General features: G+C 47.9%; 202 protein-coding genes, 2 tRNA genes, 1 other RNA gene and 1 pseudogene (2 of these 206 cut by a window edge). 140 read left to right on the forward strand and 66 right to left on the reverse strand.

Annotated elements, in window-relative coordinates:
* From rlmE to L9P36_RS02745, 16 genes are all read left to right on the forward strand, one after another.
* A protein-coding gene (gene rlmE / locus L9P36_RS02670; RefSeq protein WP_237464690.1) for a 23S rRNA (uridine(2552)-2'-O)-methyltransferase RlmE crosses the window boundary here: on the forward strand, positions 1 to 318 show its 3' portion. 312 nt of this gene lie to the left of the window's left edge; the window shows 318 of its 630 coding nt (coding positions 313–630); its start codon lies beyond the left edge, outside the window; it ends in the stop codon at positions 316 to 318.
* Between the two features lie 48 nt (positions 319 to 366).
* Positions 367 to 2,304 (forward strand): ATP-dependent zinc metalloprotease FtsH, encoded by a 1,938-nt coding sequence (gene ftsH / locus L9P36_RS02675; RefSeq protein ID WP_237464691.1) that lies wholly within the window; start codon positions 367 to 369, stop codon positions 2,302 to 2,304.
* Positions 2,305 to 2,382: 78 nt separating this feature from the next.
* A complete protein-coding gene (gene folP, locus L9P36_RS02680; protein WP_237464692.1) occupies positions 2,383 to 3,219 on the forward strand; it encodes a dihydropteroate synthase in 837 nt (278 codons plus the stop codon).
* Between the two features lie 9 nt (positions 3,220 to 3,228).
* Complete coding sequence (gene glmM, locus L9P36_RS02685; protein ID WP_237464693.1) at positions 3,229 to 4,566, forward strand: phosphoglucosamine mutase; 1,338 nt, start codon at positions 3,229 to 3,231, stop codon at positions 4,564 to 4,566.
* Between the two features lie 211 nt (positions 4,567 to 4,777).
* Positions 4,778 to 5,113 carry a preprotein translocase subunit SecG gene (secG, locus tag L9P36_RS02690; protein ID WP_237464694.1) on the forward strand — a complete coding sequence of 112 codons (336 nt, stop codon included), beginning with the start codon at positions 4,778 to 4,780 and terminating at the stop codon, positions 5,111 to 5,113.
* Between the two features lie 9 nt (positions 5,114 to 5,122).
* A tRNA-Leu gene (locus L9P36_RS02695) sits at positions 5,123 to 5,210 on the forward strand.
* A gap of 81 nt (positions 5,211 to 5,291) precedes the next feature.
* Positions 5,292 to 5,368, forward strand: a tRNA-Met gene (locus L9P36_RS02700).
* Positions 5,369 to 5,536: 168 nt separating this feature from the next.
* Positions 5,537 to 5,992, forward strand: a complete 456-nt coding sequence (gene rimP / locus L9P36_RS02705) for a ribosome maturation factor RimP (RefSeq protein ID WP_237464695.1) — start codon at positions 5,537 to 5,539, stop codon at positions 5,990 to 5,992.
* A 21-nt stretch (positions 5,993 to 6,013) separates the two neighbouring features.
* Complete coding sequence (gene nusA / locus L9P36_RS02710) at positions 6,014 to 7,501, forward strand: transcription termination factor NusA (RefSeq protein ID WP_237464696.1); 1,488 nt, start codon at positions 6,014 to 6,016, stop codon at positions 7,499 to 7,501.
* A gap of 22 nt (positions 7,502 to 7,523) precedes the next feature.
* Positions 7,524 to 10,202: a translation initiation factor IF-2 gene (infB, locus tag L9P36_RS02715; RefSeq protein WP_237464697.1), complete on the forward strand. Its 2,679-nt coding sequence runs from the start codon at positions 7,524 to 7,526 to the stop codon at positions 10,200 to 10,202.
* 68 nt (positions 10,203 to 10,270) lie between these two features.
* Complete coding sequence (rbfA, locus tag L9P36_RS02720; RefSeq protein ID WP_237464699.1) at positions 10,271 to 10,684, forward strand: 30S ribosome-binding factor RbfA; 414 nt, start codon at positions 10,271 to 10,273, stop codon at positions 10,682 to 10,684.
* Positions 10,684 to 11,628 carry a tRNA pseudouridine(55) synthase TruB gene (gene truB / locus L9P36_RS02725; RefSeq protein WP_237464700.1) on the forward strand — a complete coding sequence of 315 codons (945 nt, stop codon included), beginning with the start codon at positions 10,684 to 10,686 and terminating at the stop codon, positions 11,626 to 11,628. Before rbfA ends, truB begins: the two co-directional genes overlap by 1 nt.
* A gap of 152 nt (positions 11,629 to 11,780) precedes the next feature.
* Positions 11,781 to 12,050 (forward strand): 30S ribosomal protein S15, encoded by a 270-nt coding sequence (gene rpsO, locus L9P36_RS02730; RefSeq protein ID WP_237464702.1) that lies wholly within the window; start codon positions 11,781 to 11,783, stop codon positions 12,048 to 12,050.
* A gap of 247 nt (positions 12,051 to 12,297) precedes the next feature.
* On the forward strand, positions 12,298 to 14,418 hold the full coding sequence (gene pnp / locus L9P36_RS02735) for a polyribonucleotide nucleotidyltransferase (protein ID WP_237464704.1): 2,121 nt from the start codon (positions 12,298 to 12,300) through the stop codon (positions 14,416 to 14,418).
* A 99-nt stretch (positions 14,419 to 14,517) separates the two neighbouring features.
* Positions 14,518 to 15,390: a lipoprotein NlpI gene (gene nlpI / locus L9P36_RS02740; RefSeq protein WP_435532756.1), complete on the forward strand. Its 873-nt coding sequence runs from the start codon at positions 14,518 to 14,520 to the stop codon at positions 15,388 to 15,390.
* Between the two features lie 30 nt (positions 15,391 to 15,420).
* On the forward strand, positions 15,421 to 16,227 hold the full coding sequence (locus L9P36_RS02745) for a M48 family metallopeptidase (RefSeq protein WP_237464708.1): 807 nt from the start codon (positions 15,421 to 15,423) through the stop codon (positions 16,225 to 16,227).
* 21 nt (positions 16,228 to 16,248) lie between these two features.
* Here the strand turns inward: L9P36_RS02745 and L9P36_RS02750 are convergent, their stop codons facing one another.
* Positions 16,249 to 16,674 (reverse strand): type IV pilin protein, encoded by a 426-nt coding sequence (locus tag L9P36_RS02750; RefSeq protein ID WP_290368662.1) that lies wholly within the window; start codon positions 16,672 to 16,674, stop codon positions 16,249 to 16,251.
* Between the two features lie 127 nt (positions 16,675 to 16,801).
* Here L9P36_RS02750 and L9P36_RS02760 point away from each other — a divergent pair, with 127 nt between their 5' ends.
* From L9P36_RS02760 to L9P36_RS02780, 5 genes are all read left to right on the forward strand, one after another.
* Positions 16,802 to 17,323 carry a GspH/FimT family pseudopilin gene (locus tag L9P36_RS02760; RefSeq protein ID WP_237464710.1) on the forward strand — a complete coding sequence of 174 codons (522 nt, stop codon included), beginning with the start codon at positions 16,802 to 16,804 and terminating at the stop codon, positions 17,321 to 17,323.
* A complete protein-coding gene (locus tag L9P36_RS02765) occupies positions 17,304 to 17,966 on the forward strand; it encodes a PilW family protein (RefSeq protein WP_237464713.1) in 663 nt (220 codons plus the stop codon). The genes L9P36_RS02760 and L9P36_RS02765 overlap by 20 nt, the downstream gene beginning before the upstream one ends.
* A 4-nt stretch (positions 17,967 to 17,970) precedes the next feature.
* Positions 17,971 to 19,248: a hypothetical protein gene (locus L9P36_RS02770; RefSeq protein WP_237464715.1), complete on the forward strand. Its 1,278-nt coding sequence runs from the start codon at positions 17,971 to 17,973 to the stop codon at positions 19,246 to 19,248.
* Complete coding sequence (locus tag L9P36_RS02775; RefSeq protein ID WP_237464717.1) at positions 19,241 to 19,669, forward strand: type IV pilus modification PilV family protein; 429 nt, start codon at positions 19,241 to 19,243, stop codon at positions 19,667 to 19,669. Before L9P36_RS02770 ends, L9P36_RS02775 begins: the two co-directional genes overlap by 8 nt.
* A gap of 92 nt (positions 19,670 to 19,761) precedes the next feature.
* Positions 19,762 to 20,960, forward strand: a protein-coding gene (locus tag L9P36_RS02780) for an IS3 family transposase (protein ID WP_237464719.1) whose coding sequence is annotated in 2 segments (ribosomal slippage) — positions 19,762 to 20,092 and positions 20,092 to 20,960 — 1,200 coding nt in all. Because the reading frame shifts where the segments join, the coding sequence is not laid out codon by codon here.
* A gap of 66 nt (positions 20,961 to 21,026) precedes the next feature.
* On the opposite strand, the gene L9P36_RS02785 is transcribed toward L9P36_RS02780, so the two are convergent.
* Positions 21,027 to 21,797: a YtjB family periplasmic protein gene (locus L9P36_RS02785; protein WP_237464721.1), complete on the reverse strand. Its 771-nt coding sequence runs from the start codon at positions 21,795 to 21,797 to the stop codon at positions 21,027 to 21,029.
* Positions 21,798 to 21,919: 122 nt separating this feature from the next.
* Between L9P36_RS02785 and serB the strand changes: the two genes are divergently transcribed.
* Complete coding sequence (gene serB, locus L9P36_RS02790) at positions 21,920 to 22,906, forward strand: phosphoserine phosphatase (RefSeq protein WP_237464723.1); 987 nt, start codon at positions 21,920 to 21,922, stop codon at positions 22,904 to 22,906.
* Positions 22,907 to 22,976: 70 nt separating this feature from the next.
* Here serB and L9P36_RS02795 read toward each other — a convergent pair whose 3' ends face one another.
* Positions 22,977 to 25,325 (reverse strand): PilZ domain-containing protein, encoded by a 2,349-nt coding sequence (locus L9P36_RS02795; protein WP_237464724.1) that lies wholly within the window; start codon positions 25,323 to 25,325, stop codon positions 22,977 to 22,979.
* A gap of 130 nt (positions 25,326 to 25,455) precedes the next feature.
* Between L9P36_RS02795 and radA the strand changes: the two genes are divergently transcribed.
* Positions 25,456 to 26,835, forward strand: coding sequence for a DNA repair protein RadA (gene radA, locus L9P36_RS02800; RefSeq protein ID WP_237464726.1), 1,380 nt, complete (start codon positions 25,456 to 25,458; stop codon positions 26,833 to 26,835).
* A gap of 94 nt (positions 26,836 to 26,929) precedes the next feature.
* Here radA and L9P36_RS02805 read toward each other — a convergent pair whose 3' ends face one another.
* Positions 26,930 to 27,913, reverse strand: coding sequence for a M23 family metallopeptidase (locus L9P36_RS02805; protein WP_237464728.1), 984 nt, complete (start codon positions 27,911 to 27,913; stop codon positions 26,930 to 26,932).
* A gap of 426 nt (positions 27,914 to 28,339) precedes the next feature.
* Entirely contained in the window at positions 28,340 to 30,007 is a 1,668-nt protein-coding gene (ettA, locus tag L9P36_RS02810; protein ID WP_237464730.1) for an energy-dependent translational throttle protein EttA, read from the reverse strand.
* Between the two features lie 141 nt (positions 30,008 to 30,148).
* On the opposite strand from ettA, the gene sltY reads away from it, so the two are divergent.
* Both sltY and trpR read left to right on the forward strand, forming a co-directional pair.
* The gene (sltY, locus tag L9P36_RS02815; protein WP_237464732.1) at positions 30,149 to 32,092 is read left to right on the forward strand and encodes a murein transglycosylase; all 1,944 of its coding nucleotides are present in this window, start codon (positions 30,149 to 30,151) and stop codon (positions 32,090 to 32,092) included.
* A 17-nt stretch (positions 32,093 to 32,109) separates the two neighbouring features.
* Complete coding sequence (trpR, locus tag L9P36_RS02820) at positions 32,110 to 32,427, forward strand: trp operon repressor (RefSeq protein WP_237464734.1); 318 nt, start codon at positions 32,110 to 32,112, stop codon at positions 32,425 to 32,427.
* Between the two features lie 145 nt (positions 32,428 to 32,572).
* On the opposite strand, the gene yjjX is transcribed toward trpR, so the two are convergent.
* Positions 32,573 to 33,100, reverse strand: a complete 528-nt coding sequence (gene yjjX, locus L9P36_RS02825) for an inosine/xanthosine triphosphatase (RefSeq protein ID WP_237464737.1) — start codon at positions 33,098 to 33,100, stop codon at positions 32,573 to 32,575.
* Positions 33,101 to 33,326: 226 nt separating this feature from the next.
* Here yjjX and L9P36_RS02830 point away from each other — a divergent pair, with 226 nt between their 5' ends.
* Complete coding sequence (locus L9P36_RS02830) at positions 33,327 to 33,485, forward strand: hypothetical protein (protein ID WP_237464739.1); 159 nt, start codon at positions 33,327 to 33,329, stop codon at positions 33,483 to 33,485.
* Between the two features lie 84 nt (positions 33,486 to 33,569).
* Here the strand turns inward: L9P36_RS02830 and hisS (L9P36_RS02835) are convergent, their stop codons facing one another.
* The 4 genes from hisS (L9P36_RS02835) to hdcC form a co-directional block, all read right to left on the reverse strand.
* Positions 33,570 to 34,832, reverse strand: coding sequence for a histidine--tRNA ligase (gene hisS / locus L9P36_RS02835; RefSeq protein ID WP_237464741.1), 1,263 nt, complete (start codon positions 34,830 to 34,832; stop codon positions 33,570 to 33,572).
* A 68-nt stretch (positions 34,833 to 34,900) separates the two neighbouring features.
* Positions 34,901 to 36,259, reverse strand: coding sequence for an amino acid permease (locus L9P36_RS02840; RefSeq protein ID WP_290368704.1), 1,359 nt, complete (start codon positions 36,257 to 36,259; stop codon positions 34,901 to 34,903).
* Positions 36,260 to 36,429: 170 nt separating this feature from the next.
* On the reverse strand, positions 36,430 to 37,566 hold the full coding sequence (locus L9P36_RS02845) for a histidine decarboxylase (RefSeq protein ID WP_237464743.1): 1,137 nt from the start codon (positions 37,564 to 37,566) through the stop codon (positions 36,430 to 36,432).
* Between the two features lie 35 nt (positions 37,567 to 37,601).
* On the reverse strand, positions 37,602 to 38,966 hold the full coding sequence (hdcC, locus tag L9P36_RS02850; protein ID WP_237464744.1) for a histidine-histamine antiporter: 1,365 nt from the start codon (positions 38,964 to 38,966) through the stop codon (positions 37,602 to 37,604).
* Positions 38,967 to 39,318: 352 nt separating this feature from the next.
* Here hdcC and L9P36_RS02855 point away from each other — a divergent pair, with 352 nt between their 5' ends.
* The 3 genes from L9P36_RS02855 (at position 39,319) to dbpA (ending at position 43,797) form a co-directional block, all read left to right on the forward strand.
* Complete coding sequence (locus tag L9P36_RS02855; protein WP_237464745.1) at positions 39,319 to 41,214, forward strand: ATP phosphoribosyltransferase regulatory subunit; 1,896 nt, start codon at positions 39,319 to 39,321, stop codon at positions 41,212 to 41,214.
* 505 nt (positions 41,215 to 41,719) lie between these two features.
* Complete coding sequence (locus tag L9P36_RS02860; protein WP_237467839.1) at positions 41,720 to 42,190, forward strand: Dps family protein; 471 nt, start codon at positions 41,720 to 41,722, stop codon at positions 42,188 to 42,190.
* Between the two features lie 191 nt (positions 42,191 to 42,381).
* Positions 42,382 to 43,797 (forward strand): ATP-dependent RNA helicase DbpA, encoded by a 1,416-nt coding sequence (gene dbpA, locus L9P36_RS02865; RefSeq protein WP_435532724.1) that lies wholly within the window; start codon positions 42,382 to 42,384, stop codon positions 43,795 to 43,797.
* A 105-nt stretch (positions 43,798 to 43,902) separates the two neighbouring features.
* Here dbpA and L9P36_RS02870 read toward each other — a convergent pair whose 3' ends face one another.
* Positions 43,903 to 45,534 (reverse strand): methyl-accepting chemotaxis protein, encoded by a 1,632-nt coding sequence (locus L9P36_RS02870; RefSeq protein WP_237464747.1) that lies wholly within the window; start codon positions 45,532 to 45,534, stop codon positions 43,903 to 43,905.
* Positions 45,535 to 46,130: 596 nt separating this feature from the next.
* On the opposite strand from L9P36_RS02870, the gene L9P36_RS02875 reads away from it, so the two are divergent.
* From L9P36_RS02875 to glpK, 7 genes are all read left to right on the forward strand, one after another.
* Complete coding sequence (locus tag L9P36_RS02875; RefSeq protein WP_237464748.1) at positions 46,131 to 47,852, forward strand: chitinase; 1,722 nt, start codon at positions 46,131 to 46,133, stop codon at positions 47,850 to 47,852.
* A gap of 576 nt (positions 47,853 to 48,428) precedes the next feature.
* A complete protein-coding gene (locus tag L9P36_RS02880; RefSeq protein WP_237467840.1) occupies positions 48,429 to 50,387 on the forward strand; it encodes a PTS mannitol transporter subunit IICBA in 1,959 nt (652 codons plus the stop codon).
* 111 nt (positions 50,388 to 50,498) lie between these two features.
* Positions 50,499 to 51,647, forward strand: a complete 1,149-nt coding sequence (locus tag L9P36_RS02885) for a mannitol-1-phosphate 5-dehydrogenase (RefSeq protein WP_237464749.1) — start codon at positions 50,499 to 50,501, stop codon at positions 51,645 to 51,647.
* Positions 51,648 to 51,710: 63 nt separating this feature from the next.
* Positions 51,711 to 52,241, forward strand: coding sequence for an MltR family transcriptional regulator (locus tag L9P36_RS02890; protein ID WP_237464751.1), 531 nt, complete (start codon positions 51,711 to 51,713; stop codon positions 52,239 to 52,241).
* A 371-nt stretch (positions 52,242 to 52,612) separates the two neighbouring features.
* The gene (locus L9P36_RS02895) at positions 52,613 to 53,773 is read left to right on the forward strand and encodes an efflux RND transporter periplasmic adaptor subunit (protein ID WP_237464753.1); all 1,161 of its coding nucleotides are present in this window, start codon (positions 52,613 to 52,615) and stop codon (positions 53,771 to 53,773) included.
* Positions 53,766 to 56,930: an efflux RND transporter permease subunit gene (locus tag L9P36_RS02900; protein WP_237464754.1), complete on the forward strand. Its 3,165-nt coding sequence runs from the start codon at positions 53,766 to 53,768 to the stop codon at positions 56,928 to 56,930. Before L9P36_RS02895 ends, L9P36_RS02900 begins: the two co-directional genes overlap by 8 nt.
* Positions 56,931 to 57,128: 198 nt before the next feature.
* Positions 57,129 to 58,679 (forward strand): glycerol kinase GlpK, encoded by a 1,551-nt coding sequence (glpK, locus tag L9P36_RS02905; RefSeq protein WP_237467841.1) that lies wholly within the window; start codon positions 57,129 to 57,131, stop codon positions 58,677 to 58,679.
* Between the two features lie 103 nt (positions 58,680 to 58,782).
* Here glpK and L9P36_RS02910 read toward each other — a convergent pair whose 3' ends face one another.
* From L9P36_RS02910 to ptsP, 3 genes are read right to left on the reverse strand one after another with little or no spacing between them, the layout of a single operon-like run.
* Positions 58,783 to 59,250: a heme-degrading domain-containing protein gene (locus L9P36_RS02910; protein WP_237464755.1), complete on the reverse strand. Its 468-nt coding sequence runs from the start codon at positions 59,248 to 59,250 to the stop codon at positions 58,783 to 58,785.
* Between the two features lie 24 nt (positions 59,251 to 59,274).
* Positions 59,275 to 60,360 carry an oxidoreductase gene (locus tag L9P36_RS02915; protein WP_237464756.1) on the reverse strand — a complete coding sequence of 362 codons (1,086 nt, stop codon included), beginning with the start codon at positions 60,358 to 60,360 and terminating at the stop codon, positions 59,275 to 59,277.
* Positions 60,361 to 60,405: 45 nt separating this feature from the next.
* Positions 60,406 to 62,907 carry a phosphoenolpyruvate--protein phosphotransferase gene (gene ptsP, locus L9P36_RS02920; protein WP_237464757.1) on the reverse strand — a complete coding sequence of 834 codons (2,502 nt, stop codon included), beginning with the start codon at positions 62,905 to 62,907 and terminating at the stop codon, positions 60,406 to 60,408.
* Between the two features lie 465 nt (positions 62,908 to 63,372).
* Here ptsP and L9P36_RS02925 point away from each other — a divergent pair, with 465 nt between their 5' ends.
* The 7 genes from L9P36_RS02925 (at position 63,373) to L9P36_RS02955 (ending at position 70,263) form a co-directional block, all read left to right on the forward strand.
* A complete protein-coding gene (locus L9P36_RS02925) occupies positions 63,373 to 64,443 on the forward strand; it encodes a PTS fructose transporter subunit EIIC (protein WP_237464758.1) in 1,071 nt (356 codons plus the stop codon).
* A gap of 62 nt (positions 64,444 to 64,505) precedes the next feature.
* Positions 64,506 to 64,826, forward strand: coding sequence for a PTS fructose-like transporter subunit IIB (locus tag L9P36_RS02930; protein ID WP_237464759.1), 321 nt, complete (start codon positions 64,506 to 64,508; stop codon positions 64,824 to 64,826).
* Between the two features lie 221 nt (positions 64,827 to 65,047).
* A complete protein-coding gene (locus L9P36_RS02935) occupies positions 65,048 to 67,348 on the forward strand; it encodes a formate C-acetyltransferase (protein WP_237464761.1) in 2,301 nt (766 codons plus the stop codon).
* A gap of 11 nt (positions 67,349 to 67,359) precedes the next feature.
* Positions 67,360 to 68,214: a [formate-C-acetyltransferase]-activating enzyme gene (locus tag L9P36_RS02940; protein ID WP_237464763.1), complete on the forward strand. Its 855-nt coding sequence runs from the start codon at positions 67,360 to 67,362 to the stop codon at positions 68,212 to 68,214.
* 1 nt (position 68,215) lies between these two features.
* Positions 68,216 to 69,076 carry an SDR family oxidoreductase gene (locus tag L9P36_RS02945; RefSeq protein ID WP_237464764.1) on the forward strand — a complete coding sequence of 287 codons (861 nt, stop codon included), beginning with the start codon at positions 68,216 to 68,218 and terminating at the stop codon, positions 69,074 to 69,076.
* Positions 69,077 to 69,133: 57 nt separating this feature from the next.
* A complete protein-coding gene (locus tag L9P36_RS02950) occupies positions 69,134 to 69,811 on the forward strand; it encodes a fructose-6-phosphate aldolase (RefSeq protein WP_237464766.1) in 678 nt (225 codons plus the stop codon).
* A gap of 116 nt (positions 69,812 to 69,927) precedes the next feature.
* The gene (locus tag L9P36_RS02955; protein ID WP_237464768.1) at positions 69,928 to 70,263 is read left to right on the forward strand and encodes a PTS fructose transporter subunit IIB; all 336 of its coding nucleotides are present in this window, start codon (positions 69,928 to 69,930) and stop codon (positions 70,261 to 70,263) included.
* 135 nt (positions 70,264 to 70,398) lie between these two features.
* Here L9P36_RS02955 and L9P36_RS02960 read toward each other — a convergent pair whose 3' ends face one another.
* Positions 70,399 to 71,271: an AraC family transcriptional regulator gene (locus tag L9P36_RS02960; protein ID WP_237464770.1), complete on the reverse strand. Its 873-nt coding sequence runs from the start codon at positions 71,269 to 71,271 to the stop codon at positions 70,399 to 70,401.
* Between the two features lie 339 nt (positions 71,272 to 71,610).
* On the opposite strand from L9P36_RS02960, the gene manA reads away from it, so the two are divergent.
* From manA to L9P36_RS03005, 9 genes are all read left to right on the forward strand, one after another.
* A complete protein-coding gene (gene manA, locus L9P36_RS02965; RefSeq protein WP_237464772.1) occupies positions 71,611 to 72,891 on the forward strand; it encodes a mannose-6-phosphate isomerase, class I in 1,281 nt (426 codons plus the stop codon).
* A gap of 596 nt (positions 72,892 to 73,487) precedes the next feature.
* The gene (locus L9P36_RS02970) at positions 73,488 to 74,240 is read left to right on the forward strand and encodes a DeoR/GlpR family DNA-binding transcription regulator (protein ID WP_237464774.1); all 753 of its coding nucleotides are present in this window, start codon (positions 73,488 to 73,490) and stop codon (positions 74,238 to 74,240) included.
* 11 nt (positions 74,241 to 74,251) lie between these two features.
* Entirely contained in the window at positions 74,252 to 75,415 is a 1,164-nt protein-coding gene (locus L9P36_RS02975; RefSeq protein ID WP_237464776.1) for an iron-containing alcohol dehydrogenase, read from the forward strand.
* 144 nt (positions 75,416 to 75,559) lie between these two features.
* Complete coding sequence (locus L9P36_RS02980; RefSeq protein ID WP_237464778.1) at positions 75,560 to 76,213, forward strand: L-fuculose-phosphate aldolase; 654 nt, start codon at positions 75,560 to 75,562, stop codon at positions 76,211 to 76,213.
* A gap of 10 nt (positions 76,214 to 76,223) precedes the next feature.
* Entirely contained in the window at positions 76,224 to 77,510 is a 1,287-nt protein-coding gene (locus tag L9P36_RS02985) for a Na+/H+ antiporter NhaC family protein (RefSeq protein ID WP_237464780.1), read from the forward strand.
* Positions 77,511 to 77,520: 10 nt separating this feature from the next.
* Positions 77,521 to 78,573: an S-methyl-5-thioribose-1-phosphate isomerase gene (locus tag L9P36_RS02990; protein ID WP_237464782.1), complete on the forward strand. Its 1,053-nt coding sequence runs from the start codon at positions 77,521 to 77,523 to the stop codon at positions 78,571 to 78,573.
* 3 nt (positions 78,574 to 78,576) lie between these two features.
* A complete protein-coding gene (mtnK, locus tag L9P36_RS02995) occupies positions 78,577 to 79,779 on the forward strand; it encodes an S-methyl-5-thioribose kinase (RefSeq protein ID WP_237464785.1) in 1,203 nt (400 codons plus the stop codon).
* A 489-nt stretch (positions 79,780 to 80,268) separates the two neighbouring features.
* Positions 80,269 to 82,425, forward strand: coding sequence for an Ig-like domain-containing protein (locus L9P36_RS03000; protein WP_237464786.1), 2,157 nt, complete (start codon positions 80,269 to 80,271; stop codon positions 82,423 to 82,425).
* Positions 82,426 to 82,630: 205 nt separating this feature from the next.
* Positions 82,631 to 83,119 carry an outer membrane lipoprotein gene (locus L9P36_RS03005; RefSeq protein WP_237464788.1) on the forward strand — a complete coding sequence of 163 codons (489 nt, stop codon included), beginning with the start codon at positions 82,631 to 82,633 and terminating at the stop codon, positions 83,117 to 83,119.
* A 141-nt stretch (positions 83,120 to 83,260) separates the two neighbouring features.
* Here L9P36_RS03005 and L9P36_RS03010 read toward each other — a convergent pair whose 3' ends face one another.
* The 16 genes from L9P36_RS03010 to smpB all read right to left on the reverse strand — a co-directional run bounded on the left by L9P36_RS03010 (position 83,261) and on the right by smpB (position 97,341).
* The gene (locus tag L9P36_RS03010; protein WP_237464790.1) at positions 83,261 to 85,165 is read right to left on the reverse strand and encodes a BglG family transcription antiterminator; all 1,905 of its coding nucleotides are present in this window, start codon (positions 85,163 to 85,165) and stop codon (positions 83,261 to 83,263) included.
* A gap of 110 nt (positions 85,166 to 85,275) precedes the next feature.
* Positions 85,276 to 86,019 (reverse strand): 2-dehydro-3-deoxy-phosphogluconate aldolase, encoded by a 744-nt coding sequence (dagF, locus tag L9P36_RS03015; RefSeq protein WP_237464792.1) that lies wholly within the window; start codon positions 86,017 to 86,019, stop codon positions 85,276 to 85,278.
* A 4-nt stretch (positions 86,020 to 86,023) separates the two neighbouring features.
* Positions 86,024 to 87,133, reverse strand: a complete 1,110-nt coding sequence (locus L9P36_RS03020; protein WP_237464794.1) for a DgaE family pyridoxal phosphate-dependent ammonia lyase — start codon at positions 87,131 to 87,133, stop codon at positions 86,024 to 86,026.
* Positions 87,117 to 88,250: an amidohydrolase/deacetylase family metallohydrolase gene (locus L9P36_RS03025; protein ID WP_237464796.1), complete on the reverse strand. Its 1,134-nt coding sequence runs from the start codon at positions 88,248 to 88,250 to the stop codon at positions 87,117 to 87,119. Before L9P36_RS03025 ends, L9P36_RS03020 begins: the two co-directional genes overlap by 17 nt.
* Before the next feature lie 48 nt (positions 88,251 to 88,298).
* The gene (locus L9P36_RS03030; RefSeq protein WP_237464798.1) at positions 88,299 to 88,946 is read right to left on the reverse strand and encodes a DUF4310 family protein; all 648 of its coding nucleotides are present in this window, start codon (positions 88,944 to 88,946) and stop codon (positions 88,299 to 88,301) included.
* Positions 88,947 to 88,957: 11 nt separating this feature from the next.
* Positions 88,958 to 89,734, reverse strand: coding sequence for a DUF4311 domain-containing protein (locus tag L9P36_RS03035; protein WP_237464800.1), 777 nt, complete (start codon positions 89,732 to 89,734; stop codon positions 88,958 to 88,960).
* A 23-nt stretch (positions 89,735 to 89,757) separates the two neighbouring features.
* Complete coding sequence (locus L9P36_RS03040) at positions 89,758 to 90,051, reverse strand: DUF4312 family protein (RefSeq protein ID WP_237464801.1); 294 nt, start codon at positions 90,049 to 90,051, stop codon at positions 89,758 to 89,760.
* The gene (locus tag L9P36_RS03045; protein WP_237464803.1) at positions 90,048 to 90,416 is read right to left on the reverse strand and encodes a glycine-rich SFCGS family protein; all 369 of its coding nucleotides are present in this window, start codon (positions 90,414 to 90,416) and stop codon (positions 90,048 to 90,050) included. Before L9P36_RS03045 ends, L9P36_RS03040 begins: the two co-directional genes overlap by 4 nt.
* Complete coding sequence (locus L9P36_RS03050; RefSeq protein ID WP_237464805.1) at positions 90,407 to 90,766, reverse strand: transcriptional regulator; 360 nt, start codon at positions 90,764 to 90,766, stop codon at positions 90,407 to 90,409. The genes L9P36_RS03045 and L9P36_RS03050 overlap by 10 nt, the downstream gene beginning before the upstream one ends.
* A 563-nt stretch (positions 90,767 to 91,329) precedes the next feature.
* The gene (locus L9P36_RS03055) at positions 91,330 to 91,755 is read right to left on the reverse strand and encodes a hypothetical protein (protein ID WP_237464807.1); all 426 of its coding nucleotides are present in this window, start codon (positions 91,753 to 91,755) and stop codon (positions 91,330 to 91,332) included.
* A gap of 319 nt (positions 91,756 to 92,074) precedes the next feature.
* On the reverse strand, positions 92,075 to 92,629 hold the full coding sequence (locus L9P36_RS03060) for a ribonuclease H family protein (RefSeq protein WP_237464809.1): 555 nt from the start codon (positions 92,627 to 92,629) through the stop codon (positions 92,075 to 92,077).
* Positions 92,630 to 93,057: 428 nt separating this feature from the next.
* Complete coding sequence (locus L9P36_RS03065) at positions 93,058 to 93,618, reverse strand: recombinase family protein (protein ID WP_237464810.1); 561 nt, start codon at positions 93,616 to 93,618, stop codon at positions 93,058 to 93,060.
* A gap of 271 nt (positions 93,619 to 93,889) precedes the next feature.
* On the reverse strand, positions 93,890 to 94,228 hold the full coding sequence (locus tag L9P36_RS03070) for a hypothetical protein (RefSeq protein ID WP_237464812.1): 339 nt from the start codon (positions 94,226 to 94,228) through the stop codon (positions 93,890 to 93,892).
* Between the two features lie 362 nt (positions 94,229 to 94,590).
* Positions 94,591 to 96,213 carry a DUF6538 domain-containing protein gene (locus tag L9P36_RS03075; RefSeq protein WP_237464814.1) on the reverse strand — a complete coding sequence of 541 codons (1,623 nt, stop codon included), beginning with the start codon at positions 96,211 to 96,213 and terminating at the stop codon, positions 94,591 to 94,593.
* A gap of 147 nt (positions 96,214 to 96,360) precedes the next feature.
* Positions 96,361 to 96,728, reverse strand: a transfer-messenger RNA (tmRNA) gene (gene ssrA / locus L9P36_RS03080).
* A 133-nt stretch (positions 96,729 to 96,861) separates the two neighbouring features.
* Positions 96,862 to 97,341, reverse strand: coding sequence for an SsrA-binding protein SmpB (gene smpB, locus L9P36_RS03085; RefSeq protein WP_237464816.1), 480 nt, complete (start codon positions 97,339 to 97,341; stop codon positions 96,862 to 96,864).
* 195 nt (positions 97,342 to 97,536) lie between these two features.
* Between smpB and L9P36_RS03090 the strand changes: the two genes are divergently transcribed.
* Entirely contained in the window at positions 97,537 to 97,989 is a 453-nt protein-coding gene (locus tag L9P36_RS03090; RefSeq protein ID WP_237464818.1) for a type II toxin-antitoxin system RatA family toxin, read from the forward strand.
* A complete protein-coding gene (locus L9P36_RS03095) occupies positions 97,955 to 98,284 on the forward strand; it encodes an RnfH family protein (protein WP_237464820.1) in 330 nt (109 codons plus the stop codon). Before L9P36_RS03090 ends, L9P36_RS03095 begins: the two co-directional genes overlap by 35 nt.
* A gap of 101 nt (positions 98,285 to 98,385) precedes the next feature.
* Here the strand turns inward: L9P36_RS03095 and L9P36_RS03100 are convergent, their stop codons facing one another.
* The gene (locus L9P36_RS03100) at positions 98,386 to 99,711 is read right to left on the reverse strand and encodes an HlyC/CorC family transporter (protein WP_237464822.1); all 1,326 of its coding nucleotides are present in this window, start codon (positions 99,709 to 99,711) and stop codon (positions 98,386 to 98,388) included.
* A gap of 98 nt (positions 99,712 to 99,809) precedes the next feature.
* The gene (locus tag L9P36_RS03105) at positions 99,810 to 100,604 is read right to left on the reverse strand and encodes a cytochrome C assembly family protein (protein WP_237464824.1); all 795 of its coding nucleotides are present in this window, start codon (positions 100,602 to 100,604) and stop codon (positions 99,810 to 99,812) included.
* 152 nt (positions 100,605 to 100,756) lie between these two features.
* On the opposite strand from L9P36_RS03105, the gene ffh reads away from it, so the two are divergent.
* The 5 genes from ffh to rplS all read left to right on the forward strand — a co-directional run bounded on the left by ffh (position 100,757) and on the right by rplS (position 104,276).
* Positions 100,757 to 102,121 (forward strand): signal recognition particle protein, encoded by a 1,365-nt coding sequence (gene ffh, locus L9P36_RS03110; RefSeq protein WP_237464827.1) that lies wholly within the window; start codon positions 100,757 to 100,759, stop codon positions 102,119 to 102,121.
* 204 nt (positions 102,122 to 102,325) lie between these two features.
* On the forward strand, positions 102,326 to 102,574 hold the full coding sequence (gene rpsP, locus L9P36_RS03115) for a 30S ribosomal protein S16 (protein WP_237464829.1): 249 nt from the start codon (positions 102,326 to 102,328) through the stop codon (positions 102,572 to 102,574).
* Between the two features lie 12 nt (positions 102,575 to 102,586).
* On the forward strand, positions 102,587 to 103,117 hold the full coding sequence (gene rimM, locus L9P36_RS03120) for a ribosome maturation factor RimM (RefSeq protein ID WP_237464831.1): 531 nt from the start codon (positions 102,587 to 102,589) through the stop codon (positions 103,115 to 103,117).
* 23 nt (positions 103,118 to 103,140) lie between these two features.
* Positions 103,141 to 103,884 carry a tRNA (guanosine(37)-N1)-methyltransferase TrmD gene (gene trmD / locus L9P36_RS03125; protein WP_237464833.1) on the forward strand — a complete coding sequence of 248 codons (744 nt, stop codon included), beginning with the start codon at positions 103,141 to 103,143 and terminating at the stop codon, positions 103,882 to 103,884.
* Between the two features lie 35 nt (positions 103,885 to 103,919).
* Positions 103,920 to 104,276, forward strand: coding sequence for a 50S ribosomal protein L19 (rplS, locus tag L9P36_RS03130; protein ID WP_237464834.1), 357 nt, complete (start codon positions 103,920 to 103,922; stop codon positions 104,274 to 104,276).
* Between the two features lie 112 nt (positions 104,277 to 104,388).
* Here the strand turns inward: rplS and L9P36_RS03135 are convergent, their stop codons facing one another.
* Positions 104,389 to 104,568 (reverse strand): zinc-ribbon domain-containing protein, encoded by a 180-nt coding sequence (locus L9P36_RS03135; RefSeq protein WP_237464836.1) that lies wholly within the window; start codon positions 104,566 to 104,568, stop codon positions 104,389 to 104,391.
* A gap of 206 nt (positions 104,569 to 104,774) precedes the next feature.
* Here L9P36_RS03135 and L9P36_RS03140 point away from each other — a divergent pair, with 206 nt between their 5' ends.
* A complete protein-coding gene (locus L9P36_RS03140) occupies positions 104,775 to 105,212 on the forward strand; it encodes a DNA polymerase III subunit psi (protein ID WP_237464838.1) in 438 nt (145 codons plus the stop codon).
* A gap of 9 nt (positions 105,213 to 105,221) precedes the next feature.
* Positions 105,222 to 105,716 carry a ribosomal protein S18-alanine N-acetyltransferase gene (gene rimI, locus L9P36_RS03145; RefSeq protein ID WP_237464840.1) on the forward strand — a complete coding sequence of 165 codons (495 nt, stop codon included), beginning with the start codon at positions 105,222 to 105,224 and terminating at the stop codon, positions 105,714 to 105,716.
* A gap of 66 nt (positions 105,717 to 105,782) precedes the next feature.
* Here the strand turns inward: rimI and L9P36_RS03150 are convergent, their stop codons facing one another.
* Entirely contained in the window at positions 105,783 to 106,631 is an 849-nt protein-coding gene (locus tag L9P36_RS03150; RefSeq protein ID WP_237464841.1) for a helix-turn-helix domain-containing protein, read from the reverse strand.
* Between the two features lie 278 nt (positions 106,632 to 106,909).
* Between L9P36_RS03150 and L9P36_RS03155 the strand changes: the two genes are divergently transcribed.
* The 4 genes from L9P36_RS03155 to L9P36_RS03170 are packed head-to-tail and all read left to right on the forward strand — an operon-like array spanning position 106,910 to position 110,591.
* A complete protein-coding gene (locus tag L9P36_RS03155) occupies positions 106,910 to 107,182 on the forward strand; it encodes a hypothetical protein (RefSeq protein ID WP_237464843.1) in 273 nt (90 codons plus the stop codon).
* Positions 107,161 to 108,768 (forward strand): ABC transporter ATP-binding protein, encoded by a 1,608-nt coding sequence (locus L9P36_RS03160; protein ID WP_237464845.1) that lies wholly within the window; start codon positions 107,161 to 107,163, stop codon positions 108,766 to 108,768. The genes L9P36_RS03155 and L9P36_RS03160 overlap by 22 nt, the downstream gene beginning before the upstream one ends.
* The gene (locus L9P36_RS03165; protein WP_237464847.1) at positions 108,749 to 110,281 is read left to right on the forward strand and encodes an ABC transporter ATP-binding protein; all 1,533 of its coding nucleotides are present in this window, start codon (positions 108,749 to 108,751) and stop codon (positions 110,279 to 110,281) included. The genes L9P36_RS03160 and L9P36_RS03165 overlap by 20 nt, the downstream gene beginning before the upstream one ends.
* Before the next feature lie 31 nt (positions 110,282 to 110,312).
* On the forward strand, positions 110,313 to 110,591 hold the full coding sequence (locus L9P36_RS03170; RefSeq protein ID WP_237464848.1) for a hypothetical protein: 279 nt from the start codon (positions 110,313 to 110,315) through the stop codon (positions 110,589 to 110,591).
* Positions 110,592 to 110,819: 228 nt separating this feature from the next.
* On the opposite strand, the gene L9P36_RS03175 is transcribed toward L9P36_RS03170, so the two are convergent.
* From L9P36_RS03175 to L9P36_RS03185, 3 genes are read right to left on the reverse strand one after another with little or no spacing between them, the layout of a single operon-like run.
* Positions 110,820 to 112,094 carry a sigma-54-dependent transcriptional regulator gene (locus tag L9P36_RS03175; protein ID WP_237464850.1) on the reverse strand — a complete coding sequence of 425 codons (1,275 nt, stop codon included), beginning with the start codon at positions 112,092 to 112,094 and terminating at the stop codon, positions 110,820 to 110,822.
* Complete coding sequence (locus L9P36_RS03180) at positions 112,069 to 114,423, reverse strand: sensor histidine kinase (RefSeq protein WP_237464852.1); 2,355 nt, start codon at positions 114,421 to 114,423, stop codon at positions 112,069 to 112,071. Before L9P36_RS03180 ends, L9P36_RS03175 begins: the two co-directional genes overlap by 26 nt.
* Positions 114,416 to 115,690 (reverse strand): ABC transporter substrate-binding protein, encoded by a 1,275-nt coding sequence (locus L9P36_RS03185; protein ID WP_237464853.1) that lies wholly within the window; start codon positions 115,688 to 115,690, stop codon positions 114,416 to 114,418. Before L9P36_RS03185 ends, L9P36_RS03180 begins: the two co-directional genes overlap by 8 nt.
* 372 nt (positions 115,691 to 116,062) lie before the next feature.
* On the opposite strand from L9P36_RS03185, the gene L9P36_RS03190 reads away from it, so the two are divergent.
* From L9P36_RS03190 to prfC, 3 genes are all read left to right on the forward strand, one after another.
* A complete protein-coding gene (locus L9P36_RS03190; protein WP_237467842.1) occupies positions 116,063 to 117,412 on the forward strand; it encodes an MFS transporter in 1,350 nt (449 codons plus the stop codon).
* 90 nt (positions 117,413 to 117,502) lie between these two features.
* A complete protein-coding gene (gene pyk / locus L9P36_RS03195) occupies positions 117,503 to 118,939 on the forward strand; it encodes a pyruvate kinase (RefSeq protein WP_237464855.1) in 1,437 nt (478 codons plus the stop codon).
* A gap of 273 nt (positions 118,940 to 119,212) precedes the next feature.
* The gene (gene prfC / locus L9P36_RS03200; protein WP_237464857.1) at positions 119,213 to 120,802 is read left to right on the forward strand and encodes a peptide chain release factor 3; all 1,590 of its coding nucleotides are present in this window, start codon (positions 119,213 to 119,215) and stop codon (positions 120,800 to 120,802) included.
* 324 nt (positions 120,803 to 121,126) lie between these two features.
* Here prfC and secF (L9P36_RS03205) read toward each other — a convergent pair whose 3' ends face one another.
* The 3 genes from secF (L9P36_RS03205) to L9P36_RS03215 all read right to left on the reverse strand — a co-directional run bounded on the left by secF (L9P36_RS03205) (position 121,127) and on the right by L9P36_RS03215 (position 124,545).
* A complete protein-coding gene (gene secF, locus L9P36_RS03205; RefSeq protein ID WP_237464859.1) occupies positions 121,127 to 122,053 on the reverse strand; it encodes a protein translocase subunit SecF in 927 nt (308 codons plus the stop codon).
* Positions 122,054 to 122,066: 13 nt separating this feature from the next.
* Positions 122,067 to 123,926, reverse strand: a complete 1,860-nt coding sequence (secD, locus tag L9P36_RS03210) for a protein translocase subunit SecD (RefSeq protein ID WP_237464860.1) — start codon at positions 123,924 to 123,926, stop codon at positions 122,067 to 122,069.
* Between the two features lie 202 nt (positions 123,927 to 124,128).
* Positions 124,129 to 124,545 (reverse strand): hypothetical protein, encoded by a 417-nt coding sequence (locus tag L9P36_RS03215; RefSeq protein WP_237464862.1) that lies wholly within the window; start codon positions 124,543 to 124,545, stop codon positions 124,129 to 124,131.
* A 200-nt stretch (positions 124,546 to 124,745) separates the two neighbouring features.
* On the opposite strand from L9P36_RS03215, the gene L9P36_RS03220 reads away from it, so the two are divergent.
* The 8 genes from L9P36_RS03220 (at position 124,746) to mepA (ending at position 133,553) form a co-directional block, all read left to right on the forward strand.
* Positions 124,746 to 125,567, forward strand: coding sequence for a TatD family hydrolase (locus tag L9P36_RS03220; RefSeq protein ID WP_237464865.1), 822 nt, complete (start codon positions 124,746 to 124,748; stop codon positions 125,565 to 125,567).
* Between the two features lie 439 nt (positions 125,568 to 126,006).
* Positions 126,007 to 127,497 (forward strand): NupC/NupG family nucleoside CNT transporter, encoded by a 1,491-nt coding sequence (locus L9P36_RS03225; RefSeq protein ID WP_237464866.1) that lies wholly within the window; start codon positions 126,007 to 126,009, stop codon positions 127,495 to 127,497.
* A gap of 124 nt (positions 127,498 to 127,621) precedes the next feature.
* Positions 127,622 to 127,792: a XapX domain-containing protein gene (locus tag L9P36_RS03230; RefSeq protein WP_237464868.1), complete on the forward strand. Its 171-nt coding sequence runs from the start codon at positions 127,622 to 127,624 to the stop codon at positions 127,790 to 127,792.
* Between the two features lie 376 nt (positions 127,793 to 128,168).
* On the forward strand, positions 128,169 to 128,942 hold the full coding sequence (deoC, locus tag L9P36_RS03235; protein ID WP_237464870.1) for a deoxyribose-phosphate aldolase: 774 nt from the start codon (positions 128,169 to 128,171) through the stop codon (positions 128,940 to 128,942).
* Positions 128,943 to 129,051: 109 nt separating this feature from the next.
* Complete coding sequence (gene deoA / locus L9P36_RS03240) at positions 129,052 to 130,383, forward strand: thymidine phosphorylase (protein ID WP_237464872.1); 1,332 nt, start codon at positions 129,052 to 129,054, stop codon at positions 130,381 to 130,383.
* Positions 130,384 to 130,555: 172 nt separating this feature from the next.
* Positions 130,556 to 131,788, forward strand: a complete 1,233-nt coding sequence (locus L9P36_RS03245; RefSeq protein ID WP_237464874.1) for a phosphopentomutase — start codon at positions 130,556 to 130,558, stop codon at positions 131,786 to 131,788.
* Positions 131,789 to 131,851: 63 nt separating this feature from the next.
* Entirely contained in the window at positions 131,852 to 132,568 is a 717-nt protein-coding gene (gene deoD / locus L9P36_RS03250; protein ID WP_237464876.1) for a purine-nucleoside phosphorylase, read from the forward strand.
* A gap of 127 nt (positions 132,569 to 132,695) precedes the next feature.
* On the forward strand, positions 132,696 to 133,553 hold the full coding sequence (mepA, locus tag L9P36_RS03255) for a penicillin-insensitive murein endopeptidase (protein ID WP_237464877.1): 858 nt from the start codon (positions 132,696 to 132,698) through the stop codon (positions 133,551 to 133,553).
* Positions 133,554 to 133,700: 147 nt separating this feature from the next.
* On the opposite strand, the gene L9P36_RS03260 is transcribed toward mepA, so the two are convergent.
* Both L9P36_RS03260 and L9P36_RS03265 read right to left on the reverse strand, forming a co-directional pair.
* Positions 133,701 to 134,258, reverse strand: a complete 558-nt coding sequence (locus L9P36_RS03260; RefSeq protein WP_237464879.1) for a hypothetical protein — start codon at positions 134,256 to 134,258, stop codon at positions 133,701 to 133,703.
* 512 nt (positions 134,259 to 134,770) lie between these two features.
* Positions 134,771 to 135,025: a YfhL family 4Fe-4S dicluster ferredoxin gene (locus L9P36_RS03265; protein ID WP_237464881.1), complete on the reverse strand. Its 255-nt coding sequence runs from the start codon at positions 135,023 to 135,025 to the stop codon at positions 134,771 to 134,773.
* A 273-nt stretch (positions 135,026 to 135,298) separates the two neighbouring features.
* Here L9P36_RS03265 and L9P36_RS03270 point away from each other — a divergent pair, with 273 nt between their 5' ends.
* The 4 genes from L9P36_RS03270 to L9P36_RS03285 all read left to right on the forward strand — a co-directional run bounded on the left by L9P36_RS03270 (position 135,299) and on the right by L9P36_RS03285 (position 139,783).
* Complete coding sequence (locus L9P36_RS03270) at positions 135,299 to 135,691, forward strand: hypothetical protein (RefSeq protein ID WP_237464883.1); 393 nt, start codon at positions 135,299 to 135,301, stop codon at positions 135,689 to 135,691.
* 364 nt (positions 135,692 to 136,055) lie between these two features.
* Positions 136,056 to 137,405, forward strand: coding sequence for a TackOD1 domain-containing metal-binding protein (locus tag L9P36_RS03275; protein ID WP_237464887.1), 1,350 nt, complete (start codon positions 136,056 to 136,058; stop codon positions 137,403 to 137,405).
* Entirely contained in the window at positions 137,392 to 138,720 is a 1,329-nt protein-coding gene (locus L9P36_RS03280) for a glycosyltransferase family 2 protein (protein ID WP_237464888.1), read from the forward strand. The genes L9P36_RS03275 and L9P36_RS03280 overlap by 14 nt, the downstream gene beginning before the upstream one ends.
* Before the next feature lie 16 nt (positions 138,721 to 138,736).
* Positions 138,737 to 139,783: an HlyD family secretion protein gene (locus L9P36_RS03285; protein ID WP_237464889.1), complete on the forward strand. Its 1,047-nt coding sequence runs from the start codon at positions 138,737 to 138,739 to the stop codon at positions 139,781 to 139,783.
* A gap of 144 nt (positions 139,784 to 139,927) precedes the next feature.
* On the opposite strand, the gene trhP is transcribed toward L9P36_RS03285, so the two are convergent.
* Both trhP and rdgC read right to left on the reverse strand, forming a co-directional pair.
* On the reverse strand, positions 139,928 to 141,334 hold the full coding sequence (trhP, locus tag L9P36_RS03290) for a prephenate-dependent tRNA uridine(34) hydroxylase TrhP (RefSeq protein ID WP_237464890.1): 1,407 nt from the start codon (positions 141,332 to 141,334) through the stop codon (positions 139,928 to 139,930).
* 192 nt (positions 141,335 to 141,526) lie between these two features.
* A complete protein-coding gene (rdgC, locus tag L9P36_RS03295) occupies positions 141,527 to 142,438 on the reverse strand; it encodes a recombination-associated protein RdgC (protein ID WP_237464892.1) in 912 nt (303 codons plus the stop codon).
* A 267-nt stretch (positions 142,439 to 142,705) separates the two neighbouring features.
* Between rdgC and phoB the strand changes: the two genes are divergently transcribed.
* The 7 genes and pseudogenes from phoB to phoU all read left to right on the forward strand — a co-directional run bounded on the left by phoB (position 142,706) and on the right by phoU (position 151,518).
* Entirely contained in the window at positions 142,706 to 143,395 is a 690-nt protein-coding gene (phoB, locus tag L9P36_RS03300; RefSeq protein WP_237464894.1) for a phosphate regulon transcriptional regulator PhoB, read from the forward strand.
* A gap of 17 nt (positions 143,396 to 143,412) precedes the next feature.
* A pseudogene (gene phoR / locus L9P36_RS03305) lies at positions 143,413 to 144,699 on the forward strand (phosphate regulon sensor histidine kinase PhoR); the annotation flags it as partial.
* 164 nt (positions 144,700 to 144,863) lie between these two features.
* Complete coding sequence (locus tag L9P36_RS03310) at positions 144,864 to 145,850, forward strand: PstS family phosphate ABC transporter substrate-binding protein (RefSeq protein WP_435532757.1); 987 nt, start codon at positions 144,864 to 144,866, stop codon at positions 145,848 to 145,850.
* A 146-nt stretch (positions 145,851 to 145,996) separates the two neighbouring features.
* Positions 145,997 to 148,234, forward strand: a complete 2,238-nt coding sequence (locus L9P36_RS03315) for an ABC transporter permease subunit (RefSeq protein WP_237464898.1) — start codon at positions 145,997 to 145,999, stop codon at positions 148,232 to 148,234.
* Between the two features lie 8 nt (positions 148,235 to 148,242).
* Positions 148,243 to 149,874 carry a phosphate ABC transporter permease PstA gene (gene pstA / locus L9P36_RS03320; RefSeq protein WP_237464900.1) on the forward strand — a complete coding sequence of 544 codons (1,632 nt, stop codon included), beginning with the start codon at positions 148,243 to 148,245 and terminating at the stop codon, positions 149,872 to 149,874.
* 57 nt (positions 149,875 to 149,931) lie between these two features.
* On the forward strand, positions 149,932 to 150,750 hold the full coding sequence (gene pstB / locus L9P36_RS03325; RefSeq protein WP_237464902.1) for a phosphate ABC transporter ATP-binding protein PstB: 819 nt from the start codon (positions 149,932 to 149,934) through the stop codon (positions 150,748 to 150,750).
* A gap of 60 nt (positions 150,751 to 150,810) precedes the next feature.
* Complete coding sequence (gene phoU / locus L9P36_RS03330; RefSeq protein WP_237464904.1) at positions 150,811 to 151,518, forward strand: phosphate signaling complex protein PhoU; 708 nt, start codon at positions 150,811 to 150,813, stop codon at positions 151,516 to 151,518.
* Between the two features lie 123 nt (positions 151,519 to 151,641).
* Here phoU and L9P36_RS03335 read toward each other — a convergent pair whose 3' ends face one another.
* Positions 151,642 to 152,376 (reverse strand): copper homeostasis protein CutC, encoded by a 735-nt coding sequence (locus L9P36_RS03335; RefSeq protein ID WP_237464907.1) that lies wholly within the window; start codon positions 152,374 to 152,376, stop codon positions 151,642 to 151,644.
* 216 nt (positions 152,377 to 152,592) lie between these two features.
* On the reverse strand, positions 152,593 to 153,195 hold the full coding sequence (locus tag L9P36_RS03340; protein WP_237464908.1) for a peroxiredoxin C: 603 nt from the start codon (positions 153,193 to 153,195) through the stop codon (positions 152,593 to 152,595).
* 170 nt (positions 153,196 to 153,365) lie between these two features.
* On the opposite strand from L9P36_RS03340, the gene L9P36_RS03345 reads away from it, so the two are divergent.
* On the forward strand, positions 153,366 to 154,262 hold the full coding sequence (locus L9P36_RS03345) for a hydrogen peroxide-inducible genes activator (protein WP_237464910.1): 897 nt from the start codon (positions 153,366 to 153,368) through the stop codon (positions 154,260 to 154,262).
* A gap of 75 nt (positions 154,263 to 154,337) precedes the next feature.
* Here the strand turns inward: L9P36_RS03345 and L9P36_RS03350 are convergent, their stop codons facing one another.
* Together L9P36_RS03350 and L9P36_RS03355 are read right to left on the reverse strand one after the other, a co-directional pair.
* The gene (locus tag L9P36_RS03350; protein ID WP_237464912.1) at positions 154,338 to 154,784 is read right to left on the reverse strand and encodes a CBS domain-containing protein; all 447 of its coding nucleotides are present in this window, start codon (positions 154,782 to 154,784) and stop codon (positions 154,338 to 154,340) included.
* Positions 154,785 to 155,094: 310 nt separating this feature from the next.
* Positions 155,095 to 155,844: a hypothetical protein gene (locus L9P36_RS03355; protein WP_237464913.1), complete on the reverse strand. Its 750-nt coding sequence runs from the start codon at positions 155,842 to 155,844 to the stop codon at positions 155,095 to 155,097.
* A gap of 299 nt (positions 155,845 to 156,143) precedes the next feature.
* Here L9P36_RS03355 and L9P36_RS03360 point away from each other — a divergent pair, with 299 nt between their 5' ends.
* The 7 genes from L9P36_RS03360 to tnpA all read left to right on the forward strand — a co-directional run bounded on the left by L9P36_RS03360 (position 156,144) and on the right by tnpA (position 163,642).
* Complete coding sequence (locus tag L9P36_RS03360; RefSeq protein WP_237464915.1) at positions 156,144 to 157,277, forward strand: S1 family peptidase; 1,134 nt, start codon at positions 156,144 to 156,146, stop codon at positions 157,275 to 157,277.
* A 152-nt stretch (positions 157,278 to 157,429) separates the two neighbouring features.
* A complete protein-coding gene (gene queA, locus L9P36_RS03365) occupies positions 157,430 to 158,488 on the forward strand; it encodes a tRNA preQ1(34) S-adenosylmethionine ribosyltransferase-isomerase QueA (protein WP_237464918.1) in 1,059 nt (352 codons plus the stop codon).
* A gap of 202 nt (positions 158,489 to 158,690) precedes the next feature.
* The gene (gene tgt / locus L9P36_RS03370) at positions 158,691 to 159,821 is read left to right on the forward strand and encodes a tRNA guanosine(34) transglycosylase Tgt (RefSeq protein WP_237464920.1); all 1,131 of its coding nucleotides are present in this window, start codon (positions 158,691 to 158,693) and stop codon (positions 159,819 to 159,821) included.
* A 21-nt stretch (positions 159,822 to 159,842) separates the two neighbouring features.
* Positions 159,843 to 160,178: a preprotein translocase subunit YajC gene (gene yajC / locus L9P36_RS03375; protein ID WP_237464922.1), complete on the forward strand. Its 336-nt coding sequence runs from the start codon at positions 159,843 to 159,845 to the stop codon at positions 160,176 to 160,178.
* A gap of 36 nt (positions 160,179 to 160,214) precedes the next feature.
* Positions 160,215 to 162,068 carry a protein translocase subunit SecD gene (secD, locus tag L9P36_RS03380; RefSeq protein WP_237464924.1) on the forward strand — a complete coding sequence of 618 codons (1,854 nt, stop codon included), beginning with the start codon at positions 160,215 to 160,217 and terminating at the stop codon, positions 162,066 to 162,068.
* Positions 162,069 to 162,079: 11 nt separating this feature from the next.
* On the forward strand, positions 162,080 to 163,024 hold the full coding sequence (gene secF / locus L9P36_RS03385) for a protein translocase subunit SecF (protein ID WP_237464926.1): 945 nt from the start codon (positions 162,080 to 162,082) through the stop codon (positions 163,022 to 163,024).
* Positions 163,025 to 163,204: 180 nt separating this feature from the next.
* The gene (gene tnpA / locus L9P36_RS03390) at positions 163,205 to 163,642 is read left to right on the forward strand and encodes an IS200/IS605 family transposase (protein ID WP_237464928.1); all 438 of its coding nucleotides are present in this window, start codon (positions 163,205 to 163,207) and stop codon (positions 163,640 to 163,642) included.
* A 158-nt stretch (positions 163,643 to 163,800) separates the two neighbouring features.
* Here the strand turns inward: tnpA and suhB are convergent, their stop codons facing one another.
* A complete protein-coding gene (gene suhB, locus L9P36_RS03395) occupies positions 163,801 to 164,604 on the reverse strand; it encodes an inositol-1-monophosphatase (protein WP_237464929.1) in 804 nt (267 codons plus the stop codon).
* Positions 164,605 to 164,793: 189 nt separating this feature from the next.
* Here suhB and trmJ point away from each other — a divergent pair, with 189 nt between their 5' ends.
* From trmJ to L9P36_RS03500, 21 genes are all read left to right on the forward strand, one after another.
* Positions 164,794 to 165,555: a tRNA (cytosine(32)/uridine(32)-2'-O)-methyltransferase TrmJ gene (gene trmJ / locus L9P36_RS03400; RefSeq protein WP_237464931.1), complete on the forward strand. Its 762-nt coding sequence runs from the start codon at positions 164,794 to 164,796 to the stop codon at positions 165,553 to 165,555.
* An 86-nt stretch (positions 165,556 to 165,641) separates the two neighbouring features.
* The gene (gene iscR / locus L9P36_RS03405; RefSeq protein ID WP_237464933.1) at positions 165,642 to 166,148 is read left to right on the forward strand and encodes a Fe-S cluster assembly transcriptional regulator IscR; all 507 of its coding nucleotides are present in this window, start codon (positions 165,642 to 165,644) and stop codon (positions 166,146 to 166,148) included.
* A gap of 35 nt (positions 166,149 to 166,183) precedes the next feature.
* Positions 166,184 to 167,398 carry an IscS subfamily cysteine desulfurase gene (locus L9P36_RS03410; protein ID WP_237464935.1) on the forward strand — a complete coding sequence of 405 codons (1,215 nt, stop codon included), beginning with the start codon at positions 166,184 to 166,186 and terminating at the stop codon, positions 167,396 to 167,398.
* A gap of 29 nt (positions 167,399 to 167,427) precedes the next feature.
* Positions 167,428 to 167,811, forward strand: coding sequence for a Fe-S cluster assembly scaffold IscU (gene iscU / locus L9P36_RS03415; protein ID WP_237464936.1), 384 nt, complete (start codon positions 167,428 to 167,430; stop codon positions 167,809 to 167,811).
* Positions 167,812 to 167,834: 23 nt separating this feature from the next.
* Positions 167,835 to 168,158, forward strand: coding sequence for an iron-sulfur cluster assembly protein IscA (iscA, locus tag L9P36_RS03420; protein ID WP_237464938.1), 324 nt, complete (start codon positions 167,835 to 167,837; stop codon positions 168,156 to 168,158).
* A gap of 18 nt (positions 168,159 to 168,176) precedes the next feature.
* On the forward strand, positions 168,177 to 168,689 hold the full coding sequence (gene hscB / locus L9P36_RS03425) for a co-chaperone HscB (protein ID WP_237464940.1): 513 nt from the start codon (positions 168,177 to 168,179) through the stop codon (positions 168,687 to 168,689).
* 51 nt (positions 168,690 to 168,740) lie between these two features.
* Entirely contained in the window at positions 168,741 to 170,591 is a 1,851-nt protein-coding gene (gene hscA, locus L9P36_RS03430) for a Fe-S protein assembly chaperone HscA (protein WP_237464941.1), read from the forward strand.
* Positions 170,592 to 170,593: 2 nt separating this feature from the next.
* Positions 170,594 to 170,932 carry an ISC system 2Fe-2S type ferredoxin gene (gene fdx, locus L9P36_RS03435; RefSeq protein WP_237464943.1) on the forward strand — a complete coding sequence of 113 codons (339 nt, stop codon included), beginning with the start codon at positions 170,594 to 170,596 and terminating at the stop codon, positions 170,930 to 170,932.
* 22 nt (positions 170,933 to 170,954) lie between these two features.
* Positions 170,955 to 171,155, forward strand: coding sequence for a Fe-S cluster assembly protein IscX (gene iscX, locus L9P36_RS03440; RefSeq protein ID WP_237464945.1), 201 nt, complete (start codon positions 170,955 to 170,957; stop codon positions 171,153 to 171,155).
* A gap of 118 nt (positions 171,156 to 171,273) precedes the next feature.
* Entirely contained in the window at positions 171,274 to 172,563 is a 1,290-nt protein-coding gene (pepB, locus tag L9P36_RS03445; RefSeq protein WP_237464947.1) for an aminopeptidase PepB, read from the forward strand.
* 75 nt (positions 172,564 to 172,638) lie between these two features.
* Positions 172,639 to 173,067, forward strand: coding sequence for a nucleoside-diphosphate kinase (gene ndk, locus L9P36_RS03450; RefSeq protein ID WP_237464949.1), 429 nt, complete (start codon positions 172,639 to 172,641; stop codon positions 173,065 to 173,067).
* Between the two features lie 212 nt (positions 173,068 to 173,279).
* Positions 173,280 to 174,401 (forward strand): dual-specificity RNA methyltransferase RlmN, encoded by a 1,122-nt coding sequence (gene rlmN, locus L9P36_RS03455; RefSeq protein ID WP_237464951.1) that lies wholly within the window; start codon positions 173,280 to 173,282, stop codon positions 174,399 to 174,401.
* A 30-nt stretch (positions 174,402 to 174,431) separates the two neighbouring features.
* The gene (gene pilW, locus L9P36_RS03460) at positions 174,432 to 175,196 is read left to right on the forward strand and encodes a type IV pilus biogenesis/stability protein PilW (protein WP_237464953.1); all 765 of its coding nucleotides are present in this window, start codon (positions 174,432 to 174,434) and stop codon (positions 175,194 to 175,196) included.
* Positions 175,183 to 176,130: a RodZ domain-containing protein gene (locus L9P36_RS03465; RefSeq protein WP_237464954.1), complete on the forward strand. Its 948-nt coding sequence runs from the start codon at positions 175,183 to 175,185 to the stop codon at positions 176,128 to 176,130. The genes pilW and L9P36_RS03465 overlap by 14 nt, the downstream gene beginning before the upstream one ends.
* Before the next feature lie 11 nt (positions 176,131 to 176,141).
* Positions 176,142 to 177,260 carry a flavodoxin-dependent (E)-4-hydroxy-3-methylbut-2-enyl-diphosphate synthase gene (ispG, locus tag L9P36_RS03470; protein ID WP_237464957.1) on the forward strand — a complete coding sequence of 373 codons (1,119 nt, stop codon included), beginning with the start codon at positions 176,142 to 176,144 and terminating at the stop codon, positions 177,258 to 177,260.
* A gap of 47 nt (positions 177,261 to 177,307) precedes the next feature.
* Positions 177,308 to 178,576, forward strand: coding sequence for a histidine--tRNA ligase (gene hisS, locus L9P36_RS03475; protein WP_237464958.1), 1,269 nt, complete (start codon positions 177,308 to 177,310; stop codon positions 178,574 to 178,576).
* Positions 178,577 to 178,589: 13 nt separating this feature from the next.
* Entirely contained in the window at positions 178,590 to 179,186 is a 597-nt protein-coding gene (locus L9P36_RS03480) for a YfgM family protein (protein WP_237464960.1), read from the forward strand.
* Between the two features lie 8 nt (positions 179,187 to 179,194).
* Entirely contained in the window at positions 179,195 to 180,352 is a 1,158-nt protein-coding gene (bamB, locus tag L9P36_RS03485; RefSeq protein WP_237464962.1) for an outer membrane protein assembly factor BamB, read from the forward strand.
* Between the two features lie 98 nt (positions 180,353 to 180,450).
* Positions 180,451 to 181,941, forward strand: coding sequence for a ribosome biogenesis GTPase Der (der, locus tag L9P36_RS03490; RefSeq protein ID WP_237464965.1), 1,491 nt, complete (start codon positions 180,451 to 180,453; stop codon positions 181,939 to 181,941).
* A gap of 45 nt (positions 181,942 to 181,986) precedes the next feature.
* Positions 181,987 to 182,883 carry an alanyl-tRNA editing protein gene (locus L9P36_RS03495; protein ID WP_237464966.1) on the forward strand — a complete coding sequence of 299 codons (897 nt, stop codon included), beginning with the start codon at positions 181,987 to 181,989 and terminating at the stop codon, positions 182,881 to 182,883.
* 273 nt (positions 182,884 to 183,156) lie between these two features.
* Positions 183,157 to 183,387, forward strand: coding sequence for a YfgJ family double zinc ribbon protein (locus tag L9P36_RS03500; protein ID WP_237464968.1), 231 nt, complete (start codon positions 183,157 to 183,159; stop codon positions 183,385 to 183,387).
* A 44-nt stretch (positions 183,388 to 183,431) separates the two neighbouring features.
* On the opposite strand, the gene xseA is transcribed toward L9P36_RS03500, so the two are convergent.
* Positions 183,432 to 184,802 (reverse strand): exodeoxyribonuclease VII large subunit, encoded by a 1,371-nt coding sequence (xseA, locus tag L9P36_RS03505; RefSeq protein WP_237464970.1) that lies wholly within the window; start codon positions 184,800 to 184,802, stop codon positions 183,432 to 183,434.
* Positions 184,803 to 184,961: 159 nt separating this feature from the next.
* On the opposite strand from xseA, the gene guaB reads away from it, so the two are divergent.
* The 6 genes from guaB (at position 184,962) to L9P36_RS03535 (ending at position 193,267) form a co-directional block, all read left to right on the forward strand.
* Positions 184,962 to 186,425 (forward strand): IMP dehydrogenase, encoded by a 1,464-nt coding sequence (gene guaB, locus L9P36_RS03510; RefSeq protein WP_237464972.1) that lies wholly within the window; start codon positions 184,962 to 184,964, stop codon positions 186,423 to 186,425.
* Between the two features lie 66 nt (positions 186,426 to 186,491).
* Positions 186,492 to 188,045, forward strand: a complete 1,554-nt coding sequence (gene guaA, locus L9P36_RS03515; RefSeq protein ID WP_237464974.1) for a glutamine-hydrolyzing GMP synthase — start codon at positions 186,492 to 186,494, stop codon at positions 188,043 to 188,045.
* A 176-nt stretch (positions 188,046 to 188,221) separates the two neighbouring features.
* Complete coding sequence (locus L9P36_RS03520) at positions 188,222 to 188,779, forward strand: imm11 family protein (RefSeq protein ID WP_237464977.1); 558 nt, start codon at positions 188,222 to 188,224, stop codon at positions 188,777 to 188,779.
* Complete coding sequence (locus tag L9P36_RS03525) at positions 188,776 to 189,132, forward strand: hypothetical protein (protein WP_237464979.1); 357 nt, start codon at positions 188,776 to 188,778, stop codon at positions 189,130 to 189,132. The genes L9P36_RS03520 and L9P36_RS03525 overlap by 4 nt, the downstream gene beginning before the upstream one ends.
* A gap of 620 nt (positions 189,133 to 189,752) precedes the next feature.
* Positions 189,753 to 191,387, forward strand: a complete 1,635-nt coding sequence (locus L9P36_RS03530) for an AbgT family transporter (RefSeq protein ID WP_354004727.1) — start codon at positions 189,753 to 189,755, stop codon at positions 191,385 to 191,387.
* Between the two features lie 326 nt (positions 191,388 to 191,713).
* Entirely contained in the window at positions 191,714 to 193,267 is a 1,554-nt protein-coding gene (locus tag L9P36_RS03535; RefSeq protein ID WP_237464983.1) for an AbgT family transporter, read from the forward strand.
* Between the two features lie 91 nt (positions 193,268 to 193,358).
* On the opposite strand, the gene fghA is transcribed toward L9P36_RS03535, so the two are convergent.
* Both fghA and L9P36_RS03545 read right to left on the reverse strand, forming a co-directional pair.
* Complete coding sequence (gene fghA, locus L9P36_RS03540) at positions 193,359 to 194,201, reverse strand: S-formylglutathione hydrolase (RefSeq protein ID WP_237464985.1); 843 nt, start codon at positions 194,199 to 194,201, stop codon at positions 193,359 to 193,361.
* A gap of 78 nt (positions 194,202 to 194,279) precedes the next feature.
* Positions 194,280 to 195,413: an S-(hydroxymethyl)glutathione dehydrogenase/class III alcohol dehydrogenase gene (locus tag L9P36_RS03545; protein ID WP_237464987.1), complete on the reverse strand. Its 1,134-nt coding sequence runs from the start codon at positions 195,411 to 195,413 to the stop codon at positions 194,280 to 194,282.
* 115 nt (positions 195,414 to 195,528) lie between these two features.
* On the opposite strand from L9P36_RS03545, the gene L9P36_RS03550 reads away from it, so the two are divergent.
* Together L9P36_RS03550 and tadA are read left to right on the forward strand one after the other, a co-directional pair.
* Positions 195,529 to 196,413: a LysR family transcriptional regulator gene (locus L9P36_RS03550; RefSeq protein ID WP_237464989.1), complete on the forward strand. Its 885-nt coding sequence runs from the start codon at positions 195,529 to 195,531 to the stop codon at positions 196,411 to 196,413.
* Positions 196,414 to 196,470: 57 nt separating this feature from the next.
* On the forward strand, positions 196,471 to 197,043 hold the full coding sequence (gene tadA, locus L9P36_RS03555) for a tRNA adenosine(34) deaminase TadA (RefSeq protein ID WP_237464991.1): 573 nt from the start codon (positions 196,471 to 196,473) through the stop codon (positions 197,041 to 197,043).
* 47 nt (positions 197,044 to 197,090) lie between these two features.
* Here the strand turns inward: tadA and L9P36_RS03560 are convergent, their stop codons facing one another.
* Together L9P36_RS03560 and mltF are read right to left on the reverse strand one after the other, a co-directional pair.
* Positions 197,091 to 197,243, reverse strand: coding sequence for a hypothetical protein (locus tag L9P36_RS03560; RefSeq protein WP_237464992.1), 153 nt, complete (start codon positions 197,241 to 197,243; stop codon positions 197,091 to 197,093).
* 236 nt (positions 197,244 to 197,479) lie between these two features.
* Entirely contained in the window at positions 197,480 to 198,955 is a 1,476-nt protein-coding gene (gene mltF / locus L9P36_RS03565) for a membrane-bound lytic murein transglycosylase MltF (RefSeq protein ID WP_290368665.1), read from the reverse strand.
* Positions 198,956 to 199,280: 325 nt separating this feature from the next.
* On the opposite strand from mltF, the gene purL reads away from it, so the two are divergent.
* Positions 199,281 to 203,174, forward strand: a complete 3,894-nt coding sequence (purL, locus tag L9P36_RS03570) for a phosphoribosylformylglycinamidine synthase (RefSeq protein ID WP_237464995.1) — start codon at positions 199,281 to 199,283, stop codon at positions 203,172 to 203,174.
* Positions 203,175 to 203,384: 210 nt separating this feature from the next.
* Here the strand turns inward: purL and L9P36_RS03575 are convergent, their stop codons facing one another.
* From L9P36_RS03575 to napF, 6 genes are read right to left on the reverse strand one after another with little or no spacing between them, the layout of a single operon-like run.
* Positions 203,385 to 203,543: a TIGR02808 family protein gene (locus tag L9P36_RS03575; protein WP_237464996.1), complete on the reverse strand. Its 159-nt coding sequence runs from the start codon at positions 203,541 to 203,543 to the stop codon at positions 203,385 to 203,387.
* An 11-nt stretch (positions 203,544 to 203,554) separates the two neighbouring features.
* Complete coding sequence (locus L9P36_RS03580) at positions 203,555 to 204,130, reverse strand: NapC/NirT family cytochrome c (RefSeq protein ID WP_237464998.1); 576 nt, start codon at positions 204,128 to 204,130, stop codon at positions 203,555 to 203,557.
* A gap of 23 nt (positions 204,131 to 204,153) precedes the next feature.
* Positions 204,154 to 204,636, reverse strand: coding sequence for a nitrate reductase cytochrome c-type subunit (locus L9P36_RS03585; protein ID WP_435532725.1), 483 nt, complete (start codon positions 204,634 to 204,636; stop codon positions 204,154 to 204,156).
* A 34-nt stretch (positions 204,637 to 204,670) separates the two neighbouring features.
* Positions 204,671 to 207,217: a periplasmic nitrate reductase subunit alpha gene (gene napA / locus L9P36_RS03590; protein ID WP_237465000.1), complete on the reverse strand. Its 2,547-nt coding sequence runs from the start codon at positions 207,215 to 207,217 to the stop codon at positions 204,671 to 204,673.
* Positions 207,214 to 207,504 carry a chaperone NapD gene (locus L9P36_RS03595; RefSeq protein WP_237465002.1) on the reverse strand — a complete coding sequence of 97 codons (291 nt, stop codon included), beginning with the start codon at positions 207,502 to 207,504 and terminating at the stop codon, positions 207,214 to 207,216. Before L9P36_RS03595 ends, napA begins: the two co-directional genes overlap by 4 nt.
* Positions 207,501 to 208,076 (reverse strand): ferredoxin-type protein NapF, encoded by a 576-nt coding sequence (gene napF, locus L9P36_RS03600; RefSeq protein WP_354004728.1) that lies wholly within the window; start codon positions 208,074 to 208,076, stop codon positions 207,501 to 207,503. The genes L9P36_RS03595 and napF overlap by 4 nt, the downstream gene beginning before the upstream one ends.
* A 366-nt stretch (positions 208,077 to 208,442) precedes the next feature.
* Here napF and L9P36_RS03605 point away from each other — a divergent pair, with 366 nt between their 5' ends.
* On the forward strand, positions 208,443 to 209,060 hold the full coding sequence (locus tag L9P36_RS03605; RefSeq protein WP_237465004.1) for a hypothetical protein: 618 nt from the start codon (positions 208,443 to 208,445) through the stop codon (positions 209,058 to 209,060).
* A 103-nt stretch (positions 209,061 to 209,163) separates the two neighbouring features.
* Here the strand turns inward: L9P36_RS03605 and L9P36_RS03610 are convergent, their stop codons facing one another.
* Entirely contained in the window at positions 209,164 to 211,119 is a 1,956-nt protein-coding gene (locus L9P36_RS03610; protein WP_237467844.1) for a RecQ family ATP-dependent DNA helicase, read from the reverse strand.
* A 146-nt stretch (positions 211,120 to 211,265) separates the two neighbouring features.
* Between L9P36_RS03610 and L9P36_RS03615 the strand changes: the two genes are divergently transcribed.
* Positions 211,266 to 211,757, forward strand: coding sequence for a GreA/GreB family elongation factor (locus tag L9P36_RS03615; protein ID WP_237467845.1), 492 nt, complete (start codon positions 211,266 to 211,268; stop codon positions 211,755 to 211,757).
* 125 nt (positions 211,758 to 211,882) lie between these two features.
* On the opposite strand, the gene L9P36_RS03620 is transcribed toward L9P36_RS03615, so the two are convergent.
* Entirely contained in the window at positions 211,883 to 214,417 is a 2,535-nt protein-coding gene (locus L9P36_RS03620) for an Ig-like domain-containing protein (RefSeq protein WP_237465006.1), read from the reverse strand.
* A gap of 307 nt (positions 214,418 to 214,724) precedes the next feature.
* Between L9P36_RS03620 and glnB the strand changes: the two genes are divergently transcribed.
* From glnB to ribBA, 7 genes are all read left to right on the forward strand, one after another.
* Complete coding sequence (gene glnB / locus L9P36_RS03625; protein ID WP_237465008.1) at positions 214,725 to 215,063, forward strand: nitrogen regulatory protein P-II; 339 nt, start codon at positions 214,725 to 214,727, stop codon at positions 215,061 to 215,063.
* Between the two features lie 364 nt (positions 215,064 to 215,427).
* The gene (locus tag L9P36_RS03630; RefSeq protein WP_237465010.1) at positions 215,428 to 217,338 is read left to right on the forward strand and encodes a pyridoxal phosphate-dependent decarboxylase family protein; all 1,911 of its coding nucleotides are present in this window, start codon (positions 215,428 to 215,430) and stop codon (positions 217,336 to 217,338) included.
* A 324-nt stretch (positions 217,339 to 217,662) separates the two neighbouring features.
* Entirely contained in the window at positions 217,663 to 218,913 is a 1,251-nt protein-coding gene (gene glyA, locus L9P36_RS03635) for a serine hydroxymethyltransferase (RefSeq protein WP_237465012.1), read from the forward strand.
* A gap of 173 nt (positions 218,914 to 219,086) precedes the next feature.
* Complete coding sequence (gene nrdR, locus L9P36_RS03640) at positions 219,087 to 219,536, forward strand: transcriptional regulator NrdR (protein WP_237465014.1); 450 nt, start codon at positions 219,087 to 219,089, stop codon at positions 219,534 to 219,536.
* Between the two features lie 31 nt (positions 219,537 to 219,567).
* A complete protein-coding gene (gene ribD, locus L9P36_RS03645) occupies positions 219,568 to 220,743 on the forward strand; it encodes a bifunctional diaminohydroxyphosphoribosylaminopyrimidine deaminase/5-amino-6-(5-phosphoribosylamino)uracil reductase RibD (protein WP_237465016.1) in 1,176 nt (391 codons plus the stop codon).
* 15 nt (positions 220,744 to 220,758) lie between these two features.
* The gene (locus L9P36_RS03650) at positions 220,759 to 221,415 is read left to right on the forward strand and encodes a riboflavin synthase (protein ID WP_237465018.1); all 657 of its coding nucleotides are present in this window, start codon (positions 220,759 to 220,761) and stop codon (positions 221,413 to 221,415) included.
* Between the two features lie 8 nt (positions 221,416 to 221,423).
* Positions 221,424 to 222,533: a bifunctional 3,4-dihydroxy-2-butanone-4-phosphate synthase/GTP cyclohydrolase II gene (gene ribBA, locus L9P36_RS03655; protein WP_237465020.1), complete on the forward strand. Its 1,110-nt coding sequence runs from the start codon at positions 221,424 to 221,426 to the stop codon at positions 222,531 to 222,533.
* 73 nt (positions 222,534 to 222,606) lie between these two features.
* Here the strand turns inward: ribBA and L9P36_RS03660 are convergent, their stop codons facing one another.
* Positions 222,607 to 223,137, reverse strand: a complete 531-nt coding sequence (locus tag L9P36_RS03660) for an outer membrane beta-barrel protein (protein WP_237465022.1) — start codon at positions 223,135 to 223,137, stop codon at positions 222,607 to 222,609.
* A 264-nt stretch (positions 223,138 to 223,401) separates the two neighbouring features.
* Entirely contained in the window at positions 223,402 to 223,968 is a 567-nt protein-coding gene (locus L9P36_RS03665; RefSeq protein ID WP_237465024.1) for a type II secretion system protein, read from the reverse strand.
* A gap of 365 nt (positions 223,969 to 224,333) precedes the next feature.
* On the opposite strand from L9P36_RS03665, the gene L9P36_RS03670 reads away from it, so the two are divergent.
* From L9P36_RS03670 to pgpA, 6 genes are all read left to right on the forward strand, one after another.
* Positions 224,334 to 225,230, forward strand: a complete 897-nt coding sequence (locus tag L9P36_RS03670; protein ID WP_237465026.1) for a hypothetical protein — start codon at positions 224,334 to 224,336, stop codon at positions 225,228 to 225,230.
* Between the two features lie 117 nt (positions 225,231 to 225,347).
* Positions 225,348 to 226,364 (forward strand): threonine ammonia-lyase, encoded by a 1,017-nt coding sequence (locus L9P36_RS03675; RefSeq protein ID WP_237465028.1) that lies wholly within the window; start codon positions 225,348 to 225,350, stop codon positions 226,362 to 226,364.
* Positions 226,365 to 226,537: 173 nt separating this feature from the next.
* Positions 226,538 to 227,008 (forward strand): 6,7-dimethyl-8-ribityllumazine synthase, encoded by a 471-nt coding sequence (gene ribH, locus L9P36_RS03680; protein ID WP_237465030.1) that lies wholly within the window; start codon positions 226,538 to 226,540, stop codon positions 227,006 to 227,008.
* A gap of 12 nt (positions 227,009 to 227,020) precedes the next feature.
* Positions 227,021 to 227,476 carry a transcription antitermination factor NusB gene (gene nusB / locus L9P36_RS03685; RefSeq protein ID WP_237465032.1) on the forward strand — a complete coding sequence of 152 codons (456 nt, stop codon included), beginning with the start codon at positions 227,021 to 227,023 and terminating at the stop codon, positions 227,474 to 227,476.
* A 126-nt stretch (positions 227,477 to 227,602) separates the two neighbouring features.
* The gene (gene thiL, locus L9P36_RS03690) at positions 227,603 to 228,604 is read left to right on the forward strand and encodes a thiamine-phosphate kinase (protein ID WP_237465034.1); all 1,002 of its coding nucleotides are present in this window, start codon (positions 227,603 to 227,605) and stop codon (positions 228,602 to 228,604) included.
* Between the two features lie 25 nt (positions 228,605 to 228,629).
* Positions 228,630 to 229,154 carry a phosphatidylglycerophosphatase A gene (pgpA, locus tag L9P36_RS03695; protein ID WP_237465036.1) on the forward strand — a complete coding sequence of 175 codons (525 nt, stop codon included), beginning with the start codon at positions 228,630 to 228,632 and terminating at the stop codon, positions 229,152 to 229,154.
* A 100-nt stretch (positions 229,155 to 229,254) separates the two neighbouring features.
* On the opposite strand, the gene dxs is transcribed toward pgpA, so the two are convergent.
* Positions 229,255 to 230,686, reverse strand: the 3' portion of a protein-coding gene (gene dxs, locus L9P36_RS03700) for a 1-deoxy-D-xylulose-5-phosphate synthase (RefSeq protein WP_237465038.1). 455 nt of this gene lie beyond the right edge of the window; only the last 1,432 of its 1,887 coding nucleotides appear in the window; its start codon lies beyond the right edge, outside the window; the stop codon is at positions 229,255 to 229,257.

A 230,686-nucleotide genomic window follows, 5' to 3' on the forward strand; every position in this document is an offset into this window, starting at 1 on the left:
GTGCTCAATGCGTTGCTTGAGCGAATTCAACCGAATAAAGTTGATTTAGTGTTGTCAGATATGGCGCCCAACATGAGTGGCAATTTGGCTGCAGATCAACCTAGAGCCATGTATCTAGTTGAACTAGCATTAGATATGTGTCGAGAAGTCTTGGCACCTAACGGCAGTTTTGCGGTGAAGGTATTTCAAGGCGAAGGATTTGACCAATATCTGGCCGAAATTCGCCAATTATTTAAAGCGGTGAAAATTCGTAAACCAGACTCGTCGCGTGCACGCTCACGCGAGGTCTACATTGTGGCTACTGGATTTAAACTGTAGTAGTCTAGGGATTCATTTCGATATTGCGGGGCTAACACCTTGAGTGACATGGCGAAAAATCTAATTATATGGCTAGTCATTGCGGTCGTTCTGATGTCGCTATTCCAGCGTTTTGGCGGCGACAGCATGGGCGACGGCGTGAGTTACACCCAGTTCGTACAGGAAATTCGAACAGGCCAAGTGAAAAAGGTGCATTTTGATGGTCGTGAGATCACGTTCTTTACCGACCAAGGAACCAAACCAAACGTCACTTACATGCCTGTTTATGAAGATCCGACGCTTCTTCCATCTCTACTTGACCGTCAGGTGCAAGTAACGGGTACCAAACCACAAAAACCAAGCTTGCTCAGCAGCATTTTTGTTTCTTGGTTCCCAATGCTTTTGCTTATTGGTGTGTGGATTTTCTTTATGCGCCAGATGCAAGGCGGTGGCGGTAAAGGCGCCATGTCCTTTGGTAAGAGCAAAGCCCGCATGATGAGTGAAGATCAGATCAAAACCACTTTTGCTGATGTTGCTGGTTGTGACGAAGCAAAAGAGGATGTGAAAGAGCTGGTAGACTATCTGCGCGACCCAAGCCGCTTCCAAAAATTGGGCGGTAAGATTCCAACGGGCGTATTGATGGTTGGTCCTCCAGGTACAGGTAAAACTTTGCTAGCTAAAGCGATTGCTGGTGAAGCGAAGGTGCCGTTCTTTACTATTTCAGGTTCAGATTTCGTCGAAATGTTCGTTGGTGTCGGTGCATCACGTGTACGCGATATGTTTGAACAAGCGAAAAAGGCATCACCTTGTATCATCTTTATTGATGAGATTGATGCGGTCGGTCGTCAGCGTGGCGCAGGTCTTGGCGGTGGTCATGATGAGCGTGAACAAACATTGAACCAAATGCTGGTTGAAATGGACGGCTTTGAAGGCAACGAAGGCATCATCGTCATTGCGGCAACCAACCGTCCTGACGTATTGGATCCAGCCTTGCTTCGTCCGGGTCGTTTTGACCGTCAAGTGGTCGTTGGTCTACCTGATGTACGTGGCCGTGAGCAGATTCTAAAAGTGCATATGCGCAAAGTACCGCTGGGTAGCGATGTAGAAGCATCGATTATCGCTCGTGGTACGCCTGGTTTCTCGGGTGCGGATCTGGCAAACCTTGTGAATGAAGCGGCGCTATTTGCTGCTCGTGGTAACAAGCGTGTTGTATCTATGGTTGAGTTTGAGCTTGCAAAAGACAAAATCATGATGGGTGCAGAACGCCGCTCAATGGTCATGACCGAAGAGCAAAAAGAAGCAACGGCATACCACGAAGCGGGTCACGCCATTATTGGTCGTCTAGTGCCAGAACATGATCCGATCCATAAAGTCACCATTATTCCACGTGGTCGCGCTTTGGGTGTCACTATGTTCTTGCCAGAAGGTGATGAGATCAGTATCAACCGTCAAAAACTAGAGAGTAAAATTTCTGTGGCGTACGGTGGTCGTTTGGCTGAAGAGCTGATCTATGGCTATGACAAAGTGTCGACTGGTGCCTCTGGCGACATTCAATATGCGACTGATATCGCACGTAAGATGGTTACCCAGTGGGGCTTCTCTGACAAACTCGGTCCATTGCTGTACGCTGAGGACGAGGGCGAGGTATTCCTCGGGCGTTCAGTGACCAAAACTAAGCATGTGGCGGATGAAACAGCGAAGCTGATTGATGATGAAATCCATAGCATTATTGATCGCAACTATAAGCGCGCTGATCAGCTCCTACGTGACAATATGGACATTCTTCATGCAATGAAAGATGCATTGATGAAGTATGAAACCATTGACTCAGGTCAGATTGATGACTTGATGGCACGTAAAACTGATATTCGACCACCGGCAGGTTGGGATGGCGCGGCGCCAGCTGCAAAAGCAGAGCAACAAGAGCCTGCACAGCAAGCTGAGCCAACCGAGCAACCAACTGAAGCTGAGCCAAAGGCTGACGATCAAGACGATCGCCAAGTCTAAGGTCAGATAGTTTTCGTTGATAATAAGGCCCCGAGCTCGCTCGGGGTTTTTCGTATCAAATTTAGGATGTAGTCGTTTATGCATTTGATTAGCCACCAAAAGACATTGGATCTTTCTTACCCACGAGTGATGGGGATTCTCAATGTCACCCCTGACTCGTTTTCTGACGGTGGGAAATACACTGAGCTGGATGCTGCTTTGAAACATGTTGAATCCATGGTTAAAGCGGGTGCAGCCATTATTGATATTGGTGGTGAATCAACACGTCCTGGCGCTGATACGGTGACAGAAGAACAAGAGCTTGAGCGTGTTGTGCCTGTGGTTGAAGCGCTGCGTGAGCGTTTTGATTGCTGGCTGTCTGTTGATACCAGCCGGGCTAGCGTGATCACTGAAAGCACGAAAGCAGGTGCTGATATGATTAACGATATTCGCGCGTTGCAAGAGCCCGGAGCAGCTGTCGCAGTTGCCCTTGCGGATGTGCCTGTTTGTATTATGCACATGCAAGGCGAGCCAAGTAGCATGCAGCTCGACCCGTTTTACGACAATTTAATTGATGATATTGATGCGTTTTTCCTCTATCGCATCGGTATGTGCGAGCAAGCGGGGATTGCTCGACACCAGATCGTGTTAGACCCAGGCTTTGGCTTTGGTAAAACACAAGCGCATAATTACAGATTGCTTGCTAACCTACGCCATTTTCAGCAGTTCGGATTACCGATTCTTGCCGGAATGTCGCGTAAAACAATGATCCACAAATTGCTCAATGTGACGCCGCAAGAAAGCCTTCATGGCAGTTTAGCCTGCGTAGCCATTGCTGCGATGCAAGGCGCCAACATTCTGCGCGTGCATGATGCGGCTGAAACCGCACAGGTTTTAGAGATTTGCCGTGCCACGCTGGAGCAAAAACAAAGATAAAGGACAACAATGACGAAACGTCAGTATTTCGGCACCGATGGTGTTCGCGGGAAAGTGGGTGAGTTTCCTATCACCCCTGATTTTGTTCTCAAATTAGGTTGGGCTGCTGGCCGCGTTCTAGCAAAACAGGGCACCAAGAAGGTTCTGATTGGCAAAGATACGCGCATCTCTGGCTATATGCTGGAGTCTGCGCTTGAAGCAGGTCTTTCCGCGGCAGGACTAGAAGCCTCCTTTACAGGGCCAATGCCAACACCTGCGATTGCTTATTTAACGCAAACATTTCGCGCAGAAGCTGGCATTGTGATCTCTGCGTCGCACAACCCTTATTATGACAATGGCATCAAGTTCTTCTCTTCTGAAGGTACGAAATTACCTGATGATGTTGAAGCTGCGATTGAAGCAGAAATGGCAAAGCCAATTACCTGTGTTGAGTCCGCATTGCTGGGTAAAGCCTCTCGGATTCCTGATGCGGCTGGTCGTTACATTGAATTTTGCAAAAGCACCTTTGATTCCAACCTGAGCCTTTCTGGTTACAAGATGGTGGTGGATTGTGCGCATGGTGCTACCTATCACATCGCACCAAAAGTGTTTACTGAGCTTGGTGCAGAAGTGATTTGTATGGGGTGCGAGCCAAATGGCACCAACATCAACGCCGAAGTGGGCGCTACCGATGTCCGCGCGTTGCAGGCGAAAGTTGTTGAAACCGATGCACACTTTGGTATTGCCTTTGATGGTGATGGCGATCGCGTGATCATGGTGGACTCGCTAGGCAATAAGGTAGATGGTGACCAAGTTGCTTATATCATTGCCCGTGAAGCGCAGCGTAATGGTAGCCTGAAAGGTGGCGTCGTGGGCACACTGATGACCAATTTGGGTATGGAAAATGCGCTAAAAGAGCTGGGTATTCCATTTGAGCGTGCCAATGTGGGTGACCGTTATGTGATGGAGCGTCTGCTTGAAAAAGAGTGGCGTATCGGTGCGGAAAACTCAGGCCATGTGATTTTACTTGATAAAGTAACCACAGGTGATGCGATTGTTGCTGGTCTTCAGGTGATGGCGGCGATGGTGGCGACAGGGCAAAGTTTGAAAACCTTGAGCGAGGGGATGACACTTTATCCTCAGGTTTTGCTGAATGTGCGTTTCCAAGGTGCTTGCGATCCACTGGCCACTGAGGCGGTGAAGCAAGCGGTGAATGACGCAGAAACTCAACTGGGTGAGCGAGGCCGTGTATTGCTGCGTAAATCTGGCACTGAGCCATTGATTCGCGTGATGGTGGAAGGTCAAGATGCACAAGAGGTGCAACAATTGGCTGAACATATTGCCGATGCTGTGCGCCAAGCAATCTAATCTCGATTGCTTTTGATATCAGACAACCGCGTTTGAAAATAGCGCGGTTTGTCTAAATGTTGCGCAAGTAAGTGCAAAAGCGTGTTTTTTTTTGAATTTGTGCTTGTCAGGGTGCATCCCATTCGATAATATCCTCCCGCTCTCAAGGAGAGTAGACTGCTGGCTCGACGCCTTGTCTGCTGGCTCAACAATTTGGAACATAGGTGGAAACATGTACGAGATTCTACTTGTGGTTTACCTGTTGGCCGCGCTGGCTTTAATTGGCCTGGTAATGATTCAACAGGGTAAAGGCGCAGATATGGGCGCATCATTCGGCGCTGGCGCTTCAAACACAGTTTTTGGTGCGAGCGGTTCAGGTAACTTCCTGACTCGAATGACAGCGATTATGGCTATCATCTTTTTCGTGGTATGCCTCGTGATTGGTAACTTGAGTGCCGGTCATGGTGATGATCGCAGCAGTATTGAACAACAACTGGAAAATAACCAGCCTGTTGCGGAGCAAACAGCTCCAGCGGCTCCTGTGAATACTGATCAGGTTCCGCAATAAAGAATTTTTGCCGAGGTGGTGGAATTGGTAGACACGCTATCTTGAGGGGGTAGTGCCTATTATAGGCGTGCGGGTTCAAGTCCCGCTCTCGGTACCAAATTAAGGACAAGTGTCCTGGTAACATCGCTTTTCTTGAAAGCTTGTTACTTGAGCGTTATAATTCGCTCACGAACACGGACGCGGGATGGAGCAGCTTGGTAGCTCGTCGGGCTCATAACCCGAAGGTCGTCGGTTCAAATCCGGCTCCCGCAACCAGTTAAAATCGTTATGGCTTGTATCAGCGGTAACGTACCATCGCTTCGATGGTGATCAGGGTACAGCAACATTAAACCCCGAATTTCGGGGTTTTTTGTTATCTGCTGTGACCTATCGGGTGCTAACTGGGCCGTATTGGGCCCTTTTTTCGTTTTTGGAGGTTAGGTTTTGACCGGCTTAGAAAAACAGCTAATGGAACTGCTCGAAGCACCAGTGCAAGCACTGGGTTATGAGCTTATTGGCTTAGAGTTCGTTCGTGCGGGTGAGCACTCGACACTGCGTCTTTTTATTGATCACGAAAATGGCATCACTGTAGAAGATTGCGCTGAAGTCAGTCGTCAAGTCAGTGCGGTGATGGACGTTGAAGATCCAATTACTGTGGCCTACAACCTTGAAGTTTCTTCTCCAGGTGTAGACCGCCCACTATTCACTGCCGCGCATTATGAGCGTTTTATCGGTGAAGAAGTGAAATTTGTGCTTAATATGGCGATGAATAATCGCCGTAAATGGAAAGGGATCATTAGCGCTGTTGATGGCGAAATGATCACAGTTACAGTTGAGGGTAACCAAGAGACCTTTGCTCTATCAAATATCAGCAAAGCAAACTTGGTCGCTAAGTTTTAAGGTTTATCGAGGCGTAATGTTATGAACAAAGAGATCTTGGCTGTCGTCGAAGCGGTGTCCAATGAGAAGGCTGTTCCTCGCGAGAAAATTTTTGAAGCGCTAGAAACAGCATTGGCCACGGCCACTAAGAAAAAGTACGAAGCAGAGATTGATGTCCGTGTAGCCATCGATCGTAAAACAGGTGATTTCGAAACTTTCCGTCGTTGGTTAGTGGTTGATGAAGTGACCATGCCAACGCGTGAAATCACACTAGAAGCGGCTAAGTTTGATGATGAAAGCATGGAACTTGGTAGCTTTGTTGAAGATGATATCGAGTCTGTGACCTTTGACCGCATCACTACCCAAACCGCAAAGCAAGTGATCGTACAAAAAGTACGTGAAGCTGAGCGTGCGATGGTGGTTGAGCAGTTCATGGATAACGAAGGTGATTTGATCACTGGTGTTGTGAAAAAAGTAAACCGTGACATCGTTGTGGTTGATTTAGGTAACAACGCAGAAGCTGTGATTCAACGTGATGATCAGCTACCACGTGAAAACTTCCGTCCTGGTGACCGTGTTCGTGGTTTGTTGTATTCAGTGCGCCCTGAAGCGCGCGGTTTCCAACTATTTATGACCCGTTCTAAGCCAGAAATGCTGATTGAGCTTTTCCGCGTGGAAGTGCCAGAAATTGGCGAAGAGATGATCGAACTACGTGGTGCTGCACGTGATCCTGGTTCTCGCGCGAAGATCGCTGTGAAAACCAATGACAAGCGCATTGACCCTGTGGGTGCTTGCGTGGGTATGCGCGGTGCACGTGTTCAAGCGGTTTCTGGTGAGCTTGGTGGTGAGCGTATCGATATCGTGCTTTGGGATGAGAACCCAGCACAATACGTGATTAACGCGATGGCACCAGCGGAAGTTGCTTCAATTATCGTTGATGAAGACAGTCACACCATGGACATCGCTGTTGAAGCGGGTAACCTTGCACAAGCAATTGGCCGTAATGGTCAAAACGTTCGCCTAGCATCGATGCTTACTGGCTGGGAATTGAACGTGATGACTGTGGAAGATCTTGAGAAGAAACATCAAGAAGAAGCACAAGGTTCAATTGAGCAATTCACCAAGCACCTTGATATCGACGAAGAGTTCGCGTTGATCTTGGTACAAGAAGGCTTTACTTCTCTAGAGGAAGTGGCTTATGTACCAATGGCTGAGCTACTTGAAGTTGATGGCTTGGATGAAGAAACTGCGGATATTCTGCGTACTCGCGCGAAAGAAGCATTGACCACACTTGCGCTTGCGCAAGAAGAGTCATTTGACGGCGTTGAGCCATCAGAAGAACTATTGTCTCTAGAAGGCATGGAACGCACTGTCGCATTTAAGTTGGCTGCGAAGGGCGTGAATTCGTTGGAAGACCTTGCTGAGCAAGCGACTGACGATCTATTGGATATCGAAGAGCTAAATGAGCAAAGTGCCGGTGATCTGATCATGGCTGCACGTAACATTTGCTGGTTTGGTGACGAAGCATAAGTCAACAAGGAAGGAGTCGTGTATGTCGGACGTTACAGTAAAAACTCTTGCCGAGGAGATCGGTACTCCTGTTGAGCGTTTAGTCCAGCAATTTGAAGATGCTGGCATGAAAAAGAGCCAAGGTGCTGCGGTTTCTCCAGAGGAGAAAGCCGCACTTTTGACTCATTTGAAAAAAGAGCATGGCGAAGCTGGTGCACAACCAGACCAGGCGCCTACGCGCCTGACGCTACAACGTAAAACTCGCAGTACTTTAAGCATTGCTGGCACTGGCGGCAAAAGCAAAGACGTGCAAGTAGAAGTTCGTAAAAAGCGCACTTACGTAAAACGTAGTGTGTTAGAAGAAGAAAAACGTGCAGAGGAAGATGCAAAAGCGCAAGCTGAAGCGGAAGAGCAAGCACGTTTAGCGGCTGAACAAGAGAAAAAAGACGCTGAAGCAAAAGCAAAACGTGAAGCCGAAGAGGCTGCGAAGCGCGAAGCTGAAGCGAAAAAAGAAGCAGAAGCCAAAGCCAAGGCGAAAAAAGACGCTGAAGTGAAGGTGAAAAAAGAGAAATCTGCTGAACAAATAGCTCAAGAAGAGCAGGCGAAGCAAGAAGCAGAAGCGCTGAAGCATCGCCAGGAAGAGGAAGCCAAGCGTAAAGCCGAAGAAGAAAGTAAGCGTCAAATTGAAGAGGCACGCAAAATGGCTGAAGAAAATGAAGCGCGCTGGTCTGAACAAGAGCAGCAGCAAAAAACTGAAGAACAAGATCATCACACCGTGACATCACGTTACGCGCGTGAAGCTGAAGATGAGCAAGACCGTCAACAAGAAGGCCCTCGTCGTCGTAAGAAGAAGAAGCAACAGCAAGAGCGCGAAGAGGAAGCGAGCAATCGTCGTCCACGTCGCCAGAAGAAAGGTGTTAAACCATCTTCAATGCAGCACGGTTTCCAAAAGCCAGCACAAAAAGTAAACCGTGACGTTGAGATCGGGGAAACTGTGACTGTTGCTGAACTTGCGAACAAGATGGCTGTGAAAGCAACTGAAGTAATCAAAGCGATGATGAAGATGGGCGCAATGGCAACCATCAACCAAGTGATTGACCAAGAAACTGCACAGCTTGTTGCAGAAGAAATGGGTCACAAGGTGATTCTTCGTAAAGAGAACGAGCTTGAAGAAGCTGTATTGTCTGACCGTGATGCAGATGCGAAAAAAGAGCCACGTGCGCCAGTTGTGACCATTATGGGTCACGTTGACCATGGTAAAACATCGCTACTTGACTACATCCGTAAAGCACACGTTGCGACTGGCGAAGCCGGTGGTATTACCCAGCACATCGGTGCATACCATGTGAAAACCAACAACGGTATGATCACCTTCTTGGATACCCCTGGACACGCCGCGTTTACCGCAATGCGTGCTCGTGGTGCACAAGCGACAGATATCGTTGTTCTGGTTGTTGCAGCAGATGATGGCGTAATGCCACAAACTATTGAAGCAATTCAGCACGCAAAAGCGGCAGAAGTACCTTTGATTGTTGCTGTGAACAAGATGGATAAGCCTGAAGCTGATCCTGATCGCGTGAAAAATGAGCTAGCTCAATACGGCGTGATCCCAGAGGATTGGGGCGGCGAGAACATGTTCGTTCACGTCTCTGCAAAAGCAGGTACCGCAATTGACGAATTGCTTGATGCGATCCTACTTCAATCTGAAGTACTAGAGCTTGAAGCTGTTGTTGATGGCATGGCGAGCGGTGTTGTTGTTGAATCACGTCTTGATAAAGGCCGTGGTCCAGTGGCGACTGTTCTCGTTCAAGAAGGTACGCTACGTAAGGGCGATATCGTTCTTTGTGGCCTTGAGCATGGCCGCGTTCGTGCAATGACTGATGAGTCTGGTAACGAAGTTCTTGAAGCGGGTCCATCCATTCCTGTAGAGATTCTAGGTCTTTCAGGTGTACCACAATCAGGTGACGAAGCGACGGTTGTTCGTGACGAGCGTAAAGCACGCGAAGTTGCGCTATATCGTCAAGGCAAGTTCCGTGATGTGAAACTAGCACGTCAACAGAAATCTAAACTTGAAAACATGTTCTCAAACATGGCTGAAGGTGAAGTTTCTGAGTTGAACGTGGTACTGAAAGCAGACGTACAAGGTTCTGTTGAAGCCATCGTTGACTCACTATTGAAACTTTCTACTGATGAAGTGAAAGTGAAGATTGTTGGCTCTGGTGTTGGTGGTATTACCGAAACTGACGCAGTGCTTGCAGCAGCATCTAACGCAATCATCCTTGGCTTTAACGTTCGTGCTGATGCAACTGCACGCCGTACGATTGAAGCGGAAAGCATTGACCTTCGTTACTACTCAGTAATCTATGCACTGATTGACGAAGTGAAACAAGCCATGGGCGGTATGTTGGCACCTGAGTTTAAGCAAGAGATCATTGGTCTTGCGCAAGTGCGTGACGTATTTAAGTCGCCTAAACTTGGTGCAATTGCTGGCTGTATGGTGACCGAAGGTACTGTGAAGCGTAACAACCCTATCCGCGTATTGCGTGATAACGTTGTAATTTACGAAGGTGAGCTAGAATCACTTCGCCGCTTCAAAGATGACGTTAACGAAGTTAAGAACGGCTACGAATGTGGTATCGGCGTCAAGAACTACAATGATGTTCGCGTTGGTGACCAGATCGAAGTCTTTGAAATTATCGAAGTTAAACGTACTCTCGATTAATCAATCGGTCGTTACAAACACCATGGGGGGCATTAGCCCCCCATTCTTGCTGTAAAGAGAAGATAAATATGGGTAAAGAATTTAGTCGCACGCAGCGCGTTGCGCAGCAGATGCAAAAAGAGATCGCTGTGATTCTACAGCGTGAAGTGAAAGATCCACGCATTGGTATGGTGACAGTTTCTGACGTGACTGTTTCACGCGATCTATCCTATGCGAAAGTTTTTGTGACCTTCTTGACCACAGATCCTGAAAAAGCCAAAGAAGGCATGAAGGGTCTACAAGAAGCCTCTGGTTATATTCGCAGCTTGCTTGGTAAAGCGATTCGTTTGCGTATTACACCTGAGCTGAACTTTGTCTTAGATGACTCTTTGATTGAAGGTATGCGCATTTCAAACTTGGTTTCACAGGCCGTAGCTTCTGATAAAGCACGCCGTGGTGAGTCCGATGAAGATGAATCGGATAGCCAAGAGGATCAAGCCTAATGGGTCGTCAACGCCGTCGTGGGCGTCCTGTCGATGGGGTGTTGCTGCTGGATAAACCAACGGGCATCACTTCAAATGACGCACTGCAAAAAGTAAAGCGTATCTATTTTGCGGAAAAAGCGGGCCATACTGGTGCGCTTGATCCATTGGCGACCGGTATGCTGCCTATCTGTTTAGGCGAAGCCACCAAGTTTTCGCAGTTTTTGCTCGATTCTGATAAGCGTTATCGCGTAATTGCCAAACTAGGTGAGCGCACCAATACCTCTGATGCTGATGGTGAAGTGATTCAAACTCGCGAAGTGAAAGTCGATCGCGGTTTACTGGAGCGCTGCATTGCCAAATTCCGTGGTGAAACCGATCAGATTCCTTCAATGTTTTCTGCATTGAAATATCAAGGTAAGCCATTGTACGAATATGCGCGCGAAGGCATTGAAGTACCACGAGAATCACGCAAAATCACGGTTTATAGCATTGAGCTATTGCGCTTTAGCGCTGATGAAATCGAAATGGAAGTGCACTGCTCAAAAGGCACTTACATTCGTACCATCATTGATGATTTGGGCGAAATGCTCGGTTGCGGCGCCCATGTGACTATGCTTCGTCGTATTGGCGTATCAAAATACCCAATGGCGCGTGTGGTCACGCTTGAGCAGCTTGAAGCTTTGCTTGAGCAAGCGCGTGAGCAAGAGATTCAACCGCGCGAATTGCTTGATCCACTGCTATTGCCAATGGATACCGCAGTACAAGATTTGCCTGAGGTCTTCTTGATTCCTCAGGTTGCAAGCTATGTGATGCAAGGCCAAGCGGTGAAAGTGCCTAACGCACCTGACTCTGGTTTGGTTCGTATGGTCACTGGTGAAACGCGTGAATTTATTGGTGTTGCTGAAATGAATGCTGAAGGCATGGTAGCACCAAAACGTTTAGTGAATCGCCAACAGGGCTAATTCATTCGCTGAAAGACTGAACAGTAGCGGGCTTTGAAAGGGTGCTTGCTTTTTCAAAGTGCTCTGTTAGAATCCTTCGGCTATTTCGCGTGTCGGCTGAATCAGAGATTGGCTGGCACATACTATAAACACACTCTATTAGGAGAGTTATTATGTCTCTGAGCGTAGAAAAGAAAGCTCAAATCGTTGCTGATTTCGCACGTGGCGAAGGCGACACCGGTTCACCAGAAGTACAGGTTGCACTGCTAACTGCACAAATCAACCACCTACAAGGTCACTTCTCTGAGCACAAAGGCGATCACCACAGCCGTCGCGGTCTACTTCGCATGGTTTCACGTCGTCGTAAACTTCTTGACTACTTGAAGCGTAAAGATCTAGATCGTTACCAAGACCTAATCAAGCGTCTTGGCCTACGTCGCTAATCACGCTTATGAGAAAGGGGCCGTTTGGCCCCTTTCTTTTTTTCTAAGACCCTGTAAAAATAGCTAAGGGGCAGATTCATTTCTCCACTTTCCGTCTGTTGTCGACCAATGAGGTCGCGACTATTACAAGGGCATGTATCAGCACGCTTCGTGTTTGTCTCGTGTATTTGTATTAGTCGCGATAGGACTGTGTGAGTGAACTGCAATATTTGATAGATGCATGACATCTACGAAGAAGGAATAATTCGTGAAACCTATCGTAAAACAATTTCAATATGGTAATCACACCGTCACTCTAGAAACGGGTGTAATGGCTCGCCAAGCAACTGCAGCTGTGATGGTGAGCATGGACGACACAGCTGTGTTCGTTTCTGTTGTAGGTAAAAAAGAAGCAGTTGAAGGCCAAGATTTCTTCCCATTGACCGTCAACTACCAAGAGCGTACTTACGCTGCTGGTAAAATCCCTGGTGGTTTCTTCAAGCGTGAAGGCCGTCCATCTGAAGGCGAAACTTTGACCGCGCGTCTAATCGACCGTCCAATTCGCCCGCTATTCCCTGATGGCTTCACTAACGAAGTTCAAGTGGTTGCAACTGTGGTTTCTGTAAACCCTGCTGTGAGCCCTGATCTTGTTGCAATGATCGGTACCTCTGCTGCGCTATCTATTTCTGGTATTCCATTCCACGGCCCAATTGCTGCGGCACGTGTTGGTTATATCAACGATGAATTGGTATTGAACCCAAGCATCGCTGAACTTGCAGATAGCAAGCTAGACCTTGTGGTTGCAGGTACTGAAAACGCAGTATTGATGGTTGAATCAGAAGCCGATCAACTTTCTGAAGCGCAAATGCTTGCAGCGGTTGTATTTGGTCATGAGCAACAACAAGTTGTGATCAATGCGATTAAAGAGTTTGCAGCTGAAGTGGCTACCCCTGCATGGGATTGGACTGCACCTGCGAAAAACGTTGAGCTTGCTGGTAAAGTGGCAGAGCTTGCTGAAGCGCGTTTCGTTGAAGCATATCAAATCACTGAAAAAATGGCGCGTTACGATGCCGTTGGTGAAATCAAGAAAGCTGTTGTTGAGCAGCTGATTGAAGAAGATGACACCCTAGATGCCGGTGAGATCAAAGATCTGCTTGGTAGCCTAGAGAAGAACGTAGTTCGTAGCCGCATCATCGCTGGTGAAAAACGTATCGATGGCCGTGAAAAAGACATGGTTCGTGCACTAGACGTACGTACTGGCGTATTGCCACGTACTCACGGCTCTGCACTATTTACGCGCGGCGAAACTCAGGCGTTGGTGACCACAACCCTTGGTACTCAACGTGATGCGCAAATCATCGATGAAATCACTGGTGAGCGTACTGACAACTTCTTGTTGCACTACAACTTCCCTCCATACTGTGTGGGTGAAACTGGCTTTATCGGCTCACCTAAGCGTCGTGAAATCGGCCATGGTCGTCTAGCAAAACGTGGTATCGCTGCTGTGATGCCAAGCCAAGATGAATTCCCATACACAGTACGTGTGGTTTCAGAAATCACTGAATCAAATGGTTCATCTTCAATGGCATCTGTATGTGGTACTTCACTATCACTGATGGACGCAGGTGTGCCAATCAAAGCATCTGTTGCGGGTATCGCGATGGGTCTTGTGAAAGAAGGCGATGATTTCGTTGTTCTTTCTGATATTTTGGGTGATGAAGACCACCTTGGTGATATGGACTTTAAAGTTGCGGGTTCAAACCAAGGTATCACAGCACTACAAATGGATATCAAGATTGAAGGTATCACCAAAGAGATCATGCAAATTGCATTGAACCAAGCTAAAGGTGCACGTCTGCACATTTTGAGCGTAATGGATCAAGCAATTGCGGGTCACCGTGAAGATATTTCTCAATTTGCACCACGCATTCACACCATCAAGATCAACCCAGAGAAGATCAAAGATGTGATTGGTAAAGGTGGCGCAGTGATTCGTGCCTTGACTGAAGAGACTGGCACAACGATCGAAATCGAAGATGACGGTACTGTGAAGATCGCAGCGACTGATGGCGATGCAGCGAAAGCAGCCATTGCTCGTATCGAGACTTTGACTGCTGAAGTTGAAGTGGGTCGTATCTACACCGGTAAAGTAACCCGTATCGTTGATTTCGGTGCATTTGTTTCTGTATTGGGTCCAAAAGAAGGCTTGGTACACATTTCTCAAATCGCTGAAGAGCGCGTAGAGAAAGTGTCTGACTACCTAACTATGGGTCAAGAAGTTCAGATCAAAGTGATCGAAGTTGACCGTCAAGGTCGCATTCGTCTAAGTATGAAAGAAGCAGCTGCAGATCTTGCGGCGCAGTCTGAAGGTGAGAGCTCTGACGCTTAACCATTCGGTTGAAAACATGCTATAAAGGGGCCAAAGGGCCCCTTTTTCTTTTTGGAGAATCACTTGTCTCGTCTAATTTCGTTGTCTCTCGCTGTGCTGATGTATCTCAGTTTGACGGGATGTAGTGCCTTAACAAACAGTAGTGATACTTACTGGCAAGCGCCGCCTATGGCGATTCCACTTCAGCCCACACTTGAGCTAGAAGCGCAGCTCGTGCGTATTGATCAAATCTTAGCGAAACCAGATCTAAACGATGATATTCGCGCTCAGCTCTATTTTCGCCGTGGCTTGGTTTATGACAACCTTGGCCTACGTGATATCGCCCGGGTTGACTACGAAGCCTCTTTAAATTTGATGCCAGCACAGCCAGAAGTGTACAACCAGCTTGGGGTTTATTTTACCCAAAGTGGCGAGTATGACATGGCCTATCAGGCCTTTAGTTCTGCTTTAGAGTTGGATCAAAGCCATGATTTTGCGCTACGTAATCGCGGTATCGCATTTTATTACGGCAAGCGTTATCAGCTCGCTGAAAAAGATTTACTGAGCCATTATGAGAATAACCCAAACGATCCTTATCGAATTTTGTGGCTCTATCTGAATGAAATGGAAAGCCAACCAGAGCAGGCAAAAGCCAACTTAGAGTCGCGTTATCAGGCCGCGAAAAAAGAGGGCTGGGGTTGGTATATGGTGGAAATTTACCGACAAAAACAGAGTGATGATGCGATTATCAAAGGTTTAATTAGCACCGCACCAGATAACCGCGCGCTTGCTGAACGACTCTGTGAAGCCTATTTTTACTTAGGTAAACGCTATCTCCATGAAGGCAAAACGCAGGCGGCATTTGATCTATTTAAGCTTGCCATGGCCGCTAATGTGCAAGATTTTGTCGAGCATCGCTATGCGCTCTTAGAGCTGGAAGGGATTTTGCAAACGCAAATGAACCAAGCAAACGCCCATGAGACTGCGAAGTAAAAGGTAGCAGCAAAAAATATAGGAGAGGTCATGCGAGCAAATACGGTCAAAGGGGCATTGATTGCTGCAGGTTGTAGTGCTTTGCTGGCTTGTAGTGCCTCTCCAACCGGCCGTAATCAGCTATTGATGTTTTCTTCACAAGAGATGTCCGCACTGGGTGTGCAATCTTTTGAGCAGATCAAGCAGCAAGAAAATATAGAGCGCGATCCAAAAGTGAACGCTTACGTTCAGTGTGTGGCCAATGCAATCACACCTTATGTGCCAAGGGACGGCTCATTTCAGCAGTGGGAGGTGGTTGTATTTGATAGCCCACAAGTCAATGCCTTTGCACTGCCTGGCGGAAAAATCGGTGTTTATACTGGTCTTTTGAATGTCGCTAGGACTCAAGATCAACTTGCTGCCGTTATTGGTCATGAGATTGCGCATGTGGTCGCGCAGCATAGTAATGAACGTCTTTCTCGCTCGCAATTGGCCAATGCAGGATTACAAATCACCAGTATTGCTGTGGCGGGCAGCGACTATAGCCAATACCATGATTTGACTATGCAAGCACTTGGCTTAGGTGTGCAGGTCGGTGTCTTACTGCCCTATGGACGAGAGCAAGAGAGCGAAGCCGACGTGGTTGGCCTCGACTATATGGCGCAAGCTGGATTTGACCCAAGCCAAAGTATCGCGCTGTGGCAGAATATGGCTAAAGCCTCGCAAGGTCAGCAGCCCCCCGAGCTACTTTCAACACATCCCTCATACAGTCATCGCATTCGCGATCTGAAAGCCACACAGGCTCGACTTCCGCAATACAATAAAAAAGCGCCCGATTGCGAGCGCTTTTTGAAGTGATCTTATCTTAGATAGTTTGCATTACCAGCAGTGGTCACCACCCGTTGCAGTGCCTAAGCCTCCTGCGTTGTAGGTGAGTGTGCCGCATTCGTCATCCGCTTGAATACTAGTTGGGGTGGCGACAATATAGAAAATTTCACCTCCAGTCGCTTTACTTGGGCGGTGTATGGCAAAACTATAGCGTTCAAAACTAATATTGCAGTCAGCACAAGTTGTTGATGAAACATCTGTTACTGTTCCTGCTGCTACTGGATAGCTGCGATTCTTAGTGAATTCATAATCCATATAAAGTTGTAGTTTAACTAAAGAGCCTTGTGCTTCATTCCTATAACTTTTCAAAACACTTTTTTGATAATTCGGATATGCGATCGCACCTAATATTCCAATAATAGCGACGACAACTACAAGCTCTAGTAGGGTAAATCCTTTTATGCAATTTCGTTTCATTTGTTTCACCACTCTTTGAGTCTACTCGTGAATCCATCTTTCAACTAAGACTGTCATTGTCAAGCAGTGATATTCTATTAGCAATACTCGTTTTTTGTCTCAATAGAATTACATCGGAAACTGCGCTATGGCTCGAATGGCTCGAATATCCAAAGGTTTTACTTTGATTGAATTGATTATTGCAATCGCTGTACTTGCAGTACTGGTTGCCGCGGCTGCTCCGAGTTTTAAAGGACAGATAGAAGCAAGGCGACTACTCAAGGTCGCTGATGAGTTACAGTGGACTATGACACAAGCAAAATCTTTTGCGGTGATGCAGAATAAGCTTGCGTATGTTCACATTTTAGGTGGTGGTGGTGATTGGTGTGTTGTTGTTGGCGCATGGGATGATCCACCTAAAAGTTGTGATAATTCAGCTATCAGTAGTTGGCCTTTTTTCACATCATCAAAGAAAAATAAACGAATTCAATTTTCTTACACTGGAAATGATTTGATATCTGTTGATCCGGTGCGTGGCTCTTTTAATCAAGGGGGAAGCTTAAAAGTTTTCACCGGTGATACATCAACTGTATCAGTTAGTTATTTGCAAAATGGTCGCGTAAGAAAATGTGCCGTAGGAGGAAAAGCATATGGTTTGCCAAGCTGTTAGTAAATTTTCATTTCAAAAAGGCTCACTGGGTTTTTCATTGGTTGAATTATTGATAGCGATGACTCTAGGGTTAATTGTTATTGGTATTGTTGGAACGGTTTATACATCAGGAATGAAGAACTCTACGGTCGCAATGAAACGTATGGCACTTTATCAAAGCCTAAATGATGCTATCTCTATTATGGCTTTGGAAATAGGTCGCGCAGGCCATAGTGAATCTACTGGAGAGACCTCAAAGTTAAATGGTGCGACAACATCAGTTACAGTCCATCCTGCTGCCAGTGTACCTGTAAGTAGTGATTGTATTGATTATATCTATCGTCGAAAAATCCCAGGTGGTGCATTAAGTGATCAAAATGGTGCTTTTTTTATTGATGAAAGTCATGGCGTCCAAAGTTTATTTTGGGTGAAAAATTCAAACCCAGGCGTTGCGACAATGGCACTTTGTAATTCCAAATATACACCGCCATTAACAGATCCTGATGTGGTTGAAATTACTCATTTTAAATTAGAGCAGAAAAAAGTAACACAGGGTGAGCAAGTGTCAAATTATATAATTGTTCATTTGGAAGGTCGTTTACGACATGATCATGCGATGAAAACAACCATTCAGCGTGAAATTAAAGTTAGAAACTGGGATTAATATTATGAATAGACAATCAGGAATGGCAACTTTATTGGTTTCTTCGATGTTGCTTGTTGTTGCCCTTTTACTAACTATGGCCTTTTCTACTTCATCTATGCATCAGATGAAGCGTGCTCAAAATGAAATAACTCGCGCGCAACAAAAATGGTTTGCTGAGGGGGGGTTAGAGTGCGCATTGAGTGTTTCATATCAAGATGAAACAACTTTTAATTATGACAATATTGCATATGATGATTGCACTAAAAATAGCGTTATCGATAATTCAATTTTGTCAGTAAGCGCGAAACGTATAACGAGTACGAAACATGAGCTACGCTCATCAATTGTTGATGGTGTTAAACTGCATCGGCAATATCAAAAGAGTAGTATTGCTGGGTTATCTGCAATTGAAGCTGCGTCTGATTTACATATATATGGGACAATTGAAATATCTCCTGCAACTCTTGAGGATACGCGAACAGTAGACGATACATACTCATGCTCTAGTATTAAATTTAAAACAAAATTATACTCATCAAACATCAATACAATCATGCCAACAAATCCTTTTGAGGGTTTTTCGGCAACATGGCCTTCAACCTGTAAACCTGATTATAAAACAGTTACAGGCCCAACTTATTTAGTGGCACCTCCTGTAGGAGGTATTTTTACACCACCAACTAGTGTGAAGAAAGATATATCATTTGAGCCGGGTTTAAACCCATTTTATCGTCGATTTGAAAGAGACCGCAGTGATTGGAAGGCGGTTAGTCAGGATAAGCGCGAATTTGATATTATATTGAATAATCCTGGTGCTAATTGCGATGCGCAAATTGCAAATGCGTTACCAAGTAAACCTCGCATATGGATCAATGGTGATTGTGATTTAGGCTCTGCGACACATTCACAGACAAAGCTGCAAGACACTAGTACTCCGAAGTTAATTGTGATTGCTAATGGAATTTTTCATACAAGTGCAGCTTTTTCGATGTATGGTACGTTGTATCACTTCTTCGAAAATCCAGTACCAGCAGATCCAGCTCGCACAGCTCAATGGTATAGTATTCCGGGGACTCAATTAACTTGGAGTGTATTTCCTGAATTGACAGGAGCAGATCATCATCGAGTCGTTTATTATACATCTGGCTCTTTTTTCCCTACGGGTGGGTATGTCATGGATGCTCCAGAAGGTGTTGCATTAATTAAAGCATCCACAAAATTAATGTTTGACTTTGCAGCATTGGCACCACCATCTTATAGAACAAGCTGGGTAAAAGGAAGTTGGAGGGATTATGATTAATTTTAAAGTGCGTGGTTTTGGTTTAATTGAAGTTCTCATTGCTTTAGCTTTAGTTATGGTTGGGGTGGTTGGATTGGTTAAAATACAAGCATACCTGGGTCAAAAAAATGAATATGCCTATGGTGCAATGATTGCATTGCAACAAGCTGAAAATAAATTTGAATTTTTTAAGTCTCATAATCCTAGTGTGGGAAGTTATTTTACATATGATGACATCGTAACTGGATCGGAAGTTAGTACTGTTAATGATATTGACTATCATATGTCTTGGGTTGTTACGGACTCAATCCCTGAGCTCGGAGCCTTAACTCCGACATTTTCTTTAAAAGAAATTCTACTTACAGTGACATGGCAAGACCAATATAACATAGAGCAGAGTTTACAATTGCAGACTGCTATTTCTAGGTACAGCAAATATTGATTTTAAAAGCCACGGATAGCGTGGCTTTATTTTCTATCATGACCCGTCCTAAATAAGGTTGACACTTTCTGACCATCAAATTGAAGAGTGTTATGAAATCAACCCACAAGCGAACACAAAGAGATTACTCCCTCGCCTTTAAACTGGCTGTTGTCGACCAAGTAGAAAAAGGCGAGCTAAGCTACACACAAGCGCAAGAGCGCTATGGCATCCAAGGTCGAAGTACGGTTTTAGTTTGGCTTCGCAAGCATGGCCGTCTAGATTGGAATCAAGGAACACCTCATATTCCAACAGGAGAGACTATGCCAACCACACTGACTCCCGAGCAAAAAATCAAAGCACTTGAGCGTGAGCTTGAAGAGATGCAGCTTAAGGCTGATTTCTTTGAGGCGGTGATTAAGGTGATGGATCGTGACTTTGGAGTTCGTCTGTCAAAAAAGCGCAAGGCCGAGTTATTAAGGAAAAAACGCTCGCAAAGCTTACAGTAACCAAAGCCTGCCGGTTTATTGGGATTACCAGACAAGCCTTCTATAAGCGTTGTAATCAAGCGCGTCTTCGCCATCAGCATGAATGGTGTATCCTTGAATTTGTTCAATTTAAGCGAATCAACCAGCCCAGAATAGGGACTCGAAAGCTTCAGTTTCTACTTTCCAAATGCCACTTACTAATTGGTAGAGACCGTTTGTTTTCACTACTGAAACAACATCGATTACTGGTGCCCAACCGACGCGCCTATCATCGAACGACGTACAGTCGACATCACTTCTATTGCCATCAAAACTATCTCAAAGCAGGATTTAAACCCAATCAACCTGAGCAGTTGTGGGTGGCAGATATTACCTATCTTCCCACGCATAATGGTGAAGCCTACCTAAGCCTTATTACTGATGCTTACTCTCGAAAGATTGTGGGTTATCACGTGGACGATAACTTAAAGACCCAATCAGTAAAGCAAGCCTTCATCAAGGCACTGAAGAGTAAACGAAGAAGCACAGCGCTGATTCATCATTCAGACCGAGGCATTCAATACTGCTCTCGAGAGTATCAAGCACTGCATCAAAAACATGGCATTACATGTTCAATGACAGATGGCTATGACTGCTATCAAAACGCATTGGCAGAAAGAGTGAATGGGATTTTAAAGCAGGAGTATTTGCTAATAACACCAAGGGATTTGCAGGAAGCCAGAAGAATGGTGGCTGAATCTGTGACTTTGTATAACGAACAGCGGCCTCATACGGCACTGAAATACAAAACACCCGATGAAGTACATCGGGCGTTTTATACTTAAAATCTGTCAACCTATATCAGGACGAGACATCATTCATTTCATCACTGAATAAAAAAGATGCTGGTTCTATTCATTATCTTTCTTAGTTGCTTGTAACTGATTGCCATCATTTGAACTAGCAGCCTCGGCTTGTATCGTCGCAGATGTATCAGATTGTGGCGCTGATTCATTGTCTGAAGTGCTGTTCTGCGTTTCATCAATCGGGGTTAACTTGCGTTTCTTACGATGCTTCAGTGGTGCTGGGCGCATATGGAAAGGGGAGCGAAGCCAGCGTTTTTGCGAATAGAAGGTCACCGCTAAAACAATACCGATGATAATGGCAAAGACCAGCATCACTCGAAGGCTATCGATATGGGTTTGCAGCTTATTTTGTGCAGGTGCGACTAATTTACCTTGTTCAAGGGTAATGCGTACAAAACCAACACGCTCATTTTGATGTTTAATTTCTGAAACCCATTGCTTGCGCCCCATAGACGCCACACCAAGGGGCGTGGCAAGGCCGGTCAGCTCGGTTACGGATTTTGCTTCGCTTGATTGTGCCAGCGGTACGCCACTTAAATCATATACAGCCGCATCATAGATATAGGGGCTTTTGCTGAGCTGATTGAGCAGCACTTGTAGCTGCTCAGGATCATCATTGACCACAGATTGCGCAACACTATCAGCGGCTTGCTGAACCAGTACTTGGGATAAAAGCTCAGTCTGACGATCAATCTGAGTCATATTTTGCTGGTTTAGACGATGGGTGCTGGCCATCATCATCGAGATGCCGGCAAGGCTTAAGGCTAAAACGATATATTGCATCGCTTGCTGCCATTTGATTTGAACACTGCGCATGCTGGTTTCCGCTGTTTTGCTCCCCTATGGAGCTGTGATATAACTATGGCCCCATAGTGCGGGTTGTCGGTAAAAAAAGCAACAACACGCAACTCTCTCTAAAAATCAAAGGAATAGATGCAATGGATGCAACCAATTTATTGTCTATCGGCAAGGATATTAGCCTCACCAAGCGACTTACGTCTCACTTTGTTCAAACGCAAGGTCGTTCAATGGCGCAGGCGTGGTTGCTCTTTGGAAACTACCTTGATGGCGATATTTTAGAAAATCTTGCGCAGGTGGCGCAGCAGCCGCTGGGTGTGATTGCCTGCTGGAAGGTCGGTCACTATGAAGTCGCACTGATCGCTGATGGTTATTCTGCTGCGGTAGTGGAAGCCGCTGATCTTTTGGGTTTAGATTGCGCCGATAGTCTTGCTTTAAATGATCTGCCGACATTGAAATCGCCTGGTCTTATCGTGATGGATATGGACTCGACGGCGATTCAAATCGAGTGCATCGATGAAATTGCAGCAGCCTTTGGGGTGGGTGAAAAAGTGGCCGCAGTGACTGAGCGTGCCATGCAGGGCGAACTGGATTTCAAAGCCAGTTTGCATGAGCGTGTCGGCACTTTAAATGGTTGCGATGCCAGTGTGCTCGCGACCATTCGTGACAATATTCCCATGATGCCTGAGCTGCGTGAGATGGTGAACACGCTTAAAGCCTATGACTGGAAAGTGGCCATTGCTTCTGGCGGTTTTACCTTCTTTTCTGATTATCTGAAAGAAACGCTTGGTTTGGATGCAGCTTATTCCAATAGCTTGGAAATTGTGGACGGTAAGCTAACTGGAAAAGTGCTCGGTGATGTCGTTGATGCGCAGGCTAAAGCGGATATTCTTTGTCAATTATCGCAGCAGTTTGAGATTGATATGAGTAACACCATGGCGATTGGTGATGGCGCTAATGATCTGACGATGATTGCTGCATCAGGACTTGGAGTGGCCTTTCATGCAAAACCGAAAGTCGTGGCACAAGCGCCCGTTGCACTGCGTCATGCGCAACTTGGCGGGGTGATCTGTCTGCTTTCTGCATCTTTGCTGATGCAGCAGATTAGCTGGCAGTCGCAGCCTTAAATATCGCGTTCATTGAAGATAAAAAAGCCGCATAAAGCGGCTTTTTTGTTGGTTTGGTCACAAGCGCTGATTAGCCAATTTCTAAGCGCACTAACACCTCATCCGTAATATCAATGAGCTCACCACAGCCGACAAGATTGGTAAATTCATCTTCAATGGCGCGCGCGCGGTGTAATTTAGCCTTGGCCAATTTCTCAAGGGCTTGCCTGAGCTCAATAGGGCGAGCGCTAATTGGGCTGTGATGAAAGCGCAGTGCGAAAAATTGACCGACTTTTTGTGCTTGGTGAATAAATTGAATCCTCGATTGTACCGATTCAAAATCTGACTCTAATTTAGCGACTAATTTGGGCAACTGGTGCGATTCTAAGATCGCAGCAAGGTAGATTTCTGTCATCAGGCCCTGTGGTTTATCACGCTGGCGTACCGGTGTAACCAACAGCTGCTGCTGGCGCGATGCGAGCAGCGGTGCCAAAGAAAAATGGCGGCTATGGCTACATTGCTGGAGCAGTTTAGGCAGCGGCGCCAGTGGGAAATTAACGCCCAGAACTTTGACGGTCACTTTATGATCCTGTTTGCTGCTAAAGAAAGGCAGGCTGTTTAGCCGAGGCAGCAATAACTGATGCATATGATTCAATAGATCTTGGGCAGCAATTTGCTCTTGCTCAATGGTCAATTTTTCAAGGTTAAAGTTAATCAATCGGCGTAAAAAGCGCTCCCCTTGATGGCGATCCACTGAATCTTCCACCGTCATGCGAATATTGTGGCCACATGGACTTAACTGCACCACTTTATAAAGCAGTTGTGACAGTGGCGCATTGGGATCTTTTTGTTGTAGCTCTGGAAAGCTGACACAAATTTGACTGCCGCTGGTCAGGTGCACAGGACTTTGCAGCTGAATATTTAAGCCACGCGCAGAGAAGTCGATGGTTTCACCATCGGCCAATGTATTGCCTTGGGTATCATCAATACGTACTGCGATTTTAAAGTGGTAGCGCGGCTCTTTGCGTTTGGGTTTGCGATCTAAATACACAGTTTCAATCTGATGCTTATGGTGGCGACCATGGCAAAAATGATTGAGTGAACTTGATGGCGTGGTGGGTTTGGAAACGCGTAAGTAATCCTCACCGCGACTGCTTGGCGTGATGTCTTGCAATAGGCCAATATGCGTCAGTGCTTTAATGGAAGGCGCAATGGGCATGCCATCTTGGCTTAGCGCATCAATTTCATTGGGCAGCAATTGATGCATGGTGAGGCGCAATACGCGCCAGCTAGGCCGGGTTGCACCCAAATGCCAAAACAGCTGTCGTTGCTCAGGGCTGAGCTCTGTGCTGGTGGCGCTATAAAAATAGCGTTTGCCCTGATGAATATGATCAAAACAATAGATTAACGCGCGGCTGTGGCTTAATCCGGCGCAAGCAAGGCTGGCCATGCGATCGGCATGGAACAGGTGATGCATCACAGGCTGTTTGCGCTCGTCGTGCCAGTAGTTCCAAAGCGATTGGTTATTGCTAGAAAGCTGAACATATTTGAGTTCATTACCCGCAAAAAACAGCGGCAAGGTATTGCTGTGATTGAGATAGTACTGCTCATAACCGCTGATTCGTGTTTGCAGCAATACATCTTCAATATCGTGGCGTGTTCCTTTGTGCTGTTTGATTTTCGCTTCCAGCACTGGCGCGAGGAGTGGCTCTTCATCCACTAAGCAAAGGCGAAGCCATTTGATGGCGCTGTCTTGGTGATCATCAATGCCTAAGATGCGATAACGAATACCGGTTTCAAGTGGACTATTGGGGCAGTCTGCCGCCAGCTCTGGAAAGCTAATGCGTAGTACTTGGCCCAGGCTGTAGCGAAAAGAACTTGGCACTTTAATTTTCGCGCCTGAGCTGGAGATATCGCTGGTGGTGCCATGTAACTGCTGGCCTTCAGGCAAGCTGATAAAAGCAATGGTGGCGATTTGTAAACGAGACTCGCGGCGCGCAAGGTAGTGGCCAAAACGGATCCCTTCTACTTCGTTGTGGGGAATCGCCTCTTGTTGCGTGGCTCTAGGCTCAATCTGCTGTTTGCGGCGCTGCTCAATCATGCGATAGCTGTTATGCGTCTGGGTGAGCATCTCCCAGCAGCCCTGCGTATAACGGTTACCAAAACGGGTTAAAACGCGGGGATAAAGATTGACCGCTACATCATCAAGCCAATGCTCAACTTGGTTGAGGCGATATTTTCGACATTCGCCTTGAACGCGACCGCGCAGGTCAATGGGCTTGGTGCAAGGGGTATACAAACGCTTAAGCTCCATTTTAATGATGAGCTCAGCCGATGGGGGCAATCCCTTAGTAAAGCGCGCCAGAGTAGTTGCAAAGGCGGGATCGTCATAAAGCGGGATTAATTGTTCAATCAGTCCGTTATAATCGTTTTGCGGCATGTTCGCGAGTATTCGATTCCATTTATTATGCTATCGGCATTATCGCCGATTTCTTGAATTTGTTATCGAACAAATGGCATAAAAGTGAGCTTGAACAGAGCAAGTGACTCAAAAACAAACAGGAGAGGTCATGGCCAAGGTAAAACGAGCCTATGTATGTAATGATTGTGGTGCAGATTTTCCGCGCTGGCAGGGGCAGTGTAATGCTTGCGGCGCGTGGAATACCATCACAGAGGTACGTTTGTCTGCCTCTCCCCAAGTGGCGCGAAATGAGCGCTTTATGGGGTATGCGGGCGGTGAAGCCAGCCAAGTACAAACCCTAGATAGCATCGATTTAGCTGAACTACCGCGCTTTAGTAGCGGCTTTAAGGAGCTTGATCGTGTTCTTGGCGGCGGCATTGTGCCAGGGGCGGCGATTTTGATTGGTGGTAACCCGGGCGCAGGTAAAAGCACCTTGCTGCTGCAAACCATGTGTTATCTCGCCAGTGTGATGCCCACCTTATATGTCACCGGTGAAGAGTCCTTACAGCAAGTGGCGCTGCGTGCCTCGCGTTTAGGGCTGCCAAAAGATCAATTAAAAATGCTGTCAGAAACCAGTGTTGAGACCATTTGCCAGGTAGCGAAAAAAGAGCAGCCGAAAATTATGGTGATCGACTCGATTCAGGTGATGCATGTCGCCGATGTGCAATCTGCACCCGGCAGTGTGGCGCAGGTGCGTGAGTCTGCCTCAGCGCTGACGCGTTATGCTAAGCAAAATAATGTGGCTATTTTTATGGTTGGTCATGTCACCAAAGATGGCACCTTGGCCGGACCGAAAGTGCTGGAGCATTGCATCGACTGTTCGGTGATGCTTGATGGCAGCAGTGATACGCGTTTTCGCACCCTACGTAGTCATAAAAACCGTTTTGGCGCCGTCAATGAGCTAGGTGTGTTTGCGATGACTGAAAAGGGGATGCGTGAAGTGAGTAATCCTTCAGCTATTTTCCTGACGCGCGGTGAAGAGCAAACCTCTGGTAGTTCGGTGATGGTGGTTTGGGAGGGCACGCGCCCGCTCTTGGTTGAGATTCAAGCCTTGGTAGATTACTCCCAGTTGTCGAATCCGCGTCGTGTCGCTGTGGGTTTAGAGCAAAACCGTTTGGCGCTGTTATTGGCGGTGCTACATAAGCATGGCGGCCTACAAATGGCTGACCAGGATGTCTTTGTCAATGTGGTGGGCGGTGTCAAAGTCACCGAAACCAGTGCCGATTTGGCTTTGCTGGTGGCGCTGATTTCTAGTTTTCGTGAGCGCCCACTACCGCAGGATCTTGTGGTCTTTGGTGAAGTGGGTTTGGCGGGGGAGATTCGTCCGGTACCGAGCGGTCAAGAGCGTTTGATGGAAGCGGCAAAGCATGGTTTTCGCCGTGCGATTGTACCGAAAGCCAATGCCCCGAAACAAAAGATGGAAGGCATCGAAGTCTTTGCTGTGAGCAAGTTAGCGGATGCTTTAGATATCTTGTCGAGCCTCGATTAATCAGGTATCGATAGAGCAATAAAAAACGCTGCCTTGGCAGCGTTTTTTGTTTGTATGTCTCAGCTTTTTCCTTGCTGTTGCTCAGCTGTAACGATTAGCCTTTGACATCTTGAGGCGGCTTTTTATTGGCCACAGTTAAGGTGCTTGAACCATCATCATGGGTGGTCAGCTGAACAGGTACGGCTACAATGCCACCGACAAGCTCAACTAAAGACGCCCAATGAACACTTTTCTCTTTTTCAAAGAGCTGATCAAAGTTAGTGGAAGACCAGTCCATAAAGTGTTTTGGATTGATTGGGCGGGCAAGGAAGCGCACTTCATAATGCAAGTGTGGACCGGTGGAATTACCTGAGTTACCACAGGTGCCGAGTACCGTGCCTTTTTTCACAAATTGGCCAGATTTCACTTTGAACTCATGCATATGCGCGAACATGGTCATAAAGCCAAAGGAGTGGCGCATTTTAATGAGGTTGCCGTAGCCTTGTTTGCTCTTACGGGCCAACTCAATCACACCATCTGCTGGCGCGATGATGTCGGTGCCACGTTTACAAGTCAGATCAATACCAAGATGGCGTTGACGCTTATGAGTGACGGGGTGAACGCGGGTGCCAAAGCTTGATGAGAGGCGGTTGTATTTGATAGGTGAGCCACTTGGAATCAGCTGCAGCATGGTATTACGCACGGCTGAGTTGATGGCGGCTACATCCATACGCTGCTCAAGCGGCATATCGGCATCGGTTTCTTCTAAGCCGAGGACGTTCTCCACATCGCCCATACGCTGTGTGAGCGACTTAAATTCTTGAGACTTACGATCCAGCTCCTCTTCAAGATGCATCACATTTTGATATTCATCTTCAAGTTGCTTTTGTAATGAGCTAATGGTGCCTTCTTGGCTATTAATGACATTCTTCTCTTCGGTCAGTTGGCCATATAGAAAATATGAGCCAGCAACCGAAAGAACCAAGGTTACCGTAAAGGCCAGCAATGATAGGACTAAGGAGCGTTTGAACTGCTTTCCAAGCCGAAAATGCTGTGTCCCTTTTTTCGTGGAGATTGAAATATGAGTATGGTTTTGCATCGTTTTTGGCTTATGAGTCTTTTAATTCGTGATGGTCATGCTCTTATGAATAAGAGTGCAGGTTGAACCTGCAATGACCATAGCAATTAGGTGCATTTGCTGCGTTAAAACAGCGTGTTTTTTTCGTCAGCTATTGCACGTTTTGTCAGCAAGGCGGCGAATCATAACCAAAAAACGATGAAATCAACACCACTTCAGGCGCTCAAAAGATGAAGATTATGACGCTACGCTGACATAACAAACAATTCTATGGACTAAGGGGTTGGTGAACCAGCATAAAAGTATAAAAGTATGAGTTTTCGCTCAATTCGCTTTTATTGATGCGATCTACCATGAAAATCGGGGTCGCTAAATGCGACCCCGATGCGATTTTGTCAAATTGTTATGCAATTGCCATTCACGGGTTAAGTGAATGGCATCACAGGGTTATTTGGCAATACGTTTATATTTGATGCGATGCGGTTGGTTGGCTTGATCACCCAAGGTGGTTTTCAACCATGCACTGTATTCGGTGAAGTTACCTTCAAAGAAGTTCACCTGACCTTCATCACGATAATCCAAAATATGCGTCGCAATACGGTCCAAGAACCAGCGGTCATGCGAGATAACCATGGCACAACCTGGGAACTCAAGCAGCGCTTCTTCAAGAGCACGCAAGGTTTCAACGTCTAGGTCGTTGGTTGGTTCATCAAGGAGCAGTACGTTACCGCCTGCTTTGAGTAGCTTGGCCAAATGCACGCGGTTACGTTCACCACCAGAAAGCTCGCCAATGCGTTTTTGCTGATCGCCGCCTTTGAAGTTAAAGCGCGAGCAGTAAGCACGGGCTGGAATTTCAAAGTTGTTGATGCGAATGATTTCTGCACCTTCAGACACCTCTTGGTAAACCGTGTTGGTGTCGGTCATGCTATCGCGGAACTGTTCAACCGATGCCAATTGCACGGTTTCACCCATTTCAATAGAGCCTGAGTCTGGCTGCTCGGTACCGCTTAGCATCTTAAATAGGGTTGATTTACCGGCACCATTGGCACCGATGATGCCAACAATGGCACCTTTCGGGACGCTAAATGACAGGTTGTCGATCAGTACGCGATCGCCAAATGATTTGGTGAGGTTATTCACTTCAATGACTTTGTCACCTAGGCGTGGACCTGGTGGAATGAACAGCTCGTTGGTTTCATTACGACGTTGGTAATCTGTGGTGTTGAGCTCTTCAAAGCGAGCCATACGCGCTTTTGATTTAGCCTGACGACCTTTTGGATTTTGACGAACCCACTCAAGCTCTTTCTCAATGGTCTTTTGACGCGCTTTTTCTTGTGATGCTTCTTGTTGTAGACGTGCATCTTTTTGCTCTAGCCATGAGGTATAGTTCCCTTCCCATGGAATACCTTCACCACGGTCCAGTTCCAAAATCCAGCCTGCAGCATTATCAAGGAAGTAACGGTCATGGGTAATCGCAACCACGGTGCCGCTGTAATCGACCAAGAAGCGCTCTAGCCAGCCCACAGATTCTGCATCCAAGTGGTTGGTTGGTTCGTCGAGTAGCAGCATGTCTGGTTTTTCTAGAAGCAAACGGCAGATCGCCACACGGCGGCGCTCACCCCCTGAAAGTAGACCAATTTTGGCATCCCATTCTGGCAAACGAAGGGCGTCGGCTGCACGCTCCAGCATGTTGTCGAGGTTATGGCCATCTTTGGCTTGAATCAGTGCTTCAAGCTCGCCTTGCTCTTTTGCCAGCGCATCAAAGTCAGCATCTGGCTCAGCATAGAGCGCATACACTTCATCTAAACGAGTGAGTGCATTTTTGACATCTGAAACGGCTTCTTCAACCACTTCACGAACGGTCTTTTCTTCATCTAATTTAGGCTCTTGAGGAAGATAACCGATATTCAAACCAGGCTGAGGACGTGCTTCACCTTCAATGTCGGTATCAATTCCCGCCATAATGCGCAAAAGTGTAGATTTACCGGCACCATTCAGACCTAAAACACCGATTTTGGCGCCAGGAAAGAAACTTAGAGAAATGTCTTTTAAAATCTGTCGCTTAGGTGGCACAATCTTACCCACGCGCGACATTGTATATACGTATTCAGCCATAGTCTGGTTCGTCACTCGTCATTGAAAAATAGATGGGTGTATTTTACCCAGGAATCGCGCAAGTGTAACAGCATTCAGACCAAAAGACGCTAGGCTAAGAAGATGCACCGTCTTTTGATGCATTAAAAAGGGAAACCAGATATGAAAGTCAGCTTGCCTCGCGCCACAATCGCCGCAGCGATGATGTGGGGCGTTGCCGTCAGTAGCCCCGCTCAGGCGTCGACGACAACGGAAACACCCCTCGCTAAGCAGCGTATTTACTATATCCAAGCCAAATTAGCCTTGGACAATGCACAGTGGAATACCTACCAGCATTTGCGCCAGCAAATTACGGAATATCCATTGACGCCTTACTTGGACTACAACGCCTTTATTGAGCAATTGCCAAATAAATCGTTACAAGAAGTAACGGCGTTTGTGACCCAATATCCCGACTTTCCACTGACCAATACGGTGCGTGCGCGTTATATGCAGCAATTGGCTAAAGCAGGGAAATGGGCTGATTTTCTCACTTTTCAGCCAGAGGTGCCGAAAAGTCAGTATTTGCAATGTCATTACTACACCGCCAAATATCATACCGGCGACTACAGTGCCGCCTGGCAAGGGGCAAAGAAACTGTGGTATAGCGGCCGTTCGGTCAGCGGTGCCTGTGACAACCTGTTTGAACGCTGGCAAGCCAATGGCGGTCGCAGCAACAGCCAAATTTTAGACCGTATGTCCTTGGCCTATGCCTATGGCAACCCCAAACTGATTACTTATTTGCAAAAGCAATTGTCATCTAGCGTCAAAGCGCAGGGTGATGAAATTGCTGATTTGTATCAAAATCCAGACAAGGCAGCTGATTTTTCGAAAAAAAGTAAAGTCACGAAACGTAATCAACGTTTAGTCATGGCCGCGATGAAGCGCTTAACTCGTAAAGACATTCGCGAAGCGGTGAGCCAATATCAGCGCGCCATGGATGGTCAGCACTACAACAAAGCGCAGCGCCAAGAGATGGCGGAATTTATTGCTATGCGTTTGGTTCGTAGCTCAGATCCCGCTTTAATTGCTTGGCGTGAAAAAGTTTTTGCCAAAAGTACGCATACCCCAGTGATTGAGCAGCGTATTCGTCTGTCCATGGAAAAAGCAGATTGGAAAGGGGTTGAGCGCTGGATTAAAAAGTTACCGAAATCTGCGCAAAACACGCCGAAGTGGACCTACTGGCGAGCGCGTCTAGCCAAGCAAAAAGGCGATCATGCAACGGCGAAAAAATTGCTGTCAGGCATTGTGGGTCAGCGTGATTTTTATAGCGCCATTGCCGCCGAAGAGTTAGGCAAAACCATTACTTATCCAACTCAGCAAGCGCCAGCAAAGTTGACCTTTACCCCAGAAACGCAAAAGGTCATTGATCGCGTCGAAGAGCTGCTCTTGGTCGGTAAACTCAATGATGCGAAACGTGAGTGGGAGTACTTACTCGCGCGCAGCGATCGTCAAACGCAGCTCAATCTAGCGGCTTTGGCTGGTGAGAAGGAGTGGCATCACTTTGCTATTCGCGCCACCATTATGGGCCGTCACTGGGATCAGATGTCGTTACGTTTTCCAATGGCGCATCGCTGGTGGTTCACCCATTACAGCCAGCAGCAAAATGTACCTTGGCAAACCCTGATTGCGCTTGCGCGCCAAGAGAGTGCTTTGCAGTTTAATGCGCGCTCACATGTTGGTGCTCGTGGTTTGATGCAGCTGATGCCTGCGACGGCTAAGGCGACGGCGAGAAGCATTGATTATGATTTCCAAGGTGTGGATACCCTCTATAACCCAGAAGTGAATATTCGTTTGGGTAGTGCCTATCTCAAACAGATGCTTGAGAAGCATGAGAACAACCGTATTTTGGCCTTTGCTAGCTACAATGCTGGCCCGCATCGCGTGAAACAATGGCTGGGCCGCACCCAAGGTGAGATTGATGCGGTGACCTTCATTGAAACCATTCCATTCAATGAAACGCGCGGTTATGTGCAAAATGTGCTGATGTTTGAGGTGTATTATCGTACCCTACTCAATCAACCATCACAGTTGTTACAGCCACATGAAATGGCGCGCCGTTATTAACCGAGCGTGAGGGAAAAATGACAGCACAACCGAAATTTACTCAATGGCACAATGTGATTGCGTATCTCAATCAAAGTCAAACCAGTGCAGAGCTTGATGAAGTGCTCTCCGTACTCTTGACACAAGATGAGCGCGATGCGCTATTAGCACGCATGAACATTGTCCATGAATTGCTGGAAGGGAATCTTAGTCAGAGACAAATTAGCCAGATGTTGGGGGTTGGGATTGCCACCATTACTCGCGGCTCAAATGAACTGAAAAAACAACCTGAAGCATTGAAGTCTCGGTTGAAGTCTCAGCTGCAGCAGCAGGCACAGCTGCTGGAAACTGAATAGGTCATATCGATCGCAAAAGGCGCCATGGGGCGCCTTTTTTATATCTGCTTGTCTGCGCGACTTGGCTGGCTGAACTGTGCTTTGTGTTCGTTGTATCCGGCTTTTTCTATACAACTTCGTTGCACACAGCATCGCCACGCTTGGTTTAGCCGTTCTGAGCGAGGTAGTGCTCCGGGTGGCGGTGTGGGGCGAGCGCCAAAATAATCGCCTGAACATAGACACTGCTGCGGGTCAGTAGATGATCCGTTAAAAGACCAATCGCACCGCCTTTTTGCTTAATGTTCTCAGTAGCAAAGAGTGCATCCATCACATCACCAAGCTCTTCGCCTTGCGCAATTCGATGCAGTACCTTTGGCGGCAGGGGAAGGCCTGCTGAGCGGGTGGCACTTTGCTGCTCGCCTTGGCGAATGGCAATCCATGCGTAGGTGAGACCGCTGTCGATTCCTGCTTCCATGGTGACATAAAAATCGGCATTGGGATGTAGCTGCGCAGCGCTTTGTAAGCGGTTTAGTGCGCCTAGCTTGGTTTCATTATCACTTAAAGGCTGATCGGCCACGCCGCTTTGCGCTGCGACACCAATATATTCAATAGACTGCGTAAAGCATTGAGAAAAAGCCTGCTTGACTGCATTGATTTTGGCTGGATTGTTTGAGCCCACGACCACAGTTAACACGATATTGATTCCTTAAGAAAATCCCAGCCATAGTCTATGGTCTTTTGCGGTTTATGTCAGCTGAGTGGGTGATACAAATGAATCCCTATAGCGCCAAATAGCTTGAATTAAATAGCTATATATCAGCGCTTGATGTGGCTGACAGCAGATGGCTCCACCTTGGTCATGACTCAGCGTCCAATGATCCTGATGAGTATGTAAGTAGAAGAAGTTCGCGGCTTGCCCTTTGAGTGAGGCGATCACTGGCATTGGCCTGCGTATGGTTGCGGGTGGCAGCGTACAAGCAATGGCTTGGCGTCCTGAGCTGATGGTTTTGCTGAGCCTGTCATTGTCGAGCAGCATATTGGTGGTTAAAAAGCGCGGTATGCAATTTGTGCTGGGTTGATTATGTTGGCTATATAAAAAAACCGCAGCCGAAGCTGCGGTTTGGGCAGAAGCGCTCTCGCGCTTCACACAGGAGTGGGGGAGTTTATGCTTTGAGTAGCTTGCTGAGGCTGTCATGAAGCAGGTGACGCTCCACAGTAACCGATTGTTCAGCTTGCGGTGCCCATAGGCCAATGCCACCATCGCCATTGAGGGTGACAATGACGCGGCAGTTTGATTTCAACGCACGTTGGTGCTGACGTTTGAGTTTGCCGCCAGCAAAATCGCTGTAAACGCGAAGCTGCTCGTGTTGTTGGCGAATCTCGTGAGCCAAACCTAGCGCATCGATATGATGTTCGCTGTCTTCATAGGTCACCACGACATCCGGTACCTGCGCAACATGCTTATCTGCGCCAACCGTTTGAATCAGGAGCAATAGACGTTCGATGCCGATGGCAAAGCCAGAAGCCGGTAAGCCCTTGCTGCTAAACATTTCCACCAAGCCGTCATAACGACCACCGCCACACACTGTTCCTTGAGAGCCCAGTTCTTCAGTGATCCACTCAAATACGGTGCGGGTGTAGTAATCAAGACCGCGCACAAGGCGAGGGTTGATGGTGTAGCTAATACCAGCACTGTCGAGGAGCTTACAAAGCTGCTCAAAGTGCGCGCGCGACTCATCTTGCAAGTGATCTAATAGTTTTGGCGCGCCTTCAATCATCGCCTGCATCTCTGGGTTTTTACTGTCCAAAATACGCAGTGGGTTAGTTTCTAGGCGGCGTAGGCTATCTTCATCAAGCTCATCTTTATGCGCTTCAAAGTAGGCAACGAGCTCAGCACGGTGCGCGGTACGCTCTTCTGGGGTGCCCAGTGAGTTAATCTCAAGGCGAACATGATCGGCAACACCAAGTGCCTTAAACATGTCATAGACCATGTAGATCAATTCAGCATCGATATCAGCCCCTGGCATGCCAAAGGTTTCCACACCCAGTTGGGTAAACTGACGCAAGCGACCTTTTTGTGGGCGCTCATAGCGGAACATTGGGCCTTGATACCAAAGACGCTGAGTCGATTGATAACACATGTTGTGCTCAATCACTGCACGTACACAACCACTGGTGCCTTCTGGGCGCAAGGTAATATGTTCGCCGCTTTTATCTAAAAAGTTATACATCTCTTTAGATACGATATCAGTGGACTCACCCACTGCGCGTTCAAACAGGGCCACAGGCTCAAGCAGTGGCAGACGGATCTCTTGGTAGCCATATCTGTGGGTCATGCGACGAACCACAGTTTCAAGCCACTGCCACAGTGGTGTTTCTTCCGGCAAGACATCCTTCATGCCGCGAATCGATTGGATCTTACTCATAGTTACTCCATTTAGCGCTGCGGAAAATCAGCTTTGCCGCCAGCGCTCAGCGGCAAAGGGGGCGAGGATTACACTTCAGCGGGTGCCTCGGCGTTATCCAGCGCAGCTGCGGTGTTCGACGCTTGTCGAATCACCACCATGAGATAGAGCGGAATGGTCAGGATCTGAATGATGATGGCCAAAAGGAGCGGTTTGGCACCAGAGCCCACAAGTGCAAAGAGCACAAAGCTCAAGCCGATGCAGCTGAGTAGGCAAAAGAGAATAAACATCCAACCGCGTCCAGTACCGAAACGTACCATTAGCACAGGTAGGGCAATGGCCGCAAAGGCATAGGGGATTAAACCGGCTGAAATGGCAAGCAAAATAATATTGCTAAATTGCTTCTCAAGGTTTGGCGAGACGGTGAGGAGCAACACCACACTCATTAAACACGCGGTAAAAATCAAACCAAGGTAAGGCACATTGCGCTTGTTGGTCTTGGCAAAAAATTGCGGGAATAGACCTTCTTTTGCCGCTGAGCGCGGTACTTCGGTTTGCAAAATTTGCCAACCGGGCATGGCACCTAAACAGGCAATAATGACCATGGCTGAGATGATTTGGCCAGCCGTTTCACCCCACATATGGCGCGCGGTATCAGCAAATGGTGAGCCAGAAACGATCAATTGATCATGTGGAAGAACACCCATGATGACGTTACTGGAGCTGACATAACAAAGCGCGGCGATGGAGAGGCCAATGAGGGTGGCGAGGGGAATATTACGTTTGGGATTTTCAGCTTGGCCGGTGGAGACAGAGGCGGATTCGATGCCTAGAAAGCCCCAAAGAGAAACCGATGCGGCGGTCATAATGGCATGGGCATTGCTGTCGCCTGAGACATTGAAACTGGCCATATAGCGATCGGGGGAGAAATCAAACCAACCGAAAATACCAACACTGAGTACCACGGTCACCATGCAAAGGCCGGTGAAGATTTGCGCGTAGCCGACGACTTTTGCGCCTTGAAGGCCGAGAAGAACAAAGATCCAGAGAATTGCGATGGCGGCAAATGCTGCGTGCAGCGGGTCGCTAAGCGACGGGAAGAAGAAGGAGAGGTAGCCAACGCCGGTCACAAGTAGGGCACAGTTGCCAATCCACGTTGAGAGCCAGTAAAAGAGGGAACTTTGTAATCCCACATAGGGACCAAAAGCGGTGCCAACATTGGCAACGATACCGCCGTGTTTGGGCGAGATGATGCTTAGTTTGGCAAAGACGAGAGCCAGGGCAAGGACGCCAAAGAAGGTCACAACCCAACCCCAAAGGGAGATTGAACCAATATTAGCCAGCGAGCTTGGCAGCATAAAAACACCGCTTCCCATCATATTGGAAGCTGTCATGATTGTGAGGGCAACTAAGCCCATTCTGTGGGTGGTTTTTGTTGTTGAGTCCATATCATTTTTTGTCACGCATAAACTTTTGTGTCCAACTGTGTCACGAGAGCAAACACGAGATTGCAAAGGACACAAAAGCGGATTAAGTTAGAGGAGCAAGGTTGCCAGCCAAGATTGGCGTCATCGCTGGCAACCTGAGAGTGAAGGCTGTGCATCGCACAGCCTTTTTTTTATGCTGCGCGGTTTTGTGCGTCAGCAATCACGTCGTCAATCAGCGCGTCAATCTTGTCGCTGTCTAGATGGTGAGCTGTGGTGATCAAGTGTGCTTGACCGCCAGAAGTTGCTAGGCAATGCTCTTTCCAAACTGCTTCAGATGGCTCTGGGAATACAACAGTGATTGAGTTTTTGTTGCGCCATGCATCGATACCAGCTTTTTTCAAGCGATCAACTGCGTATTGAGCAAGCTCTAGGCTGTGTTCGATACGACGTTTCCACTCAGCAAAGCTGTGTGAACGAATCGCAGACCACATCATTAGTGGTGTGTGACCGTTACGTGAACCGGTGATGGTTTTATCGTGTGCAGAGATGTAGTCGATTTCTACAGTGATACGATCAACGTTTTCTTTCTTCGCAAGCACGATGCCGCATGGGATTGGAGAACCAATCATTTTGTGGCCAGATACACCGATTGAGTCGATACCATCAGCGAAAGTGAATGGTTGTGCATCATCAACGAATGGCAGAATCATACCGCTTAGGGCTGCGTCAGCGTGTAGATAGTAATCTTCACGGTTGATGCCTAGCTCTTTAATGCGCTCTTGAATCAATGCGATGTTATCAACTGCGCCACGTACGGTAGTACCGATGTTTGCGAAGATGATTGGGTGTTTTTCGTTGTCTGCTTTGATTTTACGAATCAAATCATCGTAGTCCATCTCACCGTTTGGTAGAGATTCAACAACTTGAGATTTGATGCGAAGCAATTTCACGATTTTCGCAACTGAGTAGTGAGTGTCTTTTGAGTAGTACAAAGTCCCATCTGGGAAAAGCTCACGACCAAGGTAGCAACCGAACATGTTACCTTCGGTACCGCCGTTAGTTACATAACCCCAGCTTTGCTCAAATGGGATCTTGAATAGGTCTGCAAAGTACTCCATCACTTCTTTTTCGAAGTCGAAAGAGTTCAATAGGTAGTTGCAGTACTCTGCCCAGTCACCACAGTTGTTGATTGAGAAGCGCATGAAGCGTTCTAGATTGGTGTAGTCAAAGTCAGCGGATTCTGGGTAGCCAATGTTGAAATATTGGTTTTTAACACAGTAAGCCCAGAAGGCGTCGAGTCTGTTTTGATCTTCAATAGATAAAGCCATTTTTCATACTCTCTTTGGTTATTTGACTGAATTAATTAATCGTTTTGCTCAGGTTGTACGTCTTCAAGGTAAAGCACTTTGTCGCCGTGTTTTACTTTGCCAGCCGCTACGAAGCAGTACATTGGGATGGTCATCATCATCATCACGATGCCCCAGAAGATAGAATCTGAACCAGAACCCAATAGAGCGAAGATGCTGTAAATCATGCCTAGTACAACGAGTACGCTGTAGAACATGAAGGTACGGCCTTTGTTAAGCTTCTTAGAAGCCATGATGATTGGTAGAGAAATCAAGGCGTACATGTATGGAAGTAGCGATGCAAACACTGACATCAAGATTACGATTTGGAACTGCTCAGCAAGGTCTGGAGAAGCAGTCATCGCAAGTACGATGCTCATCAACACACCAGTGAAGATAAGGCTCTTCATTGGAACGTCGTTTTTGTTTACTTCAGCAAAGAATTTAGGGAATAGACCTTGGTTTGCACCAGCACGTGGACCTTCAGATTGAAGAATCAACCAGCCAGAGATTGAACCAAAGCAAGCAATGATACTTAGTGCAGAAGCGATGTTACCAGCAGTGTCACCGAACATGTAACGTGCAGCAGCAGCGAATGGTGCAGCAGATTTCACAAGTTCTTCGTGAGGTACGATACCCATGATTACTGTACAGCTACCAACGTAACAGATAGAAGCAATCAATAGACCGTAAACAGTTGCCTTAGGTACAGTGCGCTCTGGATCTTTAACTTGACCAGAAGAAACCACTGCAGATTCAACACCCAAGAAGCCCCATAGTGCGATAGATGCTGCGCTCATAATTGCAGATGCGTCGCTCTTACCAGTGCCGTTATACACTTGAGTGAATAGGTCTGGGTTGAACCAGAACCAGCCAACTAGACCCACACCAAGAACAACCACCAACATACAAGATGCAGTGAAAGATTGTGCGCGGCCAGCAACTCTCGCACCAAAACTTGCTAGGCAAACAAAGCCCCAAAGGATTGCGATTGCTGCAACACAGCCGTAAGAAGGATTGGTCAGCTCAGGGAAGAAGTAGCTTAGGTAACCGACACCAGCAACAAGTAGTGCAACGTTACCCACCCAAGCACTGATCCAGTAACACATGGTGGTTTGGAAACCGATGAATGGACCGAAAGCATCAGATGCATAAGCAACGATACCACCGTCACGTGGTGTAATCAGACTGGTCTTAGCGAAAACCAAGGCTAGTGAAATAACACCGATAATGGTGAAGAACCAACCCCATAGAGAGATTGAACCAACACCCGCGAGGTTTGTCGGCAACATAAACACACCGGAACCCATCATGTTTGATGCGGTTACGAGCGTTAGCGCGACAACGCCCATTTTATGGGCAGAGCTTGCACTCATAGTCATAGAACACGTCCTTAAGTAAAGAACCAACAAAAAATTCGGGCTCGCCATGCCATGTGGAAATGCATGTCATGGCACGGCGAGGCTGCTACCTGGACGATTCTAAGAAGATGTGACCTCAAAAATGAGATGCAGATCGCCATTTTCTCGGTTTTATTAATAAAAATCAGCGAAAACTGCGCAATAAATAAACTAAATCAGCTTAATCGACTGCGTCCCCATTTCCATTTGGTGTGATCTACTTTTGAAAAATAAGTAAAAAGGCGTATATTTGTCGGACAAAAATTGGAGAGAACGCGCAAGGATGGCCAATGAATCCAATCTCAGATAACTATCTGAGGTCACAGGAGAAACCATGGCAAGAAAAGAGCGTTTGTTTATCGCAGGCCTGCCACAACTGATTGCGCTGAAGGGGCACAATCAACAGGCAGTGTTTGAAACCCCTGCTGATTATCACTACTTCTTACAATGTCTTGATAATGCATTGCAGCGATACGGTGGTGCGCTGCATGGTTATAGCTTGCAGCCCAGCCAAGTCTTATTGCTATTAACACCTAAAAATAAAGAGGGCTTAGGCCGCTTTATGCAGCATATTGGCCGCTGTTATGTACCCTATTTTAATCAGGCGCATCAGCGCAGTGGTGCCTTATGGGAAGGGCGTTATCATAGTTGCCATATTGAGCCGGGTAGCTACTTTTTACTCTGCCTGCAATATGTTGATATTCAGGCGCAGCAACTGAGTGCCAGTAGTGGTTCTTTTCGTGATCACAGTTGGTGTAGTTATCAGCACCATTTGGGCCATGATTTTCAACCACGTATTGATGAACACACACAGTATCGCCAATTGGGTGAAACGCCAGCCATGCGCGCCAGTGCATACTCTCACTTTATTACCACGCCGCTGAGCAATAGCGTGATTGAGCGTATTGAAAGCTGCCTGCAACAAAATTGTGTGTTGGGTACGCCGCAATTTTGTCAAAGTGTGGAGCATCAAATTCATCGCCATGTGCGCCCTCGCCATAGTGGCCGGCCGCGTAAGCATTTTCACAATCCATTGCAAAATTGGGTCTGGCTGGAAGAACAAGCGCGTTTGCTGTTTGATCGCTATGGCTATCAAGAGATTCGACTACCGTTGCTTGAAGCCCATGATCCCCTTGAGATGGTGACCGATTTTACCCAGGGCAGTGTGCAAGCGGCGATTGCAAGTCACAACGCAGTGCTGCGCCATGAAGGGACGCTGAGTTGTTTGCGTGCGGTATCCCAGCATCAAGAATTGTTGCAGCAAGGTAAGCTTTGGTATCAAGGCCCAGTGTTTCATGACCATGGGCAGGAGCCGAGCCAAGTCACGCAATTACATCAAATCGGTGCCGAAGCCTTTGGCTGTGAAGGGGTGGAGATTGTGCTGGAGCAGCTTTTATTACAGCACCATTTTTTTGCGCAGCTCAATCTATCTGAACAGGTCAACCTGCGTATTAACCACCTGGGTAGTGCTGATGAATTTGCCCAATTTCGTCAAGCATTGCGCGATTACTTTGAACCCTTTCGCTTGGTGCTCGATGCGCAAAGCTTAAGTTGGCTTGAGCAAACGCCTGAGCGTATTTTGCATCAGCATCCGAGTCTTTTAAATGCGCTGGTGGCTGAAGCGCCGCGGCTTCATTATTTTTTAAGTCGCGCGTCAAAGCAGCGATTTGCCAAGCTGACGCAAGTGCTGCGCGAGATGGATGTGATCTTTGAAATTCAGCTGGAGCTTTTTCCTGAACGTGATTACAGCCACACGATTTTTGAGTGGCACTGTGATCGCCTTGGCGAAGACAGCTTGCTTTGTCGCGGTGGGCGTTATGATCTCTATGCCAGTGAGCATTTAGAGCAAAATACCTTTGCCTGTGGATTTGCTTTTCAGCTGGAGTCCTTAATGAAGCTGATTGAGCAGCAAGGTGAATCAGATTGGGCGAAAGAGAGCCAAAATATGGTGGTGATCCCGCGCACCCAATTTGATCAAGCCTATGCCATGCAAGTGACAAGGCAGTTGCGACAAACCTTTCCTAATAGCTGCGTGATCCATGATTGCTCGCATCATTTAGCGGAAAAAAGTAAGCAGCAAGCCTTGAAGCGTGGCATGCCCTTTGTGTTGGTGGTGGATGAGCATGCCAGCATGCCTATTTCACTTTATCAGCATCATCAAAATGAAGGCACCGAGCTTAATCTACACGACACCATTCAAACCCTGATGCGTCAGTTACCGCTGCAATAAGCTTTGCAGATATAGATGATTCACCTATGCCATGGATGGCGGGTCAGTTTAGGTCGCGCAATGTTGATCATGAAGTGCTCGACAGTGAAGTAATAAAGAGTGAAGTGATGAATAGTGAAGTTATCAATGGTTAAGCCCTCAGTACTCAGCCCTCAATATTACCCGAGTAATTGACTCGGTTATTCGTCAGAGCCTATTAACTGATGACAGCTTGTTCAATCTGCTGATGGTATTTGCAACAGTGGATGATCTTTACATTTTGCTATGGCGTCTCACTGCTCTTCGTGTAATTCGCTTTAATCTATTGAAAAAACATCGCGTTTATCGGCACTTGTTCCGAAAGTCCCTGATGTTGTTGCACGTATTTCCCTACTCTTGAATCAAAAAGATCCAATAGGTTAAAGCTATCAATGGTATTCGTTTTTCCAAATTTACTCCCTAGGCTACCTTTTCTATGATGATTTTAACAAAACAGTGCGCCGCACTGCTCACGGAGACGAATATGATGAAAACGAATTTGATTGGCCTTGATGCCCAAAAAACTGAAAAACTTGCCAATGCTTTGAACGCTTTGCTTGCCAACTACCAAGTCTTTTACATGAATAGCCGTGGTTACCACTGGAATATTCAAGGCCAAGCATTCTTTGAATTGCATGCAAAATTTGAAGAGATCTATACCGACCTACAACTGAAAGTGGATGAGCTCGCAGAGCGTATTTTGACTTTGGGCTACACCCCAGTGCACAGCTTTAGCCAATACCTTGCCATTAGCGATATTCAAGAGCACAAAGATGTGTTCAATGGTGAAGATGCCGTTCGCGGTTTGGTTGATAGCTTTAGTAAGTTGATTCACCAACAACGTAACCTAATGAATCTAGCTGGCGATGCCGAAGACGAAGGGACTTCCGCATTGATGAGCGACTATATTCGTGAGCAAGAAAAGCTGCTTTGGATGTTTAATGCTTGGTTGAAATAACCACGTATTGTCATTTATTTGCAGTGACCCTAAAGTCCCCGGCAATTTGCCGGGGCTTTTTTGTATGTGCGGTTTAAACTGAGGATAAGGCCAGAGATATTCACTGCTTTACGGTGATCTTTGCTGGTAAATACGGTGGAATCCGCCCATAATGCCGCCTCTTTTTTCACCAGTGATGGTCTTTTGTTTTGATGATCACTGCTGCCACTGATAGGACATTTCGCTTGAGCTCACTTGCCTTTAATTCTTTGCCGCTTCAGCCTCAACTACTCGATACGCTAGACTCATTGGGCTATACCCAAATGACGCCGATTCAAGCCGATAGCTTGCCTGCGATTCTGGCTGGCCAAGATGTCATTGGTCAGGGTAAAACCGGCTCAGGTAAAACTGCGGCATTTGCGCTTGGCGTCTTGTCAAACCTGCAAGTGAAGCGCTTTCGTGTGCAATCTTTGGTGCTTTGTCCAACGCGTGAACTGGCCGATCAAGTCGCCAAAGAGATTCGCACCTTGGCCCGTGGTATTCACAATATCAAAGTGCTGACCCTGTGTGGCGGTATGCCGATGGGTCCACAGATTGGCTCGCTTGAGCATGGCGCTCATATTTTGGTTGGTACCCCAGGCCGCGTGCTGGATCACTTGCAAAAAGGTCGCATCAATCTTGAAGAGCTCAACACCTTAGTGCTGGATGAAGCGGATCGCATGTTAGAGATGGGTTTTCAAGAAGCGTTGGATAGCATCATTGGTCAAGCGCCAAAAGAGCGTCAAACCTTGCTCTTTAGTGCCACCTATCCAAAACAAATTGAGTCCATTGCCAGTAGCATTACGCGCAAGGCATTGATGGTGAAAGTAGAAGCCGTGCATGATCACAGCGCCATTCGCCAATATTTTTATCAAGTGGATAGCCGTGAGGATCGTGATGCTGCATTGGCGCAATTGCTTTGCCAGTATCACCCAGAGTCAGCGGTGGTGTTTTGTAACACCAAAGTTGAGGTTCAAACCGTGACCGATGAGCTGCGTTATCGCGGGTTCTCTGTGGTGGAACTACATGGTGATATGGAGCAGCGCGAGCGCGATCAGGCGCTGGTGCAATTTGCCAACAAGAGTAAATCGATTTTGGTGGCCACTGATGTTGCCGCGCGCGGTTTGGATGTGGACAACCTTGATGCGGTGTTTAACTTTGAACTTTCGCGCGATCCTGAAGTGCACGTACACCGTATCGGCCGTACCGGTCGCGCGGGTAAGCAAGGCTTGGCCTTTAGCTTCTTTAGCCAAAAAGAGCAGTATAAAGTCGCGTTGATTGATGAATATATGGATTTACCGATTGAGCCTGCGATGTTGCCTGCATCCTCTGGCGAGGTGAGCGCCTATGACGCGCCTATGACCACCTTGCAAATTGATGGTGGTAAAAAGCAGAAGTTGCGCCCAGGTGATATTTTGGGCGCGCTCACCAGCGAAGGCGGCTTGCAAGGGACGCAAGTAGGTAAAATCAATGTGATGGCGATGCGCGCCTATGTGGCGGTGCAAACCAATGCGGCGAAAAAAGCGCTGCGTAAAATTGAAAGCGGCAAGATGAAAGGTCGCTCATTCCGCGCCCGTATCTTGCGTTAATCGCCAATACACTGCGCTCATCAGTCAATTGCTGATGTGAATGTGCCAAAAAGCCCACCAATTGGTGGGCTTTTTTGTCTCTAGTATGTGCTGTGATGTCGCGAATTAACTCACCTTAAACTGGTCAATCATCTGCTGCAGATTGGCTGCCAATTGGTTGAGCTCAACACAAGCTTGCGCGGTTTGGGTCGAGCCAGCTGCCACTTCAGTAGAGGCTTGGTAGATGGCTTCCACACTGCGTTGCAGCTCTTCACTGACCGAACTTTGCTCGCTACAGGCGCTGGCAATTTGTAGGTTCATATCCGCGATATTAGAGACGGAGTCGCCAATGCCTTGAATCACGCCGCCAGTGGATTCGGCCTGCTGATTACAGGTGGTGATCATCTGACAGCTTTGCTCTGTGGCCGTGACCGCCAGTTTTGCGCGCTCTTGCAGCTGCTCGATGATCTTGACGATCTCTTGAGTTGAGTGCTGCGTGCGCCCAGCAAGGGTGCGCACTTCATCGGCCACCACCGCAAAGCCGCGGCCTTGCTCGCCAGCACGTGCCGCTTCAATGGCCGCATTGAGCGCCAATAAGTTGGTTTGCTCGGCGATATTTTGAATCACATCCACCACCAAGTTGATGGCATTGGCATCTTTTTCCAAGCTTGTGACCATATCACCCGCTTCTTCAATCACTTTTTGTGCAATCGCGATTTGGCCAATCGCTTGGGCGACGTTTCGCGCGCCTTGGTGGGCGTTGTCACTTGCCGAGTTGGCTGCGAGTGAGGCTTCTTCCGTGTTGCCGGCAACTTCATTGACGGTGGCTTGCAATTGATTCATCGCGGTCGCAATCAGAGTTAGCTGATTTTGCTGCATCTGCATCCCTTGCGCGGTTTGCTCTGATACAGCGCTCACCTCATCAATGGAGCTCGCTAACTGAGTTGATGCACTGGCAATTTGGCTCATCACACTTTGCAGTTTGCTCTGCATACTTTGGCAAGCTTGCGCCAGTTGTCCTAGCTCATCTTGACCAAGTTGGCTGTGATCGAGCTGATAGGTGAGGTTACCTTGAGCAATCGCACGGGCCATGCCCATCACCTGACTCAAAGGACGGCTGATTTGACGGGTAAATAAACTGCCGGTGATCAGCATAAAGATCATCACGGCAATCAGACCTGCAATGCTGATTTCAATGCTTTGGCTTACGCGATCGCTGGCGGTTTTCTTATCTTTTGCAATATAAAAGTCATTGACCTTCTCAAGGCCTTGAAAGGCTTGATTGATCTCTAAATAAATGGGGTAGCTTTGTAAGATAAGGGCATTGGCTTGCGAACGTTGGTTGCTATCAACGGCTTTTCGAAAGTAATGAAGGTTCTCTACATAACGGCGCCAAGCCTGCTCAAGTTGATGAAAGGCTTTGCTGTCGGCTTCATCAAATAAGCCGGTGCGATATTGTTCAATCAATGCATTGATGCTTTGTTCTGCATTGCGGGTTGCGCGCATCCAATCAAGTGCTCGTGAATGATGCGGGTTTGCTGCGAGGGCGTATTGATCTTTTCGCAGCTCAGACAGATTAATTTGCATCTCTTTGACTTGCAAAATGCTGGGTACTGTGGCGTCTGTAAATACGAAAAGTGCGCTTTGAATTTGCCCAATCTGTTTGGTCATGTAGGTCATCAAAAGACTGAACACAATGGCGAGGCAGCAAAATATAAACGCAATTTTTTTGCGAATAGAAAGGTCTTTTAGGTTCATGATGCTCCAAATTACATCAATAAAAGAAGAGAAAAAAATGCGCACCATTTATTTATAAATTGTGCGCGGAAACATCATAGATCAGATTGAAAAAGGGCAAGTATGGCGTTACATGCAATTAGCGTTTTGGGTCACGGTTTTTTATTATTTTCAGTTCAAAAAGGTGAGTGTAATCGTTCTCTTATGTTGTGAAATGTCGTGAATTTGCGTACTAGTTTGCTGAATTTTCGTGATCTTGTGGTGAATATGTATATTTTTACATTGTGGTTTTTACTTAGATTGCCACATCAAATAGGTTTCATTTTAGGCGCTCACATCGATTGCAAGAATTTTGCGAGAATGATGGGTTTGTTGGGGCAAGATCACGCTTAAATTATGCGGGATTGATAAGCAATTTTTGCAACAAGCTCACATTTCGCGCTGGATTTGCGAGATTGATAATATTTGATGCTGAGTTCAGTCGCAGAACTGACCTAATTTGCATTAATTGACTGAAGTCTCTTGAAAAGGGCAATTAGTCTTTGGAGAGCCCAGAGTATCTGGGTTTCTTATCCACCATAAATGACTTGTCCACCAAATAATGAGAGACGATATTCATGTTTAAATTGAAATCTCTAACTTTGGCATTGGGTTGTACCATGGCTTTGTCGACACAAGCGATGAACATTCAATCTGATCCTGAGAACCCTGGCGGTTATGTGGTTTTGCGCTCAGAGCTTCAAGCGATTGAGCAAAGCAAAACTGCTGATCCTATGTACCAAGTTTGGGCTGATGCCCTGACTACTGCGCCCAATAGCGTGGTTGAAGCGATTTTACCGGGTCTTGCCACCAATCCAGATAACGTCAAACGTGCAGAGCGCGTGTTCCCACAAGCGGATTGGGACTTTTTGACGCAAATGGCTGCGCCAGAATATACCTACACGCGCTTCCTTCGTGCCATTGGTAAATTCCCCGCATTTTGTGGCGAATACACAGACGGTCGTGATTCTGATGCGATCTGTAAAAAATCAATCATCACAGCCTTTGCCCACTTTGCCCAAGAAACTGGCGGTCATATCTCCAAAGATAACCACTGGGATAACCCAAATGGTTTAGAAGAGTGGCAGCAAGCTTTGGTTCACGTGCGTGAAATGGGTTGGTCTGAAGGCCAACCAGGCTACACCACAGGCTGTGGCCAAAATGATTGGCAAAACCAAAAATGGCCATGTGCGCCAGGCCAAGGTTACTTTGGTCGCGGTGCCAAGCAGTTGTCTTATCACTTCAATTACGGCCCATTCTCTGAAGCCATGTACGATGGCGATGCAACGGTTCTTTTGAACAATCCAGGTTTGGTTGCAGACTCATGGTTGAATTTAGCTTCAGCGATTTGGTTCTTCTTAACACCGCAAGCACCAAAACCAGCAATGCTGCATGTGATTGACCGTACTTGGGTACCATCACAGCGTGAAAAAGACGCGGGTATTGGTTACGGTTTTGGTACCACGATTAATATCATCAATGGTGGTATTGAGTGTGGTGAGCAAAACAAAGATAAAGGCCAGCCAGTAAACCGTATTAAGTACTGGGAAGGTCTTGCCGCGCACTATCAGATTCCAATTGAAGCAGATGAAGTGAACACCTGTTGGCAGCAAACGCCTTATGGCAGCTTGAACCTGAATGGTGCCACCGATGTGCTTTACACCAACTGGGATGGTAGCTGGAAGTATCACGCCGATCGCCCTGGTGGGATCTCATTTGAGTGTGATCTGGTGGGTTTCCAAACCGCTTATTCGGCACTGGTACCGGGTGATTATGAGAAGTGTGTGAGCAACTACTACGGCTCTCACGCAAGCTGGCCGGATGTACGTGTTGTTGATGTATTGCCTGAGAAACCCGTGGACCCAACGGATCCACCAGTGGGTGGTGTGCCTGCATGGGAAGCCGGTAAGGTTTACACTGGCGGCGAGCAAGTGAGCTATCAAGGCGCTATTTATGAAGCCAAGTGGTGGTCGCAAAACAACGAGCCAAGCAAAGGTGATCCATGGAAATTTGTTTCGGGTACGCCAACAGGTCCCACTGAGCCACCAAAACCGGTTGATCCGCCAAAACCTGTTGAACCACCAAAGCCTGTGGAGCCACCAAAGCCAGTTGAACCACCAAAACCGGTAGAGCCAACACCACCAGCTGGTGTCACTGAGTTTGTACCAGGTCAAACCAAGGTGGCCAATGGTGATACAGTTACTTTTAGCGGTAAATGCTTTGTTGCCAAAAACAATCCAGGGGTTTGGGAAACGCCAAGCCAATCTAACTGGTTTTGGGATGAAGTGACTTGCCCATAACGGCCACAGTCGTTATCGATTTTTGCAAAAGTTGCATATTAAAACCGCCAATTGGCGGTTTTTTTTGTTTTGAAAATGATGATTGCGTGACATCAATGAAGGTCATTTTCGCTGTTTTATTTACATTTGGTTTTCACAATGAAGCATCTTGCTTTGGTTATTAACTTTCACTTGAATAAAAGTGTGATGTAAATCAAATCAGAAATCCTTTCATAGCGCGCAATTTATGTGATGGTGATCAAATTTGGATTTTCATTGTGGGGTGGTGATGATTATTTTGTTAGCTTTGTCACAATAAATTTATCGATTAGTTTTCAATAAATGTGATTGTTAGCACCTTTATTTTTATTGACAATTTTACAAAATGTAAAATGTAATAAATTTACAGAGTGGAGTTGTGATCTTTGTTGCAATGAAAGTGCTTTGTGGCAGGGTTTTTGTGATCGGGGTTATAAAAAACCCGTCATCAGTTACAAATGAAAGTTGTGTGGTAAATTGATTGTGTTCAAGCAATCCAACGGTTTTGGCGAACCGTTCCCAACACAAAGTTCAGCAGAACATCAAACGGGTGACTGTATGATATCACAAGAAGTAAAAATCAAGATACAAAACATGGGGCGTTTCCTCTCCAATATGGTGATGCCAAATATTGGTGCCTTTATTGCCTGGGGTATTATTACCGCGCTATTTATTCCAACGGGCTGGCTGCCAAACGAATCATTGGCTTCCATGGTTGGCCCAATGATCACTTATATGCTGCCACTTCTGATCGGTTATACCGGTGGTAAATTGGCTGGCGGCGACCGCGGCGCTGTGGTGGGTGCTATCACCACCATGGGTGTGATTGTCGGTACTGACATTCCAATGTTCATGGGTGCCATGATGGTTGGTCCATTGGGTGGTTACGCAATCAAAACCTTTGACCGTTTTATGGAAGGTCGCGTACGTAGCGGCTTTGAGATGTTGGTAAACAACTTCTCAGCGGGCATCATCGGTATGATCTGTGCGCTATTGGCCTTCTTCTTTATCGGTCCTTTTGTCAAAGTGCTTTCTGGCGTATTGGCAAGCGGCGTGAACTTCCTTGTGGCACAAAACCTACTGCCGTTGACCTCTATTTTTGTAGAGCCAGCGAAGATTTTGTTCCTCAACAACGCAATTAACCACGGTATCTTCTCACCTCTGGGTATTCAGCAAGTGACTGAAACCGGTCAATCAATCTTCTTCTTGATTGAAGCAAACCCAGGTCCTGGTTTGGGTATTTTGTTGGCTTACATGGTGTTTGGTAAGGGCTCTGCACGTCAAACTGCGGGCGGTGCATCGATTATCCACTTCTTTGGTGGTATCCATGAAATCTACTTCCCATATGTATTGATGAACCCACGTCTGATTCTTGCAGCGATTGCTGGTGGTATGACAGGTGTATTCGTGCTGACGCTGTTCAATGCAGGCCTTGTGTCTCCAGCATCACCTGGTTCAATCTTTGCAATCTTGTTGATGACACCAAAAGCAAGCATGGTGGGTGTACTGGCTTCAATTGCCTCAGCAACTGCAGTGTCTTTTGTGGTGGCATCGATTCTGATGAAAACACAAAGTGTCGAAGAAACTGACGACGAAGGTGAAGATTCACTATCTCAAGCAACGTCAAAAATGAAAGCGATGAAATCTTCTGCCAAAGGTGCACCAGCTGCTGTAACAGCGGAAGGCCAAGCAGAACTGAACTGCGCCGCAGTGAAAACCATCATCGTTGCCTGTGATGCGGGTATGGGCTCAAGTGCCATGGGCGCGAGCATGCTTCGCAAGAAAGTACAGGACGCAGGATTGAATATTAGTGTGACCAACCTTGCGATCAATAGTTTGCCAGAGGGTGTCGATATCGTGATTACTCATAAAGATTTGACCGCACGTGCGCGTCAACATGCACCAAGTGCACACCACATTTCATTGACCAACTTCCTTGATAGTGAAATGTACAACCAGCTTGTGACTAAACTACTTGCAGCGCAAAACCAAGGCGCAGCCAATGATGACGAAGTCGGCGCCGTGTCTGTACTAGCGGCAAACGATGATTGTTTCGAGCCACAACAAACACCAGTATTCCAAATTCAGGCCAACAATATTCACTTGGCGATGCAGGCGAGCAGTAAAGAAGAAGCGATTCGCTTTGCCGGTAACCAGCTTGTTGAGCTTGGCTATGTTGACCCTGAGTATGTGGATGCCATGTTTGAGCGTGAAGCCATGGTTTCAACTTACCTTGGCGAGTCCATTGCTGTGCCACACGGTACCGTAGAAGCCAAAGATCGCGTACACAAAACCGGTATTGTCATTTGCCAATACCCAGCCGGTGTTCAATTTACTGATGACCAAGAAGATGTTGCCAAACTGGTGATTGGTATTGCTGCCAAGAATGATGAGCACATTCAAGTGATCAGCACCATTACCAATGCTCTTGATGATCCAAATGCGATTGAGCGTTTGACCTCGACCAAAGATGTGAATGAGTTCCTAGCCATTCTCTCGGGTCAGCAGGCCGCTTAATTCAAATTTATTCAAAATCATCATGAGTTTTTGAATGCCCAGGCCAGCAAGACTCTCGCTGAGGGGCTGGCCTGATTCTCTGAGCATTCATTGAAGTAGAGGTAAAAAATTATGAAAAACGCAGTTCATTTTGGTGCAGGCAATATCGGTCGTGGCTTTATTGGTAAATTACTCGCAGATGCCGACGTTGCTGTGACATTTGCCGATGTTGATATGCCGCTGGTGGATCAGCTAAGCCACAAACAAGAATACAAAGTGAAAGTGGTGGGGACTGAGTGCCAAATCGACACAGTAACCAATGTCACCGCAGTGAACTCGGCCAGTGCTGATGTCATTGAGCGCATCATTCACACTGATTTGGTGACCACAGCTGTGGGTCCAAACGTGCTTGATATCATCGCCAAAACCATTGCCACTGGGATTGCCAAACGCTTTGAAGCGGGCAACGACAAGCCATTGAATATCATCGCCTGTGAAAACATGGTGCGTGGTACCAGCCATCTGAAAAATGAAGTGTATGGTCACTTAGATAGTCAATGGCATGATAAAGCGGATGCACTGGTTGGCTTTGTCGATTCAGCCGTAGACCGTATTGTACCGCCAGCGCAAGCGGCCAACAATGATCCATTGGAAGTGACTGTGGAAAGCTTTAGCGAGTGGATTGTTGACCAAGGTCAGTTTAAAGGTGAGATTCCAGCCATCGAAGGCATGGAAAAAACCGATAACTTAATGGCTTTTGTTGAGCGTAAGCTTTTTACCCTTAATACCGGCCACTGTATTACCGCTTACTTGGGTTGTTTGCATGGCTACAACACCATTCGTGAAGCCATTGAAGATGATGCGATTCGCGCAGAAGTGAAGCAAGCGATGCAAGAAAGTGGTGAAGTGCTGATTCGTCGTTACGGTTTTGATCGTGAGATGCACAACGCCTATATCGAAAAAATCCTAGGTCGTTTTGCTAACCCATATCTAGTGGATGAAGTGGACCGTGTCGGTCGTCAGCCAATCCGTAAATTGGGAGCAAGCGATCGCCTGATCAAGCCTCTTTTAGGTACAATGGAGTATAGCACTGAAAATAAAACACTTTTGAAAGGTATTGCAGCAGCACTGAAATACAAAAACGACACTGACCCACAGGCAGTGGAGTTGCAGCAATCCTTAGCCGACAAAGGTGTACGCGAGACCCTCGCACATTACACAGGCCTTGCAGCAGAGAGTGAGCAAGTGGCACAAATCGAAGCCATTTATCAGCAACTGTAATCTGTATCGATGACACATGAAGAGGGGAAACCCTCTTCATATTAGCCAACGGATAGTTTGTATATGACTGACATGCCACAAGAATCAGAGATTCTCGAACGACTAAATGGCGCGCCAACGGTGCGTGGCTTTTTTATCGTTGCGGTGGATATTTTCCATTTGGCAGTGGATGGTTTGATGCAGCGAATTTTCCAAAAAGACAATTTTGCAGTGCAGTCTGTGGTGGGTCCTTTGCTTCAGGCATCGGGTCCATTGGGTGATTTGTCGGTGCGTCTAAAACTGCTGTTTGGCTTAGGTGTTATTGCTAACGATGTTTACCATGACATAGAGACCATGGTGAAACTCAAACATCAGCTCAATAACGATGGTCATGATTATGACTTTACGACCGCGCAGTTAATTGAGCCGATTTTAAAAATGCATTTAGTGAAACGTATGGGCATGATGCCTGACACTTTTGCACCTTTTGATGAATCTGACCTCGCGTTATGTCAATTGCAGCAGCAACGACAACAGCGTGTGGTTCAGTCCAGTCTCTCCCTTGTGATTGTTGAAATTTGTAATGCTTTAAATCAAGACAGCCCATTTCGTTGAATCCCCCTCAACGCAAATTTGTATGATTTGTTTAGCCGCCTCTGAGGCGGCTTTTTTTATGCCTATCTTTTGTCAAATATCGCCAAACCCTCAATCAATCATCAAGGTGGTTGAACCGCGAGCAAGGCCCAAGGCGCTGATTGATCAATTCAGAGATTCCGCATGAATTTTGCCATTTATCACAAACTTTGGATGGAATAAAAACAAATACACAGGGGCTCAGATTTATTGAGGTGATTATGTTTTAATCAATATAAGGGGGGCTGCTTTGATTTGCTGATGGCCAATAGGTGGGACGATTTGGCTGTGAGCGTCATGGTAATGAGTCAAAGCGGCGCAAGGACGGCGTGACGCACACGATTAGGATGATTATGTTACTTCGCAAATGGATATTGCCCATCGCACTTTTGCTTTTGGCGGTACTTGGCTATCAATGGATTAGTGCTAAACAGGAGCAAGCGCCAGCAAAGCCTGTCGGCGAGCAGTTGATGAAGGTGCAAACCCAAGTGCTGCAAGCGCAATCCTTAACTGTCATGCTGGAAGGATTTGCCGAAGTGACGCCAGTAGAGCGCACTCAAATCGCCAGCCAAGTCGCTGGCGAGGTACTGGCTTGGCATCCCAATTTTGTAGCCGGTGGTCGTGTTGAGCGTGGCACTGTGCTGTTTTCCATTGACCCCTCCAACTATCAAGCGGCTGTACTCATGATGGAAGCAGAGCTCGCCCAAGCACAGGCTGCTTACATTGAAGAAAAAGCACGCGGCAAAGTCGCCGCGCGCCAAGCACAAAGTATTCCCGACAAGCAAGTCACCGCCCTTTATCTAAGAAAGCCGCAACTATTGAGTGCCAGCGCCCGGGTGAAATCGGCGCGCGCTGCGCTGCAACGGGCCAAACGCGATCTCGAAAACTGCCAAGTGAAAGCGCCCTATGATGCGCTGGTGATCTCGCGGCAAATTGGTGTGGGGCAATATCTCAATGTGGGCAGTCCCATCGCTGAGCTCTATAACATTGAGTCAGCCGAGCTGATTGTGCCTATTGCTGGTTTTGATGTGCCATTTTTGGCGCGCCCCTTGGCGGATAGTCCTGTGGCTATTCACATTCCCGGTCAGCCTGATACTCAGTGGCAAGGGCGGTTAAACCGCGATCTCGGCGTGGTGGATAGTGCTACGCGCATGCTGCAGCTGGTGGTACATATTGATGATCCCTACGGCATTCATTCGCAGCAGCCCCCCTTGCCTTTTGGCAGTTATGTAGCGGTGCAATTTGCCGGAAAAACCTTAAATAATCTTTTCCAAGTGCCGCAAGAGCTGGTACGTGATAGCACGCTGTGGCTGATTGACGATCAAAATCAATTGCAGCCGCGTACCGTCAATGTACGCAGGCAAGTGGATCGCTTCTTCTATCTTGACCATGGGGTGGCCATTGGCGATGAAATGGTGCTGACGCTCCCCGAATTTCCTTATCAGGGCATGCCCGTTGAACGTCTTGCGGATGTAAGGCCGTCAGCACCAAATAAGGGGGCTGAGCGTGACTGATCACTCTTATGAGCCGCAGGAAAATGACAGTGAGCACACACCGACCGAGCAGCGCGGTTTAATTGCCTATTTTGCGCGTAATCCCGTGGCCGCTAATTTGCTGATGATCTTTATTTTGATCATGGGCACGGTGAGCTATCTGCTGATTCAGCGCCAGATGTTCCCCAATTTTGAAATTAATTTTATTCGCGTTTCGGCCGCCTATCCCGGTGTATCAGCGCAAGAAATCGAAGAAAACATTCTGATTAAAGTGGAAGAATCCTTGCAGGATGTGACGGAAATTAAAAAAGCGGTCACCGATGCCTATCGTGGCGGCGGCACTGTGATGCTCGAAATTGATAGCAAAGCCAGTCTGTCTGATGTGCTGGATAAGGTGCAGCAGCGGGTGGATGGCATTGCCAGTTTTCCTCGTGATATGGAGCCCATTCAGATCACCCAAGTTGAATTTCAGCAAGATGTGATTGGCATGGTGCTCACCGGTGATGCGCCCTTGATTGAGCTGAAAGCGCTGGCCAATGACATTGAAAAAGAGCTACTGCAGCTTGCCGATGTGGCCTTGGTTGAGGTTAGTGCGCCGCAGGATGAGATCGCCATTGAGGTGCCGCCAGAGCAGTTGCGTCGTTACGGTTTGACCCTCAATGATGTAGTGCAAGCGGTGCAGCAATACTCTGCAAATTTCTCAGCCGGCCAAGTGCGCACGCAAAGTGGCTTGGTCTCCATTCGTATTGAAAACCAATATTATCGCGGCGATGAGTTTCGCCAGATCCCCGTCAAAATCGGTGCCAATGGTAGCCAAATACGACTGGGTGATATCGCGGCGATTTATGACCAATTTACCGAAGGTCAGTACCATTTTCAGTTCTCGGGAAATAATGGCATTTACATCGCGGTGAAGGCGACCAAAACCCAAAATATGGTGCCTGTAGCGGAAGCGGTTAACGCCTATATTGAGCAGCGCAATCAAACCTTACCCCATGGATTGCATATCAGCACTCTGATGGATATGACCTATTACCTCAATGGTCGCCTCGATATGATGCTGAAAAACTTGCTGCAAGGGGCGATTTTGGTGGCTTTGCTACTGACGCTCTTTTTGCGTTTTCGCTTGGCAATGTGGGTGATGGTGGGGCTGCCGGTGTGCTTTTTGGGCGCCATGATGATGATGCCGCTGTTTGATGTCAGCATCAATATCATGACCTTGTTCGCCTTTATCATGGTGCTGGGGATCGTGGTGGATGATGCCATCGTGATTGGTGAAAGCGTCTATACCGAAGTGGAAAAAAATGGTGGCGGAGTGCGCAATGTGGTGCGCGGCGCCAAGCGCGTGGCTACGCCAGCCACCTTTGGTGTGCTCACCACCATTGCGGTGTTTGTGCCCTTTTTGTTTTCCACGGGGCCAGAAAAAGCCTTCTTCTTTGGCCTGTCCATTGTGGTGATTTTTTGCCTGATCTTTAGCTTGATTGAGTCCAAGTTGATTTTGCCAGCGCATTTGGCGCATACCCAATTTAAACCTATGGTGTCGGGCTCTTGGCGCGCGCGTTTTCACCAAAGCTTTTTCGCTTTGATTGATGGGCCTTACAAACGCACTTTGGCTTGGTGCGTGGCATGGCGCTGGTCGGTGATGGCTGGTTTTATTTTACTACTGACACTCTCGATCGCCCTGATTTCGGGCGGATATGTGCGCGTAGTGCCTTCCCCTAAGGTACCTTCTGATTTTCCTTTGCTCAAAATCAGCATGAATAGCAATGTGTCGGATCAGCAGATGATGCAAGCGATCAGGCAAGTGGAAGCCATGGTACTAGCGGTGGATGCTGACGTCGCGCGTGAATATGGCCAGCCCGTGGTGCGCGATGTGATGAGCTTTAATACCAGCCGAACCGATGCCATGGTGATGACCGCCTTGGTCGATGAGCATCTGCGTCCCATCAATGCCTTTGAATTATCACAACGCTGGCGAGAGCAAATACCCGATGTCGTGGGGGTGAAATCGCTGATTATTGTGGATGATGTGGTCGGCAGTGAAGATGGCGATGAGTTTGGTTATCTGCTCTATGGGCCGGATATGCAGACCTTGAATAGCGCAGGGGCCTATTTAATGAGCCAACTGCGTCAGCAACCGGGGCTATTTGATATCAGCTCGACCATAGATACGGGCAGCGAAGAGGTGCAACTGTCGCTCAAACCCGTGGCCTATGACTTGGGGCTGGATTTAGCGATGATTGCCGCGCAAGTGGGCGGTAGTTTTTATGGCGGTGAGGCGCAGCGAATTTTACGCAATGGCGAAGAGGTGCGGGTGATGGTGCGCTACCCTCAGCTTACGCGCGAAGCTTTTGCCTCATTGCGCTATGCGCTGATCACCACGCCCATGGGCGAGCAGGTGATGCTCGGCGATTTGGTGGACATTGATCGCCAACCCAGCATGAATCAGATTCGCCGAGAAAATGGTTATCGCACGGTTTATGTTTATGGCGCCATTGATGAAAGCATGGTGGAGCCCGACAAGGCTGTAGCCGCCATTGAAGAAACCTTGTTGCCTGAGCTCACTAAGCTCTTTCCCACGATTCAAACTGAGCTTGGCGGCGCGATTGAAGAGCAGCAAAAACAGCGCGCGGAGCAGGGCGTCTTTTTTCTTGCTGGGATGATTACCATTTATATTTTGCTGGCCGTGCCGCTGAAAAGCTATGCGCAACCGTTGATCATTATGTCGGTGATCCCCTTTAGTGCCACCGGCGCGATTTTGGGGCATTGGCTCTATGGTACGGATCTCAGCATGATGTCGACCTTTGGTTTGATTGCCGCAGCTGGCGTGGTGATCAATGACTCCTTGGTGATGACGGACTACATCAACCAGATTAAGACGCGCTGTTCGTGCGTTACCCAAGCGGTGATTGAAGCGGGCTGCGCGCGTTTTCGCGCCATCACCTTAACCTCCATTACCACCTTTTTTGGCGTATTGCCTATTTTGTTTGAGACCAGCTTGCAGGCTGCATTTGTCAAACCCATGGCCATTGCGCTGGGCTTTGCTGTGCTTTATGCCACGGTGATCACCTTGGTTTTGGTGCCTTGTCTGTATGTGATGCTCGAAGATATGGGCGGTATTTTTCGAAAAATCGGCGGCGGATTGAAACGCCGAGTTGTGGGACCTAGCGAGGCTTAGCAAGGTATAGTGGAGCATAGTAGGGCGTAGTGGGGGGATGGTGAGGTGCAGAGCGCTGCTAATATCGTTGCATTATCACATCACAAAAGGCTGCTATCCAAATACAGCTGAGGCACATATCCAAATACAGGTGAGACACAGCGCTGAGAGCTAGACTAACAAAATGACAAACCAGCAAGGGATGTGAGTTTTATGTCTGTGACTTCAGCGCAATACATTATGGCGCTTGATCAAGGAACCACCAGTTCGCGAACGGTGATCCTTGATCACAACGCCAACATTGTCAGCAGCGCGCAGCGCGAGTTTCGCCAAATCTATCCCAAAGCTGGCTGGGTCGAGCACGACCCCATGGAGATTTGGGCGACCCAAAGTGCCACCTTGGTTGAAGCGCTGGCCAAAGCGGGCATTCGCAGCGATGAGCTCGCCGCCATTGGCATCACCAATCAGCGGGAAACCACCATTGTTTGGCACAAAGACACGGGTAAACCCATTTATAACGCCATTGTTTGGCAGTGCCGCCGCACCGCAGAGATGTGCGATACCTTGCGCAGCCAAGGCTTGGCTGAGATGGTGCGTGATAAAACTGGCTTAGTGTTGGATCCCTATTTTTCTGCCACCAAAATCAAATGGTTGCTAGATCATGTCCCCGGTGCGCGTGAAGCGGCTGATGCTGGCCTATTATGTTTTGGTACCGTGGATACTTGGCTGGTTTGGAAGATGACCCAAGGCCGAGTCCATGTCACGGACTATACCAATGCCTCGCGAACCATGTTGTTCAATATTCACCAGCGCTGCTGGGATTCATCGCTTCTTGACGCATTTGATATTCCTGCCAGCATGATGCCTGAAGTGAAATCCTCATCGACGCGCTATGGCAAAGCTAATTTGGGCGGCAAAGGCGGTGTTCGCGTGCCCATTGCGGGTATTGCGGGCGATCAGCAAGCGGCGCTCTTTGGCCAAATGTGTGTATCGCCGGGACAGGCGAAAAATACCTATGGTACGGGCTGCTTTTTGTTGATGAATACCGGTCAAGTGCCGGTACGCTCTCAGCATAACTTACTGACCACTCTTGCTTGCGATGCTAAGGGGGAGCCTGCTTATGCCCTGGAAGGTGCGGTATTTATGGCCGGCGCAGCTATTCAATGGTTGCGCGATGAAATGAAAATATTGGTGGATGCCAAAGATTCCGCCGACTGCGCCAAGCAAGTGGCCTCTGCCAATGGTGTGTATGTGGTGCCTGCCTTTACGGGCCTTGGCGCACCCTATTGGGACCCTTATGCGCGAGGCACCATTGTGGGCCTGACGCGCGGCGTCAATCGAAACCATATTATTCGCGCAACGCTGGAGAGTATTGCCTATCAAACGCGCGATGTGCTCGATGCCATGCAGGCCGATGCGGGGATTGAATTGGCGCATTTGCGCGTCGATGGCGGCGCGGTGGCCAATGATTTTTTGATGCAATTTCAAGCCGATCTATTAAATAGCACGGTGCAGCGGCCACAAGAAAGCGAAGTCACCGCACTTGGCGCGGCTTATTTGGCTGGGTTAGCCGTTGGCTTTTGGCAAGACTTGGATGAACTGGCCAATCAAGCCGTGTTAGAGCGCACTTTTACCCCTTCAGCCAATGCTGCCAAGCGCCAGCGGCGCTATCAAGGATGGCTGCGCGCCATTGCCTGCGTGCAAGCATGGTCCGCGCTTCATGATGAGGCTGATGAGGATGCGATGGAGAGTATGACAGATAATATGTGAACACCTGATCGTAAAATGAGCGGTGGTGGGCCCCCGCTCATTTTCGCGAATGGAAGTGAAGGGTTACGAGAATCAGCTTGTGTGCTGTTCTTGTCTTTAAAATTTAAGGCATGGTGGCTAAAAAGCGAGTAAGGACATCCACAATCAATTGATGATCCGCTTGCTGTGGTAAACCTGAAACCGTAATACTTCCTACCACGCCAACATGACGAATGGTTAGGGGATAACTGCCACCATAGGGGGCGTAATCTCTCGCATCGACCAATGCAGCTTCTGCCATAGTTTTACCCTTGGCTTCATAGTAGCGACCCATATACCAGCTGCTGTGTTGCCAGCGCTGTACGACATTGCGTTTGCGCCGAATCCATTCGGCATTGTCTTGGGTGGTCGTTGGCATCGCATAATAAAACAGTGTTTGGCCGTTGAAGGTGATATCGATAGCGACATTGACACCGCGGTTCTCCGCTTCCTGCTTAATCGCTTCACCTAATTGCCAAGCGTAGGCATGGTCAAAGCGTTCAAAACTTAAGGCTTGCTCTTGTTCTTGAAGCGCTATAAGTAGTGGCGTCATGGTTGATTCCTCTGCGTTGTCACATTAAGCGGGTAAAAAGGGTATCGTGCGTTTTTCTGCGGCGCTTTGATAGGCGGCTTCAATCACCCGCACCACATTGAGTGCTTCATCGGGCAGTACAGGAAGGGGGTGATTGTGATGAATCGCGGTGGCTAGCTGAGTGAAAAATTGTTCATACCCCCCTTGTTCAGTGGGGATGGTTCGGCGCTCTCCTTCGGCAGTGGTGAGTACGCCAAAATTAGCCGGATCATCCAACCCCCAACCTGGGTGCTCTGGCCCTTGCTTCTCACGGAGTTGCGCTTCTTGGCTGTCCATACCGTATTTGATAAAGCTGGCTTGGTCGCCAAAAACTTGAAAACGTGGCCCTTCGGTAGTGCTTAAACAATTGCCATGCAAAATTACATCGCAATCGGGGTAGTGCAGCTGCACATGGAAATGATCCACTGCTTGTGCACCGGGACGCTGGTTGCGTAACGTCGCGTTGATCAAGATCGGTAGGCCAAAGAGGGCTAAGGCTTGGTCAATTAAATGGGCACCCAAATCATATAAAATACCGGCACCTGGTATATTTTGTTCACGCCAGCGCACCTTTACCTCTGGGCGATAGCGGTTGTAGCTGGAATAGAAGGTATGTACTTGGCCAAAGGTTTGTTCATTCATGAGGCGCTTGATGGTGAGAAAGTCGCCATCGAAACGACGGCTATGATAGACCGTTAATTTTCGATGGTGTGCTTTTGCAAGCGCAATTAATGCTTTGCCATCTTCACTGTGATTGACGAATGGCTTTTCGATGACAACATGTTTGCCAGCATCCAGGGCTTGCTTGGCCATGGGGTAGTGCAAATTGTTGGGGGTGGCAATAATGACTAGTTCAATACTGTCATCGGTGAGTAAGTCGTTGAGGTTCGGGTATACCGTGACCTGTGGTAATTGTTGGTGTACTTTTTCCGCATCACTGGAGACCACTGCGACTAAATCTAGGGCTGTGACATAGTCAATGATCGGCGCTTGAAAACATTGCCCAGAAATACCAAAGCCAACTAATGCGGTACGAATGGGGCGCGTTGATTGCTCTGAGGCTGCAGTTGACGGTGCGATTGCAGTGGACATAAAGAGGCTCCATAAAATAGAGGCCACCAGTGTGGCCTCATTGTGTTAGATGATCTCAAGCTCTGCCTTTAGTATGGCTTCAATTTGGTGTGCTGATTCAGCATTCATCAAATGATCGCGAAATTCTGCGTGCATGATCTTACGTGCAAGGCGAGAAAATATCTTCATATGCTGGTCACCTGCGGCATGTTTGTTGAGGGTGAGCATGATCACAAATCTAGCTTCTTCATCGCCCCATTGAATCGGTTTAGCAAGACGGCAGACACTAATGGCTGATTGCTCAATATGTTCACTTTTGGTGTGTGGAATGGCAAAACCAAAGCCAAGACCGGTGGAGAACACGTCCTCACGAGCCCATAAATCATCGGCCAGTTTATTGGGATAGCGACAACGACCCGTTAAGTACAAGTTATCAGCTAGGGTTTTAATGACTTCCTCTTTGCTGCGCAAATCGCGATCTAAGCTAATGCAGTCAGCTGCAACCAGTGGCGCATCGGATTGGGTCATTCGGAACTGGGCCAGCAAATGTTCTACTTCAAGTGCGGTACGGCATTGCATCGCTTTGTTGAGCAGTTGGCGACATTCACGACTATCCAAACGGGCAATACGCTCTTTGGTTGCTGGAATGCTTGGCGCGCTCATACTGATCTCATCCAAACCTAGACCAAGCAGTAGCGGTAATACTGAACCCTTGGCACCCAATTCACCACATAAACCAATCCATTTGCCATGGCGATGCACTTCATTGACGACATGGTCCAAGGTGCGCAGAAAAGCAGGGTTCAAGCTGTTGTAGTTTTTGAGGACTTTGGCATTGTCACGATCCACCGCCATCAAGTATTGGGTGAGGTCATTGGAGCCAATAGAGAAAAAGTCCACTTCTTCACAACATTGATCAATGATAAAGGCCACGGATGGTACTTCTAGCATGATCCCAAGCGGAATTTTTTCATCAAATGGAATATGTTCGCTGCGTAGCTCTTGACGAATTTCAGCCAATACATCCTTGACCCATAAAATCTCTTCCATAGAGGAGATCATCGGAATCATGATCTTTAAGCGACCGTGGGCAGACGCACGAAGAATGGCTCGCAGTTGTGTTTTCACCATGGGTAAAAACTCTTGGTAGATGCGAATGGCGCGATAACCTAGGAATGGATTATTTTCTGCTGGAATATTGAGGTAATCCACTGGTTTGTCGCCACCAATATCGATGGTACGAATAATAATGGATTTGCCGTTTGCCGCTTCGATTGCTTGGCAGAAAATATTGTAGAGCTCATCCTCTTCTGGTGCATTGCTGCGATCCATATAGAGCATTTCGGTGCGAAATAGGCCAATGGCCTCGGCGCCGTTGGTAAAAGCTGAGTCCGCTTCAACTGAGTGTGCAATGTTAGCTGCCACTTCTAGTTTTTTCCCATCTTGACTACAACCAGGCTCAAATCGATAAGCTTCTTGGCGTTTAGCAACTTGTTCGGCGACAAAACTTTCTTGTTGATAGTAACGCGAAAGCGGTTCGCTTATTTCGGTGGCGACAAAGCCAAGGGAACCGTCAATCAGAACCTCTTGATTAAGATAGGCTTGTAAGCTGTTGCCATCAATGCCCACCAACGTTGGAATAGCAAAGGAGCGCGCTAAGATGACGGTGTGTGAGGTGCTACCGCCATGAGTCAGCAGCAATCCCTTGAGTTTGGATTTATCTAATTCAAGAAATTGGCTCGGGGTGAGGTCATCCGCCATACAGATGGAGGGGCCTGTCAGCTCGAGTTGGCTGGCAAAGCGCTGTTCGCCATAAATGGCTTGCAGGAGTTGGAAGCAGACATCGCGAATATCTAATTCACGTTCACGTAGGTAAGTACTGGATGAATTTTTCATCATCTCGCCATAGTGTTTGGCGGTGGCGATAACCGCATCAGCGCAGCTTTTCCCGATGCTCAATTTACTGGCTAAGGTGCTGTTAAATTCACGGTCGGTAGCAATCGAAAGGTGGGCATTGAGCACCTCAAATTCGGTGTGCGTAGCTGCTTTGAGCTGAATATTAATGCTGGTCTTTAACGTCTCAAGTCCCTGCTTGAGTCGATCCTGTTCTTCATCCTGTGTGGTCGCAGCAATGCTTTCAATATTGTCAAAATTAATGGCACCAATGTGCAACAGTTGGCCTTGACCAAACCCAGCAGAGACGGCACGGCCACGAATGAGTTTTGGATTTAAGTTAGCGAGATTACGTGGTAGGGCAAGATGTTCATCCTCTTGTTCCGTGGTTTCAAGGGGGGCGTCACATGCAGGTAGATCTTTTTCAATAAATTCGCGAAGTGCAGCAAAGGCGGTTTCTTCATCATGACCGTCAATGGTTAATTGACACGGGTCATCAAGTAGGGTGTCGGTACCAATTAAAGAGAGCACGCTTTTAGCATTGGCGCTGAGTTTGGTTCGGCCATTGGTCCAGATGATTTCAGAATCAAAACGGTTACACACGGCTTCAATATGGCTGGCTGGGCGAGCGTGGATGCCATTGGGTAGTTCACAACGAAAGGATAAAGTTTTCATCTCAGCATGTCCTTGAATTTAATTTTTTGAGGGCTGAATCATTACCTCAAACAATATCAAATTCGTCTGTCCATGCTATGGGATAAAAAATCGAAACACTGGATATTTGTTATATTTTGGGTTTTGTGTGAGTGCGCTCAAAAATACTGCTTTAAATGTGACTCTGAGCATGTTTTTCATTGTTGGTTGATATGGGGTTGTTTTGTAATACATTGATTTAATTTGTTTTATGTCGATTTATTCACGTTTATTTATCTATTGGTTAAAAAGTGTGGTGTGGATCTGCTTTTTAGTTGGTTCATACAAAAATCCAGTTAAAAGTAGTTTTATCCTCTATTTGATTAGCATATTTACTCACTATATTAGCTGCATCAGAACGCAGTTAGAAACTGCGCACTGGCTGTTTTTTTACTTTATCAACCAAGTTCAAAAATAACGCTTACTTACCCTGAAGGAGAAGTCACCATGAATGACTTGATCTCAATACTCAAAAATACAAGACAACACTTGATGACTGGTGTGTCACATATGATTCCGTTCGTCGTTGCGGGGGGTATTTTGCTTGCCACATCGGTGATGCTTTCCGGTAAGGGCGCTGTCCCTGCAGAGGGCTCATGGCTCCATGATTTGTTCTTTATTGGGGTTGCAGGCTTTACCTTGATGGTACCTATTCTTGCTGCTTACATCGGTTATTCCATTGCCGACCGTTCGGCACTTGCTCCTGCGGCCATTGGCGCGTTCATTGGCGCCAATATGTATAACACAGGTTTCTTTGGTGCCATTTTTGCTGGTTTGTTGGGCGGTATTGTCGTTTTTTACCTAAAGAAAATTAAAGTTCCATCCTTTGCCCGCTCTGTGATGCCTATTTTTGTGATTCCAATTATCGGTACTTTTATCACTGCAGGTGCCATGGTTTGGTTGATTGGTGAGCCGATTGGTGCCGCAACGGACGCTCTAACTGGCTTTTTGAGAGGCATGCAAGACTCAAGCATTGTGGTACTTGCAACTGTGATGGGTTTGATGATCGCCTTTGATATGGGTGGTCCGGTCAATAAAGTGGCCTATGCATTTGTGATTATGTGTGTAGGTGAAGGGATTTATAACGTTGCAGGTATCTCTGCGGTAGCTGTGGCTGTGCCTTCTGTCGGTATGGGCTTGGCGACCTTCTTGAATAAAAAACTGTATGACGTGAGTGAGCAAGAAGCGGGCCGCGCCTCAATTTTGATGGGCACCATGGGAATCACAGAAGGTGCAATTCCATTTGCCGCTGCCGATCCACTTCGCGTGATCCCATCAATCATGATTGGTACAGCGGTGGGCTCTGTGACTGCGGCACTGCTCGGCGTGAAATGTTATGCCGCTTGGGGTGGTCTGATTGTCCTCCCTGTCGTTGAAGGGCGCTTTGGTTTCTTAATTGCATTGGCGGTTGGTTCAATCGTGACTGCGCTGCTAGTGAACCTATTGAAGTCGCGCCGTACTGTCATTGACACCAATGCTGACTCAGATGATTTAGACATGGATATCTCCATTGGCTGATGGATAGCCACACCGTTACTTACGAATACATTGAATTTGAATTGCAAATAGAGGAATTCGCTATGACTAGCATTATCGCAGTAACCGCATGTCCATCAGGCGTAGCGCACACATATATGGCTGCCGAGGCCATTGAATCAGCAGCAAAAGCAAAAGGCTGGAGTTGCATGGTTGAAACCCAAGGGTCAATCGGTATTGAAAATGAGTTAAGTGCCGAGGTGATTGCCAGCGCAGATGTGGTGATTCTGACTAAAGACATCGACATCAAAAACACCGAGCGTTTTGAAGGTAAAACTATTATCCGCATCGGCATCAGTGACGCGGTAAAACGCGCGGCGTTGGTGATGGATAAGATTGAGGCACACCTCGCTTCAGTCGCCTAATGAGTATGGCCAGCATCTGTGTTGTCGCCACTCACAGATGCTGGTTGATGGGTTCCTGGCACCCAGATGAATGACTAGCCAGGATCACTTGCCCTGCATTGTGACCTGATGTGATTGCCACGCAGCGAGACACAATATCAGTGCAGCGCAAGTCATTCTTAAATCAGTGCTTATCGCACATTAACAATAATAAATCAGCCTGAATCAAGATGGAGTCAATCATGAGTACCCCTCGCATCGAACGACTAAAAACGGCACTGTTTGCTGATGGCCGTGAAATTTCTCTAGAGCGCGCGCTGCTCTATACCGAAAGCCATCAACAAACTGAAGGTGAACATACCCTGATTCGTCGCGCTAAAGCGACGGCGCATGTGATGGACAGGGTTGCCATTGCTATTCGTGATGACGAGTTGATCGCAGGGAATCGCACGGTGAAACCGCGAGCGGGGATCATCTCACCAGAGATGGATCCTTACTGGATTGCAAAAGAGCTGGATATTTTCGCAACTCGACCACAAGACCGTTTCACCATCAGCGACGAGGACAAGGCTGTTTATCGTGAGCAGCTGTTGCCGTATTGGACGGCGCGCTCGATGAAAGACTTTATCAATGGTCAAATGCCTGAAAACGTGAAAGAAGCGGCAGGGCAAAAAATATTTTCGGTTAATCAAACCGATAAAGGCCAAGGGCATATTATTATCGATTTTGAACGATTGTTGGGGCGGGGTTTGGGCGCGTTGCGTCAAGAGATGCAGCGTTTGAGTTGCGAGCAACCTGACAATGAATTTTTCCAAGCGGTGCTGATTTTACTGGATGCCTCAGTGCGCCATATTCAGCGTTATGAAGCGCTGGCCCGCGACATGGCGGCCGCCTGCGCAGATAGTACCCGCGCCGCTGAGTTGACGCGTATTGCGGATATTTCGTCGCATATTGCTGAGCACAAACCGCAAGACTTCTACCAAGCCTGCCAGCTGTTTTGGTACATGAACATCATTTTGCAATATGAGTCTAACGCTAGCTCTTTGTCTTTGGGGCGTTTTGACCAATATATGATGCCTTTTTACCAAGCCTCATTGGCGCAAGGGGAAAGCCCAGCTGCGCTCAAAGAGTTACTAGAAAGCTTATGGGTGAAAACCAATGACATCGTGCTGCTGCGCTCTTCTTCTAGCGCCAAGTTCTTTGCTGGTTTCCCAACGGGTTACACCATTTTGCTTGGCGGCTTGACGGACAATGGCCGTAGTGCGGTGAATCCATTGTCGACCTTATGTTTAGATGCCTATCAAAGTATTCAGCTGCCACAACCCAATCTTGGCGTGCGGGTGAATGAGTTCATTGATCGCGAGTTCTTAATGAAAACTGCCGAAACCATTCGTTTGGGTACGGGGATCCCGCAAATTTTCAATGACGAAGTGGTGGTTCCCGCCTTTTTAAATCGCGGCGTGAGTCTTGAAGATGCGCGTGATTACTCTGTGGTGGGGTGTGTTGAACTATCGATTCCGGGTAAAACCTACGGTTTGCATGATATTGCAATGTTTAACTTGTTGAAGGTGATGGAGTTGGTGTTGCTGCGTAATAAGAACAACCCCGATGTAACCTTTGAAAGTTTGCTCCAAGAGATCCGCAGCGATATTTGTCACTACGTTAAGCTGATGGTGGAAGGCTCTAATATTTGTGATGTTGGCCATCGTGATTGGGCTCCAGTGCCGCTGCTGTCGTCGTTGATTAGCGATTGCGTGAAAAATGGCAAAGATATTACCGATGGTGGCGCCCGTTATAACTTTTCGGGCGTACAAGGGATTGGCATTGCCAATCTGTCTGACTCACTTCACGCTCTGAAACGCTTTGTCTTTGAAGAAAAACGGATGACTTTTGCTGAGTTGATTGCGGTTCTGGAAAGCAATTTTAGTGGTGAAGACCACGATAAAGTGCGTGCACGCTTAATCAATCGTTATGAAAAATATGGTAACGATATTGATGAAGTGGATGTGCTTGGCAGCGATCTACTGCGTCTCTTTTGTAAAGAGGTAGAAATCTACCAAAATCCGCGTGGCGGCGTATTTACTCCAGGATCTTATACCGTGTCTGCACACGTACCTCTGGGCGCTGTGGTTGGTGCTACACCAGATGGGCGTCATGCCGGGGAGCAGCTTGCCGATGGCGGTTTATCGCCGATGGTTGGAAAGGATCAACAAGGGCCGACAGCAGTACTGAAATCGGTGAGTAAGCTGGATAACTACCTACTTTCTAATGGTAGTTTGTTGAACGTAAAATTTACCCCATCGACCCTTGAGGGGCCGCAGGGACTAACCAAGCTGGGAGACTTTCTTCGCGCCTTTATGAAGCTCAAATTGCAGCATGTACAGTTTAATGTGCTCAATGCTGAAACTCTGAAAAAAGCGCAGGAAAAACCAGAGGACTACGCCGGCCTTGTCGTCCGTGTGGCGGGTTACAGCGCCTTCTTTGTTGAGCTTTCTAAAGAGATTCAGGACGACATTATTCACCGCACGGCGCATCAGCTGTAAGGAATAGCATGATGTGTGATGGTCAAACTGAGGCATTTGGGCGCATTTTTAACATTCAGCGCTACTCACTGAATGATGGCGAGGGAATTCGCACTGTGGTGTTTTTCAAGGGCTGCCCATTGCGCTGCCCTTGGTGCGCTAATCCTGAATCCCGCTCTTTGCATCAGGTACATGTGCGTCGTTTGTCGAAATGTTTGCACTGTGATGTTTGCCAAGAGGATGTTGTGGAGTGCCCGAGTGGCGCTTATGAGCAAGTTGGTCAAGATATGACGCTGGCTGAAGTGCTTACTGAAATTGCCAAAGATGACTTGTTTTACCAAACCTCTGGCGGCGGGGTGACGTTATCAGGCGGTGAAGTACTTAGCCAAGCGCCTTTTGCCATTGTCCTGCTCGAAGCATTAAAAGCACGTGGTTATCGCACCGCGATTGAAACGTCGGGCCATGGTAACGCTCAGCAGCTGCTACAAATTGGTGCACTGTGCGATGAAGTGCTGTTTGATTTCAAAATAATGGATGCGGCGCGCGCCAAAACTGTGATTGGCTCGAATGTCGAACGGATACTCGAGAACTTTCAAAGCTTGATGGCGCAAAGTAAAACCACAGGCACCAAGGTGATCCCCCGATTACCGCTGATTCCGGGGTATACCTTAGATATCGTCAATGTCGATAAGGTGCTGAATTTTCTTTGTCCCTTTGCACTTGACCAGATTCATTTACTGCCATTTCACCAATTTGGTGCCAGCAAATATGAGCTGTTGGGAATGGCATACCAACTTAAAGATGTCGATGTGCCAACCCATGCCGAGGTCAATGCGATTCGCGCACATGTTGAAGCACAGGGCTACACAGTCACAATTGGAGGCTAAGGTGAAAAAACGCATTTTAATAACAGGGGCCAATGGTTTTTTTGGGACGCGCTTTATCAATCGTTATCGCCATGAGTTTGAGATCACCGCGACTGATGTGCCTGATTTAGATATTACAGATGTCGCCATGGTCAACGAGACCTTTGCCAAGGTGCGCCCCGACTATGTGATTCACGCAGCGGCCATTGCCGTCACCGATTTTTGTAACGCCAACCCAGATGTGGCCTATCAAGTGAATGTACAAGGGGCGATCAACGTTGCCACGGCTTGCAAAGCGGTGGGTGCCAAACTGGTCTTTATTTCAACCGAGCAGGTATTTAACGGTAATCCTGAAGCTGGTCCTTACGATGAAACTATGATCCCTGTGCCAGATACGGTTTACGGCCAAAACAAGCTGGAAGCGGAAGCCAAACTGTCTGAGATTATCGATGAGCTTTGGGTGCTGCGTTTTACTTGGCTGTTTGGCTTGCCAGAGCGTAACACCAGCATTAATCCCAATGTGTTGTGGAATGCGTTGCAAGCCTTGGTCAAAGGTAAGCGCATGGCTGAACGGCGCAATGAGTTTCGCGGTTTGACCTATGTGCATGAACTTATCGACCAGTTCCCGAAAATTTTTGATATCCCTTATGGTCTTTACCATACCGGTGCACATAACGACGCTAGCCGTTACGACATTGCCGCGCACATTATTGCTGAAATGGGATTATCGCTAGAGCAGCATGAATTGCTAGAAGCGGTAGATGCACCAAAAACGCGTGATGTGCGGCTTAACACTCAAAAATTAGCCGATGTTGGTGTGGTCTTTAGTGACAGTCGCACTGCCATTAGCCAATGTTTAAACGAATTTAGTTTTCGCCTATAGGGCAGCAAATGAAAACGCCGCGCAGTAGCGCTGCGGGTCTGAAGTAGGAGTGACCTCATGATTTATATGTTAGATACCGCGAATTTGGATGCAATTCAAAAGGCTGTTGACCTTTATCCAATTGAAGGTGTAACCACCAACCCCACAATTATTGCGCGTGAAAATCGTCCATTTAAGGAGGTGATCACCAGTATTCGTGCCATTATCGGTCCTGATCGCATGCTCCATGCGCAGGTGCTCGGTAAAACTGCGGAAGTGATGCTCGAAGAAGCGCGAGCGATGCGCCAAATTGATGCCGATATCATAATCAAAGTGCCAGTGACTCCACAGGGCATTAAAGCAATGAAACTGATTCACCAAGAGGGGATTCGTATCACTGCCACCGCGATTTTAACGCCGCAGCAAGCGCTTATGGCGGCTATGGCTGGCGCTGAATTTTTAGCGCCTTATGTCAATCGATTGGATAACATCTGTGGTGATGGCACTCAGGTGGTAGCTGAAATTGCCCATCTGATTGATATTTATGGGTTAAATGCTAAGGTGCTAGCGGCATCGTTTAAAAATGTACAGCAAGTGCATGAAGTGGCAAAGGCGGGCGCACAATCCGTGACTATTGGCCCAGATGTGTTTGATTTGCTTCTGGTACATCCGCTTACTGATTCTGGCGTAGCGGGCTTTGTTAGCGACTGGGATAGTGTATATGGCGCCGATAAAACGGTACTTGATGTGATTTAGGTCTTTTTTACGTGCTAGGCATGTAAAACTCACCAGTCATTTATGATGTCGGTCAATATTTGAGTACTCAGTGCGTATATACTCACTGAGTACTTTGTATTTAGCGACGGACGAATATGAAAATTGTTGGAGTCACGGCTTGTATAAGTGGTGTTGCTCATACCTATATGGCTGCTGAGCTGCTAGAAAAAACAGCACTGAAAATGGGTTGTAGTGCGATCATTGAAACGCAGGGCGCACTGGGTAGTGAAAATACCCTGACAGACAGCCAAATTAGTGAAGCGGATGTGGCGTTAATTGTGGCTGATATTAATATTGAGGGCGAAGCACGTTTTGCGCAATCACGCGTGTTGATGTTGTCTATTTCTCAGTTTTTAAAAGATCCGCAAGCAGCGATTGTTGCGGCTGAAAAATTAAAAAAAGCCCCACCGCAAACACGAATGATCCTTTAGATGCCAGAGAACTGTGAGATGTATTTAAAAACCAGCTGTGATGCTGGTTTTTTGTTTTTAAGGACGCTCGAAACCTTGTTTTAGTAACCTTAAGTCTTTCAGCAATGTAAGTGATACCTTGTCAGCAATAACTGTCTATACCTCTGCTTCTAGGTTACTGCGATATTGCACACGGTATTGCGAGGGAGTGCGAGCGGTTTGTTGACGAAAAACTCGGCAGAAATAGTTACTGTCACTAAATCCGCAACGGTGGGCCACTTCTTTTACTTTCATGTCATATTCTTTGAGTAAAAATTTGGCGCGCTCAAGGCGCACATGGTTTAAGTACTCATTAAATTTATGCTTGCTTTCTTTTTGAAATAGCTGTGACAGGTAGTTGGGTGACACATAAAAGTGCTCGGCAACGGACTCACGTGAGAGTGGCTCATGATAATGGTGTTCAAGGTAATCGCGAACGGTATCAAATAGCGTTTTACTTTTAGAGTAGGTGGTCGCTGGGTGGTGGATGAGGTACAAAATATGGCTGCATAGTGTGCGAATGAGTAACCGCTGTGTTTGTTGATCACCCATTTGCCATGTCATCTCTTCGAGGGCTTGAAGAACAAAGGTTCCGGTTCTTGGGCCACGTCGCGCCACACTTTCCTTAATGGAAGCATCAAATTGCTCTCCATCCCAGCTGAGCAAGCTCATGCCGAAATTTTGCTTACCTACTAGAACGGATAAGGTGACGACGGGTTGTGTCCAATTGGGTTTGTTCCAGCTTTCCGCTGGGACATACAGCACATCACCAGCCTGCATGATATGGCGTTCTTCCATCCCCATTTTGCTGCCCATTTCCATTTCAAGCTCGCCAATAAGTACCATTTCGACACGCGTGAAATGTACTTGATAAGCCATGGGTGGTGGTGTTGGCAAGTGGCCGGCATGCAGCACTTGACCAATTGTGCTTTGGTGTGAAGCGTAATGCTCAAGGGCATCAATGAGGTAGGTGCGATCCACAATAGGCATCCTTGGAAAGTGAATAAATCTACTACAAATACATGACACCAATCGGTCATCATGGAGGGATTTTATCTCTAATTGCTTCCGTTAAAATCACAGTGTTGTGGATTTATCATGCGCATCACATTTTTGCGTTGATCGCACAAATTTCCAGTCAATCGTAGAAAAATCAAATATTGAAATTTTCTCAGCCACGTAGCCTGAAGGTGTGGTGCGTCAGAAATAATAAGGCAAAACGCCATGGCGTTGCACTGCACTTTAGGCTGTTGCTGCTGGTGTGAATGTGCCTTTCGGACTTGGCATCAAGCAGTCAAAACGTATTGATATTGTTGCTGAGATCAAACCATGCCAAATTATCATGTTTATCCCCATAACTTTTATCCGCTGCGAAATGTAATTCAAAATTACCCTTGGGGTAGTACCACTGCAATGCACGAGCTGTTTTCTATTGATAACCCGACACATCAGCCACAAGCTGAATTATGGATGGGGACTCACCCTAATGGTTGTTCTCGTGTTCAAATCGGTGGGCAAGAGCATTCACTTGCAGCTCTAATTGCACAAAATAGCGCTGGTATTTTATCGCCACAAACCCTGGAGGATTTTGGTGAATTACCATTTCTATTTAAGATATTATCGGCAGAAAAAGCACTTTCAGTGCAGGTGCACCCGAGTAAAGGTGAGGCGCAAAAAGGGTATGCATTGGAAGAGGGGAAAGGCATCGCGCCGCAAGCTGCCCATCGCAATTATAAAGATCCCAATCATAAACCTGAGTTGGTTTATGCGCTGACTACCTACCAAGCGATGAATGGTTTTCGCAATCTACAGCAAATCGCAGCGCTATTTGCGGCTATTGATTTTTCAGTACCGTCATGTCAGGCCATCGAAAAGTTAGTAATAGCTTACCAACAGCAGTGCGATTCTGCAGGGCTACAAACTTTCTTTTCTGCATTGTTGTCACTGCAGGGCGCAGATAAAGATGCGGCACTGGATGCATTATTAGCTCATGCTTTGCGAGAGCATCGACTGATGGAGTCGTCGCTTACGGAAAATGCCCAGCAATTACCAGATGCGCTAAACCAGACCGATATCTTTGAATTGATTTTAACGTTGGCGCAGCAATATCCGGGAGATATCGGTTTATTTTCGCCGCTACTGCTTAATGTGGTGACCCTTGCGCCAGGCCAAGCTATGTACTTAGATGCGCGAACGCCTCACGCTTATATTAAAGGTACTGGCTTAGAAATTATGGCGAATTCAGATAATGTGCTGCGTGCGGGATTAACCAATAAATTTATTGATGTGCCAGAGTTGGTGGCTTGTACGCAATTTGAAGAAAAACCCATGCGCACGATGTTGTTGACGCCGCACAAAGAGGGCGAGGTGTGGCATTATGACATTCCAGTCCCTGATTTTGGCTTTACGGTGTATCAAAGTGCGGTGCAAACATTGGTGCATTCACAGAGTGCGGAAATTATTTTAGCTCTGGATGACACCGTACAACTGACTCATGCTAATGGCGAAACCTTAACTTTACAAAAAGGTGAATCTGCTTTTATTCCGGCCTACGCCTATTACTACAGTGTGACTAGCTCAGGACGGATTGCGCGAGTGTTTAATCAATAAGAGGGGATATTGGTATTGGGCGTGCTGTGGTTACGCCCAGTCCATGTAATGGTTCGACGGTTCGATAGTCGAACTATTACATGCTTGTCTATACATCATTGTGATGGTGTTGCTTTTATCACCCTATTTTTATGGTTCTCCTTTTATTATTTATGTTAATCAACATGACAATCTGAGTAGGCACGCCGTGATTGATTGTTCTAATCAACGATCTCACATTTTCTCACCTGAAAACCACAGACAGTCACACCAACAAAGCGCCACAAAAACTCACATCAATTCACATAAGAGCAGATAGAAACGCTGATATTTTCATCAAAAATGGTGCGTAATTGCTTTTCGAGCAAGGTGTTACCGCTGTTTTGAACCCATGTGGGCTTGCAGTGAAGGTAGTTAACGCAAGTGTTGTACTGCATTTTGTTTCTTATGTGGTGGTTTATTTGGTTTGTTCTGCGTTTTTGTGGGTAATTGTTGTCACTTGTGACTTTCGTCGTTGTTTTCTGCTGGTGGTGTGTTGGATTGTGTGACTTTTGTCCGCGTTATTTTTCACTACTTATTGTTTAATTCATCTATAGATAATAAACATAAGTAGAAGAATGCTAGCACAACAACGACAAGCACTGATTGAATCCATGGTCAAAGAACAGGGCTCTTTGCGAGTCAGTGACCTCAGTGAACAATTTAATGTATCGCAGGAAACCATTCGTCGAGATATCGACAAACTGCAAGAAGAAAACGCCTATATCAGCAAAATTCACGGCGGTGTTTCTTATATTAGCGATCATGTTGTGCCCAGTGCGATTCGTAAAAATTTATTGGTTGAGGAGAAAAGTCAGCTGGCAAAAAAAGCAGTTTCGCTGATTAAAAATGGCGACGTTATTTTTCTCGATTGCAGTACAACATCACTGTATATCGCACAAGAAATAGCGAAAACTGAGCACCAGGTGACGATTATTTCTAATTCTTCTCAGCTTTGTGAATATCTCAAAGGAAGTGATATCAAATTGGTAATGATTGGTGGCACCTATTGTGACGACAATAATGCCTTTACGGGCACTCTAGCCATTCAAATGTTAACCAATTTCTCTGCTCATAAATGTTTTATTAGCTGCCCAAGCGTCAGTTTGGAAAAAGGCTTATATGACAATAGCGAAGATGAAGCGAGTATTCGTAAGTTAATGATGGACAATGCACAACAAACCATTCTCGTCGTTGACTATACAAAATTCGATTCATTTAGCTTGATGAAAATTTCAAACCTAGATTGCATTGATGTTTTGCTCACAGACAAATTGATGTCTGAACAAGAAAAGATGTTCTGCTGCAATCAAAATATAAAAATTATGTAGGTAGTCGTCCCATGGATAATTTTAAGTACACCTGTAAAACAGAAGTTCATTTCGGTAAAGATGAGCATTTGAAAGTTGGCGAATATATTCGTCCTTTCGGTCAAAAAGTGCTGATCCATTACGATGGTAACCGCATTGAAACCAACGGCTTGCTGGATGCAGTGACTGAATCACTCCGTAATCAAGGCATCGACTATGTGACCTTGAACAATGTTGTGCCAAACCCGCTGCTCTCGGGCGTTCATGAAGGCGTTGCACTGTGCGTTGAACAGAAAATTGATTTCATTTTGGCCATTGGTGGCGGCAGTGTGATCGACTCGGCTAAGAGTATCGCCATGGGCGTTCCTTATGCCGGTGATGTATGGGACTTCTTTACCGGTCAAGAAACACCGCAAAATGTATTGCCAGTGGGCGTGATTTTGACCATTTGTGGCTCAGGCTCTGAGATGTCAGAAAGTGCGATTATTACGCACGACGAACTCAAGTTGAAAAAAGGCGTGGACAACGCACAGCTTTACCCACGTTTTGCCATTTTGAACCCAGAACTGACCTTTAGTTTGCCAAAACCACTTCTGGCTTCAGGGATTGCTGATGCGGTTTCACATACCCTAGAGCGTTACTTCACCACCACGGAATGTTCATTGCTCAATGACTACATGATGGAAGGTTTGCTCAAGATGTTGTTGGATATCTCGCCTGCATTGATGCAAGACAATACCAACTACAACCTGATGTCTGAGTATATGTGGGCGGCGACCATTTGCCATAACGGTCTATTTGATACCGGTCGTAGCTCAGATTGGGCCTCACACCGTATTGAGCATGAGATCAGCGGTTTGTACAACATCACCCATGGTGCCGGCATGGCGATTATCTTCCCTGCATGGATGAAGCACCTGGTTGAGAAAAATAAACTTGAGCGTTTGGTGCGTTTGGCGGAAAACCTATTTGATGTGAAATCGGGCTCGGATTTAGACAAAGCCAATGCGGCGATTGCTGGTTTCGAACAAGCGTTTAAAGCGATGAACCTGTCAATCTCGCTGACTGAGTCCAATATTCCATTGGATGAATTCGACAAGATTGCCCAGCAAGCATTAAACGGCAATGAAACATTGGGTCGTTATATTCAGCTGAATCATCAGGATATTATTCGCGTTCTTGAATTAGCGTCTTAATTTAATTTCGCAAAAAGCGATACCGGCGAGCATCTTTCTAGCTAGAAATGTAGCTAAGAAATGGCTGAGAAAATGCTCGCTTGGGATCCTTTTACCCAAAATAACTGATTTTAATAAACATTCATTTTATTTAAGGCTTTTGCTATGAAATTTAAAGAGCAAAGAGAGCTTGTTGTTAAATACTGTAACAAGATGATTTCCACCGGTTTGACCCGTGGTACTGGCGGCAATATTAGTATTTTCGTTCGTGATGAAAATCTTGTGGTTATTTCTCCAAGCGGTATCGATTACGAAACCATGACAGCTGAAGATGTTGTGGTTATTGATTTGGACGGTAATGTTGTTGACGGGACCAATCGCCCATCTTCTGAATACCATCTACACACTGTGTTTTATAAGCAGCGTGATGATATCGATTCAGTGGTTCATGCGCACCCAATCTACGCCTCAACATTGTCAGTACTAGGGATGGAAATTCCATCAGCATATTACCTTAACGCCGTTTGTGGTGGACCCAATGTGCGTTGTGCGAAATATGCATTAAATGGAACTGAAGAATTAGCAGAAAACGTATTTGAAGCAATGCGTGATCGTTTTGTTGTGTTAATGGCAAACCATGGTTTAGTCGCTGGCGCAAAAGATGTTGCAAACGCATTTAATAAAGCTGAAGAGATCGAATTGTCTGCTGAAGTTTATTACAAAGCAAAACTACTTGGTGAGCCCAACATTATTTCTGATGAAGGGGTTCAGGAAATGTTAGTAGCATTCAAAAAATATAGTCAAGTGACTGTGAAATAGGGAACTTAACATGAATAAGCAAAGCAATTTCGTTGGCTTACTGCCCCTGCTGTTTTTCATTGTGATTTATGTAGCAACTGGTGTTTATGCTGATAACTTCTCAAGCATGCCGCTTCTCGTTGCCTTTACACTTTCCGTTGTTGTGGCTTTGGTAATTCAACCAAAAGGCCAAAAAACCTCTTTTGACGAGAAGATGAATATCTTCTGTAAAGCCGCCGGTGACAGCGACATCATCATGATGGTGTTGATCTTCTTGTTGGCGGGTGCGTTCTACTCAGTGACTGACCAGATGGGCGCAGTAAGTTCTATCGTGAACTTCGGTCTATCGATCATTCCTTCAAATATGGTGCTTGTGGGCATCTTCATCATTGGCTGTGTGTTGTCATTCTCTATGGGTACGTCCATGGGTGCGATCACGGCACTGGCGCCAATCGGTGTGGGCGTGGCAGAGCAAGTGGGTGGTAACCCAGCGTTGATCATGGCAACTGTGGTTGGTGGTGCAATGTTTGGTGACAACTGTTCATTCGTATCAGACACCACCATCGCGGCATGTCGTACACAGGGCGTCACGCTAAAAGACAAGTTCAAATACAACATCATCACTGTATTGCCTGCCTTGATTGGTACTGTGGTACTGCTTGCGATTCTGCCATTTGGTACGGGCGCAGAAACCGTTGTGGGTGAGTATGAGCTAATCAACATTCTGCCTTATGCAATCATCATCGGTGCTGCACTTGCTGGTGTTCACGTGATGGGCGTATTGGGTCTAGGTGTGGTCAGCGGCATCGTCATCGGCTTTATGAACGGCAGCTTGGATTACCTCTCAGCACTTGAGTCAGTACAGCGCGGTATGGGCTGGATGCAAAACCTTGGCATGATCGCCATCGTGGTTTCTGGTCTTGTGGGTCTGATGAAGCACTATGGCGGTATCGATTACCTACTTGAGAAGATCACTGCGCGTTCAAGCGGCAAGATGGGTGGTCAAATGGGTATGGCGGCACTGGTGAGCTTGATCACCTTGGCAACCACCAACAACACCATCGGTATTTTGACTGCCGGTACCATCGCCAAAGATATCTCTGAAAAATATGACATCGATAAAGTTCAGACCGCATCACTGCTTGATATCTGTGGTTGTTCAATGAACGGTTTGATGCCTTATGCAGGCCAGCTATTGATGGTTGCAGGCCTTGCGAAAATCTCTCCAGTTTCTGTGATGCCATATGCATTCTATCCAATGATGATGTTCGCAATGGCAATGGTTTCAATCGTTTACTTCTCTAAGAAGAAGGCGTAAGGACGCAATCATGGAACGTCAAGATTACGATTTAGCTTTCATGATGCAATATGAAAATGTTGCATGGTATGAAGATGGCGTGGTGTCGATTCTCGACCGTCGCGTTTACCCATACAAAAAAGAGTTTGTTCGCTGCACTCATTACAGCGAAGTGGCACAAGCCATCACCGACATGGTGACACAAAGTGCAGGTCCTTACACTGCAGCAGCGATGGGCATGGCCCTCGCTGCACACCAGTGCAAAGACTTGGCTGCAGATGCTCAAATTCAGTTCCTAGAAGAGGCGGCGTACGCGCTGTCTCATGCTCGCCCAACCACAGTCAACCGTATGACCATCGTGGTCAACGGTTGCCTAGAGGTAGCGCGCAGTGCAATGCAAGCTGGTGAGAACCTACCGCAGGCAATTTTTGAGCATGCGATTCAATCACTGAACAAGCGTTATAGCGCCATTAGCCGCGTGGCTGAGCATTTGGTGAAACTGATCCCTGACAACGGCAAGATCCTGACTCAGTGCTTTGGTGAAACCATCATCGGCACCATGATTCGCGAAGCTAAACGTCAAGGAAAGAACATTGAGTTCTTCTGCGCAGAAACCCGTCCGTTCTTCCAAGGCGCACGCTTTACAGCCACGGTTGCTCAAAACCAAGGCATTAAGGTGACGGTATTGGCGGACAACATGATTGCTTACGCGATGCAGCACCTTGGTATCAACCTGTTCACTTCAGCGGCAGATAGCATCACCTTAGATGGTCATGTGGTGAACAAAGTGGGCACTCAGCAAATTGCGATTTTGGCTCAGCACTTTGGTATTCCGTACTACGTCACAGGGATTCCAGATGTGGATTTGGCCACGATTGATCAAGTGGTGATTGAGCAGCGCGATCCAACAGAAGTGATGACCCTGATGGGCCAACGCATCACTGAGGAAGGCGTTCAATCCATCTATCCATCTTTTGATATTACCGGACCAAAACTGGTCAATGGTGTGGTGACCGATATTGGCATTTACAGCCCATACGATCTCAAGTCATACGCTGAAAATAGTAACAAATTCTGGAGCTAAGCCATGTATTCAACTCACTTTAAACTCGATATTAAAGACATTCCTGCATACGTTGAAGCCAAACTGAATTTCTTTGGCAAAACCGAAGGGCTTGAGATTAAAGAGCTCAGCGACGGTAACATCAACTATGTCTATAAGATTGTTGATCCAGCGACCAATCGCTCACTGATTTTGAAACAAGCGGATATTTGCTTGCGCTCAAGCGGTCGTCCTTTGGATGTGAAGCGCAGTGAAATCGAAGCGAGTATGCTGCAAATTCAGCACAAGTTGGCGCCAGAGATGATCCCTGAGGTGTATCTATACGACCAAGCCATGTCTGTGACCTTTATGGAAGATGTGTCTGAGTTTAAGAACTTCCGCTACGAAATGATGGAGCGCAAAGTGTTCCCATCATTCCACAAGCAGATCAACAGCTACTTTGCGAAAACGGCGCTGGGCACCACGGATTTGGTTTTGAATCGTGCAGAGAAGAAAGCCAACGTCTCTAAGTTCACCAACGTTGAGCTTTGCGATATCTCTGAAGACTTGGTATTCACTGAACCTTTCAATGACTACAAAGGCCGCAACATTCTGACCAAGGGCAACGAAGCCTATGTGCAAGAGCACATCTACGGTAATACCGCACTTGTCTCTGAAGCGATGAAGCTGCGTTATAACTTTATGAACAACGCGCAAGCCTTGATTCATGGTGACTTGCACTCTGGCTCTATTTTTATTAACCACACTGGGATTAAAGTGCTGGATCCTGAGTTCGCATTCTATGGCCCAATTGGTTATGACATCGGTAACGTGATTGCGCACCTTGTGATGCCAGCGATGGTTTGCCAAGTGACGGACAGCGAGTCTGAAGCAAAAGACAACTTCATCAACTGGATCGCTTCAACGGTACCTGCGATTCTGTTCGGTTTTGAGCGTGAGTTTAAAAAATCTTACCTTGAAATGGTGCAGGAAGATGTGGCGAAAAATGAAATCTTCGTGGATTGGTATACCCGCCAAATCGTTGCGGATGCCAAGGGCTATGCCGGCCTTGAGATCATTCGCCGCGTGATTGGTGATACCAAAGTGAAAGAGCTGGAAACCATTGCTGATCACGACCAGCGCATCGCTGTGGAGCGCAAGTTGATCGATTTGGCGTCTAGCTTGATTCTCCAACGTGACGTTGAAGGCCAAGATCTGCACTCACTATTGAGCGCACTGAACGGCTAATATTCAGCTAACCTTCGACAAAGGCCATGTCACTCCCCCCGTCATGGCCTTCATTTCAATTGCTTAAATCTCTATTTTTTAAAGAGGGGGTTGGTAAAACACCCTTCTTATTCAATGAAACCTGATTCATTGAAACTTTTGGAGCCAATTGGCTCCTTTTTTTTGGTTTTATTTTATTGGCTTATTTGATTCTGTCGTTGAGCCAATAACGGAACATAGCTGCATATATTATGAGGTGGGTCGCGCCAGTAAATTGACATGATTTATTTTTAATTAAGTCAGTGTGTTGTCGCATCAGGGCATGCAGAACAGGGCCTGTGATGAAGCTCATTGTTATTGAGTTATTTATTTTTACTGATTACTTTTGATCTATAAAATAAATGGAAAGTTATTTTTCAATTTCACATTTATTTTAACTTTATTGCTTCTTGGTGAGGTTAATTAATATTTTTAACCTTAATAATAAAAATATCAAATAGAGAGAGTTAAATGACCATTCGATCATTTTTCATGGTTGCAATTAGTCTATTATCCTCGGCGCTATTAGTCGGCTGTAATTCAGGTGGTGGTGATGGGGGCAGTCATGCTTTGCCCAATGTCAGCGCGATTCAAATCAACGCGGCGCACAGTGTGCTCAATAAAGGCGATTATCTGAAGTTATCCGTAACGGGCACAACGCCTGATGGTCAAACCGTATCGATTCCCGTTGATGCTGTACACTGGTCATCAAGTAATGATCGTGTGATGACAGTGACGCAACTTGGTGATGTGAACGCGACAGGGGTCGGATCCGCTGTTGTTTGGGCGCAGTATCAATCTGCCACCGCTAGCTTTGCCATGCAAATTGAACCAGCAGTGATTCGTGCGATTGAAGTGTCACCAAAACATATCACTGTGGTGCCTGGTTTTTCTAAAGCCTATACCCTCGATTATATCTATAGCGATTACACACGAAAGCCCGTGACGCATATCGATAGTGAAGATTCAGCCGACCATGCGGTGGCCATTGTGAGTCATAAGGGGGTTGAAGGCGTCGGCGCGGGGGATACCAGCATTACTTTCACTGCGTTAGATGAGCTGGGCAACCTTTACCAAGATACCATGACCGTGGCTGTGACTGACGCGGTGAGTCTCAATACCATTGAGCTTTCTGCCAACATTATTCATCTTGGCAACCATACCAGCAAAGAGATTCGAACCTTAGGTCTATTTTCCGATGGCTCAAAGCACGATATCTCTAATGACGTGCTGTTATCAGCGAGTGACCCAACAGTGCTCGCTATTGAGCAAAATAAAATCTCTGGACTGAAAAATGGTGTGGCAACTTTGACCGCCAGTATTTCAGGCATTGATAGCGCGCCAGCACAAGTACATGTGAACCCAATTCAGATTACGTCAACATTAAGTGCATTTTCTGCGGTAAAGGCGGATAAGCGCGTTATGTCTTGGGGCACTGCCATGTACGGTGGGTATAGCGAAGAGATAGCAGACCAGCTTTATGATATTAAATCGCTTCAGGCCAATACCTTTGGTTTTGCAGCACTTCGTGAAGATAACACCCTGATCTCTTGGGGAAGCCTGTGGGATACAGGTAAATATTTTCTCCATGGTAACGTGAAAGAGGTCGTCGCACTTCCCTATGGTTGGTCATTTGCGGCTTTAACCTTTGATGGCATGGTGCTCACTTGGGGTCATAAACTTCATGGTGGTGATAATTCAGCTGTATTTGGTGAGCTGACCAATATCAAACAACTTTTTGCTGGGGACTCTGCGTTTGCGGCATTGAAAAATGATGGCACTGTGGTGACTTGGGGACATCCTCTCTATGGGGGGGATAGCAGCAAAGTCAAAGATCAGCTGACGCAGGTAAAATCGATCACCGCCAACGTATTTGCATTTGCGGCATTAAAGAACGATGGCACCGTGGTGACTTGGGGTGATAGCCAAAATGGTGGCGATAGCAGCGAAGTACAGGCGCAGCTTCGCGATGTCAAAGCAATTTATGCCAATAATGTCTCTTTTGCGGCGCTCAAAAATGATGGCACTGTGGTGACTTGGGGCGATGCTGACCGCGGTGGTAATAGCACTTGGGTACAGCCTCAGTTACGTCAAGTGACCGAGATTTATAGCAACCCTAATGCCTATGTTGCCCTGAAAAAAGATGGCTCAGTAGTCACTTGGGGGCATCCATATTTTGGTGGTGATAGCAGCATGGTGTCGCTTCGCAATTTAAGAGCTGTTTATAGTACAGTGACCGCATTTGCTGCCATTGATGATCAGCATCGGGTGATCACTTGGGGTAATCCCGCTTACGGTGGTGATAGCAGTCAAGTGGCGGATCAGCTCGTAGGTGTGGAAAAAATCGCTTCAACCTCAATCTCTTTTGCGGCGCTTAAGAAAAATGGTCAAGTGGTGACTTGGGGCGATCCATATTATGGCGGCTGGAGTGGCATCGTTGATGAAGATCTTTATGACATCATTGACGTCGTTGGTAGTTATGAAGGGGCATACGCTGCGATCCGTGAGGATGGCAAGCTAATCACTTGGGGTCAGCAAGAGGCCGGTGGTAACAATATGGGTGCCGATCTCATGCTGCTCGATGATGAAGGCAATTTCATTGCCCTACCTGAAACGCTGGTTGAGTAATTAAGATCATTAGCGCATTGCATAAAAAGAAGCCCTCGGGCTTCTTTTTTTATCTTTATTTTTTGGTCTTTTATATTTTGGGGCTTTTATATTTTTTTGAACTTAGTCATGGATGAGACTTTCGCGCGATAAGAGGCCGGGGTTGAGCGGGCCGCGCTGTGTTTATCTACACTTTTATCAAAAGCTGTGATGATGAGGTGATGTGATGAGACAAAGTAAACGAGCACTGGCGCTAAGCGTTACGTTAGGTGCATTTTCACTGCTAACCATAGTGGGCTGCTCGTCGCCCAATCCCTATGGTGATGCCTATGGCGCGGCGGATACGCGCACCATTCAGCAGGTATATTACGGCACTGTGATTAAAGCGGAACCTGTCACCATTGATGCATCTGATCAAAATAACGCTATTGGTACCGTTGCCGGTGCGGCTATTGGCGGTATTTTAGGCTCGAAAGTTGGTGGCGGTAGTGGCTCAGATATTGCTGCTATCGGTGGTGGTTTACTCGGTGGTTATGCGGGTAGCAAAGCGGCAGGTACGCTGGGCGAAAGCAATGGGGTGAATCTAACCATTCGTTTGGATAGCGGTGAGGTGATCGCCATTGTGCAAGAAGCCAACCCCAATATGATTTTTCAGGTCGGCCAAGCGGTGCAGGTCAATGTGGACGGCAACACGGCGCGGGTGGTTCCGCGGTAATGGCTGAGACGTTCTGTCTCAGCGCAGGTGAGATAAAAAATGCCAACCATCAGGTTGGCATTTTTAAATAGTATGCGTGTACTGTCGTTTTTAAATCACTCACTTAGTGATTCAAATTGCGCCTGAGAAAAAACCACGAATCTAGAGCAGTTCTCGGTGCGCCATGGACTTAAATTGGGCAAAGGTTTGGCACTGTGACAGCGCTTTCCCCGCACGTTTATTGACTAGCGTGAGAAAGAGATCGTATAGCCCCAGCGCTTCTTCATAGTCATCTTTGCTGAGCGCCATAAAAAAGATCAGGTAGGCTTTTTCGCCATTGCCCCAATCAATGCCGCGCGGCGCAGCCACGGTATAAACCAAGGATTTGTGAGCAAAAAGCTCAATGGAGTGCGGCAGGGCAATATGCTCTCCCATCATGGTCGAGACGATCACTTCGCGCTCTTTTAATGAGTCATAGTAACCCACTTCAACCAGCTGCTCTGTTTCTAGCTGAGCACAAACGCGCTGAAAGAGTTGTTGCTGATCCAGTGCTTCATCAAGATATAAAAACTGCTCTGAGGCAAAATATTTTTCCAATAGATAGGGACCGGTGCGGTCAACCAACACCATCTTACCGAGCTCTTCTAGCTGATGCTGGGTTGGAAAAGGATCTATCACAAACTGCGGTAATTCGATGCGACTTAAGGTGCTGGTGGTGATCAGCAGGTTTGCTTCGCTTGGACGCATGGCATCGATCTGTTCAAGATGGTGCACTGTGGTCAGCTCAAGCTGTGGATAGTGACGATGAATAATGGATTCCAAGCCACGGGCAATAGCATTGCTCGAGTCACAAAAGAGCAGCGCCTTGGGTACCTTTTGTCCCAAGCAGTGATTGCGCTCAAGACCTACCCCCACATGGATCACCAGATAGCCAATCTCGTGTTGGGTCATGGTGTAGCCCGTTTCGCGAATCCAATCAGCAATGGCAGCTAGCGTAATATCATAGGCCAGTGGATAGTGCTGTTTGATATGTTCGGCTAGTGGATTGACCGTTGGTACATCATGTTTAACGCGAATGATCATATGGCTGATATGGGTGTTGAGATCGCGCTGCAATTGGTGATCTTCACGAATATCATAGGGATAGTGTTGGTGAATATATTGCAGAATATGCTGAACCAAAGCCTGCGCTTCTGCGATAGCGCGCGGGCTGAGCGGGTGCTGATTGGGGGAGATCCGCGCTTGAATATGAATGGCCAGTGCCAGTACTTCAAATTCATTGACCGGATGCTGTGTTGGCAGCAGTGCAAAAATCGCATCGGCAATGGGCAAAATGGTTTCCGCCACATCCTCTTTGGGAAAATCGGTGAGGGTGTGATCGCAGCTTAAGCGGTGCAGGGTGACCGCGGCATAGATTGCCAACCATTGCAGGCCATCATCATTGATATAAAGTGAGGAGGCGCTGAGCGCATCGCGAAATCGTCCCACCAAGGCTTGCTGCGCGGGCGCAGGAAATAGGCTGCTAATCAAACCTGCACTTTGTTTGGACTCTTTATGTTCGGCATAGATAATTTGCGCTAAGCGTGCGCGAATTGCGGTTTCTCGGCCAATCACCCGCATACCAAGGCGTGGTTTACTTTCAATGATAAGGCCGAGTGAGGCCAGCTGCGCGCGCACATCGGTCATCACCCCTTGTACGGCGGTGCGGCTTAAATTCCAGGTTTCGGCAAGATCGTCTAATTTGACCCAGCTACTGGCTGTGAGTAGCAGCACCTGAATTTGGATAATGCGTTCTTTGCTGGTGCGCGGCGTTGGCGCAACGTCATGAACGTTAGCTTGAAAATGTTCAAAAGCTTCTTGGTTATATATTTTTAGTTGATATCCGTTGCCGCGTTGATGAATCAAGTGGGCGCCGTGGTTGACCATCACGTTATTGAGGGCGGCGACATCTGTGCGTACGGTTCTTGTCGATACGTTAAGACGTTGCGCGAGTTCATCTTGGGTGAGCGGGGTGCTCGAAACGGCGTCTAGGAGATGAATCAGCCGCGGGTGGGGAAGCTTAGACATTCGGTTTTCCTGTCTTCTGTCACTGCAGGCATGCGGCTTAGCGCGATCAACATTGAGCCGCAAACAAACAATAAGCCGAGGCGTGACCTCGGCTTATTTTTACGTTTCATTTAGCATGAAAGTAATTGTTTGGTCATCTCAAGCAGTGTTTTCACATCTTCAGGGCGGGTGTTGCCAGTTGAAGAATCGATAATTGAACTGTAGATGTGAGGTATAACCTTCTCAACGCCAGCATCCAAGGCAATTTTCAAAATTTCTTCAAAATTTGTTAAATCGATACCGCCAGTTGGCTCAAGCCAGAAGTTGTTGCGTGCACAGGCTTTTGCCACTTCTTCATATTCATCGCGGCAAGCAAGGCCATTCATTGGGAAATACTTCACTGAGCTACAGCCCATATCTTGTAGCATCGCGATCGCAGTATCTACAGGGACAATGGCATCGGCCATGGTTGAGCTCTTAGGGCCGGTTGAGATTTTTACCATGCCCACAGTGCCAGTTGGTGAGATCAAACCGTTCACCACAGTGTCATTTTGACCTAGCGCATTGCGGCTTGGACCTACGCCAGTAAACACTTGGTTGACGTGTTGTGGCTGCAAAATACCTGCAAGCTCAGTCACCATATTGGACTGCTTTGGATCGCCTGCGCCCAAACCGATAGACAGTGCGTTATTGATTTTTTCAGCGCACTTTTTCATGTCTTCAACGGCACTTGGTACATCTGGGTAGCTCTTTGACAGCATACCAACCAGCACGTGACCTTCTGCTGCTTGATAAATATCCACAGCATTGTCGTGAGAGCCAGCAAGAACGTTAAGGCAAACGCGGTCAGCATAAAAATTAGGGGTCAAAGACATCTGATTACTCCTGAGTTAATTGGGTCATGGCAGCGAGCACTTGAGATAGCTGTGCTTGAGAGACGCTGCGCACGTCAAATTCGATGGTGCCTTCATTGGCTTTATAGGCACGACAATAAATGGCTGGATTGCCCTGTTGCAGTTTGCTCACGGCTTCTTTTGCGCTCATGCCAAAAGCGGCGGCGTCAAAGTTCACTTCTGCACGAGCGATATCGCGACCTGCGCTATCCCACACTACGCGTGAGCGAATGCCCGTGAGCGCATTGAGACCGTCGATAAATGGGGTCATTTTGCTCACCATCTCTTGGCCGGTTTCTTGGCTGCGCTGCAGATAAATTTCAATGGCGTGGGTGAGGCCTAAAATGCCTTCCTTACCCACTTTCATGGCGCGACCAATGCCCGCAGATTGCTGTTTGACCCACTCGACATATTGGTGCTTACCAATCACTAAACCGCTGGTCGGGCCCTCAATGGCTTTAGCGCCACTGTAGATCACCAGATCGGCACCTTGCTGGTAGTACAATTTCAAATCTTCTTCTGCCGCCGCATCGACAATCAGCGGCACTTGGTGCGCCTTGGCAACTTCTGCGGCTTCAGCCACAGAGAGCATGCTCTTTTGTACGCAGTGGTGCGATTTGATATAGACAATGGCAGCCGTATTGGCATTGATTGCGGCGCTAAGTTGCGCGGCGCTACATTCGTTGGCCCAGCCAGCTTCAACTACGCGGCCACCGCCCAGTTGAATCATGGTGCCCACTGGCGCGCCAAAGTTGACGTTATGGCCCTTGGCAATGACGATTTCGTTCGGCACGGCGTGCGCATGGGCATGAAGATTTTCCAAGCGATAGGCATCGCCACGAACAATCATGGCAGCGACAGATTGGGCGATCCCAGCTGAGGCGCAGGACACCACCACGGCATTTTCAACATCAAGCAAACGAGCGATATATTCACCGGTCTTATTGACCAGATCTTTCATTTCAAAGTAGTGATTGACGCCAAAGCACAGGGTATCCACGACTTCAGGTTGCGGCGTGGAAACGCCTAATGCGGTCATACGGCCAGAGGCGTTAATTACCTCTTTGAGATTGTATTTTTCAAGCGTTGAAGACATTCGCATCTTGTCCTTTTTCGGTCACAATCAACTTGCCGCCGACAATGGCCGCAAGGGGAGTAAAACGTTGTTGGCCCTGCTTGCTGCAACCTTCGGTATCGGTGAAGGTCACCTCGGCTGATTCCAGATCGTACAGGGTTAAATCAGCATCTTGGCCCACCGCCAATGTGCCTTTGTTGTTTAATTTTAATGCCTTGGCCACATTGGTTGTGACGCGTTCAATAATGGCCTGATGACTTAAACCTAAGGTTAAGAACATCGACATCAGGTGCGCGAGACCATATACCGGGCCATTGAGGCGATTTTTACAATAGATATCTGAGCTAATGGTGTCGGGCAAAATGCCGCGGGCGATGGCAAGCTCGGCCACTTCAAAGCTAAAGCTGGCACTGCCATGGCCAATATCGAGGGTCATACCGCGCGCAATCGCGGCTTTTACTGCATCGCGAAGCTCACCTTCAGGGGTCAAAATACGGTTAGGTTTGCCATTAAAGCAGTGGGTCAAAATGTCACCCGCACCCAGTTTTTCAACGATCTCATCCAGCGTTGGTGGCGCGTTACCCACGTGTACCATCAGTGGAATATGCTGACACTGGTATTGCAGTAATTTGGCATCTTCAAGTGGGGTGAGGCCGTTTTCGCCGACCACGCTGCCACTCATGCGCGCTTTAATGCCGACGATAAAATCAGCGTATTTGGCGATGGCGGCGCGGTTGCGCTCGGCATCGATATCGCGGCGATCGGCCAACTCGTTTTGGCGAAGTAAACCAATACGAGAAATATTCAGTAGGGCGCGTACGTTGGTTTGGCACTGGGCCGCCAGCGTCGCGAAATCATCGATATCATCGGTGCCAGCGCTGCCAGCATCCACTACGGTGGTGACGCCACCAGTGACGCCAATGGCATCGGGCTGGTCATGATAAATCGGAGAGTTGGGATAACAGTGGGTGTGCCCATCAATCCAACCAGCACTGACAAAGTGACGTCCTTTTAGATCAATGCGTTGGGTTGCTTCGTCGTCAATGTTGCCCACAGCGCTGATGATCCCATGGGTAATGGCGATATCTTGCTGTGTGCCATCTGCTAGGCGGGCATTTTTGATTAGTAAGTCATACATAAGTGGGCTCTTTACCCCCACCTTGCGGTGGGGGATTGCAGTGAAAAATTACAGTGCGATTGGGAACATAGTACCGAGGGCCATGGCACCTAGGATGGCACCGCCAGTGATTGGTTTGCCCCAAACGTAGAACACCAATGCGCCAAGTAGAGAGCCAATACCGATTGGAATTGATGCGCCCATGGCTGACAGAATGATCAATGGACCAAGGAAACGACCTGAGCTGTTACCTGCGCCCATCATGACGTCTGCACCATAAGTGGAGTCGCTTTGGTTGATGGTGAATTTACGCGCCAGAATAATCAGGCCACCAATCGCCATACCAATCACCATGCCGGTAATTAGTGATGCGGTGAAGTTCTCCACTGGATACACGATGCCAGCGCCGAGCAGCAAGGCTGGCACACCCAGACCGACACCAGTTTGAATAGCGCCGCCGATATCCAAAATACCGACCAAAGAGCCTTCGATAATACGTGCAAACAAGAAGCTAGCACCAAAGGCTGCAACCGCGCCGTATGCACCGGTGTCCATGCCTGCGCGAAGCATTGATACGAACGCAACTTCGTTAAATGCGCCGACGCCGTAGAGGTAGTACATATGGGTACCAGCAAAGACACCCGCAGAAAGTAGGCCAACAAAAAACGGGAAGGACCAGTCGGCATACCAGAAATTATTTTTCATTTTTTCATCCATGGTGATTCCCCTTATTTACCACTGATGCTGAGGTGAAGTTGGTCAAGCCACATCGGAACTTGCAAATGGAATGATTTCAGTAATTGCACATCAAAGCCGCGGAAGAATGCGCTCATTGCAAATAGTGCGATGATGGCGCCCATCATGATCTTGGTGACTTTATTCCAGCCACTTTCTTCCACACCCTTACCAACCAAGATGCCAAGCACCAGACCTGGTACGGCGTTGCCCATAATCAGTTGTGCTAGACCACCAAAAATGGTTGCCCAAAAGCCAGATTTTTTGCCCGCTTCAATGGCTGCAAGCCAGAAAATAACTGGCATTACTGTGTTCACCAGCAAGTTGGCTGCAGGTACCAAAACCTTTACGGCGGTCACTTGCAATGCGGCTGGTACAGCGGCTGCGGTGGAGTTCAAGAAGGCAACGACGATGGCACCGACGATGGCACAAGCAATACCCATGCGTTTTGGATCGTGCATGGTGGTCGCGAGATCGCGGTTTTTAATCATCAGCGCTGCAGCACCCCAGTTGGGTAGGATGCGATGGTCAACGTCTTGTGTGAATGCGCCAGCTGCGACAGTAGAAGCCCATGCGTTAAAGAAGAAACCAAGGCCAAAAGAGAAGTGAGATGCTGGATCGCCTTCACAAGAGTTAAGCTCGCCGAGCGTACGGAATGCGCCCATCCCTTGCACGGTTGGCGCATGGAACATTCGCGCGGCGCCGACACCGACCCCGATGCCGACTAAGCCACCAATAATGATGGACTTCAGGAGAATGACAGTGAACATGGTAGAGTCCTTAGCGTTTCATGTTAGCGTTGAAAGTCGACCTGCTCGACATCGATGTAAGTCAGGTTGACAGTGACCTCTAGCTTGACGCGATATTGCTGACGCTTTCTCGGCAGAAAGAAAAAGAGGAATTTTTCCGTTCTTTCTTTTTCTTCAGCGCTGAGAACCTTGACGTCTTGTGGCTCAATCCGGAGGAGTACTTTCTGGTTATTTTTAAGTAATGTGGGTTGTATCTGGCTCAAGGCAGCCGCAAATGCCTGCTGCCTTGTTTCGCCTTGTCCACTGACGATCACGTCAGTAGTGAGCTGTTTTTTCATGCGTTCAAACCGTGTTTGGCAATAAACGCTTTGACCAATTTTTCGCCCAGCTCTTCTTTGTCCATAAAGCCGAAACCAAGCACGATGCAACCATCGTTAATTGCTGTGATCCCTTCTTCAATCGAGCGCATGCCGTAACGACACTTGTAGCCATATTTGGTTTGCGCAGTGATGGCACCAGCGCCGCCGCTACCACAAAAAGAGATGCCAAGGTCAGCTTGTTGCTGGTTCATCACATCGCCCAGTTTCATATCTGCGGCCATGCCTGGAATCACAGTAACTTCAGCGCCTGCGTTTTCTGCGCCTGCACCTACTTTTTGGCCTTTACCCATGCGATCGCCGATAACAAGTTTGATTACTGACATGATGATTCTCCTTTAGGGGGACTTAATTCGTTTTCTTTTGCGACTTCAAAATGGACCGACAACAGGTGTGCTTCTTCGTAAGCTAGGTTGTCCATCCAACTGCATACTTGCTCTGCCAGGCTCAAGGCCAGCTTGGAGATCTCGTCAAACATCTCCATGTCGAGCTCAGGCAATGATTCACCGCTATAAGCGCGCCAAGCCATTGCTTTGATATGTGTGGCCAACATTTTTTGTTGGAGTGAATCGGGGTAGATCCCGTGCTCGCCCAAAAGAGCGATGGCTTTTTCTGTAACCGTTGCACCTTGCTCAATAATTTCGGCGCTTTCGGGGGTTAGTGCTGCTTGTTGCAAGAGTGTCTCTCCAGACGTTGTTGCGTTGAGGTAAAGATAAAGTGGAAGTGAAAGCGAGAGGAGTGTGGTTTTTTCCAGTTGAAAGTGGAAAGGCAAAAAAAGTGTGCGTTAGCGCAGTATCGAGTGTGAGTTAAGTCAAAAAAAATGGTGTTTTTTAAGAAAAAAAGTGTGAGTTCTGTGGTCTTTTTGTTGGCAAAGAAAAGAGTGATGGAATTTGCGTTCGATCACAAAAGTCCTGTTTTCCATTTCAACTGGAAACAGGCGACGCATTCTTTGATGCGCTTTATGTGGTCATAAATAGAACCGCAAACAGATGCTCAAAATAGTCTTAAAGAAAGGGGATGGGTGAGCCAATAATGGCGCGAGGTAAGTTAAAAAGGCTAAGAAAGGCTAAAAGTTGTGCAAAAAAGAAATAAGCCCTTGGTGATAAAAAGAGGATAAAAAGAAGGGAAAAAAGAAGAGAAAAGAGCGTTTAACCATTGATGGCGAAACGCTACCGAGATACATCTAAAGCGCTGTTGCCGAGCGCCTAAGCAATACTGCATTTAATTCACATCATGGAATTAGAGCACAGCCGCATCAAAGCAATCTTGATTGGCCGATAATACAAAGGCATCCAGCGCGGCTTTCTTGCCTTCATGGGTTGATGCAATTGGCACAGTGTAGGCTTGTTTAACCAAAGCGGTTGAATATGCCGCTTGTTTGCCAAGCTGCGCCATCACAGATAACAGCATCGCTTTATCTTCGCCATTTTGTCGCTCTTGCATAATCAGCGCCGCCGTATTTTCAGCAATATAGGTGCACACCACGCGGGCTATTTTCTTTCGATCCCCTGATTGATGCGCTTCAAGCTGATCCGCCTCGGTCACCGTGATTTTCGGCAGATCCGCATCGGTCAAAAACTCAGATATTGACTCAGCCGCATTCGCCGCCGTATTGATGGAGAAAAGCGCCGCCGCGCATAGTGTTATGAGTGGTTTTATGTTCATTCGAGATTCTTTGTGGCACAGGCTTGTGGTACATATCAAATTTAGGGCAATAAAAAAGGCCACCCCTTGCGGGATGGCCCTTTCCAAACGTTTGGTGGAGCTGGCGGGATTCGTGTTCTACATAGACGACCGCTTATTAAATCCATGTAAAATATGAACTAATTTTTAGTTGAAGTACAGTGGTATCTGTAGTTTGTACCTCAAAATTGTATCGTGAAAATTTATGAAAGAGTCTAGATAAAATAAAACAGGGAATGAGGAGAAGGGCTAAAAATAGGGAGACAACAGGAGCGTATAGCTCTTGCATCTCCCTTTGAGGTTAGCGTGCGCGTTTCTGCGCAAGTTTGTCGGCTAACTCGTTTAGTACGTGGCCTGAGTGACCTTTAACATGCTGGAAATCAGCCTTAAGCTTTCGTACTAGCTCGTGTGTAGGCTGGATAATATCAACATGTTTAACTGGTTTGTTTGATGAGCTTTTCCAGCCTTTGCTAATCCAGCCATTGATCCATGTTTTAAAACAGTTAATAGAATATTGGCTGTCTGATAGGACGATTACATCTGTTGTGTCTAATATCTGTTCGGCACTGTCAACAAGCTTTAATCCTTCGGTGATGGCTAATAATTCAGCTCGTTGATTGGTTGCTAGACAGCCAGTGATAGATCCTGCATTTGCATTAATGTTCAGATTGCCGTCTTTTGTTTTATAGACAACGATAGCAGCCCATCCTGCTTTAGATGCTTCGTTAGCTTTAATGTGGTTTGTCTTACATGCGCCATCAGTCGCAATGATGATGGTATCTACAGGAACGCTAGACATGTATTTTTCAATTGATAGGCGAGTCGTTGCTGAAGGTTTTAATTTAGGCTTTGTCATGGAGTTAGTCTTTCATTTGGTAGCGCCATCAGATCAGCAATCACCAAGACACACCAACAGCTATGACTAACTGTGTCTGGTGTACCTGATGACGCTTTCAGATGAAACGTTGGATTTATGATGAGTCACTGTCACAGATTGCTGCTGTGTGCAGTGAGTAGAGAGAAGTGATTCACTATGGAATGGTGTCTAGAACAGACAGAATGAAACGATTATAAAGAATCTTAGAGATAATCTTAGAGATATCTTAAAGCAATCTTAGCTCCCCTATCCATAGGCAAGGAAAATAGTAAGCACCAGCAACTGATGCTTGAGTAATCTATAGACTAGAGTATTCATTTCCAAAGTGAATCTATAGGCAAGGAAAACTAATCAGACAGATGTGTGTTTACCTAATAAATTGATTTATAAGATTAACATGTCTGGCGTTACTGTTTCAGATAGCGATAGAGAGTAGCGATACCAACACCAGCCGCTTTGGCTGCTTTTTCTTTTGATAGTCTGTTCTCGTTAATTAGTTTTAGTGCTTCTTCACACTTGCGGACAGTTGCTTGTGACTGCTGCTTTCCTTTGTACTTACCCTCACTCTTTGCTCGTTCAATACCAATACGTTGCTTGTCTAATATCTCCTCACGTTGCATCTCAGCAACAGCAGCTAGTGTGGTTAAGACAAGCTTACCTGTAGAGCTAGTGACATCTATCATTCCAAGATCGTCTACATGAACAGCTACACTCTTTTCTTTCATATCCTCAATGAATTGCAATACCCCAGTAGTTGTACGACCTAAACGGCTTACAGACAGAACTAAGATACTGTCTCCCTTGCGTACTGTTGTACAAAGACTATTGAAGACAGGACGATCTATAGTCTTGCCTGACTCTTGCTCCATCATGACGATAGCGTTAGACCACTTCTTAAGTAGATGATCTGCCTGCTGCTTTACGTTTTGATCTGTTGTAGAGGTACGAGCGTAGATATATTGAGTCATGGCCTATCACTTAGTTACTATCAGTAAGGTGGTCTTATGATAATGCTATCATTTAAGTTGTCAATGATCTATATGATAGTCATGACGTGTATCTATCATAAGGGTTTAGTCTATTGATAGATGTATGCGCATCTTCAGAGGTGATAACGGAGAGTAGTTGATTTTTTTGGTGGATTGCAGATTTGCGTGGGCGGGGGAGTCCTGAGTATGTTTGTATATAAGTATATGCCCTCAGATTTTTCTAACAAATTAGCCCTCGCCCACTATTTGATCACTTAGCCGCAGCCATGTAGCAGTCGTAATTCACAGAGAAGATGAAGTCATCTAAGGCTTGTTTCTTGCCCTTGTATGTAGTGGCTTTAGGTATGGCGTAGGCTCGCTTAACGAGGACGGCTGCCAATGCTTCCTGACCTTCTATCTGCTGTGCCGCTGCGAGAGCTACAGCCTCATCTGTGCCGTTCTGGCGCTCCTTCATGATAACCGCAGCGGTATTCTCGGCAATATAGGTGCAGACAGCATAAGCTATCTTCTTCTTGTCCCCTGATTGCTGGGCTTCGATAAGGTCTTCTACAGTGACCGTGCTTTCTGGATAGCTCTCTTTGGTCAGCATAGGCTCCCATCCAGACAGATCTATCTTAGTCTTCTGGGTGGTCTTCTCAGCGGTCTTCTGTGGGGGCTTTGGGGTGTCTTGTGTGGTTTTCTGTGTGTCTGTATTAGCGCAGGCTGATAGAAGTAAAGCGGCGCATAGAGAGGCGAATAGTTTAGTTTTCATTGGGATGTGGTGCTGCTTAGAGAGAAAAATAAAGGTAGCAGATATTGCTTGAGCAGCAGCCAAGTAGGTGAACAAAGCTGCCGCAACTACTTCCTGACCAATACATAGATTTGGTATCCAGTACTGGTCAGTCGGTGTGATATTAATGCATATGAGTTATAAGACTACTGTTAATCACGATATATTTCATAAATAGTGGTTTAGTAACTGCTAGGAAATGGTAAGAGGTTCATATATTCCGTCAATTTCATCAGTGTGTAGCCAGAGCCGTATGCAGCACTAACGCTATCATCAGTCCACCCCGCGATTTGCTTAAATGCAGCCTCAGGTATGTTCGCCGATAAGGCATAGTCTTTGAAGTTATGACGCAAACTATGGAATGTGACTTTGTCTTCCTTGAGTTCTTGCTTCCTTGTGAAATTAGCATAGCGTTTACTGTATATGTCTGAGCGGTAGCCTGTTGCTTTGGATGTTGGTACATCAAATAGTGTTTCAGTCTTACTTTCCTTCGCAAAAGTGACAAACCCTAGTTTAAGTAGACTATTCGGAATAGGTACCTGCCGGATAGAAGAGAGATTTTTTACTGCCTTACCATCATCCTTGTTTACATCGATATACCAAATTCCTTCAGGTGACTGCCTTATGTCGGCAGGTGTTAGCTGAACTATTTCATTCATGCGAAGACCACAAAGACCTAAACGAACAGTCCAGTAATGCTTAGTGCCTTTGGTCAAATTTAGTAGTTTGTCTAATAGTTCAATTGGGTATGGGAAGCGCTTGTCTTTGTTCGCAACTGTTTTCTGAAGACGAATTTTTTCTGCTGGATTGATACTCATCCATGATTCTTGTATGCAGAACTGAAAGAAGGCGTGAAGCGCTTCTAATCGTTGATTTACTGACGTTATCGATAAGGATGGGAGGTGAGAGAGGCTGTCTTCACGTACTAGGTTATAAATTTCAGATAAAGACAGAGCTCGTGTTTCAGGTTTCTTTTTGATGTTAGCTGGTAGCTTTGAGAGCAGAGTTCTTAGTTCGCGGATATGCGTGCGGTTAATTGAGTTTAATGGGCAGTCTTTACCAATTAGTGCGCTCAGAGACTCTAATGCAGACGTATAACGTTGCTCTAATTTTAGACTCATCGGTTTTTCAGAATGCTTGTTGTCTAAGAATTGATTAAAAGCATCCACCAGCAATGGTGCTTCTTTAGATAGTTCGTAAGGTCGGATTATAGCTAAGTCAGGATACAGCTGACTCATCTCTTGCTGAAGCTTCAACGATAATGGGTGTGTGTACCTTGATATTAACTGAAATAGCTTTACCTTTTGCTCCAAAGGAAGAGTTGCAACTAGTGACTTTTGTTCTGATGACATGGATGCTAATACGCTAGTCCATAAACCATCCTTAGTTAGTTTTAATTGTTTGTCGCTGTCGCTGTTCTTTAAGTCGGCTGAGGTAGTGGCAAATAAGTAGCGTTCTTCATCTAGCCCTTTTAAGAACATATCAACAATGTGATCAGGCTTATCTTCTACTTGCTGTGCGAGGTCTTTAGTTGTAGCAAGCCAGCTATTAGCAGTTATTAATGCCAGATTGGAGAGTTTAGCTAGTGGTGTAGGCGAGCTTGTCTTTAGAGAAGATTCGTACTGCTCGAATTCAACTGCTAGTCGAGCTGAATGTAACGATGCAATACGTTTAGCTTCAGATGAATTATTTGTCTTAAGCGAGAATTTGATATGAATTTTATTGTTGTAAAACTGCTTTATTGAGGCAGGTATACGACGCTGATAGTAATAGATACCGCTCTTTCCACGACGATATAGATGCATACTGTTGTCTCTCTTTGTATATCATCTATGTACCACAGTTTTACTCCTTACCTAGCTTTTCACTATGTCTCTAAAAACAAGAAAGCTCGCTAAGTCATTGACCCAACGAGCTTTCCTTGCACCCTAAGGTGCCTTCGTATACGAATTTGGTGGAGCTGGCGGGAGTTGAACCCGCGTCCAAAACCAGTCTAACTAATGGCGCTACATGCTTAGTTTGTCTTTAATCTCGTCAAAACACTGCGGGCAAACACGCCATGCCAAGACATACCCGAATTGAGTTTAACGCTTCAGCTCTCGAGTCAAAACATCCACGCGATCCTGTTTGGGTTTGACTGCCCTAAATCCCCGTCCTACAGGCTGAGGCTAGGGAGGGCAGGCTCTGAGCAGGTTATTAAGCTGCTAGTGCGTAGTTTTCGTCGTTTGCGACTATTTTTTTGCGGCTTTTTAGCGAGGCCAACCGCACCTCGGCATGCTCCACGAGCCTTCGTGATCCTGTCGAATCCTGAATCAGCCCCTGAATTAAGCAAACTCTAACAGAAAAAACGGTGCGGTCAAAGGCTTTGACTCGCACCGCTTGATGGTTGCTTGTTTTTTCGGCGATTTTTATTTCAAAACACGCAGTTACAGCAATCTTTCACCGTCGAGTGACTATCGAAGGCTGCCTTTCATAATGCGCGCCTTATCGCGCTGCCAATCGCGCTCTTTGGCGTCGGCACGTTTGTCGTGCAATTTCTTACCGCGTGCAGTACCGATTTTCACTTTCACCCATGAGGCTTTCCAGTACATGGTGAGTGCAACAATGGTTTGCCCTTCGCGATCAACGCCTGCGGCAAGTTGTTCAAGCTCACGGCGGTTGAGTAGCAGTTTACGAACGCGGGTTGGATCGGCAACCACGTGGGTGGATGCTGCTTGCAGCGGCATGATCTGTACGCCAGAGATAAAAGCTTCGCCGCCGCGCAGGAATACGTAGCTTTCAGAGATGTTTACTTTCCCTTGGCGAATCGCTTTAACTTCCCAGCCTTGCAATTCAATGCCCGCTTCATATTCGTCATTAATGGCGAATTCAAAGCGCGCGGTGCGGTTTTTGGCAATGGTATTACTGCCAGGTTTACTTGGTTTTTTAGCCATATTTATTCTGTCCCAGTTGTGCTGGTCGATGGCGTGCTGAGTCTTATTAAGGATGCTTCGCACTGCCCCTGCGCGGCACCGTTTTGGCTCTGCGCTTGCTAATGGTATCATCGCTGTGTGACTTGTTCATAGTGGCTTGTCAGCAATTCCAGTTGAACTGTGGAATTGAATGAGAATCAATGAATTGGAGAGGTTATGGCAAACGTCCATCGCAGTGCTTTGGTGCCATTTAGCGCAGAGCAGATGTTTTTGCTGGTCAATGACGTCGCTGCATATCCCGAATTTTTGCCGGGCTGTCAAAGTTCGCAGGTGCTTTCTGAGTCCAAAGAGGGGATGATGGCCCGTGTTGATGTGGCCAAAATGGGTATTAGTAAATCTTTTACGACCCAAAACACCCTTATTTGGGGTCGTGAAATTGGCATGAATTTAGTCGATGGTCCATTTCGTTCTTTGCATGGGCATTGGCGTTTTGAGCCTATTGATGATGACGCCTGTCATGTGGAATTGAGCCTAGAGTTTGAATTTACCAGCCCTCTTATTGAGATGGCTTTTGGCCAAGTATTTAAAGAGTTGACCCATAATATGGTCAAAGCATTTAGTCAGCGAGCGCACCATGTCTACCAATCCTGTTCCTTTGCTTCATGTTGAAGTGGCTTATGCATTGCCTGCGCGCCAGCAGGTTTATCATTTGGCGGTGACACCAGACTCCACGGTGGAAGCCATTATTCGCCAAAGCGGTGTTTTGGAAACCTTCCCTGAGATTGATTTAGCGGTCAATAAAGTGGGGATTTACAGTCGTACGGTGCAGCTAGCTGCGTCTGTGCAAGATGGCGATCGCATTGAAATTTATCGTCCACTGATTGCTGATCCTAAAGAGATTCGTCGCAAACGCGCTGCCCAAGCCGCTGCTGCAAAAGAGGCGGCAAAAGAGTCTGATCAATAGTCAGTGCTTGAGTTATGTTTCGTGTTTACAAACACCTGAATCAACAAAAAGAGCGCATCAGCGCTCTTTTTATTTGCCGTGAAGCGAGGCTAAATCGCGCCTTAAGATTTACGGGGGCGCTTTTTATTGCCTGTGTTTTTGCTTATAGCTTTTTTCTGGGCTGGCTCTGCGGGGCTTAAAATCTTCACCTGTTTGATCATGTTGTCAGAGATCGTAACCAGCTCCATGCGATGACCACGATAGCGCAGACACAGCGGGTGATCGGGAATCTCTTCTAAGTGTTCAAGAATCAAACCATTGAGAGTGCGCGGGCCATCGGTAGGCAGTTTCCAGCCCAAGCTTTTATTGATGTCGCGAATGTTGGCACTGCCTTCAATGAGATAATCGCCATTGGGTAGCGCTGCAATCTCATCGCTTAAACTTGGCGCGGTGGAGGTGGTGAACTCTCCAACGATCTCTTCCAGAATATCCTCTAGAGTAATCAGTCCCAGAATATCGCCATACTCATCGACAATCAGACCAATGCGCTCTTTATTACGCTGAAACTTCAGCATTTGGGTATTGAGCGGTGTCGCTTCAGGAATGAAATAGATCTCATCAGCGGCGCGCAGCAAGGTTTCTTTGTTAAATTCGTTTTTTTCCATCATAAAACGATAGGCTTCGCGCACACGCAGCATGCCTACGACATCATCAATTTGGTCGCGGTAGAGCACCAAACGGCCATGGGCGGCATGGGTTAGCTGGCGAACGATGGACTTCCAATCGTCATTAATATCGATGCCGACAATCTCGTTACGCGGCACCATCAAATTATCCACGGTGACATGCTCTAAATCGAGAATGGAGATTAGCATCTCTTGGTGGCGCTGCGGGATTAAACCGCCAGCTTCATTGACCACGGTACGCAGCTCTTCTGAGCTCAGCGGATCTTCGTCTTGGCGGTTCACTTGAATGCCAAAAAGACGCAAAAATCCATTGGTGATGAGATTGACCAAGAGCACCAGTGGTGTCAGAAGGCGCATTAAAAATGACAGCAGCACGGAGCTGGTAAAGGCGATTTTTTCTGGGTAACGCGCGGCAATGGTTTTTGGGGTGACTTCAGCGAACACTAACACCACGAGGGTTAAAATACCGGTGGCGATGGCCACGCCGAGATCGCCGTAAAGGCGCATACCCAAAATGGTGGCAATGGCGGAAGCGAGAATATTCACCAGATTATTACCGATGAGGATCAGGCCAATGAGTTTGTCTGGGCGCACCAGCAGGGATTCCACGCGCTTAGCACCACGGTGGCCTTGATTGGCGAGGTGACGCAGCTTGTAGCGATTGAGTGCCATCATGCCGGTTTCAGTACCGGAAAAATAGCCGGAGATAACGATTAAGCAACCAAGAATAAAAAAGAGTAGGCCGGTGGAAATTTCGTCCACTGAAGTATCCTTTGTGACCAATAGGAAGGGTTATTAGCTATGAAGCATGGCACAAAGTCAAGTGAGCGCCAGTATCTCTACTGGCGCATTGATTGGCTTTAGCTGAGGATCACTTCTTTGACGAAACGGCTGCCAAAATAGGCAAGCGTGAGGAGAAATGCGCCAATTAAGCTGTACCATACCGCATGGCGACCACGCCAATTACGCTGGTAATGACCCCAAATTAGTAAGCTGTATACACACCATGCGAGCATTGAAAGGATCGCTTTATGTGCTTTGCCTTGGGCAAAAATATCTTGCACAAAAAGAAGCCCTGTCACCAAGGTAATGGTGAGCATGGCTTGGCCAATCAGCAATAATCGAAACAATTGACGTTCAATACGCATTAATGGCGGCAAATTTGGATTGGGCACCAAATCTTTTTTATTCTTTAAGCGATAGTCCAGCCACACCAGTTGAATGGCGTAGAGGGTGGCTATCATCAAAGTTGCGTAGGTAAAAAGCGCCAAAGAGATATGAATCAGCAAGCTGGGATTGGCTTGTAGGTGCGTGAGGTAGTTGCCTGGAATAAAGGCGGCACCCAATTCATTTAAAATGGCGGCGCTATAAACTACAGGTAGTAAAAACCAGACGCGGGTGCGCGGAATTGCGATGGTGGTCGCAAGGGCAATCAAAAAGCTGATCAGTGAGGCGACATTTAAAATACTTAAATTTTGCCCACCACCGGTCAGAATGAGGTCGTGGAGTAACCAACCATGACACAAGAGCGCGGCACCAGCGGCAAATAGTACCGGATGGCGTCGAATGGGATGCTGGTGTGCCAAGCCTGGAATCACCAGTGCGATGGCAGCGCCATAGAAAAGCGCGGTCACAGTTGAGAGAAGAATTTCCATAGACTTCCGTGCTTCATTTGAAATCAAGTCGCCCAGAGTATACCTTGCTGCCACAAATGTCGCTATTGCTACATGAAACCTTGCATGGTTTCAGGGTATACTGCCGACAATTTTCGCGAAGCTGCGATTAAGACTGATGCGAGTAGAGATGCATGTTTGAGAATTTAACCGAGCGTTTATCGCGTACGCTGAAGAACATCAGCGGCCGTGGCCGTCTCACGGAAGACAATATTAAAGAAACCTTGCGCGAAGTGCGCATGGCCCTTTTGGAAGCTGACGTTGCCCTCCCTGTGGTACGTGATTTCGTTAAGCAGGTCAAAGAGCGTGCGGTCGGCTTAGAGGTTTCAAAAAGCCTGACACCAGGTCAAGAGTTCATCAAGCTGGTTCAATCTGAACTAGAAAGCGTGATGGGCAATGCCAATGAGGCGCTTGATCTTGCGTGTACACCGCCAGCAGTGATTTTGATGGCGGGTTTGCAAGGTGCTGGTAAAACTACCAGTGTGGGCAAACTGGCAAAATTCCTCAAAGAGCGTCACAAGAAGAAAGTCTTGGTGGTCTCTGCGGACGTGTATCGCCCTGCGGCGATTAAACAGCTGGAAACATTGGCTGCAGATATCGATGTGGAGTTCTTCCCATCGACGATTGAGCAAAAGCCAATTGATATCGCGACCGCTGCCATTGACCATGGTCGCATCAAATTCTTTGATGTGGTGATCGTCGATACTGCCGGCCGTTTGCACGTTGATAGCGAAATGATGGATGAAATCATCGAGCTACACGGTGCGATTAATCCAGTTGAGACCTTGTTTGTGGTTGATGCCATGACAGGTCAAGACGCGGCTAATACTGCGAAAGCCTTTAATGATGCATTGCCACTGACCGGTGTGATCCTCACCAAAGTAGACGGTGATGCGCGTGGCGGTGCGGCATTGTCTGTGCGCCATATTACCGGCAAGCCAATTAAATTCTTGGGTATGGGTGAAAAAACCGATGCGCTAGAGCCATTCCACCCAGAGCGCGTGGCTTCACGTATTTTGGGCATGGGCGATATGCTGTCGCTGATTGAAGATATCGAGCGCAATGTCGACCAAGAAAAAGCGCAAAAAATGGCGCAGAAATTCAAGGAGAAGAAAAGCTTCGACTTGGAAGATTTCCGCGACCAATTGCAGCAGATGAAAAACATGGGCGGCATGAGCAGCTTGCTGACCAAACTGCCGGGTATGTCTCAGCTGCCTGCGAATTTGCAAGACCAAGTGAATGATCGCGAATTTTTGCGTATGGAAGCGATCATCAACTCCATGACCCCAGGTGAGCGTCAGCGTCCTGATATCATCAAAGGCTCGCGTAAAAAGCGCATTGCCATGGGCTCAGGTGTGCAGGTGCAAGAGGTGAATAAATTGCTTAAGCAGTTCACCCAAATGCAGAAAATGATGAAGAAAATGCAAAAGGGCGGCATGCGTAACATGATGCGCCAAATGAAAGGCATGATGGGTGGCGGTGGCTTCCCAGGTATGTAACCTGACACATAATTTTAAAAGCCTTGGAATGAGACTCTGGCCCCGCTGAATACCCTGTGTATCAGCTGTGCAAACAATTGGCGAAAAAGTCGCTAAAGAAGTTGCATTTGGTCACACAAAGAGTAAAATTCCGAGGCTTTTTATTTTGGCAACGACCCCGTCTTGGCGGGGTTTATTTTATTCAAGTAATGCAAAGAGGACGATATGGTAACCATTCGTTTGGCACGTCACGGCTCTAAAAAACGCCCATTCTATCAAATCGTTGTAGCTGATGCTCGCAACAAATCAACTGGCCGCTTCATCGAGAAAGTTGGTTTCTTCAACCCAATCGCAACTGAGTCTGAAGAAGCTCTACGCGTTGACCTAGACCGTGTTAATCACTGGGTTGGTCAAGGCGCATCTCTATCAGATCGCGTTGCGACTTTGGTAAAAACTGCTTCTAAAGCAGCTTAATTGGAACCATCTATGAGCAAGCAAGACAACCTCATCGTGGTTGGCAAGCTGGGTGCCACTTATGGCATTCGCGGCTGGCTCAAAGTGTTTTCATTTACTGAAAATCCAGAAAGCATTTTTGACTACCAGCCTTGGTTTGTGAAAGCGCAAGGCGAGTCAGTGGTTTATTCAGTCGAAGACTGGAAACGCCACAATCAAGGGCTAGTTGCGAAACTAGCAGGCCTAGAACAGCGTGAGGACGCTCAAGCATTAACCAATGCTGAGATTTTGGTTCCTGCCGATGTTCTTCCAGCTCTGCCAGAAGATGAATTCTACTGGCGTGATCTGATGGGCATGAATGTCGTCAATACCAAGGGCTATAACCTTGGTACGGTCAAAGACATTCTTGAAACTGGCTCTAACGACGTACTCGTTGTTGAAGCCAACTTGAAAGATGCTTTTGGTAAAAAGGAACGTTTAATTCCGTTCCTTCCTGAGCAAGTCATTCTCAATGTAGATTTGGCCGCTCAACGGATCGAAGTTGACTGGGATCCTGGTTTTTAACTTCAAATGAGGAGAACAACATCATGAAGGTTGGGGTGATTAGCCTGTTTCCTGAGATGTTCCGTTCAATAACCGATTTTGGAGTCACCGGTCAGGCGGTAAAAAAAGGGTTATTATCGGTTGATACGTGGAATCCTCGTGATTTCACCCACGATAAACACCGCACAGTGGACGATCGTCCCTATGGTGGTGGGCCTGGTATGTTGATGATGGTGCAGCCTTTAACGGATGCAATCCACGCAGCAAAACAAGCCGCAAACGGCAAGGCGAAAGTGATTTATCTGTCACCACAAGGTCGAAAACTCGACCAAGAAGGTGTGCAAGAGCTGGCGCAAGAGCAGAATTTAATTCTTATCTGCGGTCGCTACGAAGGGATAGATGAGCGCGTGATTCAAACCGAAGTCGACGAAGAGTGGTCTATCGGGGATTTCGTGCTGACAGGTGGTGAACTTCCAGCCATGACACTGATTGATGCTGTGGTACGTTTCGTACCGGGTGTTTTAGGTGATATGGCCTCGGCAGAAGAGGATTCTTTTGCCAATGGATTGTTAGACTGCCCGCACTATACAAGACCGGAAGAGCTTAACGGCTTAACGGTTCCTGAGGAACTTCTATCGGGGAACCATCAGGCAATTCGCCGCTGGCGATTACAGCAATCGCTAGGTCGGACTTGGTTAAGAAGACCAGAGCTTCTGGAAAACCTAGCTCTGACTGACGATCAGGAACAATTATTGGCTGAGTTTATTCGCCAACGTCCTGATAAATAGAACTTAAGCTTCAGTTTAATCTAGGGTATTGAAAAATGAGTAACATCATCAAAGCGCTCGAAAACGAGCAAATGAAACAAGACGTACCTGCGTTCCGCGCGGGTGATACCGTTGTTGTTCAAGTTAAAGTTAAAGAAGGCGAGCGTGAGCGTCTTCAGGCATTTGAAGGCGTAGTTATCGCTAAGCGTAACCGTGGTCTTCACTCTGCATTCACCGTTCGTAAAATCTCTAACGGTGAAGGCGTTGAGCGTACTTTCCAAACGCACTCTCCTGTTGTTGACAGCATTTCTGTGAAACGTCATGGCGCAGTACGTCGTGCGAAGCTTTACTACCTACGTGATCGTTCAGGTAAAGCAGCACGCATCAAAGAGCGTCTAAACGTTAAAAAATAATCGCGACGTTTTATAACCCGCGTATACGAAAAATAAAAAGCGTTAAAACCCGCCAGTTGGCGGGTTTTTTCTTATTTGGCATTTGTGCTGAACAAACGGGAAAGGGCGAACTTTAGCAGAAGAATATTGCGTACGCAGCGTAGCCTACAGCGGCAAAGGCGAAAAGGAAAAATGCGTAGTCGATCAGACCTTTTTTAGGTGCTTCCATCTCAGGGGTATAGCCACAATGGATGCAGTGATCTGCAGTATCTGAAATCTCTTTATTGCACTCAGGGCAGTTGATTAGCGCCATGAAATTAATCCGTTAGTGATAAAAATGTCATTTTATAATTGGCGCTGTAAACAAACATCAACTGGATTAAAAGATAAGTAAAGATGACATGTCAGCTACGATGATGATCACGTTATATCTGTTTAATCATGAGCCTTGATGCGAGGTGTGGCGAGCCATAAACTTTGTTACACTGAGGCCGTTTTCCTTCACCAGTCGATATCAAGATGAGTCAGCAGCAAAGCGCCGCGGCGCGCTACTTCCTACAACAGATGGATCTGCCGGTTTGGCAGCTGCGCAATTCCCATGTATTTGCGCAAGCGTCGACTGCCATCACCTTGCCTGAAACCGCACAATTACTCTTAGTCAGTGAGACGCAGCCACAAGGTGAAACCCTGGTGCTGGTTGAAAAGATTCTCTCCACCATGAAGCTCAAAGCTGAGCAGGTAGTATGGATGGCGCCTGAGTCATTGCGTCAGCTATCGGCACATCAGCTAACTTGGTGCTGGTGCGCCCTTGAACATATGCCAGCGCTACCCGCGTCCCTTGAGGGGATTAAAGCGCTACATTCATGTACCTTGCAGCGACTATCGACCGATGATTCTGCTAAGCGTCAGCTATGGCAGCAGATTAAGCAGCAGCTTACCCAAACTCAGCAACAATAAAGATTCACTATGTCCACATCTGAATTTAAGCCCATGCATCCCTCTCATTTGGATGCCATTCGCCGTATTGAACACGCCGCACATTCTCATCCTTGGGCTGAGAGTCACCTGAGCGATATTGAGCGACGTCTAGGTCGCAACCAAGTGCTGCTCGTAAATGGCCAAGTCGTGGGCTATTTTTACGCCCAGCTGGTGGCAGGTGAAGGGACATTGCTGAATCTCGCCGTTGACCCAGCGATGCAAGGGAAAGGCTATGGCCGCGCACTGATGAATCAATTACTCGCGCTATTAGAGCAAGAGCAGGCTGAATCGCTATGGCTTGAAGTGCGCGCCAGCAATACCCCAGCTATCGCGCTTTATGACAGTTGCGGCTTTAATGAGATCAATCGCCGAGTCGATTACTACCCAACAGCAGATGGCCGTGAAGATGCAGTGATCATGGTGGCATATTTAGCGCAGGGTGATGATGAGGACGATCTGAGCTTTGCTGAGCTCTTGGGTTAAGCATCTCGGGATAATAGATTCGCTGCAATTTGCGATCAAACAAGGCCTCGAATATAGAGGTCTTTTTTATGGACGATCTAACTGATTTTTGTATTGGCTTGGCGTGATGGCAAACTGCTTTCGAAAGGCTGCACTAAAGTGGCTCATATTGCTATAGCCCAAGGTGGTTGCTGTTTCGGTCACATTGTAGGAGTGCAGTAATTGCTGCGCTTTTTCCATACGCTCTTGCTGAAAATCGGCATAAATACTGGTTTGATAAAGGGCTTTATAACCGCGTTTTAATTTGCAAAGGCTCAGCCCCACAGCATCAGCAAGTTCAGCAAGGCTGGGCGCGAGACTGAGATCGGTTAATAAAATAGACCGCGCTTTACGAAGCTGCATTTTGTCATGTGCGGTTAAACGGCAGGGCTGATCTTGACGGGCAAAGGCTTGAAAATGCCAATAGATGTAATTAAGTACCGCGGCATGGATCAGCAGGTGCTGCGGGTTGGGATGCTGAAGTAATACGCACAGTTGCTGCGCATAGCCAAAGGCCTTTTGATAATGATAGGTGTGATAGACAAAGCCGGTGTCTTGCTCATTAAAGTTCGCCAATTGTGGCCAATGACGCGTCATATAGTGCGGCGCGACCATCACTGACAGGCAACTAAAATAAGCTGATTCAAGCACATGAAATTGCTGCTTGCCATGCATTAATCCGGTGATTAGATCGCCCGTGCGACAGTAAAGGGGGCGCTGATCAATTCGCGCATTTAATTCACCATCCAGCATACAATTCAAATGCACATACTGCGCATTACCGCGAAAGGTTTGGCGCGGCGCATTAGTGCTGTGGCTCCAACATACGGCCAGCCCAGGTTCTAGCTGATAAAAACACTCAGCCAGTGGGGCACTTTGTTGGGGTGATTGAGGCATTAATTGGCGCGCAGTCATCGGGATTACAGCAAAGAGAAAGCATACATCTAGCCTAATCAAATCAAGTAAATAGCTCAATCGATAATCAATATCATTTCTATTTTTGTCGTCTGGATTTGATATTTATTTCACCTTTTCGCCTTTGTTACACGCTTGCCAGCCATAGATGCCAAGCATTTATTGTTGAAAAATCGGTTCCTTCTGGGGCAGTGCCACCCTTTTGGGGTAGCTCACCATTCAACCGCTGCTTAAGCTGGCTCGGTTGAAAGAGGTGAGTTATGCAATCCCAATCTTTAAATCCAATTCATGGTGCGCAAGCCATCAGTCAAAAACAGGGCTGGCCTTTGGTCTTTGCTTTGTTGCGACCCCAAGGTTTACGTTTGTTTGTGTCACAGTGCTTGACTGTTTTGGCGGCATTGTCAGTGCTTTGGTTTTATGTGTTATTAGCCCGCTGCGGCTTTGTGCTGGTCGCGATGATCTTCCAGCCCGATACCGCGCTGCAAAGTGCACAACTTTGGCAATTGTGGCCATGGTTATTGTGCGCGATTTGAGTCAAAACGATGTTCAGCAGTGTGGCTTATATGCTCAGTCATCAGGCTGCATTTCAATTAATGGCTCATACGCGCCAGCAATTGGTGCGACATTTAGCGTACGCGCCTTTGGCTTGGATCAATCAGCAAGGCAGCGGCGCCTTAAAACAGATGGTGTTGCAATCTGTGGCCAAGTTGGAGCAGTTAGTTGCGCACCGCACCGCACCGTTGAGATGATGATGGCGCTGTGGGTTCCGCTGTTTATCGCTGGTTACCTTTTGTTTACCGATTGGCGCCTTGCGTTGGCAGCTTTGACCGTTGCCCCTATGGCACTTTTGGCCTCGTATTTATGCCTTCGCAATATGGCAGAGAATTTTGCCCAGTATCAGGTGGTGGAGCGCGAGCTGACCAATACCACGGTAGAATATTTGCGAAATTTGGCGGTGATGAAGCTCTTTGGCCAAGATAGCGAACGTTTTCAACGCCTCGCAGCGCAGCTTAAAACCTACTATCAGTTGGTCGAAGTGATTACGCGTCGCACTGTGCCTGGATGGGCGCTATTTTGCGCACTGTTAGGTGCCAATCTTTTACTGTTGATGCCAATTGCCATTTCACGTGTTGCCACGGGTGTGTTAAGCCCAGCTGAAGTCATGATGGCGGTGATACTTGCCTTTGGCATGCTCAAACCTTTGCTTGAAGTGAGCCAAATCTCTCAGGAATTTGGTCAGCTGATTCCTTCATTGAATCCCTTAGCGCAAATCTATGCATTTATGCCTGAGCCAGATAGCGCGGCAGATTCATCGTTGAAAAACCTATTGGCATCAGTGCAATTTGAGAAATTGAATTTTCGTTATCACGCGGACGAGGCGTGGGCAACTCGCGATCTCAACCTGAGCTTAGCGGCAGGAACGACCACAGTATTGGTTGGGCCATCTGGCAGTGGTAAATCAACCTTAGCGCAGCTGCTTACTGGGCTGATATCGCCAACGCAAGGTGCGATTTTGATTAACCAGCTGCCGTTATCAAAGATGAGTCAAGCGCAGCGCGCCGCTTGGGTGGTGCTTGCCAGCCAACAGCCGTTTCTGTTTCAAGGTACGCTGCGAGAGAACCTTATGCTCGGTTGTAAGGATGCCCCAGATGAAGCGATTGCAACAGCATTGACGGTCGCTCAGGCACAAACATTGATTGCTGAGCTGCCCGACGGGCTAAACACTTGGGTCGGTGAAGGCGGGACGCGTTTATCGGGCGGTGAAAAGCAGCGTATCGCTTTGGCGCGTGCTTTGTTATCGCCAGCCCCCGTTTTGCTTCTCGATGAGGCCACGGCATTTGCCGATAACATTACGCAAGCCAAGTTTTATCAAGCCTTACAACGGCACTATCGACATCGCACTGTACTGCTCATTGCGCATCGTTTGGTGGGTCTAGAGCAAGCGGATCAAATTGTGATGATGGAGAAAGGGCGCATTGTTGCAAAGGGCTCGCATCAAACGCTGCTTGCGCAAACACCGTGTTATCAACAGATGTGGCAGCAGCATCAGCAAGCGATGCATTGGCAATGTTGTGTGACTGAAGATCAGGAGGTGTGTGATGACTACAGCCGCGCATAATACAGAGGCTAGTGTGTCTCAAGCGACCCAATCTACGGCTAATCAAGGGGCTAGCGCCTCGCAGTCGATTAACAAAACTATGGCGCAAATTATTGCCCAAGGCGGCGGTGACCAAGGTCAGCTTCGCCGCGCGACGGGGTTTCGGTTGCTGGAACAGTGTTTGGAGCTCAGCCCGCTGCTTGTGGTCTTTTCATGGCTTGCCAGTGTTGCTGGTGTGGCTCATCCAGCCGCGCACTGGCTCGATTGGCAATCACCTTGGCAAGTACTTGCCCTGCTTGCTGGGTGTTTTGCCTTACAGGCTGCTTTTGCTTGGCTTGGCTTAAAACTCGGATTTTTGTCAGCATTTGCGATGATGGGGCGCTATCGACGTCAGTTATTGCAACATATTCACCAATTACCGCTAGGGACGATTCAGGCCTATCGGACGGGGACGCTGACCGATATGGTTGGTGAAGATATCCAAGTGATTGAAGGGGTATTTACGCACCATGTGATTGATTTGCGCGTAACAATCATCATGCCCATTTTGCTTTTACTGGTGATGGCTTGGATTGACCCATGGCTGGCTTTAGCCTGCGCAATTTTTTTACCACTTGCTTTTGCTTCAATGAATGGTGCGCGCCAGTTGTTGGTACGTGCCAGTCAAAAGCGGTATCAAATGCTGCGTGATACATCAGGGATGTTGATTGAATACATGCAGGGCTTATTTACATTGCGACTGTTTAATCGTAGTGAGGATTGGTGCGATAAATTACATCAGCAATTTAACGCGCTCACGCAAGCTTGTTGGCGTGTCGAGCGATGGGGCGCAGGACCGGTATTACTGTTTCGTTTGCTGCTTGATTTGTCTTTGGTGACATTGGTTGCGGTGAGCGCATGGCGATTACAGCAGGCCGCATTATCGCCATGGCAGGCGCTGCTGGCATTACTGATTGCGCTGCGTGTGGTGGCTTATTTTTCCGAGTTTATTGGTCATATTTCGGTGATGCGCGCGCTCCTTCAGGCGCAGCAAAAACAGCAGCAGTTATTGGAACAACCGAGCTTACCGCAAGGAAAAGATCTCCCTATCGCTTTTGCTGATGCGAGTTTGTCCATGACACAGCTTAATTTTCGCTATCGAGCCGATGAGCCTTGGGCGCTGCGTGATATTTGCCTGAATGTACCGGCTGCAAAGGTGACCGCAATCGTTGGGCCATCAGGCTCAGGGAAAAGCACCTTATTGCACCTATTTGCGCGATTCTATTTGTCCCAAGAGGGGGAGATAGCGCTGGGTGGGATAAATTATGATGCATGCAGTACCGAGCAGTTGATGAGCCAAATGAGTATGGTGTTTCAAGAAGTGCAGCTATTTTCTGGCTCTGTGCTTGAAAATGTGCGCATTGGTCGCCCTTCCGCTACGGAGCAAGAGGTGCTGCAAGCTTGCCAAGATGCAGATTGTCACCAATTTATTGAAGCTTTACCGCAGGGCTATCATACCTTACTGGGTGAGGGGGGGGGGGCTCTCAGGTGGTGAGCGCCAGCGTTTATCCATTGCGCGCGCGCTTTTGAAAAATGCACCTATCTTGCTACTTGATGAGGCTACGGCATCCGTCGATGGCCAAGCGCAATATCAAATTCAACAGGCGTTGTCTCGCTTAATGCAAGGGCGCACTGTGCTGATGGTGGCGCATCGATTGGCTACGGTTCAATATGCAGATCAAATCATTGTTTTAGAGAATGGGCGAATAACCGGGCGAGGTGATCACGACAGCTTGCTTGTCGAGCACTCATTGTATCGCGCGTTATGGCAAGCGCAGGTGCGTGCCCCGCTTGATTCAAAATAAGCTAGGGCTATGCCATGGAGTCATGGCGTACAGGTCTCGACATAATCGAAGGCATCGCCATCACTTGAGCTGGGCTTTTTGATGCGCAGATAAAAAACACTCAAGGTGCGCTGGTGGCTCTTTGGGTGTTTTTCTTTTTACGCGCGTTTTGTTGTGGTGGTATGTGGCAGGCTTTTGCTAAAAATTTCGTTGAAATTTTTGGCTAAAACCTTAGACAAAACCACCGCGTTAGCCACATTGCGGCTTAAAGAGCGCTTTATCCAATTGGTGTTTGCGCATGCGTAGATAGAGTTTTTTGCGTGGGATCTGCAAATAATCCGCGGCTTCACTGACACGGCCAGCACTTAAAAAGAGCGCATCTTCAATCAGCCGTTTTTCATAGTCATCCACAAGGTTATCGAGTGGGCCAGCCAAGGGCTCCATCACGCGGTTTTGTTCGGCATTGGTGAGCTTGACGATACCCACAGCATAGAGCTCAGCCACATTGCGCAGCTCTCGAATATTACCCGGCCATTGGTGATGTTTGAGCACATCAAAATAGCTGCGTTCAACCTTGGGCGTGGCAATGCCCAAGCGTTTGGCGCTGCGCTGCAAAAAGGCACGAAAGAGCGGAATGATATCGCTATGACGCTCTGCCAATGTGGGCAGCACAATGCGTGTTTGCGAAAAGTAATAATAGAGCTCGGAGTGTAGCTGCTGCTCGCGCACTAGCTCAGCGGCGCATTGGTCAAAAAGCGCCAAGGTGCGGTGCTGTTTATCGCCGAGTCGCTCTTGGTCGAGCAGGTATTGTGCCAGCCAGCGCTGGCTTTCTCGCGGTAAACGACTGAGCTGGCGCAGCACCAAGGTGCCCCCTTGCGCGGCATCAATTTGTGCTTGTAGATCTTGGTCGTCACATTGGTGACAATCACAAAGAATATAGGGCGATTGGTGGCGCTCGCTGAGCTGGTGCAATAGCTGCGCCACGGTATGGCGGCCAGTGCCCAGCTTACCTTGAATCAGCGCATCCTGATCGGTGCAGGCCAGCGCCTGTACTTGGTCGCGGATCGCGCTGATTTGCGCGCTGCTGCCAATGAGCTCATGTTCGGTGGCATCAGCAATAGCTTGGCGCTGCTGGCAAATGGCTTGGCGCTGGTTTTGCGCTGTTTTAATTAGGCTGAGAAAGGCCGCAGGATCCAGCGGTTTTTCAATAAAGTCATAGGCGCCTTTTTTTACCGCCTCCACCGCCAGCGGAATCTCGCCATGGCCTGTGATCATTACAACTGGAATCTGTGGATCGATGCCTTGAATCTGGCTCAGCAGCTCAAGACCATGCATGGCCGGCATATAGATATCCGAGATCACCACGCCGGACCACTGACCATGCAGGGTGCTAAGTACCAGCTGCGGATCACTGGTGAGCAGGGGATGGTAGCCAGAAAGTTCAAATAGATGGCGATAGGATGCAAGCACATCGGGATCGTCATCAATCAAAATTAAATCATAGAGAGGTTGCTGTCGTGACATCTTTAAACTCCAAGACTAGACAGGCGCCACCATGGCAATGACTGGCAAGATAGATCTCACCATCAAAGCGCTGCATGATGGAACGGCAAATACTTAAACCAAGCCCCAAGCCCACCTCTTTGCTGGTGGTAAATGGGGTAAATAACTGGGGTACTAACGCAGGCGCAAATCCTGCGCCGCTGTCACATACCAAAATTTGAGTGACGCCAAAACTGTGCTGGTGAAATAGATGAATCTCCCGGCGCGCTTGGCCAGCCACGGCATCCAAGGCATTCACCAACAGATTGACAAACACTTGCTCGAGCTGCGTGGCATCGGCTTGCACAAAGCACTGGGCCGGAATGTCATTGATGATGCGAATGCGCTCTTGATTGGCGCGACTTTCCACCATCACCGTTGCGCTGTCGACCAACTGGGTCAAATTAATCGATTGCAGCGCATTGGTCGCTGGCGATTTTTTGGCAAAGTTACGCAGCGCTAAAATAATGCGGCTCATCCGCTGACTCATGCGCTCAATATGCCCAAAATGCTCCGGCAGTTGACTGTATTGCTGCGCTTCAATCATCAATTTTCCGCTGTATAGGTAGTTATTGATGGCCGCTAATGGCTGATTGAGCTCATGCGCCAAGCTGGTCATCGCCTGTCCCACCACCGCCATTTTCGCCGCTTGAATCAGCCCATCTTGGGTTTGCATCAGGGTGGCTTGCGTGGCTTTATGCTGCTCAATTTCCGCGGCTAATTTGGCATTGTTGCGTTGCAGATCTTGGGTTTTTTGATCTACCAAGCGTGCCAGCTGCTGGCGATTTTGCTCTTGGCTGGTGACATCGGTAATGGTTACCATATAGCGCGGCTCATTACTTTGCACGAAGCGGCGTAGGGCAAAGTGCAGGTGCGATTCACCGACACATAGCGTGGTGCTGCTTTCCTTTTGTGTTGGGGGCGCAAAGAGTGCTTCGAGCGCGGTTTTTAAGTGTGCAGGAAAGGCTTGCCACAGACAAAGCTGACTTGGGTCTTGCTCGAAATCCAATAGGCGCATAGCGCTGGGGTTGGCCGATTCAATATGACCGTCGAGAAAGCAGGTGATCAAACAAGCATCGGTTTGATTAATCAGGCTCAGAGCGTTGGTGCGCTCCATCTCTTGGCGTTGCAAATAAAAGCGGTTGAGCTGCTGGCCCAACTGGCCAATCTCATCATTACCTGAGATCGACACGGGTTGCCCCTTCTCGCCTAAATTGGCACGGCTGAGCTCGACGCTGAGCTGATTTAGGCGACCCACTAAACGGCGACTAATGAGCACCGTCATCACCAATAAATTGATCACCACGGCGATGCCCGCGCAGGCGATGATCAGCCACTGACCAGTTTTCAGTTGTAGCTGGGTTTTTTGATCCAGATGTTGAATCGCCTGATTGGCGGCACTGACCCGTTGTTGTACTTGCTGGTGCAGCTTTGCTAATACCGCATCTAGTTTGGGCATCAAGGTAGCGAGCGCTTGCTGGTTGGCAATATCTTGCGCTAGCAGCTGCTGAAGTGGGCCATTGGGTTTCACTTCATTGATGATCTCATCGAGGATCTGGCGGTGGGTAATGGTCGATGGATAGTGCGCGAGCTGAGCGCTGAGCTGCTGCATCGCTTCAATTTTGACCTGAATATACATAAATGCGCTGGTGAGATCGCGCTGGTAGCGCTGGGCAATAATTTCATGCACCAAGGTCATCAACTCATTTTCACGAATGGAGAGCTCCTGTAAGACCGCAAATTCATGAACCAGCTCAAAAGGTGACTGGCGCTGGTCGCGCTCACTGACCAAACGGTTCACATGCCATTCAATTTCTTGCACTAAGGGTTGCACCTCATCGACCAGATCTTGGTGCAGCCAGTTGATGCGATTGCGTTCTTGAGTCAGGCTCGCGCGTAAATTCAGACGCTGGCTGAGCAGGGTATTTTGCTGATCGATGAGCGCTCGCAGCGCCGCCAATTGCTGCTGACTTTGCTGGCGGTTGTTGCTGCTCGTGTTGTGTGGCAGCACGTGGCTTTCCAGTGCCGCAATCAGTGTTTCAATAGCCTGATTTTGATGCTGAAAATGCTGCGTTTCTTGGCTTTGCGCGCGCTGGCGCAGCAAGTTTTGCAACGTGGTGCTGTTTTTCTCAAGTTGATAGGCAGCGTTCCACGCCGGCACCTGCTCTGCGCTAATGGCGGCCACTTGGCTGTCGAGACGATGCCACATCACAATCGCCACTAAGCCAATAATCAGGGTAAGTAGGGTTTGACTGGCAAAGGCTAAGGTCAGACGCTTACCCAGCGGTGCGTGCGCAAAGCCATTAATCATGCTTACTCTCCCGCGCGAGCTGGTTGGTCAGCGCAATGGATTGATTGAGGTTGTCGCGCACCTGGGTTTGCCAATACAGCTTTTGCTGAGCCGCTTGCGCGCTGTCGCGCCGTTGGCCTTGCTGCTCAAAGATATTTTGCTTGGCTAAAATCAGCGCTTGCTCAGCATTGACGGGGACTTGGCTGGCCAGTGCTTTGGCTTGTTTGAGGTGTTGCCATTGCTCAGCGCTGGCGCCGCGATGGCTGAAATCTTGCTGTACTTGATGAATTTGCTGCCATGCCTGTTGCAGCTGCGGCAGCTGGCGGGTGATGGTGGCATCATAAAGGGCGTGGATCACCGCTGCGCGCTGATAGAGCAGGGCTTCGTTGAGCACTTGATTATGCTGCTTGGCAAGGCTGTCATCATGCAGAGGCACCTTGGCCATTTGTCCTTGGTCAATAATGGTTTGCCCCTGCTTAGAGCGCAGAAAATCAAGCAGTACCTTGGCTTGCGCCGTCTGTTGCGATGCTTTGGCAATCGCAATATAGGTGGGCAAAATCAGGGTGTGATCAAGATAGTGAAAGTCGATAAACGGCAGCTGATTTTTGGCGTTGAGCGCGTAGTTATCAATCACAGGACCAGCGCCCACTAAACCGCGTGAGACCGCATCACTGACGCCAAAGCTTCGCGCTGAAATCGAGCCCATATTGCCACCCAGTTGCATCAGCAGCTGCCAGCCTTTTTGCCATCCTTGCTGCTGTAAAATGCTCTCCACCATCATATGGGTGGTGCCTGAGTTGCTAGGGGTGCTCATGGTGAGATGACCGGCAAACGCAGGTTGTGTGAGATCCTGCCAGCTGCGCGGCATAGACAGACCATGTTTTTTCAAATATTGGCGATTAACCATGATGCCAATACCGGAATAACCCAACACCGTAATTTGCTCGCTTGAGGCCAAACTATGCGGGATCAGCCAGTCAGGAATGGGGTAGCGAGCTGGCAACTTGCCTAAATGACCGGATTCACTGAGCTGATGAAAAAAGATTGGCGATGAGGAGATCACCAAATCGATGGGTTGCCGCTCAGGCTGCTGCATCATACGCGTGGCTTGCGCGGTGCGACGGTAGATCACTTGCACTTGAATATCCGGATGCTGCTTTTGAAAGCTATTGATTAAGGCGCGAATGGGCGCTTCGGCAAAGGTAGTCATCACCATCAAAGGACGTGACTGAGCACTGGTCGCACAAAGGAGCAGCACGCAGGTGAGTAAAATGCGGCATTGACGCATAGTCATCTCCAAATCAGCAGCAAAGGGATAAAAGTGGTGAAATCAAGTCATCAATCGGCCTTCTGTGGGGCATGCTTGAGGTCACATTCTGGGGTGACACTGTGCTCCACTTCATATTTTGCAGATTTGCGACAAAATCAGTGGGCGCTTCGCTTGGGTCACTTCTGTGTTGTTTTGTGGCACATAATGCCCAACTTTGTCCTACTTCGATAGGGTGGTTGTACCACTTCTGACTCATGATTTTTGATGAATGAGTCATTTATGACTCAAAATGGCATTTTTGCCGATAATTCCACTGGTTTTTATGATTTTCCCCGAATTCAGACTGAGATGGCAATGGGCCGCTCAGGATTGTTGTTTTTGGGAGTAATCATGTTTGGCTTTTTTAAAACGCGCGAAGATCGCCCGCTGATAGCAGCGAGTGCCGATAAGATTCGTGCTATCTATAAAAAGAACCAGTGGCAAGTGTTTCTCGGCTTAGTCTTTGGTTATGCATTTTTCTATGTCGTTCGCATGTCATTGGGTGTGGTTAAAAAACCAATGCTGGATGCGGAGATCGTCACGAAAACCGAATTGGGTCTGATGGGCTCTGCATTCTTCTTTACCTATGCCATCGGTAAATTCTCAAACGGTGTGATGTCAGACTATGCCAACATCGGCCGCTTTATGTCTTGCTCTTTGATCTGCTCAGGGGTGACCTGTGCCTTGATGGGCATGAACAGCGCCAGCTTCTTCTTCATCCTTCTTTGGGGTTTGAACGGTTGGTTCCAATCTGTGGGTTCAGCGCCTTCTTGTGTGTCTATCTTCCAATGGTTCTCACCGAAACAGCGTGGTTCGGTTTACTCCATTTGGGGTGGCTCTCGTAACCTAGGTGAAGCGGTTACTTGGATTGTGACAGCAACGGCTGTGAGCTACTTCGGCTGGCGTGCAGGTTTTATCGGCGCGGGTATTGCTGGTGTGTGTGCTGCAATTTGCATGTTCTTCTTGCTTAAAGACCGTCCACAAACTTACGGTTTGCCAGATCCAGCCACTGCATATGGCGAAGAGCCAGAAAGCAAAGGCGGCAAGGCTGATCCAAAAGAAACACGTCGTGCGCAGCTATTTATCCTAAAACAACCGACTGTTTGGTTGATTGCAGCCGCGTGTGCATCGATGTACATTTCTCGCTACGCAATTAGCTCATGGGCTGTGTTGTACCTACAAAGTGCCAAGGGTTACTCGCTGATTGATGCAGGCTTTGCCATGTCAACTTACCCAATCGCAGGTTTCTGCGGCGCGGTACTGGCCGGTATCATTTCGGACAAAGTGTTTAACGCAAACCGTAACATTCCAACCTTGCTTTACGGATTGGCCAACATCGGTGGTTTCGCATTGATGTTCTGGGGTCCTCAAAGCCATCTATTTGATGCTGTTGCTTTGGGTCTAATTGGTTTTGCAATCGGTGGTCTTGTGGTGTTCCTTGCAGGTCTAAACGCTTGTGACTTGATGCCAAAAAATGCTGTCGGCGCAATTAAAGGCTTTATCGGTTTGTTCTCATATATTGCAGCGTCTTGCCAAGAGATGATCTCTGCACATTTGATCAAAGCGACTGAAGTGAATGGCGAAACCGTCTACGACTTTAGCCATGTGCAATATTTCTGGATGGGCGCGGCTATTGTGTCTGTACTGCTTGCGTTGACTGTGTGGAACGCCAAGAAAATTACCACAATCGACGAAAAATAATCTGTTGCTGGGGTGGCTTAGGCTGCCCCTTCTTTTTTGTGCCAAGGCCAATAGAAGATGTTGGCACTGGGCTCGAATAAAGGTGTTGTGATGCGTAAAACTAAAATTGTTGCGACCTTAGGTCCTGCCAGCCACAGTGCTGAGCAAATTGAAAAATTGATTATTGCTGGCGCCAATGTATTTCGTTTGAACTTTTCTCATGGCAGCGCTGAGCAGCACTTGGCCACCGCACAAAGCATTCGCCAAGTGGCGGCAAAATTAAACCAAGCTGTGGGTATTTTGGCGGATCTTCAAGGTCCTAAAATTCGTATTGCTCGTTTTGCCCAAGATGCGGTTGAGCTAAAACATGGTCAAGCCTTTACCTTAAACGCCGCGCTCGCTGAAGATGTTGGCGATGAAAGCCAAGTGGGTTTGGATTACCCAGAGCTGGTGGCGGATGTAAAAGCAGGCGATCGCCTATTACTCGATGATGGTCGCATTCAGTTGGATGTCACTGCAGTCCATGCGCCTTGCATTGAAACCACAGTGGTGGTTGCTGGTAAGTTGTCTAACCGCAAGGGAATCAACCTACTGGGCGGCGGTTTGTCAGCGCCTGCACTGACTGACAAAGACAAGGCCGATATTTTAACGGCTGCGCAAATTGAAGCGGATTTCATTGCAGTGTCATTCCCACGTCACGGTCAAGATATTGAGTATGCGCGTGGATTGGTGCGCCAAGCCGGTAGCATGGCACAAATCGTAGCCAAAGTTGAGCGTGCCGAAGTGGTGGCCAGCGTCGAGGCGATGGATGAGATGATTGGCGCTTCTGATGTGATCATGGTGGCGCGCGGCGATCTCGGTGTTGAGATTGGCGATGCGCGTTTGCCATTAGTGCAAAAACGCCTGATTCAGCGCTGTCGTTTATTGGGTAAGCCGGTGATTACCGCAACCCAGATGATGGAATCGATGATCACCAGTCCAATGCCCACGCGTGCTGAGGTGCTTGATGTGGCCAATGCGGTATTTGATGGGACCGATGCGGTGATGCTTTCTGCGGAAACCGCGGCCGGTCAATATCCAGTGGAAGCCGTGGCATCCATGGCGCGCATTGCTGAAGGTGCAGAGCAAGATCAGGTGAAATTTGCACTGCCAACGGCCTGTCACTGCGATGCTTATCAAGGCACCATGGTAGCGATGGCAGCGGCAGCTGCGCAAAACGCCAATATGGGCGTGGTGGCGCTGACCAAGCAAGGTCAATCTGTGCTGGCACTGTCTCGATTGCTAGAAAATAATGATTTGTGGGCGCTCACTGATAACCCATCTTTGGTGGGTAAGATGGCGCTACTACGCGGTGTTTATCCTGTTTATGTCGCCAATCTTTTTGAGCAGGCGCGCAGCGGTATGAATCTACACCATTTGCCATTGCCTGCGGCAAGCTTGTCCATGGAAAGTCTTTTAGTGACTCGCTGCACCTCACTTGAGGGCATGGCTGCCGAAGATTTCTGTCAGTTGATTCATCCACAGCAGCAATTGGCACCCGTGGCTTAAGCATGCCTTTGCAACTTGTTTGAACCTGATGTGATATCTCCCCCGATACACACGGCGCATCCTGAAGCTCCACAGGGATGTGCACTTGAAGGAATCACTTCCCTTTCCCGCCCTTTGAGGCGGGCTTTTTTATTTTTAAGACAAAAGCGGTGCAAATTTGCCAACAAGGCGTAATGAGATTTGAGTCTGACCGCTAAATCAGCCAAAATAGCGCCAATTTTTCACCCATTTCACTGCGACTATCGCAGTCACGCTGTAAGAAGAGCTCCATTCATGGCGAATTCGATTATTTTGCAAGAGGTGGCGACCCGCCGTACTTTTGCCATTATCTCTCACCCCGATGCAGGTAAAACCACCATCACTGAAAAAGTGCTGTTGTTCGGAAACGCATTGCAGCGCGCGGGTACGGTAAAAGGTCGTGGCTCGAACCAGCACGCGAAATCGGACTGGATGGAGATGGAAAAAGAGCGTGGTATCTCGGTCACCACCTCGGTGATGCAGTTCCCTTACAACGGCGCATTGGTCAACCTTCTCGATACCCCTGGGCACGAAGACTTCTCAGAAGATACCTACCGTACATTGACGGCGGTGGACTCTTGTTTGATGGTGATCGATGCGGCCAAAGGTGTTGAGGATCGCACCCGTAAATTGATGGAAGTTACCCGTCTACGTGATACGCCAATCGTGACCTTTATGAACAAATTGGACCGCGAAATTCGCGACCCAATGGAACTACTTGATGAAGTAGAAAGCGAGCTGAATATCGCTTGTGCTCCTGTTTCTTGGCCAATTGGTTGTGGTAAAGGCTTTAAAGGTGTGTACCACATTCACCGCGACGAAACGATTTTGTATGCATCTGGCCAAGGTCACACCATTCAAGAAGAGCGCATTATTAAAGGATTGGATAACCCTGAGTTGGATGCAGCTGTGGGTGAAGATCTAGCCAACCAGCTTCGTGAAGAGTTGGAGTTGGTATTGGGCGCATCCCATGAATTTGATCAAGAGATGTTCTTGGCTGGTGAGCTAACCCCTGTATTCTTTGGTACGGCACTGGGTAACTTTGGTGTGGACCATATGTTGGATGGTTTGACGCAATGGGCGCCTGCGCCGCAACCGCGTCAAGCCAACGAGCGTGAAGTGACTGCACAAGAAGAGAAGTTCAGTGGTTTCGTGTTTAAGATTCAGGCCAACATGGATCCAAAACACCGTGACCGTATCGCCTTTGTTCGCGTGGTATCGGGTCAATACACCCAAGGCATGAAGATGAAGCATGTGCGTACGGGTAAAACCGTGAGCATTTCTGATGCGGTGACCTTTATGGCCGGTGACCGTGCGCGTGCAGAGCATGCTTATGCCGGTGATATTATTGGCTTGCACAACCATGGCACCATTCAGATTGGTGATACCTTCACTCAAGGTGAAGATCTGAAATTTGCCGGTATTCCAAACTTTGCGCCAGAACTATTCCGCCGTATTCGCTTGCGCGATCCATTGAAGCAAAAGCAGCTTCTTAAAGGTTTGGTGCAGCTTTCAGAAGAGGGCGCGGTTCAGGTGTTCCGTCCATTGCAAAACAACGATTTGATTGTTGGTGCGGTGGGTGTGCTGCAGTTTGATGTGGTCGTTGCGCGCTTGAAAGCGGAATACAACGTTGAAGCGGTTTATGAGCATGTCAACGTGGCTACCGCGCGCTGGGTTGAATGTGCAGATGGCAAGAAATTGGATGAGTTCCAACGCAAGAACCAAGTGAATTTGGCGCTAGATGGCGGTGATAACCTGACCTATATCGCACCAACCATGGTCAACTTGAACCTCACCCAAGAGCGTTTCCCTGATATTGAGCTGCGCAGTACGCGCGAACATTAATCTTCGTCGTCATTGGGGGGATAACTGCGTTTACTACACAAATTCACCTCAATCACATAGCGGACTATGCTCATGGGGATGAATTTGTTTGTTGCCTTGTTCTAACCGCAATGACTTAGAATTAAATGACTTAGAAAAAGACGCTTCGTATTTGATGTTAAAAAGGGTTGATACCGTCGTGGTATCAACCCTTTTATTTTTCTAGGAACTCAGGAACTCAGGAACTCAGGAACTCAGGAACTCGGGAAATCGCCAATCGATTTGTCTTCACTGAGCTGTATTTCCCGATTTTCCGGAGCGTGTTCGTCCTTAAGGTTTGGACTTTTAGGGTAAGTCATCCACCAGTTCTGGTTTTGGCTGATAGTGCTCAGCGCATAAGCCCAAACGTTCTTGTACTGTGGAGGCGATGGTCACTGAAGACCAAGTCCCTGTGAGTACCCCGAAGAACAGGGTGACTGAGAAGCCATAGAGCGCTTCGCCGCCAAGTAGCAGCAAACAGGCGATGGTAAACAGGGTTGTACCTGCGGTAATCAAAGTCCGTGAGAAGGTTTCACGCACCGCGCGATCACTACTGATGTAGATATGATCGCGTGGGCGTGCGCGCAAGATATCACGCAGGCGATCGGCAATGACGATGGAGTCATTGAGTGAGTAACCGATCACCGCCAGCATCCCCGCAATCACGTTGAGATCCATCTGCACCCCTAAAAAGGCCAAGACGCCTAGGGTTAAAATGGTATCGTGAATCAAAGAGGCGATTGCCGCTAACGCCAAACGCCATTCAAAGCGCATGGCCAAATAGATCATAATCGACAACGAAGCCACGAGTAGTGCCAGCGCGCCTTGATCAAAGAGCTCTTCACCCACTTGTGGGCCAACCACAGTCGCTTGAACTAGGGTCGCAGGTTGACCGCTAATGGCACTAAAGGTGTGCAGCCATTGCTGCGGATCCACGGCGGTAGGTTGCGGTGGCAAAATCAGCTGCCACGTGTCGTTTTGTGCAATTAGCTCAAGCCCTTCACGGGTTTGTGCAGGCAGCGCCGCTAAAAGTTCTTTGGCTGTTTTGAGGGTTGGCATCGAAAAATCGATGATGGTCCCGCCAGTAAAATCGATACTGGGTTTGAGCCCGTAGTGCCAAATGGCAAATAGGCTGAAAATAATCATGCACAATGAAGCGGCCAAACCACCGTAACGCACTTTGGTTAGGGTCGGAATGCGGCTGATTGTTGGTTGCATTGCTAATTTTTTCATCGTTCGCTCTTCCTTAGATGGTCACTTGGTGGCGCTGATCGCGGCCCCACAATGGGTTGATAATGGCGCGGGTGCCCCAAATCCCGGTGATCATACTGGCAATCAAGCCAAGGATCAGGGTGGTGGCAAAGCCTTGAAGTGGACCAGAGCCGATGGCATAGAGACAGGCTGCAGAGAGCAACGTCGTTAAGTTAGCATCAAAGATGGTGCGAAATGCGGCGCGATAACCAAAGTCAATGGACAGCGCTAGGCTTGCACCTTCACGAAGCTTGTCGCGAATCCGCTCAAAGATCAGCACATTGGTATCCACCGCCATACCCACGGTAAGCACCAGACCGGCAATCCCCGGAAGGGTCAGCACGGCGCCAGGCACCATCACCAATAGACCCACTTGCATCACTAAGTTTGCCATGAGCGCCAGTACGGCGACCCAACCAAAACGGCGATACCAGAAGATCATAAAGATAGCCATACCGCCCATACCCAGTGCCAACGCGCTCATCCCTGCATGAATGTTGCTTGCACCTAGGGTTGGACCAATAGCGCGCTCTTCAACAATTTGCACTGGCGCAGTCAGCGCACCGGCGCGAAGTAGCATGGCCAGCTGTTTCGCTTCTTGCTGGTTATCTAGGCCGGTAATGCGGAAGTTGGTGCTCAGCGCACTTTGAATCGTAGCGACGTTAATGACGCGAGATTCAGCCACCAATTTGCCTTGGTTGTCGCTGTTATATTCGGTGTAAACCGTGGCCATAGGTTGACCAATATGGCTGCGGCTAAAGCGCAGCATCTGCTCGCCACCGCTGCTATCAAGCTGAATGCCTACCTGTGGACGGCCCATTTCATCGGTCGCGGCATTGGCATCAATGATGTGATCGCCGCCAAGCAGTGGTTTGTTGGCTAAGCGAACCATTTGACCATTGTTATCCGGTAGTTGGTTACGGCTGTAATCGGCCAATTGATAGAAGGCCAGCGATGCGGTAGCACCAATCACAGATTTGGCTTGTTTTGGATCGTGCACACCGGGCAATTCGATACGAATATGGTTCGCCCCTTGGCGCTGCACGCTGGCTTCAACAATACCCAGCTCACCAATACGTTGGCGCAGGGTGGTGATGTTTTGGCTCATCGCTGCATTCGCAAGTTGCTGCTGGCTTTGCTCATTGAGTACGAAGTGCAGGCCATCACTTTCAGGAACCACATGCCAATTGCTTTGATAATCCAGTACCACAGTTTTTAGCGCCGCATTGAGGGTGTCATCATCGCCTTTGACCACAAGTTCAGTTGGGTTGATTTGGGCAATACGAATAGGACGAATACGGGCATCACGCATGGCATTTTCAATGCTGGTTTTCAGTGCATCTTGCTGGTGGTGATAGACCGCATCTAAATCCACAAAGAGTAGAAGCTGAACGCCGCCGCGCAAATCTAGACCCAGTTTGACCGGATGTGCGCCTAATTTATCAAACCATGTTGGCGCCGCAGAAACATACTGCACAGTAAGTTCAGTTTTGCGTGGCAAGGTTTTGCTGAGCAGCGTTTTGGCTTGTTGCTGTGCGTTGATGTCGGCAAATTGCAGATCTAAATCACCATCGGTTTGGGTGATTTGACGATAGGGGATCTTGGCATCATTGAGTGCATTGACCACAGTTTGTTGGCTCACAGGCGATTGTTTGTCGCTATGAATGCTGAGCGCAGGAATATCACCATAAAAGCTTGGAATCGCTTGAATTAAGCAGGTGATAAAAATCAGCGCTAGGAGGCCATATTGCCAAAACTTAAAGCGATTGAGGGTCGACTGGGTCGCTGAGTGATGATGCGCTGCATGACCTGCACGGTGACGCTGCGAATGTTGTGGTTTAACGCTGTGGCTCATGATTGGGCCTCCATCATGGTGAAGGCAACCAGAGATGCATATTGCGCTGATATAGTTTGCTCTGTCGCGGTTTGCAACGTTGAGGCCCGCAGATAAGATGCTGCGCAGGATATATTGAATCGAGTCATGGATTCATTCCAAATAAAAAGAAAACAAAAAGGCGAGGGGAGTCCAAAGGCTCTCCTCGATAGATTATTTCGATTTATTTGGAGTCGTGCGCTTGGGCGAATCGGTAGCGCAAATTAGCTTCTTGCCAACCGCCGAGCCTGTGATGTGGAAAACGAAGGTAGTGCGATGGAATTTGCTGCTTTAAAAGCAAAGCAACAAGGAGTGCAAAACTAAAAAGAGCCAATAACCACAACCGTTGCGGCGGAAAAATGGCCGGCAGGGTGTTGGATTTGCTCGGGGTTTTGCCAAGATATAAACGAGGTGTGTGGCTATCAGGTAGCGCTGCGGGCAGTAAGGCTTCACTGACCAGCTGGTGTGGATTGATTTGTGTTTCAAAGGTAACAGCACGCTCTGCCAAGGTTCTGCTACAAAGCAAAACCAGCACGAGTAGGCTCAACATCCCCCAGGAGAAGCGAGTGAGCTTAGGTTGGTACTGTTCTAATTGGGGCAAAAAACCTTGCCTTTTTGTCGTACAATCAATCAAGATGCAGTGGTTGTACTGCGCGGGCAAAAAAAAAGCAATCAATCTTTATCAATGGATGGCCTTTGCTTTGCCAACTTTGCGCACCAGTCGACGAAATATCTCGTTCAATTGAGCCTCTGAAAAATAACGCCCACACTTAATGACCCCCTCTATGCTCGGTGATCCAGATGTTGTTTGATAGCCATTGCCACTTTGATTTTCCTGCGCTGCAACAAGCTGCATCGCAATATCTGCAAGATGCAAAGGCGCATGGCGTGGCTGCGATGCTGGTGCCTAGTGTTAGCCGCGAGCAGTGGCCACAGGTGATGCATTGCCAAACGCATTTGCGTGATAGCAGCACAAATAAGCCGCTGGATTTTTATTATGCACTGGGCCTACATCCCTGTTTTCTTGAGCAGCATCAGGATGCGGCAGATCTTGCCGCTTTGGATGCAGCGCTGAGCATTCGTTCAAAGCATTGCGTCGCTGTGGGCGAGTGCGGTCTTGATTGGCGCTTAGCGGATCAGCCAATTGCGGAGCAGTCAATTAAAGCGCGACAAATTCAGTTGCTGCAAGGCCAGCTGGATTTAGCAAAACGCCACCAGTTGCCGGTGATTCTCCATGCTGTGCATTGTCACGCTGAATTACTGGCACAGCTGAAACTGGCGAAATTGCCGCAAGCTGGGGTGATCCACGGTTTTACCGGTAGCTACGAGCAGGCCATGGCTTATATCAAGCTGGGGTTTTATATCGGGGTTGGCGGCGCGATCACCTATCCGCGGGCACTGAAAACGCGCCGTACCGTGGCACGCTTGCCTTTAACCTCGTTGCTATTAGAAACCGATGCGCCAGATATGCCGCTGCATGGATTTCAAGGCCAGGTGAATACGCCCGCGCAAATTGCCCGTGTTTTTTTAGAGCTTTGCGCCCTTCGTCATGAGTCGCCAGAGCAGATTTCCCAGACATTGTGGCAAAACACCCTGCGCTGCTTTCAAATCGAGATGCATTGATCGACTTATTTCAGCGCTGAGATTCAAGCGCTATCCCGCCCTAATGAAAAAATTTGCGATTTATCACAGGCAATCGATTTTACAAAATGTCGATTTTCATCACACTCTTTGCATTTTTGTTAACGAAAACGATTGGCTGAAATTTATCATTCGTAGCAGTGAGCGCTTTGTGCTCAAATGCCTGCGTTCGTGATTCGGTCGCCTTTACCCTACATTTGGCAAGAAAAAACACGAATAATAGGCATACTTGAGGTATGACGACGGTGATGCTGTTGGTGTGGTTTTGTGCAGGATTCATGTTTTTACTGAAACGTTTATTTTTGTACAAATAAAAGTGTGAAGTATGTATGCAAAACGTGTGCGCTATGCGTATAATCCGCTTCCGAAATCAACACCCACCCTTTTATTCAAACAATATAACGAAGGAGTGCCATAAACTATGAGCCTGTTTATGAGCCTAGTCGGTATGGTGGTCTTGCTGCTGATTGCGGTATTACTGTCGGACAACCGAAAAGCTATTAACTTACGCACCGTTGGCGGCGCTTTTGCGATTCAAGCCTCGCTCGGTGCTTTTGTTTTATATGTACCCTGGGGTAAAGATGTACTGAACACCATTTCTGGTGGTGTACAAAACGTCATTGACTACGGTAAAGATGGTATCGGCTTCATTTTTGGTAGCCTTGTTAACTTCTCAGTTGACGGTATCGGTTTCATTTTTGCCTTCCAAGTCCTTCCAACCATCATCTTCTTCTCCTCTCTAATCGCTGTGCTTTATTACCTTGGCATCATGCAATGGGTGATTACCATTTTGGGCGGCGGTCTACAGAAGGTTCTTGGTACTTCTCGTTCAGAATCACTTTCAGCGACTGCAAACATCTTTGTTGGTCAAACCGAAGCACCACTTGTTGTACGTCCTTTCGTACCAAAAATGACTCAATCAGAGCTATTTGCTGTGATGTGTGGTGGTTTGGCATCGATTGCTGGCGGTGTACTTGCAGGCTACGCCATGATGGGTGTAAAGCTTGAGTATCTGATTGCAGCGTCGTTTATGGCGGCTCCTGGTGGTCTTCTATTTGCAAAGATCATTAAGCCAGAAACAGACAAACCAATTGAACAGCTTGACGGTTTCGGCGAGCAAGAAGAAAAACCTGCGAACGTGATTGATGCGGCAGCAGCAGGTGCCTCTTCTGGTCTACAACTTGCGCTAAACGTGGGTGCAATGCTATTGGCATTCATCGGTTTGATCGCTTTGGTGAACGGCCTATTGGGTGGTTTGGGTCACCTTGTTGGTTACGGCGACGGTGATCTAAAAGCATCATTCGATGCATTGGTTGCAGCAGCGACAACGCCTGAAGCCATTGCAGCGCTTGAAGGTGCGAAATCAGCAATGATTGAAGGCACTAAGATCGATATCAGCCACTTCAACATCACTGAAATTGACCGTGACGTAGTGAAAGCGAACATTCAAGTGCTTGCTAGCATCGATGGTCTACAACAGCATGTAAACCTTGTGGTTGAAGCGACGAAGAAAACCATCACTCTTGAAGGTATTTTGGGTGAAATCTTCCGTCCATTGGCTTACGTGATTGGTGTGCCTTGGTCTGAAGCTCAGGTTGCAGGTTCATTCATCGGTCAGAAGATCGTGGCCAACGAATTTGTGGCTTACCAAGCATTCATGCCTTACCTACAAGACGGTGCGCCAATCGTGCTATCTGAGAAGACCAAAGCAATCATCTCATTTGCACTATGTGGTTTTGCGAACCTATCTTCAGTAGCAATCCTACTCGGTGGTCTCGGTGGTCTAGCACCATCACGTCGCCAAGACATCGCACGTATGGGTATGAAAGCTGTTGCCGCTGGTACGCTATCAAACCTAATGAGTGCAACCATTGCTGGTTTCTTCATCACCCTTGCGGCGATGACAGCATAATGATGAACAACGCCGCAAGGAGTGCGGCGTTGATAACTCAATCAGCAAGCTTTGCTTTCACTTGAGATAGAAGTTGAGCTAGGTTGAATGAGTGGCAAAAATGCCGATGCAATAGGGAGGCAACATGCAAGAGTGGTTTATCGCTTGGTGTGCGGGATTATTGGTCGGCATTTTATTTGCGCTCTTGCGCTTACCCATTCCAGCCCCACCCATGCTCTCTGGCGTTTTAGGTGTGGTCGGTATCTTCTGCGGCGGGCTACTCGGGCAGTGGATTTTACAGCGCTTTTTTTCTTAAAACCGACGCTGAATTGAGATAGAACCAATCATAAGGGTTCAGTGGCATCACTGTGATGCCAGTGCATCTTTGTGCGCTCAAGTGATTTACTTGAACGGTACTGGATAAACAAATCGATCGACAGTAAAGCGCAGGTAGCGCTTTGCAGATCAACAAAAGGGCTAACAGTGCAGCGCGTGTTAGAACCTTAGGCGTCAGCCATGAAGCGCTGCGCGGCGATAAGGATATCGATTGATTGAGACATCAAGTCTTCATGGAACCAAGTCCGCTCATCGAATGTTTACCGCCCGTTGAGGGTTCGTAAACAGGTGACGATGCGCGCCATCGTCGAATTGCATACTAAGTGCAAGCCTGAGGTTTGCCTTTGGAGTACATCATGAGCGAATTAAAACAAGCAGCCCTTCGTGCGCTGCAACTAATGGACCTAACTACCCTGAATGACGACGACACCGATGCAAAAGTGATTGCCCTGTGTCATGACGCCAAAACTGCTGTCGGTAACACCGCAGCTATCTGTATTTACCCTCGTTTTATTCCCATTGCGAAAAAGACCCTTGCCGCGCAAGGTACCCCTGACATTCGTATCGCCACCGTGACCAATTTCCCCCATGGTAACGACGATATCGAAATCGCAGTCGCGGAAACTCGCGCAGCTATCGCCTATGGCGCCGATGAAGTGGACGTTGTTTTCCCATATCGTCGTCTGATGGAAGGTGATGTTGAGTGTGGTTTTGAGCTCGTGAAGCAATGTAAAGAAGCTTGCGGCGACAAACTACTGAAAGTGATCATCGAAACTGGTGAGCTAAAAACCCCAGCATTGATTCGCCAAGCCTCTGAAATTGCCATTCGCGCAGGTGCTGATTTTATCAAAACCTCAACGGGTAAAGTGCCAGTGAATGCGACGCCTGAAGCGGCTGAAATCATGCTGAACGTGATTCGTGAAATGGATGTGGCTGAGCGTGTTGGCTTTAAACCTGCTGGCGGCGTTCGCACGGCAGAAGATGCCAAAGCATACCTTGCCATGGCCGATCGCATTTTAGGTGTGGATTGGGCGGACAAGATGCACTACCGTTTTGGCGCATCAAGCCTATTGGCCAATCTGCTTCACACCCTAGGTGAAGGCGAAGCGGCAAGCGAAGGCGGCTACTAACCATGTTTGCGGTGCAGCGATGGATTTTTTTGCCATCCTGCACTGATGATTGTCATGTGGATCGCCAACCGCTGATCCACATGGAAGCGACTCAGGTATCGGGGGATACATGTTTTTAGCGCAAGAAATCATTCGTAAAAAACGCGATAACCAGACACTGTCTGATGCCGAAATTGCGTTTTTCGTACAAGGCATTAGCGACGGCTCTATTTCAGAAGGCCAGATCGCAGCCTTTGCCATGACCATCTTTTTCAATGAATTGTCCATGTCTGAACGTATCGCTTTAACCTGTGCGATGCGCGATTCTGGCCGCGTGCTCAATTGGGATGCGATGAATTTTGGTGGTCCGGTGGTGGATAAACACTCCACTGGTGGTGTGGGTGATATGACCTCACTACTCCTTGGCCCAATGGTCGCCGCTTGTGGCGGTTTTGTACCAATGATCTCAGGTCGAGGCCTTGGTCATACCGGTGGAACCTTGGATAAGCTTGAAGCGATTCCAGGTTACAATATCATGCCAAGTAATGATGTTTTTGGCCAAGTCACCAAAACAGCGGGGATTGCTATTATCGGTCAAACGGGCGATCTCGCACCGGCGGATAAGCGTCTTTATGCGACCCGTGATGTGACTGCAACCGTGGATAATATCTCGCTGATTACCGCGTCAATTTTGTCGAAAAAATTGGCGGCGGGTTTAGGCTCTTTGGTGATGGATGTCAAAGTGGGCAGTGGCGCCTTTATGCCAACCTACGCTGACTCCAAAGCCTTGGCACAATCTATTGTTGATGTGGCAACGGGGGCGGGCACGCCAACTACGGCGCTGCTGACTGATATGAACCAAGTGCTGGCATCGAGCGCGGGTAATGCGCTTGAAATCGCCGAAGTGGTTGCATTCCTCACCGGCCAATCGCGCAACCCGCGTTTGCAGGCGGTGACCTTTGCGCTTGCCGAAGAGATGCTGGTCAATTCAGGTTTGGCGAGTTCACTTGCTGAAGCGAATGCGAAATTGCAGCACAGCTTGGATAGCGGTTTGGCGGCAGAGCGCTTTGGCAAAATGGTTGCTGGTCTCGGTGGCCCAACTGACTTTATGGAAAAATCCGAGCAATACTTAGATAAAGCGCCAATCATTCGCCCAGTGTTTGCTGAGCAGCAAGGTTTCGTGCACAGCATGGATACCCGCGCGCTGGGAATGGCCGTGGTTGGTTTGGGCGGTGGTCGCCGCGTTGCGAGTGACAGCATCGATTTTGCAGTGGGTCTTAACCAATGCATTACCTTGGGTCAGCAAGCCGATTCAAACACCCCCTTGGCAATGGTTCATGCGCGCACTGAAGCGCAATGGCAACAAGCGGCGCAAGCTGTGCGTGATGCGGTTGTGCTTGCGGATAGTGCCCCTGAGCAATTGCCAGAAGTTTATGAGCGCATTGTACCGCAGGCGGTTTAACCCCTGAGTTGATGCGGATTTGATAGATTTGATGGATGGCAATGATTGATTGTCATCATGTGCAATCAAGCGCAGCATTGGATCATCAACTTAATTTTGTTGCTTTTGATGAGCGCATTAAAAGCAGCTGGAACATCGAGTGCCTCAATTGAGTGAGGCTACGGAGTCTGTGATGAAACGTGCCATTATTCTTGTTTTGGATTCATTTGGTATTGGCGCCACGGAAGACGCAGTAAAATTTAATGATGTGGGTGCAGATACCCTCGGCCACATTGCTGAAGCTTGCGCTGCGGGCCGTGCGGATACCGCTGAGCGTCAAGGTCCATTGTCTTTGCCAAACCTATCTAAATTAGGTTTAGGTCATGCGGCGATGGAGTCGACGGGTCATTTTCCTCAGGGCTTTGATGCCAATTGTGAAGTGATTGGTGCCTATGGCCATGCCAAAGAGATCTCTTCAGGCAAAGATACCCCATCAGGTCACTGGGAAATTGCAGGTGTGCCTGTACTGTTTGATTGGGGCTACTTTACTGAGCACCAAAACAGCTTCCCACAAGAGCTGCTTGATCGCATTGTTGCGCGTGCTAATTTGCCTGGTTACCTCGGCAACTGTCATGCCTCTGGTACGCAAGTCTTGGATGATTTGGGTGAAGAGCATATGGCGACGGGTAAGCCAATTTTCTACACCTCTGCGGACTCTGTATTCCAGATCGCTTGTCACGAAGAAACCTATGGCCTTGAAAAGCTGCTAGAGCTTTGCCATATCGTGCGTGAAGAGCTTGAAGGCTACAACATCGGTCGTGTGATTGCGCGTCCATTCATCGGCCCGAAAGCGGGTGAATTTGCTCGTACCGGTAACCGCCGTGACCTTTCTGTTGAGCCGCCAAGTGCCACTGTATTGCAAAAGTTGGTGGATGAGCGCCAAGGCGAAGTGATTTCCATTGGTAAGATTGCAGATATCTATGCCCAGTGCGGGATCACCAAAAAAGTGAAAGCGACTGGTATTGAAGCGCTATTTGATGCGACCAAAGTGGCCATCGAAGAAGCGGGTGACAACAGCATCGTGTTTAGTAACTTTGTTGATTTTGACTCTGCTTATGGCCACCGCCGCGATGTGGCTGGTTATGCCGCTGCACTTGAATATTTCGATGGCCGTTTGCCTGAAATTCTTGAAATGCTGCAACCTGACGATGTGCTGATTATCACTGCTGACCACGGCTGCGATCCAACTTGGGTGGGCACCGATCATACCCGTGAGCACATTCCAGTATTGGTTTATGGCCAACATATTCCAGCCGGCTCTTTGGGTCGCCGCGAAACCTTTGCTGATATTGGTCAGTCACTGGCAAGTTACTTTGAAACCTCAGCCATGGACTATGGCACAAACTTTTTACCTGTAAACAAGTAATACGGACAGACGGGACGCGCAGCGCGCGTCCATGTTTCTCTCATAATCAAGAAGGAATAGAACATGGCTACTCCACACATTAACGCTGAACTTGGTGATTTTGCTGACGTTGTATTGATGCCGGGCGACCCGCTTCGTGCAAAATACATCGCTGAAACTTTCTTAGACGATGCCAAGGAAGTGTGTAACGTACGTGGCATGCTTGGTTTTACTGGCTCTTACAAAGGTCGCCGTATCTCTGTGATGGGTCACGGTATGGGTATCCCATCTTGCTCTATCTACACCACTGAGCTGATCAAAGACTTTAACGTGAAAACGCTGATTCGCGTGGGTAGCTGTGGCGCAGTACGTGATGATATTCATTTGCGTGACGTGGTGATTGGTATGGGCGCATCAACGGATTCTAAAGTAAACCGTATGCGTTTCGGTGGTCACGATTTCGCAGCGCTTGCTGATTTTGATTTGGTGAACAACGCGGTTCAAGCAGCCAAAGCCAAAAAGATCAACGTGAAAGTGGGTAACCTTTTCTCAGCAGATCTGTTCTACAACCCTGATTTTGAGTTCTTCAAAACCATGGATAAGTACGGCATCTTGGGTGTTGAGATGGAAGCTGCGGGCATTTACGGTGTAGCGGCTGAGTTTGGCGCCAAAGCACTGACCATCTGTACTGTGTCTGACCACATCCTTCGTGGCGAGCAAACCACTTCAGAAGAGCGTCAAACCACCTTTAACGAAATGATTGAGATCGCGCTAGAATCGATCCTATTGGCTGACGCCTAATATCTAACTTCACTTTCGCTTGTATTTCAAAGCCCAAGAGCACGCTCTTGGGCTTTTTTTGTTTTCGAGCCATTCTCCTTTGGGCTAAGCTAAGCTGTAGAACAATAAGCAAAAAGAAGGGGGGACCATGTCAATATTTGGCATGGCGAAAGGCTATGGTTTTCGCTATAGCCTGTTACTACTGAGCTGCTGTACTTTTATCGTGAGCGCGCAAATGAATCCTTGGGCGCAGCAAAAAACCGTCAGCGCAGGTCAAACACAAATATTTGGTCAATATGCGGGTGGCTGTATTCAAGGCGCCCATGAGTTGGCGCAGCAAGGGGCGGGTTATCAGGTGATGCGACCGGCGCGCCAGCGCTATTTTGGCCATCCCGATCTTATCGATTTTATTGAAACCTTAGCGGCAACCATGCAAAACCAAGGCTATGGCGATGTATTGGTGGGCGATATGGGCATGCCTCGCGGTGGCCCCTTTCAATATGGTCATCGCTCGCATCAAACTGGATTGGATGTGGATATCTGGCTGCGTTTAGGCGAGCGCCCATATAGCCGAAGTGAGCGTAATCAAGTCAGTGCAATTTCGATGATTGATGTGGCCAAGCAACGTGAAAATTTTGATGCTTGGGGACAAGCGCAGGGCGATCTCATCTACTTTGCGGCGCAGGATGAGCGAGTTTCGCGTATTTTTGTGCATCCCATTATCAAGCAGAGCTTGTGTAAAATGAGCTGGCCAAATCGCGCATGGCTTGCCAAAGTGCGCCCTTGGTGGGGGCACAATAGCCATATGCATGTGCGACTCAGCTGTCCCAAAGACAGCCCTGATTGCGTCAACCAAGCGCCAGTGCCTGCGGGGGAAGGTTGCGGTTACGAGCTCTACTCTTGGCAGCCTTTGGTACAAGAAAAGCCGAAAAATGACAGCTTAGCGCCTAAGCAATATAAGCCAAGGCCAAAGCCGCCAGCTCAGTGCCAAACCTTGCTTCAATAATCACTTATATTTTAAATGCGTTTGATTTTGCTATAAAAAACCATCATGCATTATGAATGATGGTTTTTGAATTGAGGTTAATGCAAATTTTACAGTGTAACGATAATGAACGTTAACTCGCCCATTTTTTATACACTATACTTGCTTTTAGAGATCGATTATGACTTGATTAAAGAAAACAACACCGCCATATTCACCGAATAAATTAAAAGCTGAAAAAGTCACATTGCCTTTCTGCTGTAATAAGGCAAAGTTATTTTTTTCGTGAATTACTTTGTATGTGTCTGTGTTACTTTTTCTTTTATGAAAAACTTCAAATGCTCCTGAACTCGAACCGTATCTGATTTGTTTTTGGCTAATTAATATTTGCTTAGCATTGGTGTCATATAAAAAGCTAACGAAAAAAAATCCATTATTTTCAGTATTTATAATGTACTCCATATACCGCACGTCAGTTTCTTTAATTTTTGATGCAGATAGCTCGTTATATCCTAACCAATAGCCATTCCATTTTCCGGCATCATCAAAAATTGACTCCACGGCATTGTAAATATTAATTTTAACTTTTTCTCTATCGGGCACTTTTAAGTGTTTTACTGTGCCGTTAATTAAATTTTTAATACTATCGTCTACAGCGGAATACTCACTTACAGCATGCGCGGTAGAAGATAAAAACATCATAATTAAAATAAGTAAATTCTTCATGTAATCCCTTGCTGGTTGTTTGGAAGATAAATAGTCTTATATTTTTCATGCGTTGTATGATGAATATAAAAATATGTCGTGTTTCAGCTATGTAGTCTTTCTTGAGCGGAGAGGCCTGTGCCTCGAATTGTGCTCTGGCGCTAAATAAATGGTGTAAAAATATTTTTCGCGTAAGCGCAGTTAGCCGCCATTGTTATTTATAACGGATGATCGCTTTCATTGTTATAAATAACATCAAAGTGAGCTTGGCCTCACTTGATTAAGCTGATGATGTGTAATGCGTATGGTTAAAAAGAGATACGTGCCGTAGCACGTATGTAGCAAACGTTGTTGCGTACAGGGAAGTGCGAAGTGGAAACACTAGGTTTGGCAGCTGCGGTGACTAGCTACAATATAAACGCGGACTGAGTTGAATCGAGCAATATAGAAAACTAAATTGCGGTCTAAAACACACAAAAAAACGCGCAAATGGCGCGTTTTTTAATGAGCAAAGCTTGAATCAAGCGAGGTGATTATTCTGCAAGCCCTTGCAGTTTCACGTACTTGTCAAAGAGCTGCGCTTCACTTTCGACATGCTCTGGGTCAACCATAATGCAGTCGATGGGACAAACGCTCATACAAGTGGGTTTGTCATAATGCCCTTTACACTCAGTGCATCGCTCTGGCTTGATTTCATAGATCTCTTCGCCAAAGAAGATTGCTTGATTGGGACATTCTGGCTCGCACATATCACAGTTAATGCATGTGTCTTTGATTTTTAATGCCATAACGAAAAAAGATCAAATCAGGTCGAATCGCTTCTTCATGAAACGATATGAACTTATGCGAGAAGCTCGCGCTTTCGACTTTATCACTCCGATAAAGCCTGCCATCTCGAATAACGAGGCGCGCAGTGTATCACAGACCACTTAAAATCCAATGGCTGTAGCGATTGCCCAAAGCCAATGCTTGTGTTTTGCCTCACCTTTTCCTTGGCTGTGGTTTGTGCACCGCTAAAATTATGGCATGCTGAAAATCATCTTGAACAACGGAGCCTGACAATGCATTCATCAAGCGAGTTATTGGCAAGTGAGTCGGCGAGTCATTTGGGGCGTGATGTGGAACGTCATTTGGACTGCCATCTAGAAATAGATGAGCGAGCATTGCACCTACTAAAAAAACGATCGCGCCAAGGTAAAGAGAGTTTGAGCTATTATGAGCAGCTCTATTTGTGCTTTTGGGCGGTGGATTACTCACTGGAACATCATGGTGATTTAAGCGTGGCTGATGATTTTGAGCCCAATGCCGTGATTCGTTTTTTTGCTTTTGCACAGCAGCAAGGTTGGCCCAATTGGCAGCAGGTGGAACAAGCGATTGAGGAGCAGCAGCTTCGCGCATGTCACATGCAACTGCAAGATAAGGCGGTTGCCTATTTTAATGGGCAATTTGCCTAACTCTTTTTCACCGATTGGCTTAAACCGTTGAAACCAGCACGTTTCTTGATGAGCGTGCTTTTTTTATGCCTTGGCTTAAGCGTTTTTGACTGCATATCACGTTAATTTTATGTGAACTTAAATCTCATTTTTGAAAACTTACGATGCGCATCTAAGATCTATTGTTCTTTCAATCAATTAGACTGAGCGTTTTGAGAACTGGAGTTTATAAATGAGAGGGCGCTTCGGCTAATTTGTTGTTTTAATGAAATTCATTGATTACATTGCTTTTTTTGTCTTGATGTTATTTTTCGCACTATGCTAAAGAGCACATCCGGTACCTTGATCTATCCATTGGGTTAGTGCGTTACAACGCCAAGAAATTATGCAACAAATCATTGACATCTATTGTATGGGTGGCCTTCCAGCCGTGGAGCACCCGCACCTTGCCTACCATGCGGTAGACGCTATGGCTGAGCTGCCCACGCAGCGTCATGGGATCTTGGTGCTCAATTTGCCTGCCTCTCAGCAAGACTCTTGGCTACAAACCTGGCATCAGGCGAAACGCTTTTATGGCTGGTTGATCTTTGTGGTGAATGAAAGCCGTTATAGTGATGCCTTGGCCGATGGGCTTTGGTTGCCAGAATCAGCGCTACAAGCTTGGCAGCGTTTACAGGCCAATGCGGAACAAATCAAAGTGGCTGATCCTGAGCCATTGCTGGCTTGGCTGTGGCTGGGCGATCATCGCCGTTTATTGCCCGTGGCTGAGCACCAGTCCGATAGCTTGTATGTCTATCCTTTGCTGCAAGCCTTGCAGCCAGAGCGAGACAATCTATTTCACTTCTTAGCTCAAGAAACCAAGCGTGGCCTCCTTGCATCCGAGCAGGTTTTTGATCGCATCCGTCAATGTAACCAATGCCACAGTTCACACCTGAATTACTTTGAATCTTGCCCCAGCTGTTTAAGCCCAGATGTGGACGCGCGTGTGTCATTGCATTGCTTTACCTGTGGCCATGTCGGCGTACAGAGCAGCTTTCTGCGTGCGGGTGGTTTGAGTTGTCCCAATTGTTTGACCCAGCTGCGCCATATCGGCGTGGATTATGATCGCCCCTTAGAGACGCATCACTGTAATAGTTGCGATTTGGACTTTGCCGAAGCTAAAACCCAAGTGCGTTGCATTCGCTGTCAGCGAGTGAGCGGCGTGGATGACCTGATCAGTCAGCGGGTCTATAGCTATCGCATTGGTGAGCAGGGACGTCATCTGCTGCGCCACGGTTCAGTGCTTAGCGCGCCGACCTTGGCGCTCAATGGCAATGTGGATGCCAGTTTCTTGCTCAGCCTGCTGCAATGGGAAAATAAACTCGCGATTCGCCATCAAGATCACCATTTGCTTTTAGCGCTGCATTTTCCTGAGCTATTGGCTTACGGCCAGCAGCAAGGTCAAGCGCGGATGTTTGCTTTGGTTGAGCAGATCACTTCTCGGCTCAATGGTCTGCTGCGCAATACCGATGTCTGCTGTCAGTATCAAGACGACTTATTACTGATTTTATTGCCGCGCACGCCGCTGGCTTCACTTGAAGTGCTGCAAGGTAAGATCACCCAGCTTTCAGAGCAGATTGAGATAGAGGATTTTACGCTGCGCGTTGCAGCTTGGACGCTGCCAGATAAAAGCTTGCACGATGATGCCAAGGTTTGGCTGCAAAATAAGCTCGTGGATTTTTATGTGGCAGGATAGCTTGCTCTTTGCTCAGCTGATTTGGGAGAACATTAAAGTTCACCAAGTGCTGCTGATTGTGCTGATGCCAATGTGGCTGCTCATTGAGTTGCCACTTTTTCTATTGGTGCAAACCGGTATTTTTCGTTGGGCCTATGCTCGTCCAACGCGTGAGAGCCAGGTGCGGCCACTGCACTATCCCAGTATTAGTTTTGTGATCACTTGCTACGGTGAAGGGGATGCTATTGGTATCACCATTGATACCTTGGTAGAGCAGGTGTATCCCGGTGCTATTGAGGTGCTCGCCGTAGTTGATGGCGCGGTGCAAAACCAAGATACCTATGCCGCCGCAGTGGCCGGTGTAAAGCGGCATCAAAATCGACCACTGCGTCAGATGCGGGTGATTCCCAAATGGCAGCGAGGCGGTCGGGTCTCCACGCTCAATGCGGGGCTATCTGAAGCCAAACATGAGTTGGTGATCAATGTCGATGGCGATACCTCCTTTGATAACACCATGGCACTGGCCATGGCGCGGCAATTTGAAAATCCTCGCTTACTTGCCTGCGGCGGCGCGTTGCGCGTGCGTAATTGGCGGACCAATATTCTGACGCGAATGCAGTCGCTGGAATATATGTTGTCGATGCAAGCGGGTAAAACTGGCATGGCGCGCTGGGGGGTGTTGAATAACATTTCAGGCGCGTTTGGCGCATTTCGTAAAGAGACGTTGCGTCAATGCGGTGGCTGGGATACCCATACCGCAGAGGATCTTGACCTCACCATGCGCCTCAAACAATACAAACGTCGTTATCCGCAAATGAAGTTGGGTTTTGAACCTCATGCCGTGGGGCATACCGATGTGCCAGATACGGTCAAAGGATTGATCATGCAGCGCCTGCGCTGGGATGGCGATTTGCTGTTTCTGTTTCTGCGCAAACATCGCATGGGGCTCACCCCTAAACTATTAGGTTGGGGCAATTTTCTTTTCATCTTGGTCTACGGCATTTTGCAAAATGTGTTGCTGCCCTTGCTGGTGGTGGGTTATCTGATTTTTGCTTTTATCAGTTATCCCGTTGGGTTGGTGCTGGGTATCTCGGCGCTGCTCTATGTGATGTATTGCTTGATGAGTGCTGTGAGCTTCGTGATTTATCTTAGCTTGGTCTCAGAGCGCTGGCGAAGTGATTTAGGCATGGCTGGCTGGCTTTTGGTGTATCCCTTATATCAATTTTTGATGCGTTTAATTACCGCCTTTTCCATGGTCAATGAAGTGGTGCGACGCAGTCATGAAGAATCCAGTATGGCCCCTTGGTGGGTGCTCAAACGAGGCAAACGCTTTTAACTATGAACGTTGAATTATGAAAGTAGAATTTCATCTCGATAAACAAAATGATCCCACGCGCGATCAGGGCACCAAGGTGGCCTATGGCCAAGCTAAGCGCGGCGGCTATCGCCTGCGTTGGTATTTACTACTTGGGTTGATTCTCAGCCCCATTTTGGTGTTGCTCTATTTTTTCTATCGCAACTTTGTGTTGGTGATCGCCCCCGGCATTGTCTCTTCTGAGCCCTTAGTCTTGCGCGCGACCCACGATGCAGTGGTGGTATCGATGCTTGATAAATCCATCACGCAAGTGAAACCACAAGAGCTATTACTGAACCTGAAAAATGAAGTCTTAACTGCTGAAGTAGGTTACCTACAGCGTGAGTTAGATGGTTTGAAGGGGGATAAAGAGCATTCTACTGCGGTGGATTTACAGCTATTTAAGCAGGCAATCTATGAAGCGCGCGCCAATTTGCGCTCTGTTGAAAAGCTGAAAAAGCAGTATGACAGCTATAAAAAGCAGGGCAGTGTGTCGAGTTTGGACTATTCAGCCATGCTTAATATGTATGCCAGCGCGAAGCAGGGGCTAAAGCAAGCGCAGATCGATTATGACCGTGCCGTGAGTGAAAATACGCGCGTCAAAGTGGCAGGGCCAATTATTCAAGAGCGTCGTCAGTTGCGCCAGCAATTGGTACGCAAACAAGCTGAGATGGCGAGTTTGCAGGTTTACAGCCCAGTGGCTGGTTTTGTGGTGGAGCGTTTGGTGGTCAAAGGCCAGCGCGTGCGTACTGGCGATCCATTGATTGCAATTACCACCCTTGAGCAGCCTAAAGTGATTGCTTACTTGGATGCCAAATATCTCAAAGATGCTGTGGTCGGCAATCAAGTGACGGTGATTTTTCCAGACGGTGAGCGCTTTGCCGCCTATGTTTCCGAGCCGACTGAAGTGGCGAGTAAATTACCTAGCCAGTTGGCGAAACCTTTTGAGGGAAGTCCGGCATTATTGCGTGTGACCTTGACCCTTGAGAAGCCTTTGACTTGGGGGCGTTGGGTTGAAGGCATGCCTGTTGAGGTGCAGTTCTAATCATTGTTGTATTGCGCCGCAGGTAATGCACTGCACCTGCGTAAAATTGCGATAAAAAAAGTCCCGCATTGGCGGGACTTTTTATTGCAGCATTTATGATTGCAACATTGTCGAGTCTACCTCGACTGAGATTCTGTCAATCGCTTACGCTGTTTGTGCGTGTGGATTACGAGTATCTTCGCCTTGATTGAGGTTGCGCATCAATAGTGCGTACTCAAGCTCGATATCTTCCGGTACCGGAATAAACACGAAGTGGCCATTGCCTTTGGCGCTATCCACCGCTTCACTCTTGCGGTTTTCCATTTGCTCGAGAATAAAGGTGACATTGCCCTTAGGGGTCATCAGTTCAAGGCTATCGCCAATCACAAACTTGTTCTTCACTTCCACTTCAACCAAGTTACCACGGCGTTTGCCGGTGAACTCACCAACGAACTGTTGGCTGTCAGACACAGAATAACCATAGTCGTAGTTTTGGTAAGCATCATGGGTGTGACGACGCAGGAAGCCTTCGGTATAACCGCGGTGTGCCAAACTCTCAAGCGTGGTCATCAAGCTTGGATCAAATGGTTTGCCTGCAACGGCATCATCAATGGCTTTACGATAAACCTGAGCGGTACGTGCGCAGTAGTAAAATGATTTGGTACGGCCTTCGATTTTGAGTGAGTGCACGCCCATTTGGGTCAAGCGCTCAACATGCTGAATGGCACGAAGATCTTTAGAGTTCATGATGTAAGTACCATGCTCATCTTCAAATGCAGCCATTAGCTCACCTGGGCGTTTGCTCTCTTCAAACAGCATCACTTCATCGGTTGGTTTACCCATACCAATGGTGGTGTCTGGACGCTCAGGCAGCACTTCAATCACTTCAGCGCCATGGTTGGCAGCGCTTGCTTGTGGATTGGCTTCGACAATTTGACCGGTTTCGTCTTCTTTACCTTCATGCACTTTGTAATCCCAACGACAAGCATTGGTACAGGTGCCTTGGTTTGGATCGCGCTTGTTGATATAGCCAGAAAGTAGGCAGCGACCTGAGTAAGCCATGCAAAGTGCGCCGTGAACGAAGACTTCAATCTCCATCTCAGGGCATTGCTCACGAATCTCTTCGATCTCTTCAAGGGATAACTCACGTGAAACGATGACACGTTCAACGCCTTGCTGCTGCCAGAATTTCACCGTTGCCCAGTTCACAGCGTTGGCTTGAACGGATAGGTGAACCGTCATCTCTGGGAAGTTTTCACGCACCATCATAATCAAGCCAGGATCGGACATGATCAGTGCATCAGGGCCCATTTCAACAATTGGCTTGAGGTCGCGAATAAAGGTTTTTAGCTTGGAGTTGTGCGGCTGAATGTTACAAACCACATAGAACTTTTTGCCCTGTGCATGGGCTTCATCGATACCGATTTTTAGGTTTTCGTGGTTGAATTCGTTATTGCGCACACGCAGGCTGTAGCGTGGTTGGCCGGCATAAACAGCATCGGCGCCATAAGCAAAGGCGTAACGCATGTTTTTCAAGCTGCCAGCCGGAGAAAGGAGTTCCGGAATAAACATAGCTCGTATCTTCTTGTGTCTGATTATAAGTCAGGAGGCTGACACCTAATGCCAGCAAATGTGGCGCGATTCTACGTCAGTTTGATGGTGTTGCAAAGTCGTGCGAGGTTGACGCCGTGCATCAAGGGAGAGAATCGATATAAAAAACGCCGCAAGTGCGGCGTTATCAATCGATGGTTTTAAGCGAGAAACTTATTCTGCACTGCCTTCAAGGCCGCCCACTTCAGTAAAGAGGTTTGGCAAAAAGGCGGCGAGCTCGCCACACATCAAGGAGAAATCAGCATCAAGCTGCGCGGCGCGATCTTCATTGAGATCGTCATTGCTGCTGATTACTTCATCGCTAAATTTGAGACGTTTGACGCTGAGATCATCACCAAGCATAAAGGTCAGTTTTCCTTGCCAGTCGATGGCCACTTTGGTGACGAGTTTGTTGGCCTCGATATGGGCATGAATTTCATCGCTAACCAAGCCTTGTTGCTTACAACGAATCACACCGCCATCTTCTTCAAGGGCTTTGAGCTCAGCTTCTTCACCGAGAATAAAGCCAAGTGGCAAGTTGCCTGAGCGCACCCATTCCGTCATGGTGAGTTCAACGGGCTTTTGCGCAGCAACTGGAACCACTGGCAAGCTACCCATAGATTTACGAAGCAGCGCCAGCAGATCTTCTGCTTTTTTGCTGCTGCTCGCGTCAACCACCACCAACTGCTCTTTGGGTAAAATCAGCGCGCGGGTTTGGCTAAAGCGGCTAAATGCGCGTGGCAACAGCTGCATCATGATCTCGTCTTTGAGCGTCTCTTTCTCTTTTTTGGCAACGCTACGACCTGATGCTTGCTCGACAGCTTCGATTTTTTCCTGCAGCGCATCGTTAATGACCGATGCTGGAATCATCTTCTCTTCTTTTTGCGCGCAAACCAAAATGTTGTCGTTTGCCACATGGGTCATCATGTCGCCGTTTCGACCCAAGGCACTGATCCAGCCAAATTTTTGTTTGTCTTGGCTGCCACATGGCGTAAATCGGTACTCTGCTAGTTGTTGCTCAATGGTATCGGCGTTGAGGGCGATCTCACGATTAAAGCGATACACCAACAAATTTTTAAACCACATCTCTGTCACTCACTTTGGGTTCGAATTGAGGGCGACATCCTAAAGCAAAGAAAAATGAATGTCCTTGCTTTTAGCGGTCAGTTTTTTCAAAAAAAAGTCAGCGTCTTAAAATTTGAATGACGCCGCCCAAATTTATTGGCTTTTGCTTGCTTTTTTCGTTGGCGGATGCGGGGCAAAATGTGACAATTTGTTTTCAGGTGCCACAAAAATGTCATAAAGAAAAACCATAATGCATCGCGTAATCGAACAACAAGGCGAGTTAAGTTCATGGCAAGACGAATTTTAGTAGTTGAAGATGAAGCACCCATTCGCGAGATGTTGTGCTTTGTGCTCGAACAGAACGGCTATCAAGCAGTGGAAGCAGAGGATTATGATAGTGCGCAGGCGCAATTTTGCGAGCCCTATCCTGAACTAATTATTATGGATTGGATGCTACCGGGTGGTTCTGGCATCAATCTGATAAAAAACCTCAAACGTGATGAGCATACCCGTCATATTCCTGTGGTAATGCTAACTGCGCGCGGTGAAGAGGAAGATAAAGTGCGCGGCTTGGAAGTGGGCGCGGATGATTACATCACCAAACCATTTTCACCCAAAGAGCTGATGGCGCGCTTAAAAGCTGTGATGCGCCGCGCTTCACCGACCGCACTTGATGATGCTATTGAGGTGCAGGGGCTGCGTTTGGATCCTGTGTCCCATCGCGTGACAGCGCATGAGCAGCCGCTGGATATGGGGCCCACCGAATTTAAATTATTACACTTTTTTATGACCCACCAAGAGCGCGTATACAGCCGTGAGCAGTTGTTGAACAATGTGTGGGGCACCAATGTCTATGTCGAAGATCGCACGGTGGATGTGCATATTCGTCGCTTGCGTAAAGCCTTGGAAGGCGGTGAGCATGACCGTTTGGTGCAAACCGTGCGCGGCGCGGGTTATCGTTTTTCTACCAAACTTTAAGGCGGGAAGGGCCAGCTATGTTAGAGCAATTGTCATGGAAAAGGTTGGCATGGGAGCTGGCTGGATTTTATTTTCCATGGCTGCTGATTGGTTGGTTTTTTGGCGGCATGGCTTGGTTTTTAACCATCGCCACCGTTATTTTGCTGCTTTGGCACTACCATAATTTGCTCAAACTGTCGCGTTGGCTCTGGCAAGAGCGGCGCTTAACACCACCTGCTGCGGGGGGCTCTTGGGAGCCGATTTTTAACGGCATCTACCGTTTGCAGCAGCGTAACCGTCGTCGCCGTCGTGAGTTGGGTAATCTGATCCGTCGCTTTCGTAATGGCGGTGAATCACTACCCGATGCGGTGGTGGTCTTTCATGGCGACGGCACCATTGTTTGGTGCAATAAGCTGGCGCGTCAGCTTCTGGGTTTTCAATGGCCAGAGGATGCAGGCCAGCATATCTCCAATCTCATTCGCCACCCCAAATTTGTCAAATACATCAGTCGCCAGCGCTTTAGTCAGCCGCTGGAGCTGCCATCACCGATCAATCAAAACCGCATTCTAGAGTTTCGCACCATGCCCTATAGCGAGGGCGAATATTTGATGGTGGTGCGTGATGTGACGCAGCTGAAACATTTGGAAGGGATGCGCAGCGGCTTTTTTGCCAATGTCTCCCATGAGCTGCGCACGCCCATGACGGTGCTGCAAGGTTATCTTGAGATGGCTAAAGAGCCGGATGTGCTGCAAGGCCCGATGTGGACCAAAGCGCATACGGTGATGATGGAGCAGCTGAGCCGCATGAATAGCTTGGTGGGGCAGCTGTTGACCCTATCCAAAATTGAAGCAGCGCCAATGATTGAATTGGACCAAGTGGTGAATGTACCGGCGATGCTGGATATTCTTGAAAAAGAAGCCACCACGCTGAGTGGTGAAAACCAGCACCGTTTGCGCTTTGAGGTGGATCATACCTTGGCGACCTTGGGCGATGAAGATCAGCTGCGCAGCGCCATCTCTAACTTGGTATATAACGCGGTGAAATACACGCCACCACGCGCTGAAATTGAGGTCCGCTGGTTTGATACCTTAAGTGGTCCGCGTCTTGAGGTGAATGACAGTGGTGAAGGGATCGCGCCGCAGCATATTCATCGTTTGACCGAGCGTTTTTATCGTGTCGATAAAGCGCGTTCGCGTGAAACGGGTGGTAGTGGTTTGGGTCTCGCGATTGTGAAACATGCGCTCAATCACCATGACGCCACACTTGAGATTCGCAGCCAAGTTGGTAAGGGCAGTAGCTTTGCTTTTACGCTGCCAGCCCGTTTACGCCAGCGCATTATTGATGCAGAGCCCATCGCATCTGAGGCGATTGACGATCGTTCAGATCATATCGGTGAGGCACCTCGCTCGTGAGTGCTTACTGTCGCCAAAATTTGCAGATGCGAAAGGCTTTCGCATTGAAGGCTCCGTTATTTGCCGCGGCGTTATCAATGCTGTTGCTATTGATGATGTTATTCGTTGCCACAAGCCAAGCGCAGGCAAATCCCACGTCCTCTGACAATAGCGTCACGACAAATACGGCACAAAGCGTTAAAAAAATACCGGGGATCACCGGTAATCTTTCTTCAGTTGGCTCAGATACGCTTGCCAATATGATGACTTATTGGGGCGAGGCGTTTTCTCGGCGCTATCCCAACGTCAACGTGCAGATTCAAGCGCCTGGTTCTTCCAGTGCGCCGGTTGCCCTGCTTGAGGGAACGGCGCAGCTTGGACCCATGAGTCGTCCGATGAAAGCCAAAGAGATTGAAGTCTTTGAGCAGCGCTTTGGTTATCCGCCTACTGCCATTCGTGTGGCCATTGATGCCATGGCGGTATTTGTGCATCGCGATAACCCTATCGAGGGGCTGAGTATTCAGCAAGTGGATGCGATTTTTTCAAATACCCTGCGCTGCGGTGAAACTGAATCTATTGAACGTTGGGGACAGTTGGGTTTAACCGGTGACTGGGCGGCGATGCCGATTCAGCGCTTTGGCCGCAATTCTGTGTCTGGCACCTATGGCTACTTTAAAACCCGCGCGCTTTGCCAGGGCGATTTTCGCACCAATGTGAATGAGCAGCCTGGCTCGGCATCTGTGGTGCAGTCTGTATCGACCTCGGTGAATAGCATTGGTTATTCAGGTATTGGTTACGATGCTTCTGGTGTTCGCGCTGTGCCTATTGCCAATAAAGAGGGGCAATATATTGCGGCGACGGCCAATAATGCAAGCTTGGGGCATTATCCACTGGCGCGTTTTCTTTATATCTATGTCAATAAAGCGCCTGATCGTGCGCTTGATCCGCTGACCGCTGAATTTATTCGTTTTATTTTGTCGAATGCGGGTCAATCTATTGTCACTAAAGAAGGATATATTGCGCTGCCCAGCCGTGTTATTGCGGCGGATTTAAAGCGCTTGGGTTTATCGTTACAGAAGAATTAATGTGCAGACAGAATCGATAGGGGCGGGCTTTTTGAGGCTTTTATTGATTCATAGCGAATTGATTTATTCAGCATGGGACATATGCATAAAGTTTGTGGCTCTTGCATGAAAGGGTAATGAGCCATCTATTGAGGTAATGGGAATTCATGGCATCAACTGGCGCCGAGCTGTTGCAGGGAGATCGACTGCGACGAATTAAGGATAAATTGGCCACTGCCTGCGTGACTGCGGGCGGTATGCTGGTGCTTTGTACCTTGATGCTCATTTTTGGCTATCTCCTATACGTGATTGCGCCTTTGTTTCGCGGTGCCAATATCACGCTGCAGCAGCAAGTCGCAGCGCCCATGGTGGTGGATTACGCCAGTTGGGATGAAAATGCCAAGCAAGGGTGGGTGTTCAATCATCAAGGCGAGGTGATGCGTGTTGATTTAAGCGCTGCTCATTTTGCCCAGCCTCTTGCTCGCGCGCACCTCAATCAAGCCGCGCAGGGAAACCGTTACTTTTCCGCTACCGAACATGCCTATCCCTTGTATGGCTATAGCGATGCGCAAGGTGAGTTGCAGCTCTTTACTTTACTTTGGCAAAACCAAAAGATAGAGATGCGACCGCTGCCGAAAGTGCAGTTACCCATTTCGCAGCTCACGCATTTCACCATGGCGCTTCGCGAAACCGATGTGGTGCATCAGTTTATTTTGACTGTGGTGGCGAGCAATGCCACAAGCTTAGTGGTGCGCTCAGGTTTATTTGATAGTGAACTCGACACTGTGGCTTGGGACTCCTCACTACAAATGCCGCTCAGCGATGCCCCCATCGGTTTGCATGTGAACTATACCGGTGAGCAAATTGATGTGTTGAGCGCAGATCAACTGCTACGCATTGACCCGCATTTAAAGCTGATTCAGCAAGTGAGTTTTGCGGAAGTGCCCAAATTGCTGTTTGCCCAAAATAAACCCGCGCAATATAGCCCGACGCCTGTGAATTTACCGCCTGCCATTGGTATGCAGCTTTTAGCGGGAGAGTCATCGATTTTGATTCGTCATCAAGATGGCACTATCTCGCAGTGGTTTGAATTGGTGCATGACGGGCATCGTCAGCTGCATTTGATTCGTCAATTTAAGATGGATGCGGCGGTGCAAGGCATCGTTGCTGAGCCTTATCGTAAAAGCTTTGCCGCTGTTGATGGTAAAGAATTAGCACTGTTTTATACCACCAGTCCAAAAGCGCTAATGAGCACTTCGCTTTGGGATTTAGGCGCGTTTGAACAAGGGGTATTTAGCCACAATGGTCAGCAGCTTTGGCTGTTGGGTGCGCAGCAGTGGCAACTGTTATCTGTTTATAACCCGCATCCTGAAATTAGCTTCTCGGCGCTGTGGCAAGAGGTGTGGTATGAGCACTATCCCAAGCCGGATTATGTCTGGCAGTCCACCGCCGCTGATGATATCTACGAGCCTAAAATCAGCTTAGTGCCGGTGATTTTTGGCACGCTAAAGGCGGCATTTTATGCGCTGCTCTTTGCGGTGCCTATTGCCTTGGCTGGCGCCATTTATACTGCGTTTTATATGTCTGCGCCCATGCGCCGCGTGGTGAAACCTGCCATTGAAATGATGGAAGCGTTGCCGACGGTCATTCTGGGCTTTTTGGCGGGGCTTTGGTTAGCACCTTTGATTGAGCGCAACCTACCGGCGGTGTTACTGCTTTTGGTGCTGTTTCCGCTCAGTGTGCTGGTGACCGGTTTTCTTTGGCATCGCCTGCCTAGCCGCTGGCGCAATCAGATGCCGTCAGGGTTGGATGCCATTGTCTTACTGCCCGTATTAATCGCTGTTGCGGCATTGGCGTTTGCTTTGAGTCCGTGGCTTGAACAGCTGTGTTTTGGCGGTGATATGCGCGTGTATCTCACGGATCATTGGGGCATTGGATTTAACCAACGAAATGCCTTGGTAGTGGGGATTGCCATGGGATTTGCGGTGATCCCAACGATTTTTACGATTGCCGAAGATGCGATTTTCTCGGTGCCGCGCCATTTAGTGCATGGCTCCTTAGCACTTGGCGCCACGCCTTGGCAGACTTTGGTGCGGGTGGTGTTACTCACTGCAAGCCCGGGGATCTTTTCGGCGGTGATGATGGGCCTTGGCCGCGCTGTGGGTGAAACCATGATCGTGCTGATGGCGACTGGGAATACACCGATTATGGAATGGAACGTGTTTGAAGGATTGCGAACGCTCTCTGCCAATATCGCCATTGAGATGCCTGAGTCTGAGGTGGGCAGCTCACATTATCGCGTGCTGTTTTTATCTGCCTTTGTGCTCTTTATGTTCACCTTTTTGTTTAACACGCTCGCTGAGCTGGTCCGCCAGCATCTGCGTAAAAAATATAGCAATATGTAGGAGTGGCGATGCGACAGTGGATGCGAACAGGTGCGCCGTGGCGCTGGCTCAGTGCCGGCGCAGTTGCCGTCAGCTTAATTGCGGTATTTGGCTTACTGTGTCTGATTGGTTGGCGCGGCCTCAGCTATTTTTGGCCCGCACCTGTGTATCAATTTGAAATTGAACAAAATGGTGTGGTGCAGGTGGTCATTGGTGAAGTGTACCAAGTGCAAACCGTGCCTTCGGTGCGTAGTCAGGATAGTCGTCCGCATCGACAAAAGCGCTTGTTGGTCAAAATTGGCAATCGTGAAATATTTAAGCGTGACTTTATCAATATCAACCAAGATCAAATCCTATCCAAACATACGCCCATTGCTCTGGCGGAAATTGAGCGCAGCCAAAATGGTACCTTTTATGGTTTTCCTGAAGCCTTAATGGTCAATGACGTGCTGTTGCCGAAAAAAAGCTTAAATGAGGATTTGGCGCTTACCATGTCGCGCAATGAAGCCTTGCGTGAGCAAATTGAAGCTTTGCAGCAAGAGCAAATTGCCAGCATCAACCATGAGCTTGAAAGTTTGCGCCTTGAGCAGCGCCGATTGACGCTGGCAGGTGAGCAGGGCGGCATGATTTGGCGACAAAATGAGATTAAGCGAGAAAGCTTAAAGCGTCGCTATCAAGCGCTGGTGGCGGAGCTTAATGTACTTAACCGTGCCCTGCATGAATCTCAACTTTTAGTACGTGATATGCGCGGTCAGCTCGTGCCCATCGCCATGGCCGATGTGTTGTCGCTGTGGTATCCCAACCATATGAGTACTTGGCAAAAATGGCAGCATTGGGGCAAGCAAGCGCTGCGGTTTATCAGTGAAAATCCGCGCGAGGCCAATACCGAAGGTGGGGTGTACCCTGCGATTTTTGGCACCGTATTTATGGTGCTATTGATGACGGTGTTGGTGACCCCACTTGGGGTAATCTCGGCCATTTACCTTCATGAATACGCGGGTAAAAATCTACTGACGCGGATGATTCGTGTGGCGGTGATTAACTTAGCTGGGGTGCCATCCATTGTTTATGGCGTCTTTGGCTTGGGCTTTTTTGTCTATTTTGTCGGCGGTAATATCGACAAGCTCTTTTATCCTGAAGCGCTGCCAGCGCCGACCTTTGGTGCACCTGGCGTGCTGTGGTCCGCCTTTACTTTGGCGCTGTTAACCATGCCCGTGGTGATTGTTTCCACCGAAGAGGGCTTATCACGTATTCCCAGCGCGCTGCGAAATGGCTCTTTGGCGCTTGGCGCTACCAAGGCAGAAACCATTTGGCGTATCGTATTGCCCATGGCGACACCAGCGATTATGACGGGCTTGATTTTGGCAGTAGCGCGCGCCGCGGGCGAGGTGGCACCACTGATGCTGGTTGGGGTGGTGAAGATGGCGCAAAGCCTGCCTGTGGATAGTTATTTCCCCTATGTGCACCTTGATCGAAAATTTATGCACTTGGGTTTTCACATTTATGATTTGGGCTTTCAGAGTCCCAATGTGGAAACCACACGACCTTTGGTTTACGCCTCGGCATTTTTACTGGTGACTGTGATTGTCAGTCTCAATTTGGTCGCGATTGGTTTGCGTAACCGTCTGCGTGATAAGTATCATGCTTGGCAGCACGATTAAGGTGGCTGAGATGAAAGGATATGGTGCATTCCGCTGTATGAGGAGAGTTTCACGATAATGAGACCGTTATCCCCCTATATTGGCCCCAAGCCGATCCCCGATGTAGCCAGTTTAGAAGAGAGCGAAATTGCACTGAGCATTCGTGACTTTAGCTTGCACTATGGCCAGCAGCGGGCACTGAATCAAATCAATATGTCCATTGCAAAGGGGATGGTGACCGCATTTATCGGTCCATCGGGTTGTGGTAAATCCACCTTGCTTCGCGCCATCAACCGAATGAACGAAGTGGTTGAAGGCTGTAAGAGCCAAGGCGAAGTCTTGCTACATGGGCAGAATATCTATGATCCTGCGGTGGATGTGGCTGCACTGCGTCGCCGTGTCGGTATGGTATTTCAGCGCCCTAATCCTTTTCCAAAATCAGTCTATGAAAATGTGGTCTATGGCCTGCGTTTGCAGGGCGTGCGAGATAGTCGCGTGCTGGATGAAACCGTGGAGCGTGCGCTTCGCGGTGCAGCGCTCTGGGATGAAGTAAAAGATCGACTTCATGATAATGCATTGGGCTTATCGGGCGGCCAGCAGCAGCGCTTGGTGATTGCTCGCGCCATTGCCATTGAGCCAGAGATTTTACTACTCGATGAACCGACATCGGCGTTGGATCCGATCTCCACGCTGACCATTGAAGAGCTAATCGACGAGTTAAAATCCAACTATACCGTGGTGATCGTGACCCATAACATGCAGCAAGCTGCGCGCGTATCAGATTATACGGCGTTTATGCATTTGGGCGAGCTGGTGGAATATCGCGATACCAACACACTATTTACGACGCCGCGTCAGCAGCAAACCGAAGATTATATTACTGGCCGTTATGGTTAATCGGCAGTGAATATTGGTGAATTAGCAAGTCGGCCACAATGTGTCAGTTGAGTAAAAGGCATGGATAAAAATTTAATCAGTCGTCATATTTCAGGTCAATTTAACGTTGAGCTTGAGAATATTCGCACCCATGCACTGGCCATGGGCGGCTTGGTTGAGCAGCAGCTTGGCGATGCCATGCGCGCGCTTGAGAAAAAAGATATGAGTCGCGCACAAAAGGTGAGTCAGCGCGATCATAAGGTCAATGCCATGGAAGTGGCCATTGATGAAGCTTGTACACGCATTATTGCCAAACGCCAGCCCACCGCTAGCGATTTACGTTTGGTGATGTCGATTGTTAAAGTGATCACCGATTTAGAGCGGATTGGTGATGTTGCGAACTCCATTGCCTTGATGGTGCAGCGCACGGATTACAGCAAACCACGGATTGATGTGGCGCTGACCCCCTTAGCTGAGCTAGCAGTAAAAATGCTACACCAAGTGTTGGATGCCTTTGCGCGAATGGACGTGATGGCGGCGATTCGGCTTTACCACTTTGATAAAGAGATTAATCAAGCCTACAAGGTCATTGAAGATAGCCTCGTGAGCTGTATGATGCAGCATTCTGAGCGCGTCCCTCAGGCCTTAGAGATGATGTGGGCAGCGCGCGCCATTGAGCGTGTGGGGGATCGCTGTCAGAATATTTGTGAATACATCATCTACTTTGTAAAAGGCAAAGATATTCGCCATTGCGGTAGCCAGAATCTAGAAAAGCTGCTTGATCTTTAAATCGAGTATGACTTGTGAAATGAGCGCCCTCGCTAGCTCCCTTTAGAATGGCGAATTGGGCGCTTTTTTATTTGATTCTGCTTTTTATTTGATTCAACTTGGTTTACTCGTCACGAGCTAACACTAGCGAAGAGCTGAAACCACAGCTTGAATTGCCTCGGACGAGGTCACTGGAATGGCAAAATCATCGCAATCGGCTTGGCCCATGGTCGCCTGAGTTTGATGAAATTGCATATTGCTATTACGCATGGTTTTCCCCGATAGATGCAGCTCAGTGACGCCGGTTTGCGTCACAATCTCTTTGGCATTGTTGGCATTCACGCCTGCGCCGGCCATGATATCCAGCCGCCCTTTGGCTTGCTCAACCATGGCTTTGAGTGTGTTGATACCAAGTGCCGCATTTGCTGCTTGACCTGATGTAAGTATGCGCTCACATCCAAGTTCGATGACTTGTTCAAGCGCCCCTTGCCAGTCACGGCAATGGTCAATGGCTCGGTGAAAGGTAACCCCCATGCCCTGCGCGGCTTTCATCAAATCGCGGCAGATCGTCATATCAATATCACCCTGAGCGGTGAGCGCACCAATCACCACACCGGCAAGTCCGGCTTGTTTGGCGGCATGGATATCAGCCAGCATGATTTCAACATCAGCATTGATAAAAAGAAAATCGCCCTGACGCGGACGGATCATCGCATAGCAGGGTAGATCAAATCGTCCCGCTTGCTGCATTAAGCCATAGCTTGGGGTGAGGCCACCTAGCGCCAGTGCCGAGCAAAGCTCAATGCGCTGCGCGCCGCCTGCTTTGGCAAGAGGCAGGGATTCCATACTGTCGGTGCAAACTTCAAGGGTTTTAATCATCGCTTATTCTCGTGGTTTGATGCGTTGCTGCGAATTTGATCGCACTTATAACATAGCGAGGAGGGTGGTGGGCGAAGCGATTTGGAAAATTGTGAGCTTTGAAAAGAGATGGATTGTGTGAGCGACAGATACAAAAAGGGCCCGGTGTATCCGGGCCTCATTCTTGTTGTGCCAAGGCTGACTTTGGCTATTTTTTATAGAGCAAGCGCTCGAGAATTATAGCTCTTCAGCAAATTCTGATAAGTAAGCTGCAACACCTTTTGGAGATGCATCCATACCTGCTTTACCCGCTTCCCATTGTGCTGGGCAAACTTCACCGTGTGTTTGGTGGAAATTAAGTGCATCAACCATACGAAGCATTTCGTCGATGTTACGGCCTAGTGGTAGGTCGTTAACAACTTGGTGGCGAACCAAACCATCTTCATCAATCAGGAATGAGCCGCGGAATGCAACGCCTGCTTCTGGATGCTCAACATCGTATGCTTTACAGATTTCGTGTTTCACGTCAGCAACCAGTGGATATTTCACTTGGCCGATGCCGCCATTCTCAACTGCAGTGTTACGCCATGCGTTATGAGAGAATTGAGAATCGATTGATACACCGATGACTTCTACGCCCTTCGCTTTGAAATCTTCGTAACGCTTGTCAAAAGCGATCAGTTCAGATGGGCATACAAAGGTGAAATCAAGTGGGTAGAAAAAGACAACGGCTTTTTTACCTTTGGTGAACTCTGCAAAATTGAAGTTATCAACGATTTCACCATTACCTAGTACAGCTGCTGCAGTAAAATCAGGGGCTTGACGACCTACGAGTACCATAACTTGACTCCTAAATTTGTTAGATTGCACCTTCTTTGGTGCGGTTCATATTTCAACGCGGTTCATAGTAGAGAATAGAATAAATAGAAAAAAGCGAATAAATTAGATTAGACCAATCGAAAAAAGTCATAATAGGGTAATCAAACACACTTCAGAGGAATCAATCAGTAATGAATAAGTGGCCCTCACTCAAGCAGCTCCATTATCTTGTGACGTTATCAGAAACCCAGCACTTTGGTGATGCGGCGCAGCGCTGTTTTGTCAGTCAGTCAACCTTGAGTAAAGGGATTCAAAACCTAGAAGAGCAGCTTGATTGCCAGTTGGTTGAGCGTGAGGGAAAAGGGTTTGTGTTTACCTCAATCGGTGAGCAGGTAGTCCATCGAGGTCGCGAGCTGTTGGCTCGAAGCCAAGACTTAATGGAGTTTGCCGGCGGTAGCGGCGATCCCATGCAAGGGCAGTTGCGTATTGGCTGTATTCCAACCATTGCCCCGTTTTTACTATGCGATTTGGTGCAGCAGCTGAATTTAAGCTATCCGCAGTTAGACGTGTTGCTGCGTGAAGATACCACCACCAATTTATTAGCTGCTCTTCGCAGTGGCCAAATGGATGTCTTGATTCTGGCACTGCCTGTCGATATCGGCGGTATGCATAGCCGTGTGGTGGGCGAAGATCCCTTTAAAATGATTATCAGCTCGCAGCAAGCAAAACAGTTTCGTGTTCCTATTCGTTACGATGATTTGCCTGATGAGTCGGTCTTTTTGTTAGAGCGCGAACATTGCTTAACCGATCACGCGGTATCGGCCTGCCGATTGACCAGTAAAGAGAAGATTAACCCTTTTTCCGCCACCAGTTTGCATACCTTGGTGCAGATGGTTGCCAATGGGTTAGGCACAACCTTTATTCCACAAATGGCCATCGACCACGGTATTTTGGATAACCAAAATTTGATGGTGATCGATCCGCCTGGTGAAGCGGCCTATCGGAAAATTGGCTTAGTCTGGCGCCCTACATCTAGCCGCCAGCAGGCCTTTGAGCTGCTGGCTGATGTCGTGGCGGAGCTGCTCTAATCATTCCCTATGTTGATAAATCAGCAGAAAAAGCGCGCTATTCGCGCTTTTTTATCCTGCTTTAGTCGTCATCATTTAGTAATCGTCTTCTAAGGTAAGTGGCTCAACCTCTTCCTGTAGCTCTAATAGATTAATGGCGATGGCGACAAAGTCGCTGTCGGTAATAATCCCAACTAATTTCTTGTGCTGAATGACGGGTAGACAGCCGATTTTATGCTTTTGCATATATTTTGCGGCTTCTTTAAGCCCTGCGCGCGGAGAAACAGTGAGCAGTTGTCGATCATTGACGGCTTCAAGCGCTTGGGTGTTGAGTCGGTTTTGATCCAATGAATGTTCAAGTGATGAATGCTGAGCTGAAAGCACATCACGCTGAGTGACCAGGCCAAGTAACTGATTGTCGCGATCAACAATGGGTAAATGGCGGATATCAAGCTGCTGCATCACTTCAAGGGCGCGAGCAAGGGTGTCATGCTCACCGAGCGTGTGTGGGCGAGGGGTCATCATATCTGCAACACAAAACATGGCAGCCTCCTTTGATGAGAAGAGTGGTTGCCCGGTGGCAAGACCACCCAAATGAATGTGCGCTATTGATAAGCAACTTCACTGTAGCGAATTTTTAGGCACCGCGACGCGTTTTAACTCACGTTTTCATCTCATCTGAGAAAGCATCTGCGCAAAGGGTGAATCGCTTCACCCTTCAGCTTTTGGCTAGCTGCTTACCTGTGCGAACTATGAGCATAATGGCGGGATGGTTGTAGATTTCTTTTGTCTTTTAGCAAGATCTCAGAAACAAAAAAGTCGCCGTGAGGCGACTATTTAATGACGTTAACGATTAGTATTCAGAATTTAACTCAATGACATTAATCGCAGAAGTGATGCCGATAAGATGCAGGCCTCTAGCTTCATCAGCTTGTTTTTCTTTTGCAACAGTTGGCGCGATTATTAATTCACCATCAGGTTCCGCCATACATTTATCGGTAGGGGCTGCTTTGTAATATTGGACAGTTACACCACCAGTGTATTTCTTTTCTTTGCGTTTTAATGCGCAGAATTCACCGCCACCTTTGTTTACAGGCTCCCACCAGATCTCAGCTATTTTATTTTTAGATGCCAAGTATTGTTTGATGTCATTGGCGGCTGGATAACGCCAAAGTGGTGTGGTTGGCATTAGTGAGTGCTCACCAAAAAACCATTGATATTGTTCAGTCGGTGTAAATGATGGGCCGTCATAGTCAAAAATAATGCGTGTAGGTGAGGGGCTTGTTTGAGTGGTGTTGGTGCAATTACCACCAAAACAATTAAATTCAACGAAGTCATCCGTTCGCTTTGGCTTACCACTGATTGCTTCTGTTTGTATTGAGTAGGCTACGCCACATCGGAAATGAATGGCTCGCTTGTCAGCAGTCTTTTGATAGTAGTAATAGCCAATTTTTGTCGCCGAATTAGAGTCAGGTCTCTGCCATAAAATTGGATATTCAACACCATTATCGGTCACAGAAGTGCAAGGATCTTTCTTATCCTCATCTCCACCGCAACCAGTGAGGGCTAGGGCAGATAGGGCGATAAGTACTAATTTATTCATATATAACTCCCTGTAGAATGCAACGATCATTGCACAGCAAATTAATCATTTAAAGGTGTTTAACGAGAGAACCGAGTGACTCAGTTCTAAGTTATTTATGAATATTACGGTACAGGGTGTTGTATGTGTTGTTTTTCGTAGAATAAATTATGCATACATATTCTGTATAGAAAATGTCAGGTATCTTATCGGTTACATTTTTTTACAATGAGGATCATAGGTGGGGCATATGACCTTGACTTGGTCTTGATTTCATTTGGTGAGGTGGATATAAGCAACTCAGTGAAGGTGGAGTGACTATGAAAAAAACGAAACAGGTACTGCTATATGCCTTGCTTAGTTCATTTGCATTCGGCGTAAATGCAGCTGAGGCTTCTTTTCCCGATGATGGATTAATTATGCCAGCCATTGTTGGAGGTATAGATGCAACGATAAATGAACTTCCATGGCAGGCTTATATTGCCGTTGATCATGGTGCTGATAGATATTCAAGTTGTGGTGGTACAGTCATCGCTGATACTTGGATTCTTACGGCGGCACATTGCCTAAAAAAAACTGATGGTAGCGATGTATCTGCCGCCGATATAAGTGTTTATGTCGGTTTAGCAAATATCGCAAGGGTTCGTTGGGGTATTGGCCCTGATGCTAAAGGAGCAAATTACCGCGCTGTTGATCAAGTATTCACCCATCCACAATATGTGCACTCAAGACAGCCTATTTATAATGATATTGCCCTCATCAAATTAAAATCGAGCATTACTGGTACTGCGGCACAACCAATAAAGATGATTGACCAGAGTGATCTTTCATCTTTTAACGGGGACTATGGTCGCGAAAATAATTTGGTCACAAGTGGCTGGGGATATATTGACACAACAGGTCAATCTCATACGGACTCATTACAGCGTGCGCCTTTAAAGTCAGTAACTGATCAACTTTGTTCAATGAGTGCAGGTCTTCAGACGATACAGATGCCATCAGTGCTTTGTGCGGTTGGTGAGTTGCCAACAACACCTGGTATTTGCCAAGGTGATTCTGGTGGTCCTTTGATCTGGCAAAATGGCGATGTTTCTTCTGAAAACGATAAGGGATACCGGATTGTTGGGGTTACGAGCTATACGACTTCTGAATATGGGTCGCCAGTAAAATGTGGTAATTCGAGTCCTGATGGTTTTGCCGAAGTAGCTGAATTTAATCAGGTCGGCGCATTTATTATTGATACAATTTCGAGTGTTGATGGAAATACTAACGCACTGACAATTTCACCAACATTCACGGTCGATATTTTTGATGGCGCGGGCGATGGTGGCGGTGGTGTTATAAAACCAGACCCAAATCCAGACCATACCTACGGCGGTAATGCATCAAGCTTTGGCATTTTCGGTCTACTTGGCTTACTTGCTCTCTTTGGTTTGCGTCGATATCGCTATTAATGAGGTATCGATATTTGAAAAAGGCTGCTTTGACAGCCTTTTTTCGTTTTGTCGCGATCGCTGCTCAGATTGACACCTTTGTACACGCAAATCCGCTTGCACCTCGATGCGCAGGTCAATAGACTACCCGCCTTGAGCAAAAAGGTGACCATATGCAAGTTTCTGATTTTCATTTTGACCTACCCGATGCGCTGATTGCGCGCTATCCCCAGCCTGATCGCAGCGCTAGCCGTTTATTGCAATTAGAAGGCAATGGTGGTGCGCTGACTGATCGTCAATTTAAAGATGTGGTGGATTTAATCCAGCCAGGCGATCTCGTGGTATTTAACAATACCCGTGTGATCCCAGCGCGCATGTATGGTCAAAAAGCGTCAGGCGGAAAATTAGAAGTTTTGGTTGAGCGCGTGCTTGATGAGCATTCTGTTTTAGCACATGTACGCTCTTCTAAATCGCCGAAACCTGGTACCCAACTTTTGCTTGGTGTGGATCATGGTTTGGCTGTCGAAGCTGAAATGGTCGCACGCCATGATGCGCTTTTTGAGATTCGCTTTGCTGGCGAACAAACCGTGCTGCAAATTCTTGAGCAAATTGGCCATATGCCATTACCGCCTTATATTGACCGCCCTGATGAAGATAGTGATAAAGAACGCTATCAGACCGTATACAATGAAAAACCTGGGGCTGTCGCTGCGCCAACGGCGGGTTTGCATTTTGATGATGCGATTTTGGCCCAGCTAAAAGCCAAAGGTGTTGAATTTGCTTTTGTCACTTTGCATGTGGGCGCTGGCACCTTCCAGCCCGTGCGCGTCGATAATATCCTTGATCACCATATGCACTCTGAATATGTCGAAGTGACGCAAGCCGTAGTCGATGCGATTGCAGCAGCGCGTGCCCGTGGTGGGCGAGTGATTGCCGTGGGGACGACCTCAGTGCGTTCTCTAGAAAGTGCTGCGCAAGCTGCTAAAAAGAATGGCACAGCATTTGCGCCTTTCTTCGGTGATACCGAAATCTTTATCTATCCCGGTTATGAATTTTTGCAAGTGGACGCTTTGGTGACTAACTTCCATTTGCCTGAGTCGACGTTGATTATGCTCGTGAGTGCCTTTGCTGGCTTTGACCATACCATGGCCGCATACCAGCACGCTGTCGCTCATCAATATCGCTTCTTTAGTTATGGTGATGCGATGTTTATCACTAAACAAAGCAAATAAAGTAAGTAAGCAAAAGCAGTCGATTTAAAATTTTATGCGTTTTTTAAAACGTGAAAGCGTCCTTTGCTACGCTGATGTCAATGACGCTGGTGTGAATGACATCCTCTCATAACATCAAAGCAAAGAGTGGTAACTGGGCGGTGATTCAGCGCAGTTGCAGGATAGCTGCGTCAGACTGTTTCTCTGGCGCTTGGAGGTAAGAGTGAAATACGAACTAATTAAAACTGATGGCCGCGCGCGTCGTGGTCGTTTGCACTTTGATCGCGGCGTGGTGGAAACACCAGCCTTTATGCCAGTGGGCACTTATGGCACCGTAAAAGGGATGACCCCTGAAGAGGTGAAAGACACTGGCGCGCAAATTCTGCTAGGGAACACCTTCCACCTATGGCTTCGTCCTGGTCAAGAAGTGATGAAGTTGCATGGCGATCTGCATGATTTTATGAACTGGCAGGGTCCAATTCTTACCGACTCTGGTGGTTTCCAAGTATTTAGTCTCGGTGATATTCGTAAAATCACCGAAGAGGGCGTGCATTTTCGTAACCCTGTGAACGGCGATAAAATCTTTATGGATGCAGAAAAATCCATGGAGATTCAATACGATCTTGGCTCAGACATCGTGATGATTTTTGATGAATGTACGCCATATCCAGCGACCTATGATGAAGCAAAAGCGTCGATGGAGATGTCTTTACGCTGGGCGAAACGCAGCCGCGTTCATTTTGATAAATTAGGCAACAAAAATGCGCTGTTCGGTATCGTTCAAGGTAGCGTGTTTGAAGATCTGCGTGATGTGTCTGTCGAAGGCTTGACTGAAATTGGCTTTGATGGCTATGCCGTAGGTGGTCTTGCTGTGGGTGAGCCAAAGGAAGATATGCACCGTATTTTGGCGCATACTTGTCCAAAATTGCCAGAAGACAAACCACGCTACTTGATGGGTGTGGGTAAGCCTGAAGATCTCGTTGAAGGCGTACGTCGTGGTATCGACATGTTTGATTGTGTGATGCCGACCCGCAATGCGCGTAATGGACACTTGTTTGTTACCGACGGTGTGGTAAAAATCCGCAACGCGAAACATAAAACCGACACCGGCCCACTGGATCCTGAGTGCGATTGCTACACCTGTAAAAACTACAGTAAGTCCTATCTGCATCACCTCGATCGCTGTAATGAAATTCTTGGTGCTCGTTTGAATACCATTCATAACCTGCGCTACTACCAACGTTTGATGGCTGGTTTACGCCAAGCATTGGATGAAGGTACATTAGAAGCCTTTGTCGCGGACTTTTACGCGCGTCGCGGACGCGAAGTACCGCCCGTTGAAGAATCTAACTAAAAAAACTGAGGACATTGATTCATGAGTCTTATTTCTACAGCCCACGCAGCAGGTGAAGCCGGCGCACAACAAGGTGGCGGTTTCTCTCTTATTTTTATGCTGGTGATGTTCGCGGCGATCTTCTACTTTATGATTTTCCGTCCGCAAAACAAACGTGTGAAAGAGCACCGCAACCTGATGTCATCCATGGGCAAAGGTGACGAAGTTCTGACCAATGGTGGTTTGGTGGGTAAAATCACTAAAATCTCTGAAGAGTCTGACTTTATCGTGATCGCGCTAAACGACAGCAACCAAGTAACTATCAAAAAAGATTTCGTGACTGCGGTACTACCGAAAGGAACAATTCAGTCGCTTTAATTTGCAACAGCCCTCTAACACAAAAGGATTGTAACCGTGTTAAATCGCTATCCTTTGTGGAAGTACTTGATGGTCGCCTTTGCGCTAATTATTGGCGGCCTTTACGCTCTTCCCAATTTATACGGTGAAGATCCAGCGGTTCAAATCTCCGGAGCGCGCGGCGCTCCGGCTGATTTAGCAACCATGGATACCGTTGAAAAGCTCCTTGAGCAAAATCAAATTACCCCCAAAGGCGTCTCGCTTGAAAACGGCACGGTACTCGTCCGTTTAAACAATCTAGAACAGCAAAGCTTAGCGCGTGAAGCCCTTTTAAAAGGCTTGGATCGTGATCGCTTTGTCGTCGCCTTAAACCTTGCACCTGCAACGCCTGCATGGCTGCAAAGTATTGGTGCCAACCCAATGAAATTGGGCTTGGATCTTCGTGGTGGTGTGCATTTCTTGATGGAAGTGGACATGGATGCTGCGCTCAAGCGCCTGCTCACCCAGCAAGAAGATGGTTTCCGTAGCGAGCTTCGTGAAGCGAAAATTCGCTACCGTAGCATTGATGTGAATGCGCAAAATATCGTGATTCGTCTTCGCTCTGAAGCGGATATCGATAAAGCCTATGATCTGCTACGTGAAAAAACACAAGATATGCAATTTGCTGTTAATCGTAGTGCGATGAGCATTACAGCCAACTACAGCGAAGCTTATCTGCAGCAAATGGCGAATGATGCTGTTGAGCAAAATATTCAAATTTTGCGCAGCCGTGTGAACGAATTGGGTGTTGCCGAGCCAGTTGTGGTTCGTCAAGGCGCAAACCGTATCGTAGTACAGCTTCCGGGTGTTCAAGACACTGCGCGTGCAAAAGAGATTTTGGGCGCAACAGCCACACTTGAATTTCGTGAAGTGAACACCAACGCTGACCTAAACGCCGCCGCGCGAGGTCGTGTGCCTGCTGACAGCGAGCTATTTAAAGATCGCAATGGCCAGCCAGTGGTGTTGTACAAGCGTGTTATTTTGACTGGTACGCATATTTCAGGCGCATCTTCGGGTGTTGATCAGCAAACCGGCATGCCACAGGTGAATATTCAGCTTGATGGCGAGGGTGGGGCGAAAATGAAAGCCTTTACTCGTAATGCCGTGGGCAAATTGATGGCTACCGTGTTTGCAGAGTACAAAGACAATGGTAAGCGCGATCCTGACGGTAAAGTCATTCTTGAAAAACATGAAGAAGTGATTAACCAAGCCACCATTCAGGCGGTATTGGGCAGTAGCTTCCGTATCACAGGGATCGACAGCGCCGCTGAAGCGCATAACCTTGCGTTATTGCTTCGTGCTGGTGCTTTGATTGCGCCGATTACCATCGTAGAAGAGCGCACCATTGGTCCATCAATGGGCCAGCAAAACATCGATATGGGTATTCAAGCCTGTGTTTGGGGCATGATTGCGGTCATGGTCTTTACCCTGCTTTACTACCGTGGTTTCGGTTTGGTGGCTTGTTTCGCTTTGGGTATGAACTTGGTTCTAATTATCGGCATTATGTCGATGATTCCAGGTGCGACCATGACGCTACCAGGTATCGCCGGTATTGTACTGACGGTGGGGATGGCGGTGGATGCCAACGTGTTGATCTTCGAGCGTATACGTGAAGAGCTTCGCGAAGGGCGTAATCCACAGCAAGCGATTAATGAAGGTTATAGCAATGCCTTTAGTACCATTGCCGATGCCAACATCACGACATTTATGACCGCGTTGATTCTTTTTGCCGTGGGTACAGGTGCAATTAAAGGCTTTGCCGTGACATTGATGATTGGTATTGCCACCTCGATGTTTACTGCGATTGTCGGCACACGTGCCATCGTTAACCTTGTGGTTGGCGGTAAGCGCATTAAGAAACTGTATATCTAAGGGGTATTGTGATGTTTCAATTTTTAAAACCGTCTCAAACCCTTAACTTTATGCGCTGGTCAAAGTTGACCGTGGGTATCTCGATTCTAGCGATTGCAGCATCGATCTTCTCACTATCGACTAAGTGGCTGAACTGGGGTTTAGATTTTACCGGTGGTACGCTGATTGAGGTTCATTTCTCTCAGCCTGCGCCTTTGGATCAGGTTCGTGACGATTTGGCGGCGAACGGTTATGCCGACGCCATCGTTCAAAACTTTGGTTCCTTACAAGATGTGATGGTGCGTTTACGTCCACGCGGTGATGTTGATAACAAAGCCTTGGGTGATTCGGTGATGGCCATTTTGACCAAAATCGATGCCAATGTGCAGATGAAGCGTTTGGAAAACGTGAGTGCGAGTGTGGGTTCAGAGCTTGCAGAGGCTGGCGGTCTTGCGATTATCGCCGCGCTTCTTTGTATTCTGGCTTATATCTCATTGCGCTTTGAATGGCGTCTGGCTGCGGGTGCCGTTGCATCTTTGGTGCACGACATCATTATCACGGTTGGTGTGTTCTCCTTCCTTCAGATTGAAGTGGATTTGACCATCGTGGCAGCATTATTGACCGTGGTTGGTTACTCACTTAACGATACCATCGTGGTGTTTGACCGTATTCGCGAAAACTTCCGTAAGATGCGTCGTAGTGATCCTGTGGAAGTGGTCAATAGTGCGATTACACAAACCTTGAGTCGTACCTTGATTTCATCAGCAACAACTTTGTTTGTGGTGATTGCGCTGTTCCTTAAAGGCGGCACCATGATCCATGGTTTTGCATTGGCACTACTACTGGGTATTAGTGTGGGTACTTACTCTTCAATCTATGTGGCTTCGGCGCTAGCATTGAAACTGGGGATTACCCGTGAGCACTTGATGCCACCACAAGTAGAAAAAGAAGGTGCAGATTTTGATGCGATGCCTTAACCACAGGCTAGTTCATTGATTATATGCAGATAAAAGCGCAGCATTGGCTGCGCTTTTTTGTTGTCATCCCTAAACCACCGCCTATGGCGGTGGTGATTGTCCCTTAGGGCTATTGCCCGTAGAAGTGCCCATGCTAGAAGAAAAGCTCTTATTCACCATAAGTAAGAGGTTTCAATTAACATGGGCGATTACAGAAGTTCATCACATGTGTACTGGCGTTGTAAATATCATATCGTATGGACACCAAAGTACCGTTTTAAGATTTTGAAGGGCAATGTAGGTAAGGAGCTTTATAGGTCGATTTACATTCTTTGCAACATGAAAGATTGCGAAGTTTTAGAGCTAAATGTGCAAGAGGACCACGTGCATTTAGTCGCAATCGTCCCACCGAAAGTATCCATATCGACGTTAATGGGCATCCTGAAGGGAAGAAGTGCAATTAGGCTTTTCAATAAATTTCCCCATATAAGGAAAAAGCTCTGGGGTAATCATTTTTGGTTCAGAGGTTACTTCGTAGATACGGTAGGTGTGAACGAAGAAATAATCAGACGGTATGTGAGGCATCAAGATAAGAAAGAGCTGGAGTATGAGAAACAGCTTGAGTTGTTGAGAGATTAGCAGCGAGATCGCCCCCTTCTAGGGGGCTGATAGTAAAACCGCCTTCTAAGAAGGCGGTTTTTTATTTCTAAATTTGAGCCTGTCAGAGCGCGAAGCTGCAAATTTTGGTCATAAAAAAACGCAGGACAAGTCCTGCGTTTTTTAAATATGGGGAGCGATTATTTCATCATCGCTTCATTGCCGTTGGCACGAATGTGGCCAAGCAATGCTTTAACAACGCGTGGGCTTGCTGCAACAATGTTGCCACTTGCCATTTGGTTGTTACCGCCAGCGAAATCAGTACAGATTGCGCCTGCTTCTTTGGCGATCAATTCACCAGCTGCCATGTCCCATGGTTTCAAGCCAAGCTCAAAGAAACCATCAACACGACCCGCAGCTAGGTAGCAAAGATCAAGAGCAGCACTACCGCTACGACGGAAGTCCGCACATTCAGTAAATAGGCTACCTACGATTTTAATGTAGCTTTCTGCGTGTTGTTTCGCGCGGAATGGGAAACCAGTCGCAAGGATTGTACCCTGTAGATCGCGAGGTTGTGTTGCACGAATACGTTGAGAGTTCAATTGCGCACCGCCACCACGAGTTGCAGTGAATACTTCGTTACGAATTGGATCGTAAACCACAGCGATTTCAGTGCGACCTTTGATACGTAGGGCGATAGACACGGCGTAATGAGGTAGGCCGTTCATAAAGTTGCGAGTACCATCCAGTGGGTCGATGATCCATTGATAGTCTTTATCGCTACCCGTTTTATTGCCAGACTCTTCGGCAATAATGCAGTGATTTGGGTAAGAGTGCAGCAAGGTTTCGATAATGATTTCTTCTGCTTGCTTATCAACATTAGTCACAAAATCATTGCTGCCTTTAGAGGTCGAATCAATGTTATCTGGGTTCTCTGCTGATTTGGCGATAAAGTTGCCTGCCTTTCGCGCAGCACGAATGGCAATGTTAAGCATTGGATGCATAGATATTTCCCAACGGATGTTAAAGAACGGAAAGCGGGCGGCAGTATACACATCGCCTTGGTAAAAGGGAAGTGGTTATTTTTTGTGCATGGCAAGCAAAGATACACATGGAAACTGTGATCAAAGGGGAAATGGCAAAAAGGGTATGATAAAATTCGCGCCCATCTTATTTAAGAAGCACTCATCACTATGTTGAATAATGTCAAAATCGTACTCATCGGCACTTCCCATTCAGGCAATATTGGATCGGCTGCGCGAGCGATGAAAGTGATGGGGCTAAGCCGTCTTGTATTGGTTGCACCTGAGTGCGAAATTGATGGTAAAGCCGTTGCTATGGCTGCCGGTGCCAGCGATATTATGAATCGTGCCCAAGTGGTGAATACTCTTGAAGAGGCGATTGCTGATTGCACTTTGGTGGTTGGCTCCAGTGCGCGTCCGCGTCATTTAGAGTGGCCGCAACTTGAGACCCGTGAATTTGGCCAAAAAATGGTAGCCGAAGGCCAGCATAGTAAAGTAGCTATTGTCTTTGGGCGTGAGCGCACCGGGCTTACCAATGATGAGCTGCAAACCTGCCATTTTCACGTCAATATTCCAGCCAATGCAGAGTACAGCTCATTGAATCTTGCCATGGCAGTGCAAACCTTGAGTTATGAAGTGCGTATGGCTTGGCTTGAAAGCCAAACGCAAGCCATCAGTGAGGCTGAGCAAGATTATCCATTGGCTGAAGATCTTGAACGTTTCTACATCCATTTAGAGCGCGCGCTGACCTCCTCGAATTTTATTATTAAGGCGCATCCAGGCGCGGTGATGAATAAGCTGCGTCGCCTATTTAACCGTGCCCGTCCTGAGCAGCAAGAACTCAATATTTTACGCGGTATGCTCACTGCATTTGAGCGTGAAATGGCGCAAAGTAAAGCGGTGGAAACGACCGAAAATACAGATAAAAAATAACCCTGAACTTTAGTCAGGTAAATACTTGACCGAAATAGTCAGGTATGAGAAGCTTGCCCTATAACAACGACACAAGGGTGAGAGCGATGAAGTTAACATCAAAAGGAAGATACGCAGTGACTGCCATGCTCGACGTGGCGCTGCATTCACAGCAAAATCCTGTGCCACTTGCAGATATTTCAGAGCGTCAAGGTATCTCTTTATCTTACCTTGAGCAGCTTTTTTCTAAGCTGCGTAAAGCGGGCTTGGTTGCCAGTGTCCGTGGTCCTGGTGGTGGTTATAAACTGGGAGACGATCCGCATCAGATCGCTGTTGGTATGGTAATTGCCGCAGTGGATGAATCAGTCGACGCAACCAAATGCCATGGTAAAGGTGATTGCCAAGGTGGTACCCGCTGCCTGACACATGCCCTATGGCGTGATTTAAGTGCTCGTATTAGTGGTTTTTTAAATAACATCACTTTGGGCGAGCTGATGAAAGACAATGAAATTCAGGCGGTTGCAGATCGCCAAGACGCAACGATTAGCCCAGCGCTGTCAGTTGCGTCAGCACATAATAAAGTGGCCACTGCGCAAGACGCGGTTCGACCATAAACACACTAGTGATGTGGTGAATATCGGAGAAAAAAATGAAGTTGCCGATCTATTTCGACTATTCAGCGACCTGTCCAGTGGACCCACGCGTCGCGCAAAAAATGGCAGAGTGCCTAACCATGGATGGCTGCTTTGGTAACCCCGCTTCTCGCTCGCACCGTTTTGGTTGGCAAGCAGAAGAGAAGGTTGACTTGGCTCGTGAGCACATTGCAGATCTGATCAATGCCGATCCACGTGAGATCGTCTTTACATCAGGCGCAACTGAATCCGATAACCTTGCAATCAAAGGTGCCGCCAATTTTTACAGTAAAAAAGGCAAGCATGTCATCACTGTAAAAACAGAGCACAAAGCTGTGCTTGATACCTGTCGCCAGCTTGAACGCGAAGGTTTTGAATTGACTTATCTTGAGCCAGAAACTTCTGGTTTGATTGATTTAGCAAAGCTTGAAGCAGCGATGCGTGATGAGACTGTGTTGGTGAGCGTGATGCACGTCAACAACGAAATCGGTGTGATTCAAGATATCGACGCGATTGGCGAGCTTTGCCGCAGTCGTAAAATCATTTTCCATGTGGATGCTGCGCAATCAGCGGGTAAAGTGGAAATTGATGTGCAGCGCACGAAAGTGGATCTGATTTCGCTATCAGCGCATAAAATGTATGGCCCTAAAGGGATTGGTGCATTGTATGTGCGTCGTAAACCACGCATTCGCTTAGAAGCGCAAATGCATGGTGGCGGCCATGAGCGTGGTATGCGTTCAGGGACTTTGCCAACTCACCAAATCGTGGGTATGGGTGAAGCTGCACGAATTGCGAAAGCGCAATTGCAGCAGGATTATGATCATGCGCTTGCGCTGCGTAATCGTTTCTTGGCTGGCGTTGAAAATATGGAACAAGTATTTATCAACGGTTCGCTAGAGCAGCGTGTTCCTCATAACTTGAATGTGAGCTTTGCCTTTGTTGAGGGTGAATCTCTATTGATGGCATTGAAAGATCTTGCGGTATCTTCAGGTTCGGCCTGTACCTCAGCAAGTCTTGAGCCATCTTATGTATTGCGTGCGCTTGGCTTGAATGACGAACTTGCGCATAGTTCACTTCGTTTCTCTTTCGGTCGTTTTACCACTGAAGAGGAAGTTGATTTTGCAGTGCAGGCGATCCACGACGCAGTGGAGAAGCTACGTGAAATGTCGCCACTTTGGGAGATGTTCCAAGAGGGTGTAGATCTCAACACCGTCGAGTGGGCACATCATTAATCGTCGTCAATTGAAGTGAGGAAAAGACTATGGCTTACAGTGATAAAGTGATTGATCACTACGAAAACCCACGCAATGTTGGCGCGTTCGATAAGAATGACCCAAATGTGGGGAGCGGTATGGTGGGTGCACCAGCTTGTGGTGATGTGATGAAGCTCCAAATCAAGGTGAATGACCAAGGCATCATCGAAGACGCCAAATTCAAAACCTATGGTTGTGGCTCGGCGATCGCCTCAAGCTCTTTGGTGACTGAGTGGGTGAAAGGTAAATCTTTGGATGAAGCCGCAAGCATCAAAAACTCAGCAATTGCTGAAGAGCTTGCACTACCACCAGTGAAAGTGCACTGCTCAATCTTGGCGGAAGATGCAATTAAAGCCGCCGTTAGTGATTATAAAAAGAAACATCAAGCATAATTTAGCAAAAAGGTAGTACAGCAATGGCCATCACCATGACTGAAGTTGCAGCGCAACGCGTGCAAGCATTTCTAACCAACCGCGGCAAAGGCATTGGCCTTCGTCTTGGCGTGAAAACCTCCGGTTGCTCCGGTATGGCCTATGTACTCGAGTTTGTTGATGAGCTAAATGAAGATGACCAAGTTTTTGAAATGCATGGCGTGAAAGTGATCGTGGATGCCAAAAGCTTGGTTTATCTTGATGGCACAGAATTAGACTTTGCCAAAGAAGGCCTGAATGAAGGTTTTCAATTCAATAACCCGAATGTTTCAAGTGAATGTGGCTGCGGCGAAAGCTTTCACGTTTAATTGAATCGAGGGACATCGATGAACTACTTTGAGCTATTTGGCTTACCAACCCAGTTTGTTTTGGATTCTGAGCAGTTGTCGCGCACATATCGACAGCTGCAAAAGAAATTTCATCCAGATAATTTTGCGACTGCATCAGAGCGCGATAAGCGTATGGCGGTGGACCAAGCGGCCACCATCAATGATGCTTATTTCGTATTGCGTGCCAATCTTTCTCGCGCCATTTACTTGCTTGAGCTGCAGGGATTGGATATCAAAAATGAACAAAAAACCATGCAAGATATGGCATTTTTGATGACTCAGATGGAGCTTCGCGAAACCCTTGAGTCCATTCCCCAGTCCGCCGATCCAATGAGTGAGTTGATGGCGCTTCAGCAAGAAGTGGCACAAATTAATCACACACTTAGTGATGAGCTTCGCGATACTTTGGCGAATGCACTGTGGGATGAAGCTGCTGACGCAGTTCGTAAACTTCAATTTATTGCCAAACTGGAACAACAAATTGAGCAGCAAGAAGACGCGCTGTTCTAATTTTCGTTAATTGTAGCCCAGTGTTGTCTGGGCCAATGAGCAGGAATGCCCATGGCGTTACTACAAATTTCCGAACCAGGCCAAACGGCTGCGCCGCATCAAACGAAGCGCGCAGTTGGTATTGACCTTGGCACAACGAATTCTCTTGTCGCGACTGTTCGAAGTGGTCAAGCCGACGTTCTTCTGAATCATCAACAAAAATCGCTTTGCCCATCCGTGGTGCACTATGGCGAATCTCAAATTTTGGTTGGTGAGCAAGCGCAGCAGCAAGCCGCGGTTGATCCTGAAAATACCATTAGCTCCGTGAAGCGATTGCTCGGCCGCAGTTTTGCAGATGTGAGCGCACGCTATCCGAATTTACCGAATCAGCTTCAAGCCTCCGATAATGGTTTACCGCTGATTATGACCCGCCAAGGTGTGGTCAATCCTATTGCGGTTTCAAGCCAAATCTTGAGTCATTTAAGTGCGCTTGCTGTCGAATCGTTAGGCGGTGAGTTAGACGGTGTGGTCATTACCGTGCCCGCTTATTTTGATGATGCGCAGCGCGCAGGCACCAAAGACGCCGCAGCATTGGCTGGTTTAAATGTGTTACGTTTGCTCAATGAGCCAACGGCAGCTGCTTTAGCCTACGGTCTTGATAGTGGCCAAGAAGGTGTGATTGCAGTTTATGACTTAGGCGGCGGTACCTTTGATATTTCAGTGTTGCGCCTTGAGCGCGGCGTTTTTGAAGTGCTTGCAACCGGCGGTGACTCAGCACTGGGTGGCGATGATTTCGATGCTTTGATTCGCGATTGGATTGTCGATTCAGCAGCGCTGACGGTAACCACGGCTCAGCAGCAGCAAGCGCTGAAAAGTGCAGCGAAAGCGGCTAAAGAAGCACTCACTGATGCGCAAAGTACACTCATTGATGTACTGGGCTGGCAGGGTGAGCTCACGCGAGCGCAGTTTGATCAGTTGGCAAAACCGCTGATTCAGCGCACTTTATTGGCTTGTCGCCGAGCGTTAAAAGATGCCGATATCTCGCTTGAGCAAGTTCAAGAAGTGGTGATGGTCGGTGGTTCAACACGCGTGCCTGCAGTACGTGAGTCAGTGGGTGCCTTTTTTGCGCGTCCGCCGCTGACGTCTATCGACCCTGATCAAGTGGTTGCTATTGGTGCGGCACTACAAGCAGATATTCTGGTCGGTAATAAGCCCGATCATGAGATGCTGCTGCTTGATGTGATCCCATTGTCGCTTGGGATTGAAACCATGGGCGGTTTGGTGGAAAAAATCATTCCACGCAACACCACGATTCCTGTTGCGCGCGCGCAAGAGTTTACCACTTTCAAAGATGGTCAAACCGCAATGCGTGTGCATGTGGTGCAAGGTGAGCGTGAAATGGTTGATGATTGCCGCTCGCTAGCGCACTTTACTCTGCAAGGTATTCCACCGATGGCGGCAGGTGGCGCGCATATTCGCGTTACTTACCAAGTGGATGCTGACGGGTTGTTGTCTGTGACGGCTATGGAAAAAGAAACCAAGGTGCAAGCAGCGATTCAAGTCAAACCATCCTATGGTTTAACCGACGATGAAATTGCTGAAATGCTGAAATCCTCCATGGCGCACGCCAGCGAAGATATGCAAGCTCGTGCGCTTGCTGAGCAGCGTGTTGAAGCCGCTCGCGTGGTTGAGGGGATTGAAAGCGCCTTGCAAGCCGATGGAGAGCGTTTGCTTTCAAGCGAAGAGATTCAATCGATTTCTGAGCTGATTGAGACGTTAAAACAAACTGCCCAAGGCGATGATGTGCGTCGCATTGAGCAAGCGATCCAATCGCTTGATCAAGCAACACAAGATTTTGCAGCGCGTCGTATGGACGATTCAATTCGTCACGCACTCGCTGGCCATTCGATTGATGAGGTATAAGCATGCCAAAGATTGTTGTTCTTCCCCACCAAGAGCTTTGCCCTGACGGCGCGGTATTAGAAGCCAATAGTGGTGAAACCGTATTGGATGTAGCGCTTCGCAATGGGATTGAAATTGAGCATGCCTGTGAAAAATCATGCGCGTGCACCACGTGCCATGTGATTGTGCGTGAAGGTTTTGACTCACTTGAGGAGAGTGATGAGCTTGAAGATGACATGCTAGACAAAGCATGGGGTCTTGAGCCCGAGTCACGTCTTGGTTGCCAGGCCAAAGTTGCAGACGAAGATTTGGTGGTTGAGATCCCACGCTACACTGTGAATATGGTGTCTGAAAACCACTAATATACAGATAAAAGGAGGGCGCATGTCATTACGCTGGACGGATTCTCGCGATATCGCGATTGAACTTTGTGACCAATTTCCAGATGTCGATCCAAAGCAAGTTCGCTTTACAGATCTGCATCAATGGATTTGTGATTTAGAAGATTTTGACGATGCACCTGATCGCAGCAATGAGAAAATTCTTGAAGCGATCATTTTGTGTTGGCTCGACGAAGTTGACTAATTCGGAGTTTACAGCGCCTCGCCAATTGCTATAGTGAATAGCAACGAAATACGGACCTTCGGGTCCGTTTTTTATAGCAGAAATAATAAGATGCCATTACGGCAAGGAGAACAAAAGGATGTCTGCAATGATGCATATTCGACTTTGTTTGCAAGCCGCCGCTCCAATGTGGGGTGACAATGTACGCTTAAGTTTTGATGGTCAAGGTGCGCTGATCCATATCGACCAAGGGAACACGCTTGAGGTGATTCAACAGGCTGCACGTAAATTAGCAGGCCAAGGGATCAAACAACTTCAGCTTGCCGGTGAGGGTTGGGATTTTGAGCGCTGTTTTGCGTTTTATCAGGGATTTCGCGATCCAAAAGGCGGCCAGAATATTCAATGGCCAGCACTTGATGATGCGCAAGCATCCCTCCTTGATGCTCATATTCAAGCGGTTAATTGGGCGCGCGATATGATTAACCAGCCAGCAGAAGCCATTGGTCCTGAGCAGCTTTCTGCGCGCGCGGCTGAGTGGTTAAAGTCGATTCAACCCGATCAAGTGCAATACAAAATCATTAAGGGCAAAGATCTGCTTGATGATGGCTGGCAAGGTATTTATACCGTGGGTCGCGGCTCTAAACGAAAACCTGCGATGTTGCGTTTAGATTATAACCCAACGGGTAATCCTGATGCGCCTGTAGATACCGTGCTAGTTGGCAAAGGTATTACTTTTGACTCTGGTGGTTATAGCCTCAAGCCTTCTAGCTTTATGGAGGCGATGAAATCCGATATGGGCGGCGCTGCCATGGCGGTTGCCGGGCTTGGTTTGGCGATGATGCGCGGTGTCGAAAAGCGCATTAAATTGGTTCTATGCTGCGCGGAAAACATGGTTTCAGGTGAGGCCTATAAGCTTGGCGATATCATCACGTACAAAAATGGTAAAACCGTTGAAGTGCTCAACACTGATGCGGAAGGGCGTTTGGTGCTTGCTGATGGTTTGATCTACGCTAGCAGCCAACATCCACGTCGTATTATTGATTGTGCAACACTTACGGGCGCGGCCAAAATGGCACTTGGTAATGATTATCACGCTTTGCTCAGCTTTGATGATCAGTTGAGTCATACCGCGCTTACTGCTGCGCGTGAAGAGCATGAGGCACTTTGGCCATTGCCACTGGCGGAAATTCATCGCGGGATGCTGAGCTCATCATTTGCCGATCTTGCCAATGTTTGTTCTGGCCAATACAGCCCAGGTGCAAGTACTGCTGCTGGGTTTTTATCTCATTTCGTAGACAACTATGAAACAGGCTGGTTACACTTTGACTGTAGCGCGACTTATCGCAAGGGCGCCACAGACAAATGGGCAGCAGGTGGTACAGGGGTTGGTGTGCGTACACTGGCTCGAATTCTTGCTGAAGAGGCGTAAGTGGAATCAGCGATAAGCTGCACGCGCCGCAATTGCGCGGCGCTATAACGATAACAACACAAAAGGAATCAGCGCATGACGAAACAACGTACCCTTTCAATTATTAAGCCGGATGCGACGGCGCGTCATCTGATTGGCGAAATTTATCACCGTATGGAAATGGCAGGTCTTGCGATTGTGGCAGCCAAGCGACTTCATCTCACCGCTGAGCAGGCCGGTGGCTTTTATGCAGAGCATCGTGAAAAACCATTTTTTGATGATCTTGTGGGCTATATGACTTCAGGTCCAATTATGGTTCAAGTGCTTGAAGGTGAAAATGCCATTGAGAACTATCGTACTCTGATGGGTCCAACGGATCCGGCCAATGCGAATCCGGGAACTTTGCGCTCAGATTATGCTGAATCTATGCGTCGTAACTCAGTTCACGGCTCTGATAGTCCTGAATCTGCGGCGCGTGAAATCAGTTATTTTTTCACTGATGATGAAATTTGTCCTAACGCTTAGCGTTTGTTGATGTTGTAAAGTAAAAAGAGCCGAAAGGCTCTTTTTTTATGTTTGTCTTAAATCTGAGTCGAAATATGAACAAATTGTCGACAATTGGATTGAGAGTGGCATCTCACAAGCAAAGCTTGTAAAATTTCGCCCCTTGCAGCAATGGCTGCATTCAAATTTGTCAGTACATACTGACTTCCTGATGAAGTAATGAGGCTGTTGCAATGAGCGTTGGAAAGGTTAATTTGTTGGATTTCAACCGCGAGGGACTTCGCGCGTATTTCACCAATGAGTTAAACGATAAGGCATTTCGCGCAGAACAAGTGATGCGTTGGATCTATCACTATGGCTGTGATGATTTTGATCAAATGACCAATATCAACAAACAGCTTCGTGAAAAGCTAAAGCAGGTGGCTGAGATTAAAGCGCCTGTGGTGAATCGTGCACAATTCTCAAGTGATGGCACCATTAAATGGGCCATGGGTGTTGGCAATCAGGAAGTTGAAACGGTTTATATTCCCGATGAAGATCGCGCTACATTGTGTGTGTCTTCTCAGGTCGGTTGTGCTTTGGAATGCAAGTTCTGCTCAACCGCGCAGCAAGGTTTTAACCGAAATCTATCGGTTTCTGAAATTATTGGTCAAGTGTGGCGTGCAGCCAAAGAGATTGGTGTTGAAAAAGAGACTGGCCGTCGCCCGATTACCAACGTAGTCATGATGGGCATGGGCGAGCCGCTGCTGAACCTGAAAAACCTGATTCCTGCACTTGAAATTATGCTTGATGACTTGGGTTTTGGCTTATCGAAACGTCGCGTTACCGTCTCAACATCGGGTGTAGTGCCGGGTCTTGATCAAATGGCGGGTAAAATTGATGTGGCACTCGCAATTTCGCTTCACGCCCCAACAGATGAGCTGCGTAGCCAAATTATGCCGATTAACGATAAGTATAATATCGAGACATTTTTGGCGTCAGTCCGCAATTACATTGCGAAATCGAATGCAAACCGCGGCAAAGTGACTGTGGAATATGTGTTATTGGATCATGTTAACGATGACATGCAACATGCGCATCAACTTGCAGCGCTTTTGAAAGATACCCCAGCAAAAATCAACTTAATCCCATTTAACCCATACCCAGGTTCACCTTACGGTAAGCCAAGCAATTCACGGATTGACCGTTTTTGCAAGACCTTGATGCAGTACGATATGACAGTCACCACACGAAAAACACGTGGTGATGATATTGATGCTGCTTGTGGTCAATTGGTGGGGGATGTGATTGACCGCACAAAACGAACCCTAGGAAAGCAGAAAATGGGGGAACCTATCGTAATCTCTAGGGTCTAGAGATTGTTAGGCTGTTGAAAGGTAAGCATTGTGCTAAGACAGGGACGGGTTTTACTGCTTTTATCAAGTTTGTTATTGGGGGCATGTCAGTCAACGGGTGTTGATGAACTGCCTGGCGGTTTTGACAAAATGTCAGCTGCGGAAAATCGTATCAAACTTGGTCTTGGCTATATCGAAAAGGGCAATATGCAGCGTGCATATGAGCATCTTCGCATGGCTGTGACTTATGCCCCTGATTATTATCGCGCACAACTCAGCCTTGCTTATTATTACCAATTAGTTGAAGACAATGAGCGTGCGGAGATTACGTTCAATCAGGCATTACGTGATAATCCTGATAATGGTGATGTACTAAATAACTACGGTGTATTCCTTTGCAAAAATAAAGATTATAAGCGTTCAGTGGATCTCTTTTTGCGCGCGACGCAACAGCCATATTACTACCAAGTTGCAAGTAGCTTTGAAAATGCAGCAATGTGTTCAGCCTTAGATGGCAACCAAAAGGCTGCTGAGGAATATTACCAACGTGCACTTGATTATGATCCCAAACGCGATACTTCTGCATTTCCTTATGCAGAGATGTTAATCGAACAAAAACGCTATGAAGATGCACGCCAAGTGCTAAATCGTTTCGCCCGTCGCAGTAAGGTGACACCAGAGGTGTTATGGTTATTCATTCGTATCGAGTATCTTGATAATAATCCAGAGCAGCTTGAGTACTACGGTGACCTGCTGATGGATCATTTCCCAGAATCGCAACAATTTAAGAAGTATCTAGCACATGAGTACAGATGAGAACAAAGAAACCCGAGTGGCAGATATGGAAGCTGAGCGTGCAGTAATGCCTCTCCCAGGTGATACGCTACGCCAAGCTCGTGAACAGCTGGGTTATTCTCAGCAGCATGTAGCAAGCCGTCTGCGTTTAAAACTCAGCGTTATTAAATCTATTGAAGACAATGAATTTGATGATGCGCTCAGTGCGACCTTTACCCGTGGTTATGTGCGCTCTTACGCTAAATTTGTTGGTGTAGAAGCCGCTGTAGTTCTAGCGCAGCTGGATGCGATGGGTCAGCGCGCTGTGGATGCGCAGGCCATGCATAGCTTTTCTCAGCGCACGCAAAAAGAAGCCAGCGATAATCGTGTGATGAAGCTGACATGGTTGGTATTGATTGTTGTTGCAGCGCTTTCCGTTGTCTTTTGGTGGCAGCAAAAAAGTTTAACCACGGATGCAGCTCTTATTGACCAGCAAACGGCTGTGGTTGTCGAAGAGCCTCAATTGGCCGCGGAAGAAGCGCAAGAAATTGAAAAAGCCACGGCGCCTATTCAAGCAAGCCGTGTTACAGGCGAAGAGATTGATCAAGCTGAGCCAGCATCGACGGATACTTCTGCTGCAGATGAGAAAACCATTGCTGCTGAATTAGTTGCGCCGCAAGCCATTGCACCGCAACTGCCTGAAGTTCCTGAGCCAGCGCCAGTCGTGATTGACGGCAACAAAATGGATATCGCTTTTGTTGGCGATTGCTGGGTGCAAATTAAAGATGCCGATAACCGTGTGCTTCTTAACGGTGTTTATGGCAAAAACCAGCAGTTTACATTGGAAGGCAAAGCACCATTTCGTATTAAGCTAGGTGCACCGAAACAAGCTGTTCTTACTTATAAGGGTGAAAAAGTTGATTTAAGCCGTTATGCTAGTGGCAAATTGGCGAAGTTGACGCTACCCCAAGAGTAAGAGTAAGCAAAATGCACAATCCGTCTCCAATTTCGCGTCGCAAGTCGACGCGAATTTATGTCGGCAATGTTCCAATCGGCGATGGCGCACCCATCGCGGTTCAATCCATGACCAATACACGCACCACAGATGTTGAAGCAACTGTGGCGCAAATTCGCGCGTTGGAAAAAGTGGGCGCAGATATTGTTCGCGTTTCTGTCCCGACCATGGATGCCGCAGAAGCCTTCAAATTGATTAAGCAGCAAGTGAATGTACCTTTGGTGGCTGATATTCACTTTGACTATCGTATCGCGCTGAAAGTGGCTGAATACGGTGTCGATTGTTTGCGCATTAACCCAGGTAATATCGGTCGTGAAGAGCGCGTTCGTTCTGTTGTTGATTGTGCGCGTGATTTGAATATTCCCATTCGTATTGGGGTTAATGGCGGCTCTCTTGAAAAAGATATTCAAGAGAAATATAAAGAGCCAACGCCAGCTGCGCTGGTTGAATCAGCAATGCGTCATGTGGATATTTTGGATCGCTTGAATTTTGATCAATTCAAGGTGAGCGTCAAAGCATCGGATGTATTTCTTGCGGTGGATTCATATCGTTTATTGGCGAGTCAAATTGATCAGCCACTACATCTTGGGATCACAGAAGCGGGCGGTGCACGTGCTGGTGCGGTGAAATCAGCCGTAGGCCTTGGTATGTTGCTTCGCGATGGCATCGGCGATACATTGCGTGTGTCGCTGGCAGCAGATCCCATTGAAGAGGTCAAAGTTGGCTTTGACATTCTCAAATCACTTCGCATTCGTTCTCGCGGCATTAACTTTATCGCCTGTCCAACCTGTTCACGCCAAGAATTTGATGTGATCGGCACCGTCAACGCACTTGAACAGCGTCTAGAAGATATCACTACCGCCATGGATGTTTCTGTGATTGGCTGTGTGGTTAATGGACCGGGCGAAGCCGAAGTCTCGCATCTTGGTGTTGCGGGCAGTAATCGCAAGAGTGCCTATTACCTTGATGGGGTAAGACAGCGCGAGCGATTTGATAACGAACAACTGATCGATCAGCTCGAAGCAAAGATTCGAGCAAAAGCGGCGATGCTCGATGAAAGCAACCGTATCGACAGCAAAACTATTGATTAATCGTGCTATGATGCGCGACTAGAAATGAATAATTGACGAGATAAATTGTGGCAAAAACAATCCAAGCAATCCGCGGTATGAACGACTGTCTACCGACCGAAACTCCACTTTGGCAACAAGTTGAAAATACCATTCGCCATGTGGTTGCCGCATATGGCTATAACGAAATTCGTACGCCAATCGTTGAAATGACACCGCTTTTCAAACGCGCTATCGGTGAAGTGACCGACGTGGTTGAAAAAGAGATGTATACCTTTGATGACCGCAATGGTGACAGCTTAAGTTTGCGTCCTGAGGGTACCGCAGCTTGTGTGCGTGCTGGTATCGAAGCGGGTCTTCTATACAACCAAGAGCAGCGTTTGTGGTATATGGGGCCAATGTTCCGTCACGAACGTCCACAGAAAGGTCGTTACCGTCAATTCCACCAGTTTGGTCTGGAAGTATTTGGTATCGATGGTCCAGATATCGATGCGGAAGTGATCATGCTGACTGCACGTCTATGGCGTGAATTTGGCATCAGCGAGCATGTGACTCTAGAACTGAACTCTATCGGCTCGCTTGAAGCGCGCGCGAACTATCGTAAAGTTTTGGTGTCTTTCCTTGAGCAACATCTTGATGTGCTTGATGAAGATTGTAAGCGCCGTATGCATACCAACCCATTGCGCGTATTAGATAGTAAAAACCCAGATGTACAAGCTATCTTGGGTGATGCGCCGCAATTGATGGATTATCTTGATGATGAATCAAAAGCACACTTTGAAGGTCTTTGTGCGCTTTTGGATGCGGCTGGGATCGCATATCGCATCAACCCACGTTTGGTTCGTGGCCTAGATTATTATAATCGAACCGTATTTGAGTGGGTGACCGAGAGCCTTGGCTCACAAGGTACTGTGTGTGCTGGTGGTCGCTACGATGGTTTGGTTGAACAGCTTGGTGGCAAAGCAACCCCAGCGGTTGGTTTTGCCATGGGTATGGAACGTCTTGTGTTGATGCTGCAAACCCTTGAGCTTTTGAAACCTCGTCGCAGCGTTGATGTATACGTGGTTACTGCGGGTGAAGGCACGCAAATGGCGGGCTTTAAACTAGCTGAGCAGCTACGCAGCGAACTGCCACAAGCGCGCATTATGACCCACTGTGGTGGCGGTAACTTTAAGAAACAATTTAAACGTGCTGATAAAGTCGGCGCGGTAGCGGCATTGGTACTGGGTGAGCAAGAAGTGCTTGACGGTGTGGTGACGCTCAAAGATCTTGTCGGTGGAGAGCAAACAACCCTAGCTCAGTCTGAGGTTGCAGCGCAGCTTGCCAAATTGATTTAAAAGAGGACAAAACGTGGAAGTCTACAGCACAGAAGAACAACAGGTTGAGGCGTTAAAAGCCTGGTGGAAAGAGAATGGCAAAGCGATCATTCTTGGTGCCGTTATTGGTTTGGGTGGTTTATTTGGTTGGCGTCACTATCAAGCCAGCGTGCTTGAAGGCCAATATGCCACTTCACAAGCTTACGCTCAGCTTGAGCAAAGTGCTGATCAGGCAACCGCAACACAAGCCTTTATCGATAGCCATAGTGATGCGGCTTATGCCTCACTTGCTGCGATGAATCTTGCTAAAGCAGCGGTAGATAAGGGTGATCTAGCAGCGGCCGCAACGCAACTCCAATGGGTTGTGGATCATAGCAGCGACGCCTCTTTGAAATCTTTGGCGCAAGTTCGTCTTGCTCGCGTGATGATTGCCCAAGGCCAATATGACCCAGCACTTGCCTTGCTTGATCAAATTAAAGAGCCAAGCTGGCAGGCAAAAGTATTGATGCTGAAAGGTGATGTGCTAGTCAAACAAAACAAAATGACTGAAGCACGTGAAGCTTACCTGAGTGCACAACAAGTTGAAAACTTGCCGCTACTTCAAGTGAAATTGGACGAACTTGCGCAATAGGCGAAGGAATGATGCGACATAAGCTCAGTAAACTGATTGCATTGACCTGTTTAACATCCCTGCTTTGGGGATGTTCAGGGAGTGAGGATGCCATTGTGGTGGCACCTGTACCTGAATTTGATAATCGCCTTGAACCAGAGACGGTTTGGCAGGCCAGTACAGGGGATGGTGTTGAGTCATTTTACTCTTACCTGAAACCTGCGGTTGCTTATGATCGTGTTTATACTGCGGACCGTGATGGCACCGTTTCTGCTTTTGATGAGGAGAGCGGTGATCGTGTTTGGCAGGTGACTGTAAATCATGGTGACAGCGCATTATCAGCGGGTCCTACCGTGAGCTATGAGTCGGTATTTGTCGGCAGCGAAGATGGTTTACTGTTTGCGCTCAACGCAGAAGATGGCAGCGAGCAGTGGCAACAAAAAGTGGACGGTGAAGTGCTGGCTGCACCTTTTGTCGACGAAGGCTTAGTGGTGATTCAAACCACTCGCGGCGTGGTACAAGCTTTTGATGCAGAAACCGGTGCTGTGCGCTGGCAAACCAGTACCGATGTTCCTAACCTGACGCTGCGTGGTGATAGCTCTTTTGCTGGCTCAAGCGGTGCTATTTTTTGGGGTAGCGCTAATGGTCGCGTGAATGGTGCCTTTATGGCTCATGGTGGTCCAATTTGGCAACAAACCGTTGGTTTTGCCAAAGGTGCTAGTGAAATTGAGCGTCTAGTAGACGTTGATGCAACACCGATCATCGCTGGCGATCGCATTTTTGCGCTGGGCTACAATGGCTCATTGGTCGCACTTGAACTGCGCAGCGGCAAAGTACTATGGCGCCGTGATTATTCATCAGCCAAAGACTTTGCGGTCAGTGGTAATGGTATCTACTTTGTTAATGCCGATGATCATGTGATTGGCGTCGATGCGCGTAACGGTCATGAGCTATGGCGCAATGATTTACTTGAAAACCGCCAGTTAACACCACCTTTGGTGCAGGGCAGTTTGGTGATTGTGGGCGATAACGAAGGTTATCTGTACTGGCTGGATAATCAAACCGGTCAGTTCCTCGCAAAAATGAAGGTAGATGGCAGTGGTTTGTACTCGGCCCCAGTGGAACTCAACCAAGGGTTGGTGATCCAAACTCGCAGTGGTCGTGTTAAAATGATTGCAGTGCCGTAATACAAGCTGTAAAAAGCATGTCCGGCTCCTGCTCAGTTGCTGAGCAGGGGCCGTTATTATTTCAGAATTCATAGAAAAGAATAAATTTAGAGGCTGGTATGATTCCTGTTGTAGCCCTTGTTGGCCGACCCAATGTAGGTAAATCAACCCTGTTTAATCGTTTGACGCGTACCCGAGACGCGCTTGTTGCTGATTTCCCAGGGCTCACTCGGGATCGTAAATATGGCAAAGCCAAATTAGGCGAGCACGAATTTATCGTGATCGATACCGGCGGTATCGATGGCACCGAAGAAGGTGTGGAAACCAAAATGGCAGAACAATCATTAGCGGCGATTGAAGAAGCTGATGTGGTGCTATTTATGGTGGATGGCCGCGCAGGCCTAACGGTTTCAGATGAAGCCATTGCGCAGCACTTGCGCACCCGAGAAAAAAACACTTTCTTAGTGGTCAACAAAGTGGATGGCGTTGATCCTGATGCTGCAAGCTCTGAGTTTTGGCAGCTAGGCATGGACAACATGTACCAAATCGCAGCGGCTCATGGCCGTGGTGTTGGTGCATTGATTGATCGCGCGCTATCACCTCTTGCGCAGGCTATGGCTGAAGAAGATGCCGATGAGCTGACTGATCTCACTGATTTTGCAGATCAAGACGATGAAAACATCGAAGATCTAACAGAAGAGCAAGCGGAAGCGCGTTATCTTGCGCTGCAAAACCAGCCGATTAAATTGGCGATCATTGGTCGTCCAAACGTTGGTAAATCAACGCTGACTAACCGTATTCTCGGTGAAGAGCGTGTGGTGGTTTACGATATGCCGGGGACCACCCGTGACTCAATCTATATTCCGATGAAGCGCAATGAGCGTGAATATGTCTTGATTGATACTGCAGGTGTGCGTCGTCGTCGCCGCGTTAATGAAACCGTTGAGAAATTCTCGGTCATCAAAACTTTGAAAGCGATTGAAGATGCCAACGTTGTTTTGGTGGTGATTGATGCGCGTGAGAATATCTCAGATCAAGATTTAAGCTTGATCGGCTTTGCATTGAATGCTGGTCGCTCCATTGTGCTTGCGGTGAACAAGTGGGACGGTTTGTCCATGGATGTCAAAGATCGCGTGAAATCTGAGCTCGATCGCCGTCTTGGCTTTATCGATTTTGCGCGTATTCACTTTATCTCTGCACTACACGGTACGGGTGTGGGTCACTTGTTTGAATCTGTTGAAGAAGCATATCAATCAGCGACTAAGCGTATTGGTACCTCTATGCTGACTCGTATTATGCAAATGGCGCAAGAAGATCACCAACCACCACTCGTACGTGGTCGTCGTGTGAAGCTAAAATACGCGCATGCGGGTGGTTATAACCCACCAATCGTGGTGATCCACGGTAACATGGTGAATGAATTGCCAGACTCTTATAAACGTTACTTGATGAACTACTACCGTAAGAGTTTGGAGATGATGGGGACACCGATTCGCGTGCAATTCCAAAGCAGCGACAACCCATTTGAAAACAAAACCAATAAACTCACTTTGTCGCAAGAGCGCCATCGCTCTCGTTTGATGAAGATGATGAAACATCGTAAAAAATAGTAGAAAGCCCCGTACGGGGCTTTTTTTTGATGTAAGGAAACAAGCATGTCCGTGCGCGCCACCGAGGTGCTATTCCCTCTGGGAATAGACCAAGCTAAAAGTCAGGTGATCTACAGTCAGTGCCATCAAGATGCACGGGTGATTGTCTGTCAGCAAACACCATTTCACCCAGTGAGCCATATTTGGCCTGATCATCCTGCTGATCGCGGCGAGATTATCTGCGGCAGCGAGATTTGGCCTGTGAATAATTGCATCATCGGTGCATGGTCTGAAAGTGAGCAGCGACTTTATTTAGCGCAAGATATTCCAGTCAAACGTGATGAGCCTGGCTGGCAATTTGTGGTTGCTCATCTGATAGGCAAAGAAGCACCTTGCATGATGGGACAAATGGTCACACTGAAAGTTGATCGCCATTACCAGCAATCCTTGAGCTTAGCGCATAGCGCCGAGCATTTAGTTTCCATGGCACTGAACTTAGTATTAGCACAATCGCACTGGCGAAAAGACCCAGGGCGATATGATCCACTGGGCTCCCCCGATTTTCATCGTTACGCACAGCTGGATAGCCAAATTCGTCCACTCAGTAGTGAAGTGAACTATCGACTAGGTAAAACTTTGCGTAAGCGTGGTTTTAATACCCATGAAGCCACAGCCGAGTTGCCGCAGATTGAGCAGCAGGTGAATTTGCAGCTTGCTCAATGGCTCAGTGAACCCACTGCGATTCATCTTCATTGTGAAGGACCGCGACTGACGGATTCGCGCTACTGGCAATGTGAATTGAATCAGCAATTGGCCGCCATGCCTTGTGGTGGCACGCATGCACGAAATTTAAGCGACTTTTCAACGATCCAAATAAGGATAATTGAATGTGATCTAGATCACTGGAAAGTGATCACTGAGGTGCAAGTTGCACGGATCTTCACACATGATCTTGCTGATTAATTTCTGACTGATGATCGTTTTACAAAATTTCAGATCTGGCGTTATTTTATTTCTATCGCGATATTATATATGGATATAAATCCATATACAGAATATGTAACTTATGCTTTCGGGATATGTGTTTATTTATATTCTGATCTAGGCAGATCGCTGATCAAGTGATGAAAGCTAAGGATCGATAAAAATCTGGATCGAAGATTGTGATTATGGCAACAGGCAGCGCGGTGCAAAATTTGTTAGAGTAGACGCGCAGGTCTGAATCAAGGAGGCTTTATGAAGGTGGAAACCTGTCCACAGTGTGAGAGTCAACTGCGTCGAGAAACGGCGTCGGAATACTATTGTGATTTTTGTCAGCTGACCTTTATTCGTCATTGCCATTGCAATGTCTGTGGCGCAGAGCTGGAGCGGCTTAATGCATGTGGTGCAGCCAACTACTTTTGTAATCAATGCAATGAACTTAAATCAAAGCGCGTGATAGAAGAAACTTTTACCGTGAAAGATTAAAGTGTGAAAGATTACGGCAAGATTCAAAAGAAAAACGCGAGCAATTAGCTCGCGTTTTTTCGTATGGCCACCACTTGGCTTTCTATTTTGCCATCTTGTAGTTGGGTGGTAATACGCTCACCGACCTGCACTTGCGCGCTTTGCCGCAAGACTTGTTGCTGGCTATCAAAACTGACGCTAAAGCCACGCGCTAGGATCGCCAGCGGACTCACCGCTTCTAAGGTGTGTGCTTTGGCCGCTAATTGTTGCTGGTGGAAACCTACACGCTGGCGCATTACTTGGCTCAAGGCTTGGCGAAGATGCGCTAAACGTAATTGTGCACTGGGTAATTGGTGCTTTGGATGATGGCGCTCAAAGCGTTGCTGTTGCTGATTAAAACGCAGTTTTGCTTGGTGTAATTGGCGTTGCATCGCTTGCGAAAGGCGGTAATGGAGCTCGTCTAAACGCTGCGCTTGCTGATTCAGCTGGCGCTGTGGATGCTGTCGCTCAAGGCGCTGCTGTAAGCGATAAAGATGCTGCTTTTGCAGGCTTAGCTGCTGCTGCATTGTTGCGCGTAATTGCTGCTGGCGCTGGCTGAGTTGCTGGCTGAGCTGCAATTGATCGCGGCTGACTAACTCAGCGGCAGCCGAAGGGGTTGGTGCGCGTAGATCAGCAACAAAATCACTAATGGTCACATCCACTTCATGACCCACAGCACTAATGATTGGAATTTGGCTAGCTGCAATGGTGCGCGCGAGCACTTCATCATTAAAACACCATAAATCTTCAGCGCCACCACCACCGCGTCCAACAATCAATACATCGCATTCTTGACGACTGTTGGCGCGACCAATGGCTTGGGCAATGGTGATTGCTGCGCCATCGCCTTGCACTGTGGCTGGATAAATGACCACAGGAAGCTGCGGCGCTCGGCGTTTGAGCACATTTAAAATATCGTGCAGTGCAGCGCCTGAAGGGGAGGTGATCACCCCAACACGGCGTGGGTGTTGCGGTAATGGCTTTTTACGGCCTTGGTCAAATAGACCCTCTTGATAGAGTTTAATCTTTAGCGCTTCAAAGGCTTGCTGCATTAAACCATCACCAGCAGGCTGCATCGATTCGATGACTAGCTGGTAATCACCACGGGGTTCATAAAGGCTAATGCGTGCACGAACCAGCACCTGTTGGCCATTGCGCGGGGCAAATATGACACGACGATTTTGGCCGCGAAACATCGCGCATTTGACCTGAGCTTGGTTATCTTTGAGGGTAAAATACCAATGTCCTGAAACGGGTTGCGAAAAATTTGTGAGCTCGCCCGCAAGCCAAATAATCCCGACTTCTTTCTCAAGAAGTAGACGAACTTTGCTGTTCAAACTAGAGACGGAATAGATTTGAGAATTGCTCTCGCTGGCCGAATTTGGGTAGGCAGGCATTTCGCTAGACATAGGTTTGGAGAATAGCCGCAATATAATACAGATCAAGGGGGTAATTGCAAATAAAATTTAGAAAAATTTGTAGCCAAGGTATCAGCACCTACGTATAATCCGTCTGCAATATTTGAACCTTTCCAAATCTTTCGGTGAGATATTGCCATGCTACGTATCGCTAAAGAAGCGCTAACTTTTGACGACGTTCTACTCGTCCCTGCACATTCAACTGTTCTTCCTAATACAGCTGATCTTCGCACTCGACTAACCAAAAACATTACCCTAAACATTCCAATGTTGTCTGCATCTATGGACACCGTTACGGAAGCAAACTTGGCCATTGCATTGGCGCAAGAGGGCGGTATTGGTTTTATCCACAAAAACATGTCGATCGAACAACAAGCTGAACAAGTTCGCTTGGTGAAAATTTTCGAAGCAGGCATGGTTGCTCAACCTATCGCAGTGCGTCCAGATGCGACCATTGCAGATGTGAAATCATTGACTGAAAAGCACGGTTTTGCGGGTTTCCCTGTGGTTACTGAAAACAACGAATTGGTCGGTATCATCACTGGCCGTGACGTGCGTTTCGTTACTGATCTTTCTAAGAAAGTTGAAGTAGTGATGACACCAAAAGATCGTTTGGTGACAGTCAAAGAAGGTGCTTCTCGTGAAGAAGTACAAGAGCGCATGCACCAAGGCCGCGTTGAAAAAGTATTGGTCGTGAATGATGACTTCCAATTGAGCGGCATGATCACTGCAAAAGACTTCCATAAAGCTGAGCGCAAACCAAACGCATGTAAAGATGACAAAGGTCGTCTACGTGTGGGTGCTGCGGTTGGCGCAGGTGCTGGCAATGAAGAGCGTGTTCAAGCGCTTGTTGAAGCGGGTGTTGACGTTCTATTGATTGACTCTTCACACGGCCACTCTGAAGGTGTGCTTGAGCGTATTCGCGCAACACGCGCAGCTTACCCAGATCTTGATATCATCGGTGGTAACGTTGCTACTGCTGGCGGCGCTCGTGCGTTGATCGAAGCAGGCGCAAGTGCCGTGAAAGTGGGTATTGGCCCAGGTTCAATCTGTACCACACGTATTGTGACTGGTGTTGGTGTACCGCAAGTAACTGCAATCTCTGATGCAGCGGAAGTTGCGGATGAGTACGGCATTCCAGTGATTGCCGATGGCGGTATCCGCTTCTCTGGTGATATTTGTAAAGCGATTGCTGCTGGCGCATCTTGTGTGATGGTTGGCTCTATGTTCGCTGGTACTGAAGAAGCACCAGGCGAAGTGATCCTTTACCAAGGCCGCTCTTATAAAGCATACCGTGGCATGGGCTCTTTGGGCGCAATGTCTCAAGGTTCTTCTGATCGTTACTTCCAATCAGATAACGCAGCTGACAAGCTTGTTCCTGAAGGTATCGAAGGTCGCATCGCTTATAAAGGCCGCTTGAAAGAGATCGTTCACCAACAAATGGGTGGTCTACGTTCAAGCATGGGTCTCACTGGTAGCGCAACGATTGAAGATATGCGTACCAAAGCTGAGTTTGTTCGCATCTCTGGCGCTGGTATGAAAGAGTCGCATGTGCACGACGTACAAATCACCAAAGAAGCACCAAACTACCGTTTGGGTTAAGCAATCTGAGATAGGTTTAATTAAGAGGCTGACATGGGTCAGCCCCTTTTGCATTTGAGATAGATGATGACAACAAACATTCATGACCAACGCATTTTGATTCTCGACTTCGGTTCGCAATACACCCAATTGGTGGCGCGCCGTGTTCGTGAAATTGGTGTTTACTGTGAGCTTTGGAGCTGGGATGTCGAAGAAGCCGACATTCGCGAGTTCAACCCTGACGGTATTATCCTTTCTGGTGGCCCTGAAAGTGTTACTGAAGCCAACTCGCCACGTGCACCACAATATGTGTTCGATTCTGGCGTGCCTGTATTGGGCGTGTGCTACGGCATGCAAACCATGGCAGAGCAATTGGGCGGTAAAGTTGCCGGCTCTACTGAGCGTGAATTTGGCTATGCACAAGTAAAAGTATCGGGCGAATCAGCCATCTTTAATAACATGGATCAAATCCAAGACGTATGGATGAGCCATGGCGACAAAGTTGTCGAAATCCCAGCTGATTTCGTCAAAGTCGGTGAGACAGACACCTGTCCATTTGCTGCAATGGCGAATGAAGAGAAAAAATACTACGGCGTACAGTTCCACCCAGAAGTGACGCACACCAAAGGCGGCATGCAAATGCTTGAGAACTTTGTTCTTGGTGTTTGTGGCTGTGATCGTCTATGGACCTCTGAATCAATCATCGAAGATGCAGTGAAACGCATTAAAGCGCAAGTTGGCGACGACGAAGTGATCCTAGGCCTATCAGGCGGTGTGGACTCATCTGTGGTTGCGATGCTGGTGCACCGCGCGATTGGCGACAAACTCACTTGTGTATTCGTGGATAACGGCTTACTTCGTTTGAATGAAGGTCAGCAAGTGATGGATATGTTTGGCGATAAATTCGGCCTGAACATCATCAAAGTGGATGCAGAAGATCGCTTCCTCGAAGCGCTGAAAGGTAAATCAGATCCAGAAGACAAGCGTAAGACCATCGGTCACGTGTTTGTTGACGTATTCGATGAAGAATCTAAGAAGCTGGCAAATGCAAAATGGTTGGCACAGGGCACCATCTACCCTGATGTAATTGAATCAGCGGCATCTAAGACTGGTAAAGCGCATGTGATCAAATCACACCACAACGTGGGCGGTCTACCTGAAGAGATGGCCATGGGTCTTGTTGAGCCACTTCGCGAACTATTTAAAGATGAAGTGCGTAAGATTGGTCTAGAGCTTGGCCTACCTTACAACATGCTTTATCGCCACCCATTCCCAGGACCAGGTCTTGGGGTTCGTGTACTTGGTGAAATCAAGAAAGAGTACTGTGACTTGCTACGTCGCGCTGATGCCATCTTCATCGAAGAGCTTCATGCTGCAGACTTGTACGACAAAGTATCGCAAGCATTCACCGTATTCCTACCGGTTCGCTCTGTTGGCGTCATGGGTGATGGCCGTAAATACGATTGGGTTGTATCGCTACGCGCGGTAGAAACCATCGACTTTATGACCGCACACTGGGCACATCTGCCATATGACTTCCTTGGTAAGGTTTCAAACCGAATCATTAACGAAGTTGATGGCATCTCTCGCGTTGTTTACGATATCTCAGGTAAACCGCCAGCGACTATCGAATGGGAGTGATAAGGCGTTTAGAAATTTCTCGCGTTATTCCGCAATAAAATAAACTAAACCCGTGATTTCACGGGTTTTTTTATGTTTTAATCTTTGCGTTACCATTAGAAAAGGTTAACTGTATTTTTTTTCGACGATATTTCAATTGTGAATGCTTTTTAGCCATATTTAGCTAGGTTATCAAAATGAATTATTATTTAATGTTCGAAAAATTCGAATCGGGTGAAGGTACGTTTACCGTCAAAAGCCCATGGAACAACGTGCTTCAATATTACCAACCTCAAATTAAGCTTTTAAAGAACAGGCCGACAGTCTATTTAAATACGCAGTATAACGAAAAAGGTATGTCTGATTTTTTAAAAATCCCAATGGGAATGTTGGCGAGTAAAAAAGTTCAACAAATTTTTTTCGACAAAGGGTTTAGCGGTGTACAGTTTCTTCCTGTCGACGTAAAAAATGACGTTATCGTAACTGATTTTGCTTTTATGAATGTGACTGCTCACTATGATTTGCTCGACCCTGCTGCTTCTGAGGCCGAGGGCTTTAGTAAAACACTTGGTGGATACACTGGCGTTTTGGAGGAAATGCTTGATTTGGCTAAATTTGAATCAACAAATATCGAACATGATTGCTTCACGCTATCGACTTATAAAGATCCTTATTATGTGAGTGAAAAAGTTAAGGATGCATTAGAAGATGCTGGAATCACTGGGATTGAATTTATACCGATGGAGTTTTCATGATAGCGCAAAAATATAAGCAAGATGGTCTGTTTCAGGAAACAGACACTAGTTCACAACAGTCTAAAAATGCCGATTTAATTCTAGTGTACTTTCCATCGCCTGGCGTATTTGTTAGGAATACTTTAAAGGTACCTTCAAATTTTTGTACGCAGACGGTCTCCTATTATGAAGCAAATGCTGAAGGTTTTGAAAACATGTATGTATTCTTACCAGCAGTGCTTCAAAGTCAGTATGATGCTGGGCATCATAGCTCCGGTATTGTTTATGAAGACGGCGCTTTAATATTTGCTACTGATTTGGCTGAGGGATTATCTAAGCAATCACCAACGACTATAGAACATCGCTTTGGGTAGTCGCATAGTGAGCGCCCAGCAACACACTCACTGATTCCCCGTATTGAGTAAGCAACATGCGGTCTCAGTCAAATTCGAGTGAGTTGGTTTCTGTAGCGACTCTTTGTTGCACTTGTATACTGATCTTCTTCCTTTTTAGTTGGTACTCCTGATTCCAACGATTCCTACCATCAATGAAAGTCGCTGAAGTATTCACAAAGCTGATAGCGTTCGTATTCTCCATACTTACGGAATGAAAAACAAAAACGATAATGGGTGTATTCAGCAGATCCAACTAATGGCGCCACTAGGCGCCTTTTTTATGGCCGAGTGGGTTCGGTAATCTAGATTCTGTGCCCTTGATCACTTTTCTTATCATCGCCTGCTTTTCGTGGTGTTTTTGTTTAGATTGTGAGCACTGGTCGGTTGAGCTTATGGTTTGCTTCAATTAGTATGCTTGCGCGAACATATATTCGAATAAATGGATGTTTTACAGAGATATATACCAATTAATATAGATTATTCAGTTGGTTAACCATTCTGTTTTGAATATGCAACATAACAATGAAGGCTATGGCCAATCACATGGAGCAACCATGAGTACAACAACGTCACCTCGACCGAACGCGCCGCAGGGCGGCATGCATAAATTCCTCAATTTTATTGAACGAGCGGGCAATAAAATTCCTGATCCAGCACTTCTCTTCTTCTGGGGCTTGATCCTCACTTGGATTTTGTCTGCGATCCTTTCCCGTGTTGATTTTGGTTTGATTCATCCAATCACCAAAGAAGCGGTGGAAGTCAAAAACCTGATGACTGGCACAGAAATGGCCAACTTCCTCGCCACCATGGTGAAAAACTTCACTGGCTTTGCACCGCTAGGTATCGTGCTGGTTGCAATGCTGGGTGTGGGCGTGGCGGAAGCTTCAGGCTTTATTAATACTGGCTTGAAAAAAATGCTGAAAGTGACGCCAAAGTCACTGCTTACGCCAGTGCTAATTTTGGTGGCGATTGTCTCACACACCGCAGCCGATGCTGGCTACGTGTTGGTCATTCCACTTGGCGGTATCATTTTCCATGCCGCAGGTCGTCATCCATTGGCAGGTATCGCGGCAGCATTTGCTGGTGTATCTGGCGGTTTCTCGGCCAATTTTATTCCTTCAGGGATCGACCCTCTATTGGCCGGCTTTACAGAAGCGGCTGCGCATGTGCTTGATCCAAGCTATCAAGTGAACCCACTTGCCAACCTGTATTTCACTGGTTTGTCATCGATTTTGATTATCGGTGTGGGCTGGTTTATTACGGATCGCATCATTGAGCCTCGCTTGGCGCGTACGCCCATTGATGATGATGCTGAAGAAGCGCCAGATATGGGTGCATTTACCGCGCAAGAAGGCAAAGCCTTTAGCTATGCGGGTTTCTCTATGCTGGCCGGTATCGCATTGCTTGTTGCGGCGGTTTGGCCAATTGATTCACCATTGCGCTCACCTTTGGTCTGTACCGATGTGGCAACCCAAGCGGTATTGAAGACCAATGCTTGTTTGGATTTGACCGATGAGAGCAGCCTAAGCGCTATTAAAGCGGCAGCAGAATCTGCGGGCATGACGCTGACTGGTGGTGAGATCACCTCATTTGGCGCGCCAGTAATGATGTCGATTGTACCTCTAATCTTCATCCTCTTTATTATTCCAGGCGTGATCTACGGTTACGTTGCAGGCACCTTTAAAAACAGCTCTGATGTGATTAAAGCGATGAATGGCACCATGGCCAATATGGCCAGCTTTATGGTGTTGTCATTCTTTATTGCTCAGTTCTTGGTGGCATTCTCTGCATCAAATATCGGTGCGCTATTGGCACTGTCTGGTGCTGAATTCCTGCAATCATTGAACCTACGTGGTGAAGTGACTATCGTCGGTATGGTGCTATTGACTGCAAGTATTAACCTGTTGGTGGGCTCGGCATCTGCAAAATGGGCATTGATTGGTCCAATCTTTGTGCCAATGCTAATGGGCGTGGGTATCTCGCCTGAGCTAACACAAGCGGCTTACCGTGTGGGCGATTCGGTATCGAATATTATCTCGCCAATGATGGTGTTCTTCCCGCTGGTGGTTGTGTATATGCAGCGCTATGTGAAGAAATCAGGGATTGGCTCATTGGCCTCGATGATGATGCCTTACTCTTTGGCGCTGTTGGTGTGCTGGACACTCTTCCTATTGGTTTACTGGATGATCGGTATTCCTCTGGGTATTCAAGCACCATACGTCTATAAGATGTAATACTCAGTAGCCAAAGCGTTTATTAAACGAACAAAAAGCCTCGCGTTATGCGAGGCTTTTTTTATATTCCAGTGAAAAATGCTGCTTAGTATGGAAAAAGTGAATTTATTTTTGGAAATGTGATTTTATCGATTGCATCGTCAAATCATGCTTAGTTAGTTGGAAATGCTGATTATCGATAGCTTTAAAGATAAAACCGTTGTTTTGGTAATGGTATTCTGTGTTTTATATGGATAGCGATGCTTATCGTATTGTTTTACAAATAAAATTCTGTCTGTTAGGTTTTCTTTGGATTTAAATTTTGCATATATGGAAGAGTAAAACAGATGTCTGAACCGACGATTGAAGAACACAAATCATCTCGCTTGTTGCGGGTGATTGAACATGTTGGCCAGAAGATCCCTGACCCCGTGGTGATCTTCATGTTTCTTTTTGTCTTTTGTTTGGCCTTGACTGGGCTGGTCGGTGGTTACACCTTTGAAACCATGGGCAAAGACGGCGGCATGGTGCAGATCAGTATTCTCAATATGCTTGATACTGAAAACGTGCGATGGGTGTTTGATAACGCACTGTTGCAAAACTGGCTTGCCTTTGGCGGCGGCGTGTTGGGCGTGATTTTGATTGTGATGCTGGGGATTGGCATTGCAGAAAACTCAGGTCTGTTGACGGCTGTGATTAAAAAAGTAGGGCTGAAAATTCCAGAAACCTTGCTGCCATTGCTGGTGGTGTTTTTGGGGATTATGAGCTCCATCGCCTCTGATGCCGGTTACTTGGTGCTGATTCCACTGGCCGGTCTTTTATATGGCGCTTTGGGTAAAAACCCATTGATTGGTATGGCGGCGGCCTTTGCAGGTGTTTCTGCGGGTTTTAGTGCTAACCTCATTCCGGCAACACCATCGGATATTATTTTGGGGATGAACGCGCGTATTTTTGCTGAGTCGCAAAATGTGCCCTTTACGGATGCCAGTGGCAACCCGCTGAATCCAGCCACCATGCACTACTACTTTATTGCGTTCTCCACAGTGGTGCTGACCATTGTCGGCGCTTGGGTGACTCATCGTTTTGTTGCGCCGCGCCTCAATCGTATGTCTTATGCGTTGCCTGAAGATATCAACTTTGATGATTTTCAACTGAGCAAAGAAGAGCAAAAAGGTTTGCGCTGGGCGGGTGTAGGCTTTATCGCTGCACTGGCAGGGATCTTCTTGTTGGCGACGGGGCCTTTGGCGGCTTACCAAGTGGGTGGTAAAACCATTACCCCATATTTGAATAACATCATTTTGCTGATTGCCGTTGCCTTTGCGATTCCGGGCCTGTGCTTTGGTGTGGCGACGGGGAAATTCAAGTCGATGCAAGATGTGGTCACCGCCATGGTCAAGCAGATGAACACCATGGGCTATATTTTGGTGCTCACTTTCTTCTGCTATAACTTCTTGGCATTGCTGACCTATTCGAACTTGGGTGCTTATATCACCTATTTGGGTGCTAGCTTCTTGCTCTCATTGGGTTTGCAAGAGTTCCCGGTGTTGCTGATTTTGGGCTTTATTTTAACCACAGCGTTTATCAACCTATTTGTCGGTGGTTTAACATCGAAATGGATGCTGCTTGGCCCGATTTTTGTGCCAATGCTTTATCAGGTAAACCCAGAGATGACGCCTGATATGGTCACCGCTGCGTTCCGCGTTGCAGACTCTTGTACCAATATCATCACCCCAATGATGAGCTACGCTGGGGTTATTTTGGCCTTTATGCGTAAGTACAAATCAGACTTAAGCTTTGGCGATATGATTGCCATGATGGTGCCATACTCAGCGGCGTTCTTGGTGGTTTGGAGTGCGATTTTGGTGGCTTTCTTTAGCCTTGGTATTCCACTGGGCTTCTAAGCCTACACTTACGTGCTAACACGACGCTCTGATGAAAAAGCCCAGCAAATATGCTGGGCTTTTTGTATGGCCAAATGATTGGCTGAGCTTCTTATTGACAGAGATAGGCGTGATGAAAGTGCAAATGCTCAGCAATGAAGCTTTGAATAAAGTAATAGCTATGATCAAAATCAGGCTGCATGCGAAAGCGAATGGGGTAGCTCATCTGCTCGGCGATGCTGATCAATTTTTCAGGCTGCAATTGCTCAGAATAAAAGGGATCGGCGCTGCCTTGGTCAATCAAAATTGGCAGATGTTGATGGCTATTGGCCAGCAGCGCACAGCTGTCATAGGCCAGCCAATCTTGCTCATTGTCACCAAGATAGTGGCTTAAGGCTTTTTGTCCCCAAGGCACTTGGCTTGGATTCACAATCGGCGCAAAAGCTGAAATCGAGGTAAAGCGGTCAGGATTTTTTAGGCCAATCATCAATGCGCCGTGACCACCCATGCTATGGCCTGAAATGGCAAATTTGCCATTGAGTGGAAAATGCTGGCTAAGCAGATTGGGCAGTTCTTCGACAATGTAGTCATACATCCGGTAGTGCGCCGCCCAAGGTGCTTGTGTGGCATTGAGATAAAAGCCTGCACCTTGGCCTAAGTCATAGGCGTCATCGTCTGCAACATTGGCCCCGCGCGGGCTGGTATCTGGCGCGACAATGGCGATTCCTAATTTGGCTGCAGTTTCAAAGGCACCCGCTTTTTGCATGAAATTTTCATCAGTGCAGGTTAACCCCGAGAGCCAAAAAAGTAGGGGAACGCTTTGGTTTTGCGCTTGCGGCGGAAGAAAAATGGCAAAGCGCATATTACAGCCCAGCACTTGGCTGTGGTGCTGAAATTGGTGGTGCCAGCCATCAAACACTTTGTTGTGGCTGAGCGGTTGGAGTTGATCAGGCATCGGTTGATCCTTATGACAAAGGCGCCAAGCAAACTTGGCGCCATAATGAGGGACAAACATGCCGTGCGCAGTCATCGACTATTGCGCCTGCATATGAATCACGGTTCGAATGCTTTTGCCTTCATGCATCAGCTCAAAAGCATCATTGATTTGCTCAAGTGGCATGGTGTGGGTAATGAACTCTTGCAAACCAAATTCGCCCGCAAGATAACGCTCAACAATCCCTGGTAGCTCAGAGCGACCTTTCACGCCACCAAATGCACTGCCGCGCCAAACACGACCTGTGACCAGTTGGAATGGGCGGGTTGAGATCTCTTGGCCAGCGCCTGCAACACCAATGATCACGGATTCACCCCAGCCTTTATGACAGCACTCAAGTGCTTGGCGCATCACATTGACGTTACCGATACACTCAAAGGAGTAATCGACGCCGCCATCTGTCATCTCAACAATCACCTCTTGAATCGGTTTGTCAAAATGCTGCGGATTAATTAAATCTGTAGCGCCGAGCTGTGTCGCAAGCTCAAATTTACTTTCGTTAATGTCAATACCGATAATTCGGCTCGCACCCGCCATACGCGCACCGATAATGGCTGACAGGCCAATACCGCCCAAACCAAAGATCGCCACGGTATCGCCTTTGGCAACTTTAGCGGTATTGAGCACCGCGCCCATACCTGTGGTTACACCACAACCGAGTAAGCAAACTTCTTCAAGGGGCGCTTCTTTGTTCACTTTTGCCAGTGAAATTTCAGGTAGCACTGTGTATTCAGAGAAAGTTGAGCAGCCCATGTAGTGATAAATTGGCTGGCCATCTTTATAGAAACGGGTCGTGCCATCAGGCATTAAGCCTTTACCTTGGGTTTCACGAACCGCTTGGCAGAGGTTGGTTTTACCTGATTTACAGAACTTGCACTCACCACATTCAGCGGTATAAAGCGGGATCACATGATCGCCCACGGCAACGCTGGTGACGCCTTCGCCGACCATTTCGACAATACCGCCGCCTTCATGGCCTAAAATGGCAGGGAAAATGCCTTCTGGATCGTCACCGGATAGGGTGAATGCATCGGTGTGACAAACGCCCGTGGCAATAATACGCACCAAGACTTCACCGGCTTTTGGTAGCATCACATCCACTTCTTCAATGGATAGTGGTTGGTTTGGCCCCCAAGCGATGGCGGCGCGTGATTTAATAAATTGTTCGGACATGCAGTCACTCCCATAAAATGAATGAGGTGGGTTGGATTGACTGAAAGTATAGTTATTTCCTCTGAGATGATAATCTAGCTAAAATTAAAATCACTTTTACATATAGGTAATAATCATGCAGCACTGGCAGGGGATTGAGGCCTTTATCGCAGTGGCCGAGCTCGGCAGTTTTACCCAAGCGGCCAAGCGAATGCAGACCTCTGTGGTGCAGGTGAGCCGGCAAATCAGTCAGTTAGAAGCGCGTTTGGCGGTGCAGCTCTTTTATCGCACCACGCGCCAAGTAAGCTTGACGGCGCTTGGGGAGCAGTTTTATCACCAGTGCGCGCCGCTTTATGATGGACTGCAGCAAGCGGAGCAAAGTTTGCAAGATGCGCAGCAGGTACCGCAGGGCCTACTGAAAGTGACGGCGCCAGTGACCTATGGTGAGCAAGTCCTTGCGCCCATGCTTTATCAGTTTATTGCCCAATATGAGCAGTTGGAGTTGTCGTTGCATTTGACCAACGAGCCCTTGGACTTAGCCGCAGAGCAATTGGATTTGGCCATTCGCTTAGGGCGGCTCAGTGACTCACGCTTGGTTGCTAAAAAGCTCGCCACGCGCCAGTTACATGTGTGCGCGACACCAGACTATTTTGCGCGCTTTGGCGCGGCGGAGAGCTTGAGTGATTTACATCGTCACCAGTGTCTTAAAGGCAGTCATGGGCATTGGTTTTTCCGCCAGCAAGGGCGCAGCATCACTTGGCCGGTGCAAGGGCGGGTGCAAAGTAATAGTGGTTACGCCCTACTAACCGCTGCGCGCCAAGGGTTAGGACTGGTACAATTGCCCGATTATTATGTGCAGCAAGATTTAGCCAGTGGCAAATTGGTGGAAGTGCTCACGCAATATCGTGATGACCAAGAGGGGATTTGGGCGCTGTATCCGCAAAATCGTTATTTATCGCCCAAGGTTCGTTGCTGTATTGATTATTTAGCCACAGCACTGCAACCTCAGCCCCATCGCTAATAACTATTTCAATTGCCAAGTTAGACGTTCAGCAAAAAGCCCTAATAGAGAGTGTGGATGAAGAACCCTCAGCAAGATATCGAATTTATGCGCCAAGCCATGGCGTTGGCACAAAAAGCGCAAGACAGCGGTGAGGTCCCCGTGGGCGCTTTGCTGGTGGCCGATGGTCAGGTTATCGCCGAGGGGTTTAACCAAGTGATTCAAGCACATGACCCCAGCGCCCATGCGGAGATGGTGGCTTTGCGTGCCGGCGGTCAAGCGCTACAAAATTATCGCCTGCTCGATACCACGCTGTATGTCACTTTAGAGCCTTGCCCGATGTGTGCCGGTGCTTTGCTTCATGGCCGAGTGAAGCGCATTGTTTTTGGTGCCTTTGACCAAAAAGCAGGGGCGGCGGGTAGTGTGCTGAATTTGTTTGCAAGCCAAGCGGCGTATCATTATGCAGAAATTGAAGGTGGGGTACTTGAAGATGAGTGCCGTGCTCAGCTGCAGCAGTTTTTTAAACAGCGCCGCGCCGCCCATAAGGCGAACAAAGATGCCAAGCGGCAAGCGCAGTCTGAATTGGAACTTCGTCAGGGGAATGCAACCAATCAGCAGCACGGTGCGAGCCAGAATAAAGAAATAAAATAGGCTGACCAAATAGTGAAAACGAAAAAACGCGGTAAAACCGCGTTTTTTTATGCGCCACAATCAAGTGCGGCAATGGTGTAGTTACGATGTCGCTGTAGCACTTTGCGCATTTTAATGACTCTTGCGCGCTTACGGCGGGTGGCGTGAACGCCACTCATGCTACGGACTCGTTTGAGATGTGCGCGTCTTTTCGCAAACATATCAAGTCTCCTTTGAAGGCAGCAAACAAGCGAAATTGTTGCTGGTTTTATCTTAGCGAAGTTTGCTGGTTTGCCAAGGAAAACCGAGGGGTTTGACTAGCAGATAACGTTGCTTTCATCACACTTTGCAGTCTTTTATTTCTATTTGTAAAAAAGGCAGCCAATGCTGCCTTTTTATTTCGAGAAAACTGACGAGTGAATAGCGCCCCATGAGGGCGTGATTCGCACAAGTGATTTTATCGTTTTTTCGCGCTGTTTTTACCGCCGCTCTCTTTGTCTTTATCAGGTTGACCAAGCTGCTCTAAATCATCCAAGTTGGTTTCCGTGCCGCCATTGATCTGCTGAATCTCTTGCTTTTTATGGTATCCCACCAAGCTTTGATAGTAGCGGCGAATATTCTCGACATAGTGCTGCGCTTCATCGCCGCGCGCAAAACCATAACGCGTTTGGCGATGGTATTTCGGGTTACGTAATAAAGGCAGAAACTGCTTTACGTCACTCCATGAGTTTGGATCGCCGCCATATTTTTGCGTTAAGCGGCGGGCATCCATCATATGGCCAAAGCCAACGTTGTAGGAGGCCAGCGCAAACCAGATCTTCTCATCTTCTTCAATGCTATCGGGCACGCGATCAAGTACGCGTTTGAGGTAGATTGCGCCGCCACGAATGCTTTGCTCTGGATCGCGGCGATCGGTGACGCCCACGGATTTGGCCGTTGGCATCGTCAGCATCATCATGCCACGCACACCAGTCGGTGACACTGCGTTAGGTTTCCAATGCGATTCTTGATAGGCCACTGCCGCCAGTAAACGCCAGTCAAAATCGGTGGCATATTTTTCAAACAGCGGCTGCCATTTCGGTAGGCGATTATCCACGGCGGTAAAGAAGGCGCGGGTATCAAAGTAATCAAAGCGATTGACGTGGCCGAAGTACTTTTCTTCCAGTTTGGCCAGCTCACCACTTTGGTTGAGTTCACCAAAAAATTCGATGACCAAGGCATAGAGCGCATCATCGCGCTGCTCTTGTAGATACCAAACCACGGGTTCATCTTCGGTGAGATCCATGGCCACAGTGACTTCTGGATACAGGCGCTGTGTTAGCGAAACATCTACGGAGTCGGCGATGGTGTACATCAGCTCGCCACTAGCGATGTATTGTAGCAGTTGGTTGTCATCTACATCATCCACCACTTGCCACTCAAGTTTTGGATATTTTTCTTTGAGCTTTTCTAAGGTTTCGACATGACTTGAGCTTTCAGTAATGGCGATGCCTTCTAGTTTTTGCAGATCTTTAAGTCGGCGTGGACGCTTTTGACCTTTGCGATAGACCAGCTGTTGGTTGGTAAAGTAGTAAGCAGGACCGGCGCGGAATTTTTCCATGCGCGATGGGGTGGCCGTTAAACCCGCAGCAATCAGGTCATAGTGACCGTGCTCAAGGGCTTGAAACAGGTCGGTGAGGTTGTACTCCTCCTTCATTTCAAGGCGGACACCTAATTTATCAGCAAAGCGTTTGGCAAGTTCGTAATCAAGGCCTGTTGGTGCATCGACCCCAATATAGTAGGAGAGCTGGTTGTTGAGCGTACCGACGCGCAAAACACCGCGCGCTTTAATCGCTTCAAGCTCTGTTTGTTGGCTGGGCGCTGGCTCACAGCCCAGTAAAAATAGGGCGCTAAGCATCACGATTAACCAGCGAATGGAGGCTAATTGCTTCAAATGGTTTCGTTCTCGTTATTTATTTGTCGAGCTAGTTATACCAAAGAGCGGGCAAGCGGCAAAGTAAAGAGACCCCTGAGCGCGATTTAGCTCATGAATTCATCACTGCTCACTTTGCTTCACACAAGGGTTGAAAAAAAATCACGCAAACGGTTGCGCTTTGTGTTACCTCACACATCGAATTGCTCTATAATACGCGCGCAAATGACCAAGGTGGCATCGGTATAAATTGGATTTAACCGATAAATGACTGAATTTTCCTCATATTATTCTTGAGTTTATTCCAATATCACCTTCACACATTGCAGCAAAGAGACCTGAGCACATGAGAATTTTGCGTGGTTCCCCCGCTTTATCTGAGTTTCGTGTTAATAAACTATTGGCCCAGTGCCGCGAGCAGGATTTGCCGGTTACTGAGATTTACGCCGAGTTTATGCACTTTGCGGATTTGACCGCACAATTAGATGGACCTGAACTAGATAAGCTGGCAAAGCTGCTGACCTATGGTCCGACAATTGAAGAGCATGAGCCACAAGGCCTATTGCTATTGGTGACCCCACGTCCGGGCACCATTTCCCCTTGGTCATCTAAGGCCACTGATATCGCTCGCAACTGTGGCTTGAGCCAAGTGAAGCGTCTTGAGCGCGGTTGCGCCTACTATATCTCTTCTTCTGTTGCGCTTTCTGATGCGCAAATCGCTAGCATTCAAGCGATGCTTCACGACCGTATGATGGAAGTGGTGTTCACCGACCTTGAGCAAGCCAGTGCGCTATTCCACGTCGCAGAGCCTGCGCCATTAACCCCAGTTGATATTTTGGCTGGCGGTCGTGAGGCGCTGGAAGCGGCAAACATCAGCCTTGGTTTGGCCTTGGCAGAAGATGAGATTGATTACTTGGTGGAAAGCTTTATTAAGCTTGGCCGTAATCCAAATGATATTGAACTGATGATGTTTGCGCAGGCGAACTCTGAGCACTGTCGTCATAAAATCTTTAACGCTGATTGGACTATCGATGGCGAGCTTCAGCCAAAATCGCTGTTCAAGATGATCAAAAACACCTACGAGCACACCCCTGACTATGTGTTGTCTGCCTATAAAGATAACGCTGCCGTGATGGAAGGCTCTCCGGTAGGGCGTTTCTTTGCTGATGCGGATAGTCGTCAATATACCTATCACCATGAAGATGCCCACATTCTGATGAAGGTGGAAACCCACAACCACCCAACCGCGATTTCACCATGGCCGGGCGCATCAACAGGCTCTGGCGGTGAAATCCGCGACGAAGGCGCGACCGGTATTGGCGGTAAGCCAAAGGCGGGTCTGGTTGGTTTTACGGTATCAAACCTACGTATTCCGGGTTTTGAGCAGCCATGGGAAACTGATTTTGGTAAGCCAGGCCGCATCGTTAATGCGCTGGATATCATGATTGAAGGCCCGCTAGGTGGCGCAGCTTTTAACAACGAATTTGGTCGTCCGAACCTGCTTGGTTACTTCCGTACCTATGAAGAGAAAGTGACGTCACACGCCGGTGAAGAGATCCGTGGTTATCACAAGCCAATCATGATTGCTGGCGGTATGGGTAACATTCGCGCAGAACACGTGCAGAAAAAAGAGATCCCTGTGGGCGCAAATCTTATTGTGCTTGGCGGCCCTGCGATGAATATCGGTCTTGGCGGCGGCGCAGCCTCTTCCATGGCTTCTGGCCAATCAGCTGAGGATTTGGATTTTGCTTCAGTGCAACGTGAAAACCCAGAGATGGAGCGTCGTTGCCAAGAGGTGATCGACCGCTGCTGGCAGCTGGGTGAGCAAAACCCAATCGCCTTTATTCACGATGTGGGTGCAGGCGGTATTTCTAACGCATTGCCTGAGCTTGTGGATGACGGCGAGCGCGGTGGTATCTTCCAATTGCGTAATGTACCCAATGATGAACCGGGCATGAGTCCACTTGAGATTTGGTGTAACGAGTCACAAGAGCGCTATGTGTTGGCGGTTGCGCAAGAGCATATGGATGCCTTTGATGCGATTTGTAAGCGCGAGCGTGCGCCTTATGCTGTGGTTGGTGTGGCAACGGAAGAGCGTCACCTTAAGCTTGAAGATAGCCATTTTGATAACACACCAATCGATATGCCAATGGACATTTTGCTTGGCAAGCCACCAAAAATGCACCGTGAAGCGACCACGCTGAAGGTCAATAGCCCAGCATTGGCATGTGAGGGTATCGCGCTTAATGATGCCATTGACCGCGTGCTTCGTTTGCCAACCGTGGCTGAGAAAACCTTCCTCATCACCATTGGTGACCGCTCTGTGACCGGTTTGGTCGCGCGCGATCAAATGGTCGGTCCATGGCAGGTGCCTGTGGCTAACTGCGCGGTCACTGCCGCAAGTTATGACTCTTACCATGGTGAAGCCATGTCCATGGGCGAGCGTACACCTGTGGCGCTGCTTGATTTTGGCGCGTCTGCGCGTTTGGCGGTGGCTGAGTCCTTGACCAATATCGCCGGTACAGACATTGGCGATCTGAAACGCATTAAGCTTTCAGCAAACTGGATGTCACCAGCGGGTCACCCAGGTGAAGATGCAGGTTTGTACGAAGCGGTGAAAGCGGTTGGTGAAGAGCTGTGTCCAGCTTTGGGTCTGACCATTCCTGTGGGTAAAGACTCGATGTCGATGAAGACCAAGTGGCATGAAAATGGTGAAGATAAAGAGGTGACCTCACCGCTTTCTTTGATCATCACTGCCTTTGGCCGCGTTGAAGATGTGCGTAAGACAGTAACGCCGCAGTTGCGTACCGATTTGGGTGACACATCACTGTTGTTGGTGGATTTGGGTCAAGGTCAAAACCGTATGGGTGCGACAGCATTGGCACAGGTTTACAAGCAGTTGGGTGATAAGCCTGCGGATGTGGATAGCCCTGAGCTACTCAAAGGCTTCTTTAACGCCATGCAAACCTTGGTGCGTGATGACAAGCTAGTGGCTTATCACGATAAAGGTGATGGCGGTTTGTTGGTCACCCTTGCAGAGATGGCTTTTGCTGGTCACTGCGGCGTGCACGCGGATATTGCGGCACTTGGCCATGACACCTTAGCAGCGCTCTTTAACGAAGAGCTTGGCGCTGTGATTCAGGTGAAAAATGCCGAGCTTGATGCGGTGCAAGCGGTGCTTGCGGCCCATGGCTTGCGTGATTGTTCACATCTGATTGGTTCAGTTGAAGCCTCTGATCGCTTTGTGATTGCCGCGGGCGACACGGTACTGGTTGATCGTTCACGCACCGAGCTTCGCACCATTTGGGCGGAAACCACCCATAAGATGCAAGCGCTTCGTGACAATCCAGCTTGCGCAGATCAAGAGTTTGCAGCCAAGCAGCAAGACCAAGATCCGGGTCTGAATGTTAGCCTCAGCTTTGATATTCATGAAGATGTGGCGGCGCCATTTATCAATACCGGCGTTAAGCCAAAGATGGCGATTTTGCGTGAGCAAGGCGTGAACTCGCATGTTGAGATGGCCGCTGCGTTTGATCGCGCAGGCTTTGAAGCCATCGATGTGCATATGAGTGATATTTTGAGTGGCCGCGTGCAACTTGACCCATTCCAAGGTCTGGTGGCTTGTGGTGGCTTCTCTTACGGCGACGTATTGGGCGCGGGTGAAGGTTGGGCGAAGTCGATTCTGTTCAACAACGATGCGCGTGCGCAGTTTGAAAACTTCTTTAACCGTGACAACACCATTGCATTGGGTGTGTGTAACGGCTGTCAGATGCTTTCAAACCTCAGAGATTTGATCCCTGGTGCTGATTTGTGGCCACGCTTTGTACGCAACGAATCGGAGCGTTTTGAAGCGCGCTTTAGTTTGGTTGAAGTTCAATCATCAAACTCAGTATTCTTGGGTTCGATGGCGGGCTCACGTATGCCGATTGCGGTTTCTCACGGTGAAGGCCGTGTGGAAGTTCGCGATGCGGCGCACCTAGCGGCACTTGAAAACTCAGGTACTGTGGCGCTGCGCTTTGTCGATAACTTCGGCCAACCAACGCAGCAATATCCAAACAACCCGAACGGCTCGCCAAATGCGATCACAGGTTTAACCACCACAGATGGCCGCGTGACTATTATGATGCCGCACCCTGAGCGTGTATTCCGCACAGTGGCGAACTCTTGGCATCCGGATAACTGGGGTGAAAATGGCGCTTGGATGCGTATGTTCCAAAGTGCGCGCAAACACCTTGGTTAAGCCATCGGCGTGGTTAAAACCAGATGCCTTGGTTAAAACCAGAGCCTTGGTTCACACTGGTGTTTTAGTTTAATTTGAGCGCCTTTGTTTAGCCTTCAGCGATAACATAGCGTTATGAAAAAGCGGGTGAATCACCCGCTTTTTTTTATGGCATTTTTTATGCGTTTTGATTTGCGTATTTTTCGTTGGTTCAGTCTTGCTGGCGCTGCGTTAATGTTTATCCGATGGCGCTGAAGGGGCGTCTTTGTCTACGGTGAGAGAGAGGATCCAAAGACAAATGAGCGCCACGGCCGCAAATCCACCCAAAATAATGGCCGGAATGGCGCTATAGCCCAAAATGTGCCAAATCACAGATTCAAGTGTGCTCATTTCAAACCTCCTTACCAACCTTCAACATCGCGCATATCGGGAAGTTGATGCGCGATCCCTTTATGACAATCAACACAGGTTTTTTCACCAGAAAATAGGGCGGATGAATGCTGCTGTACACTGCGTGGGCTTTGCTCAGAAAAATCCATATATTCAAATTGGTGACAGTTACGACACTCCAATGAGTCATTTTTCTTGAGTCGCGCCCATTCGCGCTCAGCAAGATGCCCACGGCGGGCTTGGAATTTTTCCTCGGTATTGATGGAACCCATCATAAAGAAAAAGACTTCACGTGATGCCTGTACCTTACGCACGATCTTGTCGGTCCAATCATGGGGAACATGACAATCAGAGCAGATGGCTCGCACACCTGAGCGATTAGAAAAGTGAATGGTTTCTTGAATTTCTGCCACGATAGGAGCATGACAGCTGGCGCAAAACTCTTCAGTATTGGTCGCTTCCATCACGGTATTAAATGCGCCCCAAAACAACAAGCCACCGATAAAGCCCATAAATAGCAAGATACCGACGCCCGCCTTACTAGGGCGTTTAAATCGTTGCCAGATTTTGCCAATGAATTTGAACATTGAACCTCCTGATTGAAAACCGATTAATCACGAAGGGATTCCACCCGTTCAAATTGATTTTTGACGGGGGGCTGCGCATCGGCCTGCGGCACATGACATTGCAAGCAGAAGTAGCGGCGAGGTGATACATCAGCCAGCACGGCATCATCCCGATTGACGAAATGAGTGACACTGACTTTGGTGGCATTCATTTCCTGCGCATTTTTCCAGCTGTGACAGGACAAACATTTATTGGCATTGAGCGACACTTCATAGTGGCGAATGCTGTGTGGAATAAGCGGCGGTTGATAGACATAGTCTGCCTCGAGCAGCTGATCGCGCGGGTATTTTTTCAGCTCGCTGGCCGCTTGGGTTTGTCCGATGGGGGTGGTGCCTCGCAACGAGGAGAGTGTCCCCGTGTCTTGTGCCGCCACATCGCCTTGAGATTCAAATGCAGCCCATACGGTGCTGGTGAATCCCACAATGGTTGTGATTAAGAGCAAGGTCACTCGTGAACAATGCATCATCAGGTTTACTCCGTTGAATGAGGATTCGCGAGACTCAGCGTTTGGTTAATGCATCGCTACTTTGCGCATCATCTTGGGTTGTTGATTGGCTCGCGGCATACTTGCGAACACGCACTGGGCACTTCTTAAAGTCCGTCTGTTTTGAGAGCGGATCCGTGGCATCTAAGATCAATTTATTGACCAGTGTGTTGGCATCGAAAAAGGGCACGAACACCAGACCTTGCGGTGGTCGGTTTCGCCCTCGTGTTTCTACACGAAGGCGAATTTCACCCCGCGCATTGTCGATCAGCACTTCATCGCCGCGGCGTAATCCCCGCGCTTTTGCATCCTCTGGATGCAAATAGCAAAGCGCATCGGGAACCGCTTTATAAAGCTCAGGAACGCGCCGTGTCATGGTGCCGGTATGCCAGTGCTCAAGAACGCGGCCGGTACATAGCCACAAGTCATATTGCTCATTTGGCACTTCTGGTGGCGCTTCATAGGGCGCTGAGATGATCCATGCTTTGCCATCAGCCTTACCGTAGAACTGCCAGTCTTGCCCCGCTTTCACATAGGGATCGCTGCCACCTTTAAAACGCCAACGCGTTTCTTGGCCATCTACCACGGGCCAGCGTAATCCACGCTCTTGGTGATAGCGCTCATAGGGCGCGAGGTCATGACCATGACCGCGGCCAAATTGGGCATACTCTTCAAACAATCCCTTTTGCACATAAAAGCCAAAATGCTGAGATTCATCGTTTAACTTAGGGGCTTGTTCTAGTGGAAACTGATTAACGACGCCATTTTCATAGAGCACCTGATATAAAGTTTTGCCGCGCAGTTCTGGGCGCTGCGCAATGAGGGATTCAGGCCATACCTCTTCAATGGCAAAGCGTTTGCTAAATTCCATGAGCTGCCACAAGTCAGATTTGGCTTGGCCCACGGTTTGTACTTGCTGATACCAAGATTGTGTTCGACGCTCTGCATTGCCATAGGCGCCTTCTTTTTCAATCCACATCGCGGTGGGCAAAATGAGATCGGCGGCTTGCGCTGTGGCTGTTGGATAGGGGTCAGAAACCACAATAAAATTATTGGGATTGCGATAACCCGGAAGGCGCTCTTGATTGAGGTTGGGGCCTGCTTGCATGTTGTTGTTGCATTGCACCCAATAGACATTCAATTTTTCATCATGCAGCATGCGATCTTGCAGCACGGCATGATAGCCCGGTGTTTCGGGAATGGTGCCCGCTGGCAGTTGCCATATTTTTTCCGCTTTGGCACGATGTTCTGGATTGGCGACCACCATATCGGCAGGCAAGCGATGCGAAAAAGTGCCCACTTCACGTGCGGTGCCGCAGGCTGAAGGTTGTCCGGTCAAAGAGAAGGGACTATTGCCTGGGGTGGCTATCTTCCCTGTCAGTAAGTGCAGGTTATAGACCAAGCTATTCATCCATACCCCGCGCGTGTGCTGATTCATTCCCATGGTCCACAGTGACATCACTTTGCTGTTGGGGTCAGCGTAGGGTTTAGCCAGCGCAATCAGCTGGCTTTCCGATAAACCCGTTAATGCGCTCACTTTCTCTGCGGTATAGGGCGCAACAGATGCTTTGTAAGCGGCAAAATCTATGGATGTGATGGTGCCATCATTGGGATGTTTGGCTTGGCGCTGAATGGGGTCGTCATCGCGCAGGCCATAGCCAATATCCGTCGTGGCTTGTTTAAAGTGGGTATGTTGATTCACAAAATCCCAGTTCACCGCATCCTGCTCGATGATGTAATTGGCTATGAAATTGGCGATCGCCAAATCGGTTTGCGGCACAAAAATGTAGCCATGATCGGCAAGCTCAAAAGAGCGATGATGATAAGTGGATAACACATGCACGCGAACATGTTCGTGGCTTAATCTGCGGTCGGTAATGCGGGTCCAGAGTACAGGATGCATCTCCGCCATATTCGAACCCCACAACACAAAGGTGTCGGCGTGTTCAAAATCATCGTAACAGCCCATGGGTTCGTCGATACCAAAGCTGCGCATAAAGCCGCCTACGGAAGAGGCCATACAATGCCGTGCATTGGGATCAATATTATTGGAGCGAAAGCCGGCTTTCATCAATTTGGATGCGGCATAGCCTTCCATAATTGTCCACTGGCCTGAGCCAAACATGCCGACACTGGTGGGGCCTTTATCGGCGAGGGCTTGTTTCCATTTTTGTGCCATCAAATCAAAGGCGGCTTGCCAAGAAATAGGCTCAAAATCGCCATCCTTATGATACTCACCATGCTTCATACGCAGTAAAGGCGTGGTGAGGCGATCTTCGCCGTACATGATTTTTGATAAAAAGTAGCCCTTAATACAGTTGAGTCCCTTATTCACAGGGGATTTAGGATCGCCTTGCGTTGCGACAACATGGCCATTTTGCACGCCAACGAGCACTGAGCAGCCAGTGCCACAGAATCGACAGGGCGCTTTATCCCAATTGATTTTGCTTTGTTCAGAGCTGGCAATCAGATTGGTTGCCGATGTGGGTAATGAGATGCCTGCAACTGTAGCGGCCGAAAGGGCGGCGTTTGCTTTAATAAAATTTCGGCGTGTGAGTTTCATAGGTCACCTACAGAGTGGGAAAGCAGTTGATCAAGGGAGTCATCGTTGGGCGTGATTTGGTGATAAACCAAAACGGCTTGGTGGACATGGGGCAGACTTTGAATGCGTTCAATCTCCTCGCAGAGTACGCCCGGTGTATCGGCTTCAAGCACGACCACTAATTTGCCATGCTCGTTTTCACCAAAGATTTGGCTATTGGGGCGCTTTAAAATCGCTTGTTTGGTTTGGGAAATCGCCTGATTGGCGCAATAAACCACCAAACTTGAGATATGTACTTCGGCGGTCATGGTGCTTCTCCTAAATTGAATGCGCGATCTTGGGGCGTTTCTATCTCTAAATGCTGAGTTGAATGCTTGGATGCATTGCTTTGATTTTGCGGGGGTGATGGCGGTTGGTGCATTTGAATGGCTGATACAGGACAAACGGACTGGCAGGCGCCGCAGCCCGTGCAGGCATCTAGGTCAAGAAGTGGCTGCGCTGTTTTGCCAAGGCTGGGGCGAAAACGAATGGCGATGGCTTCACAGCTATCAGCGCAGCTACGACATTCCACGTTGTGATAGGCAAGGCAGCTCGCATCAATGGCTACTTTTAGCTGCCAAGGTGGGTGTTGCTGTTCCTGAAAAAGAGGTTCGGGACAATGTGTCGCGCACTGATAACAAAAGGTGCATTCAGCTAGATTGAAATCGACCGTTGGAAAGCCGCCATCTCCCCGTATGATCATTTGCGTTTCGCAGGCGCGAAGGCAGGCACCACATTGAGTGCAGCCATCAGTCAAGCTTTGCTCGCTGATAAGCCAAGGTAGCCAATGCTTTGGCTGTGAATTGAGTTTCAATAATCGTCGTTTTTGATGATCCACCATACTCGCGAATATTTCTGGCACACAGTTAGAGAAAGTCTAGTGAATGCTGGCATGGGATTTGGTGAGGTGTTGAGAATGGCTCTCATCGACTTCGGCTGACTTGGTTAGTGAGTTGATTTGTCGATGTAAAATGAGTTGGAAAAATTGTCCAATAACTGAGATTTCAAACAATGTATCAAATTGCATCTCTTGAGATGGGCTGTGCGCTGGATTCCTAAATTTGGATCTGTGCTCTTGCGCCCATCGTCGCTTTTTGAAAAGCTGCGGCATAGCTGAAGTGGATTTATCTTCGAGTTTACCTTCGATTGATTATCAAGTTAGTTTCGAATTTATCTTGGGAAAAGTGACCTTGGAAAAGGATAGAAAATGAAAGGCATCGCACAGCAATGCATCAAGTGGTGCGCAGGACTCAGTGTGTGGATCGCCATGAGCGCGCATGCCGTGTCTTGGCAAACGGCGCAGTTTGAAGTGAATTTGCCTGAAGGTTGGCATGTCGAAACGGACTATCACAAAACCTTGTTGGCCATGGGCAACCCATTGGGCTTTGGCCCGCCGTTTTTAAATATCGATTTTGTGCCGACGCCAACACCCGACCGCCAGCAAGCCGTGTTGGAGCGTATTAATCGTTATGTCGGTGAGCTCGGTGGAAAATTGCAGCAAAAGCAGTGTCAGCCTAATTGCCAAGCCTATTTGGCCGTGACCCCAACCGAGATGGAAGGCGAGTCTGTACTGTCGATTTTCGTTGCGGTGATCACGCCCACCATGAGCTATTACATCGACTACGGCAGCATTGGTGATGAGCAGCAAAGTGTCTCTTGGGCGCAAAATCTCGCGCAGCAAATTCTATCAAGCCATCGCGCAATCAATGCCAGAAGCTATCATCAGCAGGCGAAATTGACGCCACCCGCAGCGCCTCTTGTGGTAGCTGAGCCTGAGCTTCAAAGCGAGCCATCCAGCTTTTTTGATGTTCCTGAAGATGAGTGAATCGCTAATCTTAATCGCCAAAAAGCCGCAGATGTTGCGGCTTTTTGTTTTTTAAGCGCTGTTGGTGGAGCGATGGCGTCGTGAAGCGACTGAATAGGGCACTTTAATCAGGAAGCGGGCTGGTGAGCTGACTAAGCGCTGCGAAAACTTGCGCAAAGGGTTGTTGCTCAAGTTTGGCAAAGCCATCCATTTTATTGGCTTTGAGCTGACTGAGTCTTGGCGTGCTGATGCCGCACAAAAAGCGGGTGGCAGCTTGTTTGCTCAGCGGCTGCTCAAAAGGGGAGGTGGCATCAGCCAGTCTAAGTGGCGTTAGCCAATGCTCAAGTGTGGCGATGGTTGGCATCGCCTGCTCGGATTGAGCCAGCTGCGCCACTTGACCTCGGCATACCGAACAATGACCACATTGCTCTGGTGCTTGGTGATCGGCAAAGTAGCGCGCCAATCTTGCGCTTAAGCAGCTATGTGCTTGGAAGAAATCGAGCATCGCGGCAATACGCGCCATCTCACTTTGCTCTTTTTGCGCAAACAGTTGATGCAGCTGCTGAGCAAGCTTTTGCGGTTCAAATTGCCCTTGGCGAATACGATAGACATCAGTCATCTGTTTGCTTTCAAGCACAATCCAGCCTTGCTGATGAAAGTAGTCCAGTGCGGCGATGACGCGTTTTCGCTCATGCTGACCGCCTTGCCATAGCGCTTCGAAATCCACCTGACACCAAGTTCTAGCCTGTGGTGAGCAGGCGAAAATGGCGCGAATGAAGTCTTGGCGCTCGCCCTGAAATTGGCTGAGGATCTGCTCGCGGCTATGCACCCACTTAAATTTGTAGTCCGCAAAATAGCTGTATTGCGCCTCAATGACGCCCTGTAGCTCAAGGTAAACCAGCAAGGTTTTGAGCGGCAGCTGACGAATATTACTGCGCTTGGATAGGCTTAAAAGTTGTAGCTCCCACTGCGGGCTGCTTTGGCTGTGAATTTCATTGAGCACCGATTGGATGGCGCTAAGCTCAGGGGTATCGCCGTAGACAAAATTTTCCAGCACATGAACGCCATCGCAATTGGCGAGCACCATACATTGTGAGGGCAAACCATCGCGGCCAGCGCGGCCAATTTCTTGGCTGTAATTTTCAATGGATTTGGGTAAATCAAAGTGGATCACCCGGCGAATATCAGATTTATCCACCCCCATACCAAAGGCGATTGTCGCGACGATGCAGTGAATCTGACCGGCCATAAACTGCTGCTGAATGTTCTGGCGCAGCGTGTGATCGAGTCCGGCATGATAGGCCTTGGCATTGATGCCCGCTTGCATCAGTTGGGCTGCAACTTGCTCGGCGCTGTGCTGCAGCGTGACATACACAATGGTTGGCGCCTCGGGTGCGGTCTTGAGCTGCTCAATCAGTGTTGGCACCTTTTGTGATGGCGTACAGGGCAGAACGGCTAAATCAAGATTGGGACGATAAAAGCCGGTTACCGTGACATGTTCAGGTGCGATGGCAAATTTTTGCTGCATATCAGCGATTACTTGCTCTGTCGCTGTGGCCGTTAAAAGCAGCACTTGGCCAATATTGAGCTGCTGACAGTAGTGGGGCAGTTTGAGGTAATCCGGGCGAAAATTATGGCCCCACTCAGAGATACAGTGCGCCTCATCCACTACCATCATGGAGATCGGAACTTGCGAGATAAATTGGCGAAAACGCTCGTTCTTCAAACGCTCCACCGAGATCATCAAAATCTTAATCTCACCTTGCTGCACGCGACGCATGATGGACTGGCTGGTGGCGTAATCTTGGCTGGAATCGATGCAGGCTGCGGCAATACCTTTGCTTTGTAAAAACTGTAATTGGTCATGAATCAGCGCCAGTAGCGGTGAAATCACTAAGGTCAGATGCGGTAGCATCAGTGCGGGCAGCTGATAACACAGAGATTTTCCCGAGCCTGTGGGGAAAATCGCTGCTGCGCTATGGCCTGCGAGAATATGCTCGATAACCGGTTGTTGACCCAATCGTAGCTGGTCAAAGCCAAAGTATTGCTGCAAGGTTTGCGTGATGCATGGATTGGCTATCGATGGTGCAGACGATTGAGATGATGACGGAAATGATGGGTGTGATGACATAGCCAGTCCTGTGCGCTGATAAATCCAAGTCACTTGATGGTATCCTATGCCTTGGGCTATGTGCCAATTTCTGTGAGGAAAAACAGTTGAACCCAGTGATCCCACCGCTGAACAAAGCCGTAGTGCATGCACAAATTATGGCCATGCTAGAGCAAATTCATTGCAATGCACAAAGCGCGACACAAACTGCCATTGATGCAGCCACCAGTGAAGAGACGGTGGCCGAGCATAAATACGACACCTTCAGTCTAGAAGCCTCTTATCTTGCTCATGGTCAGGCGATGCGGGTTCAGCAGTGCGCGCAAGATATTGTCAGCTATCAAGGGATGGTACTGCGCGATTTTGACCAAGACAGCCCTATCGCACTGGGCGCTTTGGTGACGCTGGAAGATCAAGCGTCGCAGCTGCATCACTATTTTATCGGACCGGCGGCGGGTGGCATTGAGCTCGCGGGGCCACCAAAAGTCACGGTGATCACCCCGCAGTCGCCTTTAGCACAAGCTATGTTGGGGTTAAAACTTGATGATGAGGTACGCTGGCAGCGCGGTGAACAGTGGTTACTGATGGATGTGGTGGCGATTTGTTAAGCGTGGTGTTAGGTATTCGTCGTTAGGCATGGAGCCTAGCTTATCAATCATCAGTGAACAAAAAGCGCGCAGGGTGATATGCCCTGCGCGCTTTGTTTTATGACAATCAATGATTCAGTCGTTGATTAGCGCTGGTTCATCTCATCGAGTTTCTGCGCCACTGGCACAGAGAAGTTAAAGCCATCGTAGCGATCCCAGTTGATCGACCAAGTCATCACGCCACCAAAGTTAGGCGATAGTTTGGTCGGTGCAATGGTGCCGCACTTGGTACCAAGGCTTAGGCAGTCTAAAGCATCAATGATGTTTTGAATTGGCGCTTGACCCGAGTTGGCTGAGCTTGGGCCAGAAGGCAAGCCAATGGCCACTTGGTCATCACGAAGCGGCGCGAAGTAGCTGCCATCGGCTAGCTCAAAACCTTCGGTTAGCATGCGAGAGGCTGCCACCATCATATCCACAGAGCCTTCTGGTGCTGAGCCTTGCATATAAGGATTGTGCAAACCACCGTTGTTATAGAGCTGTACATGCAGTAGGTCGAGGGTATCGCGCACTTCATTGATCACTGGAATATAGGCGCCCCAAATCCCTGAATAAGAGATCATACCGCCCTGTACATAGGGGTGCTCTGGTGCCATGGTCAGATACATATCGCCGCCAATGTTGGCTTCAATTTGTTTCAATGCGCGGCCCAAGCGCGCCTGGATTTGGGTGCCGTGCAAAAGATTCGAGCCAGACTCTAGATCCACATCAAGACCATCAAAGCCCCACTCTTGAATGATTGCGGTAAGACTGTTAACGAAGTTCACTTCATCTTGGTCGGTATTGAGCGTAATGGTGCCTTCAGCGCCGCCCAAAGAAAGGACAAAAACCTTACCTTTGGCCTGCCAAGCAGCCATATCTTGCTTAAATTTCACCGGATCAATGGCCGCGCATGAGCTGTGCATATCACCGCTGTAGAGATTGAAGTGTACGGTGCCATTGCTGTTGCGATCGTTATCGGCAAAGGCGATATCGATAATGTCCCAGTCATCACTCATTTCAGACAGTGGGAAAGGACAGCCTGATGGATTGTTAAAGTTGTGCCAGTAACCAATGAGTTTGTGGCGTTTTTGTGCGTACTCAACCACGTTCACGGTATGACCGGCGCTTTGCGCGCTGTTACCCGCTGCATCGACAGCATTGGCCACAATAGTGGCTTGGCCGATGGCCGCAGGTGTCCAGCTGACGCTATAAGGCGCGGTTTTGTCTGAGCCAACGATTTGACCATTCACCAGAAAATCCACTTGCGCGACATCGCTGACCAGCGAGGTAGCATTGGCGCTGATTTTGGTGGCTTTACCCAAACCAAGGGTACGACCGGACTCTGGCGCAGTGAGCTGCGCAACAATGGGTTGATCGCTCACCGATACGCGTACCGATGATTCACCGACTAAACCTTCGTTGTCCGTTGCGGCAACGCGGATCACTTGCTCACCAAGCGCTACCGCTGTCCAATCAAGCTGATAAGGGGCTTTGTTGACGGTGCCAAGCAGCGTTTGGCCAAGATAGAAGTCAACTTTGGCAATGGTGCCATCTTCATCTGTGGCAGTGGCGGTAATGGTTTGCATGCCACCAGCGAGCAGAACAGCATCTTGCGCTGGTGCAGAGATGGTTACCACAGGTTTGGCGGCGCAAATGCCAAGGCCAGTCCAGGCGTCTTGCCAGTGCGCACCTTTGCCGGGCTCATAGGCCCAAAGCGAGTCTGAGCTACACCAGCCCGCGACATCGCAGCGGTATTTCTGCTCAAGATGAGCCACTTCATCACCAGCGTTGTATGTGTTGCCCGGTACATAAGCAGGCACGCCCGCGCAGCCGCCTGAGCCAGCATTTTGCACCTCAAGCGTCACCACTTGGCTCTTACCTGCGAGGTTGTCATCATCAAGGGCTTCGGCACGAATTTGCGCTTTGCCAGCCGTGGCGGTCCAAGTGGCGCTATAGGGCGCGCTAGTGTCTGTGCTTACCAAGGTTTCATTGACATAGAAACTCACTTGACTCACCAAACCATCTTGATCGCTCGCATCGGCGCTGAGCGTCACAAGCTCACCCACTTGAGCGCTTTGGCCTGCTTGTGGACTGGTGAGATTGACACTTGGCGCAATGCCCGCACCGGCTTCTTTGACCAAGAAGCTCACTTTGCTTTCACTGATTGCGCCTTTGTCATCGGTGGCAATCGCGGTCAGGGTATATTGACCCAGCGCGGCCAACCAATTGACTTGGTAGGGCGCAGCAGTAACCACCTCAAGGGATTGACCATTGAGTAGAAACTCAACCTGTGTCACTTGACCATCTTTATCGCTGGCTTTGGCGACAAAGGTGACGGCATCTTGTACCGTGAGTACGGCGTTGTTGGCAGGAGAGGTGATCGCCACTTCGGGCGCAAAGTTAGCACCGCTACAAGCGCCGAGGTCGGTCCAAACTTGCCACTGACCAGCGTTGTTTTCAGGTTGGTCGCCTTGGGTCCACCAATTGGCACGATAGGCGTGTTGATTGCGAGTAATTTCACTGCCGCCTGTATAGGCGACATTGCTTTTCCACTCGGCAAGTGTGCTGCAGTCAGCCGCAGCAGCTTGATGGCTAAATGCCAGCGCAGAAACAATGGCGCTCGCAAGTACGATCCGTTTCATATTGCATCCTTTTTTGTCGTGAACGGCCCTACTTAAATAGCCAAGCCAAGGTCAAACTGCGTCAGCGTATTGTGAATCGTCTCGATTTTTTCGGTCAGAATGCTAGCTTGGTTCCATTGCCACTTTGCGCACGCACAAGCCCTGACATAAGCAGTGAAGCAGTTCACACTTTGCCCCCTTTTTATGGGCTATCTTTGACCACGGTAACCCTGCAGCGTGGTAACTTTGAAACTTGATGCAAGCCAAGGTAACATGCTGATTCAAATGCGCCATATGGAACTCGGCTGCAGCCGATAACGAGGAAATAATGAAAAAAATTGAAGCGATTATTAAGCCGTTTAAGCTTGATGATGTGCGTGAAGCACTTGCCGATGTGGGCATTAATGGGATGACCGTCTCTGAAGTGAAAGGTTTTGGTCGTCAAAAAGGTCACACCGAGCTTTATCGCGGCGCTGAATACATGGTCGACTTTCTACCAAAAGTAAAACTAGAAATCGTGGTTGCCGACGATGTGGTGGATCAATGCATTGATGCCATCGTTGAAACAGCGCAAACCGGCAAAATTGGTGATGGTAAAATTTTCGTCACTGATGTGGATCGCGTGATCCGTATTCGTACCGGTGAAGAGGACGAAGACGCCATTTAAGCTATGGTTTTTATTAAGCGATGATTTCTGTCTTCGTTTTTGACGCCAAAAGGGCCGCAGCATTGCGGTCTTTTTTGTGCTTAAAATTGTTCTGTCATGATTAATTTACAGCTATTTTGCACCGCTGTGGCGAAAGAGATACAGCGTATCATCCGTCAAAAAGCGCGATAGGGCGCTGGATTCAAGCTAGGGTGGGGTATTACTTGGCGCTTGGCTCAGACTTTGGCGATAGCTGAATGAAGCTGTGCGGCAAACTTGCCTATGCCGCGGGGCGGTTGCCTGCTCTGTGATTTGTCCTCGCACCCTCCCTATTTATATTTGTCTCATTAAAATGCGGCGATTATTTTTCAGTTGATATTGCCCCATGAGCCATTCAAAAGATTCCAGCATTAACGTTGACGCCCTGTTTCTAGGGCCTCGCTCAGAAAACCGCGTGTTCTTTAAAGAGATGATGGCCTTTGCCGTCGGTGAGCATGTGCACTGGCGCGCGAACTATCATCCAGAAGACCCAGCACTGGTAACGCCTCAGCAGCAGTATCAGCCAGATTTTCGTCACACCCTGTATCGCACAGAAGATATTTTGCGCCAGCTTTCTGCGCGTTTAAAAGCGCAATCGGTGCCATTTTTCTCGCCGCGTTATTTAGGCCATATGAATGCTGACACCTTAATGGTTTCCAATTTGGCCTACACCATGACGGCGATGTATAACCCCAATAACTGCGCCGCTGAAGTGTCGCCCGTGACCACCCAGCTTGAGCTCGAAGTGGGTCAGCAGCTTGCGCAAATGTTTGGCTATAGCCCTGAAAAAGCCTGGGGCCATTTAACCTCTGGTGGCACCGTGGCTAACTATGAAGGTCTGTGGGTTGCGCGTAACCTCAAAACATTCCCCATGGCCATTGCTGCGCATCAGGCTACAGCCGACTTGGTTGCTGATTTAAGTGAGCAAGACTTGCTGAATATGGCACCGGATGCTGTGTTGGATTTAATCTCGGCCAGTCAGCAGCGCGGTGAATTTGAAGCAGTGCGCGATCTGTCTGCGCGCGGTGTCGGCGTGATGCCAGGTCAGCTTGGCAAGCTATTGGTGCCACAATCCAAGCACTACTCTTGGCAAAAGGCGATGGATATTTTGGGTCTTGGCCAGCAAAACATTGTGCCGCTGCCATTGGATGAAAACTATCGTACCGACATTGGGGCGCTGAATCAAATCGTGGATGAGATGATGCAAGCGGGTACGCCAATTTTGGGTGTGATTGCTGTGGTGGGGACCACCGAAGAGGGCTCAGTGGATCCTGTGGATGCCGTGGTGGCGCTTCGTGAACGTTGTCAGCAGCAATATGGTCGTTCTTTCTATATTCATGTTGATGCGGCCTATGCTGGCTATGCGCGTTCGCTCTTTGTGGGCGATGATCACCAGCTTTTGGCCTACGATGATCTCATTGCCCATTATCGCCAGCAAGACACCATTCCAGAAGGTGTGCAGTGGCCAAAACCTGAGGTCTATTCAGCCTTTGCTGCGCTTTCAAAAGTGGACTCCATTACTGTGGATCCGCATAAAGTGGGTTATATCCCCTACGCTGCGGGCGCGATTGTGATGCGCGATCGCCGCATTGTGGATCTTATCTCCTATCATGCCGCTTATGTTTTTGAAGGTGACCGCCAAGGGATGGCCTTGGGCTCATCGATTATGGAAGGATCAAAAGCTGGGGCAACCGCGGCTGCGGTATGGGCGGCGCATCAGCTGTGTCCGCTGAGTGTGAATGGTTATGGTGAGGTGATCGCACGTGGTATTGTTAGTGCGGATTGGCTGGCAAAAGCCATTGAAAGTGCGCCTGTTTTTAATGTGGATGGCCGCCAATTCCAGCTTAATCTGATGATGCAGCCTGATTTTCATATGGTGAATTTCACCTTGAAAGAGCTTGGCGATGACACTTTAGTTGGGCACAACGCACTCAATCAAAAGGTCTATCACTATAGCTCCTATTTAAGTGGTCGCCCCTATGATAAGAGCTTTTTAACCTCATCTACCACCTTGTCTCGTCATGAACACGGCGAAGCCCCCGCGCATTTTGCGGCGCAAATGGGCTTTGCTGCAAGCGAGTGGGAAAACACCCAAGAGGTCTATATTCTGCGCGCTGCAGTGATGACTCATTTCCTTCGCGATCGCGCGCGTTTTGAAGCTTACTGGCAAGAGCTCTTGGCGATTTTTGAGCGTATTTTGCAGCAAATTGTTGAGGATGAAGCGCGCTTAGTGCGTCGCAATGCCGGTCAAAATTAATCGCGCTCGAAGCTAAGCTTGTCCGAAACTGAGTGTATTTGCGGTTGATTGAAACGCAGTGGGGTGAACTTCCCACTGCGTTTTTTTATGGCATGCATTTGAAATGTAAGCCTAAGGTTTATGCGGCCTGTCTTGATGATTGAGAAAAGGTCATCATGATGATGAAGAAAAAACATGATCAAAAGGCCAATCAAAGGCGAGAAAGGGCTACTCGCGCGCGTACAAATTCGTTAGAATGCCCCCCTTAACACGCCGCATGTTACGCAGGCGAAAACGTTTGCGTAGGCGTTGTTCAGTAGCCGTCATGAAAGTCAGGAGAGACAGATGCTAACGCGTGATATGCAAATTGAGAATTACGATCCAGAGCTATTTGCTGCGATTCAAGAAGAGACTGCTCGTCAGGAAGAACATATTGAGCTGATCGCTTCTGAAAACTACACCAGCCCACGCGTGATGGAAGCGCAAGGCTCACAATTGACCAACAAGTACGCCGAAGGTTATCCAGGTAAGCGTTACTACGGCGGTTGTGAATATGTCGACAAAGCGGAAGCTTTGGCCATTGACCGTGCTTGCCAGTTGTTTGGCGCTGAATATGCGAACGTTCAGCCACACTCAGGCTCACAAGCCAACTCAGCGGTTTATATGGCGCTGCTTAATCCTGGTGATACTGTACTTGGCATGAGCCTTGCTCACGGTGGTCACTTGACTCACGGCTCTCCTGTGAACTTCTCTGGTAAGCACTATAACGTCATTCCTTACGGTATCGACGACGCTGGCCAGATCGATTACAACGAAATGGAAGCACTGGCGCTTGAGCACAAACCAAAGATGATCATCGGTGGTTTCTCAGCGTACTCACAAGTGGTTGATTGGGCGCGTATGCGCGAAATCGCAGACAAAGTAGGCGCTTACCTTTTTGTTGATATGGCGCACGTTGCTGGTTTGGTTGCCGCTGGCGTTTACCCATCGCCACTTCCGCACGCACATATCGTGACCACCACCACCCACAAAACCTTGGCGGGTCCTCGTGGCGGTTTGATTTTGTCCAATGCGGGCGAAGATTTTTATAAGAAACTGAACTCAGCCGTATTCCCTGGCGGCCAAGGTGGCCCATTGATGCACGTGATCGCAGCAAAAGCGGTTGCCTTCAAAGAAGCCATGGAGCCTGAGTTTAAAGCTTACCAAGCACGTGTTGTTGAAAACGCAAAAGCGATGGTTGAAGTGTTCCTATCTCGTGGTTACAAGATCGTCTCTGGCGGTACTGAAAACCACCTTTTCTTGGTTGATCTAATTGATAAAGGGATCACAGGTAAAGAAGCAGATGCAGCACTTGGCGCCGCCAACATCACAGTAAACAAAAACAGTGTACCAAATGATCCACGTAGCCCATTTGTGACCTCTGGTATTCGTGTCGGTACGCCTTCAATCACCCGTCGTGGTTTCACTGTGGACGATGCAAAAGCATTGGCCGGTTGGATGTGTGACGTGATGGATAACATCAATGATGAATCTGTGATTGAAGCAACCAAAGCAAAAGTACTGGAAATTTGTAAACGTCTTCCTGTTTACGCTTAATTTCTCGCTTTGAGTCAAAAACGGCGCCATTTGGGCGCCGTTTTTGGTTTTTTTTTCCGGAAATCTTGGCAAAATAGCGCTTTCTCGTTATCGTGCCATGCTCACCCATGGTTTTCGCCCTAAACACCGCGCTAAATTGATAGTTGCGCCTAGATAGTCAACGAGGAGTGCGCATGCATTGTCCCTTCTGTAGTGCTACAGATACCAAAGTGATCGATTCACGTTTGGTGGCTGATGGCCATCAAGTTCGTCGCCGTCGCCAATGTTTGGACTGTTCAGAACGTTTTACCACCTTTGAAGTTGCTGAATTGGTGATGCCTCGGGTGATCAAAAATAACGGCAATCGTGAACCTTTTGATGAAGACAAATTGCGCGGTGGCTTGCAGCGAGCATTGGAAAAACGCCCGGTTAAATCTGATGATATTGAACGCGCGGTGAATGTGATTAAGTCAAAATTGCGCGCCACAGGTGAACGCGAAGTGCCTTCTGAAATGGTGGGTAACCTTGTGATGGATGCACTAAAAGAGCTCGATAAAGTGGCTTATATCCGTTTTGCTTCTGTGTATCGCAGTTTTGAAGATTTACGTGAATTTGGTGAAGCGATTGCCAAACTAGAAGACTAGCCTTTGGCTAGCAAATGAATAAAGGCAAAGCATGTCCAATTTTTCTTTAATTGATCAGCAGCATATGCAGCGAGCGCTGGCATTGGCTGCACTTGGACGTTACAGCACAACGCCCAATCCATCCGTGGGCTGTGTGATTGCCCATGGTGAACAGGTGGTGGGGGAAGGTTTTCATCAGCGTGCTGGTGGCCCACACGCTGAAGTCCATGCGCTGCGCATGGCCGGCGAACAAGCGCGCGGCGCCACGGCCTATGTGACGCTAGAGCCCTGTTCTCATTACGGGCGCACGCCACCTTGTGCCAAAGCTTTGGTTGAAGCCAACGTCGCGCGTGTAGTGTGTGCCATGGTGGATCCCAATCCACAGGTTTCAGGCCGTGGCCTGAAAATTTTAAGTGATGCAGGCATTGAAGTGGCTGCTGGTCTTTTTGAAGAGCAGGCTAAAGCGCTTAATCCTGCATTTATTCATCGCATGCAAACGGGTCGGCCTTGGGTTCAGCTTAAGGTAGCAACTAGTTTGGATGGCAAAACAGCATTAGCTAACGGTCAAAGTCAGTGGATCACCAGTGCTGAAGCGCGTCGTGATGTACAAGCCCACCGTGCGCAAGCTGGGGCGATTTTATCGACGGCAAAAACTGTCATCGATGACAATGCCAGCCTCAATGTGCGTCGCTCTGAATTGCCAGAAAATGTGCTGTCGGCGCTGTCATGGCAGCCAGAGGCAGCGCTTCGCCAACCCACGCGTATCTTGATTGATAGCCAATGCCGCCTGCAATCGAGCCAATCTATTTTCCAAGTGTCATCAGACCAAAGTGCCGGTGATGTTTGGCTGGCGAGTGGTCAAGCTTACCCAGAATCTCAGACTTTCCCAGACCATGTGTCGGTGCTTGAGCAATTGGCGCGCAGTGACAAAAGCGGGCAAAGTGACACGCAACACATTGATCTAGCTGCCTTGATGGCACACATCAGCGCGCAAAATATTAACCATCTGTGGGTGGAAGCGGGCGCAGGACTGGCCGGTGCCATGCTTAGTCAAGGCTATGTTGACCAGCTCATTGTTTATATGGCACCTAAGCTGATGGGCAGTGATGGCCGTAGTTTGGCAGAGCTCACCGGTATCGCCAGTATGGATCAAACACTCAATTGGCAGTTTGATGAAGTTTCTATGATCGGCCCCGATCTCAAGATCGTGGCATCGCCAAAACAATAGAAGGAATGTCGACCTATGTTTACCGGCATTATTGAAGCGGTTGGCACGCTCAAAGCCATCACCCCAAAAGGGGGCGATGTAACAGTCCATGTGCAAAGTGGCAAATTGGATCTGAGCGATGTCAAATTAGGCGATAGCATCGCCACCAATGGTGTGTGCTTAACTGTTGTGGCATTGAGCCATGATGGTTATGCCGCTGACTTGTCAGCAGAAACGCTCAAGCTGACGGGGTTTGCAAATTACCGTGCGGGCCAGCGTTTGAATTTAGAAAAAGCGATGCAAGCCACTACGCGTTTTGGTGGCCATATTGTTTCAGGCCATGTCGATGGCATTGCTAAAGTGGTCAGTAAACAGGATGTTGGTCGTGCCATTGAATTTTGGCTCGAAGCGCCAGCAACATTGGCGCATTACATTGCACACAAAGGTTCTGTGACCATTGATGGTATTAGCTTAACCGTCAATGAAGTGGACGGCGCACGTTTTAAATTGACCATCGTGCCACATACACTTGCCGAAACCACGCTGGCGAAGATTGGTGCAGGTGACGAGGTAAACCTCGAAGTTGATGTCATTGCGCGTTATATTGAACGTCTGATGTTAGGCCGCCAAGAGACCGCTGTGAGCGGTGGTGTGAGTCTAGACTTATTAGCAAAAAGCGGATTTTTACGATAGAGGTGTCCATGGCCATTAGTTCGGCGCAAGAAATTATCGAGGATATCAAGCTCGGTAAAATGGTGATCCTGATGGATGATGAGGATCGTGAAAACGAAGGTGATCTAATCATGGCGGCGGAGCATATTACGCCAGAAGCGATCAACTTTATGGCCACCAACGGCCGCGGTTTGATCTGTTTGACCATGACCAAATCTCGCTGTTTGCACTTGGGATTGAACCCAATGGTGCAAGATAACAATGCCCAATACAGCACCAACTTTACCGTGTCCATTGAAGCGGCAAAAGGCGTGACCACAGGTATTAGCGCTGCTGATCGTGCGCGTACCGTACAGGCGGCCGTGGCGAAAGGCGCAGTGGCAGCTGATTTGGTGCAGCCTGGTCATATTTTCCCACTAGCAGCGCAAGATGGCGGCGTATTAACTCGCGCGGGTCACACAGAAGCAGGTTGTGATTTAGCGCGCCTTGCAGGTCTTGAGCCAGCCTCAGTGATTGTTGAGATTTTGAATGAAGATGGCACCATGGCACGCCGTCCAGATCTTGAAATTTTTGCTGAAAAGCATGGCATTAAGCTAGGCACCATTGCCGATCTCATTGAGTATCGCAATAACCATGAAACCACTATTGAGCGTGTTGCTAGCTGCCAGTTGCCAACCGAATTTGGTGAATTTGAACTGGTAACCTACCGCGATACCATTGATAACCAAATTCACTATGCATTGACCAAAAATACCGATGCATCGATTGCACCTTTGGTGCGTGTGCATTTGCAAGATACCTTTACCGATGTATTACGCTCCGATCGCGCTGCAGAGCGCAGCTGGACCTTGTCATCGGCGATGAAGCGTATTGCTGCTGAAGGTGGTGTGCTGGTGATTTTGGGTAAAGAGGAAACACCAGAGCAGCTGATTGCACGTGTGCAGATGTTTGAAGCGCAAGATAAGGGCGAACGTCCTGCGGGCGCTAAATGGCAAGGCACATCACGCCGTGTTGGTGTGGGCTCGCAAATTCTCGCTGATCTTGGCATTTGTAAAATGCGTTTGCTCTCTTCTGCGGATAAACGCTATCACGCTCTGGGCGGTTTTGGCCTTGAAGTGGTGGAATATATCACTGAATAATTTACAGTGATGGCATGAAATAAAGGCGCTCAATGAGCGCCTTTATTATTTCTATTTTGGCAAAGTGCGATAATTAAAACGCGAACTTATAGCCGATATTTAGGCTAACGGTATTCATATCCCAATCAGCATCATCGACACCGCCAGTGAGATAATAAAGATCGGCGGTGATGTTATTGGCAAAGGTATAGCCGATGCCAAGCATTAAACCAGTATCAATATCTGTTTCTGTAACGCTGTAATATGAATTAGATACGGTAGATTCGGAGAAGGTCAGCGCTAAGCCGCCTTTATAACGCATTCCTGAGCGTGCTTCGTAACCGAGATAGGTCGCAGCCATGGTGATATCGCCATGGGCTTTGATATCGCCCACTTGACCGCCAAGTTCAGCCACATTAGGGATCAACATTTCACCAAGAATCAAACCATTGGCAAAGGTCCAGTTAAGATCGATGGCAACGCCAGTATCTTTGCTAAGATCATCGGCATCCGCCATGGCATAACCAAGACCGATACCAAAACCGCGGCGTGTATGAGTTTGATCGGCCAAAGCCGGTGCAGATATGGAAGCTGCAATGCAAGTCGCTAAAATAATCTTTTTCATTGTGTTGTATTTTTAATCAATGGATGGAAAGAAAATAAAGCGGCTGATAATAATAAAAATAACAACAGATTGAAATAATTTATCGAAATGATTTATTGAAATGATTTAGGTCATGGTTATATCGGTTGAGCCGAAACCCTCAAATCAAAAAAGACATAAAAGGCGAAAATAGAGCGCCTTTGGGGAATTTAGGTAGGGTCGCCAAGTCGGCTAGAGGTTTATTTTACGCAAGTTTCACACATGATTGTGTAGCCTAAAATATGTTTAGCAGCCTTGGGTTTCAATGGTGTAATAGGGGGTGCGGTAGACTTTTCGGTCAAAACCATAAGCGAAATAACATTGGCTTTGCAGGATCTCAGCAATGCTAGTTTGCGAAAAAGCAGGTGCGCTTTTGGGAACCAGATATACGGGGCCAAAAACACCTCCTGCCGCCAGAACATTCCAGTCCGATTTATCAATTTCAAGCACCGTACGAATATTCCAGACGGAAGGCTGGATACGGCCAAAATGCAGGCTGACTTGCCGATTGTTGATCAGCAATTTGGCGTCATTGTCATTATGAATATGGCTAAATTCTTGATTTTCAATGCCTGCCACCACAGCTTCGCTATAAACCACTTCATTGGCGGATTTCAGCGAGCCACTAATGGCATCTAGCTCAGAGATGATGGCTTCATCGGATAGATTGAGTAAACGTGGCACGGCAATCACTGCAAGAATCCCTAAAATAATGATCACGACAACCAGCTCAACTAAGGTAAACCCAGTATCTTGTCGAAGGTTTACGGTGGAACATCGTGACGAAAGAGTCATCCATTGGGGTCGTTGCATGGGTTGTATTATCCATCCGGTTTGTGGCTAGAATAAAAGTGTAGCGAAGCGGCATCTGATTGTGTGCTATCAGATATGAGATTTCAGGATTGATTGTCAGTCGTTATATTCGGCTTGAGTACGATTGCGAATAGAAAAATAGCGGTACTATTATCTTTTTTTGTTGATGTCATGAACGTGCTGCTGTTCATTTTTTATGTTTGCTGAATGGCTGTTACATCCACATGTGTGATAGTGCAGAATAACTGAATCATTGCCTTTCAAATCCAATTTTTTCATTGTGCATAAATTAATCCCAATTGATATTTTAGTTCGGTTGATTGGCTCAACAAGCTGATTTGTCGTTGTTTAATTGGGGGTGAAATATGAGTGAGAATCAAGTTGAAACACAAGCAAGTGAAGTTGCTGTGGAAAAAAAGATGACAGCCAAAGATGCAGCACTTTCTGCGGCATTGGCGCTGAAAAAAATGGGACAATTTGAAACAGTCACAGCGACCTATGCTGATAAATTTTTAAATTATCTGCAAAGTGATCGCCGCGCACAGATGCTATCACGCGGACAAAATTTTGCAGGACGCATTGGTCTTGTGGGCTTATACCTCTTGGCGGTCATTTTTGTACTCAATATTTTCCTATTACCGCTGGTTCATGATTTTCCTTGGGGCGCGTCAATGAGCCTTGGTTTAGGACTTGCCGTGGGCGCATTGGTGATTCATTACGTGAATTTTAAAATGCTGCCGCTGCTTGAAGAGTTGGTCTCAACACCGACGCGCGTTGCTTCTGTTGGTTTTTTAAATGCTGTGAGTGTGGTGTTGTTATTTGCTGGTCTATTTGGCCTGATTGTTTATTGGTATATCGGTCTGACCTTTGAACATTTTTCACTGCTGTTTAATGGCCTCGGCATGGCAATCGGCTGCGCAGTATTAGCACTGTTGGTGATTAACTATCAGTTACTCGGCATTGAGGTGGTGGAATCTGCAACAGCAGGTGATAGCTTTATCTGCTTGATCTCTTTAGTGTTAAAAGCCTATATCAAACTGATTCCTGTAGTCTTTATGGGGATTGTGTTCTGGGCGATCTATAGCTGGGCATCTTTGCCATTTGAGCGTTATGTGCGTGATCGTCATCTTTTTGAATTGGTTCAAGTTACCGCTTGGCTTTTGTTGCCCCTCATTGGTTATATCACCTCTTTGTTCTGGTTCTTTGTGATTGATCTGATGAGTGGTCTGCTCAAACTATCAAAGCCGACACAGTCAAAATAGTGCGAAAGTCGCAAAAGTATCAGGTGAAATTGCTTATAAAAGAAGCCAGTTGGCTTCTTTTTTTGTTTGTAAGGATGCCTTGTTTGAATAGGGAAGGTTTGAATAGGGATGTTGACCATGGAAGATTTAAAACAATATCCGATCTCAATTGGTGAAGTGATTCGTGCGCGGCAAATGATTGCGACTCGTATGCCTGTCTCGCAATTGATCTATTACCCAATTTTGTCGCAAGTGCTTGGCTTTGATGTTTATGTGAAGCACGAAAATCAAAACGTAACGGGCAGCTTTAAAATTCGTGGTGGCTTGAATGTGATGGCACATATTCAAGCCAAAGGTATTGCCGGCGTAGTGACTTTTTCCACGGGCAATCATGGATTGTCTGTCGCTTATGCGGCGAAGCAATTTGGTTTACCTGCAATTGTGGTGGTTCCCGAAGGGGCAAATCCGGCGAAGATGCGTTTGATGCAAGCTGCGGGTGCAACAGTGCTCGCGCGCGGCAAAAACTTCGATGAGTCCGCTTTGGTGGTTGCAGATATTTGTACGGAGCGCGGCTATTACTACATCCACCCAGCAAATGAGCCGCATTTAATTAATGGGGTGGGCAGTGAATTTATCGAAGTGTTAGAGCAGCAACCCGATATCAATGCGGTCATTTTACCTTTGGGTGGCGGCAGTGAAGTTGCCGCGGCTTCCGTGGTATTTCAGGCATTGAAGCCGCAAGTTGAGATTTATGCGGTGCAAGCGAAAGCATCAAGCGCAGCTTATCAATCTTGGAAATCGCAGCAAATTTGCCAAAGTGATAATCAAACATTTGCTGGCGGATTTGCTACAGGGACGGCCTATGAGTTGACCTTTGGTCTTTATCGCCGTTCGCTCAGTGATTTTGTGTTGTTGCAGGAAAATGAAATTTTGCAGGGGATTGCTCTGGCGGGGCATTACACCCATCAATTGCTGGAAGGCGCTGGCGCTTCAACATTAATGGCGGCGATAAAATTACGGACGCGCCTGCGCGGCAAAAAGGTGATGCTGCAGTTTAGTGGTGCCAATGCCAGCAGTGATGAAATTCAACAAGCCTATGGATTGCCTGAGTTTAGCCAAGGCATTGCCCATTCGAATACATTTTCGCTGGTCTAAGTGGCGAAATATCACGCATAATAAAGCAAGTTTATTGCCTTGCTGCGCCGCGTTGAATATAGCGCAGTGAGGCTTTCATGGATTTTTTTATGCTTTCCCCGCAATTGGTCTCACCGCTTGCAAAAAGTGTGATAGAATCCGCCAGTTTTTCATCCGCGATAACAGGAAGGCCCATGAAAGTAATTGAAGGCGTGCTACCAGCACCACAAGCGAAAATTGCTATCGTTATCTCTCGTTTCAATAGCTTTATTAACGACAGTCTACTTTCAGGTGCTCTGGATGCACTGAAGCGTCAAGGTCAAGTCAGTGATGAGAACATCACCATTGTGCGTTGCCCTGGTGCTGTTGAGCTGCCATTGGTAGCGAAAAAAGTAGCAAAAATGGGTCAGTTTGATGCCATCGTTGCACTTGGTTCAGTGATCCGTGGTGGCACACCACATTTTGATTTCGTTGCGGGTGAGTGTAATAAAGGCCTTGCACAGGTTGCACTTGATTTTGAAGTGCCTGTGGCCTTTGGTGTTCTCACCACTGATACAATTGAACAAGCAATCGAGCGCGCTGGTACCAAGGCTGGTAATAAAGGGGCAGAGGCTGCACTTAGCGCGCTTGAAATGGTCAATGTCCTGTCCCAAATTAACGCCTAACCGGGGGTAAGAGTGAAACCAGCCGCACGTCGAAACGCACGTAAGTTTGCGTTGCAAGCGATCTATTCATGGCAAGTTTCTCAGCGCAATGTTGCTGAGATCGAAATGCAATTTCTAAATGGCGATGGCTTTGACGATGAGCTTTGTCAAGATGAGCCTAAATTGCGCCAACCAGAAACTGATGTAGATTACTTCCGTGATCTACTGACAGGGGTTGTCCTTGGTCACCAACAACTGGATAGCTTGATGCGTCCATATTTGTCACGTCCGCTACAGGACTTGGACCAAATGGAGCATGCACTGCTTCGTTTGTCTATGTATGAGCTATCACAGCGTCAAGACGTGCCTTATAAAGTGGTGATTAACGAGTCAATCGAGCTTGCTAAATCATTTGGTGCGGAAGATAGCCACAAGTTCGTCAATGGCGTACTTGATAAAGCAGCACCAGTGGTTCGTAAAAACAGCTAATCTGTTGTTTACGCCACGGCGCGAGTCAGCGATTTTGAAAAGACCAGCATGCTGGTCTTTTTTATTATTTGGCGCTACCTTCTAGCGTCGTTATGGGAATAAAACCAAGGGTGATACAGGGGAACTATGGCGGCTCGCGAGTTTGACATTATTCAGCGTTACTTTACTCAGCCTGCGCAAGCGATTGATGATCCTTCGGTGCTTTGCGCCATTGGTGATGACTGTGCCATGGTGCAAGTTCCTATTGGTGAAGCGCTTTTGGTGAGTACTGATACTTGTGTGGCAGGCACCCATTTTTTACCCGAGGCACCTGCGCGTTGGGTTGCCCATAAATTGTTGGCATCGAATATCAGTGACCTCTGTGCCATGGGGGCAAAACCACGTTGGATTTCGCTGGCGCTCACCTTGCCAGAAATTAACGAGACTTGGCTGGCTGAGTTTAGCCAAGGCTTTTTTGCGCTAGCGGCAAAGCACCAGTTAAGTTTGATTGGCGGTGATACCACCCAAGGCCCTTTGAGCGCAACTGTGACGATTCACGGTAGCGCTCCTGCTGATCGTGTTTTAAAGCGTAGCGGTGCCATCGAAGGCGATTTCATCTATGTCACGGGCACCTTAGGTGATGCGGCTGCAGGGCTTGCCAAGATCTTGCAGCAGCGTGATTTTGGCGCGCAAAATGCCTATTTTGTTGAGCAGCATTATCTATCATCGCCTGCACCGGATTTTGCCTGCGCGATTGCCCCCTATGCCCATAGTGGGGTGGATATTTCCGATGGTTTGTACGCAGATTTAGGGCATATTTGCCAGCAGAGCCAACTTGCGGCAGTGTTGCAATTGGATTTATTACCACTTTCAGCACCATTGATTGACGCCTATGGATTGGTGCAGGCGCAGCAACTAGCCATCAATAGTGGTGAGGAGTATGAGCTATGTTTTACCGCTGATGCTGCGCATCACGAAACCTTGATGCAGCTAGCTCAAACCCATGGCGTGCAATTGACCATGGTGGGGCAGATGAAAGCGCTTGCTCAGATGGAAGTACCGGGTCATCGCAGCGCAGCGCAGTGCATTCAGTTATATCAGCAAGGTCAGCCGCTGTTACTTGAAAACCAAAGTTTTGAGCATTTTTAATTGGTTTGTTTGAAAAGGATAAATGATGAGCAAATTAACGGCTGCAGAGAAAAAAGCGGCGATTGCGCGAATTCGTTTAAGCAACCCTTGGCATCTTTTGGCCATGGGATTTGGCTCTGGATTATCGCCGGTGATCCCCGGCACCATGGGAACCCTAGCGGCTATTCCCTTTTATCTATTATTGGTGCAACTCCCGTTATGGGCCTATTTAGCTGCCATTGTTGTTGCCGCGGTTGTGGGCATTGCGATTTGCGATCGCACGGCAAAAGATATGGGCGTGCATGATCATGGCGGTATTGTTTGGGATGAATTTGTGGGCTTTTGGATCACCATGATCTTTGTGCCAGCGCTAACGCCAGCATGGGTGATTTTAGGTTTTGTCCTCTTTCGCTTTTTTGACATGGTGAAGCCATGGCCCATTAGCTGGTTTGATCGCCGAGTACACGGCGGTTTTGGTATCATGATTGATGATGTGATCGCTGGTCTAATTGCCATGCTTGCCTTGTGGGGCTGTGGTCAGTGGCCATGGCTGGTGGCATTACTCGGGTAGTTGCATAGAATTGCGTTGAAGTAACAAAAAGCCACCGATAGGTGGCTTTTTGTTTATCTGGGCTTTTTGTTTATCTAAGTGATGGGGAGGTTCGCACCCGTTACTTCGCGAGGTAATCGCGAATTTGTCGCTCGATCCCCGCGCCATCAAGGCCAAGTTTTTGATAAATGCCCTCTTGACTGCCTTGCTCTACAAAGCGGTCGGGTAAGCCAAGTTGCAATACGGGCTTGAGCCATTGACGCTGCATCATTAGTTCAATGACACCACTCCCTGCACCGCCTGCAATGGCATTTTCTTCAACTGTCACCAACACATCATGTTGCTGCGCCATTTTTTCAACCATGCGCTCATCCAGCGGTTTTACAAAACGCATATCCACTACGGTGGCGTTTAGTGATTCCGCCGCTTTCATCACTTCGGCTAAGCGGGTGCCAAAGTTTAAGATGGCCACTTTTGCTGAAGATGTTTCATTTTCGGCATCAGCTTGGCGAACCAAACGGCTTTGACCGATTTCGATGGTCTCGGTGCTATTTGGCATTTGTGTTTGCGGAATATTCCCACGTGGATAGCGCACAGCCGCCGGACCTTGGTAGGCATAACCTGTGTTGAGCAGTTGGCGACACTCTTCGCCGCAGCTTGGCGTCATGATCACCAAATTCGGAATGCAGCGTAAGAAGCTTAAATCAAAAGCACCTTGGTGCGTTTGACCATCGGCACCCACAATTCCTCCGCGATCAATGGCAAAGAGTACGGGCAAATTCATGATGGCGACATCATGGATCACCTGATCATAGGCGCGCTGTAAAAAGGTGGAGTAGATCGCCACCACTGGGTGGGCGCCACCAATGGCCATGCCAGTTGCGAGTGTCACGGCATGTTGCTCGGCAATGGCCACATCAAAAAAGCGTTCTGGATATTGCTGCGAAAATTCAACCATGCCAGAGCCTTCACGCATGGCTGGGGTGATCGCCAGAAGCTTGTCATCACGCGCTGCGGTATCGCAAAGCCATTGACCAAACAGTTTGGAGTAACTTGGACTACTGGCTTTGGTTTTTGGCAGTTGATCGCTTTGTGGATCAAATCGAGGGACACCGTGATAACCAATAGGGTCTAATTCTGCCGGTGTATAGCCTTTGCCTTTTTTAGTCATAATATGCAAAAGCTGCGGACCTTTAAGGTTGCGCATATTTTGCAGCGTTGGGATCAGCGCATCGAGGTCATGGCCATCAATGGGACCAATATAGTTAAAGCCAAGCTCTTCAAATAAAGTGCCTGGGGTCATCATCCCTTTGAGGTGCTCTTCTGCACGCCGAGCCAGCTCTTTAAGTGGCGGCGCACCAGCGAGTACCTTTTTGCTGCCTTCACGAAGTGAGGTGTAAAGATCGCCAGAAAGTAATTGCGCAAAGCGGTTATTCATTGCCCCAACATTTTCCGAAATCGACATTTCGTTATCGTTGAGGATCACCAGCATATCAGGCTTGACGTCACCTGCATGGTTCATCGCTTCAAAAGCCATCCCTGCGGTGATCGCG

Origin of the sequence: Vibrio stylophorae, assembly GCF_921293875.1 — a bacterium.
GTDB classification, from domain to species: domain Bacteria; phylum Pseudomonadota; class Gammaproteobacteria; order Enterobacterales; family Vibrionaceae; genus Vibrio_A; species Vibrio_A stylophorae.

Coding starts and splice junctions, on each gene's coding strand:
- nlpI (WP_435532756.1), top strand. CDS start 14,518: ATGTATCTCAGTTTGACGGGATGTAGTGCCTTAACAAACAGTAGTGAT.
- L9P36_RS02880 (WP_237467840.1), top strand. CDS start 48,429: ATGATATCACAAGAAGTAAAAATCAAGATACAAAACATGGGGCGTTTC.
- rlmN (WP_237464951.1), top strand. CDS start 173,280: ATGAGCGTTGGAAAGGTTAATTTGTTGGATTTCAACCGCGAGGGACTT.
- L9P36_RS02885 (WP_237464749.1), top strand. CDS start 50,499: ATGAAAAACGCAGTTCATTTTGGTGCAGGCAATATCGGTCGTGGCTTT.
- L9P36_RS02770 (WP_237464715.1), top strand. CDS start 17,971: ATGAATAGACAATCAGGAATGGCAACTTTATTGGTTTCTTCGATGTTG.
- rpsO (WP_237464702.1), top strand. CDS start 11,781: ATGTCTCTGAGCGTAGAAAAGAAAGCTCAAATCGTTGCTGATTTCGCA.
- L9P36_RS02985 (WP_237464780.1), top strand. CDS start 76,224: ATGAATAAGCAAAGCAATTTCGTTGGCTTACTGCCCCTGCTGTTTTTC.
- iscR (WP_237464933.1), top strand. CDS start 165,642: ATGAAGTTAACATCAAAAGGAAGATACGCAGTGACTGCCATGCTCGAC.
- iscU (WP_237464936.1), top strand. CDS start 167,428: ATGGCTTACAGTGATAAAGTGATTGATCACTACGAAAACCCACGCAAT.
- phoB (WP_237464894.1), top strand. CDS start 142,706: ATGGCAAGACGAATTTTAGTAGTTGAAGATGAAGCACCCATTCGCGAG.
- L9P36_RS03160 (WP_237464845.1), top strand. CDS start 107,161: ATGGTTATTGTGCGCGATTTGAGTCAAAACGATGTTCAGCAGTGTGGC.
- truB (WP_237464700.1), top strand. CDS start 10,684: ATGGGTCGTCAACGCCGTCGTGGGCGTCCTGTCGATGGGGTGTTGCTG.
- L9P36_RS03360 (WP_237464915.1), top strand. CDS start 156,144: ATGAAAAAAACGAAACAGGTACTGCTATATGCCTTGCTTAGTTCATTT.
- L9P36_RS03040 (WP_237464801.1), bottom strand. CDS start 90,051: ATGAAAAAACAGCTCACTACTGACGTGATCGTCAGTGGACAAGGCGAA.
- glnB (WP_237465008.1), top strand. CDS start 214,725: ATGAAAAAAATTGAAGCGATTATTAAGCCGTTTAAGCTTGATGATGTG.
- fghA (WP_237464985.1), bottom strand. CDS start 194,201: ATGCCTGATCAACTCCAACCGCTCAGCCACAACAAAGTGTTTGATGGC.
- L9P36_RS03180 (WP_237464852.1), bottom strand. CDS start 114,423: ATGATTAATGGCTTTGCGCACGCACCGCTGGGTAAGCGTCTGACCTTA.
- L9P36_RS03355 (WP_237464913.1), bottom strand. CDS start 155,844: ATGAATAAATTAGTACTTATCGCCCTATCTGCCCTAGCCCTCACTGGT.
- L9P36_RS03140 (WP_237464838.1), top strand. CDS start 104,775: ATGAGTCAGCAGCAAAGCGCCGCGGCGCGCTACTTCCTACAACAGATG.
- L9P36_RS03190 (WP_237467842.1), top strand. CDS start 116,063: ATGTTTGGCTTTTTTAAAACGCGCGAAGATCGCCCGCTGATAGCAGCG.
- nusA (WP_237464696.1), top strand. CDS start 6,014: ATGAACAAAGAGATCTTGGCTGTCGTCGAAGCGGTGTCCAATGAGAAG.
- pstB (WP_237464902.1), top strand. CDS start 149,932: ATGAGACCGTTATCCCCCTATATTGGCCCCAAGCCGATCCCCGATGTA.
- L9P36_RS03230 (WP_237464868.1), top strand. CDS start 127,622: ATGCAAGAGTGGTTTATCGCTTGGTGTGCGGGATTATTGGTCGGCATT.
- L9P36_RS03070 (WP_237464812.1), bottom strand. CDS start 94,228: ATGCTGACCAAAGAGAGCTATCCAGAAAGCACGGTCACTGTAGAAGAC.
- L9P36_RS02970 (WP_237464774.1), top strand. CDS start 73,488: ATGCTAGCACAACAACGACAAGCACTGATTGAATCCATGGTCAAAGAA.
- L9P36_RS03175 (WP_237464850.1), bottom strand. CDS start 112,094: ATGTCACGACAGCAACCTCTCTATGATTTAATTTTGATTGATGACGAT.
- ndk (WP_237464949.1), top strand. CDS start 172,639: ATGACGAAACAACGTACCCTTTCAATTATTAAGCCGGATGCGACGGCG.
- deoC (WP_237464870.1), top strand. CDS start 128,169: ATGAGCGAATTAAAACAAGCAGCCCTTCGTGCGCTGCAACTAATGGAC.
- L9P36_RS02955 (WP_237464768.1), top strand. CDS start 69,928: ATGAAAATTGTTGGAGTCACGGCTTGTATAAGTGGTGTTGCTCATACC.
- phoU (WP_237464904.1), top strand. CDS start 150,811: ATGGATAAAAATTTAATCAGTCGTCATATTTCAGGTCAATTTAACGTT.
- secD (WP_237464860.1), bottom strand. CDS start 123,926: ATGAGCCACAGCGTTAAACCACAACATTCGCAGCGTCACCGTGCAGGT.
- L9P36_RS03630 (WP_237465010.1), top strand. CDS start 215,428: ATGAGCCATTCAAAAGATTCCAGCATTAACGTTGACGCCCTGTTTCTA.
- serB (WP_237464723.1), top strand. CDS start 21,920: ATGGATGCAACCAATTTATTGTCTATCGGCAAGGATATTAGCCTCACC.
- pstA (WP_237464900.1), top strand. CDS start 148,243: ATGCGACAGTGGATGCGAACAGGTGCGCCGTGGCGCTGGCTCAGTGCC.
- L9P36_RS03245 (WP_237464874.1), top strand. CDS start 130,556: ATGAAACGTGCCATTATTCTTGTTTTGGATTCATTTGGTATTGGCGCC.
- L9P36_RS03185 (WP_237464853.1), bottom strand. CDS start 115,690: ATGCGTCAATGCCGCATTTTACTCACCTGCGTGCTGCTCCTTTGTGCG.
- L9P36_RS03620 (WP_237465006.1), bottom strand. CDS start 214,417: ATGAAACGGATCGTACTTGCGAGCGCCATTGTTTCTGCGCTGGCATTT.
- L9P36_RS03580 (WP_237464998.1), bottom strand. CDS start 204,130: ATGTTCAAATTCATTGGCAAAATCTGGCAACGATTTAAACGCCCTAGT.
- L9P36_RS02915 (WP_237464756.1), bottom strand. CDS start 60,360: ATGTCCACTGCAATCGCACCGTCAACTGCAGCCTCAGAGCAATCAACG.
- L9P36_RS03095 (WP_237464820.1), top strand. CDS start 97,955: ATGTCTACCAATCCTGTTCCTTTGCTTCATGTTGAAGTGGCTTATGCA.
- L9P36_RS02855 (WP_237464745.1), top strand. CDS start 39,319: ATGGCAAGAAAAGAGCGTTTGTTTATCGCAGGCCTGCCACAACTGATT.
- trmJ (WP_237464931.1), top strand. CDS start 164,794: ATGTTGAATAATGTCAAAATCGTACTCATCGGCACTTCCCATTCAGGC.
- L9P36_RS02925 (WP_237464758.1), top strand. CDS start 63,373: ATGAATGACTTGATCTCAATACTCAAAAATACAAGACAACACTTGATG.
- L9P36_RS03020 (WP_237464794.1), bottom strand. CDS start 87,133: ATGTCTTCAACGCTTGAAAAATACAATCTCAAAGAGGTAATTAACGCC.
- L9P36_RS03260 (WP_237464879.1), bottom strand. CDS start 134,258: ATGAAGAATTTACTTATTTTAATTATGATGTTTTTATCTTCTACCGCG.
- radA (WP_237464726.1), top strand. CDS start 25,456: ATGGCCAAGGTAAAACGAGCCTATGTATGTAATGATTGTGGTGCAGAT.
- L9P36_RS02990 (WP_237464782.1), top strand. CDS start 77,521: ATGGAACGTCAAGATTACGATTTAGCTTTCATGATGCAATATGAAAAT.
- hdcC (WP_237464744.1), bottom strand. CDS start 38,966: ATGACTATGAGTGCAAGCTCTGCCCATAAAATGGGCGTTGTCGCGCTA.
- dagF (WP_237464792.1), bottom strand. CDS start 86,019: ATGTCTTTGACCCCTAATTTTTATGCTGACCGCGTTTGCCTTAACGTT.
- L9P36_RS03665 (WP_237465024.1), bottom strand. CDS start 223,968: ATGCAACGACCCCAATGGATGACTCTTTCGTCACGATGTTCCACCGTA.
- L9P36_RS03350 (WP_237464912.1), bottom strand. CDS start 154,784: ATGTTTTGTGTTGCAGATATGATGACCCCTCGCCCACACACGCTCGGT.
- L9P36_RS02890 (WP_237464751.1), top strand. CDS start 51,711: ATGACTGACATGCCACAAGAATCAGAGATTCTCGAACGACTAAATGGC.
- L9P36_RS02840 (WP_290368704.1), bottom strand. CDS start 36,259: ATGGACTCAACAACAAAAACCACCCACAGAATGGGCTTAGTTGCCCTC.
- trhP (WP_237464890.1), bottom strand. CDS start 141,334: ATGTTTATTCCGGAACTCCTTTCTCCGGCTGGCAGCTTGAAAAACATG.
- trmD (WP_237464833.1), top strand. CDS start 103,141: ATGAAGGTTGGGGTGATTAGCCTGTTTCCTGAGATGTTCCGTTCAATA.
- glyA (WP_237465012.1), top strand. CDS start 217,663: ATGCTAACGCGTGATATGCAAATTGAGAATTACGATCCAGAGCTATTT.
- L9P36_RS03150 (WP_237464841.1), bottom strand. CDS start 106,631: ATGCCTCAATCACCCCAACAAAGTGCCCCACTGGCTGAGTGTTTTTAT.
- L9P36_RS03005 (WP_237464788.1), top strand. CDS start 82,631: ATGAGACAAAGTAAACGAGCACTGGCGCTAAGCGTTACGTTAGGTGCA.
- L9P36_RS03520 (WP_237464977.1), top strand. CDS start 188,222: ATGAATTATTATTTAATGTTCGAAAAATTCGAATCGGGTGAAGGTACG.
- L9P36_RS03500 (WP_237464968.1), top strand. CDS start 183,157: ATGAAGGTGGAAACCTGTCCACAGTGTGAGAGTCAACTGCGTCGAGAA.
- L9P36_RS03285 (WP_237464889.1), top strand. CDS start 138,737: ATGAAAGTAGAATTTCATCTCGATAAACAAAATGATCCCACGCGCGAT.
- L9P36_RS03670 (WP_237465026.1), top strand. CDS start 224,334: ATGAGTGAGAATCAAGTTGAAACACAAGCAAGTGAAGTTGCTGTGGAA.
- L9P36_RS03575 (WP_237464996.1), bottom strand. CDS start 203,543: ATGAGCACACTTGAATCTGTGATTTGGCACATTTTGGGCTATAGCGCC.
- L9P36_RS02980 (WP_237464778.1), top strand. CDS start 75,560: ATGAAATTTAAAGAGCAAAGAGAGCTTGTTGTTAAATACTGTAACAAG.
- queA (WP_237464918.1), top strand. CDS start 157,430: ATGCAAGTTTCTGATTTTCATTTTGACCTACCCGATGCGCTGATTGCG.
- smpB (WP_237464816.1), bottom strand. CDS start 97,341: ATGGCTAAAAAACCAAGTAAACCTGGCAGTAATACCATTGCCAAAAAC.
- ispG (WP_237464957.1), top strand. CDS start 176,142: ATGCACAATCCGTCTCCAATTTCGCGTCGCAAGTCGACGCGAATTTAT.
- ettA (WP_237464730.1), bottom strand. CDS start 30,007: ATGGCTGAATACGTATATACAATGTCGCGCGTGGGTAAGATTGTGCCA.
- L9P36_RS03045 (WP_237464803.1), bottom strand. CDS start 90,416: ATGTCAGTAATCAAACTTGTTATCGGCGATCGCATGGGTAAAGGCCAA.
- L9P36_RS03060 (WP_237464809.1), bottom strand. CDS start 92,629: ATGACAAAGCCTAAATTAAAACCTTCAGCAACGACTCGCCTATCAATT.
- trpR (WP_237464734.1), top strand. CDS start 32,110: ATGACAGCACAACCGAAATTTACTCAATGGCACAATGTGATTGCGTAT.
- guaA (WP_237464974.1), top strand. CDS start 186,492: ATGACAACAAACATTCATGACCAACGCATTTTGATTCTCGACTTCGGT.
- L9P36_RS03025 (WP_237464796.1), bottom strand. CDS start 88,250: ATGTATGACTTACTAATCAAAAATGCCCGCCTAGCAGATGGCACACAG.
- L9P36_RS03340 (WP_237464908.1), bottom strand. CDS start 153,195: ATGGTACTCGTAGGTCGTCAAGCCCCTGATTTTACTGCAGCAGCTGTA.
- rimI (WP_237464840.1), top strand. CDS start 105,222: ATGTCCACATCTGAATTTAAGCCCATGCATCCCTCTCATTTGGATGCC.
- L9P36_RS02760 (WP_237464710.1), top strand. CDS start 16,802: ATGGCTCGAATGGCTCGAATATCCAAAGGTTTTACTTTGATTGAATTG.
- bamB (WP_237464962.1), top strand. CDS start 179,195: ATGATGCGACATAAGCTCAGTAAACTGATTGCATTGACCTGTTTAACA.
- ptsP (WP_237464757.1), bottom strand. CDS start 62,907: ATGAAAACTTTATCCTTTCGTTGTGAACTACCCAATGGCATCCACGCT.
- rimM (WP_237464831.1), top strand. CDS start 102,587: ATGAGCAAGCAAGACAACCTCATCGTGGTTGGCAAGCTGGGTGCCACT.
- deoA (WP_237464872.1), top strand. CDS start 129,052: ATGTTTTTAGCGCAAGAAATCATTCGTAAAAAACGCGATAACCAGACA.
- L9P36_RS03155 (WP_237464843.1), top strand. CDS start 106,910: ATGCAATCCCAATCTTTAAATCCAATTCATGGTGCGCAAGCCATCAGT.
- manA (WP_237464772.1), top strand. CDS start 71,611: ATGCCAAATTATCATGTTTATCCCCATAACTTTTATCCGCTGCGAAAT.
- L9P36_RS03075 (WP_237464814.1), bottom strand. CDS start 96,213: ATGCATCTATATCGTCGTGGAAAGAGCGGTATCTATTACTATCAGCGT.
- napF (WP_354004728.1), bottom strand. CDS start 208,076: ATGGTGGATCATCAAAAACGACGATTATTGAAACTCAATTCACAGCCA.
- L9P36_RS02750 (WP_290368662.1), bottom strand. CDS start 16,674: ATGAAACGAAATTGCATAAAAGGATTTACCCTACTAGAGCTTGTAGTT.
- L9P36_RS03220 (WP_237464865.1), top strand. CDS start 124,746: ATGTTGTTTGATAGCCATTGCCACTTTGATTTTCCTGCGCTGCAACAA.
- L9P36_RS03605 (WP_237465004.1), top strand. CDS start 208,443: ATGAAAGGCATCGCACAGCAATGCATCAAGTGGTGCGCAGGACTCAGT.
- L9P36_RS03270 (WP_237464883.1), top strand. CDS start 135,299: ATGCATTCATCAAGCGAGTTATTGGCAAGTGAGTCGGCGAGTCATTTG.
- L9P36_RS03315 (WP_237464898.1), top strand. CDS start 145,997: ATGGCATCAACTGGCGCCGAGCTGTTGCAGGGAGATCGACTGCGACGA.
- L9P36_RS02910 (WP_237464755.1), bottom strand. CDS start 59,250: ATGACGCCACTACTTATAGCGCTTCAAGAACAAGAGCAAGCCTTAAGT.
- hscB (WP_237464940.1), top strand. CDS start 168,177: ATGAACTACTTTGAGCTATTTGGCTTACCAACCCAGTTTGTTTTGGAT.
- L9P36_RS02875 (WP_237464748.1), top strand. CDS start 46,131: ATGTTTAAATTGAAATCTCTAACTTTGGCATTGGGTTGTACCATGGCT.
- L9P36_RS02935 (WP_237464761.1), top strand. CDS start 65,048: ATGAGTACCCCTCGCATCGAACGACTAAAAACGGCACTGTTTGCTGAT.
- L9P36_RS03035 (WP_237464800.1), bottom strand. CDS start 89,734: ATGTTCACTGTCATTCTCCTGAAGTCCATCATTATTGGTGGCTTAGTC.
- iscX (WP_237464945.1), top strand. CDS start 170,955: ATGTCATTACGCTGGACGGATTCTCGCGATATCGCGATTGAACTTTGT.
- L9P36_RS03030 (WP_237464798.1), bottom strand. CDS start 88,946: ATGGATGAAAAAATGAAAAATAATTTCTGGTATGCCGACTGGTCCTTC.
- guaB (WP_237464972.1), top strand. CDS start 184,962: ATGCTACGTATCGCTAAAGAAGCGCTAACTTTTGACGACGTTCTACTC.
- L9P36_RS03495 (WP_237464966.1), top strand. CDS start 181,987: ATGTCCGTGCGCGCCACCGAGGTGCTATTCCCTCTGGGAATAGACCAA.
- infB (WP_237464697.1), top strand. CDS start 7,524: ATGTCGGACGTTACAGTAAAAACTCTTGCCGAGGAGATCGGTACTCCT.
- napA (WP_237465000.1), bottom strand. CDS start 207,217: ATGAAACTCACACGCCGAAATTTTATTAAAGCAAACGCCGCCCTTTCG.
- L9P36_RS03660 (WP_237465022.1), bottom strand. CDS start 223,137: ATGAAAAAGATTATTTTAGCGACTTGCATTGCAGCTTCCATATCTGCA.
- secG (WP_237464694.1), top strand. CDS start 4,778: ATGTACGAGATTCTACTTGTGGTTTACCTGTTGGCCGCGCTGGCTTTA.
- ribD (WP_237465016.1), top strand. CDS start 219,568: ATGTCCAATTTTTCTTTAATTGATCAGCAGCATATGCAGCGAGCGCTG.
- ffh (WP_237464827.1), top strand. CDS start 100,757: ATGTTTGAGAATTTAACCGAGCGTTTATCGCGTACGCTGAAGAACATC.
- L9P36_RS02775 (WP_237464717.1), top strand. CDS start 19,241: ATGATTAATTTTAAAGTGCGTGGTTTTGGTTTAATTGAAGTTCTCATT.
- rpsP (WP_237464829.1), top strand. CDS start 102,326: ATGGTAACCATTCGTTTGGCACGTCACGGCTCTAAAAAACGCCCATTC.
- rplS (WP_237464834.1), top strand. CDS start 103,920: ATGAGTAACATCATCAAAGCGCTCGAAAACGAGCAAATGAAACAAGAC.
- L9P36_RS03010 (WP_237464790.1), bottom strand. CDS start 85,165: ATGTCTAAGCTTCCCCACCCGCGGCTGATTCATCTCCTAGACGCCGTT.
- hisS (WP_237464741.1), bottom strand. CDS start 34,832: ATGAGTAAGATCCAATCGATTCGCGGCATGAAGGATGTCTTGCCGGAA.
- sltY (WP_237464732.1), top strand. CDS start 30,149: ATGAAAGTCAGCTTGCCTCGCGCCACAATCGCCGCAGCGATGATGTGG.
- glmM (WP_237464693.1), top strand. CDS start 3,229: ATGACGAAACGTCAGTATTTCGGCACCGATGGTGTTCGCGGGAAAGTG.
- L9P36_RS02940 (WP_237464763.1), top strand. CDS start 67,360: ATGTGTGATGGTCAAACTGAGGCATTTGGGCGCATTTTTAACATTCAG.
- xseA (WP_237464970.1), bottom strand. CDS start 184,802: ATGCCTGCCTACCCAAATTCGGCCAGCGAGAGCAATTCTCAAATCTAT.
- L9P36_RS03135 (WP_237464836.1), bottom strand. CDS start 104,568: ATGGCGCTAATCAACTGCCCTGAGTGCAATAAAGAGATTTCAGATACT.
- L9P36_RS03105 (WP_237464824.1), bottom strand. CDS start 100,604: ATGGAAATTCTTCTCTCAACTGTGACCGCGCTTTTCTATGGCGCTGCC.
- L9P36_RS02745 (WP_237464708.1), top strand. CDS start 15,421: ATGCGAGCAAATACGGTCAAAGGGGCATTGATTGCTGCAGGTTGTAGT.
- L9P36_RS03345 (WP_237464910.1), top strand. CDS start 153,366: ATGAATAAGTGGCCCTCACTCAAGCAGCTCCATTATCTTGTGACGTTA.
- thiL (WP_237465034.1), top strand. CDS start 227,603: ATGGCGGCTCGCGAGTTTGACATTATTCAGCGTTACTTTACTCAGCCT.
- L9P36_RS02765 (WP_237464713.1), top strand. CDS start 17,304: ATGGTTTGCCAAGCTGTTAGTAAATTTTCATTTCAAAAAGGCTCACTG.
- L9P36_RS03550 (WP_237464989.1), top strand. CDS start 195,529: ATGCAGCACTGGCAGGGGATTGAGGCCTTTATCGCAGTGGCCGAGCTC.
- L9P36_RS03280 (WP_237464888.1), top strand. CDS start 137,392: ATGTGGCAGGATAGCTTGCTCTTTGCTCAGCTGATTTGGGAGAACATT.
- tadA (WP_237464991.1), top strand. CDS start 196,471: ATGAAGAACCCTCAGCAAGATATCGAATTTATGCGCCAAGCCATGGCG.
- L9P36_RS03675 (WP_237465028.1), top strand. CDS start 225,348: ATGGAAGATTTAAAACAATATCCGATCTCAATTGGTGAAGTGATTCGT.
- L9P36_RS03000 (WP_237464786.1), top strand. CDS start 80,269: ATGACCATTCGATCATTTTTCATGGTTGCAATTAGTCTATTATCCTCG.
- L9P36_RS03410 (WP_237464935.1), top strand. CDS start 166,184: ATGAAGTTGCCGATCTATTTCGACTATTCAGCGACCTGTCCAGTGGAC.
- L9P36_RS03545 (WP_237464987.1), bottom strand. CDS start 195,413: ATGTCCGAACAATTTATTAAATCACGCGCCGCCATCGCTTGGGGGCCA.
- L9P36_RS03275 (WP_237464887.1), top strand. CDS start 136,056: ATGCAACAAATCATTGACATCTATTGTATGGGTGGCCTTCCAGCCGTG.
- folP (WP_237464692.1), top strand. CDS start 2,383: ATGCATTTGATTAGCCACCAAAAGACATTGGATCTTTCTTACCCACGA.
- L9P36_RS03310 (WP_435532757.1), top strand. CDS start 144,864: ATGCTGTTGCTATTGATGATGTTATTCGTTGCCACAAGCCAAGCGCAG.
- L9P36_RS03595 (WP_237465002.1), bottom strand. CDS start 207,504: ATGACCGCCGAAGTACATATCTCAAGTTTGGTGGTTTATTGCGCCAAT.
- L9P36_RS02975 (WP_237464776.1), top strand. CDS start 74,252: ATGGATAATTTTAAGTACACCTGTAAAACAGAAGTTCATTTCGGTAAA.
- L9P36_RS02950 (WP_237464766.1), top strand. CDS start 69,134: ATGATTTATATGTTAGATACCGCGAATTTGGATGCAATTCAAAAGGCT.
- hscA (WP_237464941.1), top strand. CDS start 168,741: ATGGCGTTACTACAAATTTCCGAACCAGGCCAAACGGCTGCGCCGCAT.
- mtnK (WP_237464785.1), top strand. CDS start 78,577: ATGTATTCAACTCACTTTAAACTCGATATTAAAGACATTCCTGCATAC.
- secF (WP_237464926.1), top strand. CDS start 162,080: ATGTTTCAATTTTTAAAACCGTCTCAAACCCTTAACTTTATGCGCTGG.
- ribBA (WP_237465020.1), top strand. CDS start 221,424: ATGGCCATTAGTTCGGCGCAAGAAATTATCGAGGATATCAAGCTCGGT.
- suhB (WP_237464929.1), bottom strand. CDS start 164,604: ATGCATCCAATGCTTAACATTGCCATTCGTGCTGCGCGAAAGGCAGGC.
- purL (WP_237464995.1), top strand. CDS start 199,281: ATGAGAATTTTGCGTGGTTCCCCCGCTTTATCTGAGTTTCGTGTTAAT.
- der (WP_237464965.1), top strand. CDS start 180,451: ATGATTCCTGTTGTAGCCCTTGTTGGCCGACCCAATGTAGGTAAATCA.
- L9P36_RS02870 (WP_237464747.1), bottom strand. CDS start 45,534: ATGAACCTAAAAGACCTTTCTATTCGCAAAAAAATTGCGTTTATATTT.
- fdx (WP_237464943.1), top strand. CDS start 170,594: ATGCCAAAGATTGTTGTTCTTCCCCACCAAGAGCTTTGCCCTGACGGC.
- prfC (WP_237464857.1), top strand. CDS start 119,213: ATGGCGAATTCGATTATTTTGCAAGAGGTGGCGACCCGCCGTACTTTT.
- ribH (WP_237465030.1), top strand. CDS start 226,538: ATGAAAGTAATTGAAGGCGTGCTACCAGCACCACAAGCGAAAATTGCT.
- L9P36_RS03525 (WP_237464979.1), top strand. CDS start 188,776: ATGATAGCGCAAAAATATAAGCAAGATGGTCTGTTTCAGGAAACAGAC.
- mepA (WP_237464877.1), top strand. CDS start 132,696: ATGTCAATATTTGGCATGGCGAAAGGCTATGGTTTTCGCTATAGCCTG.
- L9P36_RS03225 (WP_237464866.1), top strand. CDS start 126,007: ATGAGCCTGTTTATGAGCCTAGTCGGTATGGTGGTCTTGCTGCTGATT.
- L9P36_RS03465 (WP_237464954.1), top strand. CDS start 175,183: ATGAGTACAGATGAGAACAAAGAAACCCGAGTGGCAGATATGGAAGCT.
- L9P36_RS03535 (WP_237464983.1), top strand. CDS start 191,714: ATGTCTGAACCGACGATTGAAGAACACAAATCATCTCGCTTGTTGCGG.
- nrdR (WP_237465014.1), top strand. CDS start 219,087: ATGCATTGTCCCTTCTGTAGTGCTACAGATACCAAAGTGATCGATTCA.
- pyk (WP_237464855.1), top strand. CDS start 117,503: ATGCGTAAAACTAAAATTGTTGCGACCTTAGGTCCTGCCAGCCACAGT.
- L9P36_RS02930 (WP_237464759.1), top strand. CDS start 64,506: ATGACTAGCATTATCGCAGTAACCGCATGTCCATCAGGCGTAGCGCAC.
- rbfA (WP_237464699.1), top strand. CDS start 10,271: ATGGGTAAAGAATTTAGTCGCACGCAGCGCGTTGCGCAGCAGATGCAA.
- L9P36_RS03585 (WP_435532725.1), bottom strand. CDS start 204,636: ATGATGCATTGTTCACGAGTGACCTTGCTCTTAATCACAACCATTGTG.
- L9P36_RS02785 (WP_237464721.1), bottom strand. CDS start 21,797: ATGCGCAGTGTTCAAATCAAATGGCAGCAAGCGATGCAATATATCGTT.
- pepB (WP_237464947.1), top strand. CDS start 171,274: ATGTCTGCAATGATGCATATTCGACTTTGTTTGCAAGCCGCCGCTCCA.
- yajC (WP_237464922.1), top strand. CDS start 159,843: ATGAGTCTTATTTCTACAGCCCACGCAGCAGGTGAAGCCGGCGCACAA.
- L9P36_RS02805 (WP_237464728.1), bottom strand. CDS start 27,913: ATGCAAAACCATACTCATATTTCAATCTCCACGAAAAAAGGGACACAG.
- ftsH (WP_237464691.1), top strand. CDS start 367: ATGGCGAAAAATCTAATTATATGGCTAGTCATTGCGGTCGTTCTGATG.
- pgpA (WP_237465036.1), top strand. CDS start 228,630: ATGAGCAAATTAACGGCTGCAGAGAAAAAAGCGGCGATTGCGCGAATT.
- deoD (WP_237464876.1), top strand. CDS start 131,852: ATGGCTACTCCACACATTAACGCTGAACTTGGTGATTTTGCTGACGTT.
- L9P36_RS03065 (WP_237464810.1), bottom strand. CDS start 93,618: ATGACTCAATATATCTACGCTCGTACCTCTACAACAGATCAAAACGTA.
- L9P36_RS02860 (WP_237467839.1), top strand. CDS start 41,720: ATGAAAACGAATTTGATTGGCCTTGATGCCCAAAAAACTGAAAAACTT.
- tnpA (WP_237464928.1), top strand. CDS start 163,205: ATGGGCGATTACAGAAGTTCATCACATGTGTACTGGCGTTGTAAATAT.
- L9P36_RS02795 (WP_237464724.1), bottom strand. CDS start 25,325: ATGCCGCAAAACGATTATAACGGACTGATTGAACAATTAATCCCGCTT.
- L9P36_RS03335 (WP_237464907.1), bottom strand. CDS start 152,376: ATGATTAAAACCCTTGAAGTTTGCACCGACAGTATGGAATCCCTGCCT.
- rdgC (WP_237464892.1), bottom strand. CDS start 142,438: ATGTGGTTTAAAAATTTGTTGGTGTATCGCTTTAATCGTGAGATCGCC.
- L9P36_RS03090 (WP_237464818.1), top strand. CDS start 97,537: ATGGCAAACGTCCATCGCAGTGCTTTGGTGCCATTTAGCGCAGAGCAG.
- L9P36_RS03560 (WP_237464992.1), bottom strand. CDS start 197,243: ATGTTTGCGAAAAGACGCGCACATCTCAAACGAGTCCGTAGCATGAGT.
- L9P36_RS03265 (WP_237464881.1), bottom strand. CDS start 135,025: ATGGCATTAAAAATCAAAGACACATGCATTAACTGTGATATGTGCGAG.
- dbpA (WP_435532724.1), top strand. CDS start 42,382: ATGATCACTGCTGCCACTGATAGGACATTTCGCTTGAGCTCACTTGCC.
- L9P36_RS03165 (WP_237464847.1), top strand. CDS start 108,749: ATGACTACAGCCGCGCATAATACAGAGGCTAGTGTGTCTCAAGCGACC.
- iscA (WP_237464938.1), top strand. CDS start 167,835: ATGGCCATCACCATGACTGAAGTTGCAGCGCAACGCGTGCAAGCATTT.
- L9P36_RS02895 (WP_237464753.1), top strand. CDS start 52,613: ATGTTACTTCGCAAATGGATATTGCCCATCGCACTTTTGCTTTTGGCG.
- secF (WP_237464859.1), bottom strand. CDS start 122,053: ATGAAAAAATTAGCAATGCAACCAACAATCAGCCGCATTCCGACCCTA.
- L9P36_RS02845 (WP_237464743.1), bottom strand. CDS start 37,566: ATGGCTTTATCTATTGAAGATCAAAACAGACTCGACGCCTTCTGGGCT.
- L9P36_RS03530 (WP_354004727.1), top strand. CDS start 189,753: ATGCATAAATTCCTCAATTTTATTGAACGAGCGGGCAATAAAATTCCT.
- L9P36_RS03650 (WP_237465018.1), top strand. CDS start 220,759: ATGTTTACCGGCATTATTGAAGCGGTTGGCACGCTCAAAGCCATCACC.
- L9P36_RS03055 (WP_237464807.1), bottom strand. CDS start 91,755: ATGAACATAAAACCACTCATAACACTATGCGCGGCGGCGCTTTTCTCC.
- L9P36_RS02960 (WP_237464770.1), bottom strand. CDS start 71,271: ATGCCTATTGTGGATCGCACCTACCTCATTGATGCCCTTGAGCATTAC.